Raw genomic sequence first — 228347 nt, 5'->3', positions numbered from 1 at the left:
GTGAAAAGATCTCGACCGCTGTTCCCGCCCGCGGCGGGCCGGGCGCCCCTGCGGACGTCGCTGCGCCTGGCCCTGCTCCAGGTCGGGCTGACCACAGCTGCGGTGACGGGCGTCGAGATCGCGCTGTTCGTCCACGACGGGACCGGGCCCGTCGGCGCGCTCGTCGCCTACGCCCTCACCGGGGCCGGGTACGTGGCCGCGGGCATCGTCGCGTGGTGGCGACGGCCGTCGGGGCGGCTCGGGGCACTGCTGTGCCTGTGCGGGGCGGCGCTGCTCGGGTCGGCGGCCGGCAACGTCGCCAACCCGACGCTGGCGGTCGTGGGCACCGTGCTCGCCCAGCTGCCGATCGGGGTGCTGCTGCACCTGCTGCTCGCGTTCCCGTCGGGCCGCCTGCCCGACCGGCGGTCCCGGCTGCTGGCCGTGGGCGGGTACGTCGTGACGCTGGTGCTGCCGATCCCCGCCTACGTGTTCGGGCCCCTGCCGGGTGTCCCGCCGGTGCTCGTCGTGGCGGAGCGTCCCGACCTCGTCGCCCTCTTCGCGCGGGTCACCACGGCCACCGGGTTCCTCGTCGTGGCCCTGACCGCGCTCGTGCTCGTGCAACGCCTGCGCGCCGCCGATCGTCGCCAGCGACGGGTGCTTGCCGCGGTGTCCGGCTACGGCGTGTTCACCATCCTGCTGCTGACGGGCAGTGCCGTCGTCGCATGGTTCACCGGCCTCGACCCGTTCACCCAGTTCGTGGTGCAGATGGCCGTCATGGCCGGGGTGCCGGTCGCCTTCCTCGCGGGCCTGCTGCGCGGCGGGTTCGCCCGCACCGCCGAGATCGAGGAGCTAGACGAGTAAGTCCGAACCCGGTCAGTGGTCGTAGGCGATCAAGGATCGTGTGATGGGCTGTCCGGTGGCGCGGTTGTGCCAGATCGCGGGGGTCAGGGCGAGCAGGCGCTGCCCGATCCGGGCGCTGACGCCGTCGATGCTGCGTCCGCCGTGCAGCTCGAGATCGAGTTGGCCCTTGAGGGTGTCGTTGACCGACTCGATGAGCTGGCGGATCGGTTTGAGCAGGTGTTCGCCCGGGCGTGGGGTGCGGTTGCGGTAGGAGGGCCGCAGCAGCACCACGCCACGCTCGGCCAGGTAGGTGTCGAGTTCGCGGGAGACGTAGCCCTTGTCGGCGATGATGGTCAGGCCGGGCCGGTCGGTGGTGAGGGTGGGGTCGTGGTCGAGCACGGCCATCAGGACCTGGCGTTCGTCGAGCTTCGGGTCGGCCAATGCCCAGGTGATCGGCAGTCCGGCCGGGGTGCAGACCAGGTGCAGGCGCAGCCCCCAGAACCACCGCGAGTGCGACGGGCAGTAGCTGTAGCCGGCCCACCCGGCCAGGTTCGAGCGTTTCGCGGTGGGCCGGGAACGGGCGCACTCGACCGGGGTGGAGTCCACGACCCAGACGGGGTCGGCCCACAGGTCGGTGTCGCCGGCCAGCTCGCGGATGACCCGCTTGATCAGTGACACCGCCGAGCGCAGCCGCTTGTTGTAGCCGGACTGGCCCGGCAGGTACGGGAACGCGGCTGGTAGCGCCCGGGGCACGAACCGTAGCCAACGGGCCTCGGAGCGGACTCCCAGCAGCACCTGCGCCACGGCCAGGGTGAGCAGCTCGGCGTCGGAGAGCTTCGGTGGCCTGCCCGGGCGGGTGCGTTTGCCCAGCCAGTCGTCGATCTTGACGTAGAGTGCGGTCAGGAGGGTGTTGAGGTCGGTCGTCACAAACTGATCTTCAACACCCTCCTGTCACGTCCCGGGCCGGCACGCCGTTAGGACTTAGACGTCGTTTCAGAAGTGGTGGGCCCGGTCCTGTCAGTGTCGGCGACGGCTGAGAGCATCGGCTGGTGGTCGCGCCTCGTGTGTCTGCGAAGACGAAGATCTTCGAGTTGGAGATCGTGTTGGTCGAGGTGGCGCCGTCGGTCCGGCGTCGGGTGCAGGTGCCGGGCGAGATCGACTTGGCGGTGTTGCACGGGGTGGTGCAGTCGGTGATGGGCTGGACGAACTCGCATCTGCACGAGTTCGAGATCGCCGGGCGCCGCTACGGGATCCCAGACCCCGACAGGCCCTCCCAGGGCGTTGCCGACGAGACCAAGGCCAAGCTGTTTCGGCTGGTCAAGGCTGGTGATCGGTTCGGCTACATCTACGACTTCGGCGACAACTGGACCCATGAGATCGCCGTCGAGGCGGTCGAGACCGCCGAGCCGGGGGTGCGCTACCCGCGCTGTGTCGCAGGGCAGGGGGCGTGCCCGCCTGAGGACGTCGGCGGGATCTGGGGGTACGAGGACTTCCAGGCCGCACTCGCCGATCCTGCCCATCCTGACCACGCTGAGCGTCTGGAGTGGGCGGGCGGGCCGTTCGACCCGAACCGCTTCGACCCCGACGAGGCCGACCGGGCCCTGGAGTGGCTGGCCTGGCGACCACTGGCATCGACTTCGTAGCCGGCCGACCCTGGTGAGGGCGGCCGGGGGGGCGGATGTCACGCCGGTTACGACCGGCTCCCGGTGAGACGGCGGTGGCAGATCAGGGCGCAGGCCAGCGACAACAGCGCGGTGATCGTCGCTTCGGCGCGGTCGTAGCGCAGCGCGAGGCGGCGGAAGTCCAGCAGCCAGGACATGGTGCGTTCCACGACCCAGCGGACCCGCCCGAGCCGGGTGGAGTCCTCGATCCCACGCCGGGCGATCCGCACCCCGATCCCACGCCCGGCCAGGTAGCGGCGACAACGCGGATAGTCGTAGCCCTTGTCGGCGTGCAGCTTGCCCGGTCGACGTCGCGGCCGACCCGGCCGACCGGCCCGTTCGCGGACGCCGGGGTTGGTGTCCAGCAGTGGGGCGAGCATCCGACTGTCGTGGGTGTTCGCACCGGTGACCATCGCGTGCAGCGGGAGCCCGTCGCGGTCGCAGAGCACGTGGTACTTGCTGCCCGCCTTGCCGCGGTCGGTCGGCGAGGGCCCGGTGGCCTCTCCGCGGCGTTTGGCCCGCACACTCACGCTGTCCACCGCCGCCCGTGACCAGCCGAGCAGGTCCTGCTGGGCGAGACGGTCGAGCATCACTCGGTGCAGTTCCGCCCACACCCCGGCCCGCTGCCATTCCTGCAGGCGTCGCCAGCAGGTCACCCCGGACCCGCAGCCGAGCTCGGCGGGCAGGGCGTTCCAGCTGATCCCGGTCTTGAGCACGAACACGATCCCGGCCAGCGCGGCCCGGTCCGGCACCCGCGGCCGGCCGGTCCGTCCCCGCTTCGGCCGGCGCGGCCTCGTCGGGAGCAGCGGCTCCACCACCGCCCACAGCTCGTCGCTCACCAATCGCTCGACACAAGATCGTCTCGACATCGCCGAGCATGATCAGCTACCAGCGCGACTCCACATAGGATTAACGCGCCGACTTCTGAAACGACGTCTAAGGGAGCGGAGCCGACGCCCTCCCACGTTCGGGAAACGGATAGTAAGAACGCGATTCGGATCGCCCGCCGAACCGTGGTGTACATAGCGTGCCGGAGTAAAGAAAGGAGCGACAATGGTCGTCGAACACGCCTACATCACCGTCGTCCCCGGGTGCGAGAGCGACTTTGAGGAGGCCTTCGCCAAGGCGCAGCCGATCCTCTCCGGGGCCAAGGGGTGTCGTGCTAGTGCGTTGCACCACGACGTCGAGCACCCCGGTGCCTACCTGCTCCGAGTGACGTGGGAGCGGCTCGAGGACCACCTCGAGGTCTTTCCGGCCAGTGAGGTGGGCAAGGAGTTCGGTACGCGCATCGCGCACTTCTTCGTCGAGGCGCCGGAGGTCCGGCACTTCGCCGATGAGTCGGTCACGGCGTAGCGGGGCCGAGACATGGACTTCACTGTCGACTCCGCGACACCGGCCGTTCAGGCGAGCTTCGACGCCACCCCCGCCCCGCGCCTGCGCGCCATACTGCAGAGCCTCACCCGTCACCTGCACGACTTCGTCCGCGAGATCGAGCCAACCATCCCCGAGTGGAACAACGCCATCGAGTTCCTCACTGCAGTCGGCAAGGCCTGCACCGACACCCGGCAGGAGTTCATCCTGCTCTCCGACGTGCTGGGAGTCTCCATGCTCGTCGAGACGATCAACGGGCAGGACGCCGGGACCGAGAGCACCGTCCTGAGTCCGTTCCACATGACCAAATCCCCGGCGCGCGCCCTCGGAGACTCCATCGACGAGGTGGGCGGCAGCCGCGTCTGCGTCGTATCTGGGACCGTTCGAAGCACCAGCGGACGTCCGCTCGCGGGCGCGACGGTCGACGTCTGGCAGTGCGACGAGAACGGCCTCTACGACGTCCAGGTGCCCGACGTCCAACCCGCGGGCAACGGACGCGGACTCTTCACCACCGACGAGCTGGGCAGATACTGGTTCCGCACCGTGGCGCCTTCCCACTACCCCATTCCGACCGACGGCCCGGTCGGCGCTCTCTTGAACGCGACCGGCAGGCACCCCTACCGCCCGGCGCACGTGCACTTCATCGCGTCCGCGCCCGCGCACGAGGAGGTCACGACGCACGCCTTCGTCGCAGGGAGCCCCTACATCGACTCCGACGCGGTGTTCGCGGTCAAGAAGGGCCTACTGGTCGACTTCTGTGAAACAACCGACTCCGAACTGGGCGTCCGTTACGGCGTCGAGCCCCCGTTCATCCACGCCACCTTCGACATCGAACTGGAGGAGACTGCGTCATAGTTGCCGACCACGCCCCGCCGACACGATCCCGGCACTCAGCGCCTGACCGACAGGGTCTGTCTCGTGATCGGTGTTTCCGGCGTCGTGTTCAGTAGGTCTCGGCTCCCGCCCAGGACGAACCATCGCGCCCGCAGCTTGACATAGGAGCAAGTGGACGCCACTCCGACCACCGAGCCGATCGGAGGTGCGCTGCGCCGACGTTCACCGCCAGCTGGTCATTTGCGCAGGAGGGCCCTGGTGCCGCCGGCGCGGTCTCGGGCGAGTTCTTCGAGCTCGGTGAGCGAGCGATGCGTGACGCGCTTTCACACCACCAACGCGCCGCCGTCGCGGTCGACATGTGCTCGATCAGCGCCGTAATCCCCCTGCGCCGCGCTCCTAATCCCGGCCCTCGGCCTCGGGCATGCAGAGCGCCTCGCGGAGCAGCGGGTGCTTCCGCTCCATCGCCGTCCGGATCTCGTGATCCCCGGCCGGCACCGGGCAGGCGAGCACGAAGCGCTCGACGCCATTCGGCGGGGTCTTGCGCGCAGCGAGGCTAGCCAGCCAGGCGCGAGCACCGTCGTCGCCGCGCGCCAGTCCTCGTTGACCTCGATCACCCGCTGACGCTCGGCCTTCTCCTCCTCCCTCATCGCCCGCCGCTCCTCCCGGCCCTGGGCCGGGCGGGTCGGTCCGGTGGCCGTTGGCCTCGGCGTCGAGGCACACATGCACCGCCGCCTCGCGGCTATACCGCGCTCGCTCAGTCCAACCGTGCACGTCAGGGCGTTCACCGTGCTCAGGATGCTCGACGTGCGACGACAATTCGTGCCACGAACCGTGCCACGCATGTGTCTCGTCGATGATTCACGATCCTTGTGACGTACGTCCCGCTACGTCCTTCTCTGATTGCCGCCCCTACTACCCCAACACGTTAAGCCCTCGCGTTCCCGAACGGGCCGAGAGCCGCCGGAAGTTCGAGGAGCTGTGGGTCGACCGTGCTGCGACAGCGGGCCGACGTCTGAATGCCGCCGAGAACCGCGGCGGCGTCGCGCGCCGCTTCAGGCCCGGTAAATTGCACGGCTCCGCTGTCGGGGCCGTCACGATGGGCGAGGAGCCAGTCGTACAGCAGCCAGTCGACGGCGCAGGCCACGATGAGCGGGTCGCCGTCGCCGGCATGCCGAACGACCGCTTCGAGGGCATCACGGTGTTCCCGGCGCGCCGCGTCTTTGTGTACTCCTGAGCTGTCGAACAGCAGCTGTGACAAGGTTGCCGGGTACCGGCGCCCGTCCTCGGTGCGGATCACCCACCGGCCACCGGCCCAAGGCCGTTCCGGGTCGACCACGATCAGCTGTCCGTAGCCGCTGACTACACCGAGGCGCGGCTGGTCGAGCTCGCCGTCGAAGGGAGCGGGACCCAGCAGTCCGAGCGGGAACCTGGCGCGGATGCCGATAAAGGCGGCGGTACCGAGGATCTGCCCGGCCCGCGCGTCGACGACCGTGCCGAGGACCGCCGCGGCGTCGCAGTACTCGACGCAAAGCCGGTCGATGGCGCGATGCAGCTCGCGAAGGTCGGTGCGCTCCGCAGCCGTCGGCGCGCGGCTGCCGCCGAGCACCTGACCGAAGCGTCCCGCGGCGAGGACCATAGCGTCGTCAAGGGCGGCGAGGTGGGTCGGGACGAGCCGGTGCGGTTCGCTGTCGAGGTGGACGAGGTCGACGAGGCCGACCGGGGTGCCGCCGGGGGTCACCCAGTGGAATCCGATCTGCTCGTCGGTCTGCACGATCCGTGGTCTGGCCATCAGTGCTCCCGCGCCAACCTTTCGTTGGTGATGTCGATGCGCCGCAACGTGTTCTTGTCGAGATCGGCCGCCTGATCCGGGGTGAGCCGCCCGCACAGCCAGTCCCAGTGCAGCGCGACGACCTCGCCGGGCGCGGCGTCGGGCACGAAGCTCAGACCGTCGACGGCGACGGGGACCTCGCCCGTCGCCGGCTCGCCGAGCGCGAGCGCAGCGCCCTCCCAGGTCAGCCGCCGGGCCGACACCGTGATCCGGTCGCCCTCGCGGGCGCAGACGACGGCCGGCCGGATCCGGCAGCCGTCGAGGACGGTCATCGGTGGGTCTAGGGGCCCGCGCCCGAGCAGCCGGGTCCACGGGTAGACGCCGAAGACGTGGAAGCCGTGGTCGGCGGCCGCCTCGGGCAGCAGGTCCGGGGTGAGGTGGGACCAGTAGTGCCCGGCCTGCGGACCGATCCGGTCGAGCAGCCTGCGGCCGAACTCCTCGCCGTCGACCACGTCGTTGAGCCCGCCACCCAGCCAGTAGGACTCCACGACCCGCCGGTCGAGCGGATCGTCGATCCCGGCCAGCTCCGCGAGGACCACGAGGTAGTGCCATGCCCCCGAGAACCGGCGCGCCGCGGCCCGCACGGCCTGCTCGTGACCCGCCTCGGCACCAGCTGCCGCTAGCGTCGCCGACTCGGGAGGGCCGCAGAACCCCAACTTGTTGGGGGCGTAGGCGTAGCGGGCGAACAGCCACGCTCCGTCCGTCATCGGCGGGACTGCCCCACGAGCTGCGCGGCGTCGCGGTGCATCCGGCCGAAGTTGTAGTAGGCGGCGCAAGCGCCCTCGGGCGAGACCATGCAGGTGCCGATCGGGGTCTCCGGGGTGCACGCGGTGCCGAACACCTTGCACTCCCATGGCTTGAGCACGCCCTTCAGTACCTCGCCGCACTGGCACGCCTTCGGGTCGGCGATCCGCACCCCGGGCAGGTCGTAGACCTGCTCGGCGTCGAGGTCGGCGAAGTCCTCGCGCAGCCGCAGCCCGCTCTGCGAGATGAACCCCAGCCCACGCCACTCGAAGTGGGGGCGCAGCTCGAACACCTGCGCGAGCAGCGCCAGCGCCGCTGGGTTCCCCTCCGGGCGGACCACCCGTGAGTACTGGTTCTCCACCTCGCAGCGGCCTTCCCGGATCTGGCGCAGCAGCATCGCCACCGAGGCCAGGATGTCCAGCGGCTCGAAGCCCGCGACGACCAGGGGCTTGCCGTAGACCTCGGGCACGAACCGGTACGGCCGGTTGCCGACGACCGTTGAGACATGCCCGGGACCGAGGAACCCGGAGAGCCGCAGGTCGGGTGAATCCAGGATTGCCTTGATCGGCGGCACGATCGTCACGTGGTTGGAGAAGACGCTGAAGTTCCGCACGCCCAGCTCACGGGCCCGCACCAGCGTCACGGCCGTCGACGGGGCGGTCGTCTCGAACCCGACGGCGAAGAACACCACCCGCTTGTCGGGGTTGTCCACGGCGATCCGCAGGGCGTCGAGCGGGGAGTAGACGAACCGGACGTCGGCGCCGCGGGCCTTCGCGTCGAGCAGGTTGCCGTTGCTGCCGGGGACGCGCATCATGTCGCCGAACGTCGTGAAAACGACGTCGGGCTGCTCGGCCAGCCAAATCGCGTCGTCGACGCGGCCCATCGGGATGACGCACACCGGACAGCCCGGGCCGTGGACCAGCTCGATGTTCGCGGGCAGGACGTGTTCGAGTCCGTGGCGGTAGATCGTGTGGGTGTGCCCGCCGCACACCTCCATGAACTTGAACTCCTCGTCGCCTGCCAGGCCGCTGATGGCGGTGAGCAGCCGTCGGGCCGCGGCCGGGTCGCGGAACTCGTCGACGAATCGCATGCGGTACTCCTCGCGTGTGGTGGGGGGCGCGTCGGGGTCAGACGATCGAGGTGCTGTCGTAGGCGGCGAGCTCGTCGCGGTACGTCTCGCCGAGTCGTTCGACCGCCTGCAGCGTCAGCCGCGCCTCCTCCTCGTCGATGCGGGCCATCGCGAAGCCGACGTGGACGAGCACCCAGTCGCCCTCACCGGGCGGGTCCTTCTGCAGGAGCCGGACGCTGATCATGCGGCGGACGCCGTCGATCTCGACCTTGGCCAGATGCTCGGCGGCGTCGACGACCTCGACGATCCGGCCGGGGATTCCCAGACACATGTGACATCTCCTCAGCAGATTCGCGGCAGCGGGTCGCCGACGAGCATGTCGACGATGCGGGTGCCGCCGAAGCCGGTGCGCAGCGCGACGGTCGCCCCGATCGCGTCGGTCACCTCACCGATCAGGGCCGCGTCGGCGCCGAGCGGGTGGGCGCGTACCGCGGCCAGCGCCGCATCGGCCTCGCCCGGATCGAGAACGGCGACGAACTTGCCCTCGTTGGCGACGTAGAGCGGATCGATCCCGAGCAGCTCGCACGCCCCGTTGACGACCGGCCGGATCGGCAGCGACCGCTCGTCCAGCACGACGCCCAGCCCGCTGGCCTGCGCCAGCTCGTTGCAGACGGTGCCGACGCCGCCGCGGGTCGGGTCACGCAGCCAGCGCGTCGCCGGAGCCGCGGCGACCATCGCCTCCACCAGCTCGCTCACCGCGGCGGTGTCGGAGGCGACGTCGGCGTCGATGTCGAGGTCGCCGCGGGCCAGCATCACCGCGGTGCCGTGGTCGCCCATGAAGCCCGAGAGCAGCACCCGGTCGCCCGGCCGGACGGCGGCGGCCGAGAACGCACGGCCGGCGGGCACGACCCCGACCCCGGCCGTGGTCACGAACAGCCCGTCGGCGGCACCCGTCGGGACGACCTTGGTGTCGCCGGTGACGATCCGGACCCCCGCGCCTGCCGCCGCAGCCGCCATGTCGGCGACGATCTCGCGCAGCTGCACGATCGGGAACCCCTCCTCGATCACGAAGGCCGCCGACAGCCACGCCGGTCGCGCGCCGGCCATCGCCAGGTCGTTCACCGTTCCGTGCACGGCGAGATGGCCGATCGAGCCACCGGGGAACCTCAGCGGCTGCACGACGAACGAGTCGGTCGAGAAGGCCAGGCGCTCCCCTCTCGGGGTGGCGAGCACCGCGCCGTCGCCGAGCTGGTCGAGCTCGTCGTTGCGGAAGGACTCCACGAACACCGCGTCGACGAGTGCGGCCGACGCCTTGCCGCCCGCACCGTGGGCCATGGTGACGATCTCGTCGCGCAGCCGGGGCCGCCGCCGCCGGAACGCCTCGATCCGTTCGATCACCTCGTGTTCGGCGAACGACGGTCCGCCGGTGTCACGAGGAACGGTGCCGGTCATGGCTGTCCTTCCGATACTGCGTCCGGTCGGCCGAGGTGGCTGTGGACGAGCGACCACAGCCGGTGCCCGAGCAGCGCCTGCGACTCCTGGATGCGGTGCACGCTCTGCGACCGGACGACGAGGCAGGCGTCGACGTCGGGGCTGTCGGCGAACTCGCCGCCGTCGTAGCCGGCGAAACCGACGGTGTACATGCCCTGCCGCCGGGCCTCCCGCAGCGCCACGGTGAGGTCCGCGGAGCTGCCGCTGGTCGACACCGCGACGGCGATGTCGCCGCCGTCGCCACGGGCGATGAGCTGGCGGGCGAAGACCAGCTCGAAACCGACGTCGTTGCCCAGTGCGGTGAGGATCGCCTGGTCCGCGGTGAGCGACCAGGCCGGCAGCGGCGGGTGTTCGGGAGGGTGGGCGAACAGCCCCGCCAGCGTCGCCGCGTCGGTCGAGCTGCCACCGTTGCCGAAGGTGAACATCCGCCCGCCCGCGGCGAACCGCCGCGCGATCTCGGCCGCCGCGGCGGCCAGGACGGGACCGCACTCGTCGAGGCTGCGCCGGCGCAGCGCGGCGCTCTCGACGGCCTTGGCCCGCGCCGACGCGGCCAGGTCGCTTAGCAGGGCCGCGGCGTCGGTCTCCTCGGCGTCGATGAACGGGTAGAGGAACCCGGTGTCCTCGCTGGTCATCACGGCTCCTCGGGGTCGATCCGGCTGATCGCGAGCCCGGCGTGGACGAGCACCAGGTCGCCCGGCGCGACGGGTCCGACGAGAGTGGTGTCCACCCGCTCGGTGCCCTGGGCGGTGCGCGCGGTAGCCGGGTCGAGGCCCGACGCCGGGGTGAGGACCTCGGCGAGGCGACCCTCGTCCGAGCAGGTCACGCACACCTCGTCGGTGCAGTCCGGCGCCGTCGTGAGCAGTCCGGGGTGCTCGAAGCAGACGTGGGTGAGCTCCCACAACACGTGGTAGAGCAGGACGAACCCGCCGGTCGCAGGCAGGCTCGGGGCCGGGTCGTCGAGCCACAGTACGTGATCGGCGGCGCCCTGCGGGGGCCGCTCGCCGTTGCCGATCCACAGGGTCGTCACGCCCCAGGCGGGTGCGCGGCGCATCACCGAGGCGACGGCGGAGTCGTCGGCGGCGGCGACGGCGAGCACGACGTCACCGGGGCGGACCGAGATCCGGACCGACGGGACGAGGTCGGGTCCGGTGAGCGCAACCGCGGGCAGTGCCCGCTTGCCGACGACGACCGGGTGCACGAACTCGACCGCGACGTGGTGGGCGTGCGGCTCCCAGGCCGGCGCGAGACACCACAGCGTCGCCCCGGCGGCGAACCGTCGCGCCAGCGTCAGCGATGCGTCGGCGAGGTCGGCCGCGAGCGCCTCGTCGACCAGCGGGGCCGGCGCCGCGGTGCTCACGAGCCCGTCCCTGCGGGGTCCGGCATGCCGAACACTCCGTACTCACGCATCGTCGCCAACGTCACCATCGCGGACTCCTCGTCGAGCCGGGTCAGCGCGAACCCGGCGTGGATGATCGTGTAGTCGCCCACCGCCAGGTCGGGAAGGTAGGACACGCAGACGTCGCGGGTCTCCTCGGGGAACCGCACGCGCGCCATCGGAGCGCCACTGTCCGCGGTCCACACCTCGACTATCCGTCCCGGGATGCCCAGGCACATGTCACACCTCCCGCTCGACCGGCCCGTGCCGCCGGGCCCTCGCCACTGCCGCCGCCACCGCCGCCTGGCCCAGCGCCAGCCCACCGTCGTTGGGCGGCACCAGACGGTGGACGAGCACCTCGAAACCGCGGGCGCGCAGCCGGTCCCGGCACGCGCGCAGCAGCAGCACATTCTGGAACACCCCGCCGGTGAGCCCCGCCAGCCGGATGCCGTGGGCCCGCCCGGCCCACGCGACCGCCACGGCCGTCGCCTCGGCCACGGCCTCGTGCATCCCGGCCGCCAGCGCCGCGACCGGGATTCCGGCACGCAGCCCCATCACCAGGCCGAGGACCAACGGCGTCGGGTCCAGCACACCGTCGGCGCCGACGCCGAGGCGCAGCGGCGCCGAGCGCTCGGCTCCCGCGGCGAGCCCCTCCAGCTCGATGGCCGCCTGCGCCTCGTAGTCCACGCGCGGGCACACCCCGAGCAGGGCCGCGGCGGCGTCGAACAGCCGCCCCATGCTGGTGCAGGCCACGGTCCCCGCACCGGAGGCCAGCTGGCTGCCGACGGCGGCGAGCTCGGCCGGCGTGGCCTGGACGACCGGGGGAAGGTCCTCGACCCAGGGCACGCCGGCCGAGCTCAGCTGGGCGAGCGCCGTCCGCCAGGGGTTGCGGACGGCTGCGTCGCCGCCGGGGAGCGGCGTCTCACGGAGGTGGCCGACGCGCTCGAAGGTCGTGATGTCGGTGCCGACCCGAAGCAGCTCGCCGCCCCAGACCGCGCCGTCGATGCCCAGTCCGGTCCCGTCGTAGGCGACGCCGATGATCGGCTCCCCCAGCCGGCCGTGCTCGGCGAGCAGGGACACGACGTGGGCGTGGTGGTGCTGGACCAGCGTCAACGGCCGCTCCCTCGCCGTGCGCTCCGCCCAGCCGCGGGTGAGGTAGCCGGGGTGCAGGTCGGCGGCGAGGGCCACCGGGTCGCCGTGCAGCGACCCGAGCTGTGCCACCGCGCGCTCGAACGCGAACGAGGTCTCCAGCGACCCCATGTCCCCGACGTGCGCGGACAGGTGGGCACGGCGGCCGTCGGTGAGGCAGAACGTGTTCTTGAGCTCGCCGCCCGCGGCCAGCACCGCGGGCGCGTCGGCACCGAGGTCGATCGGCAGCGGGGCGTAGCCGCGGGAGCGCCGGATCGGCAGCTCGCGCCCGTCGACGACGCGGACGACCGAGTCGTCGACAGGGACGTGGATGGGCCGGTCGTGGCCGAGCACGGCGTCGCACAGCGCCGGGAGCCGGTCGCGGGCGTCGGCGTCGGTGTGGCAGATCGGCTCGGCGCTGATGTTCGCGCTGGTCAGGACGAACGCCTCCGGTACCGGAGCGGTGGAGCCGGGGACCTGGGTGAACAACAGATGGTGTACCGGGGTGTAGGGCAGCAGCAGGCCCAGGTGCGGGCTTCCCGGTGCGACCTGGTCGGTGACCGGGGCCGAGGGCAGCCGCCGGAGCAGAACGACCGGCCGTGCCGGGGAGGTGAGCACCGCCGCCTCGTCGTCGTCGACGCGGGCGAACCGCCGCGCCGCCGCGAGGTCGGCGACCATGACCGCGAACGGCTTGCCGCCACGGGACTTGCGTTCCCGCAGCCCGCGCACCGCGTCCGCGGCGTCGGCGCGGCAGGCCAGGTGGAACCCGCCGAGCCCCTTGACCGCGACGACCGCACCGTCGGCGAGCAGCCGCTGGGCAGCCGCGATCGCGGCGTCGGCGTCGGTCACCACGCCGGACGGGCCGTCGAGACGCAACCGTGGCCCGCAGTCGGGGCAGCACACCGGCTGGGCGTGGAACCGCCGGTCGGCCGGGTCGTGGTACTCCCGGGCACACCGCTCGCACATCGGGAACCCGGCCATCGTGGTGGCCGGCCGGTCGTAGGGCAGCGCGGTGATGATCGTGAACCGGGGCCCGCAGTTCGTGCACGTCACGAACGGGTGCCGGTAGCGGCGGTCGGCGGGGTCGTGCAGCTCCCGGACACAGTCGTCGCAGACGGCGGCATCCGGTGGCATCAAGGTCAGCGGTCCGTCGGCATCGCGGCTGGCCACGATGCGGAACCCGGACTCGTCGGCCAGGCCGACGGGCTCGCTCCCGACGCCGGTGACGCGCGCCATCGGCGGCGCCTGCGCGACGAGGGCATCGGTGAAGGCGCGCAGGGCGTCCTCCGGGCCCTGGACCTCGATGAACACGGCCGCCGCGTCGTTGCCGACGAAGCCGGTCACCCCGAGCCCGGTCGCCAGCCGGTGCACGAAGGGACGGAACCCGACGCCCTGCACGACGCCGGTGACGGTGAGCCGGCGACGGGCCACCGCGCCGGTCCCGGTGCTCATCCGCGTCGCCACAGCACCACCCGGTTGTTGCCGGAGTCCGCGACGGCGAGCACGTCACCGTGCACCGACAGCCCGTACGGCCAGCACAACGTGTCGTGCTCGACGGCCGACCAGCGGTTCTCGCCGTTGGTGGTGAACGACGGCTGGGCGAGCACATGGTCGGCGGCGCGCCCGCCCGCCCAGTCGCCGTCCCAGGCCAGGATCCGGTTCTGCGCGGTGTCGGCGACGAAGAGCCGTCCGGCCTCGAGCGCGAGCGCGTAGGGGAACCGGAAGCGGTCGCCGCTGTGCGGACCGTAGGGCCACTCCGCCGAGGAGGACATGTCGGGCTGGCCGATGACCAGCTCCGCGGGACGGTCGCACCGGGGCGGGTCCTGCCAGCCCAGGATCCGGTGGTTGCCCGCGTCCGCGACGAGCAGCACGTCCGCGGTACCGGCGAGGTCGTGCGGCCAGCGGAAGCTGTCCGCCGCCGCCTCGCCGCCCCGGTTCTCCTCCCGGCTCGCGGCGTCGGGCTGACCGAGGACCAGGTCGGCGGGCCGCCCGTCGCCAGGGATGCCGTCGTCCCAGCCGAGGACGCGGCGGTTGCCCGTGTCGGCCACGAGAAAGCGGCCGTCGATCACCGCGACGCCGAAGGGCCAGTAGAAGGTGCAGGCGTCGCAGGCCCGGCCCGCGTTCGGTTCCACCGACGACGCGTCCGGCTGCCCGATCACCAGGTCCGGGGCGACGTCGTCGTGCCGGGGAACGCTGTCCCACACCAGGATGCGGTGGTGCCAGGCATCGGCGACGACGAGCCGCCCCTCGTGGACGAGCACCCCCGTCGGCAGGTTGAGACCTCGCTCGGGCCCGCGGCCACCCGCGGCCCGCCCCTCGGTCGTGCCGTCGGGCTGGCCGAGGACGACGTCGGCAGGCCTGCCGTCCTGCGCGGGGACACCGTGCCAGATCAGCACCCGGTGGTTGCCCGAGTCCGCCACGACCAGGTGATCGGCGTCGACGTGGACACCGCGCGGCGAGTAGCACCACGCCCGGGTGGGCGCCGCCGGCGGCAGCGCCAGCCCGCCCGGGGCGGGCGCCCCGATCCAGGTGGTGGCCCGCCAGCCGCCGCTGAGGTCCGGCCCACCCGCGGCGGCGTCCGGCCGCGCGGCGGTCGGGCCGGTGGTCGAGGTGGCGACCCGGACCCGCAGCGACGAACGGCCGACGCTCACGTGTGCACCCGGACCCAGATGCGGTCGCCGTCGACCCGCACCGGCAGCTGCTCGAGCTGCGCGCCGGGTGCGCTCAGGCACTCCCCCGACGTCGCGTCGTAGCAGAAGCCGTGCCACGGACAGGTCAGGGTCCCGGCCCGCACGTCGAGCAGGGCGCCGTCGAGCGGCAGCCCTTCGTGGGCGCAGGCGTTGCGGTAGGCCGAGATCCGGTTGTCGACATTGACGACGATCACGTCGGCGCCGGTGCCGTCGTCAGCGGCCAGCTGCACGGCCGCCAGCGCGCCGGGGGCGACGTCGTCGGTCCCGAGGCCGTCGACCCAGCCGGGGGGCAGCCCGGTGGAGCGGGGGAACATCGACTCGACCGAGATCAACGTCGGAGTCGGCTCGTTCGGCAGCACCTCGACGGAGCGGATCGCCGGCACCTGCGCGACCAGCGCCTCCTCGACCAAGTTGCGCAGTGTCACCGCGGACATCGAGCAGCCGTTGCAGGCGCCCTCCAGGCGCACGTAGGCCACACCGTCGGCCACGTGGGCGAACGCGACGTCCCCGCCGTGCGACTGAAGCTGGGGACGCACCGTCGTCAGGACCCGCTGGGCGTGGGTCGCGGGGTCGGGACGGACGATGCCGTGCAGGGACAGCAGCAGGTGTACCACGGGGTCGTCGACCAGGGTGAACAGCAGATCACGGGTCTCCGGCCGCTCCCGCATGGCGCGCACGATCGCGCGCAGCCCAACACGGTGGATCTCCTCGATCGCCGCCCGCAGCTCGGCGGCGGCCTCACCGGCCGCGCCGTCGAGGGCGGAGGCCGCCTCGACCGCCCGATCGACCCTCCCCGCGAGGTCCTCGAAGGACGGTTCCGCCTCCGTCGCGGCCGGACCGGAGGATGCCGCAGGGGTGCTCTTCGTCGAGGCCGTCATCGCCGTCTCCTCACTGTTTCCACTCGGTCCGCGCGAGCCGCTCCACGACCTTCGCCGTGAGCAGGTCGGCGAACACCGACTTCGCCAGCCGGTCCAGCACCGCCGCCACTGTCTCCTCGGGAGCGACCAGCCTGCGGTGCAGCGCCTGGAGGACGAACGCGGACCCGGCGACGTCGTCGAGCCGATGGTCGGCGAACACCGTGTCGACGAACTCGGCCAGCCTGACCCCGTCGTCCCCGCTGTCGTCGCGCAGCCTGCGCAGCGCCTCGGCCCGACTGTCGCACCTGGCCACGACGTGGGCCGCGTACCGCTCGGTCACGTCGTTGAGCAGGACGTCGAACTGGTGGCGCTGGTAGGGCTGCACGGGTCAGTCCTCACTGCGTCGCAACGCCTGCTGACGTGCGATCTCGTCGAGCACGCCGCGCACGGTCCGTACCGCCTCGACGTCGCCGAACTCCTCGAAGACGAACCGCGCGTCGTAGAGCTTCGCCTTGGCGACGTCGAACATGCCCAGGTGTGCCAGGACGTTGCCCTGGTTGGCCAGCACGCGCGCCCGCCCCATCGGGTCCTCGTCGCGCGAGCGCACCTCCAGCACCTCCTCGTAGAGCTCGACGGCCTCCACCAGGTTGTCCGCCTGGTGCGTCGAGGGCGAGTAGACGAGCGAGTTCGCGAGGTTGAGCTGGGCGCTCGCCCACTCGGTCGGGTGGTCGGCTCGCGTGTAGACGGTGAGCGCCGAGCGCAGCGACTGCACCGCGATCCCCGTCCGCAGCTGGTCGGACGCCTGGATCATCGGAGCCGTGAGGTAGGCGGCGGCGAGGTTCGCGTGCGCCGACGCCCACACCAGCGGGGCCTCCACGGAGGTGACCAACCGCAGCGCGGCGTGGTAGTGCGGGATCGCCCGGCCGGTCTGTCCCAGCTCGTGCAGGGCCAGACCCGCCGCGAGGTGGGTCTCGGACCGCGCGACCCGCATGTCCCGCGCCTCGTCGAGGCCCCGCAGCGCCGCCTCCAGCCGGTCGACGACGCCGTCAGTGGGTGCCGCGGCCCGCTGTTGCTCGGCGCCCGCGGCGGCACCGCGCAGGACCGCGGCGAGGACCGGGGTGCTGCCCTCGCACAGCGACACCGCCGCGTCGAGCAGGTCCACCGCACCCGCCGCGTCACCGTCGGCCAAGGCATGCGTCGCCCGCGCGCACAGGACGAGCGCACCGACCTCGCCGGTCGCCGCCCCGTCCACCGGGGGTCCGGCGGCGACCCCGACGGTGAAGGCGACCACGTCCACGAGCACACCCATCTCACCGAGATCGGCGCGCAGCGTTTCGGGTGTGCCGCCCACCGGGTCCAGGACGAACCGGTTGAACCGGCTCACCGGATCGTCGCCGGTGAGCGCGGCGAGGGCGGCGTCCTGGTCGCCCTCGACGACGAGCCGGTGCGCGGCCATCCGGTCGGGCCAGGTGGTGGGGAGCCGCCCGGCGAGCAGATCGAGGCGGGCGGCCTCCGTGTCGGCACCGGCGGGGACGAGCAGGTAGCCCAACGGCAGTGGGAACGCACCGATCGGCAACGGTCGCACCGGCAGGCCGGTGCCGTCGGCGGAGTCGTTCGGCGCCGACAGCGCGACGGTCTCAGCAGTCATGGCACGGTCCTCACAGGTCACGGTCGGCGGCGCGGCGGATCAGCGAGGCGCTGATCTCGGCCCGCGCGCGGGTCGGGTAGGTGTCGATGCGCCTCCGGACGACACCGTCGCTGAAGACCACCACGATCTCGACGGCCCAGCGCCCGCGGTCCTGGACGATGACCGTCTCCACCCCGACGGCCACGGCCGGGGGCTCGGCGGGGCCGTCGGGGCGGTCCGGGTCACCCTCGGCGGGGACCGGATCGCGCGGTGGCTCGGGGACGGCGCCGGTCCCGGAGGCCGCGGCGTCCTCCGGTTCGTCCTGCGGCGCCGAGGCCGGCCGGTCGGTCACGGCGATCATCGTGCCGTGCCGAGCGGGATCCGCAAGGCCCCCTGCTCGGCGTCCCAGATCGCCTCGTGGACGCCCACCGGGACCCGGTCCTCGAGCGTCTCGCGGACGAGCACGGCCCGGTCCCCGGCGAGGTTGCGCTGCTTGAGCAACAGCCCGCCACTCTGCGGCCGGCTCAACGGCACCAGCCACAGCTCACCGTCACGCAGCGCGGCGACCGCGGCATCGGCCGGGAACCGATGCGCGGCGAGCCGGGCACCCAGCCTCAGGTAGCCGTCGTCGGTGAACTCGACGCTCGGTACGCCCGGCCCGTCGTCGGCCGGTCGCAAACGCGCTAGGAAGTCGCGTTCGACGATCGCGATCACGTCCTCCATCGCCGCACGGACGGGCTCACTCAGCTCGCCCCCCAGCTCGACGCTGCCGGCCTCCACGAGGAAGACGGTCACGTCGTCGGGGCACTCGTCGCCGAGGACCCAGCGGGCGAAGCTCAGCGCGTGGTCCCAGCGGAACAGGTGGCTGTGCAGCCCCTGCAGCGGGGGCAGCTCCCCCAGCTCCGAGCCCGGCACCCGGTACACGGTGCCGGGCGCGGCGCCGGTCGCGGCCGCGTCGATCAGGACGACCTGCGCCGCGCCCCGCATCTGGAATGCGACGTCCATGCCCGCGGTGCCGCCGTCGACGATCCGTGCCCCCTCCGGGACGCCGCGTTCCCAGAGGTGGCGGACCAGGACGGGACCGACCCCGTCGTCACCGCGCAGCAGGTTGCCGCAGCCGACGACGACCACGTCGCACGGTGGCCGGCCCGAGTCCGGTCCGGCCGATACCGCCGCAGCGCCTGCCAAGGCGGTCACACCATGCCGTTGATCACGAACTTGCTCAGCTCACGACCCGTCTTGCCGTCGTAGGCGTGCACCGTGCAGACGAGGCAGGAGTCGAAGCTGCGGGCGACGTGCCCGAGCTCGACCGGGTCCTCCTGGTCGGCGATCGGGGAGCCCACGAGAGCGCGCTCGATCGGCCCGGCGATCGCGGCGCCGTCACGCGGCCCGATGTTCCACGCGGTGGGGGTGATCACCTGGTAGTTCTTGATCTTGCTGTCCTCGATGACGACCCAGTCGGCGAGCGAGCCCCGCGCCGCCTCGGTCGCGCCGAAACCGCGGCCCTCGGCGTACTCCGTCGGCTTCGTGTAGAAGCTCTCGTGCAGGTCGAGCTGGTCGAGCCAGCTGCGGACCCACTTGTAGTACTTGGGGCCCTCGTGCATCCGGGCCAGCTGCCGGGTCAGGACCGACGGCCCGATCTTGGAGAGGATGTCGACGAACAGCGGGTCGGCGTCCTGGTGGGACGCCGCGCCGGGCGCGCCCGCGGCCATCCGCCGAGCCAGCGGACCGGCCTCGAGCGGGATGTGGCCGAGGCCGGGGACGTCGTAGCGGGGCGACTTGGCCCAGCTGTACTTTCCCTGCTTGCGGCCGACCTCCGGGTCGATCGGGCGGGTCTCGCCGTCGAACGGGTGCAGCGCCCCGGTGCCCTCGTAGAAGGAGTGCGTCACGTCCTCGCGAACCCGGGACTGGTCGAAGTCGAACCACTGTCCCTTCGCGTAGATGCCCGAGCGGCCGACCAGCGCCGCGTTGCGACCGTCGATCGTGGGGTTCTCGTAGAGCGAGGGCTCGAAGTAGGTGCCCATCGCGAGGTAGTTGCCCACGCCCGCGCCGTACTTGTCGAGCCCGATCTCCAGGGCGTACCGGATGAAGAAGCCACAGTCGCTGTTGTACTGGGACTCGTTCTCCTCGACCCAGGCGAGCACGTCCTCCCAGGTCTTGTTCTCCAGCCACCGGTCGACCGAGCAGCCCAGCCACTGCTTCTCGAGCCAGTTGTCCTTCCAGTGCTCAAGGATCGAGATCGAGCGGGTGACGTCGGACAGCGTCGGCGCGCACATGACCCCGCCCGGGACCATAAAGCTAGAGTGCGGCCACTGCCCGCCGAAGATCGCGTACACCTCGACCGGCTTGTTGGACAGCACGACACCAGGCTGATAGCTCGTCCCGACGTAGGGGGCGAACCGCCGCACGGCCTCGGCGTAGTTGGGAGCCTTGGCGTAGTTCTTGTTGGTCAGGTCGATCGCGAACAGGGCGTAGAAGTAGCGCGGGATGCTCTGCAGCGTCTCCGCCGCTTGACAGATGTTGCGGACGAGGGTGGCGTTGGGCGGCATGTGCGTCTTCCACGCCACGTCGAGCGCGTAGGCCGACTTATAGAGGTGGCTGCCGCCGCAGATGCCGCAGATGCGCGGACAGACGATCAGACCGGCCTGGGGGTCCTTGCCCTGCAGGATGATCTCGAAGCCGCGGAACATCGCGGCCTCGGTCCAGGCGGAGGTAACAACGCCGTCCTCGATGGTGACGCGCACGTCGAGATCGCCCTCGACGCGGCCCAACGGACTCACGAACAGGTCGACAGAGGTCATGATGGGGGTGTCCTTTCGGGAACGGCCAGGAGTGGGTGGTGGACAGTTCGCGCCTCAGGCCCGAGGCCCTCAGACCACGAACATGTCCTCCTTCGACCACTGCGGCGCGGCGATGCGTGCGGCCGCCGCGTGTGCCATGTACGTGAGGTGGTCGCTGCCCTCCGGGACCTCCTTGGGGATCATCCCGCTGACCTTCTGGGTCTTGAACACGGTCCCCGGGGCGAGGTCGAAGAACGGGTACTCCGGCTCGGTGCACCCCATGCACGGCTGCCCGGCACGGGTCTTGGACGACTGCCGGTTCCACAGGATCCGATTGCACGGGGAGTGCGTCATCGGGCCTCGGCAGCCGAACTCGTAGAACAGGCAGCCCGTGCGGGTACCCTCGCCGAATGAGGTCGTCGTCTGCTTGTACTCGAAGAACTGGACACGCGTGCAGCCGGTCTGGGTGAACGTCTTGAAGAACGTCTCCGGTCGGTGCAGTTCGTCCAGGGCGATGTCGCCGGCGCGGCCGGTGGCGAGCGCGACGATGACCTGGGTGATCCAGTCCGGGTGCGCGGGGCAGCCCGGGATGTTGATGACCGGCAGGCCCATCTGGGAGCGGAAGTCCGGGCCGAGGAACCCGCCGCGTTCCCTCTTGTGGAACTGCAGCCCGGTCGAGCCCGACGGGTTGGGCTCCATCGCCGGGATGCCGCCCCAGGATGCGCAGTCGCCGATGGCGACGACGATCTGCGCCTGGGCGGCCAGCTCGGTGACCCAGTCCTTCATCGGCCGGTCGGCGAACATGTCAAAGCGGCCGGTCCCGTCGGGGCCCTCGATGACGGTGCCCTCGAAGACGAAGATGTCCAGTGGCCGCTTGCCGGTCGCGCAGTCGTTGAACAGTGTCTGGGCCTGACTGCCCAGCTCCATGCCCAGCGACGGGTGCCACAGCAGGTCGAGACCGAAGTCGACGATCAGGTCGACGACGTTGGGTTCCTCGGCGTTAAGGAACGACATCGTGTTGCCGCTGCATGCTCCGCCTTGGAACCACAGCACGGACGCCATGGGAACTCCTCTCGCGCGCGTCCTCGACATCGAGGTCGCTGTCGTGGTGGGAGACGGCGCTCGACGGCCGTCGGAGTGATCGCGGTGGTGGGTCTCGGTTGGGGTCGAGGGTCGGGCATGGAGCCCGGGGACGGTCAGTGGGAGGCGTCGAGCTGCTGACCGAACGCCTTGGCAACCTGCATCAGGTAGCCGAGACCACGGGAGACGTCGTCGTCCTTGAGGGCTCGAAGCAGCCCGAACACCCCGGTCGGGACGGAGCGGTCGGTGTCGATCCGCTCCCGGCCGACCACGAGCGCGTGGGCGAGCTGGGAGATGACCTCGACTGCCTTCGGGTCGGTCAGGCTGCTGCGCAGCAACGCGTCCAGCGCGGGCGTGGCCGAGCTGAGCGAGCCCGACAGCGTCGCGACGCTGGAGGCCAGCCCCTTGAGGTCGACCGAGGGCAGGTCCTCCGCGCCACCGCGCAGCTCGCCGATCGCATCGGCGAGGGACGCGCCGATGACCTCGCCGCGACTGACGAGACCGTCAAGCCCGACGACGAGGATCGCGAGCAGGTCGGCGTGGTCGAGCAGGTTCCCCAGGGCAGCCGCGACGCGCGGCTCGTCCAGCCGCGCCAGGAGTTCGTCGGCAGGGGACTGGGCGACGAGTTGGCCGTTCGGAGTCACGGGGCCTCCCGGAAGGGTGCGACGTACGGGTGAGCTGGCGCACAGGCTAAGCAGAGAAGCGCGCCGCGCCTATCGCGTTCACGCAGCAGCTGTCAGGATCACGCACACTTGCTGGCACAAATGCGCACGAACCCGCCGCGGGAGGTTGCGTGATCGCGACACTCGACTGAGTGACACGGCCGTTCGAAGGACGGCAGAGAGGGGTAGCGGGGATGTCGCGGCTGACCCGGCTCGGCTTCATCGACGTGCGCCGGACCGCGAACCCGGTGCGCCGCCGGGTGCGCTCGCGCGGGATCCCCCCCGCGCTGGACGGGCACGAGATCTTCTACACCGAGGACATCGGCGAGAGCGCCGTCATGCTGGGCAAGGCCCTGTCCCCGTGCACGCTCACCGTGGGCGACATCGGATCGCAGCAGTTCGCCGCGAGCCTGCACGGCGTGCGGCTGCGCGATGTGAGCCTGCTCTACGTCGACCTGACCGTCGCCGCGTCGCTGGACATCCCGGCCACCGGACCGTCCTTCGCAGTGCACATGCCGACAAATGGTCGCGCCGTCTGCGTTAGCCGGGGCCGCAGCTTCGAGGCCAACACGATTCGTGCGACCGTCGCCAGCCCCGGCCTGCCTCTAACGATGCGGTTCGACCACGACTCACCGCAGTTAGTGGTGCGCATCGAGCAAGAGGCACTCGAACGACACCTCACCAGGTTGCTGGGCAAAAGCCTCGGACCGCCGATCGAGTTCGAGCCCGAGATGGACCTGGCGAAGGACGCCGCCATGCGCTGGCACGGCGCGATCCAGCTGATGCACACCGAGGTGTTCTACGAGGGCTCGATGTTGCAGAGCGGCCACGGCATCGGGCCGCTGGAAGAGCTCCTGATGAGCACCCTGCTGCTACTCCAACCGTCCAACTACCACGCCCAGCTGATCCGGCCCGCCGAGCAGCCCGGCCGTCGGGTCGTGCGGGCCGCGGTGGACTACATCGAGGCACATCTGCGCGAGCGCGTCACGATGACCGACATCGCCGAGAACGTCCACATGAGCGTCCGGGCGATCCAGCAGGGGTTCCGCGAGGAGCTGGGCACCAGCCCCACCCTCTACTTGCGCGAACGCCGTCTGCAGCGAGCGCGGGAGGACCTCACCGACGCCACCTCCGCCGACGGCCTCACGGTCACCGACGTCGCCGAGCGATGGGGCTTCAACCATCTGGGCAGCTTCGCCGTGCTCTACCGCAAGCGGTGGGGCGAGTCCCCGTCGGAGACCTTGCGCCGCTGATCGCGGCGTGTACGGTCTGCTCCCACTCGAAAGGAGCGCGCCGTTGCACGAACTCTCGATCTGCCGGTCGATCTCCGACATCGTGGTACGGCACGCCGCGGGACGACCGGTACGGATCGTCCACGTCCGGGTCGGCGCGCTGCGCCAGATCGTCCCCGACACGCTGGTCTACTGCTGGTCGCTGGTCAGCGCGGACACCGCACTAGCCGGCTCGCAACTGTGTGTCGACAGCGTTCCCGCGGCTATCAGATGCATTCCGTGCGAGCACGTCACGACGCTTTCGGAACCGCTCATATGCTGTTCCCGGTGCGGGGGCCACGACATCGAGGTCGTCGCCGGCGAGGAATTTCTCATCACCTCACTCGACCTAGCGGAGGTCTGACCGAATATGGGCCGATTCCACCGGCACGACGACGGACACGAGCACGGACAGGGACACGGACACGGACACGGACATTCCGACCTCGGCGACCATTCCGGGTACCGCACGGGTGGTGAACGCATCGAGGTGCTCGAGCGGATATTCGACGAGAACGACCACACCGCGGCAGCCAACCGAGCCGACTTCGACAGCGCCGGCGTGACCGCGATCAACGTCATGTCATCTCCCGGAGCAGGGAAGACGTCGCTTCTCGCGGCAGCGCTGCGCATACTGACGGAGACCCGGGTCGGCATCGTCGAGGGCGACATCGAGACAAGCATCGACGCCGACCGGCTCTCAGGCCTCGGGGCAACCATCTCGCTCCTCAATACCGCCAACGGCTTCGGCGGGGAATGTCACCTCGACGCACCGATGGTGCGTTCCGCACTTTCGAAACTCGATCTGACTGCGCTCGACCTCCTGCTCATCGAGAATGTCGGGAATCTTGTTTGTCCGGCCGAATTCAGCGTCGGAGAGCATGCCCGCGCGATGGTGTATTCAGTCACCGAAGGTGAAGAGAAGCCGTTGAAGTACCCCGTCATGTTCCGATCGGCAGATCTCATTCTCGTGAACAAGGTCGACCTCCTTCCTCATCTCGACTACGACATTGACATCTTCTTCCGCAACTTGCGAGCGGTCAATCCCACAGCCGCGGTCCTCGAGACGAGTACGCGCACCGGCCGGGGCGTCGCCGATTTCTGTGACTGGCTTCGTACGCGATGTACACCGGATCCGGAAGGATCGGCTGCGGCCCGAGGTGACACCACGGCCCGCTCTCAGCCGTAAAACAGACAAGTACGTCGCATCGAGCGATGGCCCACTCGAAAGCATGATGCCCCGACAGCTTTCGTCGGAGACTCGTTTACGGCAAGGGTTGATCTTCGATACACTGAACTTCTTATCGACTGTCAAAGCAGCGCCACCTGCGCGCGAGCAAACTTGCATCACTCAGTCGGGTTCCCCCCTTGTTTCCTGCCGAGCGAAACTACCCCGTCAGATGGCCGCCGGAGATTCAGATCCCTCGGCTTCGACGTGTGAGCCGAGATGTCCGCGCCGACCTTGGCCAGTATGTCGACGGACAGCGCGTTGATCTTCTCGTCGGAATCGGTGCCCGCGGAGTAGACCTCGACTCTATCACCGGCGGTCCGTCGCATCAGGCCGATGGTGGTCATCTGGGACTTTCCACCGTTTGCAGACGCACACGAACAGAACGGACTGCTTTCACTCAGTCACGAGGCGCCGGACCGTGCAGGGAGCTCGGCAGCAAGCAGCTCACGGTCGGCCCAGCGTTTCGGGGTCCGCCACGAGACCTGGAAGCGGCCTTCCGCCGCCGAGACCGGCCAGTGCTCCTCGACCAGGCACGCCAGGCGTAATCGGCCCGGTTGTGACAGCGGGGCGTTAGCGTGGACCCCAGTGTCACGCTGCCGCCGCCGCTGAGGTGGTAGATCGACTTCGGTCGCGAGGTGACTCTTACGGTGGGTGCCGCCTGCTCGGGCTGGCCTTCTCGTGAATCGTCCATCGCGGCCGGAGTCGGTCCGACCGGCGTGACTTGATAGGAGAACGAGGCGACGTCCTCCGACTGAGGTGTGTCCGCCGGCCGGACCCGTATCCCCGGTGAAGGAGACATGCACATGGTCGTGGTGGGCGTGGACCCGCACAAGCACAGCCACACCGCCGTCGCGGTGGACTCCAACGGTCGCGAGCTCGGCCAGATCACCGTCGGCAACACCGCGGCTGAGCTGATCCGGCTGTTGGAGTGGGCGCAGCGCTGGCCCGGATCGAGGCGGTGGGCGGTCGAGGACTGCCGTCACGTCGCCGGCTCGCTGCTTCGCGCTCTGCTCGGAACAGGCCAGGCGGTGGTCACGGTGCCGCCGAAGCTGATGGCACGGGCCAGGGCCTCGGCCCGCACCCGCGGCAAGTCCGACCCGATCGACGCGCCGGCGGTGGCCCGCGCCGCGCTGCGCGAGCCCGACCTGCCCGAGGCCCACCTCGACGAGCAGGCCTTGCAGATCCGGCTCCTGCTCGATCACCGCGAAGACCTGGTGGCCGAGCGGACCCGGATGATCAACCGGCTGGGCTGGCACCTGCACGACCTTGAGGTCGCGCTGCCACGCGGGCAGGCGTTGAACCGGATCACCACGCTGAACCGGCTCCGCGAACAGATCGGCCGGCTTGCGGGCGGCGTGCGCGCCGAGATCGCCGCCGAGCTCATCGAGCGGATCATCACGGTGACGCGGCGGGTCGGGCAGCTCAAGCGGCGCATCGAGGCCCAGGTGCAGCCGCTGGTGCCGCACCTGCTGGCTATTCCTGGCTGCGGCGGGCTGACCGCGGCGAAGGTCCTCGCCGAGACCGCAGGGGTCGACCGTTTCCGGTCCTCGGCCGCGTTCGCCATGCACGCCGGGACGGCGCCGATCCCTGTCTGGGCGGGCAACCGTGCGCGGTTCCGCCTCAACCGCGGCGGCAACCGGCAGTTCAACGCCGCCCTGCACCGCATCGCGGTCACCCAACTACGAATCCACCGACCCGCCCAGGCACTCGTCCAGCGACGCACCGCCGCCGGGAACTCGAAGACCGAAGCCCTACGGGTGCTCCGACGCCACCTCGCCGACGTGGTCTACCACCGGCTCCGGGCAGACACGGGCAGCCCCGGTACTTGCCATCCGGAGGCCGGTTGACATAGGAGATTCACGGAAGGCCTCCGGGTTCGAGCAGGTGCGTCAGACACACCCACTCCGCCAGGAGGCCTTCCCCTTGCTCAAGCCACCACGCCGTCAACAACGTGCTGGGTCGCAACAGCTAGTACTCCAGCCGCAGTTCGTTAGGTGTGCTGTTCCCGTCGGCGGTAGTGGGCTTCGCGGGCTCGGTGTTGGTGGCGGCGTCGCCAGGTTGACCAGGCCCATCGCAGCGGTTGGGTCGGGATGTGGGTCAGAGGTGCCAGGAGACGTCGGATCTCGGCGAGGGTGAGCGGGATGAGGCCGCTACCAGGTCTTTTGGGGCGATTGCCGCGGTGACCGAGAGGTAGGCGTGGGCGAGGAGGGCGAGGGTGATGTGGCGGTACCAGGCGTCGTAGCGGCGGACCTGGTACTGGTCGAGACCGACCTCGTTCTTCGCGGTCTGGAAGCACTCCTCGATTGCCCAGCGGGTCCCGGCGACCCGGATCAGGTCCTCGTCGGTGGTACCGGGCGGCCCGGCGCACAGGTAGTAGGCCAGCTCCGGCTCCGCACCGGCCTGGAGCTGGTCGGCGCCGAGGATCTGGCGGCGCACCAGCAGCCATCGGCCCCACCCGGCCGGGGCGTTCTCGGGCGGATACAGCGAGGCCACGGCCCAGTCGTAGAACCGCTCACCCTTCACCCCGGGGCCGGCCGAACGGCGCTTCCATGCCCGTTCGGGAGCGCGGGCGACCAGATCATCCGCCCGTCGTGAGCCGCTGATCTGCGAGATGTCGGCGTCCACGGACAACGGGATGGACTGATTTCGGGGAACCGCGACGACGTAGCCAATCCGGCGCTGCTCGCACCAGGAGCGGAACTTGTAGTCCTGCCCGTATGCCTCGTCCGCCGCCACGAACGAGGCCGGAACTCCGGCATCGAGGGCGCGGCCGATCATCTGCTTGGCCAAGACGGTCTTGGTAGCGAACTCAACCTCGTCGGGCACCGCCGCCTCCCGGCAGCGTTCCCGATCCCCGGTCCAGGACTTGGGCAGATAGAGCTCGCGGTCGATCAGGGTGCGCCCCTTGCCAGTGGCGTAGGCCAAGAACACCCCGAGCTGGCAGTTCTCCACCCGGCCCGCCGTGCCGGAGTACTGGCGCTGCACCCCGGCGGACTTCGTGCCCTTCTTCAGGAACCCGGTCTCGTCGACGATCAGCACCCCACCCGGCTCGCCGAGATGCTCGACCACATAGTCCCGCACATCGTCACGGACCCCGTCGACGTCCCAGCTGGCGGCGTTGAGCAGCCGCTGCATCCCATCCGGGGTCGCCTCACCGGCAACCTCGGCCAGCGTCCACCCGTTCTTCCCGGCCAGCGGGGCCAGCAACCCCCGCACATACGCCCGCGCGCGCCGCCGCGGCTCCGCACGGAAGAACCGGCCCGCCACCAGCCCGAACAACCCGTCCAGGCCACCGGCCCACGCCTCGAGATCCTCCGGCAACTCCACAAGATCGAAGCCTATCGGAAGATCACATAACAAACTGCGGCTGGAGTATTAGACGTCGTTTCAGAAGTGGTGGGCCCGGTCCTGTCAGTGTCGGCGACGGCTGAGAGCATCGGCTGGTGGTCGCGCCTCGTGTGTCTGCGAAGACGAAGATCTTCGAGTTGGAGATCGTGTTGGTCGAGGTGGCGCCGTCGGTCCGGCGTCGGGTGCAGGTGCCGGGCGAGATCGACTTGGCGGTGTTGCACGGGGTGGTGCAGTCGGTGATGGGCTGGACGAACTCGCATCTGCACGAGTTCGAGATCGCCGGGCGCCGCTACGGGATCCCAGACCCCGACAGGCCCTCCCAGGGCGTTGCCGACGAGACCAAGGCCAAGCTGTTTCGGCTGGTCAAGGCTGGTGATCGGTTCGGCTACATCTACGACTTCGGCGACAACTGGACCCATGAGATCGCCGTCGAGGCGGTCGAGACCGCCGAGCCGGGGGTGCGCTACCCGCGCTGTGTCGCAGGGCAGGGGGCGTGCCCGCCTGAGGACGTCGGCGGGATCTGGGGGTACGAGGACTTCCAGGCCGCACTCGCCGATCCTGCCCATCCTGACCACGCTGAGCGTCTGGAGTGGGCGGGCGGGCCGTTCGACCCGAACCGCTTCGACCCCGACGAGGCCGACCGGGCCCTGGAGTGGCTGGCCTGGCGACCACTGGCATCGACTTCGTAGCCGGCCGACCCTGGTGAGGGCGGCCGGGGGGGCGGATGTCACGCCGGTTACGACCGGCTCCCGGTGAGACGGCGGTGGCAGATCAGGGCGCAGGCCAGCGACAACAGCGCGGTGATCGTCGCTTCGGCGCGGTCGTAGCGCAGCGCGAGGCGGCGGAAGTCCAGCAGCCAGGACATGGTGCGTTCCACGACCCAGCGGACCCGCCCGAGCCGGGTGGAGTCCTCGATCCCACGCCGGGCGATCCGCACCCCGATCCCACGCCCGGCCAGGTAGCGGCGACAACGCGGATAGTCGTAGCCCTTGTCGGCGTGCAGCTTGCCCGGTCGACGTCGCGGCCGACCCGGCCGACCGGCCCGTTCGCGGACGCCGGGGTTGGTGTCCAGCAGTGGGGCGAGCATCCGACTGTCGTGGGTGTTCGCACCGGTGACCATCGCGTGCAGCGGGAGCCCGTCGCGGTCGCAGAGCACGTGGTACTTGCTGCCCGCCTTGCCGCGGTCGGTCGGCGAGGGCCCGGTGGCCTCTCCGCGGCGTTTGGCCCGCACACTCACGCTGTCCACCGCCGCCCGTGACCAGCCGAGCAGGTCCTGCTGGGCGAGACGGTCGAGCATCACTCGGTGCAGTTCCGCCCACACCCCGGCCCGCTGCCATTCCTGCAGGCGTCGCCAGCAGGTCACCCCGGACCCGCAGCCGAGCTCGGCGGGCAGGGCGTTCCAGCTGATCCCGGTCTTGAGCACGAACACGATCCCGGCCAGCGCGGCCCGGTCCGGCACCCGCGGCCGGCCGGTCCGTCCCCGCTTCGGCCGGCGCGGCCTCGTCGGGAGCAGCGGCTCCACCACCGCCCACAGCTCGTCGCTCACCAATCGCTCGACACAAGATCGTCTCGACATCGCCGAGCATGATCAGCTACCAGCGCGACTCCACATAGGATTAACGCGCCGACTTCTGAAACGACGTCTTACTCGTCTAGGCGCCTGGCTCGGCGCCGCCGAGGCGGGCCGCGGCGAGCTGCGTGACGCACTCGCGGTGACGCTGGGCGACCCGTCGTTGCAACTGTTGTTCTGGCTGCCCGCGCAGGGCCGCCACACCGACGCGGCCGGTACCTCGGCCGTCCTGCCGGAGGAGGGCGCGCCGCGGAAGGCCGTCGAGGTCGAGAGCGCCGGCGAGCGCGTGGGCGCGATCGTCTACGACGCCGTCGTGCTGCCCGACCCCGCGCTGGTCCGCGCCGCCGGCCGCGTGGTCGCCCTGGCGATGGAACGCGAACGCCTGACCGCCGAGCTGCTCGCGGGACGCGCGGCCCTGCGGGAGTCCCGGGCCCGCATCGTGGAGTCCGGCGATCTCGAACGCCGCCGTCTCGCCCATGACCTGCACGACGGTCTGCAGGCTCACCTCGTCGTCCTCGCCGTGCGCGCCGGGCAGCTCGCCGTCCGCGCGGCCCCGCCCCTCGCCGAACAGGCCGAGGCGGTGCGGGCCGACGCCGAGACCGCGATCACCGAGCTCCGCGGCCTCGTGCACGGGATTCTGCCGGCCCTGCTCGCCCAGCGCGGGCTCTTCGCCGCCGTGCAGGAGCTCGTCGACCGGATCCCGCTGCCCAGCACCCTGAGCCTGCCCGCCGACGACACGGCCCTGCCCGCCGCCGTCGAGACCGCCGCCTACTTCAGCGTCGCGGAGGCCGTGGCCAACGCCGTGAAACACGCCGGGGCGCAGAAGCTGTGGGTGACCCTGGCCCACGACAGCCGCCGGCTGGGCATCGAGGTCCGTGACGACGGCGTCGGCGGCGCACACCTCGACAGGGGCAGCGGCCTGCGCGGGATCGCCGACCGCGTCGAGGCCCTCGGCGGCAGGCTGAGTCTGGCGAGCCCGCCGGGGCAGGGCACACGGCTGTGCGTGGAGCTGCCGTGCGAGTCGTGATCGGCGAGGACGAGGCGCTCCTGCGCGAGGGCCTCGTCCTGCTCCTGGAGGGAGCAGGGTACGAGGTGGCGGCCGTCGCCGACAACGCCGTCGACCTGGTCTCCCACGCCTCCCGCCACCGGCCCGACCTGGTGCTCACCGACATCCGGATGCCTCCCGAGCACACCGAGGACGGGCTGCGCGCCGCCATCGCGATCCGCGCGGCGCATCCGGCCACCGCGGTCCTCGTGCTGTCGCAATACGTGCACCGCCAGTACGCCCAGGAGCTGCTCGCCGACCGCCCGGCCGGCGTCGGCTACCTGCTCAAGCAACGAGTCGCCGACGTCGCCGGCTTCTGTCGCGACCTCGACATCGTCGCCGGCGGCGGGACCGTGCTCGACCCCGAGGTCGTCTCGGCGATGCTAAGCCGTGCACGGTCGGGCCACGACGCACTCACCCGGTTGACCCCACGCCAGAGCGACGTCATCGAGCTGGTCGCACAGGGACGCACCAACTCCGGCATCGCCCGCAGGCTCGGAATCTCCGAGAAGGCCGTCGTCCAGCACGTCTCGCGCATCTACGACCTCCTGGGCCTCTCGATCACCGACGACGACCACCGCCGCGTGCTTGCCGTCATCCGCTACCTCACCTCGTAGCGAGAGCAGATTCGCTCTTGGACTCGATGCGAAGTAAACGAGGGGTTGTCAAGGGCAAACCGAAGGTCTGTCGCCGAAGGCGACGCGGAGCGCAGCGTCCTTGATGGAGAGGGCGGCCGCGACAAGCTCGGGGCCACCGGGCCGCACGCCGAAGGCGCGATCACCGATGGTCTCGGCACGAGCTCACCGGTCGGGTGGAAGCCCGTGCAGCGCGACGAGCTCGCGCAGCGCACCGGCGCCAGGCACGGTCGCGTCGTGAACATCCACGTCGTCGACCGCGTCGAACGGGCCGTCGATCCCGTGGATCGCCGCGAGGGCGTTGCGCACGCTGGTCTGATGCAGGGTGCTGTCGTGACGGGGAATCGATGAGAGCGCGACGTCGATCTCCAACGGCGGCACGTGCATACCTTCCAGGGTGTGGCCCGGCCGGGCTCCCGGCCGGGCCGTCGGACGACTGGTACGTGTGAACGATGAACGACTGCCTGTACGGGCTCACCTCCCGGGGTCGTCGACCAGTTCGGTACCCCGCGCCGACCCGGAGGACTGCGCTCCCGACGCAGCCTCGCCCGGCTGACACAGGCCGGGCTCGGCCGGCGCGCCACCGTGCCGGTGGCGCCGGACTGCCAGTCCCGGCCTCCCCGGTCCCGCAGAACCGTGACGGCTGCGGACGGCGGCGTCCGGCGTGGGACGGGCGCGTCGGAGGGGAAGTTCGACTCGACGATCGCGACGAAGATCCGGTCGACCGTGACCTGGTCGGGCAGGTCCGGGCGGCGAGGTGCCGGGCTCGTCCCCAGGACGGCTCCCACGGCCGGCCTCAGGCGTCGATGGCCCGACGCTCGTGGTCGTGGTGGGAGATCGCGATCCTGCGGGGCTTCGCCTTCTCCGCGACCGGGATCGTCAGGACCAGGACGCCCGCCTCGTAGTTCGCCGAGATGTGGTCGGTGTCGAGGCCGTCGCCGAGGAACAGCTGCCGGGAGAAGACGCCGAGGGGACGTTCCGCGATCTGCATCTCGCAGTCCTCCCCGCGGGCGGTGGGGCGCCGCTCGGCCTTGACCGTGAGCACGTTGCGCTCGACGGACAGCTCGATCGCGTCGGGCGCGACGCCCGGAAGGTCGAGCTCGACGACGAACTCGTCGTCGCGGCGGTAGGCATCCATCGGGACCGGGCTGGGCCGGGACCAGGTGCCGACCGCGCCGAAGGCCTGCTGAGCGAGTCGGTCCAGCTCACGGAAGGGGTCGGTACGCATCAACATCGGGGGCTCCCTTCGTGTCGGCGGTCGAGTGATGCATGGCGGACCGGAGGGGTTGGCTCCGATCCGATACCTGCAATCGTAGCTATAGGTTTTCACGCTCGCAAGGACAGATTCTCTCTACTTCCGGACGCAGTCTCGACGTGTGTGTCCGACGAGGCCCGCGCCTGGGCCCGGCACGTCGGCAGCCGTGGTCCGCTGCGTCCTGCTCGGTCACCCCGACCGCGCTCGGGGACGCGCCCGCGCTCGAATCCGAGCGGCAGGCCGTGTTTCGGCCCGCATCCGGTGCCGTCGGTGACGGTCAGCCCTCGCGGCGCCGCACCATCTCCGTGATCCAGGCCGGCGCGAACGGCGACGTGCAGTTCGGCGGCGTCGGGTAGTCCGCGAGCACCTGCAGGCGCTCGCCGATGTCGAGCGCGCGGGCGCGGTGCTCGGCGTGCTCGATCCCGATCTGGGCCAGGCAGTGGTTCATCGCCCACTGCAGCCGGTCGGGCGCGTCCTTCAGTTCCGCCTCGATGACGTCGAGCAGGCCGGCGAGGTCGAGGCCGTCGGGCTTCTTGGCCACCCGCTCCGTCGTCAGCGCCCAGCCCGCGCTCGCGACCACCGGATCGGGGTCCGCGAGCCAGCTCACCCGCAGGGCCTCGGCGTACGGGCTCTTCGCGACGACGTAGCCCACCAGCCAGTCGTGCACCTTCGGGGTGCGTGCCTCGCGGAGCATGGCGTCGAGCTCGGCGCGCTCGAACGCCCTGGGACGGCACGCGAGCAACGCGACCAGCCGGCCGGCCGAGTCGCCGGTCGCCCAGAGCGCGCGGGCGAGGTCGTGCTGCTTCTTCAGGCGCGCCGCGACGGCGCGCAGCTTCGTCAGGTTCACGCCGTGGTCGTCGCCGTGCTTCTCGTTGACCGCACGGATCCGCGGGTCGTCGAGGGCGGCGAGCTCCGCCATGACCTCGGCGACCGACACCTCGGGGATCGTCGTGGACATCGAGGCCTCCCGTCCGTCGTCCGGCGTCAGCGTACGAGGAGATGCGCACGGAACGGGCTTCTCGTCCCCTTCCGTCGCCTTCGCATCGGGCTACGCTGCGAAACAGCACAGGCCGAACAGATCGACGCCGGCGCGGCCCCGCGGCGCGGCTCGCGGCGGAGAGGGGGACCGCCATGGCGTTCTTCAGGAGCGTCGGTCACGTCCCGCCCAAGCGGCACACCCAGCACCGCCCCGTGGACGGCGGCGAGCTCCACTACGAGGAGCTCATGGGGGAGGAGGGCTTCGGCTCGGACTCCTCGCTGCTCTACCACCTCGGGGTGCCGTCGGCGATCGTCGACGCGACGCCGTGGGACCTGCCCGATCAGTCGACCACCGAGAACCGGCCCCTGCTGCCGCGCCACCTCGAGCTGCACCGGCTCACCCCGCCGGACTGGAAGGCCGTCGACGCGATCACCGGACGACGCCTGGTCCTCGGCAACGACGACGTGCGGATCGGCTACGTCGTCGCCGGTGAGACGTCGCCGCTCTACCGCAATGCCGCCGGCGACGAGTGCGTCTACGTCGAGTCGGGGTCGGCCACCGTCGAGACGGTGTTCGGCGCGCTGGCCGCCGTGCAGGGCGACTACGTCGTGATCCCCCGCGGAACCACGCACCGCTGGCTCCCGACCGGTTCGGAACCGTTGCGGCTCTATGTGATCGAGGCGAACTCGCACATCGCGCCGCCCAGCCGGTACCTGTCCCGGTACGGCCAGCTGCTGGAGCACGCGCCGTACTGCGAGCGCGACCTGCACGGTCCCACCGAGCCGCTGCTCCACGACGGCACCGACGTCGAGGTGCTCGTGAAGCACCGTGGCTCGCGCGGCATCACCGGCACGCGGTACGTCTACCCCGCGCACCCGTTCGACGTCGTGGGCTGGGACGGCTGCCTCTACCCGTACACGTTCAACATCGCCGACTTCGAGCCGATCACCGGCCGGGTGCACCAACCGCCGCCCGTGCACCAGGTCTTCGGGGGCGAGAACTTCGTGATCTGCAACTTCGTGCCCCGCAAGGTGGACTACCACCCGCTGTCGATCCCGGTGCCGTACTACCACTCCAATGTGGACTCCGACGAGGTGCTGTTCTACTGCGGCGGGAACTACGAGGCGCGCAAGGGCTCCGGCATCGGCCAGGGCTCCGTCAGCCTGCACCCGGGCGGGCACAGCCACGGGCCGCAGCCCGGTGCGGTCGAGCGGTCGATCGGCGCCGAGTTCTTCGACGAGCTGGCCGTCATGGTCGACACGTTCCTCCCGCTGGAGCTCGGCGAGGGCGGTCTGGCCGCCGAGGACCCCGATTACGCCTGGACCTGGTCCGGACGGGGACCCTCGGCCTGAGCACGACGGCCGGCCGCGCCGCGCCCCACCCCGAGCGCAACCTCACCGTCGCACATTTGCGGGTGGATTCAAGGGTTCGTCGCAACACCCTGTCGAGCTGGGGTGATGAGTGTGATCGGTCCGCCGAGGGTGCCGCGGGAACGGGTCCGCCGGTTCTGGAGGGCCCGGTTGGCGGGGGCCACGATCGCGCAGGCCGCCGCGGAGGTGGGGGTGTCGGCCTCGGCCGGGCGGGGGTGGGTCGTCGAGTCTGGTGGGATGATCCCGGACCTGACCGAGCCCGGCGGGCGTTATCTGTCCCTGGCCGAACGTGAAGAGATCGCCGTGGGCTGGGCGGCCGGGCACAGCCGGGCCGAGATCGCCCGGCGGCTGGGCCGCCACCGCGCCACCATCGGCCGGGAACTGGCCCGTAACCGCACCGTGCGCTATCCACGCCGGCCCCCGCTGCCTGACGGGCGCCCGCACCGCCTGGGGCCAGACCCGGGCACGCACGGCGGCCGGGACCGGCCCCAGCACGAACGGCTGCGGTACCGGGCGGTGGTGGCCCAGGCCAAAGCCGAGGCCCGCGCCCGCCGCCGCACACCCGCCAAACTCCTCACCCACCCCGAGCTGGCCGCCCACGTACACACCAGGCTGGTCGAGCAGCAGTGGAGCCCGGAGCAGATCAGTCAGACTCTGCGCCGAGACTTCCCCGACCGGCCGGAGATGTGGGTGTCCCACGAAACCATCTACCAGGGCGTCTACCAGGCCCTCTACGTCCAAGGCCGCGGGCAGCTGCGCCGCGAGCTCGCGGGGTGTCTCCGGACCGGGCGGGCGTTGCGCCGCCCGAACCGGCTGCCCGACCAACGCCAACACCGCAACCAGACCCGGATCCGGGACAAGGTCATGATCTCCCAGCGGCCCGCGGAGGTCACCGACCGGGCCGTGCCCGGGCACTGGGAAGGCGATCTCATCCTCGGCACCGGCAACGAGACCGCGATCGGCACGCTGGTCGAGCGGACCACCCGGTTCGTGTTGCTGCTGCACCTGCCCGGGGGCCACGGCGCAGTCCAGGTCCGGGACGCGATGATCGCCGCGATGCGGGTGCTGCCCGCGATGGTGCGCCGGTCGTTGACCTGGGACCAGGGCATCGAGCTGGCCCGCCACGCCGAGATCACCATGGCGCTGGAGTTGCCGGTCTATTTCTGCGACCCACACAGCCCCTGGCAGCGGGGCAGCAACGAGAACACCAACGGGCTGTTGCGCCAGTACTTCCCGAAAAGCACCGATCTGTCCGTGCACACCCACGCCGATCTGGACCGGGTCGCGGACAAGCTCAACTCCCGCCCCCGCAAAACCCTGGACTGGGACACCCCCGGGGAAAGACTGACCCGACTACTGTCGCGGCCAGTAACCACCGGTGTTGCGACCACCCCCTGAACCCGAGGCGCCGGGAGAGCAGTGGGGTTGCGCGCGGAAGGGGGAGCGCGGCCGGGCCTCATCCCGGGCGCGGGCTCAGCGTCTCTGGTTCGGGCCGGGAGTGGGTGGGGCGGTCGCGAACCGGGAGCCGAGCCAGTCGGCGATCTCGGCAGCGGCGAGCTCGGCCCCGGTGGGCTCGCCGTCGGCGATCGCGGCCCCGAAGTGCAGCCCCCGCACCGAGGTGCGGGTGAGGTCGGCGGCGCCGAGCGCCTCGACCATCCGCCGGGAGTCGGAGGGGAACGCGGCCTGGTCGCCGGTGAGCTCGATGAACAACGTCGGCGCCGTCACGCCGGGGGCGCAGCGCACGAACCCGGCGTTCGAGCTGAGCCCCGACCACGTCGACAGCCAGGCCTCCGGGGTGGCGAGCCTCCCGAAGCCGACCTGCCCGTAGTTGATCAGGTCGGGGCGGGCGCCGAACAGCGACCCGTAGGGCCGCTCGCTCGGATCCAGCGACAGGTCCACGGTCCGGGGGTCGGCGTCGGTGCGGAAGACGGTGAGGATCCGCGGCGCGAGCGCCCGGCGGCGGTCGGCCGCGGCACCGGTCCGCGCGTACGCGGCCCGGGCCTCCGCGGTTCGGGCGAGCGACTCGCGGGCGACGGCGTCGATGCGGGCGACGCGGTCGCGCTGTGCCGCCCGGTACCTCCGCAGAAAGTCCTCGTCGTAGGACGCGCTGGTGGGCGGCTCGGCGAAGCCGTTCGCGGGGTCGAACGGGTCGAGCTCCGGGACGACCGAGAGCGGGTCGTGCTCGTCGGCGACGGACGGGTCGATGCAGCCGAGCAGCAGCCGGCCCTGGCCGGGGTGCGGGGCGAGGAACACGGCCGCGTCCGGGACCGGCATGACCGCGTCGGCGAGCCTCGTCGGCCGCCCGCCGGGGGTGGTCGCGATCCGCTGCCCGGGCTCGCGGCCGGCCTGCTCGTGATAGAAGGCGAACAGGGCCCCGCCACCGGAGTGCCCGAGCGTGACGACGGAGTCGAACCCCCTGTCACGCAGGAACACCTGTCCGGCAGCTGCGTCGAGCAGGGCCTGTTCGTGGACGAGGGTGAGGTCGTTGTTCGGTGATCGCGACCCCTGCGTCCAGACAGCGACGCCCGCCTGCAGCAGCAGGGGGACGAGCGGGTGGTGGGTGACGTCCTGGCGCGGGTGCATCAGCGTCACGACGGTCCGCGCGCCCGGGACGGTGGCGAGCACGCCACGGACCGACGCGCCGTCGACGGTGGTCAGCTCGTGCACCGAGGTCACGGTCGCGGCGGGGCGTTCACCCGCGGCGAGATACCGGCCCGCGCCCAGCCGGCCGTGCCGCACGGGGGCGCTCACGCGGGCTCCACACGCAGGGCGTCCTTGTCGTGCTTGGTGATCGCGGAACCCGGAGCGACCCCGGCGACGCAGGAGTACCAGACTGCGTGCCGGGCCCCGACGGCTCGCCGGTCGATCACGATCGGCTGGTCGGCGGAGATCACGAAGTACGGCCCGAGCCGCCCGACCGTCACCGCCGGGTCCTCGGCGGCGACCTTCGGGACGGCGATGTTCTCCGGCACGTCCAGGACGTAGAGCGTGTTCACGACGCCGGTCCCGTCGAGGCCGGCGCCCACCCGGCGGCCCGCTCCACGATCAGCTCGGCCTTGCGCGCCAGGAGTTTTCCGAACGTCGGATCGGGGCCGGACACGACGTCGAGCAGCGCGTCGATGGTCAGCCCGGCGTCGAGGTCCTCCTGCGGGGTCACCGGCCGCAGCGCCCGGGTGATCTCGAAGAAGTAGCCGTTCGGGTCGTGCGTGTAGATCGACTCGATCGTCTCGTGCTGGATCTGCATCTCCACCGGCCAGTCGCTCGCGTCGAGCCGGCGCCGGTACTCCAGGAGGTCCTCCTCGCCGTCGACGTGGATGGCCAGGTGCCGCGACCGCACGAAGTACTCCGGCACGTCGGCGGCGAAGCGGCCGTACACGTCCCCCTTCGCCCCCCGCGGCCCGCCGACGGACGGGTCGGTGCCGAAGTAGTAGAAGAACGCGATCCGGTCGTCGTTGCCGATGTCGAAGAAGAAGTGGATGAAGTCGGGGTGCTGCTCGGGGCCCCAGCCCGCCGCGCAGATCGAGTGCACGACCGGGAACCCCAGCACGTCGCGGTAGAAGTGCACCGTGGCCGCGGGGTCGAAGGTCGGGAACGCGACGTGGTCGACCCCTCGCACCCGGTGGTCGAGCTCGCTCATCACTACCTCCATGTCAGACGTCGGTGTTTCGGGTGGCCGGGTGCCGGGCTCAGCGCGACCTCGCCAGCAGCGAGCCCGCGCGGGGCAGCACCGGGTCGAGGCCCAGGCCGGTGAGCAGGGAGTGGGCGCCCGCGGTGGCCGCGGACAGGACCGGCAGCCCGAACTCGCGTTCCGCGTCGTCGACGAGGGCGAGCGAGGGCATCTGCACGCACGCGGACAGGACGAGCGCGTCGGCACCGGTCAGGTCCAGGCCGCGGGCCGCCTCCATGACCCGCTCGCCCGGGATGCAGCCGACCTCGGCGTTGTCGTCGACCTCGAGCGCCGCCCAGTCGACGACGTCGAAGCCCTCGGCCTCCAGGTAGCCGACGACCTGCCGGGCCAGCGGCCGCACGTACGGCGTGACCAGCGCGACCCGCCCGGCGCGCAGCGCCGTCAGCGCGTCGACGAGTGCGCCCGCGCTGGAGAGGACCTGCGCGTCCGGCAGTTGCTCGCGCACGGCCGTCTCCACGCGCCGGTGCTCTCCCGGGCCCTGGGCCATGATCGCGACGAGGCAGGCGTAGAGCACGGCGTCGACCCGGGCGTCGCCCAGCTCGTCGATGCACCGCTCGCGCTGCGCGTTCATCGCCGCGAGCTCCTCCGGCGAGACCGTGTGCATGCGCATCCGGCTCGAGTGGAAGGAGAACGACTCCGCGTGCCGCGACAGCAGCGCGGGGATCTCGGTCTCGACGGTGACGTTGGAGCTGGGGACGACCAGCCCGATGCGATGGGTCACGACCGTCCCGTCCGTTCGGCGTCGAGGATGTCCGCGATCTCCGCGGCCAGGCGCTTCTTGTCCAGCTTCCCGACGAGCGTGCGCGGGATCTCGGTCAGGTGCTCGACGCGCTCGGGCCACTTGAACTTGGCGACGTCGAGCGCGGCGAAGTGCTCCTGCACCTCGGGCAGGGTCAGCTCCGGGCCGTCGACGACGACGAAGGCGCACGTCCGCTCGCCGAGCCGCGGGTCGGGCATCGCCACGACGGCGGCCGCCGTGACCCGCGGATGGCGGAGCAGCAGCAGCTCGACCTCCTCGGCGTTGATCTTCTCGCCGCCGCGGTTGATGAGGTCCTTGATGCGGCCCTCGATGCGGACGTGGTGCTCTCCCTCGATCTCGACCAGCGCGGCGAGGTCGCCGGTGCGGTAGAAGCCCTCGCGGGTGAAGGCGCGCGCGTTGTGCTCGGGGGCGTCGTAGTAGCCGCGCAGCGTGTACGGGCCGCGGCAGACCAGCTCGCCGACCGCGCCGGACGCGACCTGGGTCTCGGTGCCGGGCTCCAGGATGCGGATCTCGTCGAGCGGTGACAACGGGGTGCCGACGGTCGTCGCACGGGCGAGCCGGGAGGTGCCGGGGCGGGTCGTCAGGAACAGGCCCTCGCCCATCCCGAACAGCTGGCCGGACCACAGTCCGCGGGCCTCGATGCCGTCGAACAGCGCGGGCGGGACCTTCGCCCCGGACAGGACGACCTGCGTGACCGCCTTGACGGCCGCGTCGAAGTCGGGGTGGTCGGCCGCGCGGTAGTGGCCGTGCCCGAGCAGGACGTGGGTGGCGGCCTCGCGGGCCATCAGCGGCAGCGCCTCGTCGAGGTCCGGCGTGGCCAGTACCAGGCACGCGCCGACGCTGTGCGGGGCGTGCACGGCACAGACGACGCCCGCGTTGTGGATGATCGGGATGAGGTGCGCGACGCGGGTCCGTTCGGTCCAGCCCCACGAGCGCGCGTACTCGACGGCGTTGTACCAGTACTCGGCGTGCAGCCGCGGGATGACCTTCGGGACGCCGGTGGTGCCGCCGGAGAGCTGGTGGACCGCGACGGCGTCCGGGTCGATGCCGGCCTGGATCGTCTCGACGAGCGCGCGGGCCCCACGCGGGTCGATCCCGGCGCCGAGGGAGTCGAGCCCGACGCCGCGGGCGTCGTCCCCGATCACCAGGACGTGGCGCAGGGTCGGGTGGTCGCGCTGCTGCTCCCGGGCGAACCCGACCAGGTCGAACCCGCGGAGGCCGGCCTCCACGAGGTGCGCCACCGCGCCGACCCGGCGGCTGATCCCGCCGATCTCGTGGCCGCGGTGCGCGGCGAGCGTCGCGACGGGTACCAGCCCCGCCTTGAGCACGGCGTACCAGGCGACGACGCTCTCGATCCGGTTGGTCACCTGGAAGAGCACGGGGTCACCGGGCCGCAGCCCGAGCCCGGCCAGGCCCGCGGCGACGAGGTCGGTGCGCTCGTCGAGCTCGCGGAAGGTGAGTCTCCCGGCCGTGGTGACGACGGCGTCGCGGTCCGGGTGGAGCAGTGCGATCCGGTGGAACTCGGTCGCGATCGTCGCGGTGCCCCACAGGCCGGCGTCACGGTAGCGCCGCACGTCGGACGGGGGGTGCGGAACGAGTGTCACGGGGTCTCCTCGATGAGCGCCACCAGGTCGGTGCGGCCGCTGACGAGCCCGACGGCCAGATCGTCGCGCAGCGCGGCCGGTCCCTCCACCGCAGTCAGCGTGCCGGTCTCGAGCCGGACCCGTTCGGCCAGGTCCAGACGGGTGAGCAGGGCCGGGCGGGTCGCGGGCCCGGCGAGCAGGACGCCGTCGGTCGCGCGGGCCCGCGCGACGACGGCGTCGCCGTCGGGGGACCAGGGGTCGTCGAGGTCGGACTCGATCCGGGCGAGCGTCGGGACGGTGGTCCGGTCCGCGAACCGCCTGCCGCCGTGGGTGAGCGGGCGCCCGAGGACCCAGCCGGTGAGATCGCCGCCCGCCGGGTCGACGTGGGGCCGACCACCGGCGTACTGCCGCAGGGCGGGCCCGACCACGTCGGGGCTCGACCGGGCGAAACGGTCGAGCGGGACGTTCCCCGCCCGGGACATGTAGGCGACCATCAGCTGCTCGACGGGCAGGTGCATGCGCGCCGGGAACGACTCCCACCACAGCCGGCTGCGCCTGGCCAGCTCCTGCAACCGGGCGACGGCCGGCCGGCGGATCTCCTCGTACCGGGCGAATGCGGTGGCCCGGTCCGGGGCGGTCCGCAGCTGCTCGACCAGCACGATCGCGTCCTCCATGGCCAGCTTGGTGCCGGAGCCGATCGAGAAGTGGGCGGTGTGCGCGGCGTCGCCGAGCAGGACGGTGTTGCCGTCGGACCAACGGGCGGCGTGCACCGTCCGGAACCGCAGCCAACGGGTGCGGTTGCCGATGAGCGGACGCCCGCGCAGCAGCTCGGCGAAGATCGACTCGAGGTACCGCAGCGACGTCTCGTCGGAGGCGTCGGGTGCCGGCGGCACCATCTCGAGCGCCGCCGTCGTGACGTCGAAGCCCGCGCGGCGCCAGGTGTCCTCGTCGGTCTCGACGAGGAACGTCGAGCGGTCGGCCGAGTAGGGGTAGGCGTGCGTCACGAACGTGCCGTGCTCGGTCGTCACAGGCGCGAAGACCGCGTCCGGCAGCGCGAAGTCGGTGCCGCACCAGAGGTAGAGGCCCTTGCCGACGTCGATCCGGGCGCCGAAGTCACCGTTCTCGCGGGTCGCGCTGCTGACCCCGTCGGCGGCGACGACGACGTCGGCGTCGAGATCGGCGGCCGCGCACCGGGTGCCGAACCGGAGCTCGACGCCGGCCTTCTCGGCGTGTCGCTGCAGCACCGCGAGCAGCTCGGTGCGCGCGATGCCGATCAGCCGGTCGTTGACCACCCGGGCGACCGCCGGCCCGACCCGCATGGTCATGTTGTGCCGCAGGCCGGCCGCCGCGATCTCGCGCAGCGTGTCGGGGTCGGCCGCCTCGAGCTTGCGCTGCGTCCCGGCGGCGAGGCCGACGCCGAACCCGAAGGTCGTGTCGGGATCGCCCTGCTCGTGGACGACGACCTCGCACGCCGGGTCGGCCAGCTTGAGCAGCCGCGCTGCGTAGAGACCCCCCGGGCCTCCGCCCAGCACCGCGACCCGGCGTAGCTGCATCCCCTTACCTCCGTGGCCTCGCCTCGACGTGGCGGCGCGCTGCCGCTTTGACTTCATCGTCGACTATTCGACGACACGTGCGGGCCGAAAGTCAAGATTGCCCTCAGCATTGATGTCGAATAGTCTACGCCACAGTCAGCAACCCGATCGCGCGAAGGAGCGCCCGACATGGCCTATGTCATCGGCGTGGACGTGGGCGGCACGTTCACCGACGCCGTGCTCGACGACGACGCAGGGACAGTGATCGCCGCGAAGTCACCGTCGACGCCCCCGGACTACTCCCGGGGGGTGCTGGACGTCCTCGAGCTGCTCGCCAACCAGCTCGGCACGAGCCTGCAGGAGATGCTGGCCGAGACCCACCACATCGCCCACGGCACGACGTCGTCGCTGAACGCCCTGGTCATGCGCAACGTCCCGCCGGTCGGCTTCCTCACGACCAAGGGCCACCGCGACTCGATCTTCATCATGAACGTCGAGGGCCGCTACCTGGGCCGTGCGCCGCACGAGCTGCAGAACGTCCTCGGCCAGGCCAAGGACCACGGCCTGGTGCCCAAACGGCACGCGCTGGAGGTCACCGAACGCATCGACCGCGACGGCAACGTCGTGGTGGCGCTCGACGAGGACGAGGCCCGTGCGGCCATCCGGTCGCTCATCGCCGACGGGGTGGCGGCGATCGCGGTCTCGCTGTTGTGGTCGTTCCGCAACGACGTCCACGAGCAGCGGTTGCGCGAGCTGATCGCCGACGAGGACCCCGGCCTGTTCGTCGCGCTGTCCAGCGAGGTCAGCCCGAGGATCCGGGAGTTCGCACGGCACGCGACCACGATCATGAGCACCCAGATCGGCCCGGGCCTGCGCGACTACCTCGGCGCGCTCGAGTCGTCGCTGCGCGGCAACGGGCTCACCGGACCGCTGCTCGTCATGCAGTCCAACGGCGGCGCGGTCGCCGCGGCCGAGGCGCCCGCCTCGGCCATCAGCACGGTCGGCTCGGTACTCACCGGGGGCGTCGTCGGCTCCGCGGCGCTGGGGCGCCAGCTCGGCCATCGCAACATCATCTCCACCGACGTCGGCGGCACCACGTTCCTCGCCGGTCTGATCGTCGACGGCGAGCCGGTGCGCGACACGACCACGGTGATCAACCATCATCCGATCAACGTGCCGACCCTGCGGGTCGACGCGATCGGTTCCGGCGGCGGCGCCATCGCGTGGCTCGACTCCGGGGGCAACCTGCGCATCGGCCCGCGCAGCGCGCAGGCCGTCCCGGGGCCCGCCTGCTACGGGGGCGGCGGCACCGAACCCACCAACACCGACGCCAACCTGGTGCTGGGCATCCTCACCGAGCGAGGCCTCATCGGCGGCCGCAAGCCGCTGTCGCTGGAGCTCGCGCGCCAGGCCATCGACACCCAGATCGCCAAGCCGCTGGGCCTGACGGTCGAGGAGGCAGCGGCCGCGATCTACGCCGTGCAGAACGCCCAGACCGGCGACCTGCTCCGCAAGACCGTCGTCGAGGCGGGGCACGATCCGCGCGGCTTCGTGCTCTACGCCTTCGGCGGCGCCGGCCCCGCGCACTGTGCGGGCTATGCCGCCGAGGTCGGGGTCGGCGAGGTCGTCGTCCCGCTCGGCCCTGTTGCCTCCGCGTTCTCGGCGTTCGGCCTGGCGTCGTCGGACATCGTGCTGGCCGCCGAGCTCTCGGACCCGACGGTCGTCCCGTTCGACCCGGCCCGGGCCGAGCACAACTTCGCCGTGCTGGAGCAGCGGGTGCGCGACGGGCTGGAACGCCAGGGCGTGCGTTTCGAGACCGTCGAGCTGCACCGCGAGGTCGACATGCGCTACGCGATGCAGCTGGCCGAGGTGACCACCCCGGTCGCGAACGGCCCGCTGGACATCGCCGCGATCGAGGACGCGGCCACGGCGTTCGAGGCGCGCTACGCCGAGCTGTACGGCAAGGACGCCGGCTTCCGCGAGGCAGGCATCCAGGCCATCACGTTCCGCGTCCGCGGTGTCGGGGTCCTGCCGTTCAGCCCCGAGCTCCCGCTCGTTCCCGGGGCGACCGGCCCGGCCGAGCCCGCGGCCACCCGGCCCGTCTGCCTGGACACGCGCCGGGGCTACGTTGACACGCCGGTCTACGACTACCGCGAGCTGCGAGCCGGCCACGTCCTGACGGGCCCGGCGATCGTCGAGGTGCCGACCACGACCGTCGTCGTCCCCGGCGGGACGACCGGCACCGTCGACGAGCTCGGCAGCCTGACCATCCGCCCTGACCGCCGCGAGGACCCCGTGGGGAGTGCCTGAGATGACCATGCCGATCCCTGGCTCGGAGGCCTTCTCCAGCCGTCCCGTCGATCCCGGCGAGCTCGCCCGCTCGCTCCCGTCGAGCCTGCCGGTGCACAGCGTCACCCAGGAGCAGATCGACGCGCTCGACCCGCTCACCTACGAGGTCGTTCGGCACCGGCTGTGGTCGGTCACCGACGAGATGGGCGAGGCGCTCAAGCGCATGTCCGGCTCGCCGATCGTCACCGACGCCAACGACTTCGACTTCGCGATCTCCGACGAGCTGGGCCAGGAGGTCCAGGTCGGGCTCTACAACACGATGCTCGTGGGCGCCGTCGACCTCGCGATCTACTGGACGCTGCGCCACCGCGCGACCAACCCGGGCATCGAGGCCGGCGACATGTTCCTCACCAACGACCCCTGGGTCGGCGGTGGCCTGCACCAGAACGACGTCATGGTCTACCAGCCCGTCTTCCACGACGGGAAGCTGTTCGCGTGGACGAGCGCGATCGCCCACCAGCCCGACCTCGGCGGCGTCGGCCTCGGCTCGTTCTCGCCCGCGGCGCAGGACGTGTTCTCCGAGTCGCTGCCCACCCCGCCGGTCAAGGTCGTGCGCGGCGGCCGACTGCAGCGCGACGTCGCCGACCTGTGGGTCCGTCGCTCGCGCGTCCCGATGCTGATCGGGCTCGACCTGCGGGCCAAGATCGGCGCCAACAACGTCGGCGCCGAGCGGCTGCACGCTCTGATCGAGCAGTACGGCCCGGACACGGTCAAGGCCGTCATGAAACGGATGATGTCCGACGCCGAGTCGCGGCTGCGGGCCAAGCTGTCCGCCCTGCCCGACGGGTCCTGGTCGGCCACCGGCTACCAGGACCAGTCCCACGAGGGCGACCGAGGGCTGCACAAGATCACCGTCACGACGACGAAGACCGGCGACCACCTGGAGTTCGACTTCACGGGGACCGATCCGCAGGCCGGCGTCATCAACTGCACCTACGCCGGGATGCGCGGTGGGGTGATGCTGGCGCTGCTGCCCATCCTGGCCAACGACATCCCGTGGTCGGCGGGGGGCCTGATGCGGTGCTTCGACCTCGTGACCGAGGAGGGGACGCTCAACAACGCGACGTTCCCCGCCGCGGTCGGCCGCGGCCCGATCGGGCCCGCGTGGCTGACCGGCAGCCTGGTCGCGGAGTGCCTGTCGCAGATGCTCGACCGCGACCTGGAGCTCGGCCGGAACGTCCAGGCGACCTGCTGCGGCACCTGGGACACCGCCGTCATCGCGGGGCTCGACGAGCGTGGTGAGCAGCCCGCGCCGTTCCTGAACATCCTCATGGAGCCCATGGCCGGGGGCTACGGCGCGCGTCCGCACGCCGACGGCATGGACACCGGCGGCCTCTTCTGCATCCCGCTTGGCCGGGTGCCCGACGTCGAGATGACGGAGTTCCTCTACCCGGTGCTCGCGCTGTGGCGTCGCGAGGTGCCGGACTCCGGCGGGCCCGGGCGGCACCGCGGCGGGCTGGGCGCGTCCGTCGCCTTCACCCCGCACGGCACCAGCATCCCGATGGGCCTGGTTCTCGCGTCGGCGGGCAAGGCCGTCACCCAGAACCAGGGGCTCTCCGGTGGCCACCCGGGCAACACGGGCCTGGACGTGGTCGCGCGCCGGAGCCGGGTCGCCGAGCTGCTGGCGGCCGGGACGATGCCGTCGGAGCTCGCGGAGATCAGCGACACCCTCGAACCGGGGCAGAACTACGCGTCGAGCTACCTCGCTCCCGGGGAGGTCTTCTCGATGACGTGGCAGGGCGGTGGCGGCTACGGCGACCCGCTCGCCCGCGAGCCGCAGGCCGTCGCCCGCGACCTGCGCGAACAGAAGATCACCACGGCTGCCGCGCTCGCGGTGTACGGGGTGGTGGTCGCCGACGGCGAGGTCGACGAGACGGCCACCGCCGCCGAGCGCGCGCGGCTGCGCGACGTCCGGCGTGACCGGTCGCGGGTGACCGGGCGGACCGGCGGCAAGGCCGACCTGGGCTCGGCCAGGCGCGTCGACGACAACCTCGTCGAGGTCGCCGGCGGCAGCGGCACCACCATCGCCTGCGCGCACTGCGCGGAGGTGCTGGGCGACACCGCCGACGGCCCGCTGGCGCTGGCCGTGTACGAGGGCGCGCCGACCGAGGCGGGCCCCCAGATCGTCGCGACGGCGGCGGACTACGTCGACGCCGAGGTGGTCTTCCGCCAGTACTGCTGCCCGTCGTGCTGGACCGCGGTGTCGTCGGCGGTCGTCCCGGCCGACCATCCGGACCACGCGGCGACGATCGGCAGGCTCACCGTCGCCACCGGATGAGGGCACGCCCGGCCAGCGTGCGGGCGCGGCGACGTCGCGCCCGTAGCATCGGGCCCGCGTGGAGGCCCGCGTGGAGGCCCGGTCGAGGGGTGGGCGAGAACATGACGGACCCGTCAGCCGACATCGGGTGGCCGCGGGCCCCGTGGTGGCGTCACGAACACCGGTGACGTGATCCGCCACGGGCCGCCGCCGGACGCGTTCGCGGTGGTGATGGCCAGCGCGATTCTCGCGGTCGCCGCGGCGGAGAGCCACTACCGGCCCCTCGCCCTGGTCCTGTTCGCGGTGGCCGCGGCCGCGCTCGTCGTGCTCGTCGGGTGGCTCGCCGTCGGTGTCCGCGGCCTCCGGCGCAGCGCACGCGAGCTCCGCGCACCGGACGTCGTGCTGCGGGCGTTCACCCTCGTCGCGGCGCTCACGGTGCTCTCGGCGGCGGTGCAGCAGCTCTTCGGCGGTCCCGGCTGGGCGGTGGAGCTGCTCGCGGCGGCGGGGTTCGCCGTGTGGCTGGTCCTGCTGCCCATCGCGGTGCGCGACGTCGGCGCGCGGCGCCCGTCGCAGCTGCGCGACCAGGTGCACGGCGCGTGGCTGCTCGTCTCCGTCGCCACCTCCGGGCTCGCCATCGCGGCCGCCGCCCTCGCGGTGCGGCTGGGCACACCGGTGCTGGTCGCGGCGGCCGCGGCGCCGTGGCTGCTCGCGATCCTGCTCTACCTGGTTCTCGTCGCACTGGTGATCTGGCGGCTCGTGTCCGCGCCCCTCGTCCCCGCCGAGGTCACCCCCGACAGTTGGGTGCTGATGGGCGCGCTCGCGATCAGCGCGTTGACCGGCAACCACGTGCAGGCGGCGCTGGCCGCGCTCGACGTCACGGCGGGCGCGGCGGCCGCGCACGGTCTCACCGTGGCCGCGCAGGTCGCCGCCATGGCCTGGCTGGTGCCGCTGCTGGGGGCCCAGGTGTGGACGGCGGGGAAGATCCCGGGCCTGCTCACCTACCGCGACGCGTGGTGGGCGGCGGTCTTCCCGTTGGGGATGTTCGCCGCCGCCTCCGCCGCGACCGCGCGGACCTGGCCCCTGGAGCCGCTCACAACGGTGGCGCTGGTGGTGTTCTGGGACGCCCTCGCCATCTGGGTCGTGGTGGCCGCCGGGCTCGTCCACCACGGGGTGAGGGCCGTCCGTCGCCGCCGGACGGCGGAGCGCGCCGTCGGATGAGGGCGGCCGTGCCGCCCCTGGCCTTCGAGCGGTCAGTCCCTGGCGAGCCGGGACCGCAGGACGGTCTCCCCGACGGCCTGGACCATCTCCGCGACCGCCGCCTCCGGCGGTGGGGCCGCGCGACCGAGCGCCTCGCCGAGCGCGGAGCGCAGGGCGCCGATGATCACCGCGCCGGCGAGCCCGGCGTCGATCGACCCGGGCAGCTCGCCGGCGCGCTGGGCCCGCCGGATGTTGCGCGCGGCCGCGGCCTCGTGGACCCGCTGCCGTTCGGCGTCCGCGCGGGTCGCGGCCGGCTCGTGCAGCAGCCCGGCCGCGACGGCGCGGCCCAGCGGATGCCGGTACAGGAAGGCGACCTCCCGTTCGATCCGCAGGGCCTCCTGCTCGAGCCAGCCGCGGCCGGGCCCGGCCGGTGTGCTGAACACGGCGGCGTCGTACTCGTCGTAGAACGCGTGGACGACGGCCGCGACCAGCCCGTCCTTCCCGTCGAAGTAGCGGTACAGCACGCTCGCGGAGACCCCGGCGCGCTCGGCGAGCGCCGTGACCTCGAGTGCGCTGCCCTCCGCGAGCATCTCCTGTGCCAGCGCGAGCAGCCGCTGTCGCGTCCGCTCACCCTTGGGGCTGTGCCCGGGAGTGTGCCCGGGGGCCTGCCCGGCCGTCGGCCCCCGGCTCACAGCTCGATGACGTGGTCGGGGTTCGGCCGCCGCTCGGGCGGTGCCTGGCTGTAGTCGGCGAAGTCGCCGTCGCGCCGGGCCACCGCGGCGCGCACGCCGTCGCGCTCGGCCAGGTCGATGAACCGCTTCGCGTCGGGGGTGTTGCGCATCAACCCGTCGAGGATCGGGCCCAGTGTCTGGGTCGATGCCAGGCCCATGTTCTCGTAGGCCTGGTTCACGATCAGCTTCATCGCCGCGAGCTGCGACGACGGGATGCCGGCCAGCCTCGTGGCCGTGGCCCGGACCGTCGTCTCCAGCTCGGCGAACGGCACCGACCGGTTGATCAGCCCCATCGCGACGGCCTCGGGGCCGGTCAGCGCCGCGCCCGTCAGCGCGTACTCCTTGGCCCTGGTCAGCCCCAGCCGGTAGAGCCACATGCCGGACAGGTAGCTGCCCCACATCCGGCTGTACGGGGTGCCGATCACCGCGTCGTCGCTGGCGACGACGATGTCGGCGCACAGCGCGAAGTCGCTGCCCCCGCCGACGCACCAGCCGTGGACCTGCGCGATCACCGGCTTCGGTGCACGCCAGATGCTCATGAACTTCTGCGTCGGCGCGATCGCGGGCGCGGTGGCGAGGACGAAGTCGCGCCCGGGGTCCCAGGCGCCGTCCGTCGACAGCCACTCGTCCCAGTGGTGGAAGCCGTCGCCGAAGTCGTAACCGGCGCAGAAGGACCGGCCGGCGCCGCGGACGACGATGACCTTGACCTCGTCGTCGCGCACCGCGTCGGCGACGGCCGCCTCCACCTCGTCGGGCATCGGCGGGACGATCGTGTTCAGGTGCTCGGGCCGGGCCAGGGTGATCGTCGCGACGTGGTCGGCGACGGCGTAGACGATCGTCTCGTAGGTCCGCTGCATCGTCGGAGCATCGCCGCGTCGAGGGCCGCGGTCAAGAAATGAATTCACTTCTCTTTGCTCCGCCACGCAGGATTTCCGGACATCCCGTGCAGGCGGGCCGCCCGGCTCGGTGGGACGCCCCGCGCGGGCTAGCGTGACGCCATGGAGATCGGTCTGCATCTCTCGGATCTCACGTATCCGAACGGTCCCGGCGCGCTCGCCGACGACCTCACCCGCATCGTGACGACGGCCGAGGAGGCCGGCTTCGCGCGGATCAGCATGATGGACCACGTGTGGCAGATCGCCGCGCACGGTCCGCCCGAGCACGACATGCTCGAGGCGTACACGACCCTCGGCTACATCGCGGCCCGCACCAGTCGCGTCGGTCTGGTCAGCTGGGTCACCGCGGTGAGCTACCGGGCTCCGGGCCTGCTCGCCAAGCTGGTCAGCACGCTCGACGTCCTCTCCGGCGGCCGGGCGTGGCTCGGCGTCGGCGCGGGATGGAACGCCGAGGAGGCAGCGGGGCTCGGGCTCGACTTCCCGCCGCTGGCGCAGCGGTTCGAGATGCTCGAGGAGACGCTCCAGATCTGCCGGCAGATGTGGGACCCCGCTGCCGACGGGCCCTACGACGGCACGCACTACCAGCTGAAGCGAACCCTCAACGTGCCCGCTCCGCTGCACCGGCCCCGGGTCCTCATCGGCGGCGGCGGGGAGAAGAAGACGCTGCGGCTGGTCGCGAAGTACGCCGATGCGTGCAACATCATCAACTCGCCCGAGCTGGAGCACAAGCTCGAGGTGCTGCGCGGGCACTGCGAGCGCGAGGGCCGCGACTACGACGAGATCGAGAAGACCGTCCAGGTCGTGCTGGACCTCGGCGACGACGGCGAGAAGACCGACGAGTTCCTCGCGACGCTCGAGCGCCTCGCCGCGCTCGGCGTCGACTCCATCCAGGGGAAGCTGCCGCAGGTCTGGGAGCTCGACCGGGTGCGGCGCTTCGGCCGCGACGTCATCCCGGCCGCCGCCGCGCTCTGACGTGCTGCCGCGGCCGGGAGACCGGCCGCGGTTCACGTCGTCGGCGATGTCGCGGGGTCCGGCGGTACGCCTGCGGTTGCCCGACGCGACCCCGGTGCCGCCCACCGTCGCCGCGACCATCGAGGCGAGGACCAACGGGCTGCCCCGACGCACCCGCGACGCGCTCGCCGCCGGGGCCGTGATCGGGCGCGACGTCCCGCCCGACCTGCTGGCGGACCTCCTCGATCTCCCGGACGAGGCCGTCGCCGACGCGGCCCTCGCCCCGGCCGTGACGGCCGGGTTGCTGCGCGCGGTCCCCGGCGGGTACCGCTTCGCCCACGTCCTGGTCCGCGACGCCGTCGAGGACCGGCTCGCCCCCGACCGGCGGGCACGCCTGCACGATCGCCTCGCCGACGTCCCGGACGGGGTGCTGACCGCCGCGGAACGGGCCGAGCACGCGACGCGGGTCGTCCGCACGCCACGGGAACGGACCCGGGCCGCCCGGCTCGCCGTCGTCGCGGCGCGCGACGCGCGCGTCCGGCTCGCCCACGAGGAGGCCGAGCGCGCGGATCGGCGCGCGCCCGGCACCGATGTACGGCGCGGCCCAACGGTTCTTCGTCCTGCGTCGGTCCGGGCGCGCCTCCGAGGCGTCGGACGATCTGTACGCGGCCGCGGCAGCGTATCCGCGGCTCGTCACGCTGCGGTGCGGCATCGCCCTGCTGCACGCCTCGACGGGGCGCCGCGCCGACGCGGCCGCCGAGCTCGAGGCGCTGACCGCCGACGACTGCGCCGCCATCCCCTTCGACGCGCTGCGAATGTCCGCGCTCACCCAGCTCGCCGAGACCGCAGTGCTCCTCGGCCACCGCCCGGCCGCGGCGGCGCTGCGCCGGGCCCTGACACCCCACAGCGGCACCCTGGTCCTCCAGGGGCTGGTCGTCTGGATGGGCGCGGTGGACCACTACCTCGGAACCGTCGCGGCCGTCCTCGGCGACGAGGCCGACGCGAGGCGCCTGCTCGACCGGGCCGTCCGGCGGCATCAGGAATGGGGCGCGCCGGTCCTGGAGGCCGCCAGCAGGCGCGCCCTGCGCACGGCGACCGCTCCCGCCCTCACCGAGCGGGAGCGCGAGATCCTCGACCTCGTCGCGGGCGGATCGGCCAACAAGGAGATCGCCCGGCGGCTGGGGATCAGCGTGCACACGGTGGAACGGCACGTCGCGAACGGCTACTCCTTCGTCGGCCTGGACGAGGGCCGGTTGAAGGACGCCGTCGCCGAGCTCGGGGCATCACACGGCTGCGCCGTCGCCGACGTGACCGACGAGGCGGCCGTGGTCGAGGCGATCGGCGCGGCCACCGCCACCCTCGGCGGCCCGCTCGACGTGCTGTTCTCCAACGCGGGGATCAGCGGGGCCGTGAGCGGGGTCGTCGACTACCCGTCCGAGATCTTCAGCCGGACCCTCGCCGTGCACGTCACCGGCGCGTTCCACATGATCAAGCACTCGCTCCCGGTGATGAAGGACGGGGGCAGCATCGTCATCACGTCCAGCGTCGTCGGCCTGATGGGCTTCGGCGGGCTCTGCGGGTACATCTCGGCCAAGCACGCGCAGGTCGGGCTGATGCGGGCCGTCGCGACCGAGATCGCCCCGCGCCGGATCCGGGTCAACACGCTGCACCCCGGGCCGACCTCGACGGCGTTCCAGGACGAGATCGAGATGGCGGCCACCGGGCTGGACCAGGCCGCGGCCGCCGCCGTGTTCGACGATCTCCTCCCGCTCAAGCGCCACGCCGTCCCCGAGGAGATCGCGGCGGCCGTCGTCTACCTGGCGTCGGACGAGAGCAGCTTCGTCACCCGGACCACGCTCGCCGTCGACGGCGGCCTGGCCGGTTGACCCGCGACCCGCCGGGCGGCCCGGTTCAGTCGTCGAGCGGATCCCGCGACAACGCGGCGGTCAGCAACGCCACGAGCGCCGCGTGCTGGACGTCGGTCGAGGAGGAGGCCTCCGCCGGCGCCGCGCCGTCGAGGGCCTGGGCGGCGAGGTTCCCCTTGTCGTCGATGAGCTCGGCGATCCGGGCGTCGATCGTCTGCGCGGCAATGATCCGCCACGCCGTCACGGGCTCGGTCTGACCGATGCGGTGGCAGCGGTCGATCGCCTGCGTCTGCTCGGCCGCGGTCCAGGACAGCTCCGCGAGCACGATGTCCGACGCCACCTGCAGGTTCAGGCCCACACCGGCGGCGGTCAGCGAGCAGACCGCGATCGCGACGTCCGGGTCCTCGACGAACGCGTCGACGTTCTGCTGCCGGGCGGTGCGGGACTGCTCGCCGCGGATCGAGGAGAAGCGCACACCCTGCCGGGTGAATAGGTCCTCGGCCGCGTCCATGACGTCGACGTGCTTGGCGAAGAAGACGACCTTGCCGGCACTCCGCGCCAGCTGGGCCGCGTAGTCGGCGGCGAGCTCGGCCTTGGCCTGGCCGATGAGCCGCATCATCGTGAAGACGTTGTCGCCCGACGACGCGGACGTCGCGTCCTTCTGCTCCCAGCTCGCGACCTGGTGCACGAGCTCGTGGTCGATGCCGTCGACGGCGTCGACCTCCGGGCCGTCGCGCCGCGCGGCCAGCGCGCTCTCGTACCGCGCCACCATGCGCCGGGCCAGATCGCGCTCGGCCGCGCGGATGGAGCGGCCCGCGGGCCCGTCGAGCTCGACGGGAAGGTCCGCGATCCGGCGGGCCGGGATGTCGGCGGCCACGTCGACCTTGCGTCGGCGCACGATCCCCATGTCGACGACGCACTGCCGCGCCGCCGGGTAGAAGCCCGGGTCGGCGGGGGTCAGGCCGGTGTCGTCGAGCGCGGCCATCAGCGCGGGAAGCGGCTTCTTCTCGTCGATCCAGCCGAGGAACTGCCAGATGGCGAGGAAGTCCTCGATGTCGTTGATCAGCGGGGTGCCGGTCAACGCCATCAGCAGCGGCTGCGGGGTGCGCGCCCGGATCCGCTCGGACAGGCTCAGGACGTGCTGGGACCGTTGCGAGGACTTGTTCTTGATGAAGTGCGCCTCGTCGACGACCATGCCGCGCAGCCCGAAGTCGCCCAGCCAGCCGACGTGGCGGTCGAGCACCTCGTAGTTGACGACGACGATGTCGGCGAACCCGTCGATCGTCTCGCCGTTGCCGTGGATGACGGTGGCCGTGCGCCGCGGCGTCCAGAGCGCGGCCTCACGGGCCCAGTTCGTCTTGACGACGTTGGGCACCACGACGAGCAGCGGGTACGCGTCGGCGGCCTCCGCGGCGAGCAGGGCCTGCGCGGTCTTCCCCAGCCCGGGCTCGTCGGCGAGCAGGAAGGTCCGGTGCCCGGCCGCCGCCGCGGTGACGACCTCGGCCTGGTGCGGCATCAGCTCCAGCCCGGTCGAGGTCGTCCGGTTCAGGGGGTCGGGCAGCGTCATGCATGCCGGCGCGCCGGGCGCGGCCCGCTCGAACGACCGCAGCAGCGGGTCGAGCAGCTCCCACGTGGCCAACCGCGTCGCGCGGGGCGCGGGCGGACGGGGCGCGGAGAAGTCGGGTGCGAGGAAGGGGTTGGCGAGTTGGCGGGACACCACCGACTGCGGCACGACGCGGTGCGTGTTCTCCACCGCGGCGGGCTCGGGCGCGCGGACCTCCTCGGGGGGCGGCTCGATGCCCGCGCTCGTGAGCAGGTCCCGCTTGAGCAGGCGCGCGTCGTCGGAGACGACGGCGTCCTCGTCGAGCAGCGCCATGAGCGCGGCGTCGCGGACGGCGGTGGTCGCGAGGATCGTCGCGATGCCCTCCAGCCGCTTGAGCTGCTCGGACCGCTTCGCCTCGCTGCTGTCGGCGTCGGACCGGACGCGGGCCCGCTCCTCGCGCAGCAGCAGTGCGACGGCCTGGAACTTCGCGCGCGTCGTCGAGGTGATCCGGCCGTTGCGGACGGTCGTCTCCACCTCCCGGGACGCGCGCGCCAGCACCGAGACGACGTCGGTGGGGCCCTGGGGCCGGGTGTGTCGACGGTCGCGCGGGGCACTGCGGCGAGCCCTCGTCTGGGGCCGGCCTCGTCGGGCCACTAACTCCTCCTCCGGATGTCCGGCACGGTGGCGCTGCGTCAGCGTCGTGCCGCGATCTGTCGCGCCGGCTCTCGTTCCGATACGCGCGACCGTGGGGCCCACGGACCAGCGGGATCCGGTGCCGCGGAACGTCCGCGGCCGAACACGCGGCCACCTGACGGCCGGGGTTCTTCGCGCCACCGCGAGCGGCCGGCCACATCGGACCAGAGCAACGCACAGGCGGCGGGATCGCTTCCCATCATAGCGTGTGTCCGCCGAGAGCGGGACCGCGACGCCGTCCGGGTCCCGTGACGGACGCCTCGTCCGCAGGTCGGACCGGCGCGTCGGACCGTCGAGCGTGCGCCGACGTGCAGGGTGTCGTGCAGGTACCCGCGCAGGACCCGGGGTCGGCGGAGTCGGCCACGAGCCCGAGGCAGCCGTCGGGACGGACCAGCGCCAGGCTCTCCGGGCCCAGCCCGTCGCGCTCTCCGGGCCCGGCCCGTCGCGCCGGCCGAGCGCTCCCGCCGCGTCGACGACGCACCGTCGGTCGGCGGCATGGCGATGTCGCGCAGCCGACGGGCCGGTCGGCGGTCAGCGGATCGGCAGCCGGACCTCGAGCGCGGTCCGGCCGGGCGCGGAGTCGATCGTGATCGTCCCGCCGTGACGCTCCACGACGATCCGCCGCGCGATGTCCAGGCCCAGACCCGTCCCCTTGCCGACGTCCTTGGTCGAGAAGAACACGTCGAACGCCCGGGCGGCGACCTCCGGCGTCATCCCCGGGCCGGTGTCGGCGATCGTCACGACCACGGCGCCGCCGTCGGCCCGCGTCGACACCCGGAGGGTGCCGGTACCGGCCATGGCGTCGGCGGCGTTCGTGACCAGGTTGGTCCAGACCTGGTTGAGCTCGCTGGCGTAGGCGTCGATCGTGGGCAGGTCCGGCGCGTAGTCGCGGACGATCGCCACCCCGTCGGCGAGCCGGTGGCGCAGCATCGTCAGCGTGCTGTCGAGCCCCTCGGTGACGTCGACCCGCTGCCGCGCCGCGCGGTCCATCTGCGAGTACGACTTCACCGCGGTGACCAGCTCCGAGATCCGCCCGGTCGCCTCCTTGAGCTCGGCCAGCAGGGTGTCGGCCGCGGCGGTGCTCGTCACCCATCCGAGGGCGGGGCCGAGCGCGGGCCCGTCGAGCAGCGCGCCGACGCGCTCGCACCAGCCGACGTCGGCCCCGGCCGCGGCGAGCCCGGGCGCGATCTCCCAGCCCCGGTCGACGCCGTGGTCGTCGAGCCAGCCCTCCAGGTCACCCTCCAGGTCGGCGAGCGCGAGCGGGCTCGTGACGTCGGGGCGGGTCCGCAGCTCGGCGCGCAGCTCGTCGAGCGCCGTGACCTGCGCCGCCGAGATGCCCGACGCGACCAGCCCGGCGAGCGACGACGTCAGCGCGTGGCAGGTGTCCTGCAGCGCGTCGGAGGTCCGCGCGGCTGCCGCCGCCGGGTTGTTGATCTCGTGGGCGAGTCCCGCGGCCAGGGTGCCGAGCGTGACGAGCGACTGCCGCTGCCGCGCGGTCGACTCGATCGAGCGTGCCGTGTGGTAGAGCCCGCCGATGAGGTGGCTGCCGAAGGGGAACCACTTGCGCGCCAATGCCGCGAGCGCGTCCGACGGCAGCCGCAGCACGCGTCCGGCGACGGTGCCCCGGGCCGTCGCGAGGTAGACGCCGCGCTCGTCCCATGCCCGGAAGCCACCGGCCCAGCGCCCCGGGACGTCCATCCGCCCGACGACCGTCTCCTCGCGCCCGACGTGCCGGCTCAGCTCGACCGCGCCGTCGATGACCGCCCACCAGAAGTCCGCGGGGTCGCCCTCGTGGAACAGCTCGGCGCCGGGCTCGATCGCGACCACGGTGCTCGCCTCCGCGAGCTGGCCCAGCTGCTCCTCGGTGAGCTCGCCGAACAGCGGCACGGCGCGGAGCTCGTCGACACTGGTCACTCGGCGTTCTCCCATCGGGGGGCCACTCGGGTGGTGTCGTCGATCTTCCGGGTGCGAACCCGTCCTGTCGACCAGCTGATCGGCAGTCCGTCGACGATGCCGGGCGCGCCTGCCGAGAATGACGACTGCCGGGAATGACGACTGCGCTGAGGATCAGGAAACCGCGCGGGCCGCGCGGCAAGCTCGTCGTCGTGGCTGTCGACGATGCGGTGACCGACCAGCGGGTGCGGCGGGTCGCCGCGGACGACCTGGAGGCGCTGCTGCGCCGGATCTTCGCGGCGGCGGGCTGTGCCGACGACGAGGCCGCCCGGGTCGCGCGCGACCTCGTCGACGCCAACCTGACCGGGCACGACAGCCACGGCGTCGTCCGGGTGCCGGCCTACGTCGACTGGCTCGGGTCGGGGCTGGTGCGCGCGGGCCAGGACGTCGAGGTCGTCACCGACGGCGGGGCGTTCGCCGTGCTCGACGCGCACCGCGGCCTCGGCCAGACCGCGGCCGCGCACGCGACCGACCTCGGCATCGCCCGGGCCCGGGAGCACGGGACCTCGATCGTCGCGCTGCGCAACGCGGGCCACGTCGGGCGGGTGGGCCGCTACGCGGAGACGGCCGTCGCGGCGGGTCTGATCGCGATCCACTTCGTGAACGTCGCGGGGTCGACGCTGGTGGCGCCCTTCGGCAGCGCCGAGCGCAGGTTCTCGACGGCGCCGTTCGCGATCGGGCTGCCGCTGCCGGGGCGGCCGCTCGTGCTCGATTTCGCGACGTCGCTGGTCGCGGAGGGCAAGGTGCAGGTCGCGTCGTTCGGCGGGAAGCCGCTGCCTTCCGACGCCCTGATCGGCGACGACGGCGTCCGCTCCGGTGACCCCCACGTCCTCTACGGCGACTACGGGCCGCTCGAGCGCAGGTCGGCGAGCCGCGGGACGGGCGCGATCCGCGCCTTCGGCGAGCACAAGGGCTCCGGCCTGGCGCTGATGTGCGAGCTGCTCGGCGGCGCGCTGACCGGCGGCGGGTGTGCGGGCCCGGTCACCGAGGAGGGTCGCGGCATCACCAACGGCATGCTCTCGATCCACCTCTCGCCCGCGCACTTCGGGACGCAGGCGGAGTTCGAGCGCGCGGGCCACGACTACCTCGACTGGGTCCTGTCGGCACGGCCCGTCGACCCCGCGAGTCCGGTGCTGGCCCCCGGCGACGCCGAGGCCCGGACCCGGGCGGCTCGTCTGGCCGACGGTGTCCCGCTGCCGACGGACGTGTGGGAGGCGTTGCGCCGCACCGCCGACGGGCTGGGTCTCGCCCTCGGGTGAGCGGTTCTGGGACGATCGGGGGCAGGCACCGCGTCGCCAGCCGATCGGAGGTCCGATGCCGCGCGATCTCGACCTCCGCAAGCTGCGCTACTTCCTCGCGCTGGCCGAGGAGCTCAACTACGGCCGGGCCGCGCAGCACCTGCACATCGCCCAGCCCGTGCTCAGCCGGCAGATCCGGGCGCTCGAGGCGGAGCTGGGCGCGTCGCTGTTCGTGCGCGACCGCCGTGGCGTCGAGCTGACGCCGGCGGGGGAGGCCCTGCGCGCCGACACGCCCGCGCTCCTGGCCGCCGCCGACGCCGCGCGCCGCCGGGTCGCGAGGGCCGCCCGCGGCACCGACACGTTCACCATCGGTTTCATGCCGGGCCTCATCGTCACCGCGGCCGCGGTCGCGCTGGAGGCACGTCGGCCCGGGCTGCGGGTCCAGGTCGTCCGCACCGGATGGGACGACCAGGTCCAGGTGCTGCACGACGGCCGGGCCGACGTCTCCTACGTGCGGCTGCCCGTCGACGAGCGCGGCCTGCGGGTGATCGGGATCGCCGAGGAGCCGCGGGTCGCGGTCGTCGCCGCGGCGCACCGGCTCGCGGGCAAGGACGAGATGACGCTCACCGATCTCGCCGACGAGCACCTCCTGCAGAACCCGGACGCCGTCCCCGAGTGGCGCGAGGTCGCGACGGAGATGCGCGAGCGGGTGCCGCGTCCTCCCGGGGAGGACCGCTACGGCGTCGAGGAGAAGCTCGAGCACGTCGCCCGCGGCCGCGGGGTCGCGGTGCTGCCGGCGTCGGTCGCCGCCTTCTACACCCGGCCCGACATCGCCGTCGCGACGATCACCGACATCGGTCCGAGCCGGGTCGCCCTCGCCTGGCAGGCGCAGCGCCGCAGCCCGTTGATCAGGGACTTCGTCGATGTCGTCGCCGGGCTCGACAGTCCCTGCACGGTCCTGGCGCCACCCGGCTGACCCGGCCGGCGTCCCCTGACGAACCTCGGCGTCAGGCGAGCAGGGCGCCCCCGTCGACGGCGGTCACGGTGCCGGTCGCGAACCGTTGCGTCATGCAGTACACGTACGCCAGCGCCGCGTCCTCCACCTCACCGACCCGGCCCAGCGGCACCGACCCGGCCTCGGCCGCGTAGAGCGCGTCGCGGTCCGCGGGGGGCAGCACGTCCCACATCGGGCTGCGCAGGACGCCGGGTGAGACCGCGTTGACCCGGATGCGGGGCGCGAGCTCGACGGCGAGCGCCCGGGTCAGCGCGTCCACGGCGCCGACGATCGAGGCCGCGACCGCCCATCCGGGAGCAGGTCGTGCGGCGGCGGAGCCCGTCGTCAGGGTGATGGAGCCGCCGTCGCGCACGTGCGGCACGGCGGCGTGCACCGCGGCGAGCGCGCCGAAGTAGCGGAGCTCGAAGAACGCGCGCGCCCCGTCGAGGTCGAGGTCCTCGACCGACATGAGCGACAGCGGCTCGCCCGCCGTGAAGACGACGTGGTCGACGGTGCCGAGCTCGTCGAACACGGCCGCCACCGCGGCGGGGTCGGTCAGGTTCGCGGCGACGCCGCGCGCCGACGCGGGGAGCTCCGCGAGTGCCTTGTCCACACTGGACCGGCGGCTGGAGACGACGGTGACCTGCGCGCCCGCGTCGGCCGCCAGCCGGGCCGTCGCCAGGCCGACGCCCGACGTCCCGCCGAGAAGCACGATCCCGGTCCCTGCGAGTGAGTTGCTGATGTCCATGTGGCCACGGTGCGCCCGCGGGGACGGTCGGGTCCAAGACCTGTCCGGGCGTCTGTGATGCCCGGTGGGTATCAGCGCTCGTCGGGCAGCTGCGCGGCCGCGGGGTGCGGCGCGTCACGGGTGAGCGTCGCCAGCACGCGGGCGGCGTCGTCGGCCCCTTCGCCGCCGCCCGCCTCGGCGTAGAACGCCTGCACCGGCGCCAGCAGGGCCCGGGCCCCGTCGCGGTCGCCGGCCGCGGCCAGCGCCTCGGCGAGCGCGGTGCGCGCGACCGCGAGCAGCCGCAGGTCACCGGCCTGGTCGGCCTCGGCGACCGCGTGGCGGAGGGTGTCGGCCGCGGCGGGGTCGCCGCCGTCGAGCCGGGCGCGTCCGAGGTGGACCCGGTGCAGCGCCGCGGCACCCGACGCGCCGAGCCGGGCGGCGGACTCGGCGGCGCGCTCGTGGTGCCCGGCGGCGTCGGCGAAGCGGTGCTCGGCGTGCGCGATGCGGCCGAGCGCGGCCTCGGCGTGGGCGAGGCCCCAGGCGTCGCCGAGCGGCCCGACGATGCCGATCGCCTCCTCGCACGCCGTGCGGGCCGCCGCGACGTCCCCGAGCGCGACGTGCGAGAACGCCGCGAGCAGCGCCGCGGCGCCCTCCTCCCAGGCGAGCCCCCGGTCCGCGGCGGCGGACCGGCTGCGCCGCAACGCCTGCAGCGACGCGACGGGGTCGTTCTCCTGGAACAGCACGAATCCCGCGACCCGATCGGCGTCGACGGTGCCCGGCCCTGCGGCGTCGAGCGCGGTCCGGGCGGCGCGCAGGTCCCCCGACATCGCCTCGTGCCAGGCCTCCAGCAGCAGCGCGCGGTCCCGCAGGCCCGCGGGCGCGTCGGGGGCCGCGAGCCGGGCCGCGCGCAGCCGGGCGGCGGCCGCGGTGTCGTCCAGCAGCACCCAGGCCCAGCCGAGGTCGGCGACGATCCCCAGGCCGGTGACCGGGTCGTGGGTGCGGGCGTGCAAGAGCGCGGCGTCGACCGTCGCCCGCTCGGTGGCGACGGCGCCCACGCAGCCGGCCTGCCCCGGGCCGCGGACGCGGGCGTCGACGTCCGCGGCGAACCCGGCGACCCAGGTCGTCATCGCGGCCGCCGCGGTGCGGTCCTGCCCGGCGTCCGCGGCGCGGGCCGTCGCGAAGAGGCGCACGCTGTCGAGCAGCCGGTAGCGGCTGGCGCCGGTGCGGTCGGTGCCGACAGTCGCGAGCGACCGCTCGACGAGCCGGTCGACGACGTCCAGCGTCGCGGCCGCCGGCACGCCGAGCGCCGCCAGCACGTGCGCGGCGACGTCGGGGCCCGCGCCGTCGGGGAACCGGGCGAGCGCCCACAGGCCGCGCTGGTCGTCGGGGAAGAGCAGGTCGTAGGACCAGGCCAGCGCCGCGTCCAGCGAGCGGCCGCGGGCGGCGGGATCGGTGAGGAGCGCGAACCGGTCGTCGAGCCGGGCGACGATCTCGGGGACGGTCAGCACCCGGGTGCGGGCGGCGGCGAGCTCCAGCGCGAGGGGCAACCGGTCCAGGGCCCGGCACAGCGCGTCGACGGGTGCGGGATCGTCGCCGGGCCGGGCGGCCCGGGCCCGGAACAGCGCGACGGCGTCGGGCTCCGGCAGCGGTTCGACTGGCCGGACGTGCTCGCCGTCGAGCCCGAGCCGGCGCCGGCTCGTGGCCAGCACCCGGATCCGGGGCGCGGCGGCGAGCAGGTCCGCGACGAGCGCCGCGACGTCGTCGACCAGGTGCTCGCAGGTGTCGAGCAGCAGGAGGTGCCCGGCGCCGCGCACGCCCGCGGCCGGGTCGGCCGCGTCGACACCGGGAACGACGTCGGCCAGCGCGGCGGCGACTCCGTCGGCCGTCCGCACCCCGTCGAGGCGGACGAGCCACGCCCCGCCCGCGACCCGGGCCGCCTCGACCGCGAGCCTCGTCTTGCCGACGCCCGCCGGCCCGACGAGTGTCACCAACCGCTGCCCGGCCAGGTCGGCGGCGAGGCCCGCGAGGTCGTCGGCCCGCCCGACCAGTGGTGACATCAGCGCCGGGAGGTTGCCCCGGGGCCGCGGCACCGGGTCGAGCGACGGGTCGTGGGCGAGCACGTCCCGCGCGACGGCCGCCAGCTCCGGGCCCGGGTCGACGCCCAGCTCGTCGGCGAGCCGCCGGGTGACGCGGCGGTGCGCGGCGAGGGCGTCGGACTGCCGGCCGGCCCGGTAGAGCGCCCTCACGAGCAGCGTCCACAGCCGCTCGCGCAACGAGTTCGCCGCGATCAGCGTCTCCAGCTCGCCGACGAGCTCGCCCGCCTCACCCTGGGCGAGCCGAGCCGCGAGCCCGTCCTCGGCCAGCCGGGTCCGGGTCTCCTCCAGGCGTGCGCGGTGCGGCGCCGCCCACTCCCCGGCGCCGGGGAGCACCTCCGGCCCGAACAGCGCGAGCCCGGCCGCGCAGGCGCGCGCGGCCCCGGCGGCATCGCCGGCGGCCAGCAGTGCCGACCCGGTCGCGGCGAGCCGTTCGGCCACCACGGCGTCGACCGCATCCGGCTCGACGACGAGGGTGTAGCCGGCGGTGTCGCCGACGAGCAGCGCCGGGTCGCCGAGCGCGCGGCGCAGCTGGGAGGCCTTCACCTGCAGCGTGTTCGGCCGGGCGGCCGGATCGTGCGGCCACAGCTCGGCCACCAGCCGCTCGGTGCGCACCGGCGCGCCGGCGTCGAGCGCCAGCCGCACCAGCAGGGCCGACGTCAGACCGCCGGGGACGGGCAGCACCTCGCCGTCGCGGCGGACCTCGACGCGACCCAGCACCGCGACGGTGAGCACGCCGGGAGCGTAGGAGGCCGCCGCCGTCAGCGGAACCGTCAGCGGATCGTCAGCGGCCCGCGGGAGCGTTCCGCCATGACCGCAGCCGACCGCACCGACGCACTGGTCCGCGGGCTCGTCGCGGGCGACGACCGGGCGATCGGCGAGCTCCGGGCCCTGTCCGCGACCAGCGAGGACGTGACCGTCCTCGTCGCGACGGCGCTCGTCGGTCCCGGGTGGCCCGCGCTGCTCGACCGGGCCGCCGCGGCCGCCGCCGACCTGCGCGGCCGCCAGCTCGTCGCGATCGCCCGTGCGCACCTCACGGGCGACGACGACCGCGCCCGCCTGCTCGCCCGGGACCACCTGGCCGAGCACCCCGAGACCCTGCTGGTCGCCCACATCGCGGCCGGCGCCACCACCAGGAGGACACCGTGAACCCGACCGATCTCACCGCTGCGGGCCCGGCCCGTGCGACGACGGCCGTCTGCCGCGGCACCGCCGTCACGATGATCGCGGCCGCGGTGATCGCCGACGTCGCCTTCACCGGACTGGGCGCCGTCTTCGACTATCCGGACGTCCTCGAGCACCCGGCGGCCGAGGCCCTCGCCGCGTTCCGCGCCGCGCAGGGCGCCGTGAGCGCGTGGTTCCTGGCGCTCGCGCTCGGCGCGGCGCTGCTGGCGCCGGTCGCGATCGGCGTCGGCAGGCTCTCGGCGGCCCGGGCCATGCGGTGGGCCGTCCCGGTCGGGATCGCCGCGGCGGTCGTGCAGGTCGTGGGCCTGCTGCGGTGGCCGCTGCTCGTGCCGGGCTGGGCGGCCTCCGGCGACGTCGACGCGTTCGCGACGGCCAACCGCGTGCTCGGCACGGTCGTCGGCGAGACCGGCGGCTACCTGCTCACGGCGCTGTGGACCGGGCTGGTGCTCGTCGCGCTCGGGACGCGCTTCGCGGGTCGCTGGTTCGTCGCGCTCGGCGCGGCCTCGGCGGTGCTGGTGTTCGTCGGGGTGTTCTCGCCGGTCGGGCTGCCGCTCGTCGATCTCGCCAACTTCGCCGGCTACGTGCTGTGGAGCCTGTGGCTGGTGGCGTTCGCGATCGTCCTGCTCGTCCGCGCCCGGCGTTCCTGAGCGCCCGGTACCGCCGGGAGGCTTGCAGAAGCGCGCTCGCGGGACGACCGTGGAAGTCCGAGACCCGACGGCGACCGTGAGGACAGACATGACCGCAGGTACTGGACTGCGGTCCGCGCTGGGCCCGGTCCGGGCGCACGCGAAGTCGATCGCGCACTGGGCGCTGGTCCTCGCGGCACTGGGCTGGCTCGCGTGGCAGGCGCCCGACCTGCTGCGTTCGGCCGACGAGGCCGGCACCGCGCTCGCCGACCTCAGCTGGACCTGGACCGGGATCTGCGCGTTGCTGGCCCTGGTCGCGCTCGCGACGTACGGGGAGCTGCACCGGCGGTTGCTGGTCGTCGCGGGAGCCCCCATCGGGATCGGCACGATGCAGGCGATCACGTTCGCGGAGAACGCGATCTCCAACACGGTGCCGGTCGTCGGCGGCGCGGGGTCGATGGCCTACTCGATCACCCGGCTGCGCCGCCGCGGCGTCGACGCCACCCTCGCGTCGTGGTCGGTGGTGCTCCCCGGCGCGTTGTCGACGATCGTGCTGATCGGCCTCGCGATGGTCGTCGCGGGCGCGGCCGGCTGGCTGCCGGTGTGGCTCGCGGTCGTGCTGGGGCTCGTCGTCGCGGGCGGCTCGGCGCTGCTGTGGGTCGTCGTCACCCGGCCGGTGGTGCTGCGCCGGGCGCTCACCGGGTTGCTGCACGTCGGACGGCGGCTGCCGTGGCTGTGCCACCACTGCCGCGGCGCGTGGGCGCTCGACCCGGGTGCGGTCGCCGACCGGATCACCGCACGGATCGGCATCCTGCGTCCGACGCCGCTGCAGTGGGTCGTGCTGATCGGGCTCGCGACGCTGAGCTGGGGCCTCGACTACCTGGCGCTCACCGCGGCGGCCATGGCCGTCGGCATCCCGGTCGCGTGGTCGGGGCTGGCGCTGGGGTTCCTCGCGGTGCAGGCGAGCATCGCGCTGCAGATCCTCCCCGGCGGCGCCGGGCTCGCCGAGGCCGGGCTGCTGGGCACGCTCCTCGCCGCGGGCGTCGGGGCGGGCCCCGCGGCGGCGACCGTCCTGGTGTACCGGCTGATCACGTGGCTCGGGCTGTCGGTCGTGGGGTGGGTGGTCTACGCGGTGCAGATCCACGCCGGACCGCCGCACCGCCACCGGCACACCGCCGAGCTGGCGCCCCACCCGGCCTGACGCACGCCGCGGCCGCCCTGCACGTGGCAGGACGGCCGCGTCGGGTCGACGGGGTCAGGCGGTCGCGCTGGCGTCGCGCTTGGGCAGCACCCAGCCCGGCCGCGGGAAGTGGCAGGTGTAGCCGTTGGGGTAGCGCTCCAGGTAGTCCTGGTGCTCGGGCTCGGCCTCCCAGAACGGGCCCGCCGGCTCCACCTCGGTCACGACCTTGCCGGGCCACAGCCCCGACGCCTCGACGTCGGCGATGGTGTCCAGGGCGATGTCGCGCTGCTCGTCGTTCATGTAGTAGATCGCCGACCGGTAGGACGTGCCGATGTCGTTGCCCTGCCGGTTCTTCGTGGTCGGGTCGTGGATCTGGAAGAAGAACTCGAGGATCTCGCGGTAGCTCGTGTCGGCCGGGTCGTAGACGATCTCGATGGCCTCGGCGTGCGTGCCGTGGTTGCGGTAGGTGGCGTTGGGGACGTCGCCACCGGTGTAGCCGACGCGCGTCGTGACGACGCCGGGTCGGCGGCGGATCAGGTCCTGCATTCCCCAGAAGCACCCTCCGGCGAGGATCGCCTTCTCGGTCTGGCTCATGTCCGGGTTCCTTCCGTCGTGGGCCTACCACCACGTCCAACGCTCGGAAGGGGATCACCCATCCCGCAGCAGCGCTCCCGAGGGCGGTGGCGGCGGTCTCCCCAGCATCCTCCCCGACGGCCGCCGACGACAGTGGTCCCGGACACCTCCCGGCAGATCGGCCCCGACGATCAGTCGAAGTCGGCGGGGGTGAACGCGCGCGGCTCGACGAGGACCATCCAGTTCCCGGAGTTGTCACGGGCCACCGCCTCGACGCCGTACGGGCGCTCCTCGGGCGGGTTGACGAACTGCACGCCCTTGGACACCAGGTCCTCGTAGGTCTTGCGGCAGTCGTCGACGTTCATGCCCAGCCCGTTCATGCCGCCGCCGTCGAGCGAGCGGTTGATCGCGTCGACCATCTCGGGCGAGAACGGCGGCCCGGGGACCGTCAGGTGCACCTGCAGCTCGGGCTGGTTGGGGTGCTTGACCGTGCACCACCGATAGCCGTCGCCGATGGTGATGTCGGTGTGCTCCTCGAAGCCGAGCACGTCGATGTAGAAGGCCTTGGACTCGTCGACGTCCTTGACGAAGACGCTGGTGATGGAGATGTTCGTGATCATGCGGTCAAGGCTAGGAGCCCGACGGGTCGGCGGGCTTCTCCTGGATTGCGGAGCCTGGCGACCTCCGCTCCGCGAGCCCCCACATGAACACCCAGCAGCCCGGGACGTGCGGCGCGCCCGTCTCCGCCCAGCGCCGCTGGAACTCCTTCGGCGTCTCGCCGACGATCTCGCGGAACCGGCTGCTGAACGACCCCAGGCTCGAGAAGCCCACCGCATGGCACACCTCGGTGACGGTGAGGTTGGTGGCGCGCAACAGGTCCTGGGCCCGCTCGACGCGTCGCTGCGACAGGTGGGCCGCGGGGGACAGGCCGTAGGCCGCGGTGAACAGCCGCTGGAAGTGGTACTTGCTGATGCCCGCCACGGCCGCGACGGCCTCGAGATCCAGCGGCTCGGTGTAGTGCCGGTCGATGTGGTCGCGCGCCCGGCGCAGGTGCACCAGGACGTCCCCCGGTACCCGGACCTGCGGTGCTCCCACGCCACCGGAGTCTAGGACGGCAGGCGGCCGCCGAGGTCGACGACGACGTACTCGTCCTCGACCGCCACCGGGAACGTCTCGGCCGTATAGGGGCCGGGGACGCGGACGTCGGCGCCGCCGCGCTCGACGACCACCGGGTAGGACCGCACGCGCACGCGGTCGGGATCGCACCACGAGCGACCCGTCGCGAGGTCGAACTCCCACTGGTGCCACGGGCAGCGCAGGATGCCGCCCTCCTCGGTGAACGCGTACTCGCCCGGGCGCGTCGAGGACACCGGCCGGGTCAGGATGCCCTCGCACAGCGGGCCCGCCTGGTGCGGGCAGCGGTTGCGGACGGCGAAGAACTCGCCGTCGACGTTGAAGACGCCGATCTCCCGGCCGTCGAGGGTGACCAGCACCCTGGACCCGGGCGGGACGTCGCCGACCCTGGCGACGACGTGCCGGGTCATCGCGGCAGCCGGTACAGCTCGCGGGCGTTCCCGGTCATGATCTTCGCGCGCAGCGCCGCGTCCAGCGGCACGGTGCGCAGGACCTGGTCGGGCGCGTCGAAGTCCCAGTGCGGGTAGTCGCTGGAGTACATGACGCGGTCGCGCAGGCAGGGCAGGTCGTCGAACACCCGGGCGAGGCTGCGCGGGTCGGGCGGTTCCTCGACCGGCTGAGTCGTGAACCAGACGTGGTCGGCGACGTACTCCGACGGCCGCCTGGTCAGGTGCGGCACCTCGTCGTGCATCCGTTCGAACGCCGCGTCGAGCCGCCACACCAGCGCCGGTGCCCAGGCGACCCCGCCCTCGATGAGCACGATCCGCAGGTCCGGCAGCCGCTCGAGGACGCCCGAGCACACGAGGCTCACCAGCTGGTGCTGGAAGGTCTGGGCGTTGCCCGCGTGGTCCTCCAGGTAGTACGACGCCCAGCCCGCCGCGGTGCTCGGGTGTCCGCCGACGCCGCCGAAATGGATGCTGACGGGCAGGTCGTGCGCCGCCGCCGCCTCGTAGATCGGCCAGTAGCGCCGGTTCCCCAACGGGGCCGACGTCTTGATCTGCAGGTACACCTGCACGAACCGCGGGTCGCCCGCGACCCGCTCGATCTCGGCGACGGCGTACTCGGTGTCCTCGACGGGGACGACGATCGAGCTGCGCAGCCGCGGGTCCGGGTCGAGCCACTCGCGCACGACCCAGTCGTTGGTGGCGCGGGCGAGCGCGGCGGCGTACCCGGGGTTGCGCATCCCGGCCTGGTCGGGCCGCACGATCGGGCCGAGGACCGCGTACTCGATGGCCCAGCGGTCGAGCAGCTGCTCGCGCAGGAACGGCAGGCTCGACCCGGGCGCCGAGCCGTCGGGCGGCCAGGCGTCGGTGCGGGCCGCGCCGAGCGCCATCCGCGGGTAGAGCGAGGCGTGGAAGGGGTTGCCGCCGTAGCGGTCGTGGCGCTCCCGCCACTCCTCGGGCAGGTTCTCCCGCAGCGCGGCCGGTGACGGCATGGCGATGTGGACGTCGCAGTCGATCCACGTGGTGCGCGCCGGGGCCGCGGGCCGCTCCTCCAGCGCCGTCACCGCGCACCCGCCGGTGAGCCGAGCCCGTAGAGCTCTCGCGCGGTGCCGGACAGCATCGCCGTCGCCTCCTCGTCGGTGAAGTGGGCCGGGACCGCTGCCCGCGGATCCGCGACGACGTCGTGCGGGTAGCCCGAGCCGTAGAGCAGCAGTTCGGCGCCCCACATGTCGTCGAGGACGTGGCGCAGGCCCGCGGCCGGCGCGTCGGCCGGGCCGGTGGTGAACCGGACGTGCTCGCGGACGTACTCCGACGGCGCGCGTCGCAGCCACGGCACCTCGCGGCGCAGCCCCTTCCAGTTCTTGTCCAGCCGCCACAGCATCGCGGGCAGCCAGGTGAACCCGGCCTCGACGACGACCGCGCGCAGCGCAGGCACCGCGTCGAACACTCCCTCGACGACCAGGCTCATGAGCTGCGACTGCGCGACGGCGGCCATGCCGACGAACTCCTCGACCAGGTACGTCGGCCAGCCCACGCCGGTCGGCGCGTTGCCGGTGAGGCCGCCGTACCCGAGACCGACGACGAGCCCGCGCTCGGCCGCCGCCGCGTGCAGCGGGTGGTACTCGCGGCGGCCGTAGGGCATCGCCGAGCGGATCGGCAGGAACACCTGGACGAACCCGGGATGGTCGCCGACGCGCTCGATCTCGGCCACCGCCGCCCCGGGGGTGTGGCTCGGCACGACCATCGACGCGCGCAGTCGCGGCTCGGGCTCCAGCCACTCGGCGACGAGCCAGTCGTTGACCGCCGCCGCCACCGCGGCCGCGCCGTCGGGGTTGCGGATGGACTCGATCGCGTAGGCGCACTGCAGGACCGCCGACTCGATCCCGGGCAGGTCGAGGACCTGTTCACGCAGCAGGGCGAGGTCGCTGCCCGGCGGGCCGGAGGCGGGGACCCGCGCGTCGGGGTGCCGCGACATCGGCATCCCCGGCGGCCACGCCGACTCCGGTGCGCCGCGGAACGCGGTCGTCGCGACCTGCTCGCGCCAGAACGCCGGGAGGTACGGCAGCAGCGCGGTCACCGACGGGACGACGGCGTGGACGTTCGCGTCCACGATCGGTGTGGGCACGGGCGTCACCTTCCGCCGGGCGGTGCGGTCCCGGGCGCCGCACCCCCGGCGCCCTCGTCGCGTCCTCCCAGCATCCGTCGCGTCGACGCCGGACGCGAGCCCGTGGCGCACCGATCCGTGACGATCCGCGAAGGCGCCGTCGACATATGCCGCGTGGCGGGACTTCTCGGGCTGGATCCACCCGGCCGCGGCGCGGCACACTCCGGGGATGGGTGAACGCGACGGGTCGCTGCTCTCGATCGGCAGCACGGGCTCGATCCTGTCCATCGGCAGCAGCGGGTCGATCCTGTCGATCGGTTCGACGGGCTCGATCCTGTCCATCGGCTCGGCCGGCTCGTTCCTCTCGGTCATGTCGGTGGCGTCGTTCCTCAGCGTCGCGTCGATCCTCAGCGGGATGTCGGACCGCTCGCTGCTGTCGTGGCGGGCGCGCCGCGCCGTGCTGTCCCCGCGGCGCGAGGGACGTGCGCGCCCGACGCTGCTGCGTCGCGCGGACACCGCCTGACCGCGGGGTCCGTCGTGCGCCCGCGGAGACTCGTCCGAATCATCCGGATCCGGGTAGCTTTCCACCGATGAGCGTCGCGCCGGCCCCGCAGCAGGTGCGCTTCTGCCGTTCCCCCGACGGCGTGAAGATCGCCCACGCCCGCTACGGCGAGGGGCCGCCGCTGGTCATCAACACGTGCTGGCTCTCGCACCTGCAGTACGACTGGCAGAGCCCGGTGTGGCGGCACTTCGTCGAAGGACTCGGCCGGTCCACGACCACCCTGCGCTACGACGAGCGCGGGTTCGGCTTGTCGGACTGGGACGTCGACGACTTCTCGTTCGAGGCCCGCATCGCCGACCTGGAGGCGGTCGTCGACGACGCCGGGTTCGACCGGTTCACGTTGCTGGGCATGGCCCAGGGCGGTCCGGTCGCCATCGCCTACGTCGCGCGCCATCCCGAGCGCGTCGACCGGCTGATCCTGTCCAGCTGCAGCCCCGCGACGATCGTCGACGAGCAGGACGCCGAGATGGAGGAGGCGTTCCTGCACCTGATCCGCGTCGGCTGGGCCCGCCCGGAGAGCGAGTTCCGGCGGGTGTTCACCAGCCTGATGATCCCCGGCGCGACGCCCGAACAAATGGCCTGGCTCGACGACCTGCAGAAGATGGCGACCTCCGCCGAGAACTGCGTCGCCGCGCGCCGCGCCCGCTACGACGTCGACGTCCGTCCCCTGCTGCCCGGCCTGGACCTGCCGACGCTGGTGATCCAGTCCCGCGGCGACCGGCTCACCGACTTCGCCGACGCCCGCGAGCTGGCCGCGAGCATCCCAGGCGCCCGGCTCGTCGCGCTGGAGAGCGAGAACCACATCCTGCTCGCCGACGAACCCGCGTGGCCGATCTTCCTGCGCGAGGTGACGGACTTCGTCGCGCCCGCCCCCGCGCGTCCCGACGTGGCGGAGGCCGTCCGGACGCTCACGGCGCGCGAGCGCGACGTCCTGCGGCTCGCGGCTGCCGGGAACGACAACGACGCCATCGCCGCCGCGCTGAGCCTCAGCCCGCGGACGGTGGAGCGGCACCTGCAGAACGTCTACCTGAAGCTCGGTGTCTCGGGTCGCTCCGCGCGCGCCGCCGCGGTCGCCGCGCTGCTCGCCGCGCGCTGACCTACGCGTACGCGACCCCGGCCGGCCACCGGATTGCGTGCTGACGCGCATCCGCCCCGCCCGCCGCGCCCCTAGCGTCGGACGCGTTCACACCGCATCTCACCAGGGGGTATCCCGAATGTCGGTCCTCACCGAGTCCGTCGAGAAGTTCACCGCCGACCCCGGCACCGGCCGCATCACGCCCGCCGTCACCGCGACCGCCGCCAACGGACACACCCGGCTGTCCACCGGCCCCTTCAACTTCGAGTGCGACCTGCCGCCCGCGGTCGGCGGCGGGGGCGCGGCGCCGAGCCCGACGGCCTACCTGCTCGGCGCGCTGGCCGGTTGCGCGGTCACGTTCATCTCCTCGACGCTCGCGCCCCAGTTCGGCGTCGAGATCGACGAGCTGTCGGCCACCGCGCGCTGCGAGAGCAGCCTCGCCGCGCTGCTGGGCGTCGACGGCACCGATCCCGAGCTGACCGGCATCTCGATCGAGATCACCGTCTCCTCGCAGAGTCCCGTCGACCGGGTCGACGCCATGCGCCGGGCCTGGACCGAGCGCTGCCCGGTCTACCTCTCGCTGGTCCGCCCGATGGCGGTGGACGTGCGCTTCGCGTGACCCGTGAGCGGCGATGGTCGTCCGGGCGACCATCGCCACTCACGAGGAGCGTGGGGTCGGAGTGGGGCTGTCCCCCCGACGGCGGGGGCCTGCCCGATCGATCCGGCGCCGCGACCGGACCACCGTGGGCGTGAGACACGACCACTGCGACGAAACGGACGGTGCCCGATGCCGCACGCCGAACCGGAGACCGACCCCGGGAACGACCCGGCCGAGCTCCACGACCTCGTGGGAAGGCTCGGGACCGGCGGTCTACCGGCCGAGCTGCTCGCCCGGCTCGCCGTCGAACGGGACGACACCCGCGACCCGTTCCTCGCCGACTACCTCGACGGGGTCCTCGCCGCGTCCGACACGCACCTCGGGCTGCCGCTGCTGGAGCGGGTCCGGACCGCGGCCGCGCTCTCCGCGGAGCGGCTGGCCACCCTGCTGGTCGCCGACGTCGTCGCCCACAAACGCGCCGCCGAGGGCGGTGACCCGGCGCTGCGCCGGCGCCGGGTCCGGCACGCGCTGCGGTTCGTGGCCGTCGCGACCGGAACCCGGCTCGCCGACGTGGACCTGCCCGCGTTCCCGGACGGCCCCGCCGCGCCGTGGTTCGCCCGGACCGTCCATCCGGTCACGGCGGGCCACGACGGGTACGCGCTCGTCCGCGTCCTGCAGGCCCGGGAGATGCTCTTCACCGTCCTCGCCGACGACGTGCGCGCGGCGACGCTGGCCGTCGGCGACGGGCGCCCGGCCGAGGCCGCCGAGCTGGTCGCGCACGCCACGACGACGTTCGGCCGTGCCACCATGCTGTCCCGCGTCGTGGCGATTCCGCTGGCCGGCGACGTCCGATCGGCGCGGTACGAGCGGTTCGCCGCGGCGTGCGGCCCGCTGGGGACGCGGCTGCGCGAGGCCCGGCCGGACACGCTGGCCGGTGCCGTCGCCGCCGAGCCGGACTCCGACCTCGTCCCGGCGCTCGACCGCCTCGACGCGGCGCGCAGGCGATGGGCGGGCAGGCTCGCCGCCGACGCCGCGCGCGACCCGCTCCGCCTCGACCGGGCGGCCTGAGCCCGCCCCTGGCCGGGGCCCCGGGGCCGACCTAGTGTCGACGACATGGACATCCCGGTGCTGGCCTTCGACCGGGCGCGCCGCGCCGACGGTTCCTTCGACCCGGAGTTCCTCGACGCCCTCCGTGCCGCACTGCACGAGGTCGGGTTCCTGCAGCTCACCGACTACGGCGCCGCTCCGGGCCAGGTCGAGGAGTTCGCCGCCGTCGTGCAGCGGTTCTTCCAGCTCCCGCCCGAGCAGCGCCTCGCGCTCGACAACCGGCGGTCCCCGCACTTCCGCGGCTACACCCGGCTCGGCCACGAGATCACCGCCGGCCGTCCCGACGCCCGTGAGCAGCTCGATTACGGCCCTGAGCTGCCCGCCCGGCCGCGCACCGAATGGGACGCGCCGTACCGGTTGCTCGAGGGCCCGAACCAGTGGCCCGACGAGGCACTGCCGCAGCTGCGGACCGTCGTGCTGGCCTGGGCCGACCTGCTCTGCCGCGTCGCGACCGACCTGACCCGGGCCGTCGCGGCGTCGCTCGGGCTGCCCGAGGACCAGTTCGACGACGCCTTCGCCGACACCCCGCACTGGTTCGGCAAGCTCATCCGCTATGTCGGCTCGGAGTCCGACGGTCCCGATGCCCAGGGCGTCGGCCCGCACGCCGACTGGGGCTTCCTCACCCTGCTGCTGCAGGACGGGACCGGTGGCCTGCAGGCCCGCCCGCCGCGGGCGACCGAATGGGTCGACGTCCCGCCGCTCGACGGCGCGCTCGTCGTCAACGTGGGCGAGATGCTCGAGGTGGCGACCCACGGCTACCTGGTGTCGACGGTCCACCGCGTCCTGCCGTGCGCTCCCGGGACGACGCGGCAGTCGGCCGGGTTCTTCTGGTCCCCGCGGCTCGACGCGACGCTGCACGCCGTCCCGTTGACACCCGAGCTCGCGGCGCACGCGCCCGGTGTCACCGAGACCGCGCACAACGCGCTGCTCCCGCGCTTCGGCGACAACGCCCTGAAGGGCTGGTTCCGGTCGCACCCCGAGGTCGCCGAGCGACACCATCCCGAGCTGGCGGCCGACCTGGCCGTCGCCGCCGGCGGCGGCGCCACCTAGGGACGGACTGCCGCCGTCGACCGGGTGCGTTCGGTGCCGTTTCTGCCGGATGTCCGCATCGTGCGAGCACGATGACCCGCCGGGAGGCGGCGATGGGGCCCTCGCGCGGGGGGACGACGGGGACTGGCCGGACCTGGTCGCCGACCTGCTCCGTGCGCCGACCACCCGGCTGCCGACCGAGCGGATCGGATGGCTGCTCGTCGAGATGCTCGCCGCCGCGGGCTGCTCGTACTGGGGGCACGACCTCGACGGCGAGAGCGTCGACGAGGGCCGGCCGCCGGAGTACTTCGCGCCCTACCGCGCCGAGATGCTGCACCACGCGACGAACGTGGCGCCGACGCGGCATCCCCTCCTGCGGTACTGCGCCGCGACGGGGGACATCCGCGCGATGCAGGTCTGCGAGTCCCCGCCGCCGTCGCCGACGAGGCCGTCATGGCGGAGTTCCGCGAGCGTGGACGTGCCTGGGGCGGGGTCCGGGCGCAGATGACGTTGCCGCTGACCATGGGCCCCGGCGGCGGGCGGACGTTCGCGGCGCAGCGTGCAGCGGCTGCTCGCCGGGGTGGACCGTGCGGCGCGCCGAGACGATCGGGCTGCCGCGGGCGCCCCTGGCCCGCGGAGTACGTAGTTCCCGTCATGGGCGCGGGCGGCCGCCGGTGGTCGAAACCCCGGTCCATCCCCGCGGATCGGAGAGCGACGACGCTTGCCACCACGGACGTCATGACCCGCCTGGCGACGACGTCGACCCGACGTGGCACGGCGCCGCCGTCAGCGGATCACTGCGTCCGACGGGTGTTCTGGAACGCGGCGATGCGCCAGACGTCGTCGTCGTGGACGAACACGAACGACACGGTCGACGCGCGATCGGTCGCCCCGCTCTGCTGCCCGTCCAGGGTCACACCCCCCGCTTCGACGACGACGTGCGCGACGTCGGGCCGCAGCCTGCGGACGGTGAGGTCCTCGGTCCGGGGCGGGTCCATGCGGGAGCCCGCGAGCGGTCCCTTCCACAGCATGGCGTGGGCGTCGGCGATCGCGGCGCGACCGCGCAGGACGATGCCGTTGAACACGACGTAGGTCGCGTCCTCGGTGAACTCGGCACCGTAGGCGGCGGCGTCGGCGGCCCTCCAGGCGGCGGCGAGCCGGGTGAGGACGGCGACGATCTCGGCGTCGGTGCCGGACGCGTCGATCTCGACGGGAGTTCGTGGTGCTGCGGACATCGGTGATCCTTTCGGGAGCCGAAGGAGAACCACCGCGGCGCTGGGGGATGCCCCCTAGGCTTGCCGGTGCTGTTCCGGGGCCGCGGTGTACTGCGGTTCCACCCGGGTGGCGGGCGTTGCCGCGCCCGCCACCCGGTGCGTCAGGGGCGGCTCGGCATGTCGCCCACCTCCGTGGGATCGAGCGCGCCGGAGGCCAGATCGGCGACGAGACCCGTGACGAACTCGTGCTCGGCGGTGACGCGGGCCAGTGTGAACTCCGCCTCGACCAGCAGGATGCGCGGCAGGACGCCGCGCGTCGCGTCGAGGGACTGCGCCACCGTCCTGCGGCTCGCGTCGAGCGCTCCGAGGCGTTCGTGCAGCGCGTCGACGGCTTCGGGTACCGGCAGGCACCCGATGAACGACAGGGCTGCGACGAAGAGGGCGGCGTCGTTGTCCGGTACCGCGAGCAGCCGACGGATGCGCGCGGCGAGCGAGGCACGGCCGTCGTCGGTGAGGTCGTAGACCGTGCGTTCGGGGCGCCCCCCCTCGCGGACGGTCTCGACGACGCGGATGTGCCCGTCGCGCAGCAGCCGTTCGACGGCGTGGTACATGCTGCGCGGAAGCCCGGTGACGAAGTCCTTGTGGTAGTCGATCATCATCCGGTGCATCTCGTAGGTGTGCCGTGGCCCGAGGGTGAGCAGGCCGAGCACGGTGAGTGCCGGCAGATCCCGGTCCGAGCGACCCAGCTCCACGACGTCACCCCCTGATGCAGATTGCAGTATGGCAACTTGCCATAAGGGGTGGCAAGCCTGTGGGCCTGCGCCGGGACGGACGCGCCGGACCGGGACGCGGTGGCGAGGTCGCGGCCGGTGCACGACGATCGAGGGCGACCCGCACGGAGAGGTGCCCTCGGTGGACTACGCGACCATGCGCGACCTGTTCTTCGCCGCCCCCGACCGCGAGCGCCCCGCGGCCCGCGCCACAGCCGCCGCCGGCCCGGCCCGGGCACTGCGTGACGCGTTCGAACCCCTTGCGACGCAGGCGATCTGGTCGGCGGAGAGTGCGGAGGGCTATGCCGCGCACGGTCTCGACGACTTCTTCGTCGCCTACGTCCGGCAGCGCACCGCGCCGCTCGGGGAGCCCGCGCCGCTCGTCGCGGTGACCGCGATGGGCGTCTTCGCCTACGACCTGATCGCCCCGCAGTACCTGGCCGGCCTCGCGGCCATCAGCCGTGCCGACGTCGTGCGCGTGCGCACGACCGCACCAGGCGCGACCCTGCGCCGCGTCCTCGCGGACGAGGACGACCTCGACGCGCGGGCCGGCGCCGTCCTCGACGCGCTCCGCCGAGGTCTGGACGCCGCCGACGCCACCTCGCGGCCACTGTTCGCCGGCCTGCGCGCCGAGCCCTGGCCCGACGACGTCCTCGCGAAGCTGGTGCACGCCTGCAACCAGCTGCGCGAGCACCGTAGCGACTCCCATCTCGCGGTCTGCGCCGTCGCAGGGCTCGATCCCGTCGAGATGAACGTCCTCACCGAGCTGTACTGCGGCTACCCGCTGCTGGAGTACACCGCGACCCGCGGCTGGAGCGCCGAGAAGATGGACGCGGCCGTCGGTAGGCTGCGCGCCCGCGGCCTCGTCGACGACGCCGGCGGTCTCACCGTCGCGGGGTCGGACTACCGGCACGGTCTCGAGGAGCAGACCGACGCGATGCAGCAGTCGGTCGTCGACGCGATCGGCGACGACCTGCCGATGGTCACCGCGGAACTCCACCGCTGGTCGGACGCGCTCGTCGCGGGCGGCGCCGCGCCCGTCGACCCCGCCAAGCGACTCGCCGGGTAGCCCCCGAACCGTTCAGGCGAGGGAGACCGCGACCTGCTCGAGGCGGTCCATGGCCTCCTGCATGCCGTCCTCCATCCCCGAGCCGATGTGCGCGTCGCGGTGCTCGGGCACGGTGTGCTCGACGAGCATCGTCAGCGTCGTCCGGCCGTCGGCCTCGGTGAACGTGACGGTGTCGAGTGCCTCGCCGTCGGGCATCCCCTCGAACACCTCGGTCATGACGAGCTTCTCGTTCGTCTCGATCTCGCGGTACTCGCCGTGGAACCCGACCTCGAAGCCGCCGTCGGCGATCATCACGTAGCGCCACGTCCCGCCGACCCGCAGGTCGACCTCGGCGAGGGTCACCTCGCCGCGCTCGCCGCACCACCACCGCTTGATCAGCTCCGGCGTGGTGTAGGCCTTCCACACGAGGTGCCGCGGCGCGGCGAACTCACGGGTGATCACGATGTTCCGGTCGCCCTGCAGGGTCACGGTCGCGCTGTGCCGGCTCGTCGCCGTCGCGTTGTTCGTCATCTTTCTCCGCCTCCATCAGTTCCTCGAGTACGACGTCCATCCGGTCGAACCGCTCCGACCAGAGCTGCTCGAAGCCGCGCACCCAGTCGTGGATCGGCTTGAGCGGCACGGCGTCGAGCCGGTAGAGCCGGCGTCGCCCGTCGTCACGAACCTCGACGAGGCCGACCTCCCGCAGCACCCGCAGGTGCTTGGACACCAACGGCTGTGCCACGCCCAGCCGCTCGACGATGTCGGTCACCGCGAGCTCGCCGCGCACGAGGAGGTCGAGAATCTCCCGCCGCCTCGGCTCGGCCACCGCGTTGAACGCGTCGCTGGTGGTCGCTGCCCGTGCCATGACCCGATCGTATACCCATATCGGAATACGTCAAGGAGAATCGGGCATCTCGGGAGACAGCGGGCCGAGCAGGAGGCCGCGGGGCCAGACATCGACGCAGTCGCGGATCGTCGACATGAGCGTGGACAGCCCGGCCGCCGTGCCGCGGGACGGGTCGTCGGGGTCGTCGTGCCGGGTGTTCGCGAGGACGGCGCACCAGAAGCCGTCGTCGGTCCGGGTCAGCAGGCTGCTCGTGCCCGGGAGGCTCCCGTTGTGCGACCAGTTGCCCTCCTCGACGGCCCACCCGGCCGCGTAGCCGTGCGACCCCGCGAGGCCCGAGGGCATCGTCATCCACGTGATCGACTCCTGGTCGAGCACCTGCGGGTACATCGACCGGCTGTCGACGCGGACCCCGAACCGCACCAGGTCGACGACGTTTCCGCGCCAGCCCCCGTGCGCGTCCATCCGGCTCACCTGCATGCCGTACGGATCGTCGCCGTCCTGGTCGAAGTAGACGACCTCGTCGCGGGCCCGCTGCCCGAGGGTGTTCCCCGCGATCCGCAGGCCGGTCACGCCGCACTCCGCGAGCAGGCCGTCGCGGACGTGCTGCTGGTACGACGTGCCGGTCACCCGCTCGATCACCCGGCCCAGTACGCAGTAACCGAAGTTCGAGTAGGCGTACGCCGCGCCGGGGGCGTGGTCGAGCCGCCGGTTCTCCAGCACCCAGGCGACGAGCTTCGTCGCGTCCAGGTCCGGCTGCCGGAACATCGGGTCCTGGTCGTCGTGGGCCCAGCCTCCGGCGAGATGGCGCAGCAGGTGCGCGACGGTGATGTCGCGGACCCGCGCGTCGGAGGCGGACGTGGCGAGATCGGCGAGCACCCCGCCGGTCGCGAACGGCTTGTCCTGCAACGTCAACTCGCCCCGGTCGACCAGCCTCATCACCGCCGTCGCCGTGATCGGTTTGGACACGCTCGCGATCCGGAACGACGTGGACCCCGTGACCGGTGCGCCCGTGCTGACGTCCGCGTCGCCGTGACCGTGGGTGTGGCAGAGCAGGCCGTGCCGCGCGACGGCGAGCGACACGGCCGGCACGTCGTAGTCCCTGGCGAACTCCGCGACCAGGCCCGGGACGACGGTGCCGGGGTCGCGCCGCACCAGGACGGGGCTGAACCGCGGGCTCGCCGCGGCGTCCCGGTAGGCCGCGTAGCCGCCGAACGTCGAGAGGCGCAGCGCCTGGTCGGCGTCGGCGGCGAGCTCGGCGCCGAACCCGCCCGTGTCGAGCGAGCGCCGCGCGACGAACGTGCGGTCCGCGTCGCGCTCCCACCGCGTCAGGAACCGGCGGGTCGAGCCGTCGGCGTGGTTGTACGCGGTGGCCTGGACCGGTGCCCAGCCCTCGGCCGTCAACCGCTCGAACGTTGCCTGGGACGCGCTGCCGCCCTCCGGACCGGTCACCTGCCACTCGTGCCCGTCGGGAGCGTCCATCCAGATCGAGGACACGTAGGACGTCCAGGTGTCGGACTCGGCGTCGTAGCGCGTGTAGGCGGCGAGGTCGACGATCCGCCCGCCGCCCGCCCGCACCGTCGCGACGTGCGCGGCGAGGTCGGCCACCGGCACGCCGCGCTTCCAGTGGTGGCCGCGGTGAGCCGCCTTCTCCCAGATCGCCGCGACCCACAGCTCGGTGCCGACGTTGTAGGGCCGCACGACGACGGGTCTGAAGCCTGCGGCCAGGTCGGTCTCGTACACACGCGGGTAGTCGGCCCAGGGGATCGTCCAGCGCGTCGACCGCGGCCGCGGCGAGGTCAGCCGTTCCCAGCGGGCCGCGTAGCGGGTGGCGCTGCCCGCCGCCGCGACGGCCAGGTCGACGAGCATCCAGTTCGAGCCGCGCATCCGGTCGAAGGCGGCGTTCCACTCGGACTCGGAGAGGTCGTACTGGACGAGGCCCTTCCCGCCGACCATCGCGACGGCGGGCGTGCTGGCGGGCGGGTAGCCGAACTCGGGCATCCGGGCTCCTGTCCTCACGGCGCGGACGGACCAGCATGCTCACCCGCACGGCGCCGGGCAACGGTGCCGGGACGACACTCCGCGGGACAGGCGGTACCGGCCGGCGACCCTCAGACGGGCGCGGGCACGGCGCCGACCTGGACGAGGACGCCCAGCATGTCGGCCGCCGACCATCGTTCGACGCAGCGCCCGTCGCGGAATCGCAGGGCCGTGATCCCGGGCAGGGCGATCTCGACGCCGGTCGGGGGCACGCCCAGGAACGGCCCGTCGTGCCGGCCGGTGCGGGTGAACCGGCAGACGAGCCACGTCGGTCGACCGCCGGCGACGACGGATCCTGCCCGTCCGGCGAGGTGTCGCACCCGGCCGCGCACTGTTTGAATGGCCCGGACGACGACGTCTCTTGGCAGGGAGGCCAACGAGTGACCCAGTCCGTCGAGCTGTCAGCCAGCCCCGCCGCCACTGCGACAGACCAGTGGCTCACCGCGTTCCAGAAGGCCCTCACCGCGCGCGACGTCGACGCCGCCGCAGCACTCTTCGCCGACGAGAGCTTCTGGCGCGACATCGTCTCCTTCACGTGGAACATCACCACCGTGGAAGGACCCGCCGGCGTCGCGGACATGTTGCGCGCCACGCTCGACGACGTCGAGCCCGCCGGCTTCCGCGCCACCGAGGAGCCCGCCGAGGCCGACGGCGTGATCACCGCGTGGATCGCGTTCGAGACGAAGGTCGGCAGGGGCAGCGGCCTGTTGCGGCTCATCGAGGGCAAGGCGTTCACGCTGCTCACGACGCTCGACGAGCTCAAGGGTCACGAGGAGCCCGCCGGCGTGCGGCGGTCGAACGGCGTGCAGCACGGCGCCTTCCGCGACCGCGTCACCTGGGCCGAGAGCCGGGAGCAGGAGGCCACCGAGCTGGGCTACACGGTGCAGCCCGAGGTCGTGATCGTCGGCGGCGGGCAGGGCGGTATCGCGCTCGGCGCGCGGCTGCGCCAGCTCGGCGTCCCGACGATCATCATCGAGCGCAACGAGCGGCCCGGCGACTCCTGGCGCAAGCGCTACAAGTCCCTCGCCCTGCACGACCCGGTCTGGTACGACCACCTGCCCTACATCCCGTTCCCCGACAACTGGCCGGTGTTCTCGCCGAAGGACAAGATCGGCGACTGGCTCGAGATGTACACGCGGGTCATGGAGCTCAACTACTGGGGTTCCACCACCGCGAAGAGCGCCACCTACGACGAGGCCACGAAGACCTGGACCGTCGTCGTCGACCGGGCGGGCGAGGAGGTCACGCTCCAGCCGAAGCAGCTCGTGCTGGCCCTCGGTGCGTCCGGCCTGCCGGTCGTCCCCGACATCCCGGGCGCCGACCGGTTCCGCGGCGAGCAGCACCACTCCTCGGCGCACCCCGGCCCCGACCGGTACAAGGGCAAGCGGGCGGTCGTCATCGGGTCGAACAACTCGGCCCACGACATCGCCGCGGCGCTGTGGGAGGCCGGGGCCGACGTGACGATGGTGCAGCGCAGCTCGACCCACATCGTGCGGTCGGACTCGCTGATGGACCTGGGCGTCGGCGACCTCTACTCCGAGCGTGCCCTCGCCGCGGGCGTCACGACGTTCAAGGCCGACACGATCTTCGCCTCGCTGCCGTTCCGCATCCTGCACACGTTCCAGATCCCCGTGTACGCCGCGATCAAGGAGCGCGACCAGGAGTTCTACGACCGGCTCGAGCGGGCGGGCTTCGACCTCGACTGGGGCGACGACGACTCCGGCCTGTTCCTCAAGTACCTGCGCCGCGGATCGGGCTACTACATCGACGTCGGCGCCTGCGAGCTCGTCGCCAACGGCGACATCAAGCTCGCCAAGGGGCAGGTCACCGAGCTGACCGAGGACGAGGTCGTGCTCGCCGACGGCACCCGGCTGCCCGCCGACCTCGTCGTCTACGCGACGGGCTACGGCTCGATGAACCAGCTCGCCGCCGGCATCATCGGGCAGGAGACGGCCGACAAGGTCGGCAAGGTGTGGGGGCTCGGGTCGGGGACGACCAAGGACCCCGGCCCCTGGGAGGGCGAGCTGCGCAACATGTGGAAGCCGACGGCCCAGGAGGGGCTGTGGTTCCACGGCGGCAACCTCGCGTTGTCCCGCTACTACTCCCTCTACCTGGCGCTGCAGCTCAAGGCGCGCAAGGAGGGCATCCCGACGCCCGTTTACGGCCAGGCCGAGGTGCACCACACCGAGTGAGCCGCTCATGAGGTGGGGGTAGGCCCGCGTATGGATCGACCGGCCTTCGTGCTGCACGAGCACCGACGGCCGCAGCACCACTTCGACCTCCGGCTGGAGGAGAACGGGGTGCTGCGGTCGTGGGCCGTCCCGCGTGGGATGCCCGTCGGCCCGTCGGACAACCGACTCGCGGTACCCGTCCCCGACCACGCGATGGACCACCTCGACTACACCGACGCCGACAAGGACGTCGCCGACACCGGCTGGTGGGAGGAGCACGACCGCAACGAGCGGCGCATCGTCTTCACCCTGCACGGCCGCGGCGAACCGCGCCGCTACGTGCTCGTCCACACCGGCCGCGACTGGCTCCTGCGCCTGACGAAGGAGCAGCCCGGCGCTACTTCTTGAGCCGGCGGCTCCCGCCGTGCCAGTCCTCGGTCTTGCCGGTCTCGGCCTCGGTGATCCCGAACGACCGCAGCTGCGGACGCTCGCGGAGGCTGCGCTTGAGCTCGGCGAAGCCGGGGAAGCGCGCCAGCCCGACGACGTGGTCCCACAGCACCGCGGCGCCCTCCTCGTCGGGCAGCCGGCTGATCACCGGTCCGAAGAAGGCGACCCCCTCCGGCGGTTCGAAGTGCAGGATCGGCGTGCCGACGTCCTTGCCCGTCAACGACAGTGCCTCGTCGGTCTCGGCCTGCAGCTCCATGTCCCAGGAGGTGTCGTCGAGCGCCTCCGCCAGTGTCGTCGGCAGCCCGGCCTCGGCGAGCGCGGCCGACGCCACCTCGGGGGTGCCCTGCCAGCCCGGCTCCCGGCCCGCGTCGGGCGCGGTGTCGAAGATGCGCGCACCGTAGGCGGCATAGAGCCGGCCGACGGCGTCGCGTCCGTGCGCGGCCCGGGCCGCGGCGGCGACCCGCAGCAGCCGCAGACCTGCGGTGTGCTGGGCGTCGTACCCCTCGGGGAAGTGCTTGTCGTAGTCGATGTGCGAGTTGACCAGGCGCAGCGCGATGAACCGCCAGTCGACGGTGTAGTCGCGCTGTGCCTGCACGATGCGAACCCATTTGCTCGTCATCCACGCAAAGGGGCAGATCGGGTCGAAGTAGAAGTTGATGTCGGCCTTGCCGGCAGCGTCCACACCCACGCTGTCGAGCCTAGATCCGTTCGGCCGCGCGCGTCCGCCCGGAGGCGACGACCGGCCGCAACCTGGCTGTCGTGTCGGGCCGGTCGGGCAGCGGTGAGGTTGCGCTCGGTCCGACGGGCGCAACCTGGTGGTCGTGCCGGGGCCGCTCGGGTAGCGGCCGGGTCGTGAGCGTGTTTCCTGGCCCGGCGCCCGGTTCCGTCCGTGGCGCCCGCCCCTTTCTTGCCGCGACGCACTGGGGCCACGGGCGGGGGCTGGAGTAGAACTGGCCCTGTCGACGCCGACTTCGATGACTGGGGGACACCACATGCCGCGCCTGGACGTCACGATCCCGACCGCCGACGGCGAGGCCGCCGCGACCCTGCACCTGCCCGAGGGCGACGGGCCCTGGCCGGGGGTGGTCATGTTCCCCGACGCGGGCGGCGCGCGGCCGACGTTCTCCGGGATGGGCGACCGGCTGGCGTCGCTGGGCTACGCGACGCTGGTACCGGACGTCTACTACCGCAACGCCGGGTACGCGCCCTTCGACCTCGCGACGGTCTTCGGCGACGCCGAGGAGCGTGCGCGCCTGTTCGAGCTCATGGGCACCCTGGACAACGAGCGGATCGTCGCCGACGCGAGCGCCTACCTCGACTTCCTGCTGGCCCGGCCCGAGGTGACGGGCGACGGTGCGGGCACCACCGGCTACTGCATGGGCGGCCGGATCTCGATGCTCGTCGCGGGCAGCCTGCCCGAGAAGGTCGCGGCCGCGGCGTCGTTCCACGGCGGCAGGCTCGCGCCGGCCGACGACCCGACGAGCCCGCACCTGCTCGCGGGCAACGTCCGCGCGAAGGTCTACGTCGCCGGTGCGCAGGACGACGCGTCGTTCCCGCAGGAGCAGTTCGACCGGCTCGACGCCGCTCTCACCGAGGCGGGCGTCGAGCACACGATCGAGACCTACCCGGCCGGGCACGGGTTCGCGGTGCCGGACAACGCGACCTACGACAAGGACGCCGAGGAGCGGCACTGGGCCGCCCTCGACGCCCTCTACAGCTCCGCACTCAGCCGCTGACCCGCTGACCGTCGCCGCGGACCGACGGTCAGCCGCCGGTCCGCGGCGACGGGGGCGGGCCCACCATCTCGACGCCGTACTCCGCCATCGCCGCGACGAGCGCCTCGACGTCCGGTGGGCCCTGCGGCGGGGGTGGGAGCGTGAGCGCGCCGGCGGGCTCGCCCGTCGCGAAGAAGAACCTGTCCATGCCGCCGTCGGTGGAGAACGCGAGGAACTTCGCGGTCTCCGACTCGACGCAGAACGTGTGCGGCACGTCGCGCGGCGCCCAGGCGAAGTCGCCGGGCCGCGCGACGATCACGTCGTCGCCGACGTAGAGGGTGAGCTCGCCGTCGAGGACGTAGAACGCCTCGTCCTCGCGGGTGTGCTTGTGGACGGGCGGCGCGTAGCCGCGCGCGCCGTAGGCCTCCTGCGCCCAGAGCCGGCCCCCGGTGTTCGCGCTCGTGGCCTTGAAGGTGAGCAGCGCGCCCAGGTGCCACAGCGCGGGCCCCTCGCCCTCGGCGAGGTGGTAGGGACGGGTGGTGGTCGGCGAGCTCATCGCGGTCTCCTCGGGTCGCTCCTGCTGACGTGGGAGAAGCCTGTCCCGCCCGCGGCCCCGGGCCATCGGGACGGACACGTACTTTGCGTCCGTACGGGTACGTATCCCCGCGGCCAGGGCCGTTCTACGCTCCGTGTCATGGCGGCCGTGCGGTGTCCCACGATCGTGGGCCGCCGGGCGGAGCTGACCGCGCTGCGCTCGTCGCTCGCGGCCGCGCGGCTGGCACGCGGGTCGACGGTCGTGCTGAGCGGCAGGCCCGGGATCGGCAAGTCCCGGTTGGCGCGCGAGGCCGCGGCGGCTGCCCGCGCGTGGCAGGTGCCGGTGCTCGTCGGCCGCGCGGTCGAGGCGGGCGCGGGCACCGCGTTCCGGCCGCTGGCCGAGGCCCTGCTCGGCGGGCTGCGCCGTCGTCCGGAGCCGGACGACCCCGCGCTGGCCCCGTTCCGTCCCGCACTCGGCAGGTTGGTCCCGCAGTGGCGGGAGGCCGAGCGCGCCGACGACTCGCTCGTCGTCCTGGGGGAGGCGGTGCTGCGGCTGCTCGCGGCGCTCGCCGCCGACACCGGGCTGTTGCTCGTCATCGAGGACCTGCACTGGTCGGACGCGGAGACCCTCGCGGTGCTCGAGTACGTCGCCGACAACCTGGCGGGGGAGCGCGTGCTGCTCGTCGTGACGACCCGCGACGACCCCGGCCCGGCGTCCGCGCTGGTCAGGTCGCTCGCAGCACGAGGCGCGGCCACCGTGCACCGGCTGGGCCCGCTCGACGCCGACGAGGTCGCGGAGATGGCCCGGGCCTGCCGGGCCGACGTCGGCGCCGATCTCGCCGCCGTCCTCGACGGTCGCGCCGGGGGCGTCCCGCTGTTCGTCGAGGAGCTGCTCGCCGCGGAGGACCCCGGCTCGCACGTCCCCGACGGCCTCGCCGACCTGCTCGCGGGCCGCGTCGCGACGCTCCCCGCGCCGGCCCGCCGGTGCCTCGACGCGGCCGCGGTGCTGGGCGAGCGGTTCGACTGGCGGCTGCTGCCGGCGGTCACCGCCCTCCCGGACGCCGACGTCGCGGACGCCCTGCGCGCCGCGGTGGGGGCCGGGATCGTCGAGACCACCCGCGACGACGGGTTCCGGTTCCACCATGCCCTCGGCCGCGACGCCGTGCTCGCCGCGATGCTGCCGCCCGACCGGGCCGAGCTGGCACGGCGGGCGTTGACGGCGGTCGAGGCCGCGCACCCGGGGCTGGAAGGGACGTGGTGCGACGTCGCGGCCGACCTGGCGTTGCGCGGTGGCGACACGGCCCGGGCCGCGGCCGTGCTGGTCGAGGCGGGGCGCCGCAACCTTGCCCGCGGCGCGCTGGGGTCGGCCGAGTCGGTGCTCGGACGCGCGCGCGAGCTCGCCGGGGAGGACAGCACCGAGATCGACGAGCTGCTGTCCCGCACGCTCGTGCTCGCCGGCAAGACCGCGGCGGCGGTCGTCGTGACGACCCGGATGATCGACCGCCTGCGCGCCGACGGGGCCGCCGCGGCGCGGGTCGCGACGGCGGAGCTGCGGCTGGCCGAGGCCCACACGACGGCGGGCGACTGGGCCGCCGCCGAGCAGCACCTCGACCGGGCCCGGCGGCTCACGTCCGACCCGGAGCTGCGGTTGCAGATCGCGGCGACCGGCGCCCGGGTCGCGCTCGACGACTCGCGGTTCGACGACGCCCGACGGCTCGCCCACGAGGCCCTCGACGGTGCGGACGCGGCCCCGGACGTGCGGTGCGCGGCGCTGACGGTGCTGGGCCGGATCGCCCGTCGGGACGACCCGGCCGCGGCCGAGGAGCTGTTCACCCGGGCCCGGCGCACGGCCGAGGCGGCGGGGCTACCGGTGGCAGCTGCGCGCGCGGCCGAGGAGCTCGCGATCGGGGACGTCCAGGAGAGCCTGCGCGTCGACCGGCTCTCCGAGGCACGGGCGCGCGCCGCCGCGCTGGGCGACGTCGGCGTCGTCGCGGTGCTCGACCTGCAGGCGGCGGCGATCCACAACTCGCGGTGGGAGGCCGAGGCCGCCGTCGCGGCGGCGGAGCGCTGCATCGCGGCGTCGCGCCGGTTCCGGCTGGCGACCCTGCCGAAGGGGCTCGTGCTCGGCGCGGTCGCCCACGACTACCTCGCCGACCGCGCGACGTCCGACGCCTGGCTCGACGAGGCGCTCGCACTCGCGCCCGACGACACCCACCTGCGCGGCGAGGTGTCGGGCGCCCGCGCCTACCGCGCCATCGCGGCCGCCGACGACACCCGGGCCCTCGCGCTGCTCGACGAGGCGATGGCCTCGTTCGCGGCCCGGCCGAACGAGGTCACCGGGTCGCCGGTCGTCGGCTGCTGGCTGCTGGTGCGCACCGCGCTCGACCCGGCCCGACCCCCGGGGCCGCCCGACCCGATCACGAACCGCTGGAACCGGGGGCTGGCGCGGTTCGCCGACGCCGTCGTCCTGGGCCGGGCGGGGAACGCGCGCGCCGCCGTCGCGGCCTTCGACGACGCGGACGCGATCCTGCGCGAACCGGTGCCCGTGGGCTGGTTCCGCCTGCAGGCCAGACGGATCGTCGCCGGTGCGGCACTGGCCGACGGCTGGGGCGACCCGGCGGTGTGGGCCGCTCAGGACCTGCCGGTGCTGGAGGCCCGTGGGCTGGACCGGTCGGCGGCGGCCCTGCGCGGCATCATGCGCCGCGCCGGGGTGGCGGTACCGCGGCGCGGCCGCGGCGACGCCGAGGTGCCGCAGCCGCTGCGCGCGCTGGGCGTCACGAGCCGCGAGACCGACGTCCTGCTGCTCGTCGCCGAGGGCTGCGGCAACCGTGAGATCGCGGAACGGCTCTTCCTGTCGCCGAGGACCGTGGAGAAGCACGTGGAACGGCTGCTCGCCAAGACCGGGTCGCAGCGGCGGGCCGAGCTCGTCGCCGCCGCGACCCGGCTGCTGGGACCCTGACCCGGGTCAGCCCGCGAGCTGCGGGTAGAGCGCGGCCACACCACCGGCCAGGCCGGCGCGCACCCGGTTGCTGAGCTCGTCGGCGAGCACCTCGTACTCGCCGGCGGCCACGGCGTCCAGCGCCTGCTTGGCCACGATCACCGGGTCGCTCTTGGGGCCGTCGACGTGGGCGGCCATGTCGGTGTCCATGTAGCCGACGTGCAGCGCCGTCGTCACGATGCCCTTGGGGGCCAGCTCGAGGCGCACCGCGTCGGTCAGTGCCCAGGCCGCGGCCTTGGCCGCGGTGTAGGCGGCGGACGGGACCGGGTGGACCCACGACAGCACCGACAGGACATCGAGGATGCCGCCGCCGCCGTTCGCCTCGATGACCGGGGCGAAGGCGCGGACCATGCCGAGCGTGCCGAAGTAGTGGGTCTCCATCTCCAGCCGGATGTCGGCGAGGTCGCCGTCGAGCAGGCCCGCGCCCGTCGAGCTGCCTGCGTTGTTGACCAGCAGGGTGACGTCACCCGCCGCGGCGACGGCGGCCGCGACGGCGTCCGGGTCGGTGATGTCGAGCGCCAGCGGGACGGCGCCCGGCAGGTCGACCGCCCCGGGGTTGCGGGCGGCCGCGTACACCTTCGCGCCGCGTTCCAGCAGGTCGGCGGCGAGGTGTCGGCCCAGGCCCCGGTTGGCCCCCGTGACCAGCGCGACCGCGTTCCGGATCTCCATCGGTGTCTCCCGGCAGTTGAGTAGGTAATTCCAAGCTAGCAGTCTGAATAGCAAATGCCAACTCAGGTGCGTAGACTCGTGGCATGGCCGTGACGCAGCAGACGTGCTCGATCGCGCGCTCGCTCGAGGTCCTGGGGGAGCGCTGGACGTTCCTGATCCTGCGGGAGGCGCTCTCGGGGACCACCCGGTTCGCCGACTTCCGCGCGGTGCTCGGGATCGCGCCGGACGTGCTCAGCAACCGGCTCGCCACGCTCGTCGACGCGGGTGTGCTGGAGAAGCAGCCCTACCGCGAGCCCGGGGCACGCGTCCGCGACAGCTACCACCTCACGCCGGCGGGCGCGGAGCTGCAGGTGGTGCTCGGTGCGCTGCAGCAGTGGGGCGACGAGCACCGCCCCTATCCGCCCGGCCCGACCATCCTGCGCCGCACCGCCGACGGCCGGCCCGTGCACGTCGGATTCGTCGACGACGAGGGCCGCGAGGTGCCGCCCGCCGAGGTGCGGTTCGTCCGGACCGCGACGTACCCGACCGGGGACGGCCGGTAGCCCGCCGACGGCCCCCCAATAGGCTGCGCGGCACCAGCACCACAGGGGGCCGACGATGATCAGCGACGACGAACGCATCGCCCTGTTCCTCGACTACGAGAACCTCGCGATCGGCGCCCGGGAGGGACTCGGGGTCAGTCCCTTCGACTTCGGGCCGATCGCCGACGCGCTGGCCGAACGCGGCCGGGTCGTCGCCCGCCGGGCCTACGCCGACTGGTCGTACTTCGACGACGACCGGCGGTTGCTTGCCCGGGCGCAGGTCGAGCTGATCGAGATCCCGCAGCGGCTCGGAGGATCCCGCAAGAACGCCGCCGACATCAAGCTCGCCGTCGACGCCATCGAGCTGGCCTACGAGCGCGGTTTCGTCACCACGTTCGCCATCGGCACCGGCGACTCGGACTTCACCCCACTGGTGCACAAGCTGCGCGAGATGGACAAGCGGGTGATCGGGATCGGCGTCCAGTCGTCGACGTCGGCGCTGCTCCCGCCCGCCTGCGACGAGTTCCTGTTCTACGACCGCCTCCCCGGCGTCGACGCGCGCCCCCCGGTCCGCCGCCCCCGTCGACCGGCCGACCGGCACGAGCCCGCCCCGACGACGCCCGCGCCCGACCCGGTCGTCGTCGTGACCGAGCCGGACCCGCCGGACCCGGCCCCCGACGAGCCCGTGGGCAGCACCGCCGACGGCGACGTCGGCAGGCTGGTCGCGAGCACGCTCGCCGGTCTGCAGCGCCACACCGACGGCCCGGTGCTCGCCTCGCGCCTCAAGCGCGCGATCCTGCGCAAGGACCCGACGTTCGACGAGGGCGACCACGGGTTCCGGGGCTTCGGCGAGCTGCTGCGCCACCTGCAGGGCGAGCGGGTGGTCGAGCTGCGCGAGGGCAGCGCGCAGGGCGACCCCGAGGTGACCTTTCCGGAGGACGGCTCCGCCGACGACGATGCGTTCGCCCTGCTCGTCGACGTCGTGCGCGAGCTCGCAGGCCCGGGCGGGGTGCAGCTGAGCGGGCTGAAGGATCAGATGCGCAAGCGGGTGCCGGACTTCAGCGAGAAGCGCCACGGCTTCAACAGCTTCCTGTCGTTCGCCAAGGCGGCCAGGGCCCGCGGGCTCGTCGCGATGGAATGGGACGACGACCTCGCCGACCACCGGCTGCGTGTCGCATGACCGCGCCGTCGCTGGAGCCGATGCCCGGGGACTGGACCCGCGGGCTGGCCGTCGTCGCCCATCCCGACGACCTGGAGTACGGCGCGTCGTCGGCGATCGCCCGGTGGACCGACGAGGGCCGCGACGTCGCCTACCTGCTCGCCTGCCGTGGCGAGGCGGGGATCGACACCCTGCCGCCGGCCGAGTGCGGGCCGCTGCGCGAGGCGGAGCAGCGGGCCGCGGCGGCCGAGGTCGGCGTCTCCGTCGTGGAGTTCCTCGACGGCCACCCCGACGGCCTCATCGAGTACGGCATCCCGCTGCGCCGCGACATCGCGGCCGCGATCCGCCGGCACCGCCCGGAGCTCGTCGTCACGGGGAACTTCCACGAGACGTGGTTCGGCGGGGGCGGTCGCAACATGGCCGACCACATCGCGGTCGGCCGCGCCTGCGTCGACGCGGTGCGCGACGCCGCCAACCGCTGGCTCTTCCCGGAGCTGGGCGAGCCCTGGAGCGGGGTGCGCTGGGTGGCGGTCGCCGGGTCGCCCCTGAGCGGCCACGGCGTGGCCGTCGACGACCATCTCGACCGCGGGATCGCCTCGCTGACCGCGCACCGCGCGTACCTGGCGGCGCTCGACGGCGAGATGGCCGACCCGGGCTCGTTCCTGCGCGGGCACGCGGCCGCCGCCGCCGAGCACCTGCCCGGCGCCCGGTTCGCGACGACGTTCGAGCTCATCGCGGTGTGACCCGGACCCGGACCGTGGCCGGTGTGCCCACGGTCCGGGCGTCTCGGAGGGCGGTCAGGCCGCCAGCGTGCCGTGCGGGTCGATGACGTACTTGCGCGCCGCGCCCTTGTCGAACTCCTGGTAGCCGCGGGGCGCGCGAGCGAGATCACGGTGGCGTTCACCGCCTTCGCGATCTGCACACGGTCGTGCAGGATCGCCTTCATCAGGCCGAGGTTGTAGCGCATGACGGGGCACTGGCCGGTGGTGAACGACAGCGACTTCGCCCAGCCCGTGCGCAGCGACAGCGGGAGCGACCCGACCTCGGCCGCCTCGTCGATGCCGCCGGGATCGCCGGTCACGTAGAGACCCGGGATGCCGAGCGCACCACCGGCCGCGGTGATCTCCATGAGCGAGTTCAGCACCGTCGCCGGGGCTTCGGAGGCCGAGCCCGCGCCGTGGCCGCGATGTCGTGGACCTCGACCTTGCCCGGTCCCACGTACGCGACGGCCTGTTGCCCGACATGTGTGCTCCTTGCGTCGTCCGTTCCGTTCCGGTCCGTTCCCGGCGGACACCGCGATCACCGCGACGAAAACCGTTGGGCGCCCGCGTCCCTCGCACGGTGGAGGCGAACACCACCCCGCCTTGCCGCGCCCGTCCGGTCGGTCGACGATGCGAGGCGTGCCGACGAACGCCATCCGCGACATCTCCCCGTCCGACCGCGTCCTCGACTACACCTCGCGGTTCCGGACGTTCCTCGACGCCGAGGTCGCGCCTCTGGAGCAGGAGCTGCACTCGGCGGACGCCGGAACGCCGTGGAACCCGAGGCTCGACGACAAGGGCCGCATGCACCCGCTGGTCTGGGAGGCCCGCCGCGAGGTGCAGCGCCGCTCGGCGAAGGCCGGGCTCTACAACCCGCACATCCCCGCCGAGCTGGGCGGGGGTGGGTTCGGCCGCGTCGAGATGCAGCACGTCGAGGAGTACGTCTACCACGCGTCCGGGCTGGGGCTCGGGCTCGCCGCGCTCGCCTGGACCGAGGGCGCGAACCCCGCCCTCACCCACGTGTCCGACGTCGCCCGCGGCCGCTACCTCGACCCGCTCATGGCGGGCGAGGTGACGACCGCGTTCGCCAACACCGAGCGCGAGGTCGGCACCGACGTCCTCGCCATGGGCACCAGGGCCCGCCGCGACGGCTCCGACTGGATCCTCGACGGCACCAAGGCCTGGATCACCAACGCCCATTTCGCGGACTTCGTGCAGGTCGTGGCGGTCACCGAGGCGGGAGCGGGCACCCGGTCGCTGTCGATGTTCCTCGTCGACGCGGACGCCCCGGGCTTCCACCGCGGCCGCGACATCCCGACGATGCTCAACGACGGCCTCACCGGCGAGCTGCACCTCGACGGCGTCCGGGTCCCCGCGGAGAACGTCGTCGGCGAGGTCGGCGACGGTTTCGCCCTCGCGATGACCTGGATCAACTGGCGACGCATGTGCCGCGGCGGCATGTGCGCGGGCTGGGGGACCTGGCTGCTGGAGCGGGCGACCGAACGGGCCCGCACGCGTGAGTCCGGCGGGCGTCCCATCGGCGAGCTGCAGGCGGTCCAGCACCTGCTCGCCGACATGGACGCCGACGTGTTCGCCGCGCGGTCGGCCTCGCTCGTCGGGCAGGTGGAGCTCGACGAGCTCGGCCCCTTCGACATCCCCGCGCACCGCGACGTCCCGCGGCTGGTCAGCCTCATCAAGGTCGTCAACGACGAGGCGTTCTTCCGCGTCGCCGACCGGGCCGTGCAGGTACACGGCGGCACCGGCCTGTTGCTCGGGTCGGCCGAGGAGAAGCTCTTCCGTGTCGCGCGCAACCTGCGGATCCCGGCCGGCACCGTGGAGATCCAACGCAACGCGATCGCCCGCGGGCTGCTGCGCCCGTGAGACCGCTCGGCTGTGTCACCGGCCGGTTCCAGCCCGTCCACGACCAGCACCTCGAGCTGTTCGAGCTGGTCGCGGCGGAGTGCGAGCATCTCGTCGTCGCGGTCACGAACCCCGACAGCGGTGCCCGCCGGGCCGAGCCGACGTCGGAGCACCGGCACCGGCCGGAGGCCAACCCGTTCAGCTACTTCGAGCGGGTCCGGCTGCTCACGGTCGCCCTCGACGCCGCCGGGCTCGGTGACCGGACGACGATCGTGCCCTTCGACCTCACCCGCCCCGAGGTGTGGACGCAGTACGTCCCGCGGCACGGCCACCAGTACGTCCGCGTCTTCTCGGAGTGGGAGCGGGACAAGGCCGGCCGGCTCGCGGCCGCGGGATACGAGGTGACGGTGCTCGACGGCGACGCTGCGACGAAGCGGCACGCCGCCGACGTCCGCGCCCTGCTCGCCTCCGGCGGGGACTGGGCCGGGCTGGTCCCGCCGGCGACGGTGCCGCTCCTGCGGGCCCTGGACCGGCTGCGGCCGGCGGGCGGGCCGCGATGAGGCCACCGGGGTACGGGGAGGGACAACCCAGGCTCGACGACGACCGCATGCCGGTCGTGCTCGTCGTCCTGGACGGGCTGGGCGATCGGCCGGTCCCCGAGCTCGGTGGCCGCACCCCGGCCGAGGCCGCGCACACCCCGGTGCTCGACGAGCTGGCCCGGCGTGGCGCGTCCGGCTGGCACCTCCCGTTCGGTTGGGGGCTCGCGCCGGCGTCGGAGCTGGCGCACTGGGCGATGTTCGGGTTCGTCGACGTGCCGTTCCCGGGGCGCGCGGTGGTCGAGGCCCTGGGTGCGGGGATCGACGTCCCCTACGGGGTGGCGGCCACCCACGCGGCGCTGCGCACGTCGCGCGCCGACCGCGGGCTCGTGTGGCTGACGGGCCGGACCGCCCGCGCGGACGGCGACGACGCCGCGGCCCTGCTCGCCGGGCTCGGGCCGGTGCTCGCCCGGCACGGCGCCACGCTGCAGCCGCTCGGCGGCCGCGGGGAGGCGTTGCTGCTGCTCGACGGGCACGTCGACGGCGCCGTCACCGACTCCGACGCGTTCTTCGAGGACCGCCATCCGTGGCTGCGTCCGCTCCCGACGCGACCGTCGGCCGGGCCCGCGGCCGAGGCGCTCACGTCGCTGCTCCTCGACGCCAGGGACGTCCTGCACGCCCACCCGGTGAACGCGGCGCGGCGCGAGCGCGGCCTGCCCCCGCTCGACGTCCTGACGACGAAGTGGTCCGGTTCCCGTGACCCCATCCCGTCGTTCACCACGGCCGTAGGGGTCGCGGGAGGCATGGTCACCAGCACCCGGCTCTACCGCGGGCTGGCGGCGCTGCTCGGGATGACCGGCCTGCACATCCCGCCGGTGCCCGACGTCGGCGCCGACCTCGCGGCGCGGCTGCACGCGGCGGGCGACCTGGTCGCGGGCGGCGCGCGCTTCGTCCACGTGCACACCAAGGCGACCGACGAGGCAGGCCACACCAAGCAGCCGCTCGCCAAGCGCGACGTGATCGAGGCCGCGGACGCGGGGCTCGCGGCGCTGCACGAGCTGGCGGACCGCGCGGTCGTCTGCGTCACCGGCGACCATGCCACCCCGTCGACGGGCGGCGTCCTGCACACCGCCGACCCGACCCCGCTGCTCGTCGCGGGCCCGACCGTGCGCCCCGACGCCGTCACCGCGTTCGGCGAGAGCCACGCCCACGCCGGCTGGTACGGCGCGGTACGGGCGGCCGAGCTGCTGCCGCTCCTGTTCGGACACGCCAATCGGCCGGTGTTCCTGGGCCATCGCGCGACGCCGGGCCCCACCGTCGCGCTGCCCGACCACCCCGAGCCGATGCCCGGGCGCGACCGCGGGGCGCCGCGGGGGTAAGCATGAGAGGTCAAGGGGCGCAGGCAAATCCGCCCGAACGTGACAACGAGGGAGGAAGCCCGTGGCCTACGACGCGGTGATCGCCGAGACGATCGGCATCCAGGGCGCGAACGGCGACGTGATCGGGGCCTACAGCGCCCGCCCGTTCGACGGCGCCGCCCGCGGCGGCGTGGTGGTCATCCACCACATGCCCGGCTACGACCGCGAGTCCAAGGAGACGGTCCGGCGCTTCGCCGTCGAGGGCTACAACGCCGTCTGCCCCAACCTGTACCACCGCGAGGCGCCCGGCGCGGCACCGGACGACGCCGCCGCCACGGCCCGCGCGAACGGCGGGGTCCCCGACGACCGGCTGGTGGGCGACGTCGCCGGCGCGGCCGGCTGGCTGCGCAGCCTGCCCAACTCGAACGGCAGGGTCGGCACGATCGGCTTCTGCTCGGGCGGGCGGCAGGCCTTCCTGACGGCGCTGGAGCTCGACATCCAGGGCGCCGTCGACTGCTACGGCGCGTTCGTCGTCGGCGAGCCGCCCGAGGGGTTCCCGCTGCGGGTCCGGCCGCTGGGCGACCGGGTCGGCGAGCTGCGGGCGCCGGTGCTCGGCATGTTCGGCAACGACGACGCGCACCCGTCGCCCGCGGAGGTCGACGAGCTGGAGAAGCTCCTGCAGGAGGCGGGCAAGGAGTACGAGTTCCACCGCTACGACGACACCGGCCACTCCTTCTTCTCGGTCGACCGGCCGGCGTACCGGCCGATGTCGGCCGTGGACGGCTGGCAGAAGATCTTCGCGTTCTTCGCCGCGAAGCTCGGCGGGGAGGCCTGAGACCCGTGTGCACCTACAGCACCGAGAAGCTCGACGTCGAACGCAGCAGCGGCAAGGGCGCCGACGGCTGGTTCCCGCTGCGGACGGCGACGGTCTACTACGACCACCCCGTCCACGCCCCTGACGACCACACCGTGAACATCGACTTCCTGAACCCGGAGCGCGGGCCGGGCGCCAGGGTGGCCGTCGAGCTGAGCCTCGACTCGGCGAAGGCGCTGATCGAGGCCCTGCAGGTGACCGTCGAACGGGCCGCGCACCACTGACGGGGTCCGGCCGGATGTTACGTGAGAGGGTCGACACGGTTTCCGATAGTGGATGGGATTCACTATCGGAGCTTAGAGTCGAGGGGTGACACTTCCCGCGTTCCTCGGGCTCCCGCCGCGCTCGGTCAAGCCGCGCTCGGTCGGGGTCACCCACGTCATCGACCAGGGGGCCGGCACGGCGGCCACGGCCGACCTGCTGGCGTCGGCGGCAGGGCACATCGACATCTGGAAGGTCGGCTGGGGCACGGCGTACGTCGACTCCGCGCTCGGCCCCAAGCTGGCACTGCTCGACGCGCACGACGTCGCCGCCTGCCTCGGCGGAACGATGCTCGAGATCGCCTGGGCCCAGGGCGCCGCCGAGGCCTGCCTGGAGTGGGCGGGCGAGGTCGGCTTCCGCTACATCGAGGTCTCCCGCGGCACCGTCGCGATGTCGCTGCCGGAGAAGCGGGCGCTGATCCGGCGCGCGGCCCGCGACTTCACCGTGCTCGCCGAGGTCGGCGCCAAGTCGCCGGGTGAGCGCAACGCGGCTCGGCACTGGCCGTCGGAGTGCCTGTCCGACCTCGACGCCGGTGCCCGGCTCGTCGTCACCGAGGGCAGGCAGAGCGGCACCGTCGGGACGTTCGACGAGTCGGGCCGCGTCCGGCCCGACGTCGTCGAGGCCGTCGTCGCCGCGACCGGGGTGGAGCGGGTGATCTTCGAGGCGCCGCGGGCCGCCCAGCAGGCGTGGTTCGTCCGGCGCTTCGGCCCGGACGTCAACCTGGGCAACGTCGCGCTCGCCGACGTGCTCTCGGTCGAGACGCTGCGGCTGGGACTGCGGTCCGACACTGCCGCCGTCACCCGTCGCGAGCACCTGGAGGCCGAGCTCGCCTGACACGCTCCGGGTACGCGCGACCACGGTCGGAGGTGGCCGCACGGACGCCGGCCGCGGCGATGCGGCACCATGGGTCGACGCTCCACCGGAGGTGTCGACGCACGTCGCGGGCCCGCAGCGGGCCCGGGCGGCCGCGGTTACGGCTGTGTTGCCACTGGCGGGGGGCGTTGACACTGTTCAGGCGTTGAGTATGGTAAAAATCCTGAATCGCATAGTGAACGACCGTGCGATCCTCAGCGCACACGGAGGAAGGCGGGCGACGTGCCGCGGAAGACAGTGATCATCGGTGGTGGTCCCGGCGGGACCGGCGCCGCGGGCGGCGTCAAGGCCGTCGACCCCTCGGCCGAGGTGGTCCTCTACACCCAGTTCGAGGACATCGCCTACAGCCCGTGCGGCATCCCCTACGTCCACGGCGGCGAGATCGACAGCTTCGACCGGCTGATCCTGGCGGGCAAGCAGGCCTACGTGGACGCGGGCATCGACGTGCACTACGAGACCACCGTGACCGCGATCGACACCGCACGCAAGACGGTCACCGTCAAGGGCGAGGGCGAGGTCTCCTACGACAGCCTCGTCATCGGCACCGGCTTCGCCTACGCCGACCCGGGCGTGCCCGGCACCGACCTCGGCGGCCTGTACTACGTCAAGAACATCCGGGCCGCCGCGGAGTGGGACAAGGTCATCGCCAACTCCAAGCGCGCCGTGGTCGTCGAGGCCTCCCCGCTCGGCCTGGAGATGGTCACCGCGCTGGCACACCGCGGGATCGAGACCCACCTGATCGACCCGAACCCGTACGCGCTCGCCGCGATGGCCGACCCGGACATCATGGCGCCGGTGGAGGAGTCCTGGCGCGAGCTGGGCGTCCACCTGCACTTCAACACGACGCTCGAGGCGTTCCTCGGCGACGCCGACGGCAAGGTCCGCGCGGTGCGGACGTCGTCGGGGGAGATCCCGGTCGACCTGGCGGTCGTCGCCACGCACAAGACCCCGAACAACGCCCTCGCCGCCGCGGCGGGGATCAAGCTGGGGTCGACGGGCGGCATCGTCGTCGACGAGCACATGAAGACCTCGGCCCCCGACGTGTGGGCCGCGGGCGACGCCTGCGAGATCCCGCACGGCCTCGCGGGCACGCCGCTGCAGGGCCTCACCGGTTCGCACGCGTACGCGCAGGGCAAGGCGGCGGGTCAGAACGCGGGCGGTGGCGACAAGACCTACAAGACGGTGTTCGTGCCGTGGGGCACGCCCGCCGGCAAGTGGGTCATCGGTGGTGCGTCGTTCGGCGAGGCCACCGCGACGGCCATCGGCATCCCGTACGTCGTAGGGGTCGCCGAGGGGATCTCGCGGTCCCGGTACTACTCGGGCGTCAAGAAGGTCAAGCTCAAGATCTTGGCCGACCCGAAGTCGCACAAGGTCATCGGTGCCCAGATGGTCGGTGGCGGCGACGGCATCAAGGAGCGCGCCGACTTCCTCGCGCAGGCCATCCGTTTCGGGATGACCCTCGAGGACCTGGCGACGATGGAGAACGTCTTCGCCCCGGCGATCGGCGCGCTCACCGAGCCGATCGTGGTCGCGGCCAACAACGGCCTCGTCGCGGCGAAGAAGGCCTGACCGTGGCGGGCGGCTTCTTCGGGTGGCTGCGTCACAACGCCGAGCACTACCTGCTGGTCGACGCCCAGCGGAAGCTCTCGGTCAAGCTGGGCACGCCCGCTCCGCGGCCTCCGCGGGGCGCCAAGGAGATCTTCTGGTTGAAGATCTTCGCCCCGGTCTACGGCGCCCTGCCGTGGCCGGTCCGGAGCACGGTGATGCGCGCGATGCCGGGCAGCCACCGGAAGACGTGGGCCGAACCGCCTGCCCTGCAGGGGCCGGCGGTCTGACCCTCGAAGCACCAGCCATCCAAACAGAAGGAGTGCACTGTGGCTCAGATCGTCGGTGAGCGGGCTCAGGCGGGCGACGCGATTGTCGACTACGACCAGAAGCTGTTCGACGACATCCAGGCCGAAGCCGGTGAGAAGGCCTACATCTTCATGCACACCGTGCCCTACGAGGGCTCGGTCGGTCTGGTCAACATGCTGACCTGTACCCGCATCAACCGTAAGGGCTTCGACACCAGCCTCGTGCTGTACGGCCCCGGCGTGCTCATGGCGTCGGCGACCCGTGGTTTCCCGACCGTCGGCTCGGAGGCCTTCCCCGGCCACCTCGCCTACAACAACCAGCTGCAGACCTTCATGAAGGAGGGCGGCAAGGTCCTGGCCTGCCGCTTCGCCATGGCCGCGCTGTACGGCATGCGCGAGACCGACCTGATCGAGGGCGTGCAGCCGATCCACCCGCTGGACATCCTGGACTGCACGCTGACCGCCCGCCGTGAGGGCGCGCTGGTCATGCAGACCTGGACGCTCTGACACACGGTTACACCGCTCGACCGCGGAGGCGGGACCGGCACGTCCGGTCCCGCCTCCGCGGCGAGTCGCTCCTCGCAGCTCCTGGAGCGGACCAGAACGGCCTCCCGTGGACATCCACCCGGCACTGGACGTCGCCCGGACGCAATGGCGCGATGCCGAGGAGCGGCTTCTTCCCGTCCTGATCACCGAACCGGCCGCCGCCGCGCGGGCGATCGAGGTGATCGGGCGGCTCCTCGTCGTCCTGCGGAACCGGGGCGACGATCCCGCGGCCCTGCTGGCCGCGGCGTCCGACGCCGACGCACTCGTCGCGGCGCTCGCCCTCCCGCCCGTCGACGTCCCCGCCGAGCTGCTCGCGGGCGTCGCCTGCGGTGCCCGGCTCCGGGAGATCGCCGCCAGGCAGGACGAGCGCCGGGTCGAACAGCTCGTCGCCCGCGGACTCGAGACGGGCGCGACGTGGGTCGTGCTCGCCGGTCCCGAGGACCCGGGCCGGGTCACCGAAGGCCGGGTGGTCACGGTGCACGTGGCGTCCCGGACGGTCCTCACCGCCACGGCCGACCCGGGCGCGGCCGACGGACCCTACGAGCTCCAGGTGCGCCCGCACCTCGGAAACCCGTTGGCGCGCAGGTTCTGTGACCGTGCGGAGTGGCTCGACGAGTTCCGGCTCTGCCGGTGCGACGTCGAGGCCCTGCACGGGGGCCGGGCACCGAGGCCGGCGGCGACACCAGTGGCGACAGCGACGCGGACAGGAGCACGATGACCACCACCGACCCGATCACCGTCGCGAGGCCCTGGCGGACCGAACCGCGGCCCCGGCTGGAGTGCAAGCTCGCCACCGACGACGCCGACCTCGCCTATCACCACGCCATCCGGCGGTCGGTCTTCGTGCTCGAACAGGCGGTCTTCGCCCGCTCCGACAACGACGTCCGCGACGAGGACGCCTCCACGATGCGCATCCTCGGCTACGCCGACGGCGAGCCCGCAGGCACCGTCCGGCTGTTCCCGATCGATCCCGGCGAGCCCGGCGGCGACTGGCAGGGCGACCGGCTGGCTGTGCTCCCCCCGTTCCGCAGCATGCTGCTGGGCCTCCCGCTCGTCCGCGCGGCCGTCGCGACGGCCGCGGCCCGTGGCGGCAGCCGGATGATCGCGCACGTGCAGCCGGCCAACCGCACCTTCTTCCGACGCCTGGGCTGGACCCAGGTCGGGGAGCCGGAGGTCTACCTCGGGCTGCCCCACCTGCTGATGGAGATCGACCTCGCCGCGGCGCGTGCCGCGAGCCGTCCGTCTGCGTCCTGACGCGCCTGCCCGGAGCGGCCGGCCCCCGGCGCCGGCATCCCTCAGGACGTGCGTACGCCCTCGGTGGTGAGCCGGCCCGCCCGCGCGAACGTCTCGCGTAGCTCCGTCGGGAGCGCGGCGGCGACGCGCGCCGTCGCCGCGCGCCGTTGGGCCGGCGTGCCGAGCTGTCCGATGACGAGGTCGGAGCGGGTGGTCGCGGCGACGCGGGCGGCCTCGTCGGGGCGGTCGAGTGCGGCGAGGGCGAGGGCTTCGTACTTGGGTGAGGCGTAGAGGCGGGCTTCGACGAGCAGGGCTTCGGCGTGTTCGGGTTCCCAGCGGGAGCGCATTTCGAGGTAGCGCATGACGGCGCGGGGTTTGAAGGGCAGGGAGCGGTCGAGGGTGGGGGCGGCGGCGGTGACGAGGTCGGCGGCGGCGTCGTCGTGGCCCAGGAGCAGGTCGCAGTCGGCGAGGGCGAGCAGGGCGTGGAGTTCTTGTTCGAGTTCGAGTGCGCCGCCGCCGCGGCGGGCGAGTTCGACGGCGTGTTCGGCGTGGTCGCGGGCGCGGTGGACCTGGCCGAGTTCTTGCCAGAGCCAGCTGGTGGCGGTTTCGATGCCGGCGCGGTAGAAGCCGACTTTCTCGGCGTCGATGAGGCGGCGGGCGTTGTCGAGGGCGCGGAGGGCGCCGGCGAAGTCGCCGGAGTCGCCGCGGGCGAGTGCGGTGAAGAAGAGGGTCTGGAGCAGGGGGCGGAACTCGCCGGTGCGGCGGCAGAGGGCGGCGGCGCGGGCGAGGACGGTCTTGGCCTCGGTGAAGCGGTCCATGTGTTGCAGCAGCGCGCCCTGGTAGGCCAGGGCCATGCCGCGCGTCGAGTCGTCGGGTCCACTGCCGAGCACCTGTTCGTAGGCGGTGCCGGCGCCGGCGTAGTCGCCGTCCCAGTGCCGGACGCGGCCCAGGAGCAGAGTGGCGCTGGGCAGGGCGCCGGGGGCGGCGGCGGCGGACTCGGCGAGCTCGGTGGCCTGTTCGGCGAGGTCGACGGCGGCCATCGCGTCGCGGGCGTAGAGCGCCGTCCAACCCAGCTGCTCCAGCGCGCGGGCCTCCAGCTCCGAGTCGTCCATCCCGCGCGCGAGCTCGAGTGCCTGCTCGTGGTCGGCGACCGCGTCGTCGTGCCGGCCGATCTGCGAGCAGGCGCGCCCGCGCCGCAGCAACGTCTGCACCAGCACGACGACGTCGCCCGCACTGCGCGCGGCGCCGACGGCCTTGGACAGCAGCTCGACGGCCTCGTTGTTGGCGAACGCGCGCGACGCGACCTCGGCCGCGGCGGTCCACGCGTCGGCGGCCGACGACCAGTCCCCGGCGGCCGCGTAGTGGCGTGCGGCGGTCTCGGGACGGGCGTCGAACATCCGCGCCGCGCGCCGGTGCCTGCTGACCCGCACCGGGCTCGGCGACGACTCGTAGGCGACCTGCCGGACCACGTCGCTGACGAACGCCAGCGCGTCGCGGCGCAGGCGCAGCAGGCCGTGCCGCACCGCCTCGTCGGCCCGCGTCGTGCACGTGCGCTCGTCGATCCCGGCGAGCGCGGCCAGGTCGGCGGGCGTGAACGACGCGCCCAGCACCGCGGCCTGCCCGAGCAGCTCGGCGACGTCCTCGTCGACGCCCGCGATGCGCTCGGCCACGATGTCGCGCAACGAACGGGGCACCGGGACGGCGCCGTCGTCGGGCCGGGACCCGGGTGTGTCGGGCTGTCGCAGCAGCTCGGTGACGAACAGCGGCGAACCCCCGGTCCGGGCGTGCAGCCTGCGCGGGTCGTGGCCGGTCCCGGCGCGGCGGACGAGCTCGGCGACGGCGGCGACGTCGAGCGGGCCCAGCACGAGCCGCTCACCGGGAACGTCGTGCAGCGGCTCGGCCGCCACGGGGTGCGCGCCCTGCTCGGTGACGACGAGCAGCACCCGCGCCCCCGGGATGGTCCGCCACTCGCGGACGGCCACGCCGAGCGCGGCGATCGTGGAGCGGCCGGCGTGGTGGGCGTCCTCGACCGTCACCAGCACCGGGCGCCGGGTGGCGAGCCGGGCGACGAAGCCGGCGAAGGCGTCGACCGCGCGCCCGTGCGCCAGTTCAGGGTCGGCGAGCTCGGGCCCGGGGCCGGGTCCGGCCTGCTCACGGTCGGCCTCGGCGATCAGGTCGGCCAGCTCGGGGACGAGCTGGGCGAGCGTGTCGAGGCGGGGGCCCGCCAGCGCGAGCACGTCGGCCGGGTCGACCCGGCGCAGCGCCGCGCGCACGACCTGCACCAGCGGCTCGAGGTAGAGCGAGCGCTCGGCCTCGAAGCAGGTCACGGGCAGGACCAGGGCGCCGTCGCGGCGGAGTTCGTCGGCGAAGCGGTCCACGAGCGCGCTGCGGCCGATCCCGCTCACCCCGGACACGACCACGAGCCCCGGCTCCCCGGTGCACGCGCGGTCCCAGTGCGCGCGAAGGACGTCGAGCTCCCCGTCGCGCCCGACGACGGGGTCGGGGCCGGGCTCGGACGCCGCGGCGGCCGGGTGCCGCGCGGCGTGGACGGTGTCGCGCAACGCGCGCGTCGCGGGCGACGGGTCGCACCCCAGCTGGTCGGACATGGCGGCCTCGAGCCGGGCGTACTCGGCGAGCGCCGCGCCGGGATCCCCGGCCCGCCAGCGTCCCGTCATCACGACGCGGCAGGCCTCCTCGTCGAGCGGGTCGGTGGCCAGGGCCGCGCCCGCGACCTCGACGGCCAGGTCCGGCGCGCCGAGCGCCAGCGCGGCGGTGCTCCGGGCGATGCGGGCCCGGCGCAGGTAGCGCGCGGCGCGCAGCCGGACGTCGGAGACCCACTCGTCGGCGGGCTCGCCGGCCATGGCCTCGCCGGCGTCGAGCGTCGTCGTCGCGAGCTCGGCGGCGGTGAGTGCGACGGCGAACCGCCCGTGCGCCAGTTCGCGTTCCGCCGTCTCCACGTGCTCGATCGCCTCGGCCAGGTCGGTGCCGAGGTCGTCGGGGACGAGGCGGTACCCCGCGGGGGTGCCGTCGATCCGGTCGCGCCCCAACGTCCGGCGGAGCCTGCTGACGAGGGCGGCGACGTTGCGGTCGGCGTGCTGCGGCGGCGACTCGTGCCAGAGGGCTTCGACGAGCACCCCGACGGCGACGAACTCGCCGGGCCGCTCGGCCAGCACGGCGAGCGCGCGCCTGGCCTTGCCGACGGGCACGACCACGGCCTGCTCGCCCTCTATGGTGAACGGGCCGAGCAGGCGCAACCGCAGGTGGGCCCGGGGCACGCGCGGACTCTATCGGGGTCGCAGGACGTGACGTGACGAGCGGCCGTCTACTATAGTGTGCGCACACCTCCGATGATGAAGACCCGGCCCCGGTCACGGGACCCCGACGGGAAAGACGGACGTCTCGATGTCCAAGACCGCAGTCGTCGCGCTCGGCGGCAACGCCATCACGCGCAGTGGGCAGGCGGGCACCCAGGCAGAGCAGATGGAGAACGCGCGGGCGATGGCCGTCGCGGTCCGCGGCCTGCGTGAGTCCGGCTGGAACGTCGTACTCGTCCACGGGAACGGGCCCCAGGTCGGCAACCTCGCGATCCAGCAGCGCGCCGGCGCCGGACAGGTGCCCGAGCTGCCGCTGCACGTCCTCGGCGCGATGACCGAGGGCCAGCTGGGCTCGCTGCTCGCCCTCGCCGTGCGCGAGACCGGCGGGGTCGACCTGCCGGGCGTCGTGACCGTCGTGACGCACGTCGTCGTCCGTGCAGACGACCCGGCGTTCGGGTTGCCCACCAAGCCGATCGGCCCGTTCTACACCGTCCAGGAGGCGGCCCGCCTGGTCTCCGAGCAGGGCTGGGTCGTCGGGGAGGACGCCGGGCGCGGGTACCGCCGCCTCGTCCCCTCGCCCAAGCCCGTGGAGATCGTCGAGCTCGACGCGATCCGCAACCTGGTCGACGCGGGGCTCATCGTCGTCGCCGCGGGTGGCGGCGGGATCCCCGTCGTCGACGAGGGCGGCACGCTGCGCGGCGTCGACGCCGTCATCGACAAGGACGCCGCGGCGCAGCGGCTGGCCACCACGCTGGGCGCCGACGCGCTCGTACTGATCACCGACGTCCCCGCGGTGATGCTGGACTTCGGCAAGGAGTCCGCCCGCTCGATCGGTGAGATCACCGTCGACGAGGCGCAGACGCATGCCGACGAGGGCCAGTTCCCCGAGGGAAGCATGGGCCCGAAGATGCGGGCCGCCATCCAGTTCGTCCGCGAGGGCGGTGTCACGGCTGTCGTCACGAACGCCGAGCGCGCCGTCGCGTCGTTGAACCCCGGGGGCGGCGACGGCGCCGAACCGGGAACCCGAATCGTTGCCGCCGACCAGCATCTGGGAGCCGCTCCGTGAGCATCCATCGCATCACGCTGTACACCGACACCTACGTGGACTCGGTGGTGCAGCTGTCCGGCACCCGAGCGATGCGCAGCCTCGACGGCGTCGTCTGGGCCTCGGCCGCGATGGCCACCCCCGCCAACCTCGAGACGCTCGCCGGCGAGGGCTTCGACACCTCCGAGATCGGGCACGCCGGCGCGAACGACCTGTTCGTCGCGGTGAACGCCGAGTCCGACGAGCTCGCCGAGTCGGCCCGCGAGGCCGGCGAGGCCGCGATGTTCGCGCCGCGCACCAACGCCTCCGGCGAGGCCGCCGAGAAGCCGGCCCGCACCCTGGCCCAGGCCGTCGCGCGTCAGCCCGACACCAACGTCGCCGTCATCTCCGTCCCCGGCGACTACGCCGCCCTGGAGGCGCACAAGGCGCTGTCCGCAGGCCTCGACGTGCTGCTGTTCAGCGACAACGTCTCCGTCGAGGACGAGGTCGCGCTCAAGGAGCGCGGCAACCGCATCGGCCGGCTCATCATGGGGCCGGGCGCCGGGACCGCGATGCTGGGCCGCACCTGCCTGGCGTTCGCGAACGTCGTCAAGAAGGGCAACGTCGCCGTCGTCGCCGCGGCGGGGACCGGGGCCCAGGAGGCCGCGAGCCTGGTCGACCGGTGGGGCGCGGGCATCTCGCACGTCATCGGCCTCGGTGGCCGCGACCTCACCGCCAAGATCGGCGGCCTCACCGCCAAGCAGGCAATGGCCCGCCTCGTCGCCGACGATGCCACGGAGATCGTCTTCCTGGTGTCGAAGCCGCCGAACCCGCAGGTCGCGCAGGAGGTCCTCGCGGCCGCCGAGGGCAAGAAGGTCGTCGCCGCGCTGATCGGCATCGACAAGGGGTTCGAGGCGCCCGAGGGCGTCGTCGTCACCCGCACGCTGGAGGCCGGCGCGATCGCCGCGGCGAAGCTCGCCGGGCAGACCCCGCCCGACGTCGCCGAGGGCCTCGTCGAGCGGGTCCGCGAGATCGCCGAGACCCTGCCCGCGGAGCGCACCCTGGTCCGCGGCCTCTACTCCGGGGGCACCCTCTGCTACGAGTCGCTCGTCGTGCTGGGTGAGACGCTGGGCGACGTGTACTCCAACACCCCGCTCGACAAGTCGCTCGGCCTGCCCGCGCCCGAGGGTGCCCACACCTCGCTCGACCTGGGCGAGGAGGAGTACACCAAGGGTCGCCCGCACCCGATGATCGACCCGGAGGCCCGGATCGAGCTGCTGCGCGAGCAGGCGGCCGACCCGAAGGTCGCCGCGATCCTGATGGACGTCGTGCTCGGCTACGGCGCCCACGAGAACCCGGCGAGCGAGCTCGTGCCGGTCTTCACCGAGATCCGCGACGCCGGCGGCCCGCAGGTCATCGTCTACGTCCTGGGCACCGAGCAGGACCCGCAGGGCTACCAGGCGCAGAAGAAGGCGTTCGAGGACGCGGGCGTGCTCGTCACCCAGACCGCGCAGCGTGCGGCCCTGGCCGCCGCGGCGATCGCGAGCCGCAAGCCCGAGATCGCGGCGATGTCGCTGTGACCGGTACCGGCGACCGCGTGCGGCGCGGGCTGGCGCTCGTCTCGCACTCCACCAAGCCGCGGGGCGGGCTGGTCCACACCCTCAGCCTGGCCGAGGAGCTGCACCGGCAGGGCGTGCCGGTGCACCTGCTCACCCTCGGCGACCCGGCGGTGGGGCTCTTCCGCCGCACCGACGTCCCGAACACCGTCCTGCAGGCACCCACGAAGGTGGGCGACACGTTGGACGACAAGGTGTTCGCGTCGATCGACACGTTGGCGGCCGCGCTCGCCGAGCTCGCCGGTGACTACGACATCCTGCACGCGCAGGACTGCATCGCCGCCCGGGCCGCCGCCCGGGTGCGCGACGCGGGCGCCCCGATCACCGTCGTGCGGACCGTGCACCACGTCGACGACTTCACGACGCCCGCGCTGATCAACTGCTCCCGCCAGGCGATCGTGGAGCCCGACCGAATCCTCGTCGTCAGCGAGCAGTGGCGGCGCATCATGCGCGACGACTACGGCCGTGATGCCGACATCGTGCCCAACGGGGTCGACCTCGGCAGGTTCGCCAAGCCCGCGGACGGCACGATCGAGGAGCTGCGCGCGCGGATCGGCGCGGGCGACGGGCGATTCGTCTTCCTCGCCGTCGGTGGTGTGGAGCCCCGGAAGGGCACGGTCCACGCCTTCCGCGCGCTCGCGCAGCTCAAACGCGACGGCGTCGACGCCACGCTGGCCGTCGTCGGCGGCCACTCGTTCCAGGACTACACCCCCTACCGGGACGCGGCGCTCGCCGAGCTCCCGGAGCTGGGCCTGGAGCTCGGGCACGACGTCCACCTGCTGGGCACCGTCAGCGAGGCCGACCTCGCGGGCTGGTACCACGCGGCCGACGCGCTGTGCTTCCCGTCGGTGAAGGAGGGCTGGGGGCTCGTCGTCTTCGAGGCGATGGCCGCGGGCCTGCCCGTCATCGCCAGCGACCTCGACGTGTTCCACGAGTACCTCGAGGACGGGGTCTCGGCGCTGCTGCCGCCCGTCGAGGACTCCGACGGGCTCGCGCAGGCGATGCGCACCATGGTCCGCGACGCGGCGCTGCGCGACCGGCTGCGCGCGGGCGGCGAGGCGATCCTGCCGCGGTTCAGCTGGGAGGCCAGCGCGCGCAGGCACCGCGAGATCTACGACGAGATCCGCGACGCCGCGACGTCCTGACGTCCGCTCCGCGCCGACGGCCGCATCCCGGTGAGGGTGCGGCCGTCGTCGTCCGGCCGCTCGGACGCGGAGATCCGGTACGGTGGCCGTGCGCCCCAGATGGGCCTACCGGGAAGGAGCGGCTGTACCGGCCGACGCGGCTGCCGCGTCGTGCACCCCGCAGGCCCAGCGGCGCAGTCCAGGTCCTCCGTGCGTGCAGCCGGCGCGGGCGCACCTCCCGGCGTTCACCGACCGAGAGGACACACCCGATGCCCGCCACGTTCAACCACACGATCATCGCCGCCCGTGACCGCGCCGGGTCGGCCCGCTTCTTCGCCGAGATCCTGGAGGCCTCCGCCGCGCCGTCCTGGGGGGCGTTCACCAACCTCCAGCTCGACGGCGGGGTCCTGCTCCAGTTCGCCGACCTGCCGGTCGAGGCGTACCCGGAGATCCAGAACCAGCACTACGCGTTCCTCGTCGACGACGCGCTGTTCGACCGGGCCTACGCCCGGCTGCGCGAGCGCGGGATCGAGCACTGGGCCGACCCGCAGATGCGACGCCCGGGCGAGACCAACACCGAGCACGGCGGCCGCGGGGTCTACTTCCGCGACCCCGCGGGCCACTACCTCGAGCTGATCACGCGGCCGTACCTCTGACGCGGGCCGCGTGGTCGTGCCCGGCGGGCCGCAGCGCCAGCTCCGCCGCGCGCTGGACGACCTCGTCGGTGAAGACGGTGCCGTCGCCGGCGAGGACGTCCTCGAGGGCGCCGAGCCACGGGGTGTAGAAGGAGGAGCGCTCGCCCTCGGGGTGCTGGTTCTCCCACGCGGCGATGCGGGCGACGAGGGCAGCCTGGAACTGGGGCCACGCGAACAGGCCGGCGTCGTGCAGCGAGACGGCCATGCCGAAGGCGCGGGACTCCCACGGTTCGGCGAAGACGAGCTCGCCGTCGGCCCGCGGGGGCGCCGAGGCCGGGTCGGTGTCGAGGTCGAGCAGGGCGGCGCCCGCGCGCATCCGGCTCTCGTCCGTCACGGCGGGGCGGGCGAGGCCGCGTTCGGTGAGGAGTTGTTCGAGTGCCTCGGTGCGCAGGCCGGGACTGATGCGGTTGCCGGAGCCGTCGAGGTACTCGTCGGGGTCCAGGGCGGTGCTCATGCTGCGGTCTCTCCGGGGTGGGCGGGCCGGCGGTCCCATCGGGCGGCGCGACCGTGCCGATCACGATGGGAGACGTCATTCATCATAGTGGACGTTCCATGGTCATGTGCCCCTGTCACGACCCGAGATTCGAGCCCGAGACGGCCCCGAGATGCGACAACGGCGGCCCCCGGTGCAGGGGACCGCCGTTGCCGTGGCCGGGCCGGCGGACGGCCGGGCCGGGAGGGGTGGATGGTCAGGCCACCCGAGCTGCGAGCGCCTTGAGCGCGTCGGAGAAGCAGGCGATCGGTGCGGTGGCGACGCCTGCGCCGACCTGGCCGATCCCCGCGTCGATGTGCAGGATGCCGGTGGTCACCTTCGGCGTGATGCCCGTCTCGACGACCTTGCGGACGTCGACGGCGAGCGGCGTGCCGATGAAGCCCATCGCCGGCAGGGTGAAGCGGGTGCTGGCCCCGGCGCAGATGGCCTGGAACGACTCGGTCGCCGCGGCGGCGTCGGACATCGCGCCACCGAGGAACGCCGCGACCGCGGCGGAGTTGCCGGCGGCCGGGCCGCCCATCCCGGTCAGCTCCAGGACCGCGCTGTCACCGATGTCCTTCGCGCTGGTCTCGGGCCCGTAGCCCGAGTAGTACATCGCGTCGCCGACGGGCGGGGCCTCGGTGATGTACCAGCTGTCGTCGCCCGCGACCTTGACGCCGAACGTGGTGCCGTTGCGGGCCATGTGCGTGACGATCGACGAGCCTGCGACCTGGTGCGCCCACAGCTGCAGCGACTTGGCGGCCGCCATCGCGAAGTTCAGGAAGAACAGGTGGTTGCCGGCCAGGTACTGCGCGAACGGGACGCGAGCGGCGTCGGGCAGCGCGGCGATCGGGGCCAGCCAGGTGCGGGTGAGCAGGTTGGTCGCGGCCTGGGTGCGCATGTGCAGGTCGTCGCCCATGGTGATGCCCTGCGCGGCGATCGCCAGGATGTCGAGCTGCCCCGCCTCGGCCAGGATCTGTGCGATCGCCGGGCCCGCGGTGTCGGCGAGGAACCGCAGCCGGGCGATCGCGGCGTCGGTGTCGCGGCCGAACCAGGCCACCTCGCCGGGGCCCTGGTTGAGGGAGGAGAAGGCGCGCGTCCCGCCCTCGCGGTTGTCGACCACCAGCGCCGGCTGCGACGGCCCCACCGCGCTGGCCATCGGCACGACTGCGTCGTGGTGGTTCGCCGCGTCGAGGGTGATCGCACCGCTCTGCAGGAGCTTCTCGGCCTCCGCGACGTCGGCGGCCCAGCCCTCGGCGACCACGGCCGCGCGCATCGAGCGCTGCAGCGGGTCGGCGTGCTCGGCGTAGGGGAGCACCGGGCCGGAGTGCAGGATCATCCGGCCCTCGACGCCGGGCACGGCCGCGCCGAACGTCGAGACCTCGACGAGCTGCGGCACACCCTCGTTGAGGCGGCGGACGACCTCGGCGTTGGCCTCGTCGATCGCGGCGCCGGCGTCGCCGTAGAGGTTGCACAGCGCGCGGACGGCCGCCAGGTCGCCGTCGGCGGGGATGCGCCAGTCGACGTGCTGGACCGGCCGACCCTGCGCACGCACCGCGTCGGCGAACATCGGCAGGCCGATGTTGACCACCTGGACCTCGTCAGGCAGTGCCAGCGGTGTCGTCATCGGGCGGTTCCTCCTCGGGGCGTCGGTCACTACTTCATCAAAGTAGACGCCGACACACTATAAGAGACATCCCCGCTCGCGACATCCCCCGTTCCGCCCCCCGTTCAGGGGTGCTCGCGCCGCGGACGACTAAATACCGTTGGTATTCGAATACCCTTGACATTGACATACCAGCGGTACTTCAATAACGGCGTGACGACGAGGCTGACCAGGGCGGAGCAGGCCGGCCGCAACCGGGAACTGGTGCTCGACGCGGCTCGCCGGGTGTTCCTCGCCCGCGGCTACGCCGGGGCGACCGTGGAGGCGATCGCCGACGAGGCGGGCTTCTCCAAGGGCGTCGTCTACTCGCAGTTCGACGGCAAGGCCGATCTCCTGCTCACCCTCCTCGACGAACGGATCGCCGAGCGCGCCGCACAGAACGCCCGCCTCGTCGAGGCAGGCACCGGGTGGGAGGCGCTGGTGGCGTTGCTGCACGTCCAGGACCGCCGGCTCGCCGACGACGCGGACTGGGCCCGGCTGCTGATCGAGTTCCGGGTGCTCGCCGCGCGCGATCCCGAGCTGAACGCCCGGTACGCCGCGGCGCACCGGCGCACGGTCGACGCGCTCGCGGACTGCGTCGTCGCCGCCTACGCCAAGGCGGATGCGCAGCCGCCTGCCGCGCCGCGGCTGCTCGCCGAGTTCATGTTCGCCGTCACGTCGGGGCTCACCCTGGAACGCGCCGCCGACCCGGCCGCGCTGCCGCAGGAGCCCCTCGAAGACCTCGCCCGCCGGCTCCTCGGGGTGCCGTCACCCTGACCGGTCGGGCCTCCGCCGCGACAAGGGAGTGCACGATGGACGCGATCTCCACGCGGACCGGCTTCGCCGCGTTGTGCGAGCGCCTGCAGGACCGGCAGCGCACCGACCTGCCGGCCCAGATCGAGGCGCTCGGTTGGTCGGCCGAGCGGATCGCGGAGGTCCGGCGGGCCCGGCTGCGCGCGCTGCTCGGCCACGCCGTCGAGCACTCGCCGTTCCACGCCCGTCGTCTCGCCGGGATCGACCTCGACGCCGTCGAGCCGGGGGACCTCACCCGGCTTCCCGTCATGACCAAGGCGGAGCTGATGGCCGCCTACGACGACGTCGTGACCGACCGCCGGCTGACCCGGCGCAGCGTCGAGGAGGCGATCGCGGCCACCCGGACGGAGCCGGTTCCGCTGTTCGACGCCTACATCGCGATGGCGTCCGGCGGCAGCTCTGGGCTGCGCGGCGTCTTCCTGTTCGACATGGCGGCGCTGAGCGCGTTCTTCGGCGGGCTGACCCGCGCCGCCATCGCCCGCCTGCGGGCGAGGGACGCGATCCCGCCGGGCGGCCTGCCGATGGCGATGGTCGCGGCCGGGACCGCCGTGCACGCCACCGGTTGCGCGGCGCCCTTCACCGCGAACGGCGCGTTCCCGCTGCGGGTCGTCCCGGTGCCGGTGTCGCTGCCGTTCGGCGAGATCGTCGCCCGGCTGGAGGAGATCGGGGCGCCCGGGCTGTACGGCTACCCGTCCGTGCTCGCCCGCCTCGCCGCCGAGCGCCGGGCCGGCCGGCTGCGGCTCTCCCCCATGATCGTGACCTCGACGAGCGAGACGCTCACCCCCCAGCTGCGGGCCGCGATCTCCGCCGGCTTCGAGGCACCGGTCGTCGACACCTTCGGGTCCACCGAGGGCCTCGTCGGCACCTCCCCGCCCGACGACGACGTCATCGTCCTCAACTCCGACCAGTGCGTCGTCGAGCTCGTCGACGACGACCTGCGCCCGGTCCCGCCGGGCACCCCGTCGACGCGGGTGCTGGTCACCAACCTCGTCAACCACCTGCAGCCGTTGGTCCGCTACGAGCTGACCGACTCCTTCGTGGCCGTCGAGCCCGACCCGGCGCACGGCCACCAGCGCGTCCGGGTGCGGGGCCGGATCGACCCGACGTTCCGGTTCGGCGACACCGAGGTGCCGCCCGGGGTGATCCGCGGGGTGCTGCTGCGCCGGCCCGAGATCGTCGAGTACCAGGTGTGCCAGCGCGACCACGGCATCACCGTCGACGCCGTGCTCGCCGCGGGGACGACCCTCGACCGCGACCGCCTCGCCGATCGCCTCGCGGCCGCCCTCGCCGGGACCGGCCTGCACGGCGGACGTGCGCGTCGTCGGCGGGCTGACCCGCGACGCGCAGACCGGCAAGGTCCGCCGGTTCGTCCCGGCCGTCAGGGGCTGATCACCATCGAGCGGATGCGGTCCCCGTCGACGTCGAACACGATGTCGCTGGTGCCGGTGAAACCGTCGCCGGTGACGACGAGCGTCACGACGTAGCTGCTGCCGTCCCGGCGGGTGCCGGTCGCCTCGAACCAGGTGTTCCTGCCGATGTTGTCGGTCCGGTCCCACGACGCGACGCCCTCGTGACCGTGGAACTTGGAGGCGCTCGCCGTCACGCGCACGGAGCCGGCTGTCGACCGGGGTAGCGTGCGTGGGCCGCGGGAACGATCACGTCGATGTCGTACGGCGGTTCCTCGACGCGTTCGCCCGCGCCGACTCGCCCGCCCTGCCCGCCGGGAGCGACCGGTTCTGGTCGACCTGACCCGGCCGGCTGCAGCAGCGGCGAGCGGGCCAGCACCGCCACCGAGACACCCAGCACGACCATCCCCAGCGCGGCCTGCACCATCGGCAAGCCCGCCGCGGGCAGCGGCTCCCCGAACGCGGCGACGCCGAGGACGTAGCTGACCAGCGGGTCGACGACCACGACCGCCGTCACCGCGGTGGCGAGCGTGCCCATCGTGTACGCGGTCTGCTGCAGCGCGAACGACGCGACGGACACGGCGGCCAGGAGATAGCCCGGCCAGCCCGTCAGCAACCCGGCGAAACCGCTGGTGACGGCGGTGTCCGCGGTCAGCTTGGTCAGTGCGGCGCCGACGGCGAAGAGGACGCCCGCGGCCACCGACAGCAGCGCGGCCCGCACCGGCGCCGACCGGCCCCGGGACAGCACCACGAGGGCGACGACGGCGATCAGCACCGACGCCAGCACCGGGACCAGCGATCCACCGACCGGGGCCGAGCCGGCGGCCGCGGCCGCGTCGCGCGTGGACAGCACCAGGCCCAGCCCGACGCCGATCCCCGCAGCCGCGAGCCAGTCCCGCGCCGTGGGGCGTCGGCCCGTCCCCAGCGCGGCGAGCGGCAGGCTGAACAGCAGGGTCGTGACCATCAGGGGCTGCACCACCGAGAGCGAGCCCAGGTGCAGGGCCGCGGCCTGGGCCACGAAGCTCGACGCGTCGACGAGCCAGCTGCCGAGCCACAGCGGCGTCGTCAGCAGGGCCGTGGCGAACGCCAGGCCCAGCCGGATCCGACGCGCACCCGTGGCCGGCCGCATCGCGGCGCCGGGCCCCTGCGGGCGGGACCGCCGTCGCCCCGCCAGCCGGGCCGCGGCGCGCTGCTCGCCCGCGGCGCTCAGCGCCGACAGCGCCGCCGCGACGAGCGTCACCAGGACGACGACCACGACCCCCACCCCTCTCGTCTGCGACCCGATCACCGTCGCTCGTGCCCCGCCCCCGCGGCTTCCGGGACTTCCCCGACCCGACCCCTCGCGGACCTCAGGGCGGCCTCCGGGACGTGCCGTAGGAGCGACATGGATAGGACGTCGGCCGGGCTGCGGACTCATCGGTCGGCCGGAGCTCGGGACCGACGCCAGGGCCGTCGCGGGGCACGGACGCTTCCTGGTGGTCCCGGCGGCACGCACGCGCGTTCACCGCAGCAACCCGTCCATCCGCTTCCGGGTTTGCCCGCGAAGCGTGCCGTCGCCCTCGGCGGGTCGAGGGTGGCCGAGACGGCCGCACGGGACCGAGGACGCGACGTCAGCGCGGCGAGCTCTCGCGCCGTTCCTCCCGCTCCCTGGCCCGGGCCCGCCGCTCGGCCTCCCGCGCGCTGTAGGTGGCGCGGCGTACCGAGTCCTCGCTCTCCAGGCTGGACCCGAGAGCGCCGGCGACGATGCCCACCGACGACGTCAGCCAGACCAGGCGGACGTAGTCGACGATCGACACCGGGTGATGCAACTCCCGCCCGAAGTAGGCCGAGTCGATCAAGGTGGCCGCCGCGAGTAGCGTCACGCCGAACAGCAACGCGTACATGATCGCCACCCCGATCAACACGGTGAGCAGGGTCGACAGGTTGTAGAGCACGGCCTTCTCGCGTTCCCCCACGTCGGACGGGCGGTCCCACAGATGGTTGTAGGCCACCAGCCACGCCGTCATCGCGGCCAACGCGGCCAGGCTGATCAGCGCCAGCCGGGGCGGCGACAGGAAGTCGGCCATGTGCCAGAAGCTGCTGGTGATCAGCCCGTACGCGGCGGTGCCTGCGGCCGCCGCGGTGGCGCTGGCCAGATTGGGTACCAGGCGCCACGGCCGGTTGTCGCGCACCATGCCTGCCAGCAGCCGCAGCCGGCCTCGAACGCCGACCAGGCCGAGGTGCATGTCGACGCCCTCGTGCTTCGAGCTGATGTGAACGGTCGGCGCGAGTAGATCGCCCAGTTTCCCGGTCATCCGCTCCTGCGCGCTGTGCCGGCGTGTTTCCGGGTCCGGCCGGGGGTCGTTCTCGAGCAGGTGCGCGACGAGGTGGGCGACCAGGCTGCGGGCCCGGTGCCGCAACCGGATCGCCCCCAGCGCGGGCACCGACACCAGCGCCGCGTCCCCGGAGGTGCTGAAGTCGGAGGCGACCGGATGCGTGCCGGCCCGCCGGGGCAGGTCGGTCAGCAGCACCACGAGTTCCCTGCGCCGGCCGTCGCGGTGAGCCTCGGCGATCTCCACGATCGGGATGTCGCCGTCCTCGTTGATCCGCAGCACCGTGGTGGCGCTGCACACCTGCCACCGCACTCCGCCGTGCACGCGGGCCGCCAACGCCGATGGCAGCGACTCGGTCAGCCACTCGGCCAGGACCGAGGGCATGCCCTCGTCCGCCACCAGGTGCACCACGACAGTGCGCCCCGCGGCCACCCTCTGCCCCGCCGACGAATCGGTCATCCGGCAACGCGTAGCCAACGCCCCCGATCGCAAACCTCCGAACGATGACCGCGTGGGCAGAGTCCGAGCACGTGACGCCGCCGTCGATCTCGACGATCGTTCCGGTCGCGGACGAGACATGTGGTTGCGAAGATCGTTCGGGCGGCCTGCCTCGTGGGGCCGACCGGCGCAGGACCACTGCTCGGCCCTTCAGGAGCTCGACGCCGCGCCGGTGGCCGCGCGGGGCGTCAGACCGTTGCCGACGCCGTCGATCCGCTGGGTACGGCCGCGTCCAGCAGGCCGATCGCGAGGCGCTCGGCGAGCCGGATCGGCTCCACCGACCGGGCCGTCTTGGCGCCGACGAGCCCACCGTCGTAGAGGAGCTGGATCGAGCGGGCGACCTCGGCGGGGTCGGCGGCACCGGCCATCGCGGCGGCGTCGGCGATCTCCTCGCGCATCCACCGGCGGTGCTCGCCGACCAGCAGGTGCACGGAGTGGTCGTCGTCGGGGAACTCGGTGAGCGCGTTGACGTACAGGCAGCCGCGGTAGTGCCGGCGGCGCGTGGAGGTCACGGCGAGGTCGAAGAACGCGCGGACCCGCGCAGCCGGGTCGGCGGGGCCACCCGCGGACCGGGCGGCGGCCCGCAGTGCCCGGTCGTAGGTGGCGCGGTCGAGCTCGTCCTGCTTGGTCAGCCAGGCCAGGACGAGGGCGTCCTTCGACCCGAAGTTCTGGTACAGGCTCGCGCGGGCCACGTCGGCCTCCGCGACGAGCCGGTCGACGCCGACCGCCCTGATCCCCTCACGGTCGAACAGCGCGGCTGCCGCCTCGAGCAGCCGCTCGGCGGGCAGCGGCCGCCCGGGAGTTCCGCGCACGGGCCCAGCATAGGCCGCCGACGGCTGGCAGACCGATCGTTCTGTCTGTTAGCCTCCGTCGTGTGAGCCCCGTGCTGCTGGTACAGCGCCGCCACATCGACCTGCTCCGGGTCGTTGCCGCGGCGTGTCAGGGCGCTCCGTCGCGGGTGCGCTGAGCCGTCCCGCCGCCCGGTAGGGCCTTCCGGCGCCGTCGCGTCCCTCGCGGGCCGGCCATTCCACGCACGAACCCGATCGTTCGACGACGTCGTCCGAACGCGCAGGACCCTGCCCGCCGGCCCCGCCGCGCGCCTGCCCGTCGCATGCCCGATCCGAGAAGGAGATCTCCATGTCCCTGTACCTGTTCGAGCTCGTGCCCGCTGCGGCCGACCGGGCCGGCGCCTCCGCCGTCCTGGAGGAGGTCGACAAGGCGGCGGCCGCCGCCGGGGCCGAGTTCATCGAGTCCCAGGTGACCGGCGCGCACGACCGCGTGTTCGCCGTCGTCGAGGCCGCCTCGGCCGACGGCCTCGGCGACGCCTTCGCCGCCGCGAACCTCGCGAGCGCGACCGAGGTGGTCGGCCCCGACGAGGTGCGTCTCGTCGGTGCGGAGCTCGCGCAGATCAAGGCGGCCAAGCCGACCGCGGGCTACCTCGTCGAATGGGACTTCCCGGACGGCCTGGACATGGACACCTACCTGGCGCGCAAGAAGGCGAAGGCGCCCCTGTACGCCAACGTCCCCGAGGTCAGCTTCCTGCGGACCTACGTGCGCGAGGACATGACCAAGTGCCTGTGCTTCTACGACGCTGACGACGAGGCGGGCGTGGTCAAGGCGCGCGAGGTCGTCGACACCCCGATCGACCGGCTCCACCAGCTCGCCGCGGACGAGCGATGACCCCGGCGCAGGTCGCGCCTGCCCTGGTCGCGCCTCCCGTGCCCGCGGAGGTGACCGACCGGTTCCGCGACTGCGCGAAGGACGTCGACCAGGGCAGCGGCGACCTGCGCGACGGACTGCGCTGGCTCGGCGCGCGTGGGCTCCTCGGGAGCGAGCTCGACGCCCGGATCGCGCTGATCGAGGCGATCGCGGGCGAGTGCATGAGCTCCGCGTTCTCCCTGTGGGCGCAGGGAATGGTGATCGAGTACCTCGTCCGCGGCGGTGTCGACGACGCGTTCGTCGACTCGCTGCGCCAGGGGGAGACGGTCGGGGTCACGGCGATGGCACCTGCGCTGCGCGATGTCGCCGGGATCGAGCCGGTGCCGGTGATCGGCACCCGCCTGCCCGGCGGCGGCGTCCGGCTCGACGGCCCGATCCGCTGGGCCTCGAACCTGTTCCCCGACGCCGTCGTGGTGTCGCCGGTGCGGTTCGAGGACGGCGGCCGCGCGATCGTGCACTTCCGGCTCTCGGCCGCCGGCGTGCAGGTGCGGACGTCGCCGAAGCTGCTCGCGCTCGACGGCACGGCGTCGTCGTCGGTGTCGCTCGAGGGCGTGCACGTCCCGCCCGGGGATGTCCTGACCACGGATCTCACCGGGTTCGTGCAGGCCGTCCGGCCGGCGTTCCTGCTCACCCAGACGGCGTTCTGCGCCGGACTGGCCGCTCGCGCCGCCGCCGGCGCCGAGCAGCACTGCACCGGGCTCAACGCCGAGCTCCGACCCGACATCGACGACGTGTGCGCGCGTGTCGTGTCGGTGCGCGGCCGGCTGCACGCCTGGGCGTCCGCTCCCGACGAGCCCGGCCCCGCCGACCTGCTGCGGCTCCGTCTCGAGGCGTCCGCCGCGGCGACCGACGCCACTCGGCTGGAGGCCACCACCCGTGGTGGCGCCGGGTACGTCGCGAGCAGCGACGTCAGCCGTCGGCTGCGCGAGGCCGCTTTCCTCCCCATCCAGTCACCGACGGAAGGACAGCTCCGGTGGGAACTGTCGCGCTACGCCTGACCGGCGCCACCAAGCGGTACGGCGACAACGCCGTCCTCGACGGCGTCGACCTCGACGTCGAGCGGGACGGCCGCCTCGTCGTGCTCGGCCACTCCGGCAGCGGCAAGTCGACGCTGCTGCGGGTGCTCGCCGGGCTCGAGGAGCTCGACTCCGGCTCGCTGACCAGGCCCGACTCGGCCGACGGCCGGGGCGCCGTCGTCGGGACCGTGTTCCAGCAGCCCCTGCTGCTGCCCTGGCTGACGGTGCGCGACAACATCGCGCTCGGCGGTCGCTACCGCGCCAACAGGGCCCGGTTCGACGCCGCGCACGTCGAGGAGCTGATCGACCTGTTCGGCCTGCGGGCCCAGGCCGACTCGCTGCCGGCGGCGCTGTCGGGCGGGCAGGCGCAACGCGTCTCGATCGCGCGCGTCGTCGCGGTGCGGCCCGACATCCTGCTGCTCGACGAGCCGTTCTCCGCGCTCGACCCGGCTACCCGTCGCAGCCTGCAGTTGTGGCTGCGCGACGCGGCCACGGCGCTCGGGCTCACGCTCGTCATGGTCACCCACGACGTCGACGAGGCGCTCTACCTCGCCACCGAGGTGACGCTGCTCGACGGCTCCGGCCGCGCCGCCGGTCACTGGCACAGCGACACCCCGACCGGCCACGACGACCTCGCCGACCACCCCCTGCGGGCGACCCTGCTGGCGGGTTACCGCTCCCAGCTGGGCGCCGCGGCCGCCTCCTGATGGCCGGACCGAACCGCCGCGCCGTGCTGCGCGGCGGTATCGCCCTGGGCGCGGCCGCCGCCGCGGTCGGCGGGGTGGCAGGCATCGCCGACCTGGCAACGGCGTCGCGACCCACCGCGAAGACCGGCACCGCGCCACGCATCGGCTACCTCCCGATCACCGACGCCGCCCCGCTGCTCGTCGCGCACGGGCAGAACCGCTACGCCAAGGCGGGTGTCGAAATCCCGCGGCCGGTGCTGTTCCGCGGCTGGGAGTCGCTGGCGCAGGCGTTCGTCGCCGGTGAGGTCGACGTCGTCCACCTGCTCATGCCGTTCGCGCTGCAGCTGCGCTACCAGCTCGGGGCGCAGGTCCGCATGGTCGCGTGGAACCACACCAACGGCTCCGCGCTCACCGTCCGGCCCGAGATCAACGACGTCCGGCAGCTCGCCGGGACGTCCGTCGCGATCCCGTTCTGGTGGTCGATCCACAACATCCTGTTGCAGCGCAAGCTCCGCGCGGCCGGGCTCACCCCGGTGGTGCGGACCGCGCCGTCGGTGTCCGACGGGACCGTGCAGCTGGTCGTCATGGCACCGGCCGACATGGTGCCCGCGCTCGACACCGGCACCATCTCCGGCTACATCGTCGCCGACCCGTTCAACGCGGTCGCCGAGGTCAAGAAGGTCGGCAAGGTCCTCTGGTTCACCGGCGACGCCTGGCGCGACAACGCCTGCTGCGTCATCATGGTCCGCCAGGACCTCATCGACAACTCCCCACAAACGGTGCAGGCCCTCACCGACGGCGTCGCCGGCGCGCAGCAGTGGATCAACAGCAACCGCCCCGACGCGGCGAAGCTGTTGAGCGGCAACAAGTACATGCCCCAGCCGCTGCCCGCCATCACCAAGACGCTGACCCGCGCCGAGGGCGACTACGCGACGGTCCTCACGCACCCGCAGTGGCACGGCGAGCGGATCGGCTACACGCCCTACCCGTTCCCCGGCTACACCACGGCACTCGTCGAGGCCATGCGCGGCACCGTCGTCGACGGCGACGCGAGCTTCGTCGACCGGCTCGACCCGGCCACCGTGCACCGCGACCTCGTCGACGACCGGTTCGTCGTCAACAGCATGAACACCCTCGGCGGACCCGCCGCCTTCGGTCTGCCCGCCTCGCTCACCCGCACCGAACAGGATGTCCTGGCATGAGCCTCGCCGACGTACTTCTTCCCGCGGAGGCGATATGAGCACCGCCGACGTACTTCTTCCCGCGGAGGCGACATGAGCACCGCCGACGAACTTCTTCCCGCGGAGGCGGCATGAGCACCGAGACGCTCTCCCCGCCTCCCGTCACACGTTCGTCGAAGCCGGGGCGGTCCTGGGCCTCGAAACTGGGGCTGCAACTCGTCGCGGTCGTCGTCGCCGTCGCGATCTGGTGGCTGATCACCACGGTCCTCGCCTCACCGACGTCGATGCTGCAGGACTTCGCGCCGCAGCACGCGATTCCCGCGATCGGTGCCCTCGCCGCCCAGGGGGTGCTGTTCCCCGACATCTGGACGAGCCTGTGGCGGCTGCTGGTCGGATTGTTGATCGCCGTCGTCCTCGGGGTCGTGACGGGCCTGGCGATCGGGACGTGGCAGAGCCTGGAGACCGCGTCGCGACCGGTGTTCCAGTTCCTGCGCATGGTGTCGCCGCTGTCGTGGGCGCCCGTCGCGATCGGCCTGTTCGGCATCGGCGACCGCCCGGTCTTCTTCCTCGTCGCGGCGGCTGCGGTGTGGCCGATCGTGCTCAACACCGCCGCGGGGGTCCGGTCGATCGACCAGGGCTTCCTGCTCGCCGCGCGGTCGCTGGGCGCGACGCCGGCCGAGACGCTGACGTCGGTCGTGCTGCCGGCGATCCGCCCGCACGTGCTCACGGGTCTGCGGCTCGCGCTCGGCATCGGCTGGGTCGTGCTGGTCCCGGCCGAGATGCTGGGCGTCACCTCGGGGCTGGGCTACGAGATCCTCAACTCCCGCGACCAGCTCGCCTACGACAAGGTCATGGCCGTCATCCTGGTGATCGGCCTGCTCGGCTCGCTCCTCGACGCGCTGGCCCGCCGCGCCCTGGGCACAGGCAACCGCCAGGCCGTCTGAGCTGTTCGGGCCCCTTCTCCCGAATGAACGGCACAGTCACGCAACTCGGTTGCGCGACTGTGCCGTTCGTTCGTGTGGAGTGGCGGTCAACCCTTGGCCAGCACCGCGAGGCGGGTCTCGCGGGTCCGGGTGAGGTGCGCGGCGACGGCGTCGCGTGCCGCGTCGGGGTCGCGGTCCGCGATCGCGTCCAGGATGTGGCGGTGCTCGTCGCAGGCGGCGTCGAGGCTGCCGGGCTGCAGCATCGGTGCGGGATCGAAGATCGTCAGCTGCGAGCACAGCCGGACCAGGGTGGACGCGATGGCCAGGTTGTGGCTGGCCGTCCACAGCACCTCGTGCCACTGCCGATGCAGGTCGGCGGCCACCGGGACGTCGGCCCCGACGGACTCCTGGTGCAGGTGCGTCAGGCGCGCGAGCTCGAGGTCCGTGCGACGCAGCGCGGCGCCCGCCGCCGCGGTCGACTCCAGCGCGATCCGCGCCTCGTAGATGTCGAGCACGTCCTCGGCACTGCCGACACGGACCCGGAAGCCGCGGCTCGCCCGCTCCACGAGCCCGTCGTGCTCGAGGCGGACCAGCGCGACCCGGATCGGGGTCCGCGAGACCTCGTAGCGGGTGCTCAGCGCCGTCTCCAGGAGCAGGTCGCCCGGGCGGATGGCGCCGTCGAGGATCTCCTGCCGCAGCAACCGGTACGGCCGACCGTCGGAGTCGGCGGCGCGACCCGTCGGCTCCGGATCCGTCCCCGCCTCCCCGTGCCGGCTCACCGGGGCATTGTGACAGATGATGCGCGCGCCGGCCGCAGCTGCTCGCCGTGACGTATCCGCGTGGATACACAGAGCACAGAAATTGGACAAAGCGTTGCCAACCGGATTCATCCTCTCCTAGAGTCCCGGGCCGTGGAGGTGACCGTGGTGCGCAGCGTCGGGCGACCCGCGCGCCCGTTCCGCCGGTGCCGCCTCGCCCACCACGGCTTCGCGCCGGGCGCGTCCTGTCGCCGGGCGCGCCCGCACCGCCGCTGATCACCCCTGTCCGGTGGCCGCGGCGCGGCCGCCCCGGTCTCGACCTCGACCGGACGGCCCCAGAGCGTGCGCGCCGCCGTCGCGTGTGTCCCCGACCGGCAGCAGGCAGCGGCCTCGACGGTCACCCTCCCCTCCGAAGGACGTCACCCGTGCGACCCCTCCGACGAACCGGCCTCGCGGCCGCCGTGCTGACGGCCGCGGCCGTCCTGGCCGCGTGCTCGACCGGCACCGACGCGTCCACCCAGCCCACGCCGGCGGCCGCCGCGCCCGGCAACGCCATCACGATCGGCATCGACCTGCCCCTGTCCGGTCCCTCGGCGGCCCCGGCCGAGAGCATGCGCAAGGGCTTCGAGCTCACGGCCAAGGAGATCAACGACGCGGGCGGGGTGAACGGCACCCCCATCGCGCTCGACATCCAGGACGACGCGGGCGATCCCACGACCGGCGTCGCGCTCGTCGACCGCTTCGTCCAGAACGGTGCGGTCGCCATCGCCGGCACCTACAACTCGCCGGTGGTCCTCGCGCAGTCCGACGCGGTCGCCCGCGCCCAGATCCCGCAGCTCGCCTTCGCGATCAGCTCCGCCATCACGAAGAAGAACAACCCGTGGGTCTTCCAGACCGGGCCCACCGACCTCGGCCAGATCGACGGCATCGTCGCCCGGCTCAAGAGCCAGGGCCTGACCAAGCCCGCGCTGCTGACCGACACGACGGCCTTCGGGGCGGGTGCGAAGCCGGTCCTGGAGCAGGGGCTCGCCGCCGCCGGGCTCACCCCGGTGCTGTCCGACACCTTCGCCGTCGACGCCACCGACCTGTCCGCGGTGCTGCTGAAGGCCAAGCAGTCCGGCGCCGACCACGTCATCGCCTGGACGGTCGGGCCGCCCTACGCGACCCTCGCCAAGGGCGCCGAGCAGGTCGGCCTCGGCCTGCCGATCGTCGGGACGGCCTCCGCGGCCGACCCCGCGGTCGCCCGCCTCGCCGGACCCGCCGCGACGAACATCTTCTTCCAGGACGCGGTGAACCGCGAGAAGCCACAGGTCAAGGCGATCGTCGAGAAGTGGTCCGGTGAGTTCGGCGGCACCGTGCCCAGCGACGCCCTCTCCGCCCACGACATCCTGACGGTCATCGTCGACGGAATCCGTGCGGTCGGCCCGGACCGGGCGAAGCTGCGCGACCACCTCGAGACCTACCGCAACCCGAACCTGCTGTCCGGACGGATCGGCAGTGTCTGGGAGTACAGCCCGACCAACCACGTCGGACTCGTCGGCGGCAACCTCGTGTGGAAGCAGTACGACAACGGCACCGTCCGGCTGGCCGACGGTTCCTGACATGACCCAGGCGGCGTACTTCGTGGTCATCGGGCTCGGCGTCGGTTCCGTGTACGCGCTGTCCGGGCTCGGGATCGTCACGCTGTTCGCCGGCTCCGGGTTGGCCAACTTCGCGCAGGGCGACTTCATGGTGCTCGGCGCACTGGTCGCGGTGAACGTGGTCGGCGCGGGATTCGGCTACCTGCCCGCGCTGGCCACCGCGGTCGTCGTGGTGGCGGCCGCCGGGCTCGTCCTCGGCGGCCTGTTCACCCTCCCGATGCGCCACCGCCGGGTCGACGTCGACGTCGTGATCATCGGGACGCTGGGGGTCGCGACCACGATGACGACCCTCAGCGGGATCTGGTTCGGACGCCAGCCACAGCGCCTCGACAGCCCGCTGGCCGGGGCGTTCATCCCGATCGGCGACCTGCAGGTCCCGGCGCACTACGCGCTGCTGCTCGCCGGCGCCGCGCTCGTCTTCGGCGCGGTCCACTGGTTCCACCGGCACACCGACGTCGGCCTGCAGCTGCGCGCGGTCGCGAGCAGCGTGCCCGCCGCGCGGGACGCGGGGGTGCGCGTCGGGCGCATGCTCGTCGTCGCCTGGACGATCGCCGCGCTCGTCGGCGGGGTCGCGGGGGTGCTCGTCGCCTCCGTCGTCCCGATCGCGCCGGAGGCCGCGCTGCCGTTGGGCGTCAACGGGTTCGCCGCCGCGATCATCGGCGGTCTCGCGAGCCCGGCAGGCGCGGTCGTGGGTGGTCTGCTGATCGGGGTGGCCGAGGCGCTCGCGGGCGGCTACCTCAACGACACGCTCAGGCAGGCCGTGGCCCCGGTCGTGCTGCTCGCGGTGCTGATCCTGCGCCCGGGTGGGCTGCTCGGCCGGACCCGAACGGTGCGTGTCGCATGACGGTCGTCGCATCCCCGCCCCGGCCGGCGCCGAGCGTGCGCACGACGCGGCACTGGCGGTGGACCCAGCCCGCGATCGTGCTGCTCGTCGGGGCGGTGGTGCTGCTGGTCGTCCGCCCGGGGCCGTTCGACCTGCGGGTCCTGACCCTGGTCGCGGCGTACGCGATCGCCGCGGTCGGCTTCAACGTCCTGGTCGGCTTCGCGGGCGTCGTCTCCATCGGCAACTCGCTGTTCCTCGCGGCGGGCGGCTACGCGTGGGCGATCCTGGCGGTGCCACGTGGACCGCTCGTCGCGCTGCTCGCCGGCGTCGTCGTCGCGGTCGTCATCGCCGTGCTGGCGGGGCTCGCGCTGCTGCGGCTGCGCGCCTACTACTTCGCCGTCGGCACCCTGGCGCTCGGCGCGCTGGGCACCGTGGTGATGCGGAACTGGACGTCGGTGACCAACGGTGACGCCGGCATCACCGGGGCCGGCTACCTCAAGCTCTTCGGTCTCACCGGGGTGTCGTCGATCTTCGCCGCGGCCGTCCTGCTGCTCGCGGTGTTCCTGTACCTGCAGGAGGCGCTGCGCACGTCGCCGCTCGGGCTCGCCATGATCGTCGGCCGGTTCGACCCGCCGGTCGCCGACGCCCTGGGCGTGAACGTGTCCCGGACCCGGGTCGCGGCGTTCGTGCTCAGCGCGGTCTCCGCCGCGGTCGGTGGGGCGCTGGTCGCGCAGCTCGCCGGCGGCGCCTTCCCCGACCAGTTCTCGACGACGGCGGCGATCAGCCTGCTGGTCATCCCGATCATCGGCGGGCGCGGCTGGCGGTGGGCCCCCGTCGTCGGCGCGATCGTGGTGATCGCCGCTCCCGAGTACCTGCGGTTCCTCGACGAGTACCGGCTCGCGGTGTACGGCGTGCTCGTCACGCTCGTCGCGCTCTTCCTGCCGGGCGGCATCCACCAGCTCGTCCGTGGTCTCGTCGCCCGGGTGGGACGGAGGCGTCATGGCTGACCGGACCACGCTCGACGCGCAGGGCCTCGCCGTCGCGTTCGGTGCGTTGCGGGCCGTCGACGGTGTCGACCTCGAGGTCGCCGAGGGGCAGTGCGTCGGCGTCGTCGGGGCGAACGGGGCGGGCAAGAGCACCCTGCTCAACCTGCTCAGCGGCGCCGTCCGGCCGGATGCCGGGACGGTCACCGTCGTCGAGAACGGACGTTCTCATCGGCTCGACGGCGCTCCGGGACGGGCCCGGGCCCGGCTGGGGATCGTGCGGATGTTCCAGACGGCGCGTCTCGTCCCCGACCTGAGCGCGCGGGAGAACGTCGAACTGGGCGTGCCCGCGCCACGCGGGGCCTGGCTGGAGGCGCTCGGCCTGCCGACGAGCCGCCGCCGGGCGGGTGCGCGGCGCCGCGCCGCCGAGGACGCGTTGGCCCGCGTCGGTCTGGCGGACAGGGCCGGGATGCGGGCGGGCGAGCTCAGCCTCGGGCAGCAACGGCTGGTCGAGATGGCCAGGAGCCTCGCGTCCGGTGCGCGGATCCTGCTGCTCGACGAGCCGTTCTCCGGCCTGTCACGGACCGCCCGCGAGGTCGTCGCGTCGCTCGTCGCGAACCTGCGTGACGACGGGGTCGGGGTCCTGCTCGTCGAGCACGACCTGGCGCAGGTCCGGCTGCTGGCCGACCGCGTCGTCGTCCTCGACGCGGGACGGGTCCTCGCGGCGGGACCGGTCGAGGAGACCCTCGCCGACCCGGAGGTCGTCCGCCGCTACATCGGCGACATCGAGCTGGAGATCGGCGGCGGCCTCGACGACGCGCGTCCGTCGCGTCCGCCCGTGGCGGCACCCACCCCGGTGTCCGCGCCGCCCGACCTGCACGCCGACCGCACGGCCGTCCTGGAGGTCCGCGACCTGCGGGTCTTCTACGGTGCGGTGCCTGCGGTCGACCGCGTCGAGCTGACGGTCGCCGCGGGCGACGGGCTCGGGATCGTCGGGCCGAACGGGGCCGGGAAGTCGACGGTGCTGCGCGGCGTCGCCGGGCTGCTCACCGCGACCGGCAGCGTCCGGCTGGCCGGGGAACGGCTCGACGGCACCGCGACCCCGCACCGGTTCCGGCACGGGCTGGGGTTCGTCCCCCAGACGCTCACCGCCGTCGTCGACCTGTCCGTCGAGGAGAACCTGCGGCTCGGCTGGCTCGCCGGCTCCCGGGCACAGTCGTTCGCGGAGGCGATGGAGCGGGTCGGCGACCTGTTCGGCGAGATCGCGGACCGGCGCAAGGACCCCGCGGGGGCACTCTCGGGCGGACAGCGCCAGATGCTCGCCATCGCGCGGGCGCTGGTGGCCGGACCACGCGTCGTGCTGCTGGACGAGCCGACCGCGGGCCTGGCGCCCGTGCTCGTCGCTCCCTTCGCCGACGCGCTCGCCAGGCTGCGCGCCGACGGCGTCGCGGTCGTCGTCGTCGAGCACAACCTCGGCCTCGTGCGGGCGACGTGCTCGACGATCCTCGGCCTGCGCGCGGGTGCCCCGGTCTGGAGCGGACCCACCGAACGTTTCGACGGCGCCGCCGCGCACGAGGTCTTCCTCGCCGCGACCGCCCCGGCCCGCACCGGGCCGTCGCTCATCGAGGAGGAGCACCTCTCGTCATGACCAGCAACCGACGGATCATGCTCAACGGCTTCAAGTCCGCGACGATCGGCCACACCGCGCTCGGCCTGTGGACCCACCCCGACAACGCGGTGCGCGACTACGGGCGCCTGGACTACTGGACCGGCATCGCGCGCACGCTGGAGCGCGGCTGCTTCGACGCCCTGTTCATCGCCGACGCGCAGGGCGTCATCGACGTCTACCAGGGCTCCACCGACGTCACCCTGCGCGAGGCGCTCGGCATCCCGATCATCGACCCGATGCTGCTCGTCTCGGCGATGGCGGCGGCGACCGAGCACCTCGGGTTCGCGGTCACGGCGTCGACGACGTACGAGAAGCCGTTCGACCTGGCCCGCAAGTTCGCGACGCTCGACCTCGTGACCGGCGGGCGCGTCGGGTGGAACATCGTCACGTCGTCGTCGCGCAGCGAGGCGGAGAACTTCGGGATGTCGAAGCCGATCCCGCACGACGAGCGGTACCGCATCGCCGACGAGTTCATGGACGTCGTGTACAAGCTGTGGGAGAGCAGCTGGGACGACGACGCCGTCGTGCACGACCGCGAGCGGCGCGTCTTCGTCGACCCCGCGAAGGTCCGCCGGATCGAGCACCACGGGAAGTACTTCGACGTGCCCGGGATCTTCATCTGCGAGCCGTCCCCGCAGCGCACCCCGGCGCTCTACCAGGCCGGCAGCTCCACCGCGGGCATCGCGTTCGCCGCCCGGCACGCCGAGGGCGTGTTCGTCTCGTTCCCGCGGATGGACATGGTCCGCGACGCCGTGCGCACGCTGCGCGCCGCGGCCGTGGAGGCCGGCCGGCCACCCGGGGACCTGAAGGTGTTCCCGCTCTCGACGGTCGTCACCGCCGAGACCGACGAGCTGGCCTGGGAGAAGTACCACGAGTACCGGGCGCACAGCCGGTCCGAGGCGAACCTGGCCCGGTTCAGCGCGCTGGTGCACGTCGACATGGCGGCGCTGGATCCCGACGAGCCGCTGGAGTACGTCGAGAGCGACGGGATCCAGGGCTCGTTGTCGGTGTTCACCAAGGCCGACCCGACCCGGAAGTGGACGCCGCGGGAGATCGGGGAGTTCCTCAGCGTGTCGAGCATGGGCGCGCTGTTCGTCGGGTCCCCCACCACGGTCGCCGACCAGCTCGAGGAGTGGGTCGAGCAGGCCGACGTCGACGGCTTCAACATCTCCGACACGCTCTCGTCGGTGACGTTCCCCGACTTCGTCGACCTCGTGGTCCCGGAGCTGCGGCGGCGGGGCCGGGTGTGGAGCTCCTACGAGGGGGCGACGTTCCGCGAGCACCTCTACGGGCCGGGCCACGCCCGGACCATGCCGGGACACCCCGCGACGGAGTACCGCCGTGGCTGAGAGCCGGGACCGCGGACCGGGCACCCGGCCGACCCTCGACCCGTCGGAGCTCGCCGCGCTGGCCGACGACGTCGCGGCAGGCGACGTCGTCGTCCTCGACGCGACCGCCCAGCTGGGTCCGCCGACCCCGCAGCGGCGTTACCCGCTGGACTCCGGCGCCGCGCTGTGGGAGGCCGCGCACATCCCGGGCTCGCGCCACGTCGACCTCGTCGACGCGCTGTCCGATCCCGGTGCGGGCTTCCACCTGTCGGTCGCCGCCGCACCGCGGATGGGGGCGGCGCTCGCCGCGGTCGGCGTGCGGCCCGGCGCGCGCGTCGTCTGCTACGACTCCGGCGACGGGTCCTGGGCCGCTCGCCTGTGGTGGATCCTGCGCGGCTTCGACGTGCCCGCGTCCGTCCTCGACGGTGGCCTGGCGGCGTGGCGGGCGGCCGGGTTCGACGTCGTGAGCGGGCCCGCGGAACCCGTCGCCGATCCATCCGCCCCGCTCGTGCTGCCGGGCACCGCCCGCGGCTGGGCGACGATCGACGACGTGCGGACGGTCGTCGACGGGGGACCGGGCACCCTGGTGTGCGCGCTCGGGGAAGGCCAGTTCGCCGGGGTCGAGCCCACCCGGTACCCCCGGCCGGGTCACATCCCGGGCAGCGTCAACCTGCCCGCGCACCGCGTCCGGGACGAGGCCGGCCGGCTCGCCGACGCCGACCTCGTCCGGGCCGTCGCCGAACCCGTCCTCGGTCCGCCGGGCCCGCAACCGATCACGCTCTACTGCGGCATGGGGGTCTCCGCGGCGGGGCTCGCACTGGGCCTCGTCGGCGCCGGGTACACCGGGCTGAGGATCTACGACGGTTCGCTCGAGGAGTGGACCGCCGACCCCGAGCGGCCGCTCGACACGGGCGGAGCCTCCTGACGTCCCGACGTCGGTGGTCAGCGCGCCGGCCGTGCCCGGCGGGAACGCGCGGCGCTCTACGGACCAGGACCCGACACGGCGGGCTCCGCGGTGGCCAGCCACGCCGCCAGGGACAGGACGATGCGGGCACCGGCGAACAGGAAGGCCAGCCCGGCGAGCAGGCCGCCGAACACGACACCGCCGACCGAGCCCGCGGTGGCGCCGATCGTCAGTGTGGTCACGACGGTGAGGGCCTCGATCAGCAGTGCCCCGATCGCCGCGACCGGCGCGACGGTCCGCAACGGCAGCGTGTGTCCCGGGAGCCTGCCGAGCAGCCAGACGAGCACGCCCCAGCCGATCGCCCACCCCAGCACGACGCCGACCCCGGAGACCAGGGCGTACGCGGCGGCGTGGTCGGCGAGCCCGACGAGGCGGAGGACCGCGCCGAGCCCGCCGGTGGCGCTGACCATGAGCGCCATGGACGTCGACACGGCAATGATCAGGGCCAGTAGCGAGAGGAGGTCGCGCAGGACCCGGCGCACCGACGCGGGCGGGCGCGGCGGCATCTCCCACATCGCGGCCAGTGCCTCACGGAGCACCGTGACCCAGGTCTTCCCGGCCCAGACCGCGGCCACCGTCCCGATCGACGCGACGGGTGCCCGGCTCGTCACGGCACTCTCGACGACGGGTCCGACGGCCGCGGCCACCGGGGCCGGGAACCCGCCGAGGACCCACGACTCCAGGTCGGCCACGAGCTCGGGGCGCAGCCACAGCAGGAAGCCCGCGGCGGAGAACAGCACCATCAGCAGCGGCACCGCCGCGACGACGGTGGTGAACGCGACGGCCGAGGCCAGGTGGTTGCCCCGCTGCGCGAAGTAGCGGCGACCGGTGCGGCGCAGGTGGTCCAGCGCCGGCCACCGGTCGCGCAGCCCGGTGGCCCGCTGCCGCAGCAGGCGGGCGGTTCCGCGGACGGCTCCGGTCATCGTGGAGCGCGAGCCTAGGTCGTGATCTCGCCGGTGGCGAGGCGGACGGCATATCGTCCTTCCCGGGTCGCGCGTGACGTGGCCCGCAACTCGACCACGGGTCGCCGACCGCCGGGGTGCCGGGACGCGACCACGAGACGGTGGTGGTGACCCATGGCCGAGCAGGCCGACACGCGCCTGTCGCGTGTGGACGGTGCCGTCGTCGGGGCGGTGGTGGACCTGTTCGTCTACACGGTCGTCCTGAACCTCTTCGTCGAGTACCTCCCGGGCGTGATCAGCGAGACCTTCACGCTGTCCCTGCTCACGGCGGTACTGCTGAAGGTGGTCCTCGAGGTCGTCCTCGTGGCCAAGAAGCGGGTCGTCGGGCGGTTCCGGGCCGCGTCGACACGCACCGGCAAGGTCGTCGCCGGGGTCATGGTCTGGGCCGTGGCGTTCGGGAGCAAGTTCCTCGTGCTGGAGGCGGTCGATCTCGTCTTCGGAGACCGGGTCGGCCTCGGCGGCTTCTTCTCGGTGACGCTGCTCGTCGTGACCCTCCTGCTCGCCAGGGCGGCGGTCCGCCTCCTGCTGGAGCGCGCCCCGCGCGACGGCTGAACGACTCGGCGGCCCGGACGGGATGCGTCGATCGACCCATCGGCCGCCCGCCGCGGTTGGGCATCGTGCCCGATGCTCACGCACCCCGCGCGCTCCTAGCGTCCCCCGGCGAGACGAAGGAGGCGTGCCGTGAACACCCAACACATCGAGACCCTCATCATCGGCGCCGGTCAGGCCGGGCTCGCCACGGGCTGGCAGCTGCGTCGTCGCGGCCGGGAGTTCCTGATCGTCGACGGGAACGACCGGGTCGGTGACAACTGGCGGCAGCAGTGGGACACCCTCACGCTCTACACGCCCGTGAAGTACAACGGGCTGCCCGGCCTGCCGTTCCCTGGCGAGCCCTGGTCCTGTCCCGGCAAGGACGACGTGGCCGACTACCTGGAGCAGTACGCGCTGCACGCGGATCTCCCGGTCCGCACGAAGACGAGGGTCGACCGGCTGGAGGCCCGGGACGGCGGCGGGTTCGTCGCCCACCTCGGCGCCGAGACGATCACGTGCGACAACGTCGTCGTGGCCACCGGGACGTTCGGGCGCACACCCGACGTACCGGCCTTCGCGCGGGAGCTGGACCCGGCGATCCGGCAGCTGCACTCGAGCCGGTACCGCCGCCCCGCCCAGCTCGCCGCCGGACCGACGCTGGTGGTCGGGGCGTCCCATTCCGGTTGCGACGTCGCCCTCGAGGTCGCGGCCGACCGGCCCACGATCCTGGTCGGCCGTGACTGCGGGCAGATCCCGCTGGAGTGGAACTCGCGACGGATCCGGCTGGCGTTCCCGGTGCTGCTGTTCGTGTGGCGGCACGTGCTCACCCGGCGCACGCCGATGGGACGCAAGGAGATGCACGAGGAGCGCAAGCACGGGGGCCCGATGCTGCGGGTCAAGCGCCACCATCTCGCCGCACGCGGGGTGGAGCGGATCGAGGGCCGCGTGACGGGCGTCGTGGACGGGAAGCCGCAGCTCGACGACGGTCGCGTGCTCGACGTGGCGAACGTGGTGTGGTGCACCGGTTTCCGACAGGTGTTCGACTGGATCGACCTGCCGGTGTTCGGGGAGGACGGTTGGCCCGCGGAGTACCGCGGGGTCGTCGAGGCGGCACCGGGGCTGTTCTTCTGCGGCCTGTCGTTCCAGTACGCGTTCAGCTCGATGATCCTGCCGGGCGTCGGCCGCGACGCCGGGTACGTCGCCAGGGCGATCGCGGAACGCAGCCGGAACCGCAGCCCGGTCGCCGCACGAACCGCGGGATGAGTCGACATCCGACGTGGTTCACGTCACCATCGTCGGTGGCGGAGATGATGCGCGATGGGCGTGGTCGACGAGCTGATCCGGGCCCGCGAGGCCTTCGAGCGCCGCGACTGGGTGGCGGCGTACGGCGGGCTGTCCGACGCCGGTGACAGGGAGTTGTCGGCCGACGACTTCGCGGCACTGGCCACCGTCGCCCACCTGCTCGGTCGGCGCAACGACTGCATCCAGGCGCTGCAGCGGGCCTTCCAGGCCAACCTGGACCGGGCGGATTCGCCGGCCGCGGTGCGCTCTGCGCTCTGGTTGGCGACCGTGCTGTTCCTCGGTGGGGAGATCGCGATCGCGAACGCGTGGGTCGGCCGCGCCGAACGCCTGCTCGACGACGTGGACGGCGACGTCGTCGAGCGCGGGTACCTGTTCGAGATGATGTTCTTCGGCCACGTCGTCGCCGGTAGGTTCGACGAGGCGTTCGTCGTCGGGCCCCGGGTGGTCGAGTACGGGCGGCGCTTCCACGATCCCGACCTCCTCGCGTTGGGCCTGCACGGCGAGGGCCGGATGGCGATCTACTCCGGACGCGTCGCCGACGGGCTGCGGCTGCTGGACGAGGCGATGGTGGGTGTGGTGGCAGGTGAGGTGTCGCCCATCTACGCCGGCATCGTCTACTGCTCGGTGATCGAGGCCTGTCAGGAGATCTCCGATTTCGGCCGGGCAGGCGAGTGGACCCATGCCCTCACCACGTGGTGCGACGCCCAGCCCGGTCTGGTCGCCTTCACCGGGCAGTGTGCGGTGCACCGGGGGCAGCTGATGCGGCTGCACGGCGCGTACGAGGACGCGCTGGACGAGTTCGAGCGGGCGACGCGCAGGTACGCGGAGGCGGGCGGGCACCCCGCGGTCGGCCTCACCCACCGCGAACGCGGCGACGTGCTGCGCATCCTCGGGGACTACGACGCCGCGGAGGACGCCTACCTGGAGGCGGTGCGGCTCGGGAACGAGGCGCAGCCCGGGCGGGCGCTGCTGTGGCTCGCGCGCGGCCGGACCGAGCCTGCGGTGGCGACGATGCGTCGGCTGCTGGCCGAGCAGCGTTCGCCGGTCCACCGCTCCGGCCTGCTCGCGGCCGCGGTCGACGTCCTGGTCGACGGCGGCGCGGCCGACGAGGCCGAACCCCTGGCGCAGGAGCTGACGGCCATCGGGGACTCCTTCGGATGCTCGGCCCTCCAGGCGGCGGCCTGCCACGCCGTGGGCACGGTCGCGCTGGCGCGTGCGGACCCGGCCACGGCGCTGGGCGCGGCGCGCCGGGCCGCCGGCGGCTGGGCCCGCCTGGTGGCCCCGTACGACCTGGCGCGGAGCAGGGTGCTGATCGGACGGGCGCTGGCGCTGCTCGGCGACGAGGAGTCGGCCGCGGCCGAGCTCACGGCCGCGCGGAACGCCTTCGCCGAGCTCGGCGCGGGACCGGCCGAGCAGGAGGCCGCGGAACTGCTGGGCCGCAGCGCGGTCCCCGGCGGGCTGAGCCCTCGCGAGCTCGAGGTCCTCCGGCTCGTGGCGGCGGGCAGGAGCAATGCGGAGATCGCGGCGGAACTGGTCATCGCCGAGAAGACCGTGGCGCGGCACCTGTCCAACATGTTCGTCAAGCTGGACGTCGGCAGCCGGACCGCCGCTGCCGCGTTCGCGTTCGAGCACCGGCTGCTGTGAGGCCGGCACGCCCGCGGCCGGGAGGCTCTCAGCGACGCCCGGCGCGGGCCTCGGCCGCCAGGCCGGCCGCGGCGCGGTGCAGGTCCAGGAGCGCGGGGACCGATTCGGGGGCCCGACGACCCAACCCGCACTCGGTGCCGACGCCGAACTCGGTCGTGGTCGCGCGGCGCGCGGCGGCGATCCGGCGCGCCGCCCCGTCGAGACCGTCCGTGGCGTGCACCAGCCCGAGGAAGAGCTCGGTGGCGCCGTCGAGCTCGAGATCCCGCAACGGCGCGAAGTACGCGTCGTCGTCGCGGGATCGCGGCACGGGCATGTGCACCCAGTCGATCCGACGCGGGACGCCGCGCCGCACCGCGGTGCACAGATCGACCAGAATCCGCATGTCGGCGGGTTCGACGAAGTGCTGGTGGCCGAGATCGCCGTAGCAGAAGTGGAACCCGAGCTGGACGTCGTCCGGAACCGCGGCACCGACGGCGGCCACCCGGTCGACGACCTCCCGCTCGACGTCCTCGCCGAACACCGAGGGCCACGCGCGCTCGATCAGGGCGAGCTCGGGCGCGACGTCCCACTGCACCGCGAGCCGCTCGTGCGGGACGGCCGCGCAGATCGCGTCCAGCTCGCGCAGCATGGCGGCCCGGTAGGCGGGCTCGGCGCGGAGGTGGTCGCGCTCGTCGACGAACAGCAGCAGCGGCGCGAGGGGTGTGGGCAGGCAGACCTGGAACCGGACCCCGGCACCGATCTCCCCGGCGTCCTGCATCGCGCTGAAGACCTTCCAGGAGTCCAGCGCGGCCCGGGCGTAACCGAGGTCGCCGAAGGTCAGGCGCGCGGGATCGGCGCCGTCCCTGAGCCGGAACACCGGGACCTCGTAGTCCTCGCTCTCGGCCCGGATCGCCTTCTCGACGTCGTCGGCGCTCTCGGCCCCGGGGCGCGGCGCCATGACGAAGTCGGGGTGGTTCTGCAACAGCGGGAGCTGGAAGCCGACCCAGCCCGTGCGGTCGCCGGTCTCGCCGTCGGGAAGGCGACCGATCAGGTCCCCCAGTGCGGTGGTGGCAGCGCGGAAGACCGCCTCGGTGGACTCCAGCGGGACACTTCCGACCAGGTGGACCCCTGCAGACATCGTCGTCTCCTCTCGGGCTGGTACGCGTGGAGATCTCCGCCGGCACGCGCGCCCCGGGTCGCGCCGCGATCGTGCGGGATGTGCCGTGGCGGTCGGGCCGCTGCCGGCCCGCTCGGGACCATGAAGATGTGAGCCCGTCGGTGGGCGGGATCGTGCGGCCGGTTCGTCGAGCCGCCTCCGGCCGCCGGCTGCGGCCGTTGCAGCGGGGAACACGATATTCCGCAGTTCATTTCTCTGTCAACGATCGTTGCCGTGGCGAACCGGCTGCCGAGCGTAACGATCTACGTGCGGGTTTCACGGAGCGAGAACGTGACGAAACAATGATCGACAATTTCGTCACGAGCGGTGGGCCGCCCGGTCCCGCCCGCAGGTCAGTCGTCGCCCGCCGGCCGGTCGGCCGGCCGCCAGCCCAGGTCGCGGTGCGTCAGCAGATGCCGCACGAGCAGGTTCGTCGCGGCGGTCGCCGTCGGCTGGCTCACCACGTGCCACGCGCGTTGCATCGGCGTGCCGGGCACCGGCAGCTCGACGAGCGCGCCCGACTCCAGATGGCGCCGCACCGACTGCCGCGACACCAGCGTCACGCCCAGGCCGGCGACGGCCCCGGCGACGACGGCGCCGTGCGACCCGAGGGACAGCTGCGGGGGAGCGACGTCGAGGGTGTCGAGCAGCGACACCGCGGTCGCGCGGATGCCCGAACCCCTCTCGCGCTGCAACCACGTGGTGTGGCCGGGGTCGAAGTCGTCGCGCAGCGCCGGCGGCCCGACGACGACGAGCGTGTTCGGGCTGACGGCCCGGACCCGTGCGTCGAGCCCGTCGGGCGGGCGGCCCGCGACGACGAGGTCGACCTCGTGCGCGGCGAGCATCGGCCACACCACCCCGCGCGGGCCGACCTCCAGGCCCAGCGCGACGTGCGGGTAGCGGCTGCGGAACGACGTCAGCAGCGCGGGGAGCATGTGCTCGCCCGCGGTGGTCACCGCCGCGATGCGGACGGTGCCGTGCTCGGGGTCCGCCTCGCCCCGGGCTGCGGTGACGGCCTCGGCGTGCAGTCCGAGGATGCGGCGGGCGTAGTCGGCGTAGCGCTCGCCCGCGGGGGTGAGCCGCACGCCGCGCCCGTCGCGGTCGACGAGCGGAACCCCGATCTCGGCGGCGAGCGCGGAGATCGCCGAGGACACCGACGACTCGGTGACGACGAGCCGCTGTGCCGCTGCGCGGACCGAGCCGGTCGCGGCCAGCTCGACCAGGGCACGCAGGCGTGCGTTCGTCGTCACCGAGTCATCATGGCAATCGTGCGGGACGCAGGGGGATCAGCCCCTGACGCCGAACTCCTCGGCCGTCAGCACCTCGTCGGGGGCGGTGTCGAAGACCCGGCTCGCGAGCAGGTCGGACGCCTCGATCGTGGTGAGGGCCTTGAGGTCGACCTTGGCGTCGCCGGTCTCCAGCAGGCGCTTGGCCTGCCGCAGACGGGCCCGCTCCACGGCGTTGCGCACGCTGCGGGCGTTGGCGAACCAGGGCTGACCGACACGTCGTTCCAGGTAGCGGTTGAGCACCTCACGTGCCTCTGCGGAGAAGGTGTAGCCGATGTCCTCGGTCATCAGGACACCGATCTGCTCCAGCTCCGGGACCGTGTAGTCCGGGAACGTGACGTGGTGCGCCACCCGGGACTGCATGCCCGGGTTGGCGGCGAAGAACGTGTCCATCCGGTCCTTGTAGCCGGCCAGGATCACGACGAGGTCGTCGCGGTTGTTCTCCATGACCTGCAACAGGATCTCGATGGACTCGCCGCCGTAGTCGCGCTCGTTCTCGACCTTGTAGAGGTAGTACGCCTCGTCGATGAACAGCACGCCGCCCATGGCCCGCTTGATGACCTCTTTGGTCTTCGGCGCGGTGTGGCCGACGTACTCGCCCACCAGGTCGTCACGGGTGACCGCGACCAGGTGGCCGCGCCGCAGGTAGCCGAGCCGGTGGAGCAGGTCGGCCATCCGCATCGCGACCGTGGTCTTGCCGGTGCCCGGGTTGCCGGTGAAGCTCATGTGCAGGGTCGGCTGCGGGGCGGTGATGCCGAACCTCGCCCGGGTGCGGTCGACCAGCAGCAGCGCGGCGATCTCCGCGATGCGCGTCTTCACCGGTGCCAGCCCGACGAGCTCCCGGTCGAGTTTGCCGAGGACCTCGTCGATCCCCGACTCCGCACGGAGCGCGGCCAGGTCGACCACGGTGTCGGGCGGGAGGTGCTCGACCGCGGGCTCGTCGGAGACGTCCGGCTCCAGCTGCGGACCGGATCCCGCTCCCGGGGTGAATCCGAAGGACTTGCGGTCGGTATCGGTTCCGGTCGGCACGGCTCAGCCCTGGGTGTAGCGGTCGCCGACCGGGCGCTCGGTCGCGTACGAGTGCGTCGTGTAGCCGATCGCGCGACCCCTGCCCTCCGCGCGGTCCAGGCGGAAGCCGGGCTCCTCGGCGGGACGCTGCACGATGAACGACAGGGCGGTCGTCTGCCGGCCGAGGCTCGCGTCGTAGGCGTTGAGCCGCACGTAGGCGTTCGGGTTCGCCGCCCGGCAGGCGTTGACCTCCATCAGCACGCCCGCCGGGTCCCTCAGGTCGAACATCGGCAGCCCCCACATCTCCCAGTACGTGTTGCGGGGGTGCGGGTCGTCGGTGAACTCGACCGACAGCGGCCAGTCGTTGGTCAGCGCGTAGTTGATCTGGGCGGTGATCTCCTCGTCGGTGAAGTCGGGGAGATACGAGAAGGTGCCCTGCGTGATCCGCATCGTCGTGGCTCCGATCAGGCGTTCGTCGGCGTCGCGACGACGTCGGGGGTGTCGGTGGACTCGTAGTTGAAGGTGATGTCGCCCCAGGTCGCGAGCGCGGTGTCGAGCGCGCGGTTGCGGGAGGCCGCCTTCTTGAGGATCTCCGGACCCTCCTTGTAGTAGTCGACGCCCTCGTTGCGGGCCTTGATCATGGCCTCGAGCGCGACGCGGTTCGCCTCGGCGCCGGCCGCGATGCCCATCGGGTGCCCGATCGTGCCGCCGCCGAACTGGAGGATGACGTCCTCGCCCAGGTAGTGGATGAGCTGGTGCATCTGGCCGGCGTGGATGCCGCCGGACGCGACCGGCATGACGCCGGGCATCGACGCCCACTCCTGGTCGAAGTACAGGCCCTTCGACAGGTCGGCCTTGATGCTGTCCTTGCGGAGCGTGTCGTAGAAGCCGGCCGTGGTCATCGGGTCGCCCTCGAGCTTGCCGACGACGGTGCCCGCGTGGATGTGGTCGACCCCGGCCAGGCGCATCCACTTCGAGATCACGCGGAAGCTGACGCCGTGGTTCTTCTGGCGGGTGTAGGTGCCGTGGCCCGCGCGGTGCAGGTGCAGGATCACGTTGTTGTCGCGGGCCCACTTGGCCATCGACTGGATCGCGGTGTAGCCGATCGTCAGGTCGATCATGACGATGACGGAGCCGAGCTCGGCGGCGAAGTTCGCCCGCTCGTACATCTCCTCCATCGTCCCGGCGGTGACGTTGAGGTAGTGGCCCTTGATCTCGCCGGTCGCGGCCTGGGCGCGGTTGACGGCCTCCATGCAGAACAGGAAGCGGTCGCGCCAGCGCATGAACGGCTGCGAGTTGATGTTCTCGTCGTCCTTGGTGAAGTCCAGGCCGCCGCGGAGGGCCTCGTACACGACGCGGCCGTAGTTGCGGGCCGACAGGCCGAGCTTCGGCTTGGTGGTGGCGCCCAGGATCGGCCGACCGAACTTGCCCAGGTGCTCGCGCTCCATGACGATGCCGTGCGCGGGGCCCTGGAACGTCTTCACGTAGTGGGTGGGGATGCGCATGTCCTCGAGGCGCAGCGCCTTGAGGGGCTTGAAGCCGAAGACGTTGCCGATGATCGAGCTGGTGAGGTTGGCGATGGACGCCTCCTCGAACAGGTCGATGTCGTAGGCGATGTACGCGATCCACTGACCGGGGGTGTTCGGCACCGGGTCGACCTTGTAGCACTTCGCCTGGTAGTGCTCGAAGGTGGTGAGGCGGTCGGTCCACACGACCGTCCACGTCGCGGTGCTCGACTCACCGGCGACGGCCGCGCCGGCCTCCTCCGGCGGGACCCCGTCCTGCGGGGTGATGCGGAAGGCGCACAGGATGTCCGTGTCCTTCGGCTCGTAGTCGGGCTGCCAGTACCCCATCTCCGCGTAGGGGATGACACCTGCGTTCCAGCGATCTGCCATGCCCTGAGCCTGGTCGACGATCGTGAATCTGTCTATCAAGAGTTATTAGTTGATTCTGAAGTAAATACTCAAGTATCGACGCCCACCCCCGCTCTCCACCTCGCGGGGGAGTCGTGCGCACTCGACGCGCTCTTACGGTGCCCGCCGGTGCCACAACGGGAGGACTTCGACATGAGTGAGCTCGCGAGCGAACCGACGAGCGCGTGCAGGCAGATCGCGGAGCGCATGGTCGCGCCCGGCAAGGGCGTACTCGCCGCGGACGAGAGCATCGCGACGATGTCGGCGCGCCTGGAGAAGGCAGGCGTCGAGGCCACGGCCGAGAACCGGCGCCGCTACCGGGAGCTGCTCTCGGCCACGCCCGGGCTGGCCGACGGCGTGTCCGGCATCATCTTCTGCGACGAGACCCTGCGGCAGACCTTCGCCGACGGGACACCCTTCGCGACGGCCGTCCATGCGCTCGGCATCCTGCCCGGGATCAAGGTCGACGCCGGCGCCAAGCCGCTGCCCGGCGGTCTCGAGCGCGAGACGATCACCGAGGGGCTCGACGGGCTGCCCGCCCGGCTCGCCGAGTACGCCGGGATCGGCGCCGCGTTCGCCAAGTGGCGCGCCGTGTACGTGATCTCCGACGCGACCCCGAGCGCGGGTGCCGTCCGGGCCAACGCCAACGCGCTGGCCCGGTACGCCGCCGCCTGCCAGGCCGCCGGCATCGTGCCGATCGTCGAGCCCGAGGTGCTGATGGACGGCACCCATTCGATCGAGCGCTGCGCCGAGGTCACCGCCGACGTGCACGCCGCGGTCCGCGAGGAGCTTGCGCTGCTCGGCGTCGACCTCGGGGGCATCGTGCTCAAGCCCAACATGGTCGTCGAGGGCAACGGCACCTCCGTGCCGTCCGCGCCCGAGGTCGTCGCCGCCGCGACCGTCGAGGTGCTGCGCGCGTGGCCGGCCGAGCTCGCGGGCGTCGCGTTCCTCTCAGGTGGGCAGTCGCCCGAGCGGGCCACCGCCAACCTCGAGGCCATGCAGGCCATCGCCACCCCGTGGCCGCTGACGTTCTCGTTCGGCCGCGCGCTGGTCGACCCGGCCCTCGCGGCGTGGGTGGGCAAGGACGAGCAGGTCGTCGACGGGCAGAACGCGCTGGCCGCGCGGGTCGCCGCCAACGCCGCCGCGGTGCGTCGCCGCGCGGAGCTCCAGCCCGCCTGACCCGCTGCTCCAGCACACGGCCGGTCCCTGCTCCGGGGCCGGCCGTGTCGCGTCGGGGCGCGTGCAATCCCGGGCGCAACCTCACCGTCGTGTTGCGGGCGGTGGATTCAAGGGTTCGTCGCAACACCCTGTCGAGCTGGGGTGATGAGTGTGATCGGTCCGCCGAGGGTGCCGCGGGAACGGGTCCGCCGGTTCTGGAGGGCCCGGTTGGCGGGGGCCACGATCGCGCAGGCCGCCGCGGAGGTGGGGGTGTCGGCCTCGGCCGGGCGGGGGTGGGTCGTCGAGTCTGGTGGGATGATCCCGGACCTGACCGAGCCCGGCGGGCGTTATCTGTCCCTGGCCGAACGTGAAGAGATCGCCGTGGGCTGGGCGGCCGGGCACAGCCGGGCCGAGATCGCCCGGCGGCTGGGCCGCCACCGCGCCACCATCGGCCGGGAACTGGCCCGTAACCGCACCGTGCGCTATCCACGCCGGCCCCCGCTGCCTGACGGGCGCCCGCACCGCCTGGGGCCAGACCCGGGCACGCACGGCGGCCGGGACCGGCCCCAGCACGAACGGCTGCGGTACCGGGCGGTGGTGGCCCAGGCCAAAGCCGAGGCCCGCGCCCGCCGCCGCACACCCGCCAAACTCCTCACCCACCCCGAGCTGGCCGCCCACGTACACACCAGGCTGGTCGAGCAGCAGTGGAGCCCGGAGCAGATCAGTCAGACTCTGCGCCGAGACTTCCCCGACCGGCCGGAGATGTGGGTGTCCCACGAAACCATCTACCAGGGCGTCTACCAGGCCCTCTACGTCCAAGGCCGCGGGCAGCTGCGCCGCGAGCTCGCGGGGTGTCTCCGGACCGGGCGGGCGTTGCGCCGCCCGAACCGGCTGCCCGACCAACGCCAACACCGCAACCAGACCCGGATCCGGGACAAGGTCATGATCTCCCAGCGGCCCGCGGAGGTCACCGACCGGGCCGTGCCCGGGCACTGGGAAGGCGATCTCATCCTCGGCACCGGCAACGAGACCGCGATCGGCACGCTGGTCGAGCGGACCACCCGGTTCGTGTTGCTGCTGCACCTGCCCGGGGGCCACGGCGCAGTCCAGGTCCGGGACGCGATGATCGCCGCGATGCGGGTGCTGCCCGCGATGGTGCGCCGGTCGTTGACCTGGGACCAGGGCATCGAGCTGGCCCGCCACGCCGAGATCACCATGGCGCTGGAGTTGCCGGTCTATTTCTGCGACCCACACAGCCCCTGGCAGCGGGGCAGCAACGAGAACACCAACGGGCTGTTGCGCCAGTACTTCCCGAAAAGCACCGATCTGTCCGTGCACACCCACGCCGATCTGGACCGGGTCGCGGACAAGCTCAACTCCCGCCCCCGCAAAACCCTGGACTGGGACACCCCCGGGGAAAGACTGACCCGACTACTGTCGCGGCCAGTAACCACCGGTGTTGCGACCACCCCCTGAACCCGAGGGCGGCGGGGAGCGGTGGGGTTGCGCGCGAGAACCTGGGCGCAACCTGACGGTCGTCGCAGGGGCTCGGGAGAGCGGTGGGGTTGCGGCCGAGGTTCTGGGCGCGACGTCGGCGTCGGTGTCCGGGCGCAGCAGGGCAGGGGGTCAGGCGCGGTCGGTGGCGGCGTCCTGGGAGGACAGGGGGACGGTGGCGATGACCGTCGTCCCCGAGCCGCGCCGGGAGATCACCCGCAGTCTCCCGCCGACGAGCTCGGCGCGCTCGGTCATCGACTGCATGCCGTAGCCCCCCGAGCCGCTGCTGCCCGGCGGTGTGCCGGGCACGTCGAACCCGACGCCGTCGTCGATCACCTCGAGCCAGGCGGTGCCGCGGTGCACCCGGAACCGCACGCGTGCCAGCGTCGCCCGGGCGTGCTTGGTGATGTTCTGCAGGCACTCCTGCGCGATCCGGTACAGCGCGATCTCGACGTGCTCGGGGAGCCGCTCGTCGTCGAGCTCGAGCTCGATCTCGAAGTGGGGCAACGACCTCGCGAGGCTGGCGAGCCCACCGGCGAGCCCGAGGTCGTCGAGGACGGGCGGGCGCAGGCCGCCGATGGCGGCACGCGCCTCGTCGAGAGTGAGATCGACCAGGTCCCGGGCCAGCCCGAGCTGCTCGGCGGCGAGTCCGGGGTCGGACTGCATGCTGTGGCCGGCGGCGTCGAGGTGGTACGACAACGTCACCAGGCGCTGCGAGATGCCGTCGTGGATGTCGCCCGCGAGGCGCCGGCGCTCGGCCTCCTGCGCCGCGATGACCTGCTCGGCGAAACGCTCGTGCGCCCGCTCGCGGGCCTCGAGCTTGCGGTGCATCCGGGCCTGGTGCAGGGCGCCGGCGACGAGCCGCCCGATGACCCCGAGCAGCTGCAGGTCGCGGTCGGTGAACTCCCGTCGCCGGACGGTGTGGACGTTGAGAACCCCGACCAGGCCCGACGGTCCGGTCTCCATCGGGACCGAGGCCATCGAGGTGTAGTCGGTGCCGCGCAGCGCCGGGATCGGCACGTAGCGCGGGTCCGCCTCCTTGTGCTCGACGATCACCGCGGGCTCGCGGTGGCTCGCGACCCAGCCCGCGACGCCGGAGCCGATCGGCAGGTGGATCGCCCCGACGTGCTCGTCGAACGGCGGCGTCGCACCCGCGAGGGTCAGCGAGCGCTCGGTGTCGTCGAGGACGTGGACGAAGCAGACGTCGGTCGCGGTGGCGTCGGTGATCAGCCGCGCGACGGCCGCCGCCAGCGGTTCGACGTGCGGTCCGCTGGACGCGGCCTCGATGATGCCGAGCAGCAGGGCGTTGGCGCGCTCGGGCGAGGTCAGGCCCAGGACCGTGCCGTCGCCGTAGGGGTTGAGCAGGGCGTGCCCGGGCTCGCGGCCGAGCGGGCTCATCGGGCTCGCCCGCTCGCCGGCACGGTCACTGGAAGATCCCTTCGCGCAGGGCCGTCGCGACGGCGGCCGTCCGGTCGCCGACGCCGAGCTTGCGGTAGATCGAACGCAGGTGGCTCTTGACGGTCTCGTCGCTGACGACGAGGCGGGTCGCGATCCCCCGGTTGGACAGCCCGGTGACCATCAACGACAGCACCTCGGACTCGCGGTGGGTGAGGCCCTGCCGGGCGCCGGGCCAGAACTCGTCGCTCTGCAGCCGCGCCGCGGTGTCGACGGCCCGGCCGGCCAGCGACGCGTCGATGACGGTGGTGCCGGTGTGCGCCAGCTCCAGCTGCCGGACGAGCTCCTCGCCGCTGATCTTCTTGAGCAGGTAGCCCGAGGCGCCGGCTCGCAGGGCCTGGAAGAGGTACTGCTCGTCGTCGTAGACCGACAGCAGGACGACCTTCGCCTCCGGATCGCGCTCGCGCAGGGTGCGGCACAGGTCGAGACCGCTGGCGCCCTGCATGCGGACGTCGCAGAGCACGATGTCGGGTGTCAGGCTCGCGACCGTCGACACCGCCTGGTCGGCCCCGATCGCCTCGCCGACCACGCGGACGCGGCCGCGGAACGGCGCCAGCATCGCCTTCAGGCCGGCGATCACCATCTCGTGGTCGTCGACGAGGACGATCCGCAGCGGACCTCCTGACGTGGGCGTACTCATGCAGGAACTCTAGGCGCTCCGGACCCGTCCCCGGCTTCAACCCTGACTTCCCCCGCGTCGGGGAGGGCGGGGCGTGACGGCGGTCCTAGCGTCGGCTCCCGATCCCGGGCACGTGGCGCCGCTCGCGCCGCGCGCCTTCCTACCCAGCGGAGGTTGCGGCATGACTACCGCCCCCAGCGTGACGGCCGAGCGCGCCGGCCGGTCGGCGGACCCCGACGAGCTCGCCGTCGCCACCCTGCGGTTCCTCGCGGCCGACGCGGTGCAGGCGGCGAACAGCGGTCACCCCGGCCTCCCGCTCGGCACCGCACCCGCGGCCTGGACCCTGTGGTCGCGCCACCTCAAGCACGACCCCGCGGACCCGGACTGGCCCGACCGCGACCGGTTCGTGCTGTCCGCGGGCCACGGCTCGATGCTGCTCTACGGCCTGCTGCACGTCTTCGGCTACGACCTGCCGATCGACGAGCTCGCCCGGTTCCGCCGGCTCGGCTCGCGCACCCCGGGGCACCCCGAGTACGGGCACACCGTCGGCGTCGAGACGACGACGGGCCCGCTGGGCCAGGGCCTCGCGACGGCCGTCGGCATGGCGGTGGCCGAGCGGATGCTCGCCGCGCGCTGCAACACCGCCGAGCACACCGTCGTCGATCACCGGACGTGGGTCCTCGCGGGCGACGGCGACCTGATGGAGGGCATCAGCCACGAGGCGGCCTCCCTCGCCGGGAAGCTCAGGCTCGGCAGGCTCACCGTCGTCTACGACGACAACGACATCACGATCGACGGGTCCGCCCGGCAGAGCTGCACCGACGACGCGGCCGCCCGGTTCGCCGCCTACGGCTGGCGCACCCTGTGGGTCGACGACGGCAACGACGTCGCGGCGCTGGACCGGGCCTTCGCCGAGGCGGCCGCCACCGAGGACCGGCCCACGTTCATCACCGTGAAGACGACGATCGGGTACGGCGCCCCGGGCGTCGAGGGGACGTCGAAGGCGCACGGCAGCCCGCTGGGCGCCGAGACGATCGCGGCGATGCGCGAGCGGTTCGGCTGGCCGGACACCCCGTTCCACGTCCCGACGGCGGTCCGGCTCGCGACCGCCGAGCGGGTCGCCGTGGGGGCGAAGGCCCGGCTCGACTGGACCCGCACCCACGCCGAGTGGGCGGCCGCCAACCCGGAGACCGCGGCGGCCTTCCCGTTGGGCCGGATCCCGGTGGCGGACGAGGCCGCCGCGGCGCTGGCCCCGCTCGCCGACGAGGCGACGGCCACCGGACGGACGGCGACCCGCAAGGCCTCCGGCGCGGCGCTCAACGCGCTGGCCGCGGTGTACCCGGCGCTGGTCGGCGGCTCGGCCGACCTGGCCGCGTCGACCAACACCGCCATCCCGGGCGGCGCGGTCACCGCCGATGACGCGTCCGGCCGCACCATCCACTTCGGCATCCGTGAGCACGGCATGGCGGCGGCCATGAACGGCATCTCGCTGCACGGTGGGCTGCGCGTCTTCGGCAGCACGTTCCTGGTGTTCGCCGACTACCTGCGTCCGGCGCTGCGGCTGGCCGCCCTGATGAAGCAACCGGTCGTGCACATCCTCACCCACGACTCGGTGCACGTCGGCGAGGACGGCCCGACGCACCAGCCGGTCGAGCACATCGAGTCGCTGCGGATCATCCCCGGCCTCACGGTGCTGCGCCCCGCCGACTCGGCCGAGACCGCGGTGGCCTGGGAGATCGCGGCCGGCAGGCTCGACGGCCCGACGGCGCTGATCCTCAGCCGCCAGGACCTGCCCGACCTGGGCGGTGCCGGGCTCGACGACGTGCGTGCCCACGGCGCCCGCGTCGTCCGCACGGCGGCGGGGACCCCGGCCGTAGTGCTCGCGGCGACCGGCTCGGAGGTGTCGTTGGCACTGGTGGCCGCCGAGCTCTTGGCCGCCCGCGGGGTCGAGGCGACGGTCGTCTCGGTGCCCTGGCGGGAGCGGCTCGAGGCGTCGCTCCGCGACGGCGGCTTCGCCCTGCCCGATGCGCCGGTCGTCTGGATCGAGGCCGGTGTGACGACGGGGTGGCGGGCGCTGGCGGGACCGCGTGACGCCGTCGTCGGCATCGACCGGTTCGGCGAGAGCGGCCCGGGCCACGAGGTCGCCGACCACCTGGGGCTCTCCGCGACCGCGGTCGCCCGGGTCGCACTGGCCGCGGCGGAAGCGGGAGCTTAGGAGGCGGCATCTCGGTGCCGGACAAGACGTTGCGCATCACCAGGGCGGCCGGCCGGTCGCCGGTCAACCGGCGGCCCGTCATGCTGGGCATCGCCGGGGACTCCGCGGCGGGCAAGACGACGCTGGCCGCGGGGCTCGTCGAGGCCATCGGCCCGCAGCGGTGCGTGTCGCTGTGCACCGACGACTACCACCGCTACGACCGTGAGGAGCGCAGGGACAAGCCGTTCACGGCGCTGCATCCCGACTGCAACTACCTCGGCATCATGGAGCAGCACCTGCAGCTGCTGGCCAGTGGCCAGCCGGTCCTCAAGCCGGTCTACGACCACGCGACGGGCCGGCTCACCCGCCCGGAGCTGGTGGAGCCCAACGACTTCATCATCGTCGAGGGGTTGCTGCCGCTGCACAGCAAGCTGGCCAGGGCGTGTTTCGACGTGACCGTCTTCCTCGACCCCGACGAGCCGACCCGGCGGGGGTGGAAGATCGAGCGCGACACGCGTGGTCGCGGGTACGACGCCGCCGCGGTGCTGGCCGAGCTCGACCGGCGTGAGCCGGAGTCGCAGGCCTACATCCGGCCGCAGCGCAGGCACGCCGACATCGTCGTCCGGTTCGCCCCGGTCGAGGGGCGCGACGACCCGGGGGTGCCGTTGTCGGCCGAGCTGCTGTTGCGTCCGACGATCCGCCATCCCGACCTCGACGAGATCGCGCAACCGGGCGTGCACCGCGCCGTGCACCTGCGGCTCGACCGCGACACCGACGGCAGGCCCGTCGACACCCTGCACGTGCACGGATACGTCGAGCGGGAGGAGAGCGTCGCGGTGGAGAAGGCGATCTGGGCCTCGATCGGCGAGCCGATGTCCGGTGCCCCCGAGTGCCTGGGACGGCTGGGGAGCGCCGGCCGCAGCGAGCCGCTCGCGATCACCCAGCTGCTCCTGCTGCACCACCTCGTCGAGGCGAGCCGCTAGACCGCCCGCCGGCTCCCGAACGCCCCGGACGCGACTGCCGTCCGGGGCGTTCGTCGAGGTCAGCCCGCCCGGCGGGTGATCTCGGTCCGGGCGGCCCGCCCGACCGCGGTGGGTGTCCCGAGCCTGCCGAGCAGCTCCGAGCGCGCCGCGGCGACGCGGTCGGGCCGGCCGGCCCAGGTCCGGGCGACGTGCACCAGCGTGCTGCGGCCGAGACAGAACCCGATGGGCCACGGCGGGTTCAGCCAGGTCGTCGCGGCGAGGTGCGCCGTCAGCCGGTCGGGGCGGCCGGCCGGGGTGAACACGACGCAGGCGAGCGGGACCGCGGCCGCGCCGCGCAGGCTGCCCAGCGTCGCGCGAGCGATGTCGTCGGCGGTCGCGACGTGCCGGTCGCCGGGTGCGACGAGGGTGCAGCCGAGCACGATCCGCGCGGTGTCGACGCCGGTGACCCGCACGGCGTCGAGCACGGTCGAGACCGCCGCGGTGTGCACCGACCCGACCGTCGCGAGGTCGTCGCGCGACCCCGGTCGCACGACGACGTCGACGAACGGGACCAGACCGCGGCCGAGGCACACCGCGGACCACCCCGCCACCAGCCGTGCCGTGGCCCGCAGCTCGGTCGGCGCCCCCGCGCCGGAGACGACGACCTGCCAGCGCGCGAAGCTCGCGCCCGCCGCGACGTGCCGGGCGATCTCGTCGTCCAGGTCGTCGACGGATCCGGCGATGTCGTGGCCGCGGCGAGTGCCGTCGCCCATCCGTACCCCGATCGGAATTCGGTTGCGGCGCAGTGCAGTTCGCGACGCGCCCGACCCGTGCAACGTCACGGGATCGACGAGCACCCCGCCCACCGCTCGGTCGAGCCCGGGCGTCGTGAGGACGACGTCGCGGAATGTGGCCGCGGTCGAGGTCGAGATCGGAACGCTCCCGGCACGGAACAATTCGGCGAGATTCGAGTCGGGCTGATCGAGCGCGAGCAGGCCACGCGTCGGAGCCGGCGCTGGTCCTGGCGGTGTGAAGACGTCACCCATCTGGGCCTCCCGGAAGGTGTTGAACACGTGTGGTGAGGACATGATCCGGATCACCACACGACCGTGGAATTGCGGACAACGAGGCGGATGCGAGAGGTTGTCCGGCCGATCTTCGGGTTCTCGGAGACCCGTCACGGTTCAGTAACGCAAAGTTGCAATTGTGGACTATAGTACGGCTCGCGTTTACGATCCGACACGTTCAGCGAACGTTCAGGACACCTCGCACCGAAGGGGAGGCCATGCCGCCCATCGTTCTCGTATTCACCGTGACCGGCTGTGCGCTCTTTGTCATCTCCAGCTTCTTCCTCGGCTGGGGCGCAAAGGCGGACGACTCGGGCTCGAACCCGCTCAAGACCGTGGGTGCGATCGCCATCGCAGCCGGCGTCGTCGACCTCATCTCGGCCGTCTACATCGTCACCCAGCGGACCTCGGCCGACCTCGGTGCTGCCGGCGGCGGCGGCGGTTCGGTCCCCGTGCTGCTCGGCGGCCTCGTCGGCTTCTACGGCCTGTTCTTCACCTCGGTCGGTACCGCGGCCTTCCTCGGTCTCGACCTGCGCCCCATCGCCAACCTGGCGATCCCCGTCGGCATCGTTCCGCTCTTCTGGTGGAACTTCGCTCCCTTCCAGGGCGGCTGGCTGTTCCGCTCCATCCTCGTCGTGTGGGTCGTCGCGTTCCTGGCGGTCGCCGCGACCGTGTACGGCAAGCTCGGCGCCAAGGCCCTCGGCGGAATCCTGCTCCTCACCGCCCTCTACACGTTCTTCCTGCCCGTGGTCTTCCTCGCCACCGGCACCGCCATTCCGTGATCGGTTGAGCGGTAAGGACGGGGCCCGCGCGAATTGCGCGGGCCCCTCCTTTTGTTTCTGCCGAGTTACTGCGATGTAAAACGGATCAGGCTTCGGCCGCCGGTGCCCCGACGATGTCGGCGACGATGCGGGTGCCGATCCGGGAGCTCTCGTCGTCGGCCAGTGCGGTGGCCGCGAACTCCGGGGTGGTGACGACGACGGTCGAGCCGCCGTTGCGCAGGAACGCGATACCGGCGCGCACCTTCGGGCCCATCGAACCCTCCGGGAACTGGCCGTCGGCGAGGTGGCGCTCGACCTCGTCGACCCCGATCTCGTCGAGGGCGCGCTGCGTCGGCCTGCCGAAGTCGACCATCACGTTCGTGACACCGGTGACGAGGACGAGCGCGTCGGCACCGAGCTGGTTGGCGAGCTGCTGGGCCGCGTAGTCCTTGTCGATGACCGCGTCGACCCCGGCGAGCCCGTTCCCCTCGTCGACGACGGGGACGCCGCCGCCACCCGCCGCGACGACGACGACACCGGCGTCGGCGAGCGTGCGGATCGACGCCGCCTCGAGGATCGCCTGCGGCTTCGGGGAGGGGACGACGCGGCGGTGGCCGCGGCCGGAGTCCTCGACCATCGTCCAGCCGCGGGTCTCGACCGCCTCGGTGACGGCGTCACCGTGGAAGAACGGGCCGATGGGCTTGCGCGGGTCGTCGAACGCGGGGTCGTCGGAGGCGACGGCGACGTGCGTGACGATCGTCGCGACGTCGATGTCCTCGCCCGCCCGGGCCGTCTGCCGCAGCGAGATCGAGATCAGGCTGCCGAGCTGGCCCTGCGTCATGGCGCCGAGGGCGGACAGCGGCAGTGCCGGGACGACGGACGCGCCCTCCTCCTGCTGGATGGCGAGGTTGCCGACCTGCGGGCCGTTGCCGTGCACGATCACGACGTTCCAGCCCGCGCGGCGCAGCGCGTGCACCGTCTCGGCCATGGCGCGGGCGTTCTCCGCGAGCTCGGCGAACGTGCCCTGCTGGTCCTCGCGGGTGAACGCGTTCCCCCCGAGGGCGACGACTGCGGTCCTCGACATGCGGTTCCTTCTTCCTCCGTGACCGGCGTGCCGGGCGTGGCCCGGTCGGTCCGGCATTCCCGGCTCGGGTCGAGCCGGCCCTGGCGTACGGGGTCGTTGAGATGCAGAGTGGCCTGCGTCGTTGCAGGGATGTTGCGTGGACCACACGCGCGGTCCCCGGGAGCCGGGGACCCACGAGCGGTCCTCACGAGCCGGACCACACGAGCGGTCCCTAGGAGCCGGGGACCGCGGCGAGCGGCCGGGCGCCCAGCGAGGAGCAGGCGGTGGCGAGCCCGTCGCGCAGCGCCTGCTGCCCGGCGCGGACGGAGCCGCCGCGTCCGCGCCACGCCAACAGGGCCGGACGCGTCACCTCGCGGCCGAGGTAGAACGTGACCGGCCACGGCGGGTCGGCCTCCCGGACGGCCCCGACCGCGGCGGCCGCGGTGTGCAGCGACGCGTCGCCCGCGGTGAGCGCGACGCCACCGAGCCGACCGGGGAGCGCGACGAGCGGCCCTCCGGTGACGGGGTCGGTGCCGGCGACGTACTCGGCCTCGGTGCTGATGACGACGGACGGCAGATCGACCTCGATGTCCTCGAGGTGGCCGCAGACGCTGAGCAGCGCGGCCGCACGGGCGGCGCTGCGCTGCGCCGGTGTGCCGTCGCGCATCCGGGTACCGACGCGGACGACGGGCACGACACCGACGGTCTGGCAGGTGTAGGCGAAGCGCGCGGCGGCCTGGCTGTTGACGGTCAACGTCCGCAGCGCGCCGTAGTCGATCGCCGAGCCCGACGACATGCTCCACACCGCGAACGTCGCGCCGAGCGCCTGCAGCCGGCGCAGCCGGTCGGCCAGCCCGTCGAGCCCGGAGGTGATGCGTTCCTCGCGGTCCGACGACAGCGGCTCCGCCCCGGTGTCGGCCCGCACCCCGACCAGCACCCCGGCCGCGCGGAGCCGATCGAGCAGACCGCGGCTGCGGGCGCCCGTGGCCGCCGGAGCGGTGCCGAGCCGGTCGGACGTCGCGGCGGCGGCGCCGAACGCCTCCGGCGGCAGGACGACGGCGCTGGCCGTCGTCGACAGGTCGGGGGAGCCGAGCACCATGTCCCGGTAGGCGGCCGCACCGGTGGGACCGGACTCGGCACCGACCGCGCTGAACCGGCGGTTGAGCCGTGCCGGGTCGGTGTCGAGCGCGAGAACGGCCTTGCGGAACGCGAACATCCGCCGGGTCCGCCGTCGCAACGCGTCCATGCCGCACCTCCGTCGAACGATCGCGGGCGGATCGCCACCGGCCGCCGCGCACGTGCCTCGATGTGCCTCGCGTCGATCGCGTGCGCCGCCGCGGGGACGCCCGCGCCGGGGCGACGGCCGCGGTGCTCCCACATCCGGAACGGGCAGGGTCGCGCCTGCCCCGGTCGAGCCGCACCCCCCGGGCGGGGGATAGGCGTGGGCAACCGGGGGAGGTCCGGCCGCCGGGGCGCCACCGCACCCGATCCGCCCCCCTCGTGGGGGATGGGTCGTCCGGGGCCGGCACGAACACTCCGTGCCGGTGCCGGGCCTGTCACGGGCCCGCCGGACAGGTGTGCGCGGTGCGCGGGAGGTGGGGCTGCGGTGGGGGGCACGGACGGGGTGGCGGCGGTCGGCGGACTGCAGGCGGTGATCTTCGACGTCGACGGCACGCTCGCCGACACCGAACGCGACGGGCACCGCCCCGCGTTCAACGAGGCGTTCGTCCGGCACGGGATCGACGTCGAGTGGGATGTCGAGCACTACGGCTCGCTCCTGCGGATCACCGGCGGCCGCCGCCGCGTCGCCGCCGACCTCACCGGCCGCGGGTGGGACCCCGACGACGCCGCCGCCACCGCGCTCGACGTGCACCGGACGAAGACGGCGCTCTTCGTCGAGCGCGTGCAGGCGGGCGCCTTCGTGCCCCGTAAGGGCCTGACCGCGTTCGTCGACGGCCTCGTCGCCGCCGGCGTCCGGATCGGCGTCGCCACGACGGGCCGCCGCGACTGGGCGGTCCCGCTGGTGCGGCACCTGCTCGGCGACGTCGTCGAGGTCGTGGTCACCGGCGACGAGGTCGAGCGGCTCAAGCCGGACCCCGAGGCCTATCTCCTCGCGTTGCAGGGTCTCGGGCTCGACGCCTCGGCCGCGCTGGCGGTCGAGGACTCCGGCGTCGGCGTCCGCGCGGCGACGGGGGCGGGACTGGCGACGGTCGTCGTCACCAACGGCTACACCGTGGGCCAGGACTTCACCGGCGCCGCGCTGGTGCTGCCGGGTTACGACGGCGGCCCCGGCGGCGGTCCCGGCGACAGGACCGCGCAGGGCGGCTCCGGGCCGCTGACCGCGCAGCGCGCGATCGACGTGCACACCGCGTGGTGGCGGGCCCGTTGACCATGCCGGCCGCGGGCGTCGTCACCGACGGCGTGGCCGGACGGATTCACCCCGGCCGCAGGGTGCGGCCGCCGGTACAGGAATGGAGTGAGCGTGACGCTTCGGGTTGGCGTGAACGGCTTCGGTCGCATCGGCCGCAACTTCTGGCGGGCGGTCGACGCCCGGCGCACCGCGGGCACCGGTGACATCGAGATCGTCGCGGTGAACGACCTCACCGACACCGCGACGCTCGCGCACCTGCTGAAGTACGACTCGATCCTGGGCCGGCTGCCCCACGAGGTCGGCACCTCCGGCGAGGACATCGTCGTCGACGGCAGGCCGCTCGCGGTGCTGTCGGAGCGCGACCCCGCGCGGCTGCCGTGGAAGGACCTGGGCGTCGACGTGGTCGTCGAGTCGACCGGCATCTTCACCACGCGCGAGGGCGCGGACAAGCACCTCGACGCGGGCGCGAAGAAGGTCGTCATCTCCGCGCCGGCCACCGGCGAGGACATCACGATCGTCAAGGGCGTCAACGACGGCGACTACGACGGCTCGCAGGTCGTCGTCTCCAACGCGTCCTGCACCACCAACTGCCTGGCGCCGATGGCGAAGGTGCTCGACGACCTGCTCGGCATCGAGCGTGGCCTCATGACCACGATCCACGCCTACACCCAGGACCAGAACCTCCAGGACGGCCCGCACAAGGACCTGCGCCGGGCCCGGGCGGCCGCGCTGAACATCGTCCCGACCTCGACGGGTGCGGCCAAGGCGATCTCGCTGGTGCTGCCGCACCTCAAGGGCAAGCTGGACGGCTACGCCCTGCGGGTGCCGATCCCCACCGGCTCGGCCACCGACCTCACCGCGACCGTCGGCCGGGACACCACCGCCGAGGAGGTCAACGCCGCGATGAAGGCCGCGGCCGAGGGCCCGCTCGCGGGCGTCCTGAAGTACACCGAGGACCCGATCGTGTCGTCGGACATCGTGACCGACCCGCACTCGTGCATCTTCGACGCGGGCCTGACCAAGGTGTCGGGCAACCTGGTCAAGATCGTCGGCTGGTACGACAACGAGTGGGGCTACTCCAACCGCCTCGTCGACGTCACCGCGCTCGTCGGCTCGGCACTGTGAGGTCGCTCGACGACCTGCTGGCCGAGGGGGTCCGGGGTCGGACCGTCCTGGTCCGCTCCGACCTCAACGTCCCGCTCGACGGCGACCGGATCACCGACGACGGCCGCATCCGCGCGTCGGTCCCCACGATCTCGGCGCTCGCCAGGGCCGGGGCGCGCGTCGTCGTGACCGCGCACCTGGGCCGGCCGCAGGGCGGTCCCGACCCGCGGCTCTCGCTCGCACCGGTCGCGGCGCGGCTGGCGGAGCTGCTCGGGTCGTCGGTCGTGCTGGCGATGCTCGACTCCGTCCCCCCGATCGAGGACGGCGGCGTCGTCCTGCTGGAGAACATCCGGTTCGACCCCCGCGAGACCAGCAGGGACGACGCGGAGCGCGGTGCGCTGGCCGACTCGCTGGCGGCGCTCGCCGGCGCCGACGGCGCCTTCGTCTCCGACGGGTTCGGGGTCGTGCACCGCAAGCAGGCGTCGGTCTACGACGTCGCGACCCGGCTGCCCGCCTACACCGGCACCCTCGTCGCCGCCGAGGCCGACGTCCTCGCCCGGCTGACCGAGCGGTCCGCCCAGCCGTACGCCGTCGTGCTCGGCGGCTCGAAGGTGTCGGACAAGCTCGCCGTCATCGAGGCGTTGCTCCCGCGGGTCGACAGCCTGCTCGTCGGCGGCGGGATGTGCTTCACCTTCCTCGCCGCGCAAGGGCATTCGGTGGGTGCCTCGCTGTTGCAGGAGGAGCAGGTCGAGAACGCGAGGGCGCTGCTGGACTCCGGCAGGATCGTGCTGCCCGTCGACGTCGTCGTCGCCGACGCGTTCTCCGTCGACGCGCGCACCCGCGTCGTCCCGGTCGACGCGATCCCCGACGGGTGGATGGGCCTCGACGTCGGCCCCGAGTCCGTCGCCGTGTTCACGAAGGCCCTCGACGGGGCGCGGACGGTCTTCTGGAACGGCCCGATGGGCGTGTTCGAGCTGGCTCCCTTCGCCGAGGGCACCCGCGGTGTCGCGCAGGCGATCGTCGACGCCACCGCCGCCGGCGCGTTCAGCGTCGTCGGCGGGGGCGACTCCGCGGCCGCGGTGCGCGCCCTGGGCCTGCCCGAGGACGGGTTCTCCCACATCTCCACCGGCGGCGGCGCGTCGCTGGAGTACCTGGAGGGCAGGACGCTGCCGGGGCTGGCGGTCCTCGGGGCCTGACGACCTGTGCGTGGCGTCACCGGTCATGGCCGGTGACGCCACTCTCGGGTGGCCTGGTCGGGTGCGCGCCCACGGGCTAGCGTCGCAAGCCGTGGAATGGACCGGTGCCAGGTATGCCGACACACCTACCGTCGAGGACGAGATCTGGATCGACGCGCGGCCGGAGCGGGTCTGGGAGATCGTCGCCGCCGTCGAGGAGATGCCCTCGATGAGCAACGAGCTGCGGGCCGTCGAGTGGTGTGACGGCGCGACCGGACCGGCCGTCGGTGCGCGGTTCGTCGGGTACAGCAAGCACGACGCTCTGGGCGAATGGTCGACGACGTCCTATGTCGTCGAGTGCACCGCGCCGGAGACGCTCGCCTGGGCGGTCACCGATCCCGACGATCCCTCGGCGCGGTGGCGGTTCACGCTGCGGCCCGAGGGCGCCGGCACGCGGCTGAGCCAGTGGGTGCAGCTCGGCCCGGGCCGCTCCGGGCTCAGCTTCGCGATCGACGCCATGCCCGACAAGGAACAGAAGATCGTCTTCGTGCGCCTCCGCGAGTTCGAGGCGGGCATCCGCCGGACGCTGGCGGCCGTCAAGGAGCGTGCCGAGGCGGCGAGGTGACCGGTCGCCGGTCGTCGCGGATGCGTACCGCGACGACGGTCGAAGGGTCCGGGGCGGCGTCGTTCCAGGAGACCGTCACGTTCGTCGTCGAGGCCGAGAAGCTGGGGCTCGACGTCTGCTGGGTCGCCGAGGCCTGGGGTTCGGACGCGGTCTCGGTGCTGGGCTATCTGGCGGCCCGCACCGACCGGCTGCTGCTCGGGTCCGGGGTCCTGCAGGTGGGCACCCGGTCCCCGGTCGCGCTCGCGCAGGCCGCCCTGACGTTGGCCGACATGTCCGACGGCCGCTTCCTGCTCGGGCTCGGCACGTCGGGACCGCAGGTGATGGAGGGCCTGCACGGCGTGCCGTTCGCGAGACCGCTGACCCGCACCCGCGAGACGATCGAGATCCTGCGCAGCGCCCTCGCCGGCGAGAAGATCCGCTACGACGGTGCGGCCCACACGATCCCGCTGCCCGGCGAGTCGCGGCCGATGCGGCTCTCGGCGCGGCCCAACCCCGACATCCCGCTCTACCTCGCGACGATGTCGCCGAAGATGCTCGCGCTGACCGGTGAGCTCGCCGACGGCTGGCTGGGGACGAGCTTCGTCCCCGAGGGCGCCGCCGAGGCCTATTTCGCCCACCTCGACGCCGGGCTCACCGCCGCCGGGCGCACGCGCGCCGATTTCGACGTCTGTCAGGGCGCCGAGGTCTGCTTCGCGGCCGACGAGGAGGAGCTCGCCGCGATCGTCGACGACCGCAGGCGCGGCCTGGCGTTCAGTCTCGGCGGCATGGGCTCGTCGTCGACCAACTTCTACAACGCCGCGTACGGCCGGCAGGGCTGGGCCGACGTCGCGGCACGGGTCCACGAGCGCTGGCAGGCCGGTGACCGCGACGGCGCCGCCGCACTCGTCACGGACGAGATGGTGCTGGCCACGACGCTGATCGGCACCGAGGACATGGTCAGGGCGCGGCTTCGGGTCTGGCGCGCGGCAGGCGTCGACACCGTCCGGCTCTACCCGGCCGGGGACGATCTCGACGCCCGCCTGACGACGCTCGCCCGCGCGGTCGAGCTCGTGCGCGGGATCGGCTGAATCGTCGCCGGGGCGTCAGCCCGCCTCGCGCTCCCGGCGCGCCTCGTACGTCTTGACGTGCACGAACACCGTCCGCAGCAGGTCGACCGGGCGGTCGCCGGCGCGCGCCAGCAGGTCGCCGATGATGTGGTCGACCTCGGTGCGGTGGCCGGCGTCGATGTCGCGCATCATCGACGCCGTCATCGGCGAGCCGGGCGCGGTGAGGCCCGCGCGGGTCTGCGCCAGTGCGGCCGCCCGCGGCGGCCGGCCCTGCTCCTCGGCGATGCCCGCGACCTCGGCGATCAGCTGCTCGACCAGCGCGGTCCCGCCTGCGGCGACGATGTCGCCGACAGGTGCCCGCATCAGCGAGGTGATGCCGGCGGCGGAGGCGAGGAAGACCCACTTCTCCCACATGTCCTGCAGGATGTCGGCCGACTCGACCGCGTCGAAGCCGGCGCCGGTGAGCTCCTCCTGGATGGCCGAGGACCGGGCGGACGTGCCGCCCTTGAGCTCACCGTGGGTCAGGGTGTGCGGCTCGCCGAGGTGGTCGATCGAGCCGTCGGCACGCAGCACGAGGGGCGCCAGGCACGTCCCGCCCAGTACGGCCTCCGGGCCGAAGCGGTCGTCCAGGACGTCGATGTGGCGCATGCCGTTGAGCAGCGGCAGCACGGCGGTGTCCGGGCCCACGGCGGGCGCGATCGCGTCGACGGCGGAGTCGAGGTCGTAGCCCTTGGCGCCGAGGATCACCAGGTCGTACGGGTCCCGCACGGCGTCGGCGGTGACCGTCGTCGGGGCGGCGACGGCGAAGTCGCCGTGCGGGCTGCGGACGTGCAGCCCGTTCTGCGCGAGGAGGGCGGCGCGGGCCGGACGGACCAGGAAGGTGACGTCGCGACCCGCAGCGGCCAGCCGGCCGCCGAAGTAGCCGCCGATGGCACCGGCACCCAGGACGAGGATTCTCACCGCGCCAACCTAGTGCGCGGGCAGGGGCTACCGGGGCAGCCCGGTGACGAGGAACTCGTTCAGTTGCATGACGAGACGGCGCTGGTCACCGCGTCGGAGAGCGAGCTCACCGGTGTCGTCCAGGGTGCCGACGACCGCCGCGGACAGGTCGCGCCCGGCGAACGCGGCGAGGCACTCGTCCTCGCGGCCCTGTGGCACGCACAGCAGGAAGCCGAAGCTGGGGAAGCAGTTGAACCACCGGGTGAGCGGGACGTCGGCGGGGGCGGGCACGGCGTCGACGTCGACGGTCACGCCCAACCCGCGGGCCTCCAGCAGCATCGCCAGCGACCCCACCAGGCCCGCCATCGAGATGTCCTTGGCCGCGACGACGACGCCCTCGCGGGCCAGCCGCGGCATCAGCCGGACGTCGCCGGCGCATCGGTCGCCGCGCTCCTCGAAGGCCCGGAAGAACGGGAAGGTGGCGTTCATCGTGCCGATGGTGGCCGCCGCGACGACGAGGGACTGCCCCGGCTGTGCCCGCGTGACCGACAGCGCCAGCGCCGGGTCGGTCACCGACCCGACCGCGAACGCCGAGATCGCGGGCTCGCCGTCGTGCGCGGTGAGGTGGCCGCCGACGATCGGGACGTCGAGCAGCCCGGCCGCGGTACGCATGCCGGCGAGCGCGAGCCGGCCGGCCTCGGGGCTCGTCGCGATCGTGTCGACGATGCCCATCGGTACGGCGCCCATCGCGGCGATGTCGTTGACGTTGGCGAGGACGGCGGCGAAGCCCGCGCCACGTGGGTCGGCCTTCACGAACGGGGGGAAGATCGCCTCGCCGCAGACGACGACACCCGCGTCCGAGCCGACGGTCGGGGCCAGCGGCAGGACGGCGCCGTCGTCGCCCGGCCCGGCCACCCAGTCGGTCCCGCCCAGCACCTCGCCGACGACGGCGATGTCGGCCTTGGCGTGCAGGCCCGGATTGGCCAGCACGGACTCGACGAGCTCGTCGAGCACGCGTGCGTCGGTGGGGGTGTCGGACTGCGTCACGTACGTATCGTGCCTTCTTCTCGGGGCGGCTTTCGGCGTTCTCGGGGGCCCGCGTCAGCCGCGCAGGAGCCACCAGACGGCGGTCGTGGTCTCCGGGCCGGGGTTGTGCCAGCTGTGCGGGCGGTCGGCCGGGAAGTGCAGCGAGTCGCCCGCCTCGAGGCGGTAGCGCTCGCCGGCCACGTCGACGGCCAGCACACCCGCCGTGACCAGCACGAGCTCCTCGCCGGTACGGACGGACCGCGCGTCGCCGCTGCCACCGCCGGGCTCGATCTCGGCCCACACGCCGGCGCCGCGCAGCCGCTCGCCGGGCAGGGCGATCGCGGCCGCGTCGACACCGGAGGCCGCGGGTGCCCAGTCGCCCGGCGCCGCGGGACGCTCGCCGGCGCGGACGTGGACGCCCACCGGTCCCGCCCAGTCGGCGTCGTCGACGAAGAACCCGATGGGGCGGCCGAGCGCGGCGGAGAGTTTGAGCAGGGTGGTGATCGTCGGGACCATGTCGCCCCGCTCGACCTTGTGGATCGCGGCGGCGGAGACCTCGGAACGCCCGGCGAGCTGCTGCAGCGAAAGGCCGAGCAGCTGGCGGACCTCACGGACCTTCGGGCCGATGGCGCCGACGATCGGTTCCCAGCTCGCGACGTCGGCTTTCCCGTCGGCACGGACGTCCGGGGTGGCCATGGTGTGAGTCCTCCGTCGCTCGCAGGTCGTCCAGCATCATAAACGCCTTCCACCTATCGTGGACGACTTTTCTCCCCGCGCGGCGTGACCGCAGGTCGAGGCCGGGACGCGGACAGGTCTGCGCCCGCTCCACGACGGCGGCCTCGACCATGCGGTCGCCGCGACGCACGCCCGACCCGCGACACCGGTCCCGTCTCGTAGGATCGCCGCCGCACTCGTCCGCGCCCGAGAGGAACCGCCTTGTCCGAGATCGAGCTCCCCGACTCGCTGGGCTACACCGCCGAGCACGAGTGGATCGCCGCCGCCCCCGGCTCCGACGCACCCGCCGGCCCGGTCCGCGTCGGCATCTCCGCCATCGCGGTGGAGGCACTCGGCGAGATCGTCTACGTCGACCTGCCGGAGGTCGGCGCCGCGGTCACCGCCGGCGAGCCGTGCGGCGAGATCGAGTCGACGAAGTCGGTCTCGGAGTTGTTCAGCCCGGCGACCGGGACGATCGCCGAGGTCAACACCGCGCTCGTCGACGACCCGGCCGTCGTCGGCACCGATCCCTACGGGGAGGGCTGGCTGTTCGCCGTCGAGGTGACGGCGCTGGGCGAGCTGATGACCGCCGAGGCCTACCGCGCGGCCAACGCCGAGGACGCCTGACCCGGCACCTGCGGGACCCGGGTCAGTCGTTCGCGCCGCAGAGCACCAGGCACGGGTTCCGGGCAGGGATCCGGTCGGCCAGCCACGCCGCGAACGGTGCGGCGGCGGCCGGTTCGACGCGCAGCCGGAACTCGTCCCAGAGCAGGTCGCGCGCGGCGAGGATCTCGTCGTCGGACACCAGTACCGGGACCGTGTCGGCCGCGTCGAGCAGCGCGAACGCGAGATCGCCGATCCGGGTCGCACCCAGCGCCGACGCCGCGACCGAGTCGACCCCGACGTCGACGGGCCCCCCGGCGGTGAGTGCCGCGTGGACCGCCCGGCAGTGCTCGGGTTCGACGGTGACGATGCGCCGACCGCCGATCGCGAGCGAGGTCCCGGCCGCGAGCCCGCCGCCACCCGCGGCGACGACGACCGCGTCGACGTCGGGCGCGTCGGCCACGATCTCCGCGGCGACGGTGCCCTGGCCGGCGACGACCTCGGGCTGGTCGTACGCGTGCAGGTAGCGGCCGCCCTGCTCGGCGCGCGCGGCGGCGGCGGCCTCGGCGTAGGTGTCGCCGTGGCGGACGAGCTTCGCCCCCGCCGCCTCGATGCGTCGCGCCTTGGCATCGGGCACGGACTCGGGCACGTAGACCGTCGCGGGGACGCCCAGCCGGGCGGCCGCGGTGGCGACCCCGAGCCCGTGGTTGCCGCCCGACGCCGTCACGACCCGGTCGGGGCGCTCACCCGACAGCAGCGCGTTCGTCGCGCCGCGCATCTTGAACGAACCGCTGCGCTGCAGGTGCTCGAGCTTGAGCAGCAGCGGGCGGCCGTCGACCTCGGTGGCGAACAGCGGCGTGCGACGGACGTGCGGGGCGACACGGGTCGCGGCGGCGGCCACGTCGGCGGGAGAAGGACTCACGTCCCCATGATGGACCTCGCCCGTCGCTAGTCTCGGCGACGATGACCACGGACGACCGCGCGCCGTCGCCCGCCGCCAAGGTCGGCGAGCGGATCCTGCGCGTCGCCGGTCGGGCCGTCGCGGCGGTGATCTGGCAGGGGCCGCGATCCGACGCCCGCTGGCCCTACCCGCGCGGGCGGCGGCTGACCCGCTGGCTGACGGTGCTTTTCGTCGTCTACGGGCTGATCGTCGCCGGCGCCGCGGCCGGGGCGGTCTTCAACGACGACGCCCGCATGGTCGGCGGCCTCGCGTTCCTCATGCTGCTGCCGTTCGTCGCCGCGCTGTGGCTGGTCCACCGCCGGCCGCTGGACGCGTGGCGGCTCATGGCCGCCTGGGTGCTCGTCCTGCCGTTCCTCGTCGGGCCGCCGGTGCCGACCGTGCCGGTGCTCGAGGTGTGGGAGTGGCTGTTCGTCGTCCCGGTCGTGCTGCTCGCGGCGTGGGCCGGACCGGCCGGGGTGTCGCTGGCCGTCGGCGGGCTGACGGTCGCGCTGCTCGGTGTGCTCACCCTCGTCTCGCCGTGGCCCGTGGAGGCGTCGTACCTGTGGGGCTCGGTGCTCGTCGTGGCGGTCGTCGTCGCCGTCGGGATGGCCTTCGGGGCGCGCTGGGACGCCCGCGTGGCGCTGGAGGCGGAGCGGATCCGGGTCGCCGAGGCGCAGGCCGAACGCGGGGCGCTGGCCGAGCGGGCGCGGATCGCGCGGGAGATGCACGACGTCGTCGCCCACCACATGTCGATGATCGCGGTGCGCTGCGAGACCGCGCCCTACCGGCTCGGTGACCTGCCCGAGAACGCCCGCGCGGAGCTCGCCGAGGTCGCGGCGGCGGCGCGGGAGGCGCTCGGGGACCTGCAGAACCTGCTCGGGGTGCTCCGTTCGTCCAACGCCGACGGGGCCGAGCGGGCGCCGCAGCCCGGCACCGACCAGCTGGAGACGCTCCTGTCCGACGCCCGCGCCGCCGGCGCCGACGTGAGCTGGGAGATCGACCCCGGCGGACCCGTCCCGGCGCCGCTCGGGCTCACCGTCTACCGGATCGTCCAGCAGGGACTGGCCAACGCCGCGCAGCACGCGGCCGGTGCGCCGGTGCGGGTCCGGGTCGCGCGCTCGGCCGACGTGCTGGTCGTCGTCGTGGAGAACGACGCGGGCACCGGGCCCGACGTCCCCGGCGGCGGGCAGGGCCTGCGCGGCATGCGCGAACGTGTCGAGGTGCACGGCGGCACCCTGCACGCCGAACAGGTGGACGCGGGTTTCCGGCTGCGTGCCGAGCTGTCGATCGGGGGACGGCCGTGATCCGGGTGCTCGTCGTCGACGACCAGGCGATGGTGCGGGAGGGCTTCGCCGCGCTGCTCGACGCCCAGCCGGACATGGAGGTCGTCGGCACGGCGGGCGACGGCCGGGCGGCGCTGCCCGTCGCCGCGACGCGACATCCGGACGTCGTGCTGATGGACATCCGGATGCCGGAGATGGACGGACTCGAGGCGGCGCGGCTGCTGCTGGCACAACCCGACCCGCCGAAGGTCGTCGTCCTGACCACGTTCGACCTCGACGACTACATCTTCGACGCGCTCGCGGCAGGCGCGAGCGGGTTCCTGCTCAAGCACGCGCCCGCGACCGACCTGCTCCACGCGGTGCGCGTCGTCGCCGCGGGCGAGGCCCTGCTCGCGCCCGAGGTGACGCGGCGGCTCATCGCTCACTTCGTCGCCGCCCGGCCCGACCCGGCCGCCGCCGGACCGCGCCCCGACCGGCTCGCGCCGCTGACCGACCGTGAGACCGAGGTACTGGGTCTGGTCGCCCGGGGGCTGTCGAACACCGAGATCGCGGACGCCCTCGTCCTCGCCGAGCAGACCGTGAAGACGCACGTCAGCCGGATCTTCGGCAAGCTCGGGCTCCGCGACCGGGCGCAGGCCGTCGTGGTCGCCTACGAGTGCGGGCTCGTGCGACCGCAGGGGTAGGACCCCACGCCCGCGGGACCCCGGTAGGGGGTCGAAGACGGCTCCGTAGCGTGACGATCCCGGACCGTTTCGTTCTTAGCGTCGACCAGCGTGACCTTCCGCTGGTTGTACCCCTTCGCCGCCGCCGCGATCCTGTTCGGGCTGCTCGTGGCGCTGGCGTGGCCCGCGTCCGCGGCGCCGGCCGCGGCCGTTGCGCGGGACCCTGCGTGTGCCGCGTCCCTCGCCGCCGCGAACACCCAGGGTGACGACCTCCGGGTCCTCGGCTGCGACCCCGCCGGGCGCGGGCTCGCCGTCGTCGCGCTCGGGGACCCGGCCACCGCGCGGTCGGTCGCCGTGATCGTCCCGGGCTCCGACACGGATCTGCACTCGATCGCGAAGCCGCTCTCGTGGGCCCGCGCGCTGCGGGCGGCGGCGGGACCGGACACCGCGGTCGTCGTCTGGGTCGGGTACCGGACGCCGCAGGGGCTCGGGCTCGACGCCGCGTCCGGCGCGCCGGCCCGGGCAGCCGCCCCGGCGCTCGACACGTTCGTCGAGTCGGTGCGCGCCGCGCACGTCGCCGGCCCGCCGCACCTGACGGTCGTCGCGCACAGCTACGGCGCGGTCGTCGCCGCACTGGCCGCGCCGGACCTCGACGCCGACGACCTCGTCCTGCTCGCCAGCCCCGGCGCCCGCGCCGACGACGTTGCGGACCTGCACACCCGCGCGCACGTCTTCGCCGCCCGTGCTCCCGCGGACTGGATGCGGTGGGTGCCGTCGATCGAGATCGGCGACCTCGGGCACGGCGCCGACCCGGCCTCACCGTCGTTCGGCGCCACCCTGCTGCCGACGACGGGCGTCACCGCGCACGACCGCTACCTGGCTCCCGGCAGCGCGACGCTGGACGCCGTCGCCGCGGTCGCGTCCTCGCCGGATGCGGCGGTCGCGTCCTCGCCGGATGCGGCGGTCGCGTCCTCGCCGGAGGCGACGGTCACGTCGTCGCCCGCCGCGGCGGTGGCGGCGTGACCGCGCTGCCCCTCGGCCGGCCCCTGCCTCGGCCGGCGCGGCCCACGCTCCGTGCGACAGGCGTGGTCGCCGGCGCGGCCGGGGGCGTCGCGTCGCTCGCGATGCCCTACGTCCTCGATCCCGGCGTGGCGTTGCGGCTGGTCGTCGCCGTGCTGGTCGCGCTGCAGATCCGGCTGCTGTTCGCGATCCCGGCCATGGTCGTGCACCTCGTCATCCGGCTGCGGTCGCGGCGGCTGCACGCCACGCTGTGCGTCGCCGTGCTCGCCGCCGCGCCGCTCGTCGGAGCCGGGACGCCGGACGCGCCCGCCGCGCCGCCCGCGCCTCCTGGGCTCTCCGTCGCCGGCGCCGAGTTCGTCGCCGGGGCGACGGCACCCGCCCGGATCACCCAGGTCACCGGCGCCCCCGCGGTGGAGCCGATCCGCGCCTACGCCTCGCTCGGCGACGGCGGCACCGACGCCGCCCGGGCCGCCGCGGCCGTCGACGACCTGCGGCGCGACGGCGGGTTCACCCGCTCGACGATCCTCGTCGCCGCGCCGACCGGGTCGGGCTGGGTCGATCCCGCCGCGGTCGCGACGGTGGAGTACCTGACCGGCGGGAACGTCGCGACGGTCGCAGTGCAGTACGCGGACCGTCCGAGCTGGGTCGAGTACCTCGAGGGCACCGGGCCGGCCGAGCGGTCCGCCGCGGCGCTGGTCACCGCCGTCCGTGCCGCGCTCGACGCGCTGCCCGCCGGACCGCGCCCGCGGCTCGTGCTGTTCGGCGAGAGCCTCGGCGCGATCGCCGCGGCGGGTGTCGCGGACCGGGCCGACGCGACCCTGCTCGCGGGCCTGCCGGGCAGCGCGAACCGGCCGGCGCCGCCGCACGCGACGACGATCCTCAACGCCGACGACCCCGTCGGGTACTGGTCGCCGCGGTTGCTCGTCGCGCCCGACGGGCCGGGACCCTGGTTGCCGATCGTCACGTTCTGGCAGGTCACGGGTAGTCTTCCGGGTGCGCAGGACGTCCCGGCGGGGCACGGGCACCGCTATGGCGGCGGGTTCGCGCAGGGGTTCGTCGACGCGGGCGCGGTCCCGGCACCGGCAGCCGCGACGGTCACGGCGGTCGGCCGGGCGATCGACGGGTGAGTCCACGGGCGACCGTTCGACCGGTCCGATCCGCGCATTCCGGCACGCGGGTGCGATCCGGGCTACGGTGGAGAGGTCAGTCGGGCGGGCAACGCCCCGGTGCCGGTCTTCCGGCCCGGATCGCCGTCTGGATCACCGGTCGCTGCGGCGGCCCCGCCCGCGAAGGACGTACCGAATGTCAGGACTGCGTGGTCACAGCAACCGTGTCGCGGCAGGCGAGTGGGCCGACGCGCAGATCGCGCTCCGCGACAGCTGTGCGGCCCAGGACCGGCAGGCGGTGCGGGTCGTCGCCGCGCAGGCCACCGATGCCGACGACTGCCGTGAGCTGCTCGCGATGCTCGGGCTGAAGGCCCCCGGGCAGGGCTGACCCGTCGGCGGTCTCCCGCCGGTGGTTCGGCGCGGGTCCGGGTCAGGTCTGCAGCGACGCGCCGCCGTCGACGTAGAGCTCCTGCATCGTGACGTGCCGGGCCGCGTCGGAGGCCAGGTAGGCGACGGCTTCCGCGATGTCGGCGGGATCGGCGACGCGGCGCAACGGGATGCCGACGCGGTGGTCGGGCAGCGAGCCCGCGATCGCCTTCTCGGCGGCGTCGTCGACGGCGCCGGCGACGGGCAGGGCGCGCAGCATCGTCGTGTCGGTCGAGCCCGGCGAGACGACGTTGGCGCGCACGCCGAACTCGGCCAGCTCCAGCCCGGCACAGCGCGTGAGGTGGATCGCCGCGGCCTTGGACGTCGCATAGCCGACGATCCCGGTGCGCGGCACGCTCCCCGCGTTGGACGCGACGACCACGATCGACCCGTGCCGCCGCCCGGCCATCCGCCGCCCCACGGCCCGCAGCATCCGCAGCACCCCGGTGGTGTTGACGTCGAGCACCGCGGCCCAGTCGTCGTCGGTGGTGTCGAGCAGCCGTGCGGGCCGGATGATGCCGGCGGTGCAGACGAGCACGTCGATCGGGCCGTGCGTGGTCTCGACGTCGTCGACCACCCGTTCGACGCCCGCGGTGTCGGTCACGTCGAGCGCGACGTTCGCGGCGGCCCCGGGCGCGTCGGGAGCGTCCACATCGGACGCCACGACGGCGTGGCCGCGTGCGGCGAGGGTCGCGACGACGGCACGTCCGATGCCACCGCCCGCACCGGTGACGAGCGCGATGCGGGCGGGCTTCTCCGGGTCGGTCATGCGAGCAACGTAGGTCCCCGGTGACGACGTCCGCGACGGCGGGAGCGGTCGTGCGTGGCGATGGTCGCCATGGCGACCATCGCCACGCACGGGGTGGGTCGCGGATCGGGTTTACCGTGGGGGCGTGACGGCGGCGCAGGCGCGGGCGACGGTGACGAGCGAGGCCGTCGTCGACACGGCGTTGACCTTGTTCGCCGAACGCGGCTACCACGGGACGGCGTTGAGCCAGATCGCCGAGGCGCTCGGCATCCGCACGCCGAGCCTCTACAACCACATGCGCTCCAAGCACGACCTGCTGCGCGTGATCGTCGACCGGACGACGGCCGCGGTGCTGGCCGACTTCCACGAGGCGGTCGAGGACGTCGACGACCCGGTCGAGCGGCTGCGCCGGGCCACCCGGGTCTACGCGCACCGGCACGCGACGCACCGCCGCGAGGCGCTCGTCGTCAACCGGGACACCGGGAGCCTCGAGGAGCCGCACCGCACGGAGCTGCAGCAACGTCGCCGCGAGCACGAGCACGCGATCCGCGGTCTGATCGCCGACGGGGTCGAGGCCGGGGTCTTCATGGTCGAGTCGCCGCGGCTGGCGTCGTTCGCGATCCGGGAGATGTGCGTGTCGGTGGCCCGCTGGTTCTCCGACGACGGTCCGCTCTCGGCCGACCAGGTCGCCGACCAGTACGCGGACTTCGCGGTGAGCGTCGCCCGTGGTTGCGCGACTAACTAGCGTTAGCTAACGTCGGCCGCGCCCCGAGGAGGCGCACCCGTCGAGGAGGCGCGATGCTGCGTACGGACCTGATCCGGCCCCTGCCGGATCTGCTGGCCGAGCACGCCCGCGTCCGGCCCGACGTGACGGCGTTCGTCGACGACCGGCGCGCGGACGACTACGCGACCCTCGCGCGCAACACCGCCGCGCTGGCCGGCAACCTGCAGCGCCTCGGGCTCGATCCCGGCGACCGCGTGCTGCTGTACCTGGACAACTCCGTCGAGACGGTCGAGGCCTACCTCGCCGTGCCGCGGGCCGGCGGGATCGCCGTCTGCGCGAACCCGGGGTCGGCGGCACCCGAGGTCGCGCACGTGCTCGCCGACAGCGGCGCGCGGTTCGTGATCACCGACGCCGCGCACGTCGACACCGCACGGACCCTCGTCGGCGAGGACGTGCGGCTGATCGTCGTCGGGGAGTCCTACGAGGCGCTCCTCGAACCCACCGACGTGCGCCCGCGCGACGGGTTGGCCCTCGACGACCCGGCCTGGATGCTCTACACCTCCGGCACCACCGGTCGCCCGAAGGGCGTGTACCTCACCCAGCGCGGCTGTCTGTGGGTCGTCGCCGCGTGCTTCGCGCCGATCCTCGGCGTCGGCCCCGGCGACGTGCTGCTCTCGCCGCTGCCGCTGTTCCACTCCTACGCGCTGGTGCTGTGCGTGCTCGCGGTCGCGGCGACCGGTGCGTCGGAACGGCTCCTGCCGCGCTTCTCCGTCGAGTCGGTGCTCAGGCGCCTGCGCGAGCCCGGCCCGGAGGGTCCGGTGACGGTCTTCCCCGGCGTCCCGACGATGTTCCACTACCTGCTCGACCGCGCCCGCGACTCCGGACTCGGCGCCACCGACCTGCGGGTCTGCATGTCGGCCGGCGCGATCATGCCCGCCGCGCTCAACGCGGAGTTCGAGGCGACGTTCGGGGTGCCGCTGCTCGACGGCTACGGCATCACCGAGACCTCGACGATGGTCACGATGAACTGGCCGACCGGGACCCGCGTCATGGGCTCGTGCGGGCTGCCGCTGCCCGGGCTCACCGTCCGGCTCGTCGACCCGGCCACCGGACGCGACGTGCTGCCCGGCGAGGAGGGCGAGCTGTGGGTGCAGGGCCCGAACGTCACGCCCGGGTACCACGAGCTGCCCGACGCGACGGCCGCCGTGCTCGTCGACGGCTGGTACCGGACCGGTGACCTCGGGCGCCGCGATGAGCACGGCTACCTGCGGATCTCCGGCCGGACGAAGGAGATGATCATCCGGGGCGGCGAGAACGTGTACCCGGCCGAGGTGGAGGACGCGCTGCTCGCGAGCGACGAGGTGGCCGACGCCGCGGTCGTCGGCGCCCCGCACGCCGGGCTGGGCGAGGTCCCGGTCGGGTTCGTCGTGCCGCGCGACCCGGCCGCGTTCGACGCGGAGAAGGTGCTGGCCGTGTGCCGGGACCGGCTGTCGTCGTTCAAGGTGCCGGACCGGCTCGTCGTCACCGCCGACATCCCGCGCACCGGCTCGGGGAAGATCCTCAGGTTCCGCCTGCAGCAGCGACTCACCGGGGAGCCCTCGTGAAGATCGGATCGCTCGACGTCCGGCCCGTACTCGACGGGGTGGGCCACGAGTCGAAGGACGCGCTCACCAGACCGGGGGTCGAGGATCCCTGGGCCTGCCATCCGGGCCAGGTCGAGGCCGACGGCAGGTTGCACTTCGACCTCGGCGGCTTCCTCGTCCGGACCGGGGACCGGGTCGTGCTCGTCGACGTCGGTGTCGGCGGGATCAGCAACGACAGCTACACCGGCGGGGACTTCCTCGACTCGTTGCGCGCGTACGGGATCGGGCCCGAGGACGTCACCGACGTGCTGTTCACGCACCTGCACTTCGACCACGTCGGCTGGGCGACGCGCAAGGGCGAGATCGTCTTCCCGAACGCGACCTACCGCGTGCACGCCGCCGACTGGGCGCACTTCGTCGAGGCCGACGACGCCGCCCCGGGAGCGGTCCGCAAGCTCGCGCCCCTGCGGGACCGGTTGGCGCCCTTCGACTCCGACGTGACGATCGCCCCCGGCCTCGACGCCCGGCACACCCCCGGGCACACCCCGGGGTCGACGGTCTACGTGCTCTCCGGCGACGACGGGCAGCGCGCGCTGCTGCTGGGCGACGTCGTGCACTCCGTCGTCGAGCTCGCCGAGCCCGACTGGCAGGCGGTGTTCGACGTCGATCCCGTCGCCGCGAGCGCCGCGCGCAACGCCGTCGCCGAGGAGGTCCGCGACCGCCCGGACCTGGTCGTCGGCGCCCACTTCCCGGGACTGCGGTTCGGCCGCGTCGTGACGGTCGACGGGGACCGCAGGTTCCGGGCGCTCTAGAGAGGATCAGCATGGATCTCGGACTCGCCGGCACGACGGTGCTGGTCACCGGTGCGGGCCAGGGGCTCGGCCGCGCGATCGGCATGGCGTTCGCCGCGGAGGGCGCCAACGTCGCCTTCCACTTCCACACCTCGGGGGACGGCGCCGAGAAGGCCGCCGCCGAGGCCGCGGAGCTGGGGGTGAAGGCGCTGGCCGTGGGCGCGGACCTGCGCGACGAGGCGGCGGTGTCGACGATGGTCGAGCGCGTCGAGTCCGAGGTCGGCCCCATCGGGGTCCTGGTCAACAACTCCGCGGCGACGCGCAAGCAACGCTTCCTGGAGTCGACGCCGGCCGACTGGGCACCGCAGGTCGACGTCACCGTCACCGGGACGCTGCAGGTCACCCACGCCGTCGCGACGTGCATGGCCGAGCGCAAGGCCGGCGCGATCGTGAACCTGATGGGCGACTCGGGGCGCGTCGGCGAGTCGGGTCTGCTCGTCACCGCGACCGCCCGGTCGACGACGGTCGGACTCACCCGCTCGCTCGCGAAGGAGCTGGCGCGCTACGGAATCCGGGCGAACGCCGTCTCGCTCGCGCTCGTCCGCACCGACAACATCGACGCCCACTCCGGCAACGCCGACGACGAGCAGATGCGCAAGATCCTCGCGATGTACCCGCTGCGCCGGCTCGGCCGCCCCGAGGACGTCACGCCGATGGTGCTGCTGCTCGCCTCGCCGCTGTCGTCGTGGACGACGGGCCAGGTGGTGTCGGTCAACGGCGGGTACGCGATGCCGTGAACGGCTCCCCGCTCGGAACCTCCGTGCCGCGCAAGGAGGACCGCAGGCTCGTCACCGGGCGCGGACGGTTCGTCGGCGACCTGCAGCTGCCGCGGATGCGCCACGTCGCGTTCGTGCGCAGCCCCGTCGCGCACGCGCGGATCGTCTCGCTGGACGCCGGGCCGGCCCGCGAGGCCGGGTACCGCGTCTTCACCCAGGCCGACCTCGGCGGGATCGTGTTGCGGGCGCAGAGCGCACTGCCGTCGTATGTGGAGACGGGTCAGCCCGCGCTCGCCGAGGGCAAGGTGCGGTTCGCGGGCGAGCCGGTCGCGGCCGTCGTCGCCGCCGACCGCTACCGCGCCGAGGACGGCGCCGAGCTGGTCGACGTCGACTACGCCACACTGCCCCCGGTGACCGTCGCGTGGGACGCGGGCGCCGCCGCCGTGCACGACGAGGCGCCCGACAACGTCCTGCTGGAGCGGACGTTCGACGCGGGCGACGTGGACGGCGTGCTCGCCGGGGCCCACCTGACGGTCGAGCGGGAGCTGGTGACCAACCGGCACGCCGGCAACCCCATGGAGTGCCGGGCCGGGGTGGCGCTGTTCGATCCCGCCGACCGTCGGCTCACGTTCTGGTCGGGCACCCAGGTGCCGCACCTGGTGCGCAACATGATCGCCGAGCTGCTCGGGCTCTCTGAGGGCAACGTCCGCGTCGTCGCGCCCGACGTCGGCGGCGGGTTCGGCGTCAAGGCCGTGCTCTACCCCGAGGACGTCGCGCTGTGCGCGATCGCGCTGCAGCTGCCGGGGACGCCGGTCAAGTGGGTGGAGGACCGGGTCGAGCACCTCGCCGCCGCCACCCACGCGCGCGACCACCGCTACCTGCTCACCGCGGGCTTCGCCGCCGACGGCACGCTGCTCGCGCTGCGGGCCGACGTGACGTGCAACGTCGGCGCCTACTCCGTCTACCCCTGGACGGCCGGCATCGAGCCGCTCATGGCCGGCGGCCTGCTCACCGGGCCGTACAAGCTGGAGCACTACCGCGCCACGGTGCGCGGCGTCGCCACCAACACCGCGCCGTCGGGCCCGTACCGCGGCGTCGCGCGGCCCGCCAGCGTGTTCGCGATGGAGACGCTGCTCGACGACGCCGCCGCGCGGCTCGGCATGACCGGCGTCGACATCCGGCGGCGCAACGTGATCCGTCCCGAGGACATCCCGTACCGGATGCCGTCGCGGCTCGTCGACGACTCCGGGCACTACGACGAGTGCCTGACGAAGGCGCTCGACGCCGTCGGCTACGACGAGCTGCGCGCCGAGCAGCAGCGCCGCCGCGGCACCGGCGAGTCGCCGATCGGGATCGGGTTCGCCTGCTACAACGAGCTGACGGGGCTGGGCCGGGCCGCGTCGGCGGGTCCGCGGATGCCGTTCCGCACCGGGCACGATGCCTGCACCGTGCGGGTCAACCCCGACGGCCGGGTCACCGTGTTCTCCGGCGTCACGTCGCAGGGCCAGGGCCTGGAGACGACCGTCGCGCAGATCGTCGCCGACGCGCTCGGCGTCCGCTACGACGACGTCGACGTCCGGATCGGCGACACCGACGCGTCGCTGTGGGGGTTCGGCGCGTTCTCGTCGCGCCAGGCCGTCATCGGTGGCGGGGCCGCACACCGGTCGGCGCTGGCCGCGCGCTCGAAGGTGCTGCGGCTCGCGGCCGGGCTGCTGGAGGTCGACCCCGCGGACCTCCAGATCGAGGACGGTGTCGTCGCCGTCGTCGGCTCCCCGGACACGACGATCGGCCTGCCCGAGGTCGCGCGCGTCGCCTACCTGGAGTCCAACCGGCTGCCCGACGGCATCGAGCCGGGTCTCGAGGCCACCGAGTTCTACGACCCCGTCCGCGGCGCCTTCGCCGCGGGGGCGCAGGTCGCGGCCGTCGAGGTCGACCGGACGACCGGCGCGGTGCGCATCCTGCGCTACGCCTGCGTCGAGGACGCCGGCCGCGCGATGCACCCGCAGATCGTCGACGGCCAGATCGCCGGGTCGATCGCGCAGGGCATCGGCGGCGCGCTGTACGAGCACCTCGTCTACGACGCCGACGGCAACCTGTCGACGGGCACCCTGCTCGACTACCTCATGCCGACGAGCGCGGAGATCCCCGAGCTGACGATCGGGCACGTGGCCCGGCCGGCGGCCAACCCGCTCGGCGTGCGGGGCGTCGGGGAGGGCGGCACGCTCGGCCCCAACGCCGTGCTCGCCGGGGCGGTGTCGGACGCGCTCGGCGTGCGGATCGACGAGTTGCCGTTGTCACCGTCGGTGGTGTGGACGGCGGCGCGCCGGGCCGCAGAGGATGCCGGGAAGACCCCCGTCGAACCCGGAGGACGACACAGTGACTGAGCTCGTGGATCTGTCGGTGAGAGGCCGGACGGCCGTCGTCACGCTGCAGCGGCAGGCCAAGCGCAACGCCTTGACGATCGAGCTGTGCGACCTGATCCGCGAGGCGGCGACCACGGCGGTGGCCGACGGGGCGCGGTCGCTCGTCGTCACCGGGGAGGGAACGTCGTTCTGCTCGGGCGCCGACCTCGACGCGGTCTACGGCGACGCGTTCCGCGAATCGCTCTACGGGATGCTGCACGCGCTCGCCGCGCTGCCGGTCCCGGTCGTCGCCGCGGTCAACGGCCCGGCCATCGGTGCGGGCACCCAGCTCGCGATCGCCTGCGACGTGCGCGTCGCCGCGCCGGGTGCCGCCTTCGCGATCCCGACCGCGGGCAACGCGCTGGCCGTCGACCCGTGGACGATCCGCCGGTTCGCGCTGCTCGCGGGCAACGGCGCCGCCCGCGCCGCCCTGCTGGGCCTGGAGAAGATCGATGCGGACCGGGCCCACGCGCTGGGGCTGGCCGACCGGCTCGGCACCGTCGACGACGCGATCGCCTGGGCCGAGCAGATGGCCGAGCTCGCGCCGCTGACCCTCGCGTACTCCAAGCAGGTGCTCAACGCCGTGTTCGAGCCGGAGTTCGAGGCGGCGACGGCCGCCGAGCTGACCAGGTCGTTCGAGGCGTGCTGGACCAGCGATGACTTCGCCGAGGGCCGGGCCGCACGCCTGGAGAAGCGAAAGCCGCAGTTCAAGGGGTTGTGAGTGGCGATGGTCGCGATAGCGACCATCGCCACTCACGGGGGAGGTCGGGATGAAGTGCGCGCCGTTCGAGTACGTGCGGCCGACGTCGGTGGACGAGGTGCTCGCCGCGCTCGTCGCGGCCGACGGCGAGGGCAAGATCCTCGCGGGCGGCCAGAGCCTCGTGCCCGTGATGGCGCTGCGGATGGCGCGCCCCGCGGTCATCGTCGACATCAACAGGGTCGAGGGGCTCGCCGCCGTGGAGCGCGACGGCGACACCGTGCACGTCGGGGCACTGGTGCGGCACCGGACGCTCGCCGAGCAGAGCGCCCACCCGCTGCTCGCCGAGGCCGCCCGGCACATCGGGCACGCCGCGATCCGCACCCGCGGCACCGCGGGCGGCAGCATCGCCCACGCCGATCCCGCCGCGGAGCTGCCCGTCGTCGCCGTCGCGACGGGCGCGACCGTCACCGCGGCCGGCGCGCGGGGCGACCGCTGGGTCGCCGCCGACGATCTCTTCGCCGGCCCGCTCATGACGACCCTCGACGCCGACGAGATGATCACCGGCCTCGACGTCCCGGTTCCGACGCGCTGGGGATTCGCCGGGTTCGCCCGCCGGCACGGCGACTTCGCGCTGGTCACGGTCGTCGTCGCGGAGGTGCGGGGCCAGGTGCGGATCGCCGTCGGGGGTGTCGGGGCGGTCCCGCTGCGCGCGCGGGCGGCGGAGGCCGCGATCGGGGAGCCGGTGGAACGGGTCGCCCAACTCGTCGGGGACGAGCTGAACCCGACCGGCGACCTGCACGGCTCGGCCGAGTTCCGCCGCGGCGTCGCCGTCGAGATGGCCCGACGCGCGCTGGCGTCGGCCGGGATCTGAGGAGGCAGCGTGGAGATCACGATGGTCGTCGACGGCGAGCGGGTCGAGCTCACCGTCGAGCCCCGGCACACCCTCGCCGACGTGCTGCGCGAGCAGTGCGGCCGGACCGGCACCCACGTCGGCTGTGAGCACGGCGTCTGCGGCGCCTGCACCGTCCTCGTCGACGACGAGCCCGTCCGTTCGTGCCTCATGTTCGCGGTGCAGGCCGACGGGTCGACGGTGCGCACCGTCGAGGGACTGGAGTCCGACGACGGCACGCTGCACCCGTTGCAGGAGGCGTTCGTCGCCCACCACGGGCTGCAGTGCGGGTTCTGCACGCCGGGGATGCTGATGACGGCACTGCACCTGCTCGACACGCACCCGGAGCCCGACCGCGAGACGATCCGCCGGGAGATGTCGGGCAACATCTGCCGCTGCACGGGCTACATGGGCATCGTCGACGCGGTCGAGGAGGCGGCCCGCCTACGCTGACCGGGTGTCGGCACGCGAGCTGGTCGTCCTGGGCACCGCGAGCCAGGCCCCGACGCGGCACCGCAACCACAACGGCTACCTGTTGCGCTGGGACGGCGAAGGGCTGCTGTTCGACCCCGGCGAGGGCACCCAGCGGCAGCTGCTGTTCGCCGGCGTCCCGAGCAGCGCGATCACCCGCATCTGCCTGACGCACTTCCACGGCGACCACTGCCTCGGCGTCCCCGGAGTCGTGCAGCGGCTCTCCCTCGACGCGGTCGCGCACCCCGTCGTCGCGCACTACCCGGCCTCGGGCGCGCACTGGTTCGCCCGGCTGCGCCACGCCACCCCCTTCCACGAGGTCGCCGACCTGCAGGAGCGGCCGGTGTGCGGCGACGGGCCGATCGCCACCGGCGCGTTCGGGACGCTGACGGCCCGCCGGCTCGACCATCCCGTCGAGTCCTACGGCTACCGCCTCGACGAGCCCGACGGCCGGCGCATGCTCCCCGACCGGCTCGCCGCGGCCGGTGTCGTCGGCCCCGACGTGTCGCGGCTGGTCAGGGAGGGGACGCTCGCCGTCGGCGGGCGCACGGTGCGGGTCGAGGACGTCAGCGTCCCGCGGCGCGGGCAGTCGTTCGCCTTCGTCATGGACACCCGGCTGTGCGCGGGCGTCGAGGAGCTGGCCGCGGGCGTCGACATGCTGGTGATCGAGTCGACCTTCCTGCACGACGACGCCGCGCTCGCCCACGACCACGGGCACCTCACCGCGCGGGAGGCGGCCGGGGTCGCCGCCCGGGCGGGCGTCGGCACTCTCGTGCTGACCCACTTCTCGCAGCGCTACACCGATCCGACGGCGTTCGCGACCGAGGCGGCCGCGGTGTTCGACGGTCCGACGGTCGTCGCGGCGGACCTGGCGCGGGTGCCGCTGCCGCCACGGCGAGGGGCGGTCTGACGTGCGGCTCTTCGTGGCGCTCTGGCCCTCCGCCGACACCGTGGCCACGCTCGACGCCGCGCTCGGACCGGCGCGGGCCGGTCACCCCGCGCTGCGCTGGGTGGCCCCCGAGCGCTGGCACGTCACGCTCGCGTTCCTCGGCGAGGTCGCCGACGACCGTCGCGACGACCTGGAGGAACGGCTGGGCCGGGCCGCCCGGCGTGCCGCGCCGCTGCGGCCGGTCGTCGACGGGGCGGGCCGGTTCGGCGACCGGACGCTGTGGGCGCGCGTCGCCGGTGACCGCGACCGGTTGCGCCGCCTGGCCCAGGCGTCGGCCGCGGCGGCTCGCCGCGCCCGGATCCCGGTGGACGCCAAGGCCTTCCGCCCGCACCTCACGCTCGCGACCGCGCGCCCGCCCCGGTCGGTCCGGCCGGCGGCCGCGGAGTTGGACCCGGTGCTGCGCAACGGGCCCGAGGACGTCGTCGACCGGATGTGCCTGGTGCGCAGCGACCTCGGGCAGGGCCCGAACAGAACGCCTCGTTACGAGACGGTGTCCGAGTGGCTTCTCGGCGGTGCACGATAGTCGAACACGCGTTCGAGTTGTCCACATGTTCCTCCACACCTGTGGACCGGCTCCCGCCGGGGTCGCGGGACACGCCAGGATGTGGACCATGGCAGTCGAGACCGTCAGGTGGGGCGTCGTCGGGCCGGGGCGCATCGCGGGCAAGGTGGTGCGCGACTTCGTCCATCTCGACCGCGCGGAGCCGGTCGCGGTGGCGTCGCGCTCGGCCGCGCGGGCCTCGGCGTTCGCCGCCGAGCACGGCATCCCGCGCGCCCACGGCTCCTACCGCGCCCTGATCGAGGACGACGAGGTCGACGTCGTCTACATCGCGACGCCGCACCCGCAGCACCGGGCCGTCGCGCTGGCGGCGATCGCCGCGGGCAAGGCGGTGCTCGTGGAGAAGGCCTTCACGGTCACCCCGGCGGCGACGCGCGAGATCGTCGCCGCGGCCCGGGCCGCGGGGGTGTTCGCGATGGAGGCCATGTGGACGCGCTTCCAGCCCGCCATCGTCCGGCTGCGCGACCTGGTCGCCGACGGCGCGATCGGCGAGGTCCGCGCCGTGCAGGCGGACCTCGGGGTGCGGCAGCCGGTCGACCCGGCCGACCGGTACTACGACCCGGTCGCGGGCGGCGGCGCGCTGTTCGACCTGACGGTCTACCCGATCTCGTTCGCGCAGATGGTGCTCGGGAACCCGGACTCGGTCGTCGCCCGCGGGGTCGTCACCCCGACCGGGGTCGACGCCGAGGAGGCCGTGCTGCTCGAGTTCCCCGGCGGGCGCACGGCGTCCCTGTTCGCCACGTTGCAGTGCCTCACCCCGGGGCACGCGCGGGTCGTCGGCACCGACGGCTGGATCGACGTCCCGCCGCGGTTCCACCATCCCGACCGGATCGTCCTGCGGCGCACCGGCCACGCCCCCGAGGAGATCGTCGCGCCCGCCACCGGCGGCGGCTACTTCCACGAGCTGGTCGAGGTCACGACGTGCCTGCTCGAGGGCCGCACGGAGAGCCGGGTCATGCCGCTCGACGACACGATCGCCGTGCAGGACGTCATGGGCGCGGTGGCCGCCCAGCTCGGCGTCGCGCCGCAGGAGGGGCCCGCCGAGCTCTGACGGCCGGCCCGGGACGCGCCAGGGCCCGGCGCCGGTCAGATCCGGCGGGCGCTGTGCATCGGGAAGTCGTCGAGGTCGGAGATCTGCACCGGCTCGCCCTCGGTCGTAGCGTTGACGACCTTCCCGTCGCCGATGTAGATCGCGACGTGGCTGACCGGGGTGTAGTAGAAGACCAGGTCGCCGGGCCGCAGGTTCGCCTTCGAGACGGCCGTGCCCATCGTCGACAGCGCCGACGACGAGTGCGGCAGCGAGATGCCCAGCTGCTTGAACGCGTAGACGACGAGCCCCGAGCAGTCGAAGCCCGACGTGCTCGCCCCGCCCCACCGGTACGGCGTGCCGATCTGCGCCAGCGCGACCTTCACCGCGCCGGCCGCGGTGCCGCTGCCGGTGACCGCGGGGGCGGCCGCGCCGCGGGCCTGGGTGGCGACGCGCTCGGCGCCGCTCTGCCGCATCGCCGCGGGCAGTGCCTTCGCGACGGTCCGCGTGGCGTCCCGGTACCCGTCGGTGACCGACGTGATCGGCGCCGAGGTGGTGTCCTGCCGAGACGTCGGCGCCTCGCCGGCGCCGTGGCCCGCGGTGGTCGTCGCTGCTCCGGCGTGCGCCTCGCTCGCCGTCGTCGGGGCGGTCGGGGGCTTCGCGGCGGCCAACCGGGCGTCGAGGTCGGCCGCGGCGGTGTTCGCGGTCGGTGTCACGGATCCGCCGGTCAGGCTCATGGCGGCCGCCGCGGCGGCGCCGACGACCGCGACCGACGCCATCGACGCCGTCGCCAGCAGCAGCGGGCGCGCGGTGCGGGCACGCGACCGCAGCGCGAGTGGGGCCGGGGCGGTGATCTCGCGGACGGCCGTCTCGTCCGCGGCGGACTCGCGGACGGCCGTCTCGTGGGCGAGAGCGGCGCCGGAGACGATCCTCGTGACCTCGCCGATCAGCTCCGTCGGCGGACCGAGCGGCCGGATCGTGGTCGGCTCGGCACCGGGGTCGTAGGCGGGGACGAGCGCGGTGGCATCGGGTCGGTCCGGGGCGAACCCGGCGTCGGCGTGGTGGTCGCGCGGCCGGGCGCGAGAGGCCGCGCGTACCGCCGTCGTGAGCTCGGGCTCGGCCCGGGAGTCGCGCGCCGGCCGGGGCGGCGTGGGGGCCCACATCTCGTCGGCCGCAGGACGGGGCGCGGGCACCGAGGGCCGGGTGACGCGGGCCCGGGTCGTGCGTGCCGACGGGTGCGACGGGTCGAAGGCCATCCGCCGCGCCTTGGCGAGGATCTCGGGGGAGACGGCGACGGTCCGGTCGACGGGGCGCTCATCGCGCACGAGGTCCTCGCGCAGGCCGTGCCGGCCGCCCGAGGGCCGCCCGGCGGCGGACTGTACGGACGACGTGTGTCCGGTCGAGGGGTGTCCGGTCGAGGGGTGGCCTGCGGCGGGCGGCCGGTCCTCCCGGAGCTGGTGGCGCGCGCGTGAGCGTGGCCCGTCGGACCCGTCGCGTGGGGCGGGGACGTGCGGTGCGGTGCTGCGCGGGGCCCGCCGCTGCCGCCTCCGGTCGTCCGGCCCGGCGGCGCGGCCGGGTCCGGGGATGGCGGGCAGGTCGAGGCCGAACGAGAGGATCAGGTCCGCGACCTGGCGGACGGGTACCCCGTCGGCCATCGGCACGTCGACGTGCGAGGTCATCGCCGCGCCTCGCCCCTGGCGGGCTGCTCGTGCGCGCCGAGTCGTCGTCGATGGTCAGTGGGCGCGGTCGCAGGTGCGCCCGCACCCGGGGTCGGGGCGCTGGGTCGACGGTTCGCCTGCTGGCGCACGATCACTGGCGGTCCTCGCCGTCCACGCAGGCAGCGCCGCCCACCTCCGCCCCGGGATCTCGCGGGCGCCCAGGGAGCGGTCGGCGGGGCGATGAGGACGGCCGACCGGGCGCACCGCCCGGTGACGATCCGGGCGACGGCACGGACCCTATCGCCACGATCGAGTGAAGGTTATCGCGGTATACGCCGACGTCGGCGACCGGTTGTGATCACACGCCCACCAACGGGTGAGCGCTCTCCGCGTGGCGTGCGGAGCGATCACCTCACGACGAACGGCGGCGCGTGCCGCGACGAGCGGCACGCGCCGGGGACGTTCGCGACCGCGACCTCAGAGGCGACGCGCGTTGTGGAACGGCATCGACGACAGCTTCGACATCTTCACCGGCTGACCGGACGTCGAGGCGTTGAGGACCATGCCGTTGCCGGCGTAGATGCCGACGTGGCTGACCGGCGAGTAGAAGAACACCAGGTCGCCCGGCTGCAGCTGGTCCTTGCTGACCGCGGTGCCCATCGTCGACTGGGCCGACGACGAGTGCGGAAGGCTCACGCCGATCTGCTTGTAGGCCCACATGACCAGGCCCGAGCAGTCGTAGGCCGACGGACCCGCGGCGCCCCAGACGTACGGCTTGCCGATCTGGGTCATCGCGGCCTTCAGTGCGGCCGCGCCGCGGCTGCTGCCGGTGACCGCGGGCACGGACGCCTTGCCCCCACCGGCACTCGCGCCACCGGCGTCGGCGCCGCCCGGGCCGGCGTTGGTGCCGCGCTGCGGGGCGTGGGCCGCGGCGATGATCTGCGTGGCGTCGGCGCGGTGCTTGTCGGCCGCCTCGGCGACCTTCTTGACCGCGGCGTCGGCCGCCGAGTCGTAGTTCGACGCCAGCGGCACGACCGGGGTGTCGGCCGCGGGCCTCGCGAGCTCGATGCGCTGGGTGGCCTGGTCGACGGAGGTGTCGAGCTCGGCCGTCGCCTGATGGGGGGTGAACCCGCCGGTGGCAGCGACGACGGCGGCCGTGGCGCCGAGGACCGTCGCGGACGCGGCGGCGACGACGCCCTGGTGCGGGATGCGCCCGAAGCGGCCGGTGCGTCCGACCCGCGCGGCCTCGAAGACGCCGGTGGCGCCGGCCAGCCCGGCCGGAGCGGCCGACGGGCGACGCACGCCGTCGCGGTCGGTCGCGATCGCGCGCAGCTCGGCGGCGGTGGGCGCGTCCTGGGAGTCGGTGTCGGTGTCGCCGGGCGCGTCCTGCTCGACGGCGGGCCGCATCGACTCGGCGCCGGCCACCTCGCGGTCGTCGTCGGGCTCGAAGAGGGCGGCGCCCGCAGGCGTCCCGTCGTCGTCGGCGGTCCGGCGCAGCTCGGCGAGCAGCGCGGAGACGCGCGTGCGGAACTCGTCGGCGGTGTCGTCGGCGTCGGCGGTGTCGTCGACGCGGTCGGCCGGGCCGACGACGGGTTCGACCTCGGGGGCGCTCCACCCGGTGGTGAACCAGTCGGCGCGGCGGCGCGGCTGCGCCGGGATGAGCGTGGCGGGGAGAACGGGGACCAGCGGGTTCTCGCGACGGAGGCCCTGGTCGGCGCGGTCCTGGTCGACACCGGAGCGGGGGGCGGGTACCGAGAGGCCGTGGCGTGCGCGGCGGCCGGGGGTCGACGGGAGCTCCGCGCCGAGCTCGGCGATCAGCTCGGCCGCAGGGCGGGGAGTGCGGGTGGCGCCCGGTTTGTCGAGCAGGGCGACAGCACGGTGCGTAGCCATGTAGCGGTCCTTGCCGTCATACGCGCGAGGCTGTGGGGGAGCGACCTCGTGCGTACCTGCCCCGGGGAGCGCGGGCGCCTGGGGGAGTGTCGGCGGGCAGGTGGAGACGGCCGACCAGGCGCGTCGCCCGGCGAGATCACCGGGCGGCGACTTGAAAGTAACCACTCCGTGATGAGATCTGCAGCAACCACGCCGAAGTGATGCGACGACCGGCAGTGACCGAACGTCAGCGCATAGGCGTGTTGCGATGAGCGGTCGGTGACGGGCGTGTCGGCGCGACGAACGGTCGATCGACCGTCTGTGGCGCCAGATCAGCCGTTCGTCGCGGGCGGCGGTCGTCGAGCGGCTCGCTCGTACAAGGGCCGCAACGACTCCAGGTGTGTCCGCATGGTGGTCTCGGCGGCCTCGGCCTCACCGGCCGCGATGTGCTCGGCGATGGCCGCGTGGTCGGTGTCCACGGCGTCCCACTCGGCCGGGTCGACGGCCGCGCGGTCGAGGCTCGTCCGGAGCACGTCGCCGACGGGCTGGCCCATCATCGTGAACATCAGGTTCCCGGTGGCCATCAGGATCGTGTTGTGGAAGTCCAGGTGCGGGACGAAGCCGCTGGGGTCGCGCGGGTCGTGGGGCGCGGCCGCCGCCACCCGGACGGCCTCGACGGTCTCGGCGTCCGCGCGCTGCGCGGCGAGCCGGGCGGCGGCGGGTTCGAGCAGCAGTCGTGCCTCGAGCAGGTCGGCGAGGTCGAGCCGCGGCGTCCGGACGAGCACGCCCAGCGACTCGCCGACCGCGGCGACCACACGTGCCGGGTCGGGCGCGGAGACGAACGAGCCGCCCTGCACGCCGCGCCGGGTCTCGACGAGGTGCTGGCTCGCCAGCGACCGCAGGGCCTCGCGGACCGTGCTGCGGCTGACCTCGAACGACCGGCTCAGCTCCGCCTCGTTGGGCAGCCGCGCGCCGGCCGGGAGCAGCCCGCCGACGATCTGGGCCCGCAGCTCGTCGGCGACCCGCTGGTAGGCGGGCCGGTCGCGGCGCACGCGTAGTCGTGCGGCGCGATCGCTCGGGTCGGTGGCCACGCGTCACGCTCCCGTTCCGGTGGGGGACGAGCTTAACCGGCTGCCCGTCACAGTTGACCCAAAAACGTCTGACGTTTTACCGTGGCGTCGGTCGGGACGAGGTGGAGGTGGGTCGCGGTGAGGCCGTTGGAGGATGTCCGGATCATCTCCCTGGAGCAGTACGGTGCCGGGCCGTTCGGGTCGATGCACCTGGCCGAGCTGGGTGCGGACATCGTCAAGATCGAGGACCCGAGCGTGGGCGGTGACGTGGGTCGGCACGTCCCGCCGTATGCCGAGGACGGTGACTCGTTGTTCTTCGAGTCGTTCAACCGGGACAAGTCGTCGATCACGCTCGACATCCGTACCCCGGGTGGGCGCGAGGTGTTCGAGGACCTCGTCCGGGGCGCCGACGCCGTCTACTCGAACCTGCGCGGCGACGTGCCGGCGAAGCTGGGCATCCGCTACGCCGATCTCGCGCACGTCAACCCGCGGATCGTGTGCTGCTCGCTGACCGGGTTCGGGATGACCGGGCCGCGGGCGGCCGAGCCGGGCTACGACTACGTGCTGCAGGCGCTTGGTGGGTGGATGTCGTTGACCGGTGAGCCGGGCGGGGCGCCGCAGAAGACCGGTATCTCGCTCGTCGATTACTCCGGCGGCTACGTCGCGGCGATTTCCCTGCTGGCGGGTATCCACGCGGCGCGGCGTGACGGTGTCGGCACCGACTGCGATGTCAGCCTCTACGACACCGCGGTGAGCCTGCTGACCTATCCGGGCACGTGGCACATGACGGCCGGCTTCGAGCCGGCGCGCACGCGGCACTCGGCGCACCCGTCGCTGATCCCGTTCCAGGCCTTCGAGGCCTCCGATGGCTGGCTCGTCGTGGGGTGTGCGAAGGAGAAGTTCTGGCAGCGGCTGACCGTGGTGATCGGGCGCCCGGAGCTGGCCGCGGACCCGCGGTTCGCGACGTTCGCCGACCGGGCCCGGCACCGTGAGGTGATCGTCCCGCTGCTGGAGGAGATCTTCGCCGGGCGCACCGTCGACGAGTGGCTGGTACCTCTTTATGCGGCGTCGATCCCGTGTGCGCCGATCAACGATGTCGCGGGCGCGCTCGCCGACCCGCACACCCTGTCGCGTGAGCTCGTGGCGGAGACGTCGCATCCCCGGTTCGGGACGGTGAGATCGCTGCGGTCCGCGGTGCGCGTCGGGCCGCCGGGCGAGGACCGGGCGCCGACCCGCGCGGCGCCGGCGATGGGCGAGCACACCGAGTCGGTGCTGCGCGGGCTCGGCTACGACGACGACCGGATCGCGGCGCTACGCGCATCCGGTGCACTCGGCGCGACCGCTATGGGGAAGGACTGAGATGGACTTCGGGCTGAACGACGAGCAGCGGCTGTTCCGGCAGACGTTGCGCGAGTTCGTCGACCGGGAGATCGTGCCGGTCGCCCGTGACTGGGAACGGGAGGGCCGTTACCCGACCGAGATCGTCGCGGGGATGCGCGAGCTGGGCCTGTTCGGTCTGGTGATCCCGGAGGAGTACGGCGGGCTGGGCGCGGACAATGTGAGTTTCGCGTTGACGTTCGAGGAGATCTCGCGTGGCTGGATGGGCATCGCGGGGATCCTGGGCAGCCACTCGGTGTCGAGCTGGATGCTGGCCCATCACGGGACCGAGGAGCAGAAGCAGAAGTACCTGCCCGAGCTGGCGACGGGGGCGCGCCGGACCGGGATCGCGCTGACCGAGCCGGGTGCGGGGACCGATCTGCAGGGCATCACGACCGTCGCGAAGCGCGACGGGGACGACTACGTCGTCAACGGCACCAAGATGTGGATCACCAACGCGCGCTATGCGGATCCGTTGCCGGTGCTGGTGAAGACCGACCCGGCCGCGGCGCCCGCGCACAGGGGGATGTCGATCCTGCTGGTCGAGGCGGACTCGGCGGGGTTCGAGGTCACCGCCGACATCGGCAAGCTCGGCTACAAGGGCACCGAGTCGTGCGAGGTCGTGCTCACCGACGTGCGGGTCCCGGCGTCGCAGCTGCTCGGCGGGGTCGAGGGCCGCGGGCTGCAGCAGGCGTTGTCGGCGTTGGAGACCGGCCGGATCAACATCGCCGCTCGCAGCGTCGGTGTGGCCCAGCGGGCCTATGACGAGGCGCTGCGCTATGCGCGGGAGCGGACGGCGTTCGGTGGGCCGATCGGTGAGTTCCAGGCGATCCAGCTGCGGCTGGCGGAGATGGCGGTGGCGCTGCAGTCGGCCCGGTTGATGACGTACTGGGCGGCGTCGCGGATGGACGAGGGGGTGCGGATGGACACCGAGTCGGGGATGGCGAAGATCGCGGCGTCGGAGGCGGCGTTGTCGTGCGCGATGGACGCGATGCGTATTCATGGCGGGTACGGCTACTCCACGGAGTTCGAGGTCGAGCGGCTCTACCGTGACGCCCCGCTGATGTCGATCGGCGAGGGCACCAACGACGTGCTGCGCACCGTCGTCGCGAAGTCGCTGCTCGCGGGCAAGGCCGTGATCTCGTGAGTGCCGATGGTCGCTGTAGCGAACGGGTGGCACCCGCCGATCTCGGGGCGCTCGCCGAACGTCTCGGCTACCACCTCGACGACGCGCAGATCGCGGAGATGCGGGCGGCGGTGGAGGCCGCCGAGCCCGCCGCGGCGCGGCTGCGCACCGACCCGCTTCTCGACGCCGGCTGGCCCGTCGACCCCGCGCACGGCGACGCCTGGCTGCGCCGATGAACGGCGACACCCACGACCTCCTCGAGGCGTACCGCGCAGGCGCTGACCCGCGGGAGACGGTCGCCGGCTCGCTGGCCCGGCTGCGCGACGTGCACGAGGCGCTGAACACCACGATCGCCTTCCTCGACGACCGCGCGCTCGCCGCGGCCGAGGAGTCCGCCCGGCGCTGGGCCTCCGGCACCCCGCGGGTGTTGGAGGGCGTCCCGTTCGCGGTGAAGGACGTCATCGACGTCGCCGGCGTCCCCACCACCGGCGGCTCCTGGGTCTGCGACGACGCCCCTGCGGCCCGCAGTGCCGAGGTCGTGCGCCGGCTGGAGGCGGCGGGCGCGATCGCCGTCAGCAAGGACACGACGACGGAGTTCGCCGTCGGTGGCCCCAACCCGCCCCGCTTCGGTACCACCCGCAACCCGTGGGACCCGCAGCGGTGGGCGGGCGGCTCGTCGATGGGGACGGCGGCAGCGGTGGCGGCGCGGGCGGTGCCGTTCGGGCTGGGCACCGACGTCGGCGGCTCGGTGCGGCTGCCGTCGGCCTGGTGCGGGCTCACCGGCCTGAAACCGACGAGCGGAGCGATCCCGCGGACCGGCGTCATCCCGCTCTCCTGGACCGCCGAGACCGTGGGCCCGTTGTGCCGCAGCGCCCGCGACGTCGAGTTGCTCTTCGGGCTGCTGCGCGGCCCCGACGGCGTCGACCCGCGCGCGACCGCGCTGCCGCCCTTCATACCCGCGACCGGTGACGACCTGCGCGGTGTGCGGGTGGCCGTCGTCGGCGGGTATCTGACGGAGATGTGCGACGGCGCCGTCCGTTCCGGGATCGACGAGATGGCCGGGGTCCTCGCCGACGCCGGCGCCGAGATCGTCGACGCGGACATCCCGAGCGCCTCGGAGGTGCTCGCGATCGGCTACCGGATCGTGTGGGTCGAGGCCGCGAGCGTGCACCGCGTCAACGCCGCGCGCTGGTCGGAGTACGACCCCGTGCTCGTGTCCCGGATCAGCCAGGGGATCGCGACGCCCGCCGTCGACTACCTGCTGGCCCAGCAGTTCCGGGTGCGGCTGCAGCGCGAGCTCGACGAGGTCTTCGCCCACGCCGACCTCGTCCTCGTGCCGACGTGCCCCTCCACCGCGCCACGGCTTCCGGAGGCGACGGTCGTCGTCGACGGGGAGGAGTTCCCGCTCTACGCGGCCCAGTCGCGGTCGACGATGCTCGGCAACCTCACGGGCGCACCGGGGCTCGCCGTGCCGACGGGCTTCGCGCCCGACGGCCTGCCCGTGTCCGCCCAGCTCATGGCGCCGCCGCACCAGGAGGCCACGGCGCTGCGCGCGGCGCGGGTCTTCCAGGAGCGGACCGCGCATCATCTCGCCGTCCCTTCCGGTGCCGAATTGTCTGACGTATCGTCGGGCGTGCGCGGCACCACTCCCGACTGACTCGGAGGTACTGCTGTGAGCATCGAGAGCCCGGCCCGCACGATGATGTCCGGCCGGATCGCGGAGTTCGGCGCCGCACTGGAGTACGGCGACATCCCGGCCGAGGTGCTGGAGCGCGCGCGGCACCTCGTGCTCGACGCGGTCGGCCTTGCCTTCGCCTCGACGGCCTACGGCTTCCCGGCCGTCGCCCGCGACGCGCTGTCCGCCCTCTCCGCGGGCGACCATCCCGTCCTCGCCATGCCCGACCGGCTCGACCCGCGCGACGCGGCCGTGCTCAACGGCGTGCTCATCCACGGCATGGACTTCGACGACACCCACATCCCCGCCGTCACGCACGTGACGGCGGCGGCGCTGCCCGCGGCGCTGTCCGCGGCGACGACGGCCGGTGCCACCACGCGCGACCTGCTCACCGCGTACGTCCTCGGGGTGGAGGTCTCCGCGCGGGTCGGGCTGGGCGGCGCCGGCGGGTTCCACGACGTGGGCTTCCACCCGACGGCCGTCGCGGGCGCGTTCGGCGCGGCCGTGGCCGCCGGCAAGCTCGCGGGCCTCGACGCGGACCGTCTCGTCGCGGCGCAGGGCATCGTCGGGTCGATGTCGGCGGGGCTGCTGGAGTTCCTGGAGGACGGCTCCTGGACCAAACGACAGCACCCGGGCTGGGCGGCGATGTGCGGGATCACCGCGGCGAGCTTCGCGCGGTTCGGCTGGAGCGGCCCGCCCGCCGTCTACGAGGGACGGTTCGGGCTGTTCAACACCCACCTCGCCGGGCGGGAGACCGACCCCGGCGCGCTCGGCGCCGGCCTGGGCACGCAGTGGGAGCTCATGCGGACCGCGGTCAAGCCCTACCCGATCTGCCACTTCATCCATGCGTTCGCCGACGCCGTGCTCGACCTGCGCGCCGAGCACGGTCTGCGACCCGCCGACATCGCCGCCGTCCGCTGCGCGATCCACCCGGTGCCCGGCAAGGTCGTCTGCGAGCCCGCCGAGGCCAAGTGGGCGCCGCGCGACGAGTACGACGCCAAGTTCAGCCTCCCGTACGTCGTGTCCGCGGCGCTCTCGCGCGGCCGGTTCGGGCTCGCCGAGCTGGAGGACGAGGCGCTGCACGACACCGAGATCCTCGACCTCGCCCGCCGGGTCAGCGTGTCGCCCGACGACGAGAGCGCCTTCCCACGCGCCTACTCCGGGTACGTCGAGATCGAGCTGACCGACGGGCGGGTGCTGACACGGCGCGAGCAGGTGAACCGGGGCCACGACGAGCGGCCGCTCACCAACGCGGAGATCGCCGAGAAGTTCGCCGGGTCGATGGCGCTGGTCACCGACGAGGCCACCACCGAACGGGTGCGCACCGCGATCCTCGGACTGGGCGACGACACCCCCGCCCGGGACTTCGCGGAGGCCTGCCGTGGCGTCTGACCGCTGCTCCGCGGGCCTGTTCATCACCCACCAGCAGCCGCCCGGCCGCGATCCCCTCGTCGCGCTCGACGAGCAGCTCAGCATGGTGCGCGCGGCGCGCGACCTCGGGCTCGACTCCGTGTTCGCCGGCCAGCACCACCTCGCGGAGTCGTTGGCGCACATCCAGCCGCTGCCGTGGCTGGCGCGGCTCGCCGCCGAGGCCGGTGACATGCGCGTGGGCATCGGCATCCACCTGCTCGCCCTCCACAACCCCGTCGACACCGCCGAGGCGTACGCGAGCCTCGACGTCGTGTGCCGCGGCCGGTCGATCTTCGGCGTCGGGCTGGGCTACCGCGACGTCGAGTACGACGCGTTCGGCATCCCGCGCGGCGAACGCGTCCGCCGGTTCGAGGAGAACCTGCGGATCGTCGAGCAGCTGTGGGCGGGCGAGGAGGTGCACGCCGACCTGCCGTGGTGCCGGCTCGACGGCGTCCGCGCGACGATGCGCCCGGTCGGCCGCCCGCCGGTGTGGATGGCCGCCAACAGCGACAACGCCGTCCGGCGGGCGGCCCGCTCGGCCGACACCTGGATGATCAACCCGCACGCCACGGCGACGACCGTGCGTCGCCAGCTCGAGCTGTTCCACGCGGAGCGCGAGGCGAGCGGGCGCGGGCCGGTCACCGAGCTGCCGCTGATGCGCGAGGTCTTCTGCGCCCCCACCCGCGAGCGGGCCGTCGAGCTCGCGCGTCCGCACCTGGCCAACAAGTACGCCGTCTACGCCGACTGGGGCCAGGACAAGGTGATGCCGGACCAGGAGTCGTTCCGCGCGGCGTACGAGGAGCTGTCGTCGGACCGGTTCGTGATCGGCACCCCGCAGGACTGCATCGACGCGCTGTTGCCGTGGCGCGCGCTCGGCGTCGACCACTTCCTGTTCCGCACGGAGTGGGCCGGCATGCCGGTCGGTGACGCCCTGGGCTCCCTCGAACTGCTCGCCAAGGAAGTCGTGCCAGCACTACGCGCCGCCCCGGGCGGAACCGCCCACTCCGGACAAGGAGCTTGAGATGGACTTCGGAGTCTTCATCCCGATCGGCAACAACGGCTGGTTGATCTCGGAGAACGCCCCGCAATACATGCCCACGTTCGACCTCAACAAGCGGGTCGTCCAGGAGGCCGAGCGGCAGGGTTTCGCCTTCGCGCTGTCGATGATCAAGCTGCGCGGGTTCGGCGGGAAGACCGAGTTCTGGGACCACAACCTGGAGTCGTTCACGCTGATGGCCGGGCTCGCGGCCGTCACCGAGCGGATCAAGCTCTACGCCTCGACCGCCGTGCTGACGCTGCCGCCCGCGCTCGTGGCGCGCATGGCGTCGACGATCGACTCCATCGCCCCCGGCCGCTTCGGCATCAACATCGTGTCCGGCTGGGCGTCCGGAGAGTACGAACAGATGGGGCTGTGGCCCGGTGACGAGTACTTCGGCCGCCGCTACGACTACTCCACCGAGTACGTCACCGTCCTGCGCGACCTGTTCGAGAAGGGCCGCTGCGACCTCGACGGCGAGTTCTTCACGATGACCGACTGCGTGCTCTCCCCGCGCCCGTCGGCGCACGTCGACATCGTGTGCGCCGGGCAGTCCGAGCGGGGCATGCGGTTCTGCGCGGAGCACGGCGACTACAACTTCATCCTCAGCCCGGGTGTCAACGACCCCGAGACCTACCGCGAGCCCACGCAGCGCCTCGTCGCCGCCGCCGAGAAGGCCGGCCGCGACGTCGGGTCCCTGCCGCTGTTCATGGCGATCATGGCCGACACCGACGAGGAGGCCCAGGCCAAGTGGGCCTCCTACAACGCGGGCGCCGACGCCGCCGCGCTCGGCTACATGTCCGACGAGGGCGGCAAGGACGTCAGCGCCGACGACTCAGGCACCGCGCGGACGATCAACCTGCCCGAGGGCGCGGTGAACTTCAACATGGCGACGCTCGTCGGGTCGCCGGACACGGTGGCGCGGCAGATCGACCGCGTCGCCGCGATGCCCGGGGTCAAGGGGATGATGTTCACCTTCGACGACTTCGAGCAGGGCGTGCACGACTTCGGCGAGAAGGTCATGCCCCTGGTGGGCTGACCGCCGCCCAGGGGGTCCGGCCGGCCCACGCTTTGTGCAGGAACGGCACTTTCCCGCAACTGGGCTGCAGGAAAGTGCCGTTCCTGCAACGGCACGGGCCCCGCGGCACGGGCCCCCGCGGCAGGGCCCCCCGCGGCAGGGCCCCCGCCGGGCGACAGGCGTAGCGCGGCGTGCCGGTCCGGGTGCACTGTGATCGCGTGAGCGACGTCGCCGATCGCGAGACCCGCCCGCCGCGGACGTTCTTCGGCCAGCCCCCGATGCTGGCCAGCCTGTTCGGCGTCGAGATGTGGGAGCGCTTCTCGTTCTACGGGATGCAGGGCATCCTGCTGATCTACCTCTACTACTCGACGGCCGAGGGCGGCCTGGGCATCGACCAGGGCGTCGCGGCGGGCATCGTCGGCGCCTACGGCGGCCTCGTCTACCTCTCGACGATCCTCGGCGCGTGGACGGCCGACCGCGTCCTCGGCCCCGAGCGGGTCCTGTTCTACGCGGCGATCATCGTCATGCTCGGCCACATCGCGCTGGCGCTGCTGCCGGGCCTGCTGGGCGTCGGCGTCGGGCTGGTGCTCATCGCCGTCGGCAGTGGTGGGGTCAAGGCGAACGCGACCAGCCTCGTCGGGACGCTCTACGCGCCGGGCGACGACCGGCGCGACGCCGGGTTCTCGCTGTTCTACCTAGGCATCAACCTCGGTGCGCTGGTCGGGCCGCTGCTCACCGGGCTGTTGCAGTCCACGCTCGGCTTCCACTACGGGTTCGGGCTCGCGGCTGTCGGGATGGCGATCGGGCTGATCCAGTACGTGCTGACCCGCAGCCGGCTGCCCGACACGGCGCGGCACGTGCCCTCGCCGCTGGCCCCGCGGGAGCGCAGGATCGCGGTGCTGGCGGCCGTCGGGCTGGCCGTCGTGATCCTCGTGCTCGCCCTGACCGGGGTGCTGCGGGCCGACCGGCTCGTCGGCATCGTCATCGGCGTGACGGCGGTGTCCGCCGTCGCGTACTTCACCCTGCTGCTCACGAGCCGCAAGGTCGGGCCGGTCGAGCGGCACCGCGTCCTCGCGTTCATCCCGCTGTTCATCGCGAGCGCAGCGTTCTGGGCGATCTACCAGCAGCAGTTCACGGTGCTGACGATCTACTCCGACACCCGCCTCGACCGGCATCTCTTCGGCTGGGAGATGCCGGTGTCGTGGGTGCAGTCGATCAACCCGGTGTTCATCATCATTCTGTCCGGCGTCTTCACCGCGATCTGGACGAAGCTCGGCCCGCGCCAGCCGTCGACACCGATCAAGTTCGCGGCAGGCGTCGGCATCGTCGGGATCGGGTTCCTGCTGTTCCTGCCCATGGCCGGCGGCGGGCCGGGGAGCGCGCCGCTGCTCGGCATCGTGGGCATCCTGTTCGTCTTCACGATCGCCGAGCTGCTGCTCTCGCCCGTGGGGCTGTCGGTGTCGACGAAGCTCGCGCCGCCGGCGTACCGGACGCAGATGGTGGCGCTGTTCTTCCTGTCGGTCGCGCTGGGCACCGCGCTGTCCGGGGCGCTGGCCGACTACTACAACGCCGACGACGAGGTCGCCTACTTCGGCATCCTCGGCGCGGTCGCGATCGGCATCGGGCTGCTGCTGCTGGCGGTGACCCCGCTGGTGCGACGCCTCATGGAAGGCGTCCGATGAGGGATACTCGGATGGATGGTGCTGAAGCGGATCTTCGGCGGCCGCGATCCCGACACGCAGCCGTCCGACGACCCGCGCGTGCGCCTCGAACAGGCCGTCGCCCGGCGCGCCGAGGAGTACGCCTCCGCTCGGCTGGGCCTCGCAGAGGTGGCGACGGGGCGACGCCGCATCGAGCTGCTGGTCGACCGGCACCGCGCCGAGATCGGGGAGCTCGACGACGCCGCCCGTGATCAGCTGCGGGCCGGCCGCGAGGACGAGGCCCGGCGGCTGCTGGTGCGCCGGGCCGGGCTCCTCGAACAGGTCGAGAGCCTCACGGCGCACCGCGACCAGATCGCCGCGCAGGTCGAGCAGATGCGCGAGCTGACGGCACGGATGCGCGACGACCTCGACCGCATGCAGGCCGAGAAGGCCACGGTGCTTGCCACCCTGTCGGCCGCCGAGGCGCAGGAGCGGGCGGCGGCCGCGCTCGCCGCCGTTCCCGGAGCCGAGGACGATCCGCGAGCGCTGCTCGCCCAGGCCAGGGACCGTGCGGAGTCGCTGTCGCTGCGCGCCGGGGCCGACGCGGAGGTGGCGACGGCGTCGGCGCGGGGGCGGGAGCCGGGCGTGGGCGACCCGGTCGAGCGGCACCTCGACGAGCTGCGCCGCGGAGGTTGAGCCCGGTCAGCGGCCGGTCGCGAGCCGCTGCCGCACCCGGCTGACGGTGTCCTGCGCCGCGCGGGTCACGGCGTCGAGCTCCTGCAGGTAGGACCAGTAGTCGGGGTGTGTCGCGCCCAGCAGGCCGGGGGCCCGGTCGAGCCGCTCGGCGAGCGCGTCGAGCACCGGGATCTCCGCTGCCGCCCGGGCCCGGTTCGCGACGACGAGCTGCTGGGCGTCCCGCAGCGTGAACCGGGCCTTCGCCAGCCGCGCCGCCGGGTCGGAGCGCACCTCGTCGAGCGTCCGCAGCCGCTCGCCCACGGCGGTGACGAGCCGGTCGGCCGTGTCGAGCGCCGCGCGGGCCGCGTCGACCTCTCGGAGCGCGCGGGCCCAGTCGTCGTCGACGGCCGCGGCGTCGGCGGCCGCGAGCGCCCGGCGGGCCGTGGTGACGGCCGCGGCGACGTCGTCGCCCGCGCGCTCCAGACCGGCCGAGCAGGCCAGGGAGTAGTTGCGGCGCAACGTCGAGAGGGTCGTCGGCAGCGACTGCGCCCGGCCCTCGATGCCCGCGGCGCGGGTCGTGAGCGACCTGATGCGGTTGGGCAGCTCGGTGCGCCGGCGTTCGGCCTGCTGCGCCTGGTCCAGCAGCTCCCTGGCCGCGGCCTCGGTGTCCGCCCACGCCGCGAGCGAGGCCTGCCCGATGCCGGCGTCGGCCGCCGACGCGACCCGGGCGCGCACGGCGGCGACCGCGGCGTCGAGCTTCGGGGTGGACAGGCCGGCCGCCCGGGCCCGGTCGACCGCGGCGACGGCCTCGTCGACCACGGCGACGGCACTGCGCGCGGCCCGGTCGCGGACCTCGGTCGCCGCGGCCGCCCGGGTGAGCGCCTCGCGGTGGCGGTCGGCGTAGCGCTGCGCGGCGGGGGTCGCGCGTTCGAGCGCCTCGCGCGCCGCGGTGAAGTCCCGTGCCGCCGCGGCGAGGGCGGGCTGGACGGCGTCGGGGCTGCGGATCGTCGACTGATGCGCGTCGACGGCGGAGATCCAGTCGACGACGGCACCGAGCGCGGCCCGGCACGCGGTGTCGACGTCGGCGCGGATCGCGGCGGCCTGCCGAGGGTCGAGCGCCACCAGCGCGTCGGCGGCCCGGCGGGCGTGCTGCTCGGCGTCGTCGCAGGCCAGGAAGGCCTCCGCGGCCCGGCGGTAGGCCGCGTCGGCGGCGTCGCGGATCGTCCCGGTGGTGCGTGCTGCCATCCCGTCAGCCCAGCATCAGCAGGACGGCGCCCGCCGTCGAGGCGAGCGCACGCACGTGGTTCCACCGCGTCCACGGTCCGGCGTAGCGCTCCCACGCGGTGCCGAGTCCCGGCCCGTCGGGGTCGGCGGCGTCGAGTGCGTTGTTGAGCGGGACGTTCACCGCAGCCGTGACGACGTAGGCCCCGACGAGCAGCACCAGCGCGCCCACGAGCCGCAGCGGCGTGCCCGTGACGCCCGTGGTCGCCGCGACGACGACCGCGAGCACCGCGGTGCCGCCGAACACCAGGCCGAAGACGGGGTTGAGGATCGCCCGGTTGATCTGCTGCATCGCGGCGGCCGCGGTGGCAGCGGGCAGCCGGGCCAGCCCGGGCATCACGGCCATCGAGAAGGCGACGAACAGCCCGGCGACCAGGCCCGCCCCGATCGCCGCCACGAACGCGACGACGTCGAGCACTCCGCTTCCGACCCACACGCCTCCATCCTGCCCGGACGTCGCCGTCGTGTCATTCGTACCGATCGTCCGCATTTCTCGGCCTACCCGGCGGACCTCGAATTCGCGGCGTAGCGTCCGCTTCGCACATTCGACGTGAGGGGGAATGCCGGAAATGAGTGCGACGTCCGGGAGGTCCGGCCGGGAACGGCTCACCTCGGACCAGCGGAACTCGTTCGTCGCCGCGTTGCTCGGCTGGACGATGGATGCCTTCGACTACTTCATCGTCGTTCTCGTCTACGCCGACGTCGCCAGGGAGTTCCACGTCTCGCTGACGGAGATGGCGTTTCTGACCACGGCGACGCTCGTCATGCGGCCGGTCGGCGCGATCATCTTCGGGCTTTGGGCCGACCGCGCCGGACGACGCGTCCCGCTCCTGGTCGACGTCTGCTTCTATTCGGTCGTCGGATTCCTGTGCGCCTTTGCGCCGAACTTCACGATATTGCTCGTGCTGCGGCTGCTCTACGGCATCGGAATGGGCGGGGAATGGGGGCTGGGCGCTGCACTGGCAATGGAGAAGATTCCCGCGAAACGGCGCGGATTCTTCTCCGGCGTCCTGCAGCAGGGCTACTCGTTGGGGTACCTGCTGGCGTCGCTCGCGTCGCTCGTCGTCGTGACCGGGCTCGGCCTGTCGTGGCGCTGGCTGTTCGCGCTGAGCATCGTTCCGGCACTGGTCAGCCTGTTCATCCGGACGCGGGTCAAGGAGTCGGAGGTCTGGCAGGGGACGCGCGAGCGGATGCGGATGACGCACTCGTCGTTCCGCGACGTCCTCCTCGACCCCGCCGTCCTGCGCCGCTTCGGCTACCTGATCCTGCTGATGACGGCGTTCAACTGGATGAGCCACGGCACGCAGGACCTCTACCCGACGTTCCTCAAGGCCACCGACGACGGCGGCGCGGGGCTGTCCGGCGCGACCGCCACCTGGATCGCCGTCGGCTACACGGTCGGCGCGACGATCGGCGGGATCGTCTTCGGGACGCTGTCCGAGCGCTTCGGCCGGCGCTACACGATCGTCTTCTGTGCGGTCCTCGCCCTGCCGATCGTGCCCCTGTTCGCGCTCTCGCGGACGGCGGGCTGGCTCGCGCTCGGCTCGTTCCTGATCCAGGTGTGCGTGCAGGGCGCGTGGGGCGTCATCCCCGCGCACCTCACCGAGATGTCGCCCGACACGATCCGCGGCTTCTACCCGGGGGTGACCTACCAGCTCGGCAACTGCCTCGCCGCGCTCAACCTGCCGATCCAGCAGAGCCTCGCGGCGTCGCACGGCTATCCGTTCTCGCTGATCGTGACGGTGGTGCCGGTGTTCGTCGCCGTCGCGCTCCTGACGCTCGTCGGCAAGGAGGCAAAGGGCATCGAGTTCGGCGGGCGGCTCGGGACGTCGCGCGCCGGGGCCGCCGCGGTCGACGCCGGGCGCACGGGTGTCTCAGGTTGATCCGTTTCCCGCCACGCGCCGTCCCGGTGCACGAAACTGTGCGGTTCCGGGGGCCGCGGTCCCTGGTCCGACGCGACGCGGCGAAGGCGAGGACGGGCGATGCGTGCGATGCGGGTGTTGCGGCTGGTGGTGCACGCCCCCAGCAGACAGCCGGTGCTGGTGCTGGGCGAGGTCGACGGCGACCGGTGCGTGCCGGTGTTCCTGCGGGGTCCACAGGCCCAGGTCATCTCCCTCGGAGCCCGTGACGAGGAGGTCCAGCCGCCACTGACCCAGGACGTCATCGTCCCGATCGTCGAGGGGCTGGGCAGGCGGATCGAGGGCGTCGAGATCACCGAGCTGTCGGGTGGCACCTTCAGCGCCGACATCGTGTTCGACGCGGGCACCCGAGTCGCGGCCCGGCCCAGCGACGCGCTCTCGATCGCGGTGCGCGACTCGCTGCCGATCGGGATGGCCGAGGACATCCTCGACGACGTCGGCCAGTCGATTGCCGAGCTCTTCCCCGACGGCGGCGACGCGCCGCCCGAGGAGCAGATCAAGGAGTTCCGCGAGTTCATCGACGACGTCACCCCGGACGACTTCAAGGACTGACCGTGAGTGGCGATGGTCGCCAGGGCGACCATCGCCACTCACGACTCCCGGCGGTCGGTACCGGGGTCGGCGAGGAGCATGCGGCACCACAGGTCGGTGAGATGTGCGACGAACCGCTCGGTCGTCCAGCCCCGCTCCTGCACGAGCAGCAGCCAGTACTCGACGGCGTTGGTGCTCCAGATGATGTCGGCGACGGCGTCGTCGTCGAGGTCGGTGCGCAACTCGCCGGTGGCGCGCAGGTCGAGCGCGAGCAGCCGCATGTTCGCGGCGCGCCGCTGCGCGATCTCGGCCCAGAGCGCCGCGCAGGCCGGGTCCTGCACCGCCGCGTCCCGCAGCGCGAGGAAGACCGGGCCGAGGCGCGGGTGGATCGCGCCGACCGCGCCGGCGTAGATCGCGAGCATGTCGGCCGCGTGACCGGCGGCGCGCAGCCGCGCGACGTAGTCGCGCTCCGGGCCGGGCACCACCTCGTCGGTGCCCGAGAGGGCGGTCTCCACCACCTCGCGCAGGATCACCGGCTTGCGTCCGACGGTCGCGTACACGGTGTCGACCGCGACCCCGGCGCCTGCGGCGATGTCGGCCACCGTGGTGCGCCGGAAACCCTTGTCGACGAACAGCCTGCGGGCCGAGGCGAGCACCGCTGCCCGCGTCCGCGCCGCGCCCTCCTCGCGGCGCGGCGCCCGGTACGCCCGCCGGGCCTTGACGTCACCGCTCACGTGGCCGATCCTACAGCTATTCGTCCGAAGTCATTTCGGACCAATATCGCGGGAGGTCGTCATGGTCTACGCCTTCGTGCAGGACGTCCCGATCAACGAGGAGCTCTACCGGCGGATCGTCGAGGAGCTCGGGCCTGAACCGATGGAGGGCTCCCTGCTGCACCTGTGCGTGCGGCGGCCCGACGGGGGCCTGCGCTACATCGACGTGTGGACCGACGAGCAGGCCTGCGCCCGCGCGTTCGACGAACGCATCCACCCCGCGGTCGACCGGGCCTTCGGCGGCTCCCGGCCGGGCGCGGAACCGACGGTCGACCGCCTCGAGGTCATCGACGCGAGCGGCGCCCTCCTACCCCTGTGAGTGGCGGCTCGGGCTCACGCGGCGGCGGGCTCGGGTTCGGGGTCGGGCTCCGGCCCCTCGGTGAACTGCGTGCGGTGCAGGTCGGCGTACCGGCCGCCGGCGGCGAGCAGCTCGTCGTGCGTGCCGCTCTCGACGATCCGCCCCTCCTCGACGACGAGGATCCGGTCGGCCGCGCGGACCGTCGACAGCCGGTGGGCGATGACGATCGCGGTGCGCCCGGCCAGTGCCTCGCCGAGGGCCTCCTGGACCTGGGCCTCCGACGTCGAGTCGAGGTGCGCGGTCGCCTCGTCGAGCACCACGACGCGGGGCCGGGCCAGCAGGAGCCGCGCGATGGTCAGCCGTTGGCGTTCGCCGCCGGAGAGCCGGTAGCCGCGCTCGCCGACGACCGTGTCGAGACCGTCGGGCAGCGCGGCGACGAGCCCCTCGAGCCGGGCCCGGCGCAGCGCCTCCCACACCTGCGTGTCGGTCGCGTCCGGGGCGGCGAGCAACAGGTTGGCCCGGATCGTGTCGTGGAACAGGTGCCCGTCCTGCGTCACGACGCCCACCGTCGCGCGCACCGAGTCCGAGCTCAGCTCCCGGACGTCGACGCCGGCGAGCCGCACCGCACCGGAGTCCACGTCGTAGAGCCGGGGGAGCAGCGAGCCCATCGTCGACTTCCCGGCCCCCGACGAGCCGACGACCGCGATCAGCTGCCCGGGCTCGGCGCGGAACGAGACGTCGTGCAGGACCTCCACCCCGCCGCGGGTGTCGAGCGTCGCGACGTCCTCCAACGACGCCAGCGACACCTTCGACGCCGCCGGGTAGCCGAACCGGACGTGGTCGAACTCGACCGAGACGGGGCCGTCGGGCACCTCGCGGGCGTCGGGTGCGTCGACGATCAGGGGTTGCAGGTCCAGCACCTCGATCACCCGCTCGAAGCTGACCAGGGCGCTCATCACCTCGACCCGCGCGCCGGCCAGCGCCGTCAGCGGGGCGTAGAGGCGGGTCAACAGCATCCCGAGCGAGACGACGGCGCCGGCCTCGAGCGACCCGACCAGCGCCAGCGTCCCGCCGAGGCCGTAGACCAGCGCCAGCGCGAGCGCCGAGACCAGCGTCAGCGCGGTGACGAACACCCACTGCACCATCGCGGTCCGGACGCCGATGTCGCGGACCCGGCGGGCGCGTGCGGCGAACTCGGCCGACTCGTCGGCGGGCCGGCCGAACAGCTTGACCAGCGTGGCGCCGGGCGCGGAGAAGCGCTCGGTCATCTGCGTGGTCATCGCGGCGTTGTGGTCGGCACCCTCGCGCTGGAGCCGGGCGAGCCTGCGGCCCATCCGTCGCGCCGGGAGGACGAACACGGGCAGCAGCACCAGCGCGAGCAGGGTGATCTGCCAGGAGATCTGCAGCATGACGACGAGCGTCAGCGCCAGCGTCACGACGTTGCCGACGACGCCGGACAGCGTGTCGCTGAACGCGCGCTGGGCGCCGAGCACGTCGTTGTTGAGCCGGCTGACGAGTGCGCCGGTCCGGGTACGGGTGAAGAACGCGACCGGCATGCGCTGGACGTGGTCGAACACCGCCGTGCGCAGCTGCAGGATCAGGCCCTCGCCGATCGTCGCCGACAGCTTGCGGGTGACCAGCCCCAGCGCCGCCTCGGCGATCGCGATCGCGGCGATCAGGACCGCCAGGCCGCCGACGACGCCGACGGGTCCGTGGCCGACGATCGTGTCGACGACGCGTCCCGCCAGCAGCGGCGTCGCGACCGCCAGCACCGCGCCGACGATGCTGAGCAGCACGAACAGGGCGAGCCGCCGATGATGGGGGCGGGCGAACTCGGCGATCCGGCGAGCGGTGACGCGGGTCGGGGCGCGGCGGGTTCCGGGATCGGTCGTCGCCGTGCGCAGCGCGGACCAGGTGCTGACGTCCATGGCCGCCGACGATAGGAGCTGTACCTCACTTCAGGTCAACTCCGTCGGGCGGCCGTGCCCGCTCACGGGCCACCCGCCGCGGATTGGCCCTGGTCGAACAGGCCACCGCGAGCGCAGGATCGGACGGTGCCCCGCCCGGATCTCCGCCCGCTCCCCGTCACCACCGCCCCGTTGCGGCGGATCCCGCAGCTCCTCCTCGGGCTCTGCCTCTACGGCACCAGCATGGCGATGCAGGTCCACGCGGCGCTCGGCCTCAACCCCTGGGATGTGCTCCACCAAGGCCTGACGACGCGGATCCCGCTCAGCTTCGGCGTCGTCACCGCGATCACGGGCGGGGTCGTCCTGCTGCTGTGGATCCCGCTGCGGCAGCGGATGGGCGTCGGGACGGTCGCGAACGTCGTCGTCATCGCGTTCTCCGTCGACGTCGCGCTGAGCCTGCTCCCGCAGCCGGTCGGCATCGGGTGGCGGATCGCGATGATGGCGGGCGGCATCGTCCTCAACGGCGTCGCCTCGGCGGCCTACATCGGCGCCCGTCTCGGCCCCGGTCCCCGCGACGGTCTGATGACGGGCCTCGCGGCCCGCACCGGCCGGTCGATCCGCCTGGTGCGCACCGGGATCGAGGTCGTCGTGCTCGGGACGGGCTGGCTGCTCGGCGGCACCGTCGGCGTCGGGACCGTGCTCTACGCCCTCGCGATCGGCCCGCTCACCCAGCTGTTCCTGCCGCTGTTCACCGTCCGCGACCGGCGCGCCGCGGCGCCCGGCACCCCGGCCGTCCCGCCCGACGCGGCGCCGGGAACGCTGGCAGCATGACCGTCACCGGACTCGCTCGTGCCATCGTCTCCGTCGCCGATCTCGACGCGGCCCTGCGCTTCTACCGCGACGTGCTCGGTCTCCCGGTGGTCGCGCCGGCGCCCGACGTCGCGATGCTCGCGCTGCCCGGCGGGACCGACCTGATGCTGCACCAGCGCCCGTCGCGGCCCAGCGACGCCGGGGTGGCGTTGAGCTTCGCGGTCGACGACGTCGACGCCACCGTCGACGCCGCCGTGAGCGCGGGCTGCGGCGTGCTCGACGCCCCGGCCGACCAGCCGTGGGGCGAGCGTCAGGCCGTGCTCACCGACCCGGACGGGCACGTCGTCTGCGTGGTCGCGCGCCCCTGACCGGGCCCTCCGGCGCGCCCGGCCGCGCCCCGACACCCACGAACGGCCCTTTCGCGCAACTCAGTTGCGCGAAAGGGCCGTTCGTTCCGGTGCCGGATGTGCGTCCGGGGTCAGCCGACGGCCTGCTCGGCCCCCAGCGCCTCGTCGGGGACCTCGCGTTCGCGCAGCGGGTTCGGGCGCGGCCTGCGCGGTTCGCGAACGCCCGAGCCGCCCCCGCGTTCGGTCCACAGCCGCACCGGCGATCCGGTCCGGACCCGCGCCCCCGACTCCGGGCTCTGGTCCGACACGACCTTCAGGTCGAGCGCGAGCGCCGCGGGGGGCGGACCGTCGGGATCGGCGGAGACGGCCAGCAGGCCGGTCTCGGCGAGGAGCCGGCGGGCGTCGTCGACCGTCATGCCGATGACGTGCGGCACGGTCACCGTGCTGCCGCGGCGAGCGGCGCGGGCCGCGCGGCTCAGTACGGCGTCGGGCGCGGTCGAGACGTGCGGCCGCTCGTCCGGTACCGCCGGCGCCGGAGGTGGCTCGGTGTCGAGGTCGCGCCACCGCTCCCACGCCGCCTGCCGGCTCACGCCCAGCTTCGTGGCGATCTCCGCCCACGACCGGCCACGCCTGCGGGCGCTGCGCACGGCCTCCAGCTCGGTCTCGTCGAGCAGCCGGCGCACGAGGCCGACGTCGGAGAGCGCGGCGAGCGGATCGTGCTCGCCGTCCTCGTGCGGGACGGGCCCGCCGTCCGGGTACCAGGAGGCGAGCCGCTCCCAAGCGCGCCTGCCCTCCCGCCACGGCCCCCTGTCCTTGCTCATGACCCCTCCGCTCCCGACCCGGCTGTCAGGCCTCCCTGACGCTTTCCGTCAGGCTACCCTGACGCCGCAACCGCACGAGCGGCCCTGTCGCGCCATTGAGTTGCGCGACAGGGCCGCTCGTGCGGGAAGTGGGGCGGGCCGCCCGTGCGGCGGCGGACGGCGTCAGCGGGCCCGGGACCGGGCCCGTCGGACGTACCAGGCGTTCCAGGCGATCAGCAGGGCCATGGCGGCGAGGAACAGCACCTCGCTGAGCCCGACCATCACGCTCACCGGCAGCACGTAGATCAGCGGGACACGGATCAGGGCCTCGGCGAGCAGCCCGACGCCCCAGACCGTCGAGCTGATCCGATGCCCGCGGCGCACGCGCGGGTTGGTCCGGAACTCCTCGGCGAGCCGGGCGCGTCTGCGCGGAGTGAACGACTCCGCGGCGGCGAGCGTCAACGGGCGGGGCCCGAAGGCCGTCGCCAGGAAGGTGAGGCCGACGGCTCCGGTGACGATCGAGTTCTTCAGCAGGAAGAAGTGCTCGTCGCCGCTCACGAAGGCCAGCGCGAGGCTCAGCCCGAACACGACGAGCATGACCGTGGCGAACAGGTTGAGCGAGCGGTGCCGGACCGCCGACACCGCGACGCGCGCCGCCGCGACGAGGGCGGCGACCACCAGCGCGACGTAGTCGCCGACGCCGCACAGGTGCAGGACGTAGTAGGCGGCGACGGGCAGGGCGATATCCAGGCCCAGGCTCCGCAGCATCGGCCCGACGGGCATGTCGGTGCTGGCCGGCCGCTGGTCCGGCTCGGTCACGACGATCTCCTCCGTGGAAGGTCCGGTGGGCATGTCAGTTCCCCTCGATGGAGGCGTCGTCGATCCAGGAACCGTGGAAGCCGGCGGGCACGCCGCGCGGCAGGGTCACGGTCGCGACCGGCGGGGCGGCGACGTCGGTCGCGTCGAGGACCAGCAGGTTCGAGGCGGCGCCGTCGCGGGTCGTGGTGATCGTGAGCAGCCAGCCGTCGTCCTCGGCGCGGCCCGGCGCTGCGGACGGGACGAACACCGCCTCGCCCGCGACGGCTCCGGTGCCCAGCGAGTGCTCGGTGACGGCGCCGGTGCCGAGGTCGATCTTGACGACGCCCGCCGTCCCGCGCTCCTGGGCGACGGCGTAGCGGAAGCGGGAGTCGCGGCCGACGCGGTCGTCGTCGACGGTGGGGAACTCGACGGCGCGGTCGTCGAGCGGGGTCTCGCTCGCCCGTCCGGTGGCGGGGTCGAGGACCCAGCGGTGGTAGCGCGCCGCCCCGGTCGCGGCGGCGTCGGCGGCCAGGCCGGAGGGGTCGGTGCCGAGGTCGTCCCACATGGCGACGGTGTCGGCGGGTGAGTACCGCGCCCCGTCGAGGACGACCTTGCCGGAGGCGTCGGTGTGTGCGTTGCCGACGTGGAAGACGTAGCCGGGGTCGACGTCGAACCAGGTGACGTGGCCCGGCTCGTCGAACGGCATGACGCCGATACGGGCGCCGTAGGACTCGTCGTAGCCGTAGGGCATGCCCTTGGCGAGCCGCTCGAAGGAGAAGGTCATGGGCAGGTCGAGGAAGACCGCGTGCCGGTCGGTGATCGCGAAGTCGTGCATCATCGTCGGCCCCGGGACCTCGATCTCGGCGCTGGTCAGGAGTTCGCCCGCGGCGGAGAGCCGGTGGTAGGTGACGAACGGCGGCATGATGCCGTAGCCGAAGAAGTGCAGCTCACCGGTGACCGGGTCGATCTTGGGGTGCGCGGTCATCGCGGTGGTGAGCCTGCCGTCGAAGTCGCACGGGCCGACCGTCGCCAGCTCGGGCGTGACGACCGTGGGGAAGCTGCTCTCGACGAGGGCCATGATCCGCCCGGCGTGCTCGACGACGTGGGTGTTGGCGACGCCGACGCTGCGGTCGAAGGTGCCGTCGGGGCCCACCATCGTCGCGCCGTCGAGTGCCTTCGTCCGGACCCAGCGGTTGCGATACCACTCGGCCCGGCCCTCGCGGAGCCGGACGCCGTGCAGCATGCCGTGGCCGGTGAACCAGTGCCGCGCGGGCTCGCCGGGACGCGGGTTGGGGCCGTTGCGGAAGTAGCGGCCGGTGAGCTCGGGCGGGAGCGCGCCCTCGACGGGCAGGTCGTACGCGTCGATCTCGTCCGGGACGGGGGCCAGGTAGCCCTCCAGGGTCACGCCGGGTGTCGTCGTGGTCTCGCTCATGGTGGCCTCCTCGGTCGGCTCACTCGGTGCTGCCGACGACCCTGCACCTGTCGGAAATGACATGTCAAGAGATTAGATGAAAATCTCGACATGTCAGTGTCGACATGTATGGTGGCGGCATGTCGCTGACGCACGCGCTGCTGGGGTTGCTGGCCACGCGCCCGCAGTCCGGCTACGAGCTGACCAAGGCGTTCGAGGGCGACCTCGGCCGGTACGCATGGCAGGCCGGCCACACGAGCATCTACCCCGAGCTGGCCAAGCTCGCCGAGCGCGGGCTGGTCGAGGTCACGGCCGAGGGCGCGCGCGGCAGCAAGACCTACGACGTCACCGACGCCGGGCGCGCCGAGCTGCGGGACTGGCTGATGTCGCCGCCGTCGCGGCAGGCCAAGGTGCGCAACGAGCAGGTCCTGCGGATGTTCCTGCTCTCCGCGCTCGACCGCGACGACGCCGTGACGCTCCTGCGCCGCATCGCCGCGTCGACCGCCGAGCAGGCCGACGTGCTGCGCGCGATCCGGGAGGAGGCGGGCGACGTCGTCCCGGGGCCCGCGGGGTTCGGCCAGCTCGCCGCGGAGTACGGGCTGCGCCAGTACGAGACCGTCAGCTCCTGGGCGCTCTGGGCCATCGAGCAGCTGCAGACACCCGCCCGGACCTGACGGGCGTCAGTCCGCGAACCACGATCCGTGGAACCCGGCGGGCACACCGCGGGGCAGCACCACCGACGCGACCGGCGGCCCGGCGACGTCGGTCGCGTCCAGCACGAGCAGCCGTGACGCACGGCCGTCGCGGGTGGTGGTGATCGAGAGCAGCCAGCCGTCGTCATCGGTTCCTCCGGTGTCGGTGCCCCCTCTGTCCGGACTACTCGGAACCGCCGACCGTGTCCGTTACTCCCGGGCCGTCACCGCGGCCGCCCCGGCCACCCCGATGTCGTCGACCGCGGGCTGCGCGTGCTCGGTCGAGGCCGGGGCCGAGGCGGGGACCGGCTCGGGCTCGTCGCCGGCGTCGGGCAGCGACCACGGCCGTACGACCGCCGCGAGCACCGTCAGCGCGACGACCATGCCGCCCGCGACGACCGTGGCCATCGCGAGCGCGTCGTTGCCCAGCGCGCCGACCAGCGGCGACACCGCCGCACCGACACCGAACTGGACGGCGCCGAGCAGCGCGGCCGCCGTGCCCGCGGCCTCGCCGTGCTGGGCGAGCGCGACGGCGGGCGCGTTGGGCAGCATCACGCCGGCCGCGGCGAGCACCGCCCACATCGGGACCAGCAGCCCGACGAGCCCACCCGCGCCGGTCGCCGCGGCGCCGATCAGCACCAGGCCCGCCAGCGTCCCGGCGACCGCGCCCGCGCTGAGGATCTGGCGAGGGCTGAAGCGACGCAGCAGGACCGGGTTGAACTGGGTGCCCGCGATCAGCCAGACGGCGCCCGCGCCGAACACCAGCCCGAAGATCTGTTGGTCGAGCCCGAACTGCTCCTGGTAGACGAACGACGCCCCGGACACGTAGCCGAACAGCGCGGCCATCGTGAACCCGGCGACGAGCACCAGCCCGACGAACACCCGGTCGCGCAGCAGCGAGCCGTAGGTGCGGAAGGTCGCGCCGATGCGGGCGCTGCGCCGGTGCGACGGCGGCAGCGTCTCCGGCAGGGCCCGCCAGGTCGCCGGCAGCAGCACCAGGGCGTACGCCGCGAGCACGACGAACACGCCACGCCAGTCGGTGACCCGCAGGACCAGGCCGCCGATCGTCGGCGCCAGCACCGGCGCCGCACCCATGACGAGCATCAGCCGGGAGAAGAGGTTGGCCGCGTCGCGGCCGGAGTACAGGTCGCGGACGATCGCCATCGCGACGACGGCGCCCGCGGCGGTCCCGATGCCCTGCAACACCCGCAGAACGCCCAGGACCTCGATGTTCGGGGCGACGAGCACCAGCAGCGACGCAGCCAGGTGCAGCAGTGCACCGGCGAACAACGGCCGGCGGCGGCCGACGGCGTCGGACAGCGGGCCGATGACGAGCTGGCCCAGCGCGAGCCCGGCCAGCGTGCCGGTCAAGGTCAGCTGGACGAGGGACTCCGACGCCGCCAGCTCGTTGCTGATCTGCGGCAGCGCCGGGAGGTACATGTCGATGGTGAGCGGACCCAGGGCGACGAAGGCGCCGAGCAACAGCGCGAGGCGCAACCGTCCCGGCACGGAGGTTCGGGAGGAGTCGGTCACGAACGGGTGCAACACCACGGAACGATCAGAGGTTCCCGAAGCGCCCGAATGCCGCTGTGAGCCGCAGCACGTCGGCAGCCGGTGATCGTCAATAGGGTGGGCGGCATGGTCGAGGAGATCCGGACGTCCGACGGTCTGCGCCTCGCCGTGCGCGAGCACGGCGACCCGGCGGGGCCGACGGTCGTCGCCGTGCACGGCTACCCCGACGATCGGCACGTGTGGGACGGCGTCGTCGACGACCTCGCCGCGGACCACCACGTCGTGACCTACGACATGCGGGGTGCCGGGGAGTCCGACGCGCCGCGCCGCCGCGACGCCTACCGGGTCGACCGGCTCGCTGCCGACCTCGCCGCGGTCATCGACGCCGTCAGCCCCGACGCGCCCGTGCACCTGCTGGCGCACGACTGGGGCTCGGTGCAGTCGTGGCACCTCGTCACCGACCCGGACTTCCGCGAGCGGTTGGCCTCCTTCACCTCGATCTCGGGGCCGTGCCTCGACCACATCGGACGCTGGTTCCGTACCGCGTCGGCGCGCGAGCGGCGCAGGCAGGCCCGGAAGTCCTGGTACATCTCGTTCTTCCGGCTGCCGGTCCTGCCCGTCCTGGCCTGGCGCAGCGGGATCTTCGGGGCGGCGCTGGCCCGTCGCGAGGGGGTCGCGCGGCCGTCGGTCCGGACCGCGGTCAACGGGCTGGAGCTCTACCGCGCCAACATCGGCGACCGGGTGCGCTCGCCCCAGCGACGGGTGACCCGGGTGCCGGTGCAGGTGATCGCACCGCGCGGCGACGCCTACGTCGGGCCGTCGCTGGCCCGGTCGGCCGAGGGCTTCGCCGACCGGCTGTGGGTGCGCGAGGTGCCCGGCCGGCACTGGCTGCCGCTGACCCGCCCGGACGTCGTCGCCCGGGCGGTGCGGGAGATCGAGGCCCACGTCGCGGGCGGCCCGGAGCCGGTCCGTGCGCGGCAGGTCGTCGTCGTGACCGGGGCGGGGAGCGGGATCGGGCGGGAGACGGCGAAGGCGTTCGCGGCGAAGGGCGCGTTCGTCGTGGGCGCCGACGTCGACCTCGCCGCCGCGTCGGAGACCGCGGTCGCGACGGGCGGCGCCGCGTACGAGGTCGACGTCGCGGACGCCCGCGCCGTGGAGAAGTTCGCCGCCGAGGTCGCCCAGGAGCACGGGGTGCCCGACGTCGTCGTCAACAACGCCGGCATCGGGATGGCCGGTCCGTTCACCGCCACGACCGAGGAGGAGTGGCGGCGGATCGTCGACGTCAACCTGTGGGGTGTCGTGCACGGCTGCCGCGCGTTCGTGCCGCGGATGCGCGAGCGCGGCGAGGGCGGGCACGTCGTCAACGTGGCGTCGGCGGCGGCGTTCCTGCCGCACCGCTCGATGAGCGCCTACGCGACGACGAAGGCCGCGGTACTGGCGCTGTCGCAGAGCCTGCGCGCCGAGCTGGCCGACGAGGGCATCGGCGTGACGGCGCTGTGCCCGGGATTCGTGCACACGGGCATCACCGCGACGGCCCGCTTCGCCGGCCAGGACCCGGAGACCGAGCAGCGCAGCCGGGACGCGGCGACCGCGGCGTACCGCCGGCGCGGCTACACCCCCGACCGGGTCGCGCGGAAGCTGCTGCGCGCCGTCGAGAAGGACCTGGCTGTCGCGCCCGTCACCGCGGAGGCCCACATGGGCCTGCTGGCGTCGCGTCTCACGCCCCGCCTCGTGCGGGCCGTGGCGCGTCGCGGCTAGTGCCTCGTCAGGCAACGTTCGGTAGGTAATCGGGCCTGCGGATCCTGGACTCGGGAGCGAAGCGCTTCTTGGGTCGGGCGTGGCGGTTGGCCCAGCGGACGTAGCCGGCGATGGCGGCTTCCTGGGCGGTGTGGGAGGGGTAGTCGCTGCCGTCGAGGGTGAAGTAGCGCAGGGCGGTGAACTCGCTCTCGATCCAGTTCAGCCACGAGGCGTAGGTCGGGGTGAACACGAGCTCGACGTCGTGGTCGTTGCACCAGTCGGCGACTTCGGCCTTGCGGTGTGGGGAGAAGTTGTCGCAGATGATGTGCAGTCGCCCGCGGGGGAACCGGGTGCGGAGCTGGCGAAGGAACGCGAGGAACTCCTGCCAGCGTTTGCGGTCGCGCAGCCGGTAGAACAGCTGCCCGGAGGCCAGGTCGAGTCCGGCGAGCATGTGCCGGACCCCGCCGTAGCGGTTGTAGGTTGCGCGCAGCCGGGCCGGGCCTCGGGTGGGGAACCAGCCACGCCCGGGGCGGGGTTGCAGGTTCAGCGGCCCGAACTCGTCCACGCAGATCACCCTGGCGCCGCTGGTCAGTTGCCCGGCGGCGGAGCGGTCGTAGAGGTCGAGGATCCGGGCCATCTTCTGCGCGAACTGTGGATCGTTGCTGGCCTTCCAGGTCTTCGTGGCCTGCCAGCGCACCCCGGCGGCGCGCAGGACACGTCGGACGGTGTCGGTGCTGATCTCGACCCGGTGCCGCTCGCGCAGATGCTCGACCAGCTTGGACAGGCTCCATGTGGTGAACGGGAGTCCGACCTGCTGTGGAGGGGTCCGGGCGACCCGGCAGATCAACTCGCGGGTGTGGGGGCCGAACTTAGGAGGTCGGCCCCCGCTCCATTTTGGGTCCAGAGCCGCGAACCCCTTGTCGTTGAACGCGTGGATCACCTCCCGCGCGTACTGCGGGGTCGCGGCGAACATCGCTGCGGCCTCGGTTGCGGTGCGGCCTTGGACCGAGGCGAGCACGATCCCTGCCCGGCGCAGCCGGACCCGGTCCCGCGCGGTGCGGGTGATCTTTACCAGTCGTTGCGCCTCGGCCGGATCCAGATCCCGCACGAACACCTCAGGCTGCCGTGCCATCGCCCACCTCCGACGACAGCCTCTCAGCCGATCACCGCAGCCGGGTTACAACGCCAACGTTCTCGATCGAGGCACTAGTGTCGGTGACCATGCTGGTCGAGCGTATGACGCCCTTCACCTCGACGATCTTCGCCGAGATCACCCAGCTCGCGGTCGACACCGGTGCCATCAACCTCGGCCAGGGCTTCCCCGACACCGACGGCCCCGCGAGCCTGCTGGCCGACGCGGCGGCGAACATCACCGGCGGGATCAACCAGTACCCGCCCGGGCCCGGCGTCCCCGCGCTGCGCGAGGCCGTCGCGGCCCACCAGCAGCGCTTCTACGGCCTCGAGGTCGACCCGGCCGACGTGCTCGTGACCGTCGGCGCCACCGAGGCGATCGCGTCGGCGGTCCTGTCGCTGTGCTCGGCGGGCGACGAGGTCATCGCGTTCGAGCCGTACTACGACTCGTACCCGGCGATGACCGCGCTCTCCGGGGCGACGTTGCGGACGGTCCCGCTGCGCGCCCCCGACTTCAGCTTCGACCCCGACGAGCTGCGCGCCACCTTCTCCGCGCGCACGCGGATGGTCCTGCTCAACTCCCCGCACAACCCGACGGGTGCGGTGTTCGACCGCGAGCAGCTGCAGCTGATCGCCGACCTCGCCACCGAGCACGACGCGATCGTCGTGGCCGACGAGGTCTACGAGCACATGACCTTCGACGTGCCGCACATCCCGATCGCGACCCTGCCCGGGATGGCCGAGCGGACGCTGACGATCTCGTCGGCGGGCAAGACGTTCTCGGTGACGGGCTGGAAGATCGGCTGGATCCACGGCCCGTCGGAGCTGGTCGCGGCCACCCGCGCGGTCAAGCAGTTCCTCAGCTACACCGCGGGCGCGCCGCTGCAGCCCGCCGTGGCCGCCGCGCTCGGGCTCCCCGACGAGTTCTACGCCGGGATCGCGACGTCGCTGCGCGGCAAGCGCGAACTGCTGTCCGCGGGCCTGCGCGAGGCGGGCTTCACCGTCTACCAGCCGCGCGGGACGTACTTCGTCGTCGTCGACGGGCGCCCGCTCGGGTTCGAGGACGGCTACAAGCTCGCCTACGACCTGCCGACGCTCTGCGGTGTCGCGGCCGTGCCCGTCTCGGTGTTCGCGTCGTCCCCCGAGGGTGTCGAGGCGACGCGGCCGCTGGTGCGCTTCGCCTTCTGCAAGCGCGACGAGGTGCTCACCGAGGCCGTCGGCCGCCTGGCGGGCCTGCGGTGACGATGTCGGGGCGCTGACGTGCGGATCCTCGTCGTCGCGGCACCGCTCGTCGGGCACCTGATGCCCATGCTGCCGCTGGCGCACGCGCTCGCCGACGACGGCCACGAGGTCGTGATCGCGAGCGGGGGCGACGCCGCGCGCCGCGACACGGGAGGAATCGGGGTCGTCGACGTCGCGCAGGACGTCTCGTTCGCCCGCTGCGCCGCCCGCACGATGCTCGCCCATCCGCGGCTGGCCCGCCGGGAGCTGGCGGGGCGGGCGGGGACGAGCGTCGTCGGGCCGCTGTTCGGGGCGGTCAACGAGGGACTGGCCGACGCCGTCGTCGCGGTCGCGGGCCGGTTCGGCGCCGAGGTGATCGTGTACGAGCCGCTGGCCCCCGCGGGCGCCCTCGCCGCGTCCCGGCTGGAGATCCCCGCGGTGCTGCAGGAGAACTCGCTCCACGACGGTCCGTCGCTGGTCGAGGCCGTCGTCCGGAGCCCGCTGTTCCGGCGGGCGCTGCGCCGCCACGGTCTGCTCGACGAGCTGCCCCCGCCCGCGGCGACGGTGACGATCGCGCCGCGCAGCGTCGTCGGGGACCGGGCCGGGCGGCCGATGCGCGCCGTGCCCGACGACGGCGCGGGCCTGCCCGACTGGCTCACCGAACCGACTGCCCGGCCCAGGATCCTGGTGAGCCGGTCGACCGTGGCGGGCCCGGGCGGCGGGGACCCGATGCCGCGTGTCGTCGCCGCGGCCGCGGACGTCGACGCCGAGATCGTGCTGGTCCGCCCGTCCAGCCGGACGAGTCGCCGGACGTTGCCGCCCAACGTGCGCGCCGTCGGCTGGATCCCGATGTCGGCCGCCCTTCGGCACGCCGCCGCCGTCGTGCACCACGGCGGCTCGGGGACGGTGCTGACCGCGCTCGCGGCCGGGACCCCGCAGCTCGTCGTGACCGGGCCGGGGGATCGCCGGTACAACGCCGGGCTCGTCGCGCGGCGCGGCGCGGGCCTGGCCGTCGAGCCCTCGGGACTGACGGCCGCCGCCCTGACCCGGCTCGTCGACGACCCGGACCTGCGCTCCGCCTCGGCCGCGGTCCGCGACGAGATCGCCGCGATGCCCGACCCGTCCGACGTCGTGATGGCGGTAAATCGACTGTGAGTGGCGATGGTCGCTCTGGCGACCATCGCCACTCACGACCGAGGCTCGTCCGATGACACCCTCTGTGTCAACCTCAAGATCGTCAGGCTGCGGTCGGTGGGTTGAGTTGGCGGGCTGCCCCGCCATGGCGGGCGGGGTCGTAGGGCTGTCCGTTGTTCCAGCAGCGCCAGATCACTCGAACCCAGGCTCTGGCGAGGATCCGGATCGCGTGCGGATGGTCCTTGCCGCCGGCGATAGCTCGCCGGTAGATGCCGGCGGCCCAGGGACTGGAGTGGCGGGAATTGTCGGCGAAGGTGGTCAACGCGACGCGCAGCCGCTTGTTACAGGCCCAACGGAAACTCACCGCGTGGTGCTTGCCCGACGCGCGGGTGACCGGGACCAGCCCGGCGAGGGCAGCGATGGCATCCGGTCCGGAGTAGGCGTCGGGTTCGGCGAGCTCAGCGCGGATCTGGGCGGCGTTGACCAGTCCGGCGCGGGGGAAGCTGGTGAACACCTTTCCGTCGGGGTGGGCGTGCAGGTGCGCGGCGTTGGACCGGTCGAGGTCCTTGATCGCTGTGTTGAGCGCGGTCAGGACCGCGATCAGGGCGAGGACGGCGTCGCGCAGCGCGTCGGACACGACTGCGCCGCTGACACCGGCCGGTGCGGCGCGCAGCCGGGTGAGCAGCTCGGCGGGGCTGCGACGTCCGGAGTAGCCGTGCTTGATGCAGAACGCCGCCATCCGCTTCTCCCCGAGGTGCGCGGCATGATCGGGGGTCGGATAGCGGTGAAGGAACGCCAGACTGATCGCCGAGGTCACCTCGGCGAAGATCTCCTTCGCCCCGGGCCAGGCCGTGTCCAGCAGCGCGGCGAGCTGGTTGCCCGCCGCGACACGGGCGGCGACCAGATCCGAGCGGGTGCGCGACACCAGACGCAGCGCGCGGGTGTCCTCGGACAGGGGGGTCGCCGCCCGCAGCCGATGCGCGCGCAGACGCAGGTACTCGGCGATCACGTGAGCGTCACCGGGATCAGACTTCGCCCCGGAGATCACCTCACCCTCACGCCAGGTCTTGATCGCGTTCGGCTTCACCGCCACCACCGGGTAGCCGGCGGCGAGCAGCGCGTCGACCAGCCGCCCGTCCGGGCGCTCGATGGCCACCGGCACCCCGCCCGGCTCACCCAGCTTGGCGAGTCGGCGGATCAGACCGGTGAACCCCGCCGCGGTGTGCTCCACGCCGAACCCGGTGACTCGACGCCCGGACGAGTCGAGAACGCATACCGCATGGTTCGTCGCGGCCCAGTCGATCCCCACGAAGTACTCGGCACCCACCAGCGACACGTTCGTCGCCTTCCTGTCCACAGTGGGCAGGACACGGTCGAGAGCCCGGCCCCGAGTCGAGTGGTCACTGACCGGCACTCAACACCGCAGCAGCCCTCTGTCGTCGATCTCAGACCGGGCAGGAACCGGGGGCGGCAGTGTCATCGCGGCCGTCTCACGGCGACCGACGCGGGCCGTCACCCCGGCTCCCGACCGTTTCCTACCACAGAGGCCCTCATGACCCCCGCACAGAAGAGGGTGGACCAGTGACCGACACGATCGTCCCCGACGGCCCCGTCCCGGGCGGCCCCGTTCCCGGCGGCCCCGCCCCGGGCAGCCCTGTTCCCGACGGCATCGTCCCCGACGGCAAGGACTGGACCTGGGTTCTCGACGAGGCCTGCCCGGAGTGCGGGCTCGACACCCGCGGCGTCGCCCCGGCCGAGGTCGGTGACCGGGTGCGGGCGGCGTTGCCCGGGTACCGCGCCGCCCTCGCGGCGCCCGGCGCGGCGCGGCGGCCGGACCCCGCGACGTGGTCGGCGCTCGAGTACGGCTGCCACGTCCGCGACGTCTTCCGGATCTTCGACGAGCGGCTCGCGCTGATGCTGCGTGCCGAGGACCCGGAGTTCGCCAACTGGGACCAGGACGTCACCGCCCGCGAGGACCGCTACGACCTGCAGGACCCGGCCGTGGTGGCGGCGGAGCTGGTCGATGCGGGCGAGCGGATCGCGGCGTCGTGGGACGCGGTGCGCCCCGACCAGTGGGACCGCCCCGCGCGCCGCGGCGACGGCAGTGTCTTCACCGTCGCGACGTTGTCCCGGTACTTCCTGCACGACGTCGAACACCACCTGCACGACCTCGGCGTCGCGCCGCGCTGAACTCGGGCGAGCCCTGAGGTCGCGCACCAGACCCGGCCGCAACCTCACGGTCGTCGGAACGCGCCGGGGCGACCGTGAGGTTGCGCGCGGGGAGGTAACGGGGGCGGGCCGGTGCGCAGGGGTTCGTGCACCCGCGGCCAAGCCCTTCCCGCCGCGACGGGGTAGGACAGTGACATGACGACCGCGACCTTCCGCGCCTACGGCTTCAGCGCCGTCGGCGGCCCCGAGAACCAGCTCTTCCTGGACCTGCCCATGCTCGAGCCGGGTCCGGGCGAGCTGCTCGTCGAGGTCCGCGCGGCAGGGATCAACCCGGCCGACTGGAAGTCGCGCAGCGGCGGCCCCGGCCCGGTGCCGTCCCGGTTCCCCGCCGTGCTCGGGCGGGAGGTGTCCGGGATCGTGCGCGGTGTCGGCCAGGACGTCGAGGGCTTCGCCGTGGGCGACGAGGTGTTCGGTTCGACGGCCCCGACCGCGGGCGGGTACGGCGAGTACAGCCTGCTGTGGGCGGCGTCGTCGGCGCACAAGCCGCCACAGGTGGCGTGGACCGACGCGGCCGCGCTGCCCGTCGCGGTCTGCACCGCCTACGACGGGATCGTCTCCCTCGGCCTGCGGGAGGGCGCGACGCTGCTGGTCAACGGCATCGGCGGCGGCGTCGGGGTGGCCGCGGCGCAGCTGGCACGCAACGGCGGGGTCGCGGTCGTCGGCACGGCGAGCGAGGGCAAGCGCGAGCTCGTCGAGTCGCTGGGCGCGACGCTCGTCGGGTACGGGCCCGGCGTCGCCGACCGGGTCCGCGAGCTGCTGCCCGCCGGGGTCGACGCGGTGTTCGACATGGTCGGCGGGGACGCGTTGCGCGAGGTCGCAGGCCTGGTCAAGGACCCGGCGAACCTGATCAGCATCGCCGACAAGACGCTGGTCAAGGAGCTCGGCGGGCGTGACGTCGAACGACGCCGGACGACGAAGGTCTACTCCGAGGTCGCCGCGCTCGTCGCCGACGGCTCGCTCTCGCCGCACGTGGTCGACGTCCGCCCGCTCGACGAGGCCCCGCAGGCCCTCGCCGCGGTCGAGTCCGGCCACGCGATGGGCAAGGTCGTCCTGCGGATGTGACCCCCCCGGCCGTCGCTCACCGGGTGTGCAACAGCGGGCAGTCGAGCCAGCTCTCGGGGATCCCGAAGGCGTCGACCAGCAGCCGGGCGTGCGGGCGCAGGCTCGCGCAGAGGTCGTTGACCGCTGCCGTGACCGCCCGCGACTCGGCGACGGTGAGCCGTCCGTGCTCCAGGAACCACGCCCGGTCGGCCTCGATCACCGACAGCGCGTGCAGGTCGCGGACCTGGGCGAGCAGCTCCCGGGCGGGGACGTCGGTCACCTGGTCGACGGCCGTCGCGACGGCGTCGTACACGACGGCGTCGACGTGTGCGCGGGCCGCGTGCAGGAGATGGTCCTGGGCGCCGTTGAAGATGCCGAACTGGTCGGCGCCGTCCGCGAGCGCCGGCCGCAGCCGCCGGGCGAGGCTCGCCAGCAGGTGCTCGGCGCGGTCGTGCAGCAGCCGCGACTGCGCGTCGGCCGAGCGCGGGGCGAAGGCCTTCACGCGGTGCGACAGCTTGTTGAGCCCGGTCTTCTCGGCCGCCGACTCCGCTACGACACCCGCTGCGAACCGGGCCGTCCCGAGCGGCCCCAGCTTGCCGACGCGGCGCCCGTACTCCGACAGCAATCCCTTGGCGAGCAGCTGGAGCAGGACGGTGTTGTCGCCCTCGAACGTCGTGAAGACGTCGGAGTCGGCCTTGAGCTGCGGCAGCAGGTTCTCGGCGAGATAGCCGGCCCCGCCGCAGGCCTCCCGGCAGGCCTGGATCGTCGCGGTCGCGTGCCAGGTGGCGACGGCCTTGAGCCCCGCCGCGCGGTACTCCAGGTCGCGCTGCGCCTGCTCGTCGGTGCCGAGGGCACCCGGCGCCTGCAGGCGGTGCATCTCGGCGACGAGGTCCTCCTGCGCGAGGTGCAGGGCGTAGGTCGTCGCGAGGGCGGGGAGGAGCTTGCGCTGGTGTGCGCGGTAGTCGAGCAGCGCGACCTCCTCGCCGGTGGTGGGGTCGGCGAACTGGCGGCGGACCGCGCCGTAGCGGATGGCGAGCGCGAGCGCCTTCTGCGCGGCGCTGCCCGCACCCCCCGCGACGCTGATCCGGCCGCGCACGAGCGTGCCGAGCATCGTGAAGAACCGGCGGTTCTCGTTCTCGATCGAGCTGGAGTAGGTGCCGTCCTCGGCGACGTCGGCGAACCGGTTGAGCAGCGCGCCGCGTGGGACGCGGACGTGGTCGAACACCAGCCGCCCGTTGTCGACGCCGTTCAGGCCCGCCTTCTCGCCGCAGTCGGAGATCGTGACGCCGGGCATCGCGGCGCCGGCGTCGTCACGGATCGGGACGAGGAAGGCGTGCACGCCGTGCGTCTCGCCGCGGGTGACGAGCTGGGCGAAGACGACGGCCATCCGGCCGTCGCGCGCGGCGTTGCCGATGTAGTCCTTGCGCGCGCCGGGCTCGGGGGTGTCGATCACGAACTCGTGCGTGTCGGGGTCGTAGGTGCCGGTGGTGCGCAGGTTCTGGACGTCGGACCCGTGCCCGGTCTCGGTCATCGCGAAGCAGCCGAGCAGCTCGCCGTCCATGATCGGGCGCAGATATTCGTCGTGATGACGGGAAGTGCCCAGAACCTGGACCGCCCCGCCGAACAGGCCCCACTGCACGCCGGCCTTGACCAGCAGCGAAAGGTCGCCGTAGCCGAGCGTCTGGAAACCGACGACGGTCCCGCCGACGTCACCCTCGCCGCCGTACTCGGGCGCGAACCCGGCATGGGGACGCTTGGTCGCGGCGAGCTCGTGGACCAGTTCGAGGACCCGGGCGCGGTACTCCTCCGTCGACAGCCCGGGCTCGACGGGCCGGAAGCGGCCCATCTGCTCGCGCACCTCTTCCCGCACGGCGGACCATCGTCCGTCGAGCAGCGTGCGCAGTGCGTGCAGGCGGGGATCGGTCGGAACAGCGGTGGTCACGGGGTCACCTCCGGGGTGCGCAGACCGGCGAGCCCGGTCCAGGCGAGATCGGTGAGCCGGGCGGTGAGCTCGGCGCGGGTGGTGCCGTCGGGGCGGGCGAGCCAGTCGTCGGCGGCGCCGCGGACCAGGCCGACGACGCCGTGCCCCCAGGAGCGGGCGGCACGCGGGTCGTGCACGGCGGAGTCGATCACCTGCGCGACGTGGTCGCCGATCACCGTCGTCAGGTCGGTCACGGGGTCCGTCGTACCGCTGTCGAGCAGCGGTCGGTGTACCACGAACCGGTACACCTCGCGGTCGCTCTCGATCAGCCACAGGTAGGCGTCGATGCCCGCGGCGACCATGGCGTGCGGGCTGCCGGTGGCGTCGCGGGCGGTGTCGACGGCGGCGCGGATGCGCGTGACGAGCGTCGCGGCGACGGCCTCGCAGACCGCGACGTAGAGGCCCGTCCGGTCCTGGAAGTGCCGGTAGACCACCGTCTTCGACGTCCCGGCCGCGGCGGCGACGTCGTCCATCCCGACGCCCGCCCCGTGGGCCCGGACCGCCTCGATCGCAGCGACGACGAGCTCGGCGCGGCGCTGCTCGCGGTGGGTGTCCCACCTGCTGCTCCGACGATCACGGACGGGTTTCACGGAACCGACAGTACCGTGTACTTTGAGTACTAGCTACCGGTGGGTAACACCGGGGCACCCGACCCGAGGAGATCTCTATGCCGGCCAGGCGCGCTGCCGTCATCGGCGGCAACCGCATCCCGTTCGCGCGGGCCAACCGTCGCTACGCGCGGGCGTCCAACCTCGACATGCTCACCGCCACCCTCGACGGGCTCGTCGCCCGCTTCGGGCTCTCCGGCGAGCGGCTCGGCGAGGTCGTCGCCGGTGCCGTTCTCAAGCACTCGCGCGACTTCAACCTCACCCGCGAGGCGGTCCTCGGCAGCAGGCTCTCGCCCGCCACCCCGGCCTACGACATCCAGCAGGCCTGCGGCACCGGGCTCGAGGCAACGATCGCCGTCGCCAACAAGATCGCGCTCGGCCAGGTCGAGTCCGGCGTCGCGGGCGGCGTCGACACCGCGAGCGACGCGCCGATCGCCGTCAACGAGGACCTGCGCAAGGTGCTCGTCGCGCTCAACTCGGCGCGGTCGTTGGGTGACCGCGTCAAGCTCGTCGGGAAGCTGCGGCCGGGGCAGATCGTCCCCGAGATCCCGCGCAACGCCGAGCCGCGCACCGGCCTGTCCATGGGCGAGCACGCCGCGGTCACCGCCAAGGAGTGGGGGATCGGCCGCACCGAGCAGGACGAGCTGGCCGCCGCCTCGCACCGCAACCTCGCCGCCGCCTACGAGCGCGGGTTCTTCGACGACCTGGTCACGCCCTACCTCGGCCTCACCCGCGACGACAACCTGCGTCCCGACTCGTCGGTCGAGACGCTCGCGAAGCTGAAGCCGGTCTTCGGTCGCGGGGACGACGCGACGATGACCGCCGGCAACTCCACCCCGCTGACCGACGGTGCCGCGCTCGTCCTGCTCGGTTCCGACGAGTGGGCCGCCGAGCACCGGCTGCCCGTGCTCGCGCACGTCGTCGACGCCGAGACCGCCGCGGTCGACTACGTCCACGGCCGTGACGGGCTGCTCACCGCCCCGGTCTTCGCCGTGCCGCGGCTGCTCGAGCGCGTCGGCATGTCGTTGCAGGACTTCGATTTCTACGAGATCCACGAGGCCTTCGCCTCCACCGTCCTCGCGACCCTCAAGGCCTGGGAGGACCCGGCTTTCGCCAAGGAGCGCCTGGGGCTCGACGCCCCGCTCGGCGCGATCGACCGCTCCCGGCTGAACGTCACGGGGTCGTCGCTCGCCGCGGGGCACCCCTTCGCCGCGACCGGCGGGCGGATCGTCGCGACGCTGGCGAAGCTCCTGCACGAGAAGGGCCCCGGCAGCCGCGGGCTGATCTCGATCTGCGCCGCGGGCGGCCAGGGCGTCGTCGCGATCCTGGAAGGTGCGTAATGCCTCCTTCGAAGATGCCGGCCGACACCTTGCGCAACTGGTCCAACACCGGCCTCGCCCGCCGGCTCGGCGCCCCCCGCATCCCGGTCCTGCGCCGCTACTCACCAGGCCAGCCGCTCCTGGAAGGCGGTCCTGCGCTCGTCGCGGCTGTCGGCGACGGCCGCTTCGCCAAGCCCATCGCGGCGCTGGTCGCCGAGCACGGCGCCACGGTCGTCACGGAGACGGGCGACGAGAAGCTGGCGGCCGTCGTCCTGGACCTGACCGAGATCGCGACGCTCTCCGAGCTGGCTGAGGCCCAGCGGATCCTGACCCCCGCGGTGCGAAAGCTCGCCCCGTCGGGCCGGCTCCTGCTGCTCGGCCCCGTGAGTGGCGATGGTCGCCATGGCGACCATCGCCACTCACAGGGCAACGCGGAAGCCGTCGCCGTCGCCCAGGCGCTCGACGGGCTCGTGCGGTCCGTCGCGAAGGAACTGAGAGCCGGGGCGACGGCGAACATGGTGGTCGTCGACGTCGACACCACGCCCGCGGCCGTCGAGTCGACCGTGCGGTTCCTCCTGTCCGCGCGGTCGGCCTATGTGGACGGTCAGGTCGTGCACGTCGGCGCCGCGGAGCCCGCCGGGGTCGCCGACCCGCAGCGGCCGCTGGCGGGACGCGTCGCCGTCGTCACCGGCGCCGCGCGCGGCATCGGCGCCGCGATCGCCGACACCCTGGCCCGCGACGGCGCGACGATCGTCGCCGTCGACGTCCCCGCGGCCGGCGAAGGCCTCGCGGCGGTGGCCAACCGGACCGGCGGCACCGCCCTGCAACTCGACATCACCGCGTCGGACGCCGCGTCCCGCCTGCTCGCCTTCGTCGAGGAGCGCTTCGGGCGCGTCGACCTCGTCGTCCACAACGCAGGCATCACCCGCGACAAGCTGCTGGCCAACATGGACGCCGAACGGTGGGACGCGGTGCTGGCCGTCAACCTCGGCGCCCAGCTGACGATCAACGAGGCCCTGCTCGCCGCGCCCGACCTGCTCGGTCCCGACGCCCGGGTCGTGTGCGTGTCGTCGCAGACCGGGATCGCGGGCAACCGCGGCCAGACGAACTACGCGGCGTCGAAGGCCGGGATCATCGGCATGGTGCGCGCCCTCGCGCCGCGGTTCGCCGAGCACGGCGCGACGATCAACGCCGTGGCGCCCGGGTTCATCGAGACGGAGATGACCGCGAGGATGCCGCTCGGCACCCGCGAGGCCGGGCGGCGCGTCAACAGCCTGCGCCAGGGCGGCCTCCCCGTCGACGTCGCCGAGACGATCGGCTGGCTCGGCCAGGCGTCGTCGGGCGCGGTGAACGGGCAGGTCGTGCGGGTGTGCGGCCAGTCGATGCTGGGGGCCTGATGTCGCTCGCGCCGTTGTACGCCAAGGCCGCGGTCGGGGCGGTGCTGCCCCGCCGTGGCTCGGGACTGCCCGCCGACGAGGTCGTCCGCGACGACGTGCTCGTCGACCGCGGCCACGTCGCCGAGTACGCGCGGGTCTGCGGGTTCGCGCTGTCGGACACCCTGCCGCTGACCTACCCGCACGTCATGGGGTTCGCGCTGCAGGTCGAGCTGATGGCCCGACGGACGTTCCCGCTGCCCCTGCCGGGGCTGGTCCACGTGCGCAACCGGATCGTCGCCACCCGGGCGATCGACGCCGGCGAGCTGCTGCGCGCCGCCGTGCACGCGGAGCGGTTCGTCGCGCATCCGAAGGGCGCGCAGGTCGACCTGGTCACGTCGATATCCGTCGAGGGATCGCTCGTCTGGTCGGGCCGGAGTACGTACCTGGCGCGGGGTGCGACGCCTCCGCCCGGCGCGATCTCGGCCGCCGCCGACGAGCTGCCCGACGTCTCCGACGAGCCCGTCGCCGCGGCGTGGCGTGTCCCGGCCGACGCCGGGCGTCGGTACGCGGCGGTGTCCGGCGACGTCAACCCGATCCACCTGCACCCGTTGGCCGCCAGGGCCTTCGGGTTCCCGACGGCCATCGCCCACGGCATGTGGACGGCCGCGAGGGCGGTGGCCTCGCTGCAGGGCCGGACCGACGACGCGGTCGCCTACGACGTCGAGTTCCGCAAGCCGCTGCGACTGCCGTCGCGGGTGGAGCTGCGGACCCGGCGCGTCGACGGCGGCTGGGACCTGGGGGTGGCCGGGCGCGTCGAGCACCTGCGGGGGACGCTGCGCCGTTCGGCCTAGACTCCCGCCATGCCGGGGCGGCAGCGGTGAGGCCGGGGCGGTCGGTCGTCGGCCGGCCCCTGCGGCTGCTGCTCGGTGCCGTCGTCGCCGCCGCGAACCTCACCGGCACGGCGATCGTCGTGGCGCTCGCCGCGTGGGTGCTGCCGACCGGGCCGGTCGAGGACCCGGGCCGCATCCGCGCCGTCAACCTGCTCGTCCTCGCCGGTTACCTGCTCGTCTCCATCCCGATCGGCCTGGCGTGGGGCGGCCTGCTGCTGCGCACCCGCCGGCGCGGCGCCGACCAGCGCCTCGTGCTCTACGGCCCGCTGCGGCTCGCGACCGTCCAGGCGGTGCTGTGGCTCGTCGCGACGGTGCTGTTCGTGCTGATCAACCTGCAGTACGCGTGGCGGCTCGCGCTCAGCGTCGGCGAGACGATCCTGCTCGGCGGCATCACGACGGCCGCGCTGTCGTACCTGCTCGCCGAACGCATCCTGCGGCCGGCCGCCGCACGGGTGCTCGCCGACGGCCCGCCGCGGCGGCGGATGCGCTTCGGCGTGCTCGTCCGGTCGGTGCTGTTCTGGGCGCTGGGGACGGCCGTGCCGGTCGTCGGGCTGATCCTGGCCGCGGTGTCGGCACTGGTGTTCGACGACGTTCCGGCCGGTCAGCTCGCGACGATCGCGATCGCCGTCGGGCTCGTCGCCCTGTTCTCGGGCTTCCTGACCACGGTCGGCGCCGCCCGCGCCGTCGCCGACCCGGTGGCGGCGCTGCGGCAGGCCCTGCACCGCGTCGAGCGCGGCGACCTCGACGCGCGCGTCCCCGTCTACGACGCCACCGAGCTGGGCATGCTGCAGGCCGGCTTCAACACGATGACCGACGGGCTGCGCGAGCGCGAACGGCTGCGCGACCTGTTCGGCCGCCAGGTCGGTCACGACGTCGCCTCGCTCGCCGCGGCCGCGGACGAGGTCGAGCTGGGGGGCGAGGTGCGGCACGTCGCGGTGCTGTTCGTCGATCTCGTCGGCTCGACGGAGCTGGCCGCGCGCCGCCCGCCGACCGAGGTCGTCGCCCTGCTCAACCGGTTCTTCGGGATCGTCGTCGAGGTCGTCGAGAAATGCGGCGGCTGGATCGACAAGTTCGAGGGCGACGCCGCGCTCGCCGTCTTCGGCGCCCCCGCGACACTCGACGATCCCGCAGGGCAGGCCCTGCGCGCCGCCCGGACGCTGGCCGCGCGGCTCGCCGTCGAGCTGCCCGACGCCGCTGCCGGGATCGGCGTGTCGGCCGGCGATGCGGTGGCGGGCAACGTCGGCGACCCGCGTCGCTACGAGTACACGGTGATCGGCGACCCGGTGAACGAGGCGGCGCGCCTCACCGAACTGGCGAAGTCGGCCGACGGCCGGGTACTGGCGTCGGCGGCCGCCGTCGCGTCGGCCTCCCCGGACGAGGCAACGCACTGGGGTCTCGGCGACGCGGTCACCCTCCGCGGCCGCTGCGAGCCGACGACGCTGGCCACCCCTCGTGAGAGGCGCCGCCGGTCATAGCCGGTGCCATGGCCGGCAACGTCACTCACGGGGTCTGTTCTTCGCCGACTTCGGCTCCGGCACCCGCACGAAGAGCATCGGCGGCACTGCGCCCGCCTCACCCGGGCGGCCGACGAGCGCGAACTCGTCGTTGGAGCTGCCGTCCACCTCCCGCTCGGTCGCGGCCGCCCAGAACCCGGCGAGCTTCGTCGGGTCGGCACAGTCGAAGGCGATCCCGCCCGTCTGCAGCAGCGGCACGTCGAGCTCGCGCAGCGCCCGGATCACGCCGGCGTCGCCCAGCTGGACCCGGGTGTAGCCGCGGTACCCGGTCCGGGCGTCGACGACCGCGGGCACCAGCAGGCCCGACTCGTGATAGCGGCGCAACGCCTTCGGTGAGAGCAGCGTGGCCCGCGAGAAGGCCCCGATGGTCAGGAGGTCCTCGTCCATGGCGACAGCGTCGACCTTGCCCCGGGGTGAAGGTCAAACGCTCACGACTTGTGGTCAGGATCCGGCCGCAAGCCCCCGTAGGGTTCCACTCATGGCGATCAACGACTGGCGCATCGAACTCGTCTCCGTCCCGGTCTCCGACGTCGACCGGGCGAAGGCGTTCTACGTCGACACCGTGGGCTTCACACTCGACCACGATCACGTCGTCAGCGACGACCTGCGGTTCGTCCAGGTGACGCCGCAGGGCTCGGCGTGCTCGTTCTGCTTCGGGACCGGGCTCACCGAGATGCCCCCCGGCTCGCAGAAGGGCGTGCAGATGGTCGTGCCCAGCGCTGCCGACGCCCACGCCCACCTGCGGGAACGCGGGGTCGAGTGCTCGGAGGTCGACGAGCAGCCGTGGGGACGTTTCGTCTACTTCGCCGACCCCGACGGCAACACCTGGGCGCTGCAGGAGCTCGTCCGCCCCTCCTGACCCTCTCCCCGCCCTGCTCGACGGGCCGGTGCGGGCGCGACCCCGGGTGGCCTGGGGGCCGCGCCCGTCCGGCGTCAGACCGGTCGGCGCATCGTCACGGTGTCGATGCCGGATCGGTCGTGCTCGGCCCGGCGGAGGTCACCGGCAGGTACACCCGCCCACCGGCGTCCGCGAACTCCCTGGCCTTCTGCCGCATCCCCGCCTCGACGGCCTCCGCACCGGCCGGGCCGGCGGCCCCGGTCCGGTCGCGGATGTCGTGGCTGATGCGCATGGAGCAGAACTTCGGTCCGCACATCGAGCAGAAGTGCGCGGACTTCGCCGCCTCCGCCGGCAGGGTCTCGTCGTGGAACGACCGCGCGGTGTCCGGGTCCAGGGCGAGGGCGAACTGGTCGTGCCAGCGGAACTCGAACCGGGCCCGGGAGAGCGCATCGTCGCGGGCCTGGGCCTGCGGGTGCCCCTTCGCCAGGTCGGCGGCGTGCGCGGCGATCCGGTAGCTGATCACGCCGGTCTTGACGTCGTCACGGTCGGGGAGCCCGAGGTGTTCCTTGGGCGTGACGTAGCAGAGCATCGCCGTGCCTGCCTGCGCGATCCGCGCGGCGCCGATCGCCGAGGTGATGTGGTCGTAGCCCGGTGCGATGTCGGTGGTCAGCGGGCCCAGGGTGTAGAACGGCGCCTCGTCGCACCACTGCCGGGCCAGCTCGACGTTCTCGACGATCTTGTTCATCGGCACGTGCCCGGGCCCCTCGACCATGACCTGGACGTCGTGTTCGCGCGCGATCGCCGTCAGCTCGCCGAGGGTGCGCAGCTCGGCCAGCTGGGCCTCGTCGTTCGCGTCGGCGATCGAGCCCGGACGCAGACCGTCGCCGAGGGAGAACGTCACGTCGTAGGCGCGCAGGATCGCGCACAGCTCGGCGAAGTGCGTGTACAGGAACGACTCGCGGTGGTGGGCCAGGCACCAGGCAGCCATGATCGACCCACCGCGGGAGACGATCCCGGTGACCCGCGCGGCGGTGAGCGGCACGTACCGCAGCAGGACGCCCGCGTGCACGGTCATGTAGTCGACACCCTGCTCACACTGCTCGATCACCGTGTCGCGGTAGACCTCCCAGCTCAGCGCGGCCGGATCGCCGTTCACCTTCTCCAGTGCCTGGTAGATCGGCACGGTGCCGACCGGCACGGGCGAGTTGCGCAGGATCCACTCCCGTGTCCGGTGGATGTCCGACCCGGTCGAGAGATCCATGACGGTGTCGGCGCCCCACCGGGTGGCCCACACCAGTTTCTCGACCTCGTCCTCGATCGACGACCGCACCGCCGAGTTGCCGATGTTGGCGTTGACCTTCACCAGGAACCGATTTCCGATGATCATCGGTTCGGTCTCGGGATGGCGCCGGTTGGCCGGGATCACCGCGCGCCCACGGGCCACCTCCGACCGCACCAGCTCCGCGTCGACTCCCTCGCGGACCGCGACGAACTCCATCTCGGGCGTGACGATCCCGGCGCGCGCGTAGGCGAGCTGGGTGACCGCGCCGCCGATCGGCTCCCGCTCGGCGATCCAGTCCGCCCGCAGTGCCGGCAGCCCGGCGTGCAGGTCGACCGCCGGGGCGGCGGCGGTGGCCGCGTCGTGGGTGTACGGACCCGAGGTGTCGTAGACGTCGAGGGACTCGCCCGTGGTCAACGCGATGCGCCGCACGGGAATCCGCATCCCCCGCGGCCCGTGCAGGTACGCCTTGTGCGATCCGGTGATCGGGCCGGTGGTGACCTGCGGCCGGACGGAGCTGTCCTGCGTCATGTGACGTCCTCCCTCGCCGGCATTACCCGGCTGGTTCTGCGGTCGGCGGCCCTGGCCGCCCTCTCAGCCCGCTCCGGTGCGAGCTCCCGCGTGTCTTCAGATGTGCCGCAACGTTAACCGGCGCGGCGTCGAAATGACCACACCTGTCCCGCTCCCGGGGGCCCACGGGAGTGTGAGGGGACTCCTGCGCGCAGCTCCCATCAGGCAGGGCGGAACCGGACGGGCTGGCCGGGCCGGATCTGGGCCGCGCGGTCGACGTCGGCGTCGCGGACGACGCCGACGACGGGGTAGCCACCCGTCAGCGGGTGGTCGGCGAGGAAGAGCACCGGCTCGCCGCCCGGCGGGAGCTGGATCGCGCCCCGGACCAGGCCCTCGCTGGGCAGCTCGGAGTCGTCGCGGCGGCGCAGCGGGCCGCCCGTGAGCCGCACCCCGACCCGGTCGCCGCGGTCGGACGCCGTCCACGTCGTCGCGAACAGGGCGTCGGGGTCGGCCAGCTGGTCGTCGCGCGGGCCCGGGACGACGCGCAGCGTCACGACGCCGGCCTCCGGGAGCGCGACCGGCGCGATGTCGACCAGGGGGAGCTCCCGTGGCTCGGGGCCGACCGGGAGGACGGTGCCGTCCGCCAGCGGGGGCGGCCCGATCCCGGAGAGCGTGTCGGTGCTGCGTGAGCCCAGCACCTCGTCGACGGCGATGCCGCCACGGACGGCGAGGTAGGTCCGCAGCCCGCGGTCGGGTGTGCCCAGCGCGAGCACCGCACCGGCCCGCAGCGGCAGGAGGGCGTTGTGCCCCACCGGTTTCCCGTCGACGAGGGCCGGCGCGGGCGCCCCGGTCACCGCGACGACGACGGCGCGCTCGGCCCGCAGCCGGAGCCCGCCGAGCAGCACCTCGACCGACGCGGCTCCCCGGTCGTTGGCGAGGAGCCGGTTGCCCAGCGCCCACGACGCCCGGTCCGCCGCGCCCGACCGGCCCACCCCGATCGCGGCGAGCCCGGGGCGCCCCTCGTCCTGCAGGAGCGCCCGCGGGCCCGTCGCGAGCACGGTGAGGGTCACGGCCGCACCCCGCGGTCCTGGACGGGGACGAAGCGCACCCGATCGCCCGGCCCGAGCAGCGCGGGCGGGTCACGACGGATGTCCCACAACGTCGCGTCGGTACGGCCGAGCAGCTGCCAGCCGCCGGGCGTCGAGCGCGGGTAGACGCCGGAGAACTCGCCCGCCAGCCCGACCGACCCGGCCGGGACGCTCGTGCGCGGCTCCGCGCGGCGCGGGACCCGCAGCCGCGGGTCGCCGCCGACGAGGTAGGCGAACCCCGGCGCGAACCCCGCGAACGCCACCCGCCACGGCGTCCCGGTGTGGGCGGCGACGACCCCGGCGGGCGAGAGCCCCGTGAGCGAGGCGACCTCGTCGAGGTCGGGCCCGTCGTAGACGACGGGGATCTCGACCGGCGCGGCGTCGCCCCGGGCGGTCGCGGCGGCGTCGAGCGGGAGGCCGGCGACGGTGCGGCGCAACGCCGCGAGATCGGTGCCCGGCTCGGTGACGACGAGCACCGTCCGGGCCGCGGGCACGACGTCGACCACCCTCGGCAGCTGCCCGGCGCGCACGGCGGCCGCGAGCGCGACGGCCTCGTCGAGCGTCCCGACCTCGAACAACACCGCGGCGTCACCGCAGGGCAGCGCCCTCACCGGACGACCACGGCCGTCACCGGACGACCACGGCCGGCCGGTGCCCGCCCCGGCGCGCCGTCATACGAACGCCGCCACCGTGACGCCGGCCCCGTCGAGAGCCGCGCGGACCGCCGTCGCCATGTCGACCGCGCCCGGGGAGTCCCCGTGCACGCAGACGGAGTCGCCGCGGACGGCGACGTCGGCACCCGAGACGCTGCGCACCACCCCGTCGGTGACCATCCGTAGCACCCGCTGCGCGACCTCCTCGGGATCGTGCAGCACCGCCCCCGGTTCGGAGCGTGGGACGAGCGTCGCGTCGGCGGTGTAGCCGCGGTCGGCGAACACCTCCGGGACCGCGCGCAGGCCCGCGGCCTCGGCGGCGCGCAGCAGAGCGGACCCGGGTAGCCCCAGTACCGGCAGGTCACGGTCGTAGTCGCGGACCGCGGCGACGACGGCCCCGGCCTGCCCCTCGTGGTGTACGACCGCGTTGTAGAGCGCGCCGTGCGGCTTGACGTAGCGCACCCGGGTCCCCGCCACCCGGCACATCCCGTCGAGCGCGCCGAGCTGGTAGACCACGTCGTCGGCCAGCGCACCGGGCTCGACGTCGACGAAGCGGCGGCCGAACCCCGCGAGGTCGCCGTAGCCCACCTGCGCGCCGACGACGACACCCCGGTGGGCGGCGACGGAGGTGGTGGCGCGCAACGTCGAGGGATCCCCGGCGTGGAACCCGCACGCGACGTTGGCCGAGGTGATGATGGCGAGCATCGCGTCGTCGTCGCCGAGGGTCCAGCGGCCGTAGGACTCCCCGACGTCGGAGTTGAGGTCGATCGCGGTCACCCCGCGGATCCTTGCCGACGCGGTGTGACCCCGCGACGCCCGGCCCCCGGGTCAGCCGGTGTTGCGCAGGCCCGCGGCGATGCCGTTGACCGTCAGCAGCAGCGCGCGGTGCAGCTCGGGCGCGGGCTCCTCGACGGCGCGCCGCTGCGCGAGGAGCTGGACCTGCAGGTGGTGCAAGGGCTCCAGATAGGTCGACCGCACGGCCAACGTGTTGCGCAGCACCGGATGGCGGTGCAGCAGTGTCGTCGACCGGTTCCAGCGCAGCACCTCGGCGAGGGTGCGCTCGTGCTCGGCGCGGATGTCGTCGAACAGGTGCCGGTGGCGGTCGGCGACCAGGACGTCGACGTAGCGTCGGGCGATGCGCAGGTCGGTCTTCGCCAGCGTCATCTCGACGTTGCCGAGCAGGTTGGCGAAGAACCCCCAGTCGCGCATCTCGTCCAGGACGATGCCGTAGCCCGCGGTCCGGGCGGCGCGCAACCCGGTGCCGAGCCCGTACCAGCCGGGGACGACCATCCGCGTCTGCGTCCAGCCGAACACCCACGGGATCGCGCGCAGGTCGTCGAGCCGGCGCTCGCCGCGGCCCGGGCGCTTCGAGGGCCGCGAGCCGACGTTGAGCCTGCCCAGCTCGTCGACCGGGGTGGCGGTGGTGAAGAACTCGGGCAGCCCGGGGGCCTCGACGAGCCTGCGGTACGTCGCCTGTGCCGCGCCGGACACGCACTCCATGACCTCGTCCCAGCGCGCGTGCACCTCCGCCGGCCAGCGGGCGGCCTGGTGCAGCAGCGTCGACTCGAGCATCGCCGCGAGCAGGATCTCGAGGTTGTCGTGCGCCAGCTCGGGCAGCGAGTACTTGTCGGAGACGACCTCGCCCTGCTCGGTGAGCTTGAGCGTCGCGTCGACGGTGCCGAACGGCGACGCCGCGACCGCCTCGCCCGCCGGACCGCCGCCGCGCCCGACCGACCCGCCGCGGCCGTGGAAGAGCCGCAGCCGCACCCCGTGCGCCGCGGCGACGTCGCGCAGCTGCCGCTGCGCCTGGTGGATCCGCCACTGCGAGGTCGTGATGCCCGCGCCCTTGTTGGAGTCGGAGTAGCCGAGCATGACCTCCTGCACGTCGCCGCGCTGCGCGACGTGCCGGCGGTACGGCCCGACCGAGAGCAGCTCGTCGAGCAGCTCTCCCGCCCGCGACAGCTCCTCGACCGTCTCGAACAGCGGCACGACGTCGAGCGACGAGCGGCCCACCGCAGTCGACAGGTCGATCATGCCGGCCTCGCGGGCGAGCACCGCGACGGCGAGCACGTCGTCGACGCCCTGGCACATCGAGATGATGTAGGTGTGGGCGGCGTCCTGGCCGTAGCGGTGCTGGGCGTCGTGGAGCATGTCGAACGTCGCCATGACGCGGTCGGCCGGTTCGGGCAGCGTGCCGTGCCGGGGCGCCAGCGGTCTGCCCTCGCCCAGCTCCGCGGCCAGCAACGCGGTGCGCGCGGGGCGGTCGAGCTGGTCGTAGGGGGTCTCGTGCTCCTCGATGCGGGCGTAGAGCGCGGTCAGCGCCTCGTGGTGGGCGGCGGCGTGCTCACGGACGTCGAGTGCGGCGAGCGCGAGGCCCAGCGCCTTCGCGGTGCGCAGCACCCGGGCGAGCCTGCCCGCGGCGATGCGCTCGCCCAGGTTGGCGCGCAGCGACCGGTCGATGGCCTCCAGGTCGGCGACGTAGGCGTCGGTGTCGGCGTAGTCGCGGCCCGGGACGTGCGGGAGGCCGTGCTCGACGCGGTCGGCCGTGTGGTCGAGGCGCGCCAGGATGTAGCTGGTCTTGAGCCGGTAGGGCTCGAAGGCGTTGAGCCGGATGAAACGCTCGTGCACGTCGGGCATCGCCTCGCGGTCGCGCTCCAGCGACGCGGTGAGCTCCTCGGACACCTCGACCACGCGCGTCGACACGCTCAGCTCGTGCACGAGCGCGTCGACCAGCTCGCGGTGGATGCGCAGGGCCCGGTCGGCGTAGAGGCGCATGACCTCCGCCGACACGGCCGGCGTGACGTTGGGGTTGCCGTCGCGGTCGCCGCCCACCCAGGTGCCCAGCGCGATCGGCCGCGCCCCCGCCGGAACGGTGAACCCGGCGTGCCGCGCCTGCGCCTCCAGCTCCGCGACCAGGTCGGGCACGGCGCGGCGGCCCAGCTGCTCGAGGTACCAGCCGATGGCGCGGGCCTCGTCGGCGACGGTCGGGGCGCCGGGCCGGATCTCGTCGGTCTGCCACAACGCGTCGACCATCGCGTGCAGCTCGTCGTCGGGTGCCTCGTCGGCCAGCAGCTCGGCGATCCGGCGCAGGATCCGCAGCACCGACTGCCGCGACGACTCCGTCGGGTGTGCGGTGAAGACCGGCGCCAGCTCGGCCCGGGCGAGGACCTCCTCGACGGCGTCGTGGTCGGCCTCGGCGGCGAGCCTGCGCATGACGGTACGCAGCGGCCGCTCGTCGCGTGGGCGCAGGATCCGCAGCTCGCGCGACCGGTGCAGCTGCTCGGCGATGTTGGCGAGCTGGAAGTACTGGGAGAAGACGCGGGCGAGGGTGACCGTCGTCGGCGCGTCGAGGCCGGAGAGCAGCCGCGCGATCTCCGCGTCGGTCGCGCCGCCGGTGGTGACGGCCGTCCGCGCGAGCCGGCGGACGGCCTCGGTCAGCTCCAGCAGTTCCTCGCCCGCCTGCCGCGCGACGGTGCGGCCGAGCATCGTGGAGAGCCGGCGGATGTCGTGGCGCAGGGCCTCGTGCTCGGACTCGGAGACGACGCCCGCGGCGACCGCCTGCGCCGTGCCCGGGACGGGGGCGCCGGGGTGCGGGTACGTCGTGGCCTGGTTCATCGTCGGATCCCCTCGCGTGGTGGTCCGCTCGCCACGCTGGGAACGACGTCGGGGCCCATCGTGCTCCGCCAGGGGTGACCGACGCCACCCCCCACGGGCCTCAGGAGGGTGCGACCGGCTGGCCGAGGGCCTCGGTGAGCAACCGGCGGACGCGCTCGTCGGGCGCCGTGTAGTAGACGAACGTGCCTTCGCGACGGCCCTCGACGAGCCCCGCGAGCCGGAGCTTCGCGAGGTGCTGGCTGACCGCGGCGGGCTGCGACCCCACGAGCTCGGCCAGGCAGGCGACGTTCGACTCGCCCTGCAGCAGCGCCCAGAGGATCTTGATCCGGGTCGGGTCGGCCAGCAGGCGCAACGCGTCGGCAGCCCGGCGGACCTCGTCCGGATCGGGCATGTCGAAGCCTGCGATGCCGTCGTGCACGAGGCGGAGTCTAGCGGTCATCGCCCATCTGACGAACTGTTCCGGCGTCCTGGTTCGCCCGCATCGTCCGGTGCGGAACCGGCCCGGGCGGGCCCGGCGGGCAAATCACTCGAAAGGTGCACGAGGCGGCCATGAGTGATGGTTAGGCTAACCTCAATCACGTCGACCCCGGCGCGATCCAGACCGAAGGGACCGCACAGATGTCCGGTAATCCGTTCGACGACGAGGGCGGCGTCTTCTACGCCCTGATCAACGACGAGGGCCAGTACTCCCTGTGGCCCACGTTCGCGGTCGTCCCGGACGGCTGGACGGTCGTCTTCGGGGAGGCGTCGCGCCAGGAGTGCCTCGACCACATCGAGGCCAACTGGACGGACATGCGGCCGAAGAGCCTGATCGAACAGATGGAAGGCGCCGCCGGCGCCTGACCCCTGCCCTCTGCCCCGCTCGATCGCACGACGTCGCGCGGCACGGGTCCGCGCCCGTGGGTCGCGCAGGAGGTAATCGATGACCGAAGCCCTGCAGGCCCGCGTGCTCGACGTGACCGCGCTGTCGCCGTCGATCACGCGCGTCCACCTCGACGTCCCCGGCTTCACGACGCTGGGGGTCCCGGACGAGGGCTGCGTGCTGAACTTCCCCGCC

General features: G+C 73.4%; 220 protein-coding genes and 2 pseudogenes (1 of these 222 cut by a window edge). 122 read left to right on the top strand and 100 right to left on the bottom strand.

From position 1 onward, the window contains the following. Nucleotides 1–840 (top strand): hypothetical protein, encoded by an 840-nt coding sequence (locus tag PSED_RS32020; protein ID WP_013678362.1) that lies wholly within the window; start codon nt 1–3, stop codon nt 838–840. Between the two features lie 12 nt (nt 841–852). On the opposite strand, the gene PSED_RS32015 is transcribed toward PSED_RS32020, so the two are convergent. Then, a complete protein-coding gene (locus PSED_RS32015) occupies nt 853–1746 on the bottom strand; it encodes an IS982 family transposase (protein ID WP_013678361.1) in 894 nt (297 codons plus the stop codon). A gap of 164 nt (nt 1747–1910) precedes the next feature. On the opposite strand from PSED_RS32015, the gene PSED_RS32010 reads away from it, so the two are divergent. Continuing rightward, on the top strand, nt 1911–2462 hold the full coding sequence (locus PSED_RS32010) for a plasmid pRiA4b ORF-3 family protein (protein ID WP_267939110.1): 552 nt from the start codon (nt 1911–1913) through the stop codon (nt 2460–2462). Between the two features lie 47 nt (nt 2463–2509). On the opposite strand, the gene PSED_RS32005 is transcribed toward PSED_RS32010, so the two are convergent. After that, nucleotides 2510–3349: an IS5 family transposase gene (locus PSED_RS32005; RefSeq protein ID WP_041760176.1), complete on the bottom strand. Its 840-nt coding sequence runs from the start codon at nt 3347–3349 to the stop codon at nt 2510–2512. Between the two features lie 184 nt (nt 3350–3533). Between PSED_RS32005 and PSED_RS32000 the strand changes: the two genes are divergently transcribed. Then, nucleotides 3534–3833 carry an antibiotic biosynthesis monooxygenase family protein gene (locus PSED_RS32000; protein ID WP_013678360.1) on the top strand — a complete coding sequence of 100 codons (300 nt, stop codon included), beginning with the start codon at nt 3534–3536 and terminating at the stop codon, nt 3831–3833. A gap of 12 nt (nt 3834–3845) precedes the next feature. Next, entirely contained in the window at nt 3846–4706 is an 861-nt protein-coding gene (locus PSED_RS31995; RefSeq protein ID WP_013678359.1) for a dioxygenase family protein, read from the top strand. A gap of 904 nt (nt 4707–5610) precedes the next feature. On the opposite strand, the gene PSED_RS31990 is transcribed toward PSED_RS31995, so the two are convergent. From PSED_RS31990 to PSED_RS31905, 18 genes are all read right to left on the bottom strand, one after another. Then, nucleotides 5611–6456, bottom strand: coding sequence for a hypothetical protein (locus PSED_RS31990; RefSeq protein WP_143770698.1), 846 nt, complete (start codon nt 6454–6456; stop codon nt 5611–5613). Nucleotides 6457–6473: 17 nt separating this feature from the next. After that, the gene (locus PSED_RS31985; RefSeq protein ID WP_013678356.1) at nt 6474–7220 is read right to left on the bottom strand and encodes a DUF6390 family protein; all 747 of its coding nucleotides are present in this window, start codon (nt 7218–7220) and stop codon (nt 6474–6476) included. After that, on the bottom strand, nt 7217–8347 hold the full coding sequence (gene hypD, locus PSED_RS31980) for a hydrogenase formation protein HypD (RefSeq protein ID WP_013678355.1): 1131 nt from the start codon (nt 8345–8347) through the stop codon (nt 7217–7219). The genes PSED_RS31985 and hypD overlap by 4 nt, the downstream gene beginning before the upstream one ends. A 37-nt stretch (nt 8348–8384) precedes the next feature. Further along, nucleotides 8385–8657, bottom strand: a complete 273-nt coding sequence (locus PSED_RS31975; protein ID WP_013678354.1) for a HypC/HybG/HupF family hydrogenase formation chaperone — start codon at nt 8655–8657, stop codon at nt 8385–8387. A gap of 11 nt (nt 8658–8668) precedes the next feature. Beyond that, entirely contained in the window at nt 8669–9778 is a 1110-nt protein-coding gene (gene hypE / locus PSED_RS31970; protein ID WP_013678353.1) for a hydrogenase expression/formation protein HypE, read from the bottom strand. Beyond that, nucleotides 9775–10449 (bottom strand): D-sedoheptulose-7-phosphate isomerase, encoded by a 675-nt coding sequence (locus PSED_RS31965; protein ID WP_013678352.1) that lies wholly within the window; start codon nt 10447–10449, stop codon nt 9775–9777. The genes hypE and PSED_RS31965 overlap by 4 nt, the downstream gene beginning before the upstream one ends. Further along, on the bottom strand, nt 10449–11174 hold the full coding sequence (locus PSED_RS31960; RefSeq protein ID WP_013678351.1) for a HypC/HybG/HupF family hydrogenase formation chaperone: 726 nt from the start codon (nt 11172–11174) through the stop codon (nt 10449–10451). The genes PSED_RS31965 and PSED_RS31960 overlap by 1 nt, the downstream gene beginning before the upstream one ends. After that, on the bottom strand, nt 11171–11431 hold the full coding sequence (locus PSED_RS31955; RefSeq protein ID WP_013678350.1) for a HypC/HybG/HupF family hydrogenase formation chaperone: 261 nt from the start codon (nt 11429–11431) through the stop codon (nt 11171–11173). The genes PSED_RS31960 and PSED_RS31955 overlap by 4 nt, the downstream gene beginning before the upstream one ends. A 1-nt stretch (nt 11432) precedes the next feature. Further along, nucleotides 11433–13772, bottom strand: coding sequence for a carbamoyltransferase HypF (hypF, locus tag PSED_RS31950; RefSeq protein WP_013678349.1), 2340 nt, complete (start codon nt 13770–13772; stop codon nt 11433–11435). Then, nucleotides 13769–14971, bottom strand: a complete 1203-nt coding sequence (locus tag PSED_RS31945; RefSeq protein ID WP_013678348.1) for an NHL repeat-containing protein — start codon at nt 14969–14971, stop codon at nt 13769–13771. The genes hypF and PSED_RS31945 overlap by 4 nt, the downstream gene beginning before the upstream one ends. Beyond that, the gene (locus tag PSED_RS31940) at nt 14968–15888 is read right to left on the bottom strand and encodes a NifU family protein (protein ID WP_013678347.1); all 921 of its coding nucleotides are present in this window, start codon (nt 15886–15888) and stop codon (nt 14968–14970) included. Before PSED_RS31940 ends, PSED_RS31945 begins: the two co-directional genes overlap by 4 nt. A 10-nt stretch (nt 15889–15898) precedes the next feature. Further along, nucleotides 15899–16252, bottom strand: a complete 354-nt coding sequence (locus PSED_RS31935; RefSeq protein WP_013678346.1) for a hypothetical protein — start codon at nt 16250–16252, stop codon at nt 15899–15901. A 3-nt stretch (nt 16253–16255) separates the two neighbouring features. Continuing rightward, the gene (locus PSED_RS31930) at nt 16256–17515 is read right to left on the bottom strand and encodes a tetratricopeptide repeat protein (RefSeq protein ID WP_013678345.1); all 1260 of its coding nucleotides are present in this window, start codon (nt 17513–17515) and stop codon (nt 16256–16258) included. Nucleotides 17516–17525: 10 nt separating this feature from the next. Continuing rightward, nucleotides 17526–17846, bottom strand: coding sequence for a hypothetical protein (locus tag PSED_RS31925; RefSeq protein WP_143770694.1), 321 nt, complete (start codon nt 17844–17846; stop codon nt 17526–17528). Nucleotides 17847–17851: 5 nt separating this feature from the next. Next, nucleotides 17852–18691 (bottom strand): hydrogenase maturation protease, encoded by an 840-nt coding sequence (locus PSED_RS31920; RefSeq protein WP_013678343.1) that lies wholly within the window; start codon nt 18689–18691, stop codon nt 17852–17854. Beyond that, nucleotides 18688–20295 carry a nickel-dependent hydrogenase large subunit gene (locus PSED_RS31915; protein WP_013678342.1) on the bottom strand — a complete coding sequence of 536 codons (1608 nt, stop codon included), beginning with the start codon at nt 20293–20295 and terminating at the stop codon, nt 18688–18690. The genes PSED_RS31920 and PSED_RS31915 overlap by 4 nt, the downstream gene beginning before the upstream one ends. A 69-nt stretch (nt 20296–20364) precedes the next feature. Then, on the bottom strand, nt 20365–21336 hold the full coding sequence (locus tag PSED_RS31910; protein ID WP_013678341.1) for an NADH-quinone oxidoreductase subunit B family protein: 972 nt from the start codon (nt 21334–21336) through the stop codon (nt 20365–20367). Nucleotides 21337–21470: 134 nt separating this feature from the next. Then, complete coding sequence (locus PSED_RS31905) at nt 21471–21998, bottom strand: DUF1641 domain-containing protein (RefSeq protein ID WP_013678340.1); 528 nt, start codon at nt 21996–21998, stop codon at nt 21471–21473. Nucleotides 21999–22210: 212 nt separating this feature from the next. Between PSED_RS31905 and PSED_RS31900 the strand changes: the two genes are divergently transcribed. The 3 genes from PSED_RS31900 to hypB are packed head-to-tail and all read left to right on the top strand — an operon-like array spanning nt 22211 to nt 24476. Beyond that, on the top strand, nt 22211–23269 hold the full coding sequence (locus PSED_RS31900; protein WP_013678339.1) for an AraC family transcriptional regulator: 1059 nt from the start codon (nt 22211–22213) through the stop codon (nt 23267–23269). Between the two features lie 43 nt (nt 23270–23312). Further along, nucleotides 23313–23651, top strand: a complete 339-nt coding sequence (locus tag PSED_RS31895; protein ID WP_013678338.1) for a hydrogenase maturation nickel metallochaperone HypA — start codon at nt 23313–23315, stop codon at nt 23649–23651. A gap of 6 nt (nt 23652–23657) precedes the next feature. Beyond that, nucleotides 23658–24476, top strand: coding sequence for a hydrogenase nickel incorporation protein HypB (gene hypB, locus PSED_RS31890; protein WP_013678337.1), 819 nt, complete (start codon nt 23658–23660; stop codon nt 24474–24476). A 158-nt stretch (nt 24477–24634) separates the two neighbouring features. Here the strand turns inward: hypB and PSED_RS31885 are convergent, their stop codons facing one another. Together PSED_RS31885 and PSED_RS31880 are read right to left on the bottom strand one after the other, a co-directional pair. Next, nucleotides 24635–24862, bottom strand: a complete 228-nt coding sequence (locus PSED_RS31885; protein WP_049803555.1) for a low molecular weight phosphatase family protein — start codon at nt 24860–24862, stop codon at nt 24635–24637. Nucleotides 24863–24964: 102 nt separating this feature from the next. Continuing rightward, nucleotides 24965–25081, bottom strand: a pseudogene (locus tag PSED_RS31880) (IS481 family transposase); the annotation flags it as partial. A 240-nt stretch (nt 25082–25321) separates the two neighbouring features. Between PSED_RS31880 and PSED_RS31875 the strand changes: the two are divergent. Then, nucleotides 25322–26365: an IS110 family RNA-guided transposase gene (locus tag PSED_RS31875; protein ID WP_013673969.1), complete on the top strand. Its 1044-nt coding sequence runs from the start codon at nt 25322–25324 to the stop codon at nt 26363–26365. 250 nt (nt 26366–26615) lie between these two features. On the opposite strand, the gene PSED_RS31870 is transcribed toward PSED_RS31875, so the two are convergent. Continuing rightward, nucleotides 26616–27860: an IS701 family transposase gene (locus tag PSED_RS31870; RefSeq protein WP_407692854.1), complete on the bottom strand. Its 1245-nt coding sequence runs from the start codon at nt 27858–27860 to the stop codon at nt 26616–26618. A gap of 143 nt (nt 27861–28003) precedes the next feature. On the opposite strand from PSED_RS31870, the gene PSED_RS31865 reads away from it, so the two are divergent. Next, on the top strand, nt 28004–28555 hold the full coding sequence (locus PSED_RS31865; RefSeq protein WP_267939110.1) for a plasmid pRiA4b ORF-3 family protein: 552 nt from the start codon (nt 28004–28006) through the stop codon (nt 28553–28555). A gap of 47 nt (nt 28556–28602) precedes the next feature. Here the strand turns inward: PSED_RS31865 and PSED_RS31860 are convergent, their stop codons facing one another. Further along, nucleotides 28603–29442: an IS5 family transposase gene (locus PSED_RS31860; protein ID WP_041760176.1), complete on the bottom strand. Its 840-nt coding sequence runs from the start codon at nt 29440–29442 to the stop codon at nt 28603–28605. Nucleotides 29443–29578: 136 nt separating this feature from the next. Between PSED_RS31860 and PSED_RS31855 the strand changes: the two genes are divergently transcribed. Together PSED_RS31855 and PSED_RS31850 are read left to right on the top strand one after the other, a co-directional pair. After that, nucleotides 29579–30463: a sensor histidine kinase gene (locus PSED_RS31855; protein WP_013678334.1), complete on the top strand. Its 885-nt coding sequence runs from the start codon at nt 29579–29581 to the stop codon at nt 30461–30463. Then, on the top strand, nt 30451–31098 hold the full coding sequence (locus tag PSED_RS31850) for a response regulator (protein ID WP_013678333.1): 648 nt from the start codon (nt 30451–30453) through the stop codon (nt 31096–31098). The genes PSED_RS31855 and PSED_RS31850 overlap by 13 nt, the downstream gene beginning before the upstream one ends. A 183-nt stretch (nt 31099–31281) precedes the next feature. On the opposite strand, the gene PSED_RS31845 is transcribed toward PSED_RS31850, so the two are convergent. From PSED_RS31845 to PSED_RS31835, 3 genes are all read right to left on the bottom strand, one after another. Beyond that, the gene (locus PSED_RS31845) at nt 31282–31503 is read right to left on the bottom strand and encodes a hypothetical protein (protein ID WP_041760175.1); all 222 of its coding nucleotides are present in this window, start codon (nt 31501–31503) and stop codon (nt 31282–31284) included. Nucleotides 31504–31912: 409 nt separating this feature from the next. After that, the gene (locus tag PSED_RS31840) at nt 31913–32350 is read right to left on the bottom strand and encodes an Hsp20/alpha crystallin family protein (protein WP_013678331.1); all 438 of its coding nucleotides are present in this window, start codon (nt 32348–32350) and stop codon (nt 31913–31915) included. A gap of 298 nt (nt 32351–32648) precedes the next feature. Next, complete coding sequence (locus tag PSED_RS31835; RefSeq protein ID WP_013678330.1) at nt 32649–33329, bottom strand: DNA alkylation repair protein; 681 nt, start codon at nt 33327–33329, stop codon at nt 32649–32651. Between the two features lie 173 nt (nt 33330–33502). On the opposite strand from PSED_RS31835, the gene PSED_RS31830 reads away from it, so the two are divergent. Both PSED_RS31830 and PSED_RS31825 read left to right on the top strand, forming a co-directional pair. Beyond that, nucleotides 33503–34702, top strand: a complete 1200-nt coding sequence (locus PSED_RS31830) for a homogentisate 1,2-dioxygenase (protein WP_013678329.1) — start codon at nt 33503–33505, stop codon at nt 34700–34702. A gap of 105 nt (nt 34703–34807) precedes the next feature. Then, on the top strand, nt 34808–36118 hold the full coding sequence (locus tag PSED_RS31825; RefSeq protein WP_013673246.1) for an IS30 family transposase: 1311 nt from the start codon (nt 34808–34810) through the stop codon (nt 36116–36118). Between the two features lie 75 nt (nt 36119–36193). Here PSED_RS31825 and PSED_RS31820 read toward each other — a convergent pair whose 3' ends face one another. Genes PSED_RS31820 through PSED_RS31795 form a run of 6 tightly spaced genes read right to left on the bottom strand, consistent with a single transcriptional unit; the run spans nt 36194 to nt 42304 of the window. Further along, nucleotides 36194–37471 (bottom strand): hypothetical protein, encoded by a 1278-nt coding sequence (locus PSED_RS31820; protein ID WP_013678328.1) that lies wholly within the window; start codon nt 37469–37471, stop codon nt 36194–36196. After that, the gene (locus tag PSED_RS31815; protein WP_041762979.1) at nt 37468–37716 is read right to left on the bottom strand and encodes a hypothetical protein; all 249 of its coding nucleotides are present in this window, start codon (nt 37714–37716) and stop codon (nt 37468–37470) included. The genes PSED_RS31820 and PSED_RS31815 overlap by 4 nt, the downstream gene beginning before the upstream one ends. Next, nucleotides 37713–38357 carry a VOC family protein gene (locus PSED_RS31810; RefSeq protein ID WP_013678326.1) on the bottom strand — a complete coding sequence of 215 codons (645 nt, stop codon included), beginning with the start codon at nt 38355–38357 and terminating at the stop codon, nt 37713–37715. Before PSED_RS31810 ends, PSED_RS31815 begins: the two co-directional genes overlap by 4 nt. Nucleotides 38358–38406: 49 nt before the next feature. Continuing rightward, nucleotides 38407–39129: a maleate cis-trans isomerase family protein gene (locus PSED_RS31805; protein ID WP_013678325.1), complete on the bottom strand. Its 723-nt coding sequence runs from the start codon at nt 39127–39129 to the stop codon at nt 38407–38409. Beyond that, nucleotides 39126–40772, bottom strand: a complete 1647-nt coding sequence (locus PSED_RS31800; RefSeq protein ID WP_013678324.1) for a (2,3-dihydroxybenzoyl)adenylate synthase — start codon at nt 40770–40772, stop codon at nt 39126–39128. Before PSED_RS31800 ends, PSED_RS31805 begins: the two co-directional genes overlap by 4 nt. Beyond that, the gene (locus tag PSED_RS31795; RefSeq protein ID WP_013678323.1) at nt 40769–42304 is read right to left on the bottom strand and encodes an FAD-dependent monooxygenase; all 1536 of its coding nucleotides are present in this window, start codon (nt 42302–42304) and stop codon (nt 40769–40771) included. The genes PSED_RS31800 and PSED_RS31795 overlap by 4 nt, the downstream gene beginning before the upstream one ends. A 168-nt stretch (nt 42305–42472) precedes the next feature. On the opposite strand from PSED_RS31795, the gene PSED_RS31790 reads away from it, so the two are divergent. The 3 genes from PSED_RS31790 (at nt 42473) to PSED_RS31780 (ending at nt 48107) form a co-directional block, all read left to right on the top strand. Then, complete coding sequence (locus tag PSED_RS31790; RefSeq protein WP_013678322.1) at nt 42473–44593, top strand: hydantoinase/oxoprolinase family protein; 2121 nt, start codon at nt 42473–42475, stop codon at nt 44591–44593. A 1-nt stretch (nt 44594) separates the two neighbouring features. After that, entirely contained in the window at nt 44595–46910 is a 2316-nt protein-coding gene (locus tag PSED_RS31785; RefSeq protein ID WP_013678321.1) for a hydantoinase B/oxoprolinase family protein, read from the top strand. 168 nt (nt 46911–47078) lie between these two features. Beyond that, nucleotides 47079–48107: an SLAC1 family transporter gene (locus tag PSED_RS31780; RefSeq protein WP_013678320.1), complete on the top strand. Its 1029-nt coding sequence runs from the start codon at nt 47079–47081 to the stop codon at nt 48105–48107. Nucleotides 48108–48139: 32 nt separating this feature from the next. Here PSED_RS31780 and PSED_RS31775 read toward each other — a convergent pair whose 3' ends face one another. Both PSED_RS31775 and PSED_RS31770 read right to left on the bottom strand, forming a co-directional pair. Beyond that, a complete protein-coding gene (locus PSED_RS31775; protein ID WP_013678319.1) occupies nt 48140–48778 on the bottom strand; it encodes a TetR/AcrR family transcriptional regulator in 639 nt (212 codons plus the stop codon). Continuing rightward, complete coding sequence (locus PSED_RS31770) at nt 48775–49674, bottom strand: crotonase/enoyl-CoA hydratase family protein (protein ID WP_013678318.1); 900 nt, start codon at nt 49672–49674, stop codon at nt 48775–48777. Before PSED_RS31770 ends, PSED_RS31775 begins: the two co-directional genes overlap by 4 nt. Before the next feature lie 141 nt (nt 49675–49815). Here PSED_RS31770 and PSED_RS31765 point away from each other — a divergent pair, with 141 nt between their 5' ends. Together PSED_RS31765 and PSED_RS31760 are read left to right on the top strand one after the other, a co-directional pair. Further along, nucleotides 49816–50685 carry an LLM class F420-dependent oxidoreductase gene (locus tag PSED_RS31765; RefSeq protein ID WP_013678317.1) on the top strand — a complete coding sequence of 290 codons (870 nt, stop codon included), beginning with the start codon at nt 49816–49818 and terminating at the stop codon, nt 50683–50685. Nucleotides 50686–51254: 569 nt separating this feature from the next. Next, nucleotides 51255–52550, top strand: coding sequence for an SDR family oxidoreductase (locus PSED_RS31760; RefSeq protein ID WP_013678316.1), 1296 nt, complete (start codon nt 51255–51257; stop codon nt 52548–52550). Between the two features lie 25 nt (nt 52551–52575). Here the strand turns inward: PSED_RS31760 and PSED_RS31755 are convergent, their stop codons facing one another. Further along, on the bottom strand, nt 52576–54630 hold the full coding sequence (locus PSED_RS31755; protein ID WP_233899222.1) for a DEAD/DEAH box helicase: 2055 nt from the start codon (nt 54628–54630) through the stop codon (nt 52576–52578). A gap of 666 nt (nt 54631–55296) precedes the next feature. Continuing rightward, nucleotides 55297–56679 (bottom strand): sensor histidine kinase, encoded by a 1383-nt coding sequence (locus PSED_RS31750; protein WP_202946328.1) that lies wholly within the window; start codon nt 56677–56679, stop codon nt 55297–55299. A gap of 191 nt (nt 56680–56870) precedes the next feature. On the opposite strand from PSED_RS31750, the gene PSED_RS31745 reads away from it, so the two are divergent. After that, complete coding sequence (locus PSED_RS31745) at nt 56871–57977, top strand: malate/lactate/ureidoglycolate dehydrogenase (RefSeq protein ID WP_202946327.1); 1107 nt, start codon at nt 56871–56873, stop codon at nt 57975–57977. A gap of 55 nt (nt 57978–58032) precedes the next feature. After that, nucleotides 58033–58932: a LysR family transcriptional regulator gene (locus PSED_RS31740; protein WP_013678312.1), complete on the top strand. Its 900-nt coding sequence runs from the start codon at nt 58033–58035 to the stop codon at nt 58930–58932. Between the two features lie 31 nt (nt 58933–58963). Here the strand turns inward: PSED_RS31740 and PSED_RS31735 are convergent, their stop codons facing one another. Next, nucleotides 58964–59698, bottom strand: a complete 735-nt coding sequence (locus PSED_RS31735) for an SDR family oxidoreductase (RefSeq protein ID WP_013678311.1) — start codon at nt 59696–59698, stop codon at nt 58964–58966. A 71-nt stretch (nt 59699–59769) separates the two neighbouring features. Continuing rightward, the gene (locus PSED_RS31730; RefSeq protein ID WP_049803554.1) at nt 59770–62505 is read right to left on the bottom strand and encodes an AfsR/SARP family transcriptional regulator; all 2736 of its coding nucleotides are present in this window, start codon (nt 62503–62505) and stop codon (nt 59770–59772) included. 75 nt (nt 62506–62580) lie between these two features. Here PSED_RS31730 and PSED_RS31725 point away from each other — a divergent pair, with 75 nt between their 5' ends. The 3 genes from PSED_RS31725 to PSED_RS31715 all read left to right on the top strand — a co-directional run bounded on the left by PSED_RS31725 (nt 62581) and on the right by PSED_RS31715 (nt 64782). Continuing rightward, entirely contained in the window at nt 62581–62919 is a 339-nt protein-coding gene (locus tag PSED_RS31725; RefSeq protein ID WP_041760173.1) for a hypothetical protein, read from the top strand. Further along, complete coding sequence (locus tag PSED_RS31720; protein ID WP_013678309.1) at nt 62916–63602, top strand: DUF4386 family protein; 687 nt, start codon at nt 62916–62918, stop codon at nt 63600–63602. Before PSED_RS31725 ends, PSED_RS31720 begins: the two co-directional genes overlap by 4 nt. Before the next feature lie 88 nt (nt 63603–63690). Further along, complete coding sequence (locus tag PSED_RS31715) at nt 63691–64782, top strand: lysylphosphatidylglycerol synthase transmembrane domain-containing protein (protein ID WP_013678308.1); 1092 nt, start codon at nt 63691–63693, stop codon at nt 64780–64782. A 54-nt stretch (nt 64783–64836) separates the two neighbouring features. Here PSED_RS31715 and msrA read toward each other — a convergent pair whose 3' ends face one another. The 6 genes from msrA to PSED_RS31685 form a co-directional block, all read right to left on the bottom strand. After that, nucleotides 64837–65355: a peptide-methionine (S)-S-oxide reductase MsrA gene (gene msrA, locus PSED_RS31710; protein ID WP_013678307.1), complete on the bottom strand. Its 519-nt coding sequence runs from the start codon at nt 65353–65355 to the stop codon at nt 64837–64839. 170 nt (nt 65356–65525) lie between these two features. Next, nucleotides 65526–65954: a VOC family protein gene (locus PSED_RS31705; protein ID WP_013678306.1), complete on the bottom strand. Its 429-nt coding sequence runs from the start codon at nt 65952–65954 to the stop codon at nt 65526–65528. Nucleotides 65955–65964: 10 nt separating this feature from the next. Then, on the bottom strand, nt 65965–66429 hold the full coding sequence (locus PSED_RS31700; RefSeq protein ID WP_013678305.1) for a helix-turn-helix transcriptional regulator: 465 nt from the start codon (nt 66427–66429) through the stop codon (nt 65965–65967). Between the two features lie 11 nt (nt 66430–66440). Continuing rightward, on the bottom strand, nt 66441–66878 hold the full coding sequence (locus PSED_RS31695; RefSeq protein ID WP_013678304.1) for a Rieske (2Fe-2S) protein: 438 nt from the start codon (nt 66876–66878) through the stop codon (nt 66441–66443). Continuing rightward, entirely contained in the window at nt 66875–67975 is a 1101-nt protein-coding gene (locus tag PSED_RS31690) for an amidohydrolase family protein (protein WP_013678303.1), read from the bottom strand. Before PSED_RS31690 ends, PSED_RS31695 begins: the two co-directional genes overlap by 4 nt. Beyond that, nucleotides 67972–69036 carry an amidohydrolase family protein gene (locus PSED_RS31685; RefSeq protein ID WP_049803553.1) on the bottom strand — a complete coding sequence of 355 codons (1065 nt, stop codon included), beginning with the start codon at nt 69034–69036 and terminating at the stop codon, nt 67972–67974. Before PSED_RS31685 ends, PSED_RS31690 begins: the two co-directional genes overlap by 4 nt. Before the next feature lie 208 nt (nt 69037–69244). Between PSED_RS31685 and PSED_RS31680 the strand changes: the two genes are divergently transcribed. The 6 genes from PSED_RS31680 to PSED_RS31655 all read left to right on the top strand — a co-directional run bounded on the left by PSED_RS31680 (nt 69245) and on the right by PSED_RS31655 (nt 73894). Beyond that, entirely contained in the window at nt 69245–69538 is a 294-nt protein-coding gene (locus tag PSED_RS31680) for a hypothetical protein (protein ID WP_049803552.1), read from the top strand. Between the two features lie 67 nt (nt 69539–69605). Beyond that, nucleotides 69606–70673 (top strand): alpha/beta fold hydrolase, encoded by a 1068-nt coding sequence (locus tag PSED_RS31675; RefSeq protein ID WP_013678301.1) that lies wholly within the window; start codon nt 69606–69608, stop codon nt 70671–70673. A 118-nt stretch (nt 70674–70791) separates the two neighbouring features. Next, a complete protein-coding gene (locus tag PSED_RS31670; protein WP_013678300.1) occupies nt 70792–71271 on the top strand; it encodes an OsmC family protein in 480 nt (159 codons plus the stop codon). Nucleotides 71272–71439: 168 nt separating this feature from the next. Continuing rightward, entirely contained in the window at nt 71440–72318 is an 879-nt protein-coding gene (locus tag PSED_RS31665; RefSeq protein WP_013678299.1) for a hypothetical protein, read from the top strand. Nucleotides 72319–72363: 45 nt separating this feature from the next. Continuing rightward, nucleotides 72364–73407, top strand: a complete 1044-nt coding sequence (locus PSED_RS31660) for an isopenicillin N synthase family dioxygenase (protein WP_013678298.1) — start codon at nt 72364–72366, stop codon at nt 73405–73407. A gap of 49 nt (nt 73408–73456) precedes the next feature. After that, nucleotides 73457–73894: a hypothetical protein gene (locus tag PSED_RS31655; protein WP_013678297.1), complete on the top strand. Its 438-nt coding sequence runs from the start codon at nt 73457–73459 to the stop codon at nt 73892–73894. Between the two features lie 286 nt (nt 73895–74180). Here PSED_RS31655 and PSED_RS31650 read toward each other — a convergent pair whose 3' ends face one another. Continuing rightward, on the bottom strand, nt 74181–74621 hold the full coding sequence (locus PSED_RS31650; RefSeq protein ID WP_013678296.1) for an SgcJ/EcaC family oxidoreductase: 441 nt from the start codon (nt 74619–74621) through the stop codon (nt 74181–74183). Between the two features lie 140 nt (nt 74622–74761). Beyond that, complete coding sequence (locus PSED_RS31645; RefSeq protein ID WP_013678295.1) at nt 74762–75352, bottom strand: PadR family transcriptional regulator; 591 nt, start codon at nt 75350–75352, stop codon at nt 74762–74764. A gap of 160 nt (nt 75353–75512) precedes the next feature. Between PSED_RS31645 and PSED_RS31640 the strand changes: the two genes are divergently transcribed. Further along, a complete protein-coding gene (locus PSED_RS31640; RefSeq protein WP_049803551.1) occupies nt 75513–76439 on the top strand; it encodes an SCO6745 family protein in 927 nt (308 codons plus the stop codon). 12 nt (nt 76440–76451) lie between these two features. Here the strand turns inward: PSED_RS31640 and PSED_RS31635 are convergent, their stop codons facing one another. The 4 genes from PSED_RS31635 to PSED_RS31620 all read right to left on the bottom strand — a co-directional run bounded on the left by PSED_RS31635 (nt 76452) and on the right by PSED_RS31620 (nt 79679). Next, entirely contained in the window at nt 76452–76949 is a 498-nt protein-coding gene (locus tag PSED_RS31635) for an SRPBCC family protein (protein ID WP_013678293.1), read from the bottom strand. After that, a complete protein-coding gene (locus PSED_RS31630) occupies nt 76867–77283 on the bottom strand; it encodes an ArsR/SmtB family transcription factor (protein WP_013678292.1) in 417 nt (138 codons plus the stop codon). The genes PSED_RS31635 and PSED_RS31630 overlap by 83 nt, the downstream gene beginning before the upstream one ends. Before the next feature lie 30 nt (nt 77284–77313). Then, nucleotides 77314–79263 (bottom strand): serine hydrolase, encoded by a 1950-nt coding sequence (locus PSED_RS31625; protein ID WP_013678291.1) that lies wholly within the window; start codon nt 79261–79263, stop codon nt 77314–77316. 110 nt (nt 79264–79373) lie between these two features. After that, a complete protein-coding gene (locus tag PSED_RS31620) occupies nt 79374–79679 on the bottom strand; it encodes an ester cyclase (RefSeq protein WP_233899220.1) in 306 nt (101 codons plus the stop codon). 3 nt (nt 79680–79682) lie between these two features. On the opposite strand from PSED_RS31620, the gene PSED_RS31615 reads away from it, so the two are divergent. Beyond that, complete coding sequence (locus tag PSED_RS31615; RefSeq protein ID WP_013678290.1) at nt 79683–81494, top strand: NAD(P)/FAD-dependent oxidoreductase; 1812 nt, start codon at nt 79683–79685, stop codon at nt 81492–81494. 30 nt (nt 81495–81524) lie between these two features. Continuing rightward, entirely contained in the window at nt 81525–81881 is a 357-nt protein-coding gene (locus PSED_RS31610; RefSeq protein ID WP_013678289.1) for a DNA polymerase ligase N-terminal domain-containing protein, read from the top strand. On the opposite strand, the gene PSED_RS31605 is transcribed toward PSED_RS31610, so the two are convergent. Next, nucleotides 81871–82608: a mycothiol-dependent nitroreductase Rv2466c family protein gene (locus PSED_RS31605; RefSeq protein WP_013678288.1), complete on the bottom strand. Its 738-nt coding sequence runs from the start codon at nt 82606–82608 to the stop codon at nt 81871–81873. The two genes, PSED_RS31610 and PSED_RS31605, sit on opposite strands and share 11 nt — an antisense overlap. 304 nt (nt 82609–82912) lie before the next feature. Between PSED_RS31605 and PSED_RS31600 the strand changes: the two genes are divergently transcribed. Further along, nucleotides 82913–83656 carry a dienelactone hydrolase family protein gene (locus tag PSED_RS31600; RefSeq protein ID WP_013678287.1) on the top strand — a complete coding sequence of 248 codons (744 nt, stop codon included), beginning with the start codon at nt 82913–82915 and terminating at the stop codon, nt 83654–83656. 28 nt (nt 83657–83684) lie between these two features. Here PSED_RS31600 and PSED_RS31595 read toward each other — a convergent pair whose 3' ends face one another. Beyond that, nucleotides 83685–84191 carry a quercetin 2,3-dioxygenase gene (locus PSED_RS31595; RefSeq protein ID WP_013678286.1) on the bottom strand — a complete coding sequence of 169 codons (507 nt, stop codon included), beginning with the start codon at nt 84189–84191 and terminating at the stop codon, nt 83685–83687. Nucleotides 84192–84329: 138 nt separating this feature from the next. Between PSED_RS31595 and PSED_RS31590 the strand changes: the two genes are divergently transcribed. Further along, nucleotides 84330–87128, top strand: coding sequence for an ATP-binding protein (locus PSED_RS31590; protein ID WP_013678285.1), 2799 nt, complete (start codon nt 84330–84332; stop codon nt 87126–87128). Between the two features lie 6 nt (nt 87129–87134). On the opposite strand, the gene PSED_RS31585 is transcribed toward PSED_RS31590, so the two are convergent. Next, nucleotides 87135–87836, bottom strand: coding sequence for an SDR family oxidoreductase (locus PSED_RS31585; protein ID WP_013678284.1), 702 nt, complete (start codon nt 87834–87836; stop codon nt 87135–87137). 83 nt (nt 87837–87919) lie between these two features. On the opposite strand from PSED_RS31585, the gene PSED_RS31580 reads away from it, so the two are divergent. The 14 genes from PSED_RS31580 to PSED_RS31515 all read left to right on the top strand — a co-directional run bounded on the left by PSED_RS31580 (nt 87920) and on the right by PSED_RS31515 (nt 99692). Further along, entirely contained in the window at nt 87920–88378 is a 459-nt protein-coding gene (locus tag PSED_RS31580; protein WP_013678283.1) for a winged helix-turn-helix transcriptional regulator, read from the top strand. 55 nt (nt 88379–88433) lie between these two features. Beyond that, complete coding sequence (locus PSED_RS31575) at nt 88434–89537, top strand: PIN domain-containing protein (RefSeq protein ID WP_013678282.1); 1104 nt, start codon at nt 88434–88436, stop codon at nt 89535–89537. Then, complete coding sequence (locus PSED_RS31570) at nt 89534–90259, top strand: PIG-L deacetylase family protein (protein ID WP_013678281.1); 726 nt, start codon at nt 89534–89536, stop codon at nt 90257–90259. The genes PSED_RS31575 and PSED_RS31570 overlap by 4 nt, the downstream gene beginning before the upstream one ends. Nucleotides 90260–90907: 648 nt before the next feature. Then, entirely contained in the window at nt 90908–92158 is a 1251-nt protein-coding gene (locus PSED_RS31565) for an acyl-CoA dehydrogenase family protein (RefSeq protein WP_013678280.1), read from the top strand. Beyond that, nucleotides 92155–92697, top strand: coding sequence for an adenylyltransferase/cytidyltransferase family protein (locus tag PSED_RS31560; protein ID WP_013678279.1), 543 nt, complete (start codon nt 92155–92157; stop codon nt 92695–92697). Before PSED_RS31565 ends, PSED_RS31560 begins: the two co-directional genes overlap by 4 nt. 47 nt (nt 92698–92744) lie before the next feature. After that, nucleotides 92745–94052 (top strand): BPG-independent phosphoglycerate mutase family protein, encoded by a 1308-nt coding sequence (locus PSED_RS31555; protein ID WP_233899218.1) that lies wholly within the window; start codon nt 92745–92747, stop codon nt 94050–94052. A 61-nt stretch (nt 94053–94113) separates the two neighbouring features. Then, nucleotides 94114–94866, top strand: a complete 753-nt coding sequence (locus PSED_RS31550) for a dienelactone hydrolase family protein (protein ID WP_013678277.1) — start codon at nt 94114–94116, stop codon at nt 94864–94866. A gap of 5 nt (nt 94867–94871) precedes the next feature. Beyond that, nucleotides 94872–95129, top strand: a complete 258-nt coding sequence (locus tag PSED_RS31545; protein WP_013678276.1) for a DUF6295 family protein — start codon at nt 94872–94874, stop codon at nt 95127–95129. A gap of 85 nt (nt 95130–95214) precedes the next feature. Then, entirely contained in the window at nt 95215–96000 is a 786-nt protein-coding gene (locus PSED_RS31540) for a phosphosulfolactate synthase (RefSeq protein ID WP_013678275.1), read from the top strand. A gap of 261 nt (nt 96001–96261) precedes the next feature. Further along, nucleotides 96262–97608, top strand: a complete 1347-nt coding sequence (locus PSED_RS31535; RefSeq protein WP_013678274.1) for an FAD-dependent oxidoreductase — start codon at nt 96262–96264, stop codon at nt 97606–97608. 2 nt (nt 97609–97610) lie between these two features. Continuing rightward, the gene (locus PSED_RS31530) at nt 97611–97874 is read left to right on the top strand and encodes a hypothetical protein (RefSeq protein ID WP_013678273.1); all 264 of its coding nucleotides are present in this window, start codon (nt 97611–97613) and stop codon (nt 97872–97874) included. Between the two features lie 39 nt (nt 97875–97913). Beyond that, the gene (locus PSED_RS31525) at nt 97914–98399 is read left to right on the top strand and encodes an MSMEG_0572/Sll0783 family nitrogen starvation response protein (RefSeq protein ID WP_013678272.1); all 486 of its coding nucleotides are present in this window, start codon (nt 97914–97916) and stop codon (nt 98397–98399) included. A 106-nt stretch (nt 98400–98505) separates the two neighbouring features. Further along, nucleotides 98506–99156, top strand: a complete 651-nt coding sequence (locus PSED_RS31520; protein WP_013678271.1) for a hypothetical protein — start codon at nt 98506–98508, stop codon at nt 99154–99156. After that, nucleotides 99153–99692: an MSMEG_0567/Sll0786 family nitrogen starvation N-acetyltransferase gene (locus PSED_RS31515; RefSeq protein ID WP_013678270.1), complete on the top strand. Its 540-nt coding sequence runs from the start codon at nt 99153–99155 to the stop codon at nt 99690–99692. Before PSED_RS31520 ends, PSED_RS31515 begins: the two co-directional genes overlap by 4 nt. A 41-nt stretch (nt 99693–99733) precedes the next feature. Here the strand turns inward: PSED_RS31515 and PSED_RS31510 are convergent, their stop codons facing one another. Next, the gene (locus PSED_RS31510) at nt 99734–102946 is read right to left on the bottom strand and encodes an ATP-binding protein (RefSeq protein WP_013678269.1); all 3213 of its coding nucleotides are present in this window, start codon (nt 102944–102946) and stop codon (nt 99734–99736) included. Nucleotides 102947–103073: 127 nt separating this feature from the next. On the opposite strand from PSED_RS31510, the gene PSED_RS31505 reads away from it, so the two are divergent. From PSED_RS31505 to PSED_RS31490, 4 genes are all read left to right on the top strand, one after another. Continuing rightward, entirely contained in the window at nt 103074–104051 is a 978-nt protein-coding gene (locus tag PSED_RS31505) for a carbamate kinase (RefSeq protein ID WP_013678268.1), read from the top strand. Then, nucleotides 104048–105589, top strand: coding sequence for an AllF/FdrA family protein (locus PSED_RS31500; RefSeq protein WP_013678267.1), 1542 nt, complete (start codon nt 104048–104050; stop codon nt 105587–105589). Before PSED_RS31505 ends, PSED_RS31500 begins: the two co-directional genes overlap by 4 nt. Next, nucleotides 105586–106770, top strand: a complete 1185-nt coding sequence (locus PSED_RS31495) for an MSMEG_0565 family glycosyltransferase (RefSeq protein ID WP_013678266.1) — start codon at nt 105586–105588, stop codon at nt 106768–106770. The genes PSED_RS31500 and PSED_RS31495 overlap by 4 nt, the downstream gene beginning before the upstream one ends. 248 nt (nt 106771–107018) lie before the next feature. Beyond that, the gene (locus tag PSED_RS31490; protein ID WP_013678265.1) at nt 107019–107405 is read left to right on the top strand and encodes a VOC family protein; all 387 of its coding nucleotides are present in this window, start codon (nt 107019–107021) and stop codon (nt 107403–107405) included. Here PSED_RS31490 and PSED_RS31485 read toward each other — a convergent pair. Further along, nucleotides 107386–107898 (bottom strand): nitrile hydratase accessory protein, encoded by a 513-nt coding sequence (locus PSED_RS31485; protein ID WP_013678264.1) that lies wholly within the window; start codon nt 107896–107898, stop codon nt 107386–107388. The genes PSED_RS31490 and PSED_RS31485 overlap by 20 nt on opposite strands. Nucleotides 107899–108133: 235 nt before the next feature. After that, nucleotides 108134–109543 carry a YlbE family protein gene (locus PSED_RS31480; RefSeq protein WP_013678263.1) on the bottom strand — a complete coding sequence of 470 codons (1410 nt, stop codon included), beginning with the start codon at nt 109541–109543 and terminating at the stop codon, nt 108134–108136. A 192-nt stretch (nt 109544–109735) separates the two neighbouring features. Between PSED_RS31480 and PSED_RS31475 the strand changes: the two genes are divergently transcribed. Together PSED_RS31475 and PSED_RS31470 are read left to right on the top strand one after the other, a co-directional pair. Then, complete coding sequence (locus PSED_RS31475) at nt 109736–110338, top strand: TetR/AcrR family transcriptional regulator (RefSeq protein WP_049803550.1); 603 nt, start codon at nt 109736–109738, stop codon at nt 110336–110338. 35 nt (nt 110339–110373) lie between these two features. After that, nucleotides 110374–111858 (top strand): phenylacetate--CoA ligase family protein, encoded by a 1485-nt coding sequence (locus PSED_RS31470; protein ID WP_013678261.1) that lies wholly within the window; start codon nt 110374–110376, stop codon nt 111856–111858. Nucleotides 111859–111973: 115 nt separating this feature from the next. Here PSED_RS31470 and PSED_RS31465 read toward each other — a convergent pair whose 3' ends face one another. From PSED_RS31465 to PSED_RS31455, 3 genes are all read right to left on the bottom strand, one after another. Beyond that, nucleotides 111974–113044 carry a DMT family transporter gene (locus tag PSED_RS31465; protein ID WP_049803549.1) on the bottom strand — a complete coding sequence of 357 codons (1071 nt, stop codon included), beginning with the start codon at nt 113042–113044 and terminating at the stop codon, nt 111974–111976. 346 nt (nt 113045–113390) lie between these two features. Then, complete coding sequence (locus tag PSED_RS31460) at nt 113391–114551, bottom strand: hypothetical protein (RefSeq protein WP_049803548.1); 1161 nt, start codon at nt 114549–114551, stop codon at nt 113391–113393. 227 nt (nt 114552–114778) lie between these two features. Continuing rightward, nucleotides 114779–115402, bottom strand: a complete 624-nt coding sequence (locus tag PSED_RS31455; protein WP_013678258.1) for a TetR/AcrR family transcriptional regulator — start codon at nt 115400–115402, stop codon at nt 114779–114781. 325 nt (nt 115403–115727) lie between these two features. On the opposite strand from PSED_RS31455, the gene PSED_RS31450 reads away from it, so the two are divergent. The 5 genes from PSED_RS31450 (at nt 115728) to PSED_RS31430 (ending at nt 120136) form a co-directional block, all read left to right on the top strand. Further along, nucleotides 115728–116270, top strand: a complete 543-nt coding sequence (locus PSED_RS31450) for a DUF4242 domain-containing protein (protein WP_013678257.1) — start codon at nt 115728–115730, stop codon at nt 116268–116270. After that, on the top strand, nt 116267–117307 hold the full coding sequence (locus PSED_RS31445) for an acyl-CoA dehydrogenase family protein (RefSeq protein ID WP_013678256.1): 1041 nt from the start codon (nt 116267–116269) through the stop codon (nt 117305–117307). The genes PSED_RS31450 and PSED_RS31445 overlap by 4 nt, the downstream gene beginning before the upstream one ends. Further along, complete coding sequence (locus tag PSED_RS31440) at nt 117283–118032, top strand: ABC transporter ATP-binding protein (RefSeq protein WP_013678255.1); 750 nt, start codon at nt 117283–117285, stop codon at nt 118030–118032. The genes PSED_RS31445 and PSED_RS31440 overlap by 25 nt, the downstream gene beginning before the upstream one ends. Beyond that, nucleotides 118032–119213 carry an ABC transporter substrate-binding protein gene (locus tag PSED_RS31435; protein ID WP_013678254.1) on the top strand — a complete coding sequence of 394 codons (1182 nt, stop codon included), beginning with the start codon at nt 118032–118034 and terminating at the stop codon, nt 119211–119213. The genes PSED_RS31440 and PSED_RS31435 overlap by 1 nt, the downstream gene beginning before the upstream one ends. Before the next feature lie 110 nt (nt 119214–119323). After that, complete coding sequence (locus PSED_RS31430; protein ID WP_013678253.1) at nt 119324–120136, top strand: ABC transporter permease; 813 nt, start codon at nt 119324–119326, stop codon at nt 120134–120136. An 86-nt stretch (nt 120137–120222) separates the two neighbouring features. Here PSED_RS31430 and PSED_RS31425 read toward each other — a convergent pair whose 3' ends face one another. Further along, nucleotides 120223–120894: a GntR family transcriptional regulator gene (locus tag PSED_RS31425; protein ID WP_041760171.1), complete on the bottom strand. Its 672-nt coding sequence runs from the start codon at nt 120892–120894 to the stop codon at nt 120223–120225. 404 nt (nt 120895–121298) lie between these two features. Between PSED_RS31425 and PSED_RS31420 the strand changes: the two genes are divergently transcribed. From PSED_RS31420 to PSED_RS31395, 6 genes are read left to right on the top strand one after another with little or no spacing between them, the layout of a single operon-like run. Beyond that, complete coding sequence (locus PSED_RS31420; RefSeq protein WP_013678251.1) at nt 121299–122474, top strand: ABC transporter substrate-binding protein; 1176 nt, start codon at nt 121299–121301, stop codon at nt 122472–122474. Nucleotide 122475: 1 nt separating this feature from the next. Then, nucleotides 122476–123357, top strand: coding sequence for a branched-chain amino acid ABC transporter permease (locus PSED_RS31415; RefSeq protein WP_013678250.1), 882 nt, complete (start codon nt 122476–122478; stop codon nt 123355–123357). Then, nucleotides 123354–124343: a branched-chain amino acid ABC transporter permease gene (locus tag PSED_RS31410; RefSeq protein WP_013678249.1), complete on the top strand. Its 990-nt coding sequence runs from the start codon at nt 123354–123356 to the stop codon at nt 124341–124343. The genes PSED_RS31415 and PSED_RS31410 overlap by 4 nt, the downstream gene beginning before the upstream one ends. Then, nucleotides 124336–125967, top strand: coding sequence for an ATP-binding cassette domain-containing protein (locus PSED_RS31405; protein WP_013678248.1), 1632 nt, complete (start codon nt 124336–124338; stop codon nt 125965–125967). The genes PSED_RS31410 and PSED_RS31405 overlap by 8 nt, the downstream gene beginning before the upstream one ends. Continuing rightward, complete coding sequence (locus PSED_RS31400; protein WP_013678247.1) at nt 125964–127337, top strand: LLM class flavin-dependent oxidoreductase; 1374 nt, start codon at nt 125964–125966, stop codon at nt 127335–127337. The genes PSED_RS31405 and PSED_RS31400 overlap by 4 nt, the downstream gene beginning before the upstream one ends. Next, the gene (locus PSED_RS31395; protein ID WP_013678246.1) at nt 127330–128241 is read left to right on the top strand and encodes a sulfurtransferase; all 912 of its coding nucleotides are present in this window, start codon (nt 127330–127332) and stop codon (nt 128239–128241) included. Before PSED_RS31400 ends, PSED_RS31395 begins: the two co-directional genes overlap by 8 nt. 56 nt (nt 128242–128297) lie before the next feature. On the opposite strand, the gene PSED_RS31390 is transcribed toward PSED_RS31395, so the two are convergent. Then, on the bottom strand, nt 128298–129203 hold the full coding sequence (locus PSED_RS31390; RefSeq protein ID WP_013678245.1) for a YhjD/YihY/BrkB family envelope integrity protein: 906 nt from the start codon (nt 129201–129203) through the stop codon (nt 128298–128300). Nucleotides 129204–129356: 153 nt separating this feature from the next. On the opposite strand from PSED_RS31390, the gene PSED_RS31385 reads away from it, so the two are divergent. The 3 genes from PSED_RS31385 (at nt 129357) to PSED_RS31375 (ending at nt 132719) form a co-directional block, all read left to right on the top strand. Next, nucleotides 129357–129794: a hypothetical protein gene (locus PSED_RS31385; RefSeq protein ID WP_013678244.1), complete on the top strand. Its 438-nt coding sequence runs from the start codon at nt 129357–129359 to the stop codon at nt 129792–129794. A 129-nt stretch (nt 129795–129923) separates the two neighbouring features. Beyond that, on the top strand, nt 129924–131036 hold the full coding sequence (locus PSED_RS31380; RefSeq protein ID WP_013678243.1) for a flavin-containing monooxygenase: 1113 nt from the start codon (nt 129924–129926) through the stop codon (nt 131034–131036). Between the two features lie 54 nt (nt 131037–131090). Continuing rightward, nucleotides 131091–132719, top strand: coding sequence for a helix-turn-helix transcriptional regulator (locus tag PSED_RS31375; protein ID WP_013678242.1), 1629 nt, complete (start codon nt 131091–131093; stop codon nt 132717–132719). Between the two features lie 28 nt (nt 132720–132747). On the opposite strand, the gene PSED_RS31370 is transcribed toward PSED_RS31375, so the two are convergent. From PSED_RS31370 to PSED_RS31350, 5 genes are all read right to left on the bottom strand, one after another. Continuing rightward, nucleotides 132748–133836, bottom strand: a complete 1089-nt coding sequence (locus PSED_RS31370; RefSeq protein WP_013678241.1) for a hypothetical protein — start codon at nt 133834–133836, stop codon at nt 132748–132750. A 371-nt stretch (nt 133837–134207) separates the two neighbouring features. After that, on the bottom strand, nt 134208–135104 hold the full coding sequence (locus PSED_RS31365) for a LysR family transcriptional regulator (RefSeq protein ID WP_013678240.1): 897 nt from the start codon (nt 135102–135104) through the stop codon (nt 134208–134210). A 36-nt stretch (nt 135105–135140) separates the two neighbouring features. Beyond that, nucleotides 135141–136169: a CbbX protein gene (cbbX, locus tag PSED_RS31360; RefSeq protein ID WP_013678239.1), complete on the bottom strand. Its 1029-nt coding sequence runs from the start codon at nt 136167–136169 to the stop codon at nt 135141–135143. Between the two features lie 3 nt (nt 136170–136172). Next, nucleotides 136173–136598: a ribulose bisphosphate carboxylase small subunit gene (locus PSED_RS31355; RefSeq protein ID WP_013678238.1), complete on the bottom strand. Its 426-nt coding sequence runs from the start codon at nt 136596–136598 to the stop codon at nt 136173–136175. Between the two features lie 14 nt (nt 136599–136612). After that, entirely contained in the window at nt 136613–138043 is a 1431-nt protein-coding gene (locus tag PSED_RS31350; protein WP_013678237.1) for a form I ribulose bisphosphate carboxylase large subunit, read from the bottom strand. 171 nt (nt 138044–138214) lie between these two features. On the opposite strand from PSED_RS31350, the gene PSED_RS31345 reads away from it, so the two are divergent. After that, complete coding sequence (locus tag PSED_RS31345; protein ID WP_013678236.1) at nt 138215–139240, top strand: class I fructose-bisphosphate aldolase; 1026 nt, start codon at nt 138215–138217, stop codon at nt 139238–139240. Between the two features lie 144 nt (nt 139241–139384). After that, nucleotides 139385–140695, top strand: a complete 1311-nt coding sequence (locus PSED_RS31340; protein WP_013673246.1) for an IS30 family transposase — start codon at nt 139385–139387, stop codon at nt 140693–140695. Nucleotides 140696–140845: 150 nt separating this feature from the next. On the opposite strand, the gene PSED_RS31335 is transcribed toward PSED_RS31340, so the two are convergent. Together PSED_RS31335 and PSED_RS31330 are read right to left on the bottom strand one after the other, a co-directional pair. Further along, nucleotides 140846–142111 carry a GAF domain-containing sensor histidine kinase gene (locus tag PSED_RS31335; protein ID WP_013678235.1) on the bottom strand — a complete coding sequence of 422 codons (1266 nt, stop codon included), beginning with the start codon at nt 142109–142111 and terminating at the stop codon, nt 140846–140848. Nucleotides 142112–142136: 25 nt separating this feature from the next. After that, nucleotides 142137–142808 carry a response regulator gene (locus PSED_RS31330; protein WP_013678234.1) on the bottom strand — a complete coding sequence of 224 codons (672 nt, stop codon included), beginning with the start codon at nt 142806–142808 and terminating at the stop codon, nt 142137–142139. Between the two features lie 160 nt (nt 142809–142968). Here PSED_RS31330 and tkt point away from each other — a divergent pair, with 160 nt between their 5' ends. Continuing rightward, the gene (tkt, locus tag PSED_RS31325) at nt 142969–145002 is read left to right on the top strand and encodes a transketolase (protein ID WP_013678233.1); all 2034 of its coding nucleotides are present in this window, start codon (nt 142969–142971) and stop codon (nt 145000–145002) included. Nucleotides 145003–145016: 14 nt separating this feature from the next. Continuing rightward, nucleotides 145017–145964: a phosphoribulokinase gene (locus tag PSED_RS31320; RefSeq protein WP_013678232.1), complete on the top strand. Its 948-nt coding sequence runs from the start codon at nt 145017–145019 to the stop codon at nt 145962–145964. A 59-nt stretch (nt 145965–146023) separates the two neighbouring features. Here PSED_RS31320 and PSED_RS31315 read toward each other — a convergent pair whose 3' ends face one another. Continuing rightward, entirely contained in the window at nt 146024–147031 is a 1008-nt protein-coding gene (locus PSED_RS31315; protein WP_143770687.1) for a class I fructose-bisphosphate aldolase, read from the bottom strand. A gap of 197 nt (nt 147032–147228) precedes the next feature. Here PSED_RS31315 and PSED_RS31310 point away from each other — a divergent pair, with 197 nt between their 5' ends. Continuing rightward, nucleotides 147229–147792 carry a hypothetical protein gene (locus tag PSED_RS31310; protein ID WP_013678230.1) on the top strand — a complete coding sequence of 188 codons (564 nt, stop codon included), beginning with the start codon at nt 147229–147231 and terminating at the stop codon, nt 147790–147792. An 85-nt stretch (nt 147793–147877) separates the two neighbouring features. Here PSED_RS31310 and PSED_RS31305 read toward each other — a convergent pair whose 3' ends face one another. Together PSED_RS31305 and PSED_RS31300 are read right to left on the bottom strand one after the other, a co-directional pair. Beyond that, nucleotides 147878–148855 (bottom strand): carbamate kinase, encoded by a 978-nt coding sequence (locus PSED_RS31305; RefSeq protein WP_013678229.1) that lies wholly within the window; start codon nt 148853–148855, stop codon nt 147878–147880. A 211-nt stretch (nt 148856–149066) separates the two neighbouring features. Beyond that, on the bottom strand, nt 149067–150080 hold the full coding sequence (locus tag PSED_RS31300) for a class I fructose-bisphosphate aldolase (RefSeq protein WP_013678228.1): 1014 nt from the start codon (nt 150078–150080) through the stop codon (nt 149067–149069). Nucleotides 150081–150440: 360 nt separating this feature from the next. On the opposite strand from PSED_RS31300, the gene PSED_RS31295 reads away from it, so the two are divergent. The 5 genes from PSED_RS31295 to PSED_RS31275 all read left to right on the top strand — a co-directional run bounded on the left by PSED_RS31295 (nt 150441) and on the right by PSED_RS31275 (nt 155176). Then, nucleotides 150441–151223, top strand: coding sequence for an HAD family hydrolase (locus PSED_RS31295; protein WP_013678227.1), 783 nt, complete (start codon nt 150441–150443; stop codon nt 151221–151223). 93 nt (nt 151224–151316) lie between these two features. Continuing rightward, a complete protein-coding gene (gene gap / locus PSED_RS31290) occupies nt 151317–152330 on the top strand; it encodes a type I glyceraldehyde-3-phosphate dehydrogenase (RefSeq protein ID WP_041760169.1) in 1014 nt (337 codons plus the stop codon). Continuing rightward, on the top strand, nt 152327–153505 hold the full coding sequence (locus PSED_RS31285) for a phosphoglycerate kinase (protein ID WP_013678225.1): 1179 nt from the start codon (nt 152327–152329) through the stop codon (nt 153503–153505). Before gap ends, PSED_RS31285 begins: the two co-directional genes overlap by 4 nt. 91 nt (nt 153506–153596) lie before the next feature. Then, nucleotides 153597–154109: an SRPBCC family protein gene (locus PSED_RS31280; RefSeq protein ID WP_041760168.1), complete on the top strand. Its 513-nt coding sequence runs from the start codon at nt 153597–153599 to the stop codon at nt 154107–154109. 20 nt (nt 154110–154129) lie between these two features. Continuing rightward, entirely contained in the window at nt 154130–155176 is a 1047-nt protein-coding gene (locus PSED_RS31275) for an LLM class flavin-dependent oxidoreductase (RefSeq protein WP_041762959.1), read from the top strand. A 15-nt stretch (nt 155177–155191) separates the two neighbouring features. Here the strand turns inward: PSED_RS31275 and panE are convergent, their stop codons facing one another. From panE to PSED_RS31260, 3 genes are read right to left on the bottom strand one after another with little or no spacing between them, the layout of a single operon-like run. Further along, nucleotides 155192–156115: a 2-dehydropantoate 2-reductase gene (gene panE, locus PSED_RS31270; RefSeq protein ID WP_013678222.1), complete on the bottom strand. Its 924-nt coding sequence runs from the start codon at nt 156113–156115 to the stop codon at nt 155192–155194. Between the two features lie 27 nt (nt 156116–156142). Continuing rightward, complete coding sequence (locus PSED_RS31265) at nt 156143–157141, bottom strand: AIR synthase related protein (protein WP_013678221.1); 999 nt, start codon at nt 157139–157141, stop codon at nt 156143–156145. A 54-nt stretch (nt 157142–157195) separates the two neighbouring features. Beyond that, a complete protein-coding gene (locus tag PSED_RS31260; RefSeq protein ID WP_013678220.1) occupies nt 157196–157816 on the bottom strand; it encodes a helix-turn-helix domain-containing protein in 621 nt (206 codons plus the stop codon). A 240-nt stretch (nt 157817–158056) separates the two neighbouring features. Here PSED_RS31260 and gcvH point away from each other — a divergent pair, with 240 nt between their 5' ends. Continuing rightward, nucleotides 158057–158461 carry a glycine cleavage system protein GcvH gene (gcvH, locus tag PSED_RS31255; RefSeq protein ID WP_013678219.1) on the top strand — a complete coding sequence of 135 codons (405 nt, stop codon included), beginning with the start codon at nt 158057–158059 and terminating at the stop codon, nt 158459–158461. A gap of 22 nt (nt 158462–158483) precedes the next feature. Here gcvH and PSED_RS31250 read toward each other — a convergent pair whose 3' ends face one another. Beyond that, complete coding sequence (locus PSED_RS31250; protein WP_013678218.1) at nt 158484–159359, bottom strand: serine/threonine dehydratase; 876 nt, start codon at nt 159357–159359, stop codon at nt 158484–158486. A gap of 41 nt (nt 159360–159400) precedes the next feature. On the opposite strand from PSED_RS31250, the gene PSED_RS31245 reads away from it, so the two are divergent. The 5 genes from PSED_RS31245 (at nt 159401) to PSED_RS31225 (ending at nt 163836) form a co-directional block, all read left to right on the top strand. Continuing rightward, the gene (locus PSED_RS31245) at nt 159401–160681 is read left to right on the top strand and encodes a sensor histidine kinase (RefSeq protein ID WP_013678217.1); all 1281 of its coding nucleotides are present in this window, start codon (nt 159401–159403) and stop codon (nt 160679–160681) included. Continuing rightward, nucleotides 160678–161343 carry a response regulator transcription factor gene (locus PSED_RS31240; protein ID WP_013678216.1) on the top strand — a complete coding sequence of 222 codons (666 nt, stop codon included), beginning with the start codon at nt 160678–160680 and terminating at the stop codon, nt 161341–161343. Before PSED_RS31245 ends, PSED_RS31240 begins: the two co-directional genes overlap by 4 nt. A 90-nt stretch (nt 161344–161433) precedes the next feature. After that, nucleotides 161434–162345, top strand: coding sequence for an alpha/beta hydrolase (locus tag PSED_RS31235; RefSeq protein ID WP_013678215.1), 912 nt, complete (start codon nt 161434–161436; stop codon nt 162343–162345). Further along, entirely contained in the window at nt 162342–163469 is a 1128-nt protein-coding gene (locus tag PSED_RS31230) for an alpha/beta-hydrolase family protein (RefSeq protein ID WP_013678214.1), read from the top strand. The genes PSED_RS31235 and PSED_RS31230 overlap by 4 nt, the downstream gene beginning before the upstream one ends. Before the next feature lie 175 nt (nt 163470–163644). Then, a complete protein-coding gene (locus PSED_RS31225) occupies nt 163645–163836 on the top strand; it encodes a hypothetical protein (protein WP_013678213.1) in 192 nt (63 codons plus the stop codon). A 42-nt stretch (nt 163837–163878) separates the two neighbouring features. On the opposite strand, the gene PSED_RS31220 is transcribed toward PSED_RS31225, so the two are convergent. Then, nucleotides 163879–164643, bottom strand: coding sequence for a 2,3-dihydro-2,3-dihydroxybenzoate dehydrogenase (locus PSED_RS31220; protein WP_013678212.1), 765 nt, complete (start codon nt 164641–164643; stop codon nt 163879–163881). Nucleotides 164644–164767: 124 nt separating this feature from the next. On the opposite strand from PSED_RS31220, the gene PSED_RS31215 reads away from it, so the two are divergent. The 11 genes from PSED_RS31215 (at nt 164768) to PSED_RS31165 (ending at nt 175517) form a co-directional block, all read left to right on the top strand. Beyond that, on the top strand, nt 164768–165367 hold the full coding sequence (locus tag PSED_RS31215) for a TetR/AcrR family transcriptional regulator (protein ID WP_013678211.1): 600 nt from the start codon (nt 164768–164770) through the stop codon (nt 165365–165367). Between the two features lie 53 nt (nt 165368–165420). Then, the gene (locus tag PSED_RS31210) at nt 165421–166950 is read left to right on the top strand and encodes a class I adenylate-forming enzyme family protein (RefSeq protein ID WP_013678210.1); all 1530 of its coding nucleotides are present in this window, start codon (nt 165421–165423) and stop codon (nt 166948–166950) included. Beyond that, entirely contained in the window at nt 166947–167741 is a 795-nt protein-coding gene (locus PSED_RS31205) for an MBL fold metallo-hydrolase (RefSeq protein WP_013678209.1), read from the top strand. Before PSED_RS31210 ends, PSED_RS31205 begins: the two co-directional genes overlap by 4 nt. Before the next feature lie 11 nt (nt 167742–167752). Beyond that, on the top strand, nt 167753–168517 hold the full coding sequence (locus PSED_RS31200) for an SDR family NAD(P)-dependent oxidoreductase (RefSeq protein ID WP_013678208.1): 765 nt from the start codon (nt 167753–167755) through the stop codon (nt 168515–168517). A 23-nt stretch (nt 168518–168540) separates the two neighbouring features. After that, entirely contained in the window at nt 168541–170880 is a 2340-nt protein-coding gene (locus PSED_RS31195) for a xanthine dehydrogenase family protein molybdopterin-binding subunit (RefSeq protein WP_233899215.1), read from the top strand. After that, on the top strand, nt 170873–171619 hold the full coding sequence (locus PSED_RS31190; protein WP_013678206.1) for an enoyl-CoA hydratase: 747 nt from the start codon (nt 170873–170875) through the stop codon (nt 171617–171619). Before PSED_RS31195 ends, PSED_RS31190 begins: the two co-directional genes overlap by 8 nt. Before the next feature lie 49 nt (nt 171620–171668). After that, entirely contained in the window at nt 171669–172469 is an 801-nt protein-coding gene (locus PSED_RS31185; RefSeq protein ID WP_013678205.1) for an FAD binding domain-containing protein, read from the top strand. Nucleotides 172470–172490: 21 nt separating this feature from the next. After that, the gene (locus tag PSED_RS31180; RefSeq protein WP_041762953.1) at nt 172491–172940 is read left to right on the top strand and encodes a (2Fe-2S)-binding protein; all 450 of its coding nucleotides are present in this window, start codon (nt 172491–172493) and stop codon (nt 172938–172940) included. A 4-nt stretch (nt 172941–172944) separates the two neighbouring features. Next, nucleotides 172945–173868: a ribonuclease Z gene (locus tag PSED_RS31175; protein ID WP_013678203.1), complete on the top strand. Its 924-nt coding sequence runs from the start codon at nt 172945–172947 to the stop codon at nt 173866–173868. Nucleotide 173869: 1 nt separating this feature from the next. Then, complete coding sequence (gene thpR / locus PSED_RS31170) at nt 173870–174430, top strand: RNA 2',3'-cyclic phosphodiesterase (RefSeq protein ID WP_013678202.1); 561 nt, start codon at nt 173870–173872, stop codon at nt 174428–174430. 88 nt (nt 174431–174518) lie between these two features. Further along, complete coding sequence (locus PSED_RS31165; protein WP_013678201.1) at nt 174519–175517, top strand: Gfo/Idh/MocA family protein; 999 nt, start codon at nt 174519–174521, stop codon at nt 175515–175517. A 35-nt stretch (nt 175518–175552) separates the two neighbouring features. Here PSED_RS31165 and PSED_RS31160 read toward each other — a convergent pair whose 3' ends face one another. The 3 genes from PSED_RS31160 to PSED_RS31150 form a co-directional block, all read right to left on the bottom strand. After that, nucleotides 175553–177172 (bottom strand): C40 family peptidase, encoded by a 1620-nt coding sequence (locus PSED_RS31160; protein WP_013678200.1) that lies wholly within the window; start codon nt 177170–177172, stop codon nt 175553–175555. 456 nt (nt 177173–177628) lie between these two features. Continuing rightward, complete coding sequence (locus PSED_RS31155) at nt 177629–179041, bottom strand: NlpC/P60 family protein (protein WP_013678199.1); 1413 nt, start codon at nt 179039–179041, stop codon at nt 177629–177631. Between the two features lie 311 nt (nt 179042–179352). Then, the gene (locus PSED_RS31150) at nt 179353–180111 is read right to left on the bottom strand and encodes a FadR/GntR family transcriptional regulator (protein WP_013678198.1); all 759 of its coding nucleotides are present in this window, start codon (nt 180109–180111) and stop codon (nt 179353–179355) included. Between the two features lie 117 nt (nt 180112–180228). Between PSED_RS31150 and PSED_RS31145 the strand changes: the two genes are divergently transcribed. The 9 genes from PSED_RS31145 to PSED_RS31105 all read left to right on the top strand — a co-directional run bounded on the left by PSED_RS31145 (nt 180229) and on the right by PSED_RS31105 (nt 190068). Further along, nucleotides 180229–181449 (top strand): CaiB/BaiF CoA transferase family protein, encoded by a 1221-nt coding sequence (locus tag PSED_RS31145; RefSeq protein WP_013678197.1) that lies wholly within the window; start codon nt 180229–180231, stop codon nt 181447–181449. A 1-nt stretch (nt 181450) separates the two neighbouring features. Then, nucleotides 181451–182614, top strand: a complete 1164-nt coding sequence (locus PSED_RS31140) for an acyl-CoA dehydrogenase family protein (RefSeq protein WP_013678196.1) — start codon at nt 181451–181453, stop codon at nt 182612–182614. 26 nt (nt 182615–182640) lie between these two features. Next, a complete protein-coding gene (locus PSED_RS31135) occupies nt 182641–182829 on the top strand; it encodes a hypothetical protein (RefSeq protein ID WP_041760166.1) in 189 nt (62 codons plus the stop codon). After that, a complete protein-coding gene (locus PSED_RS31130; protein ID WP_013678194.1) occupies nt 182826–184250 on the top strand; it encodes an amidase in 1425 nt (474 codons plus the stop codon). The genes PSED_RS31135 and PSED_RS31130 overlap by 4 nt, the downstream gene beginning before the upstream one ends. 15 nt (nt 184251–184265) lie before the next feature. After that, nucleotides 184266–185660 carry an MmgE/PrpD family protein gene (locus PSED_RS31125; protein ID WP_013678193.1) on the top strand — a complete coding sequence of 465 codons (1395 nt, stop codon included), beginning with the start codon at nt 184266–184268 and terminating at the stop codon, nt 185658–185660. Next, nucleotides 185650–186699 carry an LLM class flavin-dependent oxidoreductase gene (locus PSED_RS31120; RefSeq protein ID WP_013678192.1) on the top strand — a complete coding sequence of 350 codons (1050 nt, stop codon included), beginning with the start codon at nt 185650–185652 and terminating at the stop codon, nt 186697–186699. Before PSED_RS31125 ends, PSED_RS31120 begins: the two co-directional genes overlap by 11 nt. Nucleotide 186700: 1 nt before the next feature. After that, nucleotides 186701–187753 (top strand): pyrimidine utilization protein A, encoded by a 1053-nt coding sequence (gene rutA, locus PSED_RS31115; protein ID WP_013678191.1) that lies wholly within the window; start codon nt 186701–186703, stop codon nt 187751–187753. 197 nt (nt 187754–187950) lie between these two features. Continuing rightward, nucleotides 187951–189414 carry a peptide MFS transporter gene (locus PSED_RS31110; RefSeq protein ID WP_041760165.1) on the top strand — a complete coding sequence of 488 codons (1464 nt, stop codon included), beginning with the start codon at nt 187951–187953 and terminating at the stop codon, nt 189412–189414. Nucleotides 189415–189429: 15 nt separating this feature from the next. Further along, nucleotides 189430–190068, top strand: coding sequence for a PspA/IM30 family protein (locus PSED_RS31105; RefSeq protein ID WP_013678189.1), 639 nt, complete (start codon nt 189430–189432; stop codon nt 190066–190068). 6 nt (nt 190069–190074) lie between these two features. Here PSED_RS31105 and PSED_RS31100 read toward each other — a convergent pair whose 3' ends face one another. Both PSED_RS31100 and PSED_RS31095 read right to left on the bottom strand, forming a co-directional pair. Continuing rightward, entirely contained in the window at nt 190075–191292 is a 1218-nt protein-coding gene (locus PSED_RS31100; protein ID WP_013678188.1) for a hypothetical protein, read from the bottom strand. A gap of 4 nt (nt 191293–191296) precedes the next feature. Then, nucleotides 191297–191764 carry an anthrone oxygenase family protein gene (locus tag PSED_RS31095; protein ID WP_013678187.1) on the bottom strand — a complete coding sequence of 156 codons (468 nt, stop codon included), beginning with the start codon at nt 191762–191764 and terminating at the stop codon, nt 191297–191299. A 133-nt stretch (nt 191765–191897) separates the two neighbouring features. Between PSED_RS31095 and PSED_RS31090 the strand changes: the two genes are divergently transcribed. Together PSED_RS31090 and PSED_RS31085 are read left to right on the top strand one after the other, a co-directional pair. Further along, nucleotides 191898–193211, top strand: coding sequence for an MFS transporter (locus PSED_RS31090; RefSeq protein ID WP_013678186.1), 1314 nt, complete (start codon nt 191898–191900; stop codon nt 193209–193211). Nucleotides 193212–193310: 99 nt separating this feature from the next. Continuing rightward, nucleotides 193311–193799, top strand: a complete 489-nt coding sequence (locus PSED_RS31085) for a bifunctional nuclease family protein (RefSeq protein WP_013678185.1) — start codon at nt 193311–193313, stop codon at nt 193797–193799. Nucleotides 193800–193837: 38 nt separating this feature from the next. On the opposite strand, the gene PSED_RS31080 is transcribed toward PSED_RS31085, so the two are convergent. After that, nucleotides 193838–194512 carry a TetR/AcrR family transcriptional regulator gene (locus PSED_RS31080; RefSeq protein ID WP_013678184.1) on the bottom strand — a complete coding sequence of 225 codons (675 nt, stop codon included), beginning with the start codon at nt 194510–194512 and terminating at the stop codon, nt 193838–193840. Between the two features lie 61 nt (nt 194513–194573). Between PSED_RS31080 and PSED_RS31075 the strand changes: the two genes are divergently transcribed. Further along, entirely contained in the window at nt 194574–194870 is a 297-nt protein-coding gene (locus tag PSED_RS31075) for a hypothetical protein (RefSeq protein ID WP_013678183.1), read from the top strand. A gap of 14 nt (nt 194871–194884) precedes the next feature. On the opposite strand, the gene PSED_RS31070 is transcribed toward PSED_RS31075, so the two are convergent. Further along, a complete protein-coding gene (locus PSED_RS31070) occupies nt 194885–196777 on the bottom strand; it encodes an ABC transporter ATP-binding protein (protein WP_013678182.1) in 1893 nt (630 codons plus the stop codon). Between the two features lie 126 nt (nt 196778–196903). On the opposite strand from PSED_RS31070, the gene yczE reads away from it, so the two are divergent. Together yczE and PSED_RS31060 are read left to right on the top strand one after the other, a co-directional pair. Beyond that, nucleotides 196904–197587, top strand: a complete 684-nt coding sequence (gene yczE / locus PSED_RS31065; protein ID WP_013678181.1) for a membrane protein YczE — start codon at nt 196904–196906, stop codon at nt 197585–197587. Continuing rightward, nucleotides 197584–197934, top strand: a complete 351-nt coding sequence (locus tag PSED_RS31060) for a VOC family protein (protein WP_013678180.1) — start codon at nt 197584–197586, stop codon at nt 197932–197934. The genes yczE and PSED_RS31060 overlap by 4 nt, the downstream gene beginning before the upstream one ends. Nucleotides 197935–198044: 110 nt before the next feature. Here PSED_RS31060 and PSED_RS31055 read toward each other — a convergent pair whose 3' ends face one another. The 3 genes from PSED_RS31055 to PSED_RS31045 all read right to left on the bottom strand — a co-directional run bounded on the left by PSED_RS31055 (nt 198045) and on the right by PSED_RS31045 (nt 200943). Next, nucleotides 198045–198734, bottom strand: coding sequence for a PASTA domain-containing protein (locus PSED_RS31055; RefSeq protein ID WP_013678179.1), 690 nt, complete (start codon nt 198732–198734; stop codon nt 198045–198047). Nucleotides 198735–198896: 162 nt separating this feature from the next. Continuing rightward, the gene (locus tag PSED_RS31050) at nt 198897–199532 is read right to left on the bottom strand and encodes a VC0807 family protein (protein WP_049803794.1); all 636 of its coding nucleotides are present in this window, start codon (nt 199530–199532) and stop codon (nt 198897–198899) included. Between the two features lie 34 nt (nt 199533–199566). Then, entirely contained in the window at nt 199567–200943 is a 1377-nt protein-coding gene (locus tag PSED_RS31045) for a carotenoid oxygenase family protein (protein ID WP_013678177.1), read from the bottom strand. A 119-nt stretch (nt 200944–201062) separates the two neighbouring features. On the opposite strand from PSED_RS31045, the gene PSED_RS31040 reads away from it, so the two are divergent. Next, a complete protein-coding gene (locus tag PSED_RS31040) occupies nt 201063–201596 on the top strand; it encodes a PadR family transcriptional regulator (protein WP_013678176.1) in 534 nt (177 codons plus the stop codon). A gap of 6 nt (nt 201597–201602) precedes the next feature. On the opposite strand, the pseudogene PSED_RS31035 reads toward PSED_RS31040, so the two are convergent. Both PSED_RS31035 and PSED_RS31030 read right to left on the bottom strand, forming a co-directional pair. Further along, nucleotides 201603–201761: pseudogene (locus PSED_RS31035) on the bottom strand (carotenoid oxygenase family protein); the annotation flags it as partial. Nucleotides 201762–201824: 63 nt separating this feature from the next. Then, nucleotides 201825–203162 (bottom strand): multidrug effflux MFS transporter, encoded by a 1338-nt coding sequence (locus PSED_RS31030; protein ID WP_233899213.1) that lies wholly within the window; start codon nt 203160–203162, stop codon nt 201825–201827. A 90-nt stretch (nt 203163–203252) separates the two neighbouring features. Between PSED_RS31030 and PSED_RS31025 the strand changes: the two genes are divergently transcribed. Next, complete coding sequence (locus PSED_RS31025) at nt 203253–204884, top strand: SDR family oxidoreductase (RefSeq protein WP_013678174.1); 1632 nt, start codon at nt 203253–203255, stop codon at nt 204882–204884. Nucleotides 204885–204891: 7 nt separating this feature from the next. Here the strand turns inward: PSED_RS31025 and PSED_RS31020 are convergent, their stop codons facing one another. Continuing rightward, on the bottom strand, nt 204892–205995 hold the full coding sequence (locus PSED_RS31020) for an IS630 family transposase (RefSeq protein WP_013673569.1): 1104 nt from the start codon (nt 205993–205995) through the stop codon (nt 204892–204894). A 77-nt stretch (nt 205996–206072) separates the two neighbouring features. On the opposite strand from PSED_RS31020, the gene PSED_RS31015 reads away from it, so the two are divergent. Both PSED_RS31015 and PSED_RS31010 read left to right on the top strand, forming a co-directional pair. Further along, nucleotides 206073–207236 (top strand): pyridoxal phosphate-dependent aminotransferase, encoded by a 1164-nt coding sequence (locus tag PSED_RS31015; RefSeq protein WP_013678173.1) that lies wholly within the window; start codon nt 206073–206075, stop codon nt 207234–207236. Between the two features lie 18 nt (nt 207237–207254). Next, entirely contained in the window at nt 207255–208370 is a 1116-nt protein-coding gene (locus PSED_RS31010; RefSeq protein ID WP_013678172.1) for a glycosyltransferase, read from the top strand. An 82-nt stretch (nt 208371–208452) separates the two neighbouring features. Here PSED_RS31010 and PSED_RS31005 read toward each other — a convergent pair whose 3' ends face one another. Next, entirely contained in the window at nt 208453–209685 is a 1233-nt protein-coding gene (locus PSED_RS31005) for an IS110 family RNA-guided transposase (RefSeq protein WP_013678050.1), read from the bottom strand. A gap of 245 nt (nt 209686–209930) precedes the next feature. On the opposite strand from PSED_RS31005, the gene PSED_RS31000 reads away from it, so the two are divergent. Beyond that, nucleotides 209931–210539: a DinB family protein gene (locus PSED_RS31000; RefSeq protein WP_013678170.1), complete on the top strand. Its 609-nt coding sequence runs from the start codon at nt 209931–209933 to the stop codon at nt 210537–210539. A 174-nt stretch (nt 210540–210713) separates the two neighbouring features. After that, nucleotides 210714–211640, top strand: a complete 927-nt coding sequence (locus PSED_RS30995; protein ID WP_013678169.1) for an NADP-dependent oxidoreductase — start codon at nt 210714–210716, stop codon at nt 211638–211640. 16 nt (nt 211641–211656) lie between these two features. On the opposite strand, the gene PSED_RS30990 is transcribed toward PSED_RS30995, so the two are convergent. Continuing rightward, nucleotides 211657–213561 (bottom strand): acyl-CoA dehydrogenase family protein, encoded by a 1905-nt coding sequence (locus tag PSED_RS30990; protein ID WP_013678168.1) that lies wholly within the window; start codon nt 213559–213561, stop codon nt 211657–211659. Beyond that, nucleotides 213558–214190, bottom strand: a complete 633-nt coding sequence (locus PSED_RS30985; protein WP_013678167.1) for a TetR family transcriptional regulator — start codon at nt 214188–214190, stop codon at nt 213558–213560. The genes PSED_RS30990 and PSED_RS30985 overlap by 4 nt, the downstream gene beginning before the upstream one ends. A gap of 77 nt (nt 214191–214267) precedes the next feature. Between PSED_RS30985 and PSED_RS30980 the strand changes: the two genes are divergently transcribed. Genes PSED_RS30980 through PSED_RS30965 form a run of 4 tightly spaced genes read left to right on the top strand, consistent with a single transcriptional unit; the run spans nt 214268 to nt 219268 of the window. Then, nucleotides 214268–215548 carry an acetyl-CoA C-acetyltransferase gene (locus PSED_RS30980; RefSeq protein WP_013678166.1) on the top strand — a complete coding sequence of 427 codons (1281 nt, stop codon included), beginning with the start codon at nt 214268–214270 and terminating at the stop codon, nt 215546–215548. A 14-nt stretch (nt 215549–215562) separates the two neighbouring features. Further along, nucleotides 215563–216924 carry a 3-oxoacyl-ACP reductase gene (locus tag PSED_RS30975; protein WP_041760163.1) on the top strand — a complete coding sequence of 454 codons (1362 nt, stop codon included), beginning with the start codon at nt 215563–215565 and terminating at the stop codon, nt 216922–216924. Continuing rightward, nucleotides 216924–217754, top strand: a complete 831-nt coding sequence (locus PSED_RS30970; protein ID WP_013678164.1) for a MaoC/PaaZ C-terminal domain-containing protein — start codon at nt 216924–216926, stop codon at nt 217752–217754. The genes PSED_RS30975 and PSED_RS30970 overlap by 1 nt, the downstream gene beginning before the upstream one ends. 26 nt (nt 217755–217780) lie before the next feature. Continuing rightward, nucleotides 217781–219268, top strand: a complete 1488-nt coding sequence (locus tag PSED_RS30965; protein ID WP_013678163.1) for an adenylate/guanylate cyclase domain-containing protein — start codon at nt 217781–217783, stop codon at nt 219266–219268. 21 nt (nt 219269–219289) lie between these two features. Here PSED_RS30965 and PSED_RS30960 read toward each other — a convergent pair whose 3' ends face one another. Then, nucleotides 219290–219694 carry a MerR family transcriptional regulator gene (locus PSED_RS30960; RefSeq protein ID WP_013678162.1) on the bottom strand — a complete coding sequence of 135 codons (405 nt, stop codon included), beginning with the start codon at nt 219692–219694 and terminating at the stop codon, nt 219290–219292. Nucleotides 219695–219785: 91 nt separating this feature from the next. Between PSED_RS30960 and PSED_RS30955 the strand changes: the two genes are divergently transcribed. Then, the gene (locus PSED_RS30955) at nt 219786–220166 is read left to right on the top strand and encodes a glyoxalase superfamily protein (protein WP_013678161.1); all 381 of its coding nucleotides are present in this window, start codon (nt 219786–219788) and stop codon (nt 220164–220166) included. Nucleotides 220167–220260: 94 nt separating this feature from the next. Here the strand turns inward: PSED_RS30955 and thiC are convergent, their stop codons facing one another. From thiC to PSED_RS30925, 6 genes are all read right to left on the bottom strand, one after another. Continuing rightward, entirely contained in the window at nt 220261–221955 is a 1695-nt protein-coding gene (gene thiC / locus PSED_RS30950) for a phosphomethylpyrimidine synthase ThiC (RefSeq protein WP_013678160.1), read from the bottom strand. A 200-nt stretch (nt 221956–222155) separates the two neighbouring features. After that, the gene (locus PSED_RS30945) at nt 222156–223004 is read right to left on the bottom strand and encodes a 5-oxoprolinase subunit C family protein (protein WP_013678159.1); all 849 of its coding nucleotides are present in this window, start codon (nt 223002–223004) and stop codon (nt 222156–222158) included. Continuing rightward, entirely contained in the window at nt 223001–223633 is a 633-nt protein-coding gene (gene pxpB, locus PSED_RS30940) for a 5-oxoprolinase subunit PxpB (RefSeq protein ID WP_013678158.1), read from the bottom strand. The genes PSED_RS30945 and pxpB overlap by 4 nt, the downstream gene beginning before the upstream one ends. Before the next feature lie 60 nt (nt 223634–223693). After that, nucleotides 223694–224452, bottom strand: coding sequence for a LamB/YcsF family protein (locus PSED_RS30935; protein WP_013678157.1), 759 nt, complete (start codon nt 224450–224452; stop codon nt 223694–223696). A 51-nt stretch (nt 224453–224503) separates the two neighbouring features. Then, nucleotides 224504–227290 carry a phosphoenolpyruvate carboxylase gene (gene ppc / locus PSED_RS30930; protein ID WP_013678156.1) on the bottom strand — a complete coding sequence of 929 codons (2787 nt, stop codon included), beginning with the start codon at nt 227288–227290 and terminating at the stop codon, nt 224504–224506. A gap of 100 nt (nt 227291–227390) precedes the next feature. Continuing rightward, nucleotides 227391–227708, bottom strand: coding sequence for an ArsR/SmtB family transcription factor (locus PSED_RS30925; protein WP_041760162.1), 318 nt, complete (start codon nt 227706–227708; stop codon nt 227391–227393). Between the two features lie 200 nt (nt 227709–227908). On the opposite strand from PSED_RS30925, the gene PSED_RS30920 reads away from it, so the two are divergent. Beyond that, on the top strand, nt 227909–228133 hold the full coding sequence (locus tag PSED_RS30920; RefSeq protein WP_013678154.1) for an MbtH family protein: 225 nt from the start codon (nt 227909–227911) through the stop codon (nt 228131–228133). A gap of 79 nt (nt 228134–228212) precedes the next feature. Beyond that, a protein-coding gene (locus PSED_RS30915; RefSeq protein ID WP_013678153.1) for a siderophore-interacting protein crosses the window boundary here: on the top strand, nt 228213–228347 show its beginning. Its footprint extends 684 nt past the window's final position; only the first 135 of its 819 coding nucleotides appear in the window; the start codon lies at nt 228213–228215; the stop codon falls past the right edge of the window.

The sequence above is a fragment of the Pseudonocardia benzenivorans CB1190 genome (genome assembly GCF_000196675.2).
Lineage (GTDB): Bacteria > Actinomycetota > Actinomycetes > Mycobacteriales > Pseudonocardiaceae > Pseudonocardia > Pseudonocardia benzenivorans.
The sequence above is the reverse complement of the archived record's forward strand: the minus strand, read 5'-3'. Positions and strand labels throughout refer to the sequence as shown.

Bases quoted from the DNA above. Each gene is read 5' to 3' on its own strand.
- PSED_RS32005 (WP_041760176.1), bottom strand. From the start codon at position 3,349: ATGTCGAGACGATCTTGTGTCGAGCGATTGGTGAGCGACGAGCTGTGG.
- PSED_RS32000 (WP_013678360.1), top strand. From the start codon at position 3,534: ATGGTCGTCGAACACGCCTACATCACCGTCGTCCCCGGGTGCGAGAGC.
- PSED_RS31995 (WP_013678359.1), top strand. From the start codon at position 3,846: ATGGACTTCACTGTCGACTCCGCGACACCGGCCGTTCAGGCGAGCTTC.
- PSED_RS31985 (WP_013678356.1), bottom strand. From the start codon at position 7,220: ATGACGGACGGAGCGTGGCTGTTCGCCCGCTACGCCTACGCCCCCAAC.
- hypD (WP_013678355.1), bottom strand. From the start codon at position 8,347: ATGCGATTCGTCGACGAGTTCCGCGACCCGGCCGCGGCCCGACGGCTG.
- PSED_RS31975 (WP_013678354.1), bottom strand. From the start codon at position 8,657: ATGTGTCTGGGAATCCCCGGCCGGATCGTCGAGGTCGTCGACGCCGCC.
- hypE (WP_013678353.1), bottom strand. From the start codon at position 9,778: ATGACCGGCACCGTTCCTCGTGACACCGGCGGACCGTCGTTCGCCGAA.
- PSED_RS31965 (WP_013678352.1), bottom strand. From the start codon at position 10,449: ATGACCAGCGAGGACACCGGGTTCCTCTACCCGTTCATCGACGCCGAG.
- PSED_RS31955 (WP_013678350.1), bottom strand. From the start codon at position 11,431: ATGTGCCTGGGCATCCCGGGACGGATAGTCGAGGTGTGGACCGCGGAC.
- hypF (WP_013678349.1), bottom strand. From the start codon at position 13,772: ATGAGCACCGGGACCGGCGCGGTGGCCCGTCGCCGGCTCACCGTCACC.
- PSED_RS31940 (WP_013678347.1), bottom strand. From the start codon at position 15,888: ATGACGGCCTCGACGAAGAGCACCCCTGCGGCATCCTCCGGTCCGGCC.
- PSED_RS31930 (WP_013678345.1), bottom strand. From the start codon at position 17,515: ATGACTGCTGAGACCGTCGCGCTGTCGGCGCCGAACGACTCCGCCGAC.
- PSED_RS31915 (WP_013678342.1), bottom strand. From the start codon at position 20,295: ATGACCTCTGTCGACCTGTTCGTGAGTCCGTTGGGCCGCGTCGAGGGC.
- PSED_RS31910 (WP_013678341.1), bottom strand. From the start codon at position 21,336: ATGGCGTCCGTGCTGTGGTTCCAAGGCGGAGCATGCAGCGGCAACACG.
- PSED_RS31900 (WP_013678339.1), top strand. From the start codon at position 22,211: ATGTCGCGGCTGACCCGGCTCGGCTTCATCGACGTGCGCCGGACCGCG.
- hypB (WP_013678337.1), top strand. From the start codon at position 23,658: ATGGGCCGATTCCACCGGCACGACGACGGACACGAGCACGGACAGGGA.
- PSED_RS31885 (WP_049803555.1), bottom strand. From the start codon at position 24,862: ATGACCACCATCGGCCTGATGCGACGGACCGCCGGTGATAGAGTCGAG.
- PSED_RS31875 (WP_013673969.1), top strand. From the start codon at position 25,322: ATGGTCGTGGTGGGCGTGGACCCGCACAAGCACAGCCACACCGCCGTC.
- PSED_RS31860 (WP_041760176.1), bottom strand. From the start codon at position 29,442: ATGTCGAGACGATCTTGTGTCGAGCGATTGGTGAGCGACGAGCTGTGG.
- PSED_RS31845 (WP_041760175.1), bottom strand. From the start codon at position 31,503: ATGCACGTGCCGCCGTTGGAGATCGACGTCGCGCTCTCATCGATTCCC.
- PSED_RS31840 (WP_013678331.1), bottom strand. From the start codon at position 32,350: ATGTTGATGCGTACCGACCCCTTCCGTGAGCTGGACCGACTCGCTCAG.
- PSED_RS31835 (WP_013678330.1), bottom strand. From the start codon at position 33,329: ATGTCCACGACGATCCCCGAGGTGTCGGTCGCCGAGGTCATGGCGGAG.
- PSED_RS31830 (WP_013678329.1), top strand. From the start codon at position 33,503: ATGGCGTTCTTCAGGAGCGTCGGTCACGTCCCGCCCAAGCGGCACACC.
- PSED_RS31825 (WP_013673246.1), top strand. From the start codon at position 34,808: ATGAGTGTGATCGGTCCGCCGAGGGTGCCGCGGGAACGGGTCCGCCGG.
- PSED_RS31810 (WP_013678326.1), bottom strand. From the start codon at position 38,357: ATGAGCGAGCTCGACCACCGGGTGCGAGGGGTCGACCACGTCGCGTTC.
- PSED_RS31795 (WP_013678323.1), bottom strand. From the start codon at position 42,304: ATGCAGCTACGCCGGGTCGCGGTGCTGGGCGGAGGCCCGGGGGGTCTC.
- PSED_RS31790 (WP_013678322.1), top strand. From the start codon at position 42,473: ATGGCCTATGTCATCGGCGTGGACGTGGGCGGCACGTTCACCGACGCC.
- PSED_RS31785 (WP_013678321.1), top strand. From the start codon at position 44,595: ATGACCATGCCGATCCCTGGCTCGGAGGCCTTCTCCAGCCGTCCCGTC.
- PSED_RS31770 (WP_013678318.1), bottom strand. From the start codon at position 49,674: ATGCAGCGGACCTACGAGACGATCGTCTACGCCGTCGCCGACCACGTC.
- PSED_RS31765 (WP_013678317.1), top strand. From the start codon at position 49,816: ATGGAGATCGGTCTGCATCTCTCGGATCTCACGTATCCGAACGGTCCC.
- PSED_RS31760 (WP_013678316.1), top strand. From the start codon at position 51,255: ATGTACGGCGCGGCCCAACGGTTCTTCGTCCTGCGTCGGTCCGGGCGC.
- PSED_RS31740 (WP_013678312.1), top strand. From the start codon at position 58,033: ATGCCGCGCGATCTCGACCTCCGCAAGCTGCGCTACTTCCTCGCGCTG.
- PSED_RS31735 (WP_013678311.1), bottom strand. From the start codon at position 59,698: ATGGACATCAGCAACTCACTCGCAGGGACCGGGATCGTGCTTCTCGGC.
- PSED_RS31725 (WP_041760173.1), top strand. From the start codon at position 62,581: ATGACCGCAGCCGACCGCACCGACGCACTGGTCCGCGGGCTCGTCGCG.
- PSED_RS31715 (WP_013678308.1), top strand. From the start codon at position 63,691: ATGACCGCAGGTACTGGACTGCGGTCCGCGCTGGGCCCGGTCCGGGCG.
- msrA (WP_013678307.1), bottom strand. From the start codon at position 65,355: ATGAGCCAGACCGAGAAGGCGATCCTCGCCGGAGGGTGCTTCTGGGGA.
- PSED_RS31705 (WP_013678306.1), bottom strand. From the start codon at position 65,954: ATGATCACGAACATCTCCATCACCAGCGTCTTCGTCAAGGACGTCGAC.
- PSED_RS31695 (WP_013678304.1), bottom strand. From the start codon at position 66,878: ATGACCCGGCACGTCGTCGCCAGGGTCGGCGACGTCCCGCCCGGGTCC.
- PSED_RS31680 (WP_049803552.1), top strand. From the start codon at position 69,245: ATGGGTGAACGCGACGGGTCGCTGCTCTCGATCGGCAGCACGGGCTCG.
- PSED_RS31675 (WP_013678301.1), top strand. From the start codon at position 69,606: ATGAGCGTCGCGCCGGCCCCGCAGCAGGTGCGCTTCTGCCGTTCCCCC.
- PSED_RS31670 (WP_013678300.1), top strand. From the start codon at position 70,792: ATGTCGGTCCTCACCGAGTCCGTCGAGAAGTTCACCGCCGACCCCGGC.
- PSED_RS31665 (WP_013678299.1), top strand. From the start codon at position 71,440: ATGCCGCACGCCGAACCGGAGACCGACCCCGGGAACGACCCGGCCGAG.
- PSED_RS31660 (WP_013678298.1), top strand. From the start codon at position 72,364: ATGGACATCCCGGTGCTGGCCTTCGACCGGGCGCGCCGCGCCGACGGT.
- PSED_RS31655 (WP_013678297.1), top strand. From the start codon at position 73,457: ATGTCCGCATCGTGCGAGCACGATGACCCGCCGGGAGGCGGCGATGGG.
- PSED_RS31650 (WP_013678296.1), bottom strand. From the start codon at position 74,621: ATGTCCGCAGCACCACGAACTCCCGTCGAGATCGACGCGTCCGGCACC.
- PSED_RS31635 (WP_013678293.1), bottom strand. From the start codon at position 76,949: ATGACGAACAACGCGACGGCGACGAGCCGGCACAGCGCGACCGTGACC.
- PSED_RS31630 (WP_013678292.1), bottom strand. From the start codon at position 77,283: ATGGCACGGGCAGCGACCACCAGCGACGCGTTCAACGCGGTGGCCGAG.
- PSED_RS31625 (WP_013678291.1), bottom strand. From the start codon at position 79,263: ATGCCCGAGTTCGGCTACCCGCCCGCCAGCACGCCCGCCGTCGCGATG.
- PSED_RS31610 (WP_013678289.1), top strand. From the start codon at position 81,525: ATGGATCGACCGGCCTTCGTGCTGCACGAGCACCGACGGCCGCAGCAC.
- PSED_RS31600 (WP_013678287.1), top strand. From the start codon at position 82,913: ATGCCGCGCCTGGACGTCACGATCCCGACCGCCGACGGCGAGGCCGCC.
- PSED_RS31595 (WP_013678286.1), bottom strand. From the start codon at position 84,191: ATGAGCTCGCCGACCACCACCCGTCCCTACCACCTCGCCGAGGGCGAG.
- PSED_RS31590 (WP_013678285.1), top strand. From the start codon at position 84,330: ATGGCGGCCGTGCGGTGTCCCACGATCGTGGGCCGCCGGGCGGAGCTG.
- PSED_RS31585 (WP_013678284.1), bottom strand. From the start codon at position 87,836: ATGGAGATCCGGAACGCGGTCGCGCTGGTCACGGGGGCCAACCGGGGC.
- PSED_RS31580 (WP_013678283.1), top strand. From the start codon at position 87,920: ATGGCCGTGACGCAGCAGACGTGCTCGATCGCGCGCTCGCTCGAGGTC.
- PSED_RS31575 (WP_013678282.1), top strand. From the start codon at position 88,434: ATGATCAGCGACGACGAACGCATCGCCCTGTTCCTCGACTACGAGAAC.
- PSED_RS31570 (WP_013678281.1), top strand. From the start codon at position 89,534: ATGACCGCGCCGTCGCTGGAGCCGATGCCCGGGGACTGGACCCGCGGG.
- PSED_RS31565 (WP_013678280.1), top strand. From the start codon at position 90,908: ATGCGAGGCGTGCCGACGAACGCCATCCGCGACATCTCCCCGTCCGAC.
- PSED_RS31555 (WP_233899218.1), top strand. From the start codon at position 92,745: ATGCCGGTCGTGCTCGTCGTCCTGGACGGGCTGGGCGATCGGCCGGTC.
- PSED_RS31515 (WP_013678270.1), top strand. From the start codon at position 99,153: ATGACCACCACCGACCCGATCACCGTCGCGAGGCCCTGGCGGACCGAA.
- PSED_RS31505 (WP_013678268.1), top strand. From the start codon at position 103,074: ATGTCCAAGACCGCAGTCGTCGCGCTCGGCGGCAACGCCATCACGCGC.
- PSED_RS31490 (WP_013678265.1), top strand. From the start codon at position 107,019: ATGCCCGCCACGTTCAACCACACGATCATCGCCGCCCGTGACCGCGCC.
- PSED_RS31485 (WP_013678264.1), bottom strand. From the start codon at position 107,898: ATGAGCACCGCCCTGGACCCCGACGAGTACCTCGACGGCTCCGGCAAC.
- PSED_RS31480 (WP_013678263.1), bottom strand. From the start codon at position 109,543: ATGACGACACCGCTGGCACTGCCTGACGAGGTCCAGGTGGTCAACATC.
- PSED_RS31470 (WP_013678261.1), top strand. From the start codon at position 110,374: ATGGACGCGATCTCCACGCGGACCGGCTTCGCCGCGTTGTGCGAGCGC.
- PSED_RS31460 (WP_049803548.1), bottom strand. From the start codon at position 114,551: ATGACCGATTCGTCGGCGGGGCAGAGGGTGGCCGCGGGGCGCACTGTC.
- PSED_RS31450 (WP_013678257.1), top strand. From the start codon at position 115,728: ATGTCCCTGTACCTGTTCGAGCTCGTGCCCGCTGCGGCCGACCGGGCC.
- PSED_RS31445 (WP_013678256.1), top strand. From the start codon at position 116,267: ATGACCCCGGCGCAGGTCGCGCCTGCCCTGGTCGCGCCTCCCGTGCCC.
- PSED_RS31435 (WP_013678254.1), top strand. From the start codon at position 118,032: ATGGCCGGACCGAACCGCCGCGCCGTGCTGCGCGGCGGTATCGCCCTG.
- PSED_RS31430 (WP_013678253.1), top strand. From the start codon at position 119,324: ATGAGCACCGAGACGCTCTCCCCGCCTCCCGTCACACGTTCGTCGAAG.
- PSED_RS31415 (WP_013678250.1), top strand. From the start codon at position 122,476: ATGACCCAGGCGGCGTACTTCGTGGTCATCGGGCTCGGCGTCGGTTCC.
- PSED_RS31410 (WP_013678249.1), top strand. From the start codon at position 123,354: ATGACGGTCGTCGCATCCCCGCCCCGGCCGGCGCCGAGCGTGCGCACG.
- PSED_RS31405 (WP_013678248.1), top strand. From the start codon at position 124,336: ATGGCTGACCGGACCACGCTCGACGCGCAGGGCCTCGCCGTCGCGTTC.
- PSED_RS31400 (WP_013678247.1), top strand. From the start codon at position 125,964: ATGACCAGCAACCGACGGATCATGCTCAACGGCTTCAAGTCCGCGACG.
- PSED_RS31390 (WP_013678245.1), bottom strand. From the start codon at position 129,203: ATGACCGGAGCCGTCCGCGGAACCGCCCGCCTGCTGCGGCAGCGGGCC.
- PSED_RS31385 (WP_013678244.1), top strand. From the start codon at position 129,357: ATGGCCGAGCAGGCCGACACGCGCCTGTCGCGTGTGGACGGTGCCGTC.
- PSED_RS31375 (WP_013678242.1), top strand. From the start codon at position 131,091: ATGGGCGTGGTCGACGAGCTGATCCGGGCCCGCGAGGCCTTCGAGCGC.
- PSED_RS31370 (WP_013678241.1), bottom strand. From the start codon at position 133,836: ATGTCTGCAGGGGTCCACCTGGTCGGAAGTGTCCCGCTGGAGTCCACC.
- PSED_RS31355 (WP_013678238.1), bottom strand. From the start codon at position 136,598: ATGCGGATCACGCAGGGCACCTTCTCGTATCTCCCCGACTTCACCGAC.
- PSED_RS31350 (WP_013678237.1), bottom strand. From the start codon at position 138,043: ATGGCAGATCGCTGGAACGCAGGTGTCATCCCCTACGCGGAGATGGGG.
- PSED_RS31345 (WP_013678236.1), top strand. From the start codon at position 138,215: ATGAGTGAGCTCGCGAGCGAACCGACGAGCGCGTGCAGGCAGATCGCG.
- PSED_RS31340 (WP_013673246.1), top strand. From the start codon at position 139,385: ATGAGTGTGATCGGTCCGCCGAGGGTGCCGCGGGAACGGGTCCGCCGG.
- PSED_RS31335 (WP_013678235.1), bottom strand. From the start codon at position 142,111: ATGAGCCCGCTCGGCCGCGAGCCCGGGCACGCCCTGCTCAACCCCTAC.
- PSED_RS31330 (WP_013678234.1), bottom strand. From the start codon at position 142,808: ATGAGTACGCCCACGTCAGGAGGTCCGCTGCGGATCGTCCTCGTCGAC.
- tkt (WP_013678233.1), top strand. From the start codon at position 142,969: ATGACTACCGCCCCCAGCGTGACGGCCGAGCGCGCCGGCCGGTCGGCG.
- PSED_RS31315 (WP_143770687.1), bottom strand. From the start codon at position 147,031: ATGTCCTCACCACACGTGTTCAACACCTTCCGGGAGGCCCAGATGGGT.
- PSED_RS31310 (WP_013678230.1), top strand. From the start codon at position 147,229: ATGCCGCCCATCGTTCTCGTATTCACCGTGACCGGCTGTGCGCTCTTT.
- PSED_RS31305 (WP_013678229.1), bottom strand. From the start codon at position 148,855: ATGTCGAGGACCGCAGTCGTCGCCCTCGGGGGGAACGCGTTCACCCGC.
- PSED_RS31300 (WP_013678228.1), bottom strand. From the start codon at position 150,080: ATGGACGCGTTGCGACGGCGGACCCGGCGGATGTTCGCGTTCCGCAAG.
- PSED_RS31275 (WP_041762959.1), top strand. From the start codon at position 154,130: ATGCGTACCGCGACGACGGTCGAAGGGTCCGGGGCGGCGTCGTTCCAG.
- PSED_RS31260 (WP_013678220.1), bottom strand. From the start codon at position 157,816: ATGGCCACCCCGGACGTCCGTGCCGACGGGAAAGCCGACGTCGCGAGC.
- PSED_RS31245 (WP_013678217.1), top strand. From the start codon at position 159,401: ATGACCACGGACGACCGCGCGCCGTCGCCCGCCGCCAAGGTCGGCGAG.
- PSED_RS31225 (WP_013678213.1), top strand. From the start codon at position 163,645: ATGTCAGGACTGCGTGGTCACAGCAACCGTGTCGCGGCAGGCGAGTGG.
- PSED_RS31220 (WP_013678212.1), bottom strand. From the start codon at position 164,643: ATGACCGACCCGGAGAAGCCCGCCCGCATCGCGCTCGTCACCGGTGCG.
- PSED_RS31210 (WP_013678210.1), top strand. From the start codon at position 165,421: ATGCTGCGTACGGACCTGATCCGGCCCCTGCCGGATCTGCTGGCCGAG.
- PSED_RS31200 (WP_013678208.1), top strand. From the start codon at position 167,753: ATGGATCTCGGACTCGCCGGCACGACGGTGCTGGTCACCGGTGCGGGC.
- PSED_RS31185 (WP_013678205.1), top strand. From the start codon at position 171,669: ATGAAGTGCGCGCCGTTCGAGTACGTGCGGCCGACGTCGGTGGACGAG.
- PSED_RS31180 (WP_041762953.1), top strand. From the start codon at position 172,491: ATGGTCGTCGACGGCGAGCGGGTCGAGCTCACCGTCGAGCCCCGGCAC.
- PSED_RS31165 (WP_013678201.1), top strand. From the start codon at position 174,519: ATGGCAGTCGAGACCGTCAGGTGGGGCGTCGTCGGGCCGGGGCGCATC.
- PSED_RS31160 (WP_013678200.1), bottom strand. From the start codon at position 177,172: ATGACCTCGCACGTCGACGTGCCGATGGCCGACGGGGTACCCGTCCGC.
- PSED_RS31155 (WP_013678199.1), bottom strand. From the start codon at position 179,041: ATGGCTACGCACCGTGCTGTCGCCCTGCTCGACAAACCGGGCGCCACC.
- PSED_RS31140 (WP_013678196.1), top strand. From the start codon at position 181,451: ATGGACTTCGGGCTGAACGACGAGCAGCGGCTGTTCCGGCAGACGTTG.
- PSED_RS31130 (WP_013678194.1), top strand. From the start codon at position 182,826: ATGAACGGCGACACCCACGACCTCCTCGAGGCGTACCGCGCAGGCGCT.
- rutA (WP_013678191.1), top strand. From the start codon at position 186,701: ATGGACTTCGGAGTCTTCATCCCGATCGGCAACAACGGCTGGTTGATC.
- PSED_RS31105 (WP_013678189.1), top strand. From the start codon at position 189,430: ATGGTGCTGAAGCGGATCTTCGGCGGCCGCGATCCCGACACGCAGCCG.
- PSED_RS31100 (WP_013678188.1), bottom strand. From the start codon at position 191,292: ATGGCAGCACGCACCACCGGGACGATCCGCGACGCCGCCGACGCGGCC.
- PSED_RS31090 (WP_013678186.1), top strand. From the start codon at position 191,898: ATGAGTGCGACGTCCGGGAGGTCCGGCCGGGAACGGCTCACCTCGGAC.
- PSED_RS31085 (WP_013678185.1), top strand. From the start codon at position 193,311: ATGCGTGCGATGCGGGTGTTGCGGCTGGTGGTGCACGCCCCCAGCAGA.
- PSED_RS31075 (WP_013678183.1), top strand. From the start codon at position 194,574: ATGGTCTACGCCTTCGTGCAGGACGTCCCGATCAACGAGGAGCTCTAC.
- PSED_RS31070 (WP_013678182.1), bottom strand. From the start codon at position 196,777: ATGGACGTCAGCACCTGGTCCGCGCTGCGCACGGCGACGACCGATCCC.
- PSED_RS31060 (WP_013678180.1), top strand. From the start codon at position 197,584: ATGACCGTCACCGGACTCGCTCGTGCCATCGTCTCCGTCGCCGATCTC.
- PSED_RS31055 (WP_013678179.1), bottom strand. From the start codon at position 198,734: ATGAGCAAGGACAGGGGGCCGTGGCGGGAGGGCAGGCGCGCTTGGGAG.
- PSED_RS31045 (WP_013678177.1), bottom strand. From the start codon at position 200,943: ATGAGCGAGACCACGACGACACCCGGCGTGACCCTGGAGGGCTACCTG.
- PSED_RS31040 (WP_013678176.1), top strand. From the start codon at position 201,063: ATGTCGCTGACGCACGCGCTGCTGGGGTTGCTGGCCACGCGCCCGCAG.
- PSED_RS31025 (WP_013678174.1), top strand. From the start codon at position 203,253: ATGGTCGAGGAGATCCGGACGTCCGACGGTCTGCGCCTCGCCGTGCGC.
- PSED_RS31020 (WP_013673569.1), bottom strand. From the start codon at position 205,995: ATGGCACGGCAGCCTGAGGTGTTCGTGCGGGATCTGGATCCGGCCGAG.
- PSED_RS30995 (WP_013678169.1), top strand. From the start codon at position 210,714: ATGACGACCGCGACCTTCCGCGCCTACGGCTTCAGCGCCGTCGGCGGC.
- PSED_RS30980 (WP_013678166.1), top strand. From the start codon at position 214,268: ATGCCGGCCAGGCGCGCTGCCGTCATCGGCGGCAACCGCATCCCGTTC.
- PSED_RS30975 (WP_041760163.1), top strand. From the start codon at position 215,563: ATGCCGGCCGACACCTTGCGCAACTGGTCCAACACCGGCCTCGCCCGC.
- PSED_RS30970 (WP_013678164.1), top strand. From the start codon at position 216,924: ATGTCGCTCGCGCCGTTGTACGCCAAGGCCGCGGTCGGGGCGGTGCTG.
- PSED_RS30960 (WP_013678162.1), bottom strand. From the start codon at position 219,694: ATGGACGAGGACCTCCTGACCATCGGGGCCTTCTCGCGGGCCACGCTG.
- PSED_RS30955 (WP_013678161.1), top strand. From the start codon at position 219,786: ATGGCGATCAACGACTGGCGCATCGAACTCGTCTCCGTCCCGGTCTCC.
- thiC (WP_013678160.1), bottom strand. From the start codon at position 221,955: ATGACGCAGGACAGCTCCGTCCGGCCGCAGGTCACCACCGGCCCGATC.
- ppc (WP_013678156.1), bottom strand. From the start codon at position 227,290: ATGAACCAGGCCACGACGTACCCGCACCCCGGCGCCCCCGTCCCGGGC.
- PSED_RS30920 (WP_013678154.1), top strand. From the start codon at position 227,909: ATGTCCGGTAATCCGTTCGACGACGAGGGCGGCGTCTTCTACGCCCTG.